Origin of the sequence: Pantoea sp. SS70 (assembly GCF_029866845.1) — a bacterium.
GTDB classification, from domain to species: Bacteria; Pseudomonadota; Gammaproteobacteria; order Enterobacterales; family Enterobacteriaceae; genus Pantoea; species Pantoea leporis.
In genome coordinates, this window is record NZ_CP117199.1 from 2,186,156 (window position 1) to 2,416,841 (window position 230,686).

Annotated in this window: 216 protein-coding genes, 2 tRNA genes, 2 pseudogenes and 1 other annotated feature (2 of these 221 cut by a window edge); of the genes and pseudogenes, 105 read left to right on the top strand and 115 right to left on the bottom strand. The window is 54.8% G+C overall.

From position 1 onward, the window contains the following. The 6 genes in view from PO881_RS10135 to pspA are tightly spaced (at most 60 nt apart) and all read right to left on the bottom strand, a layout consistent with a single transcriptional unit that may run on beyond the window. A protein-coding gene (locus PO881_RS10135) for a YcjF family protein (protein ID WP_101764294.1) crosses the window boundary here: on the bottom strand, positions 1–158 show its 5' end (the start). The gene continues 916 nt to the left of window position 1, outside the view; 158 of the gene's 1,074 nt are visible here — the first part of the coding sequence; it begins with the start codon at positions 156–158; its stop codon lies beyond the left edge, outside the window. Next, entirely contained in the window at positions 155–1,552 is a 1,398-nt protein-coding gene (locus PO881_RS10140; RefSeq protein WP_222182220.1) for a YcjX family protein, read from the bottom strand. The genes PO881_RS10135 and PO881_RS10140 overlap by 4 nt, the downstream gene beginning before the upstream one ends. Then, positions 1,533–1,781, bottom strand: a complete 249-nt coding sequence (gene pspD, locus PO881_RS10145; protein ID WP_007888070.1) for a phage shock protein PspD — start codon at positions 1,779–1,781, stop codon at positions 1,533–1,535. The genes PO881_RS10140 and pspD overlap by 20 nt, the downstream gene beginning before the upstream one ends. Before the next feature lie 47 nt (positions 1,782–1,828). Further along, positions 1,829–2,176: an envelope stress response membrane protein PspC gene (gene pspC, locus PO881_RS10150; RefSeq protein WP_101764292.1), complete on the bottom strand. Its 348-nt coding sequence runs from the start codon at positions 2,174–2,176 to the stop codon at positions 1,829–1,831. Continuing rightward, positions 2,173–2,400, bottom strand: coding sequence for an envelope stress response membrane protein PspB (pspB, locus tag PO881_RS10155; RefSeq protein ID WP_007888081.1), 228 nt, complete (start codon positions 2,398–2,400; stop codon positions 2,173–2,175). Before pspB ends, pspC begins: the two co-directional genes overlap by 4 nt. 60 nt (positions 2,401–2,460) lie before the next feature. Then, entirely contained in the window at positions 2,461–3,126 is a 666-nt protein-coding gene (gene pspA / locus PO881_RS10160; protein ID WP_008106471.1) for a phage shock protein PspA, read from the bottom strand. 164 nt (positions 3,127–3,290) lie between these two features. On the opposite strand from pspA, the gene pspF reads away from it, so the two are divergent. The 8 genes from pspF (at position 3,291) to PO881_RS10200 (ending at position 12,265) form a co-directional block, all read left to right on the top strand. Next, the gene (pspF, locus tag PO881_RS10165; protein WP_280171735.1) at positions 3,291–4,289 is read left to right on the top strand and encodes a phage shock protein operon transcriptional activator; all 999 of its coding nucleotides are present in this window, start codon (positions 3,291–3,293) and stop codon (positions 4,287–4,289) included. Between the two features lie 470 nt (positions 4,290–4,759). Next, positions 4,760–6,382: an ABC transporter substrate-binding protein SapA gene (gene sapA / locus PO881_RS10170; protein WP_110866234.1), complete on the top strand. Its 1,623-nt coding sequence runs from the start codon at positions 4,760–4,762 to the stop codon at positions 6,380–6,382. 2 nt (positions 6,383–6,384) lie between these two features. Continuing rightward, positions 6,385–7,350, top strand: coding sequence for a putrescine export ABC transporter permease SapB (sapB, locus tag PO881_RS10175; RefSeq protein WP_101764290.1), 966 nt, complete (start codon positions 6,385–6,387; stop codon positions 7,348–7,350). Then, positions 7,337–8,227 carry a putrescine export ABC transporter permease SapC gene (gene sapC, locus PO881_RS10180; RefSeq protein WP_101764289.1) on the top strand — a complete coding sequence of 297 codons (891 nt, stop codon included), beginning with the start codon at positions 7,337–7,339 and terminating at the stop codon, positions 8,225–8,227. The genes sapB and sapC overlap by 14 nt, the downstream gene beginning before the upstream one ends. After that, positions 8,227–9,222: a putrescine export ABC transporter ATP-binding protein SapD gene (gene sapD, locus PO881_RS10185; protein WP_101764288.1), complete on the top strand. Its 996-nt coding sequence runs from the start codon at positions 8,227–8,229 to the stop codon at positions 9,220–9,222. Before sapC ends, sapD begins: the two co-directional genes overlap by 1 nt. Before the next feature lie 2 nt (positions 9,223–9,224). Next, positions 9,225–10,028 (top strand): putrescine export ABC transporter ATP-binding protein SapF, encoded by an 804-nt coding sequence (sapF, locus tag PO881_RS10190; protein WP_110866235.1) that lies wholly within the window; start codon positions 9,225–9,227, stop codon positions 10,026–10,028. 128 nt (positions 10,029–10,156) lie between these two features. Continuing rightward, positions 10,157–10,945, top strand: a complete 789-nt coding sequence (gene fabI / locus PO881_RS10195) for an enoyl-ACP reductase FabI (protein ID WP_007892455.1) — start codon at positions 10,157–10,159, stop codon at positions 10,943–10,945. 198 nt (positions 10,946–11,143) lie between these two features. After that, positions 11,144–12,265, top strand: a complete 1,122-nt coding sequence (locus tag PO881_RS10200; protein ID WP_280171736.1) for an oxidoreductase — start codon at positions 11,144–11,146, stop codon at positions 12,263–12,265. Here PO881_RS10200 and PO881_RS10205 read toward each other — a convergent pair. Further along, positions 12,262–13,158 (bottom strand): LysR family transcriptional regulator, encoded by an 897-nt coding sequence (locus PO881_RS10205; protein WP_110866237.1) that lies wholly within the window; start codon positions 13,156–13,158, stop codon positions 12,262–12,264. The genes PO881_RS10200 and PO881_RS10205 overlap by 4 nt on opposite strands. An 80-nt stretch (positions 13,159–13,238) precedes the next feature. Beyond that, positions 13,239–14,828 (bottom strand): PTS transporter subunit EIIC, encoded by a 1,590-nt coding sequence (locus PO881_RS10210; protein WP_222182229.1) that lies wholly within the window; start codon positions 14,826–14,828, stop codon positions 13,239–13,241. A 244-nt stretch (positions 14,829–15,072) separates the two neighbouring features. Between PO881_RS10210 and PO881_RS10215 the strand changes: the two genes are divergently transcribed. From PO881_RS10215 to pdeR, 5 genes are all read left to right on the top strand, one after another. Next, positions 15,073–17,379, top strand: a complete 2,307-nt coding sequence (locus PO881_RS10215) for an FdhF/YdeP family oxidoreductase (protein WP_280171737.1) — start codon at positions 15,073–15,075, stop codon at positions 17,377–17,379. A gap of 124 nt (positions 17,380–17,503) precedes the next feature. Further along, positions 17,504–19,438, top strand: coding sequence for an exoribonuclease II (locus PO881_RS10220; protein ID WP_280171738.1), 1,935 nt, complete (start codon positions 17,504–17,506; stop codon positions 19,436–19,438). Positions 19,439–19,622: 184 nt separating this feature from the next. Next, positions 19,623–21,689: a carbon starvation CstA family protein gene (locus PO881_RS10225; protein WP_280171739.1), complete on the top strand. Its 2,067-nt coding sequence runs from the start codon at positions 19,623–19,625 to the stop codon at positions 21,687–21,689. After that, a complete protein-coding gene (locus PO881_RS10230) occupies positions 21,682–21,978 on the top strand; it encodes a YbdD/YjiX family protein (RefSeq protein ID WP_110866241.1) in 297 nt (98 codons plus the stop codon). Before PO881_RS10225 ends, PO881_RS10230 begins: the two co-directional genes overlap by 8 nt. A gap of 156 nt (positions 21,979–22,134) precedes the next feature. Further along, complete coding sequence (gene pdeR, locus PO881_RS10235) at positions 22,135–24,120, top strand: cyclic di-GMP phosphodiesterase (RefSeq protein WP_101764279.1); 1,986 nt, start codon at positions 22,135–22,137, stop codon at positions 24,118–24,120. A gap of 15 nt (positions 24,121–24,135) precedes the next feature. Here the strand turns inward: pdeR and PO881_RS10240 are convergent, their stop codons facing one another. From PO881_RS10240 to araD, 3 genes are all read right to left on the bottom strand, one after another. Further along, entirely contained in the window at positions 24,136–25,002 is an 867-nt protein-coding gene (locus PO881_RS10240) for a crotonase/enoyl-CoA hydratase family protein (RefSeq protein ID WP_007892438.1), read from the bottom strand. A 145-nt stretch (positions 25,003–25,147) separates the two neighbouring features. Then, positions 25,148–26,131: a 2-keto-3-deoxygluconate transporter gene (gene kdgT / locus PO881_RS10245; RefSeq protein WP_007892437.1), complete on the bottom strand. Its 984-nt coding sequence runs from the start codon at positions 26,129–26,131 to the stop codon at positions 25,148–25,150. A 553-nt stretch (positions 26,132–26,684) separates the two neighbouring features. Then, a complete protein-coding gene (gene araD / locus PO881_RS10250; RefSeq protein WP_192411724.1) occupies positions 26,685–27,383 on the bottom strand; it encodes an L-ribulose-5-phosphate 4-epimerase in 699 nt (232 codons plus the stop codon). A gap of 246 nt (positions 27,384–27,629) precedes the next feature. On the opposite strand from araD, the gene osmB reads away from it, so the two are divergent. Beyond that, positions 27,630–27,848, top strand: a complete 219-nt coding sequence (osmB, locus tag PO881_RS10255) for an osmotically-inducible lipoprotein OsmB (RefSeq protein ID WP_008106509.1) — start codon at positions 27,630–27,632, stop codon at positions 27,846–27,848. 69 nt (positions 27,849–27,917) lie between these two features. Here osmB and yciH read toward each other — a convergent pair whose 3' ends face one another. The 5 genes from yciH to pgpB all read right to left on the bottom strand — a co-directional run bounded on the left by yciH (position 27,918) and on the right by pgpB (position 31,525). After that, positions 27,918–28,241, bottom strand: coding sequence for a stress response translation initiation inhibitor YciH (gene yciH, locus PO881_RS10260; RefSeq protein WP_176969980.1), 324 nt, complete (start codon positions 28,239–28,241; stop codon positions 27,918–27,920). After that, positions 28,241–28,948: an orotidine-5'-phosphate decarboxylase gene (gene pyrF / locus PO881_RS10265; RefSeq protein ID WP_280171740.1), complete on the bottom strand. Its 708-nt coding sequence runs from the start codon at positions 28,946–28,948 to the stop codon at positions 28,241–28,243. Before pyrF ends, yciH begins: the two co-directional genes overlap by 1 nt. Positions 28,949–29,150: 202 nt before the next feature. Beyond that, a complete protein-coding gene (gene lapB, locus PO881_RS10270; RefSeq protein WP_110866246.1) occupies positions 29,151–30,320 on the bottom strand; it encodes a lipopolysaccharide assembly protein LapB in 1,170 nt (389 codons plus the stop codon). A gap of 6 nt (positions 30,321–30,326) precedes the next feature. Continuing rightward, on the bottom strand, positions 30,327–30,632 hold the full coding sequence (locus tag PO881_RS10275; RefSeq protein WP_137385878.1) for a LapA family protein: 306 nt from the start codon (positions 30,630–30,632) through the stop codon (positions 30,327–30,329). A 128-nt stretch (positions 30,633–30,760) separates the two neighbouring features. Then, the gene (gene pgpB / locus PO881_RS10280; protein ID WP_101764272.1) at positions 30,761–31,525 is read right to left on the bottom strand and encodes a phosphatidylglycerophosphatase B; all 765 of its coding nucleotides are present in this window, start codon (positions 31,523–31,525) and stop codon (positions 30,761–30,763) included. A gap of 228 nt (positions 31,526–31,753) precedes the next feature. Between pgpB and ribA the strand changes: the two genes are divergently transcribed. Further along, positions 31,754–32,347, top strand: a complete 594-nt coding sequence (gene ribA, locus PO881_RS10285; protein ID WP_097097212.1) for a GTP cyclohydrolase II — start codon at positions 31,754–31,756, stop codon at positions 32,345–32,347. A gap of 49 nt (positions 32,348–32,396) precedes the next feature. Here ribA and acnA read toward each other — a convergent pair whose 3' ends face one another. The 5 genes from acnA to topA form a co-directional block, all read right to left on the bottom strand. Next, positions 32,397–35,078: an aconitate hydratase AcnA gene (gene acnA / locus PO881_RS10290; RefSeq protein ID WP_110866248.1), complete on the bottom strand. Its 2,682-nt coding sequence runs from the start codon at positions 35,076–35,078 to the stop codon at positions 32,397–32,399. A 443-nt stretch (positions 35,079–35,521) separates the two neighbouring features. Beyond that, complete coding sequence (locus PO881_RS10295) at positions 35,522–35,701, bottom strand: hypothetical protein (RefSeq protein WP_064738813.1); 180 nt, start codon at positions 35,699–35,701, stop codon at positions 35,522–35,524. Between the two features lie 3 nt (positions 35,702–35,704). Then, a complete protein-coding gene (locus PO881_RS10300) occupies positions 35,705–35,863 on the bottom strand; it encodes a YmiA family putative membrane protein (protein ID WP_071531660.1) in 159 nt (52 codons plus the stop codon). 493 nt (positions 35,864–36,356) lie between these two features. Beyond that, on the bottom strand, positions 36,357–37,331 hold the full coding sequence (gene cysB / locus PO881_RS10305) for an HTH-type transcriptional regulator CysB (RefSeq protein WP_064738814.1): 975 nt from the start codon (positions 37,329–37,331) through the stop codon (positions 36,357–36,359). A gap of 193 nt (positions 37,332–37,524) precedes the next feature. Further along, complete coding sequence (gene topA, locus PO881_RS10310) at positions 37,525–40,122, bottom strand: type I DNA topoisomerase (RefSeq protein ID WP_101764270.1); 2,598 nt, start codon at positions 40,120–40,122, stop codon at positions 37,525–37,527. A 370-nt stretch (positions 40,123–40,492) separates the two neighbouring features. Here topA and PO881_RS10315 point away from each other — a divergent pair, with 370 nt between their 5' ends. Then, positions 40,493–40,741, top strand: coding sequence for a DUF2498 family protein (locus PO881_RS10315; RefSeq protein ID WP_176969985.1), 249 nt, complete (start codon positions 40,493–40,495; stop codon positions 40,739–40,741). Between the two features lie 26 nt (positions 40,742–40,767). On the opposite strand, the gene sohB is transcribed toward PO881_RS10315, so the two are convergent. Then, complete coding sequence (gene sohB, locus PO881_RS10320) at positions 40,768–41,814, bottom strand: protease SohB (RefSeq protein WP_110866249.1); 1,047 nt, start codon at positions 41,812–41,814, stop codon at positions 40,768–40,770. Between the two features lie 173 nt (positions 41,815–41,987). On the opposite strand from sohB, the gene PO881_RS10325 reads away from it, so the two are divergent. Together PO881_RS10325 and cobO are read left to right on the top strand one after the other, a co-directional pair. Then, positions 41,988–42,752, top strand: a complete 765-nt coding sequence (locus tag PO881_RS10325) for a YciK family oxidoreductase (protein ID WP_277973656.1) — start codon at positions 41,988–41,990, stop codon at positions 42,750–42,752. Continuing rightward, positions 42,749–43,336 carry a cob(I)yrinic acid a,c-diamide adenosyltransferase gene (cobO, locus tag PO881_RS10330; protein ID WP_277973657.1) on the top strand — a complete coding sequence of 196 codons (588 nt, stop codon included), beginning with the start codon at positions 42,749–42,751 and terminating at the stop codon, positions 43,334–43,336. The genes PO881_RS10325 and cobO overlap by 4 nt, the downstream gene beginning before the upstream one ends. A gap of 37 nt (positions 43,337–43,373) precedes the next feature. Here the strand turns inward: cobO and rluB are convergent, their stop codons facing one another. Then, on the bottom strand, positions 43,374–44,249 hold the full coding sequence (rluB, locus tag PO881_RS10335; protein ID WP_101764266.1) for a 23S rRNA pseudouridine(2605) synthase RluB: 876 nt from the start codon (positions 44,247–44,249) through the stop codon (positions 43,374–43,376). Between the two features lie 818 nt (positions 44,250–45,067). Here rluB and PO881_RS10340 point away from each other — a divergent pair. After that, positions 45,068–45,724: a serine protease gene (locus tag PO881_RS10340; protein WP_280172891.1), complete on the top strand. Its 657-nt coding sequence runs from the start codon at positions 45,068–45,070 to the stop codon at positions 45,722–45,724. Here the strand turns inward: PO881_RS10340 and PO881_RS10345 are convergent, their stop codons facing one another. Then, the gene (locus PO881_RS10345) at positions 45,725–46,345 is read right to left on the bottom strand and encodes an L-threonylcarbamoyladenylate synthase (protein ID WP_110866253.1); all 621 of its coding nucleotides are present in this window, start codon (positions 46,343–46,345) and stop codon (positions 45,725–45,727) included. 12 nt (positions 46,346–46,357) lie between these two features. Further along, on the bottom strand, positions 46,358–47,242 hold the full coding sequence (locus PO881_RS10350; protein ID WP_280171741.1) for a PHP domain-containing protein: 885 nt from the start codon (positions 47,240–47,242) through the stop codon (positions 46,358–46,360). A 154-nt stretch (positions 47,243–47,396) separates the two neighbouring features. After that, positions 47,397–47,505: a sequence feature (Trp leader region), on the top strand. Between the two features lie 23 nt (positions 47,506–47,528). Between PO881_RS10350 and PO881_RS10355 the strand changes: the two genes are divergently transcribed. The 6 genes and pseudogenes from PO881_RS10355 (at position 47,529) to PO881_RS10380 (ending at position 54,661) form a co-directional block, all read left to right on the top strand. After that, entirely contained in the window at positions 47,529–49,091 is a 1,563-nt protein-coding gene (locus tag PO881_RS10355; protein WP_280171742.1) for an anthranilate synthase component 1, read from the top strand. Continuing rightward, positions 49,091–50,684: pseudogene (gene trpD, locus PO881_RS10360) on the top strand (bifunctional anthranilate synthase glutamate amidotransferase component TrpG/anthranilate phosphoribosyltransferase TrpD). The gene PO881_RS10355 and the pseudogene trpD overlap by 1 nt, the downstream one beginning before the upstream one ends. A gap of 1 nt (position 50,685) precedes the next feature. Then, on the top strand, positions 50,686–52,053 hold the full coding sequence (trpCF, locus tag PO881_RS10365) for a bifunctional indole-3-glycerol-phosphate synthase TrpC/phosphoribosylanthranilate isomerase TrpF (protein ID WP_280171743.1): 1,368 nt from the start codon (positions 50,686–50,688) through the stop codon (positions 52,051–52,053). A 46-nt stretch (positions 52,054–52,099) separates the two neighbouring features. Beyond that, positions 52,100–53,293 (top strand): tryptophan synthase subunit beta, encoded by a 1,194-nt coding sequence (gene trpB, locus PO881_RS10370; protein WP_101764259.1) that lies wholly within the window; start codon positions 52,100–52,102, stop codon positions 53,291–53,293. Beyond that, positions 53,293–54,096: a tryptophan synthase subunit alpha gene (trpA, locus tag PO881_RS10375; RefSeq protein WP_101764258.1), complete on the top strand. Its 804-nt coding sequence runs from the start codon at positions 53,293–53,295 to the stop codon at positions 54,094–54,096. Before trpB ends, trpA begins: the two co-directional genes overlap by 1 nt. A gap of 250 nt (positions 54,097–54,346) precedes the next feature. Then, the gene (locus PO881_RS10380; RefSeq protein ID WP_101764257.1) at positions 54,347–54,661 is read left to right on the top strand and encodes a BON domain-containing protein; all 315 of its coding nucleotides are present in this window, start codon (positions 54,347–54,349) and stop codon (positions 54,659–54,661) included. Between the two features lie 46 nt (positions 54,662–54,707). Here the strand turns inward: PO881_RS10380 and ompW are convergent, their stop codons facing one another. Next, the gene (gene ompW, locus PO881_RS10385) at positions 54,708–55,340 is read right to left on the bottom strand and encodes an outer membrane protein OmpW (RefSeq protein WP_064738828.1); all 633 of its coding nucleotides are present in this window, start codon (positions 55,338–55,340) and stop codon (positions 54,708–54,710) included. 246 nt (positions 55,341–55,586) lie between these two features. Between ompW and PO881_RS10390 the strand changes: the two genes are divergently transcribed. Genes PO881_RS10390 through yciA form a run of 4 tightly spaced genes read left to right on the top strand, consistent with a single transcriptional unit; the run spans position 55,587 to position 57,837 of the window. Next, the gene (locus PO881_RS10390; protein ID WP_101764256.1) at positions 55,587–56,003 is read left to right on the top strand and encodes a YkgJ family cysteine cluster protein; all 417 of its coding nucleotides are present in this window, start codon (positions 55,587–55,589) and stop codon (positions 56,001–56,003) included. Positions 56,004–56,030: 27 nt separating this feature from the next. Next, positions 56,031–56,765, top strand: a complete 735-nt coding sequence (locus PO881_RS10395; RefSeq protein ID WP_101764255.1) for a YciC family protein — start codon at positions 56,031–56,033, stop codon at positions 56,763–56,765. 58 nt (positions 56,766–56,823) lie between these two features. Further along, positions 56,824–57,363, top strand: coding sequence for a septation protein A (locus tag PO881_RS10400; protein ID WP_008106564.1), 540 nt, complete (start codon positions 56,824–56,826; stop codon positions 57,361–57,363). Positions 57,364–57,417: 54 nt separating this feature from the next. Then, complete coding sequence (yciA, locus tag PO881_RS10405; RefSeq protein WP_007892397.1) at positions 57,418–57,837, top strand: acyl-CoA thioester hydrolase YciA; 420 nt, start codon at positions 57,418–57,420, stop codon at positions 57,835–57,837. A 54-nt stretch (positions 57,838–57,891) separates the two neighbouring features. Here yciA and tonB read toward each other — a convergent pair whose 3' ends face one another. Beyond that, complete coding sequence (tonB, locus tag PO881_RS10410) at positions 57,892–58,620, bottom strand: TonB system transport protein TonB (RefSeq protein WP_280171744.1); 729 nt, start codon at positions 58,618–58,620, stop codon at positions 57,892–57,894. Positions 58,621–58,825: 205 nt separating this feature from the next. On the opposite strand from tonB, the gene PO881_RS10415 reads away from it, so the two are divergent. Continuing rightward, positions 58,826–59,122 carry a YciI family protein gene (locus PO881_RS10415; protein ID WP_101764253.1) on the top strand — a complete coding sequence of 99 codons (297 nt, stop codon included), beginning with the start codon at positions 58,826–58,828 and terminating at the stop codon, positions 59,120–59,122. A 190-nt stretch (positions 59,123–59,312) separates the two neighbouring features. On the opposite strand, the gene PO881_RS10420 is transcribed toward PO881_RS10415, so the two are convergent. After that, a complete protein-coding gene (locus tag PO881_RS10420; protein WP_137385893.1) occupies positions 59,313–59,486 on the bottom strand; it encodes a YciY family protein in 174 nt (57 codons plus the stop codon). A 162-nt stretch (positions 59,487–59,648) separates the two neighbouring features. Here PO881_RS10420 and cls point away from each other — a divergent pair, with 162 nt between their 5' ends. Further along, positions 59,649–61,109 carry a cardiolipin synthase gene (gene cls / locus PO881_RS10425; protein ID WP_101764252.1) on the top strand — a complete coding sequence of 487 codons (1,461 nt, stop codon included), beginning with the start codon at positions 59,649–59,651 and terminating at the stop codon, positions 61,107–61,109. Positions 61,110–61,146: 37 nt separating this feature from the next. After that, positions 61,147–61,476 (top strand): HI1450 family dsDNA-mimic protein, encoded by a 330-nt coding sequence (locus tag PO881_RS10430; RefSeq protein ID WP_196761379.1) that lies wholly within the window; start codon positions 61,147–61,149, stop codon positions 61,474–61,476. Positions 61,477–61,518: 42 nt separating this feature from the next. Here the strand turns inward: PO881_RS10430 and oppF are convergent, their stop codons facing one another. The 7 genes from oppF to PO881_RS10465 all read right to left on the bottom strand — a co-directional run bounded on the left by oppF (position 61,519) and on the right by PO881_RS10465 (position 70,131). Then, complete coding sequence (gene oppF / locus PO881_RS10435; RefSeq protein ID WP_101764250.1) at positions 61,519–62,523, bottom strand: murein tripeptide/oligopeptide ABC transporter ATP binding protein OppF; 1,005 nt, start codon at positions 62,521–62,523, stop codon at positions 61,519–61,521. After that, on the bottom strand, positions 62,520–63,539 hold the full coding sequence (locus PO881_RS10440) for an ABC transporter ATP-binding protein (protein ID WP_222210340.1): 1,020 nt from the start codon (positions 63,537–63,539) through the stop codon (positions 62,520–62,522). The genes oppF and PO881_RS10440 overlap by 4 nt, the downstream gene beginning before the upstream one ends. Before the next feature lie 11 nt (positions 63,540–63,550). Then, positions 63,551–64,459 carry an oligopeptide ABC transporter permease OppC gene (gene oppC / locus PO881_RS10445; RefSeq protein WP_280171745.1) on the bottom strand — a complete coding sequence of 303 codons (909 nt, stop codon included), beginning with the start codon at positions 64,457–64,459 and terminating at the stop codon, positions 63,551–63,553. A 15-nt stretch (positions 64,460–64,474) separates the two neighbouring features. Then, complete coding sequence (oppB, locus tag PO881_RS10450) at positions 64,475–65,395, bottom strand: oligopeptide ABC transporter permease OppB (RefSeq protein WP_007892378.1); 921 nt, start codon at positions 65,393–65,395, stop codon at positions 64,475–64,477. Between the two features lie 80 nt (positions 65,396–65,475). After that, positions 65,476–67,116, bottom strand: a complete 1,641-nt coding sequence (gene oppA / locus PO881_RS10455; protein WP_110866261.1) for an oligopeptide ABC transporter substrate-binding protein OppA — start codon at positions 67,114–67,116, stop codon at positions 65,476–65,478. A 159-nt stretch (positions 67,117–67,275) separates the two neighbouring features. Then, positions 67,276–68,910 (bottom strand): ABC transporter substrate-binding protein, encoded by a 1,635-nt coding sequence (locus PO881_RS10460; RefSeq protein WP_192411712.1) that lies wholly within the window; start codon positions 68,908–68,910, stop codon positions 67,276–67,278. A 573-nt stretch (positions 68,911–69,483) separates the two neighbouring features. Continuing rightward, positions 69,484–70,131 carry a YchE family NAAT transporter gene (locus PO881_RS10465; RefSeq protein ID WP_008106584.1) on the bottom strand — a complete coding sequence of 216 codons (648 nt, stop codon included), beginning with the start codon at positions 70,129–70,131 and terminating at the stop codon, positions 69,484–69,486. Between the two features lie 446 nt (positions 70,132–70,577). On the opposite strand from PO881_RS10465, the gene adhE reads away from it, so the two are divergent. After that, positions 70,578–73,253 carry a bifunctional acetaldehyde-CoA/alcohol dehydrogenase gene (gene adhE, locus PO881_RS10470; protein WP_101764245.1) on the top strand — a complete coding sequence of 892 codons (2,676 nt, stop codon included), beginning with the start codon at positions 70,578–70,580 and terminating at the stop codon, positions 73,251–73,253. Between the two features lie 55 nt (positions 73,254–73,308). On the opposite strand, the gene tdk is transcribed toward adhE, so the two are convergent. Beyond that, on the bottom strand, positions 73,309–73,929 hold the full coding sequence (gene tdk / locus PO881_RS10475; protein WP_101764244.1) for a thymidine kinase: 621 nt from the start codon (positions 73,927–73,929) through the stop codon (positions 73,309–73,311). A 402-nt stretch (positions 73,930–74,331) separates the two neighbouring features. Between tdk and hns the strand changes: the two genes are divergently transcribed. Then, complete coding sequence (gene hns, locus PO881_RS10480) at positions 74,332–74,739, top strand: histone-like nucleoid-structuring protein H-NS (protein WP_101764243.1); 408 nt, start codon at positions 74,332–74,334, stop codon at positions 74,737–74,739. Positions 74,740–74,834: 95 nt separating this feature from the next. Here the strand turns inward: hns and PO881_RS10485 are convergent, their stop codons facing one another. The 5 genes from PO881_RS10485 to rssA form a co-directional block, all read right to left on the bottom strand. Next, positions 74,835–75,842, bottom strand: a complete 1,008-nt coding sequence (locus tag PO881_RS10485; RefSeq protein ID WP_280171746.1) for an NAD-dependent epimerase — start codon at positions 75,840–75,842, stop codon at positions 74,835–74,837. 10 nt (positions 75,843–75,852) lie between these two features. Further along, positions 75,853–77,196: a UDP-glucose/GDP-mannose dehydrogenase family protein gene (locus tag PO881_RS10490; protein ID WP_192234033.1), complete on the bottom strand. Its 1,344-nt coding sequence runs from the start codon at positions 77,194–77,196 to the stop codon at positions 75,853–75,855. A gap of 23 nt (positions 77,197–77,219) precedes the next feature. Beyond that, on the bottom strand, positions 77,220–78,128 hold the full coding sequence (gene galU, locus PO881_RS10495; RefSeq protein ID WP_101764240.1) for a UTP--glucose-1-phosphate uridylyltransferase GalU: 909 nt from the start codon (positions 78,126–78,128) through the stop codon (positions 77,220–77,222). 193 nt (positions 78,129–78,321) lie between these two features. Next, the gene (rssB, locus tag PO881_RS10500) at positions 78,322–79,338 is read right to left on the bottom strand and encodes a two-component system response regulator RssB (RefSeq protein ID WP_101764239.1); all 1,017 of its coding nucleotides are present in this window, start codon (positions 79,336–79,338) and stop codon (positions 78,322–78,324) included. Positions 79,339–79,440: 102 nt separating this feature from the next. Continuing rightward, a complete protein-coding gene (gene rssA, locus PO881_RS10505; RefSeq protein ID WP_101764238.1) occupies positions 79,441–80,346 on the bottom strand; it encodes a patatin-like phospholipase RssA in 906 nt (301 codons plus the stop codon). Positions 80,347–80,442: 96 nt separating this feature from the next. Between rssA and PO881_RS10510 the strand changes: the two genes are divergently transcribed. From PO881_RS10510 to xthA, 5 genes are all read left to right on the top strand, one after another. After that, the gene (locus PO881_RS10510; RefSeq protein WP_101764237.1) at positions 80,443–80,898 is read left to right on the top strand and encodes a YchJ family metal-binding protein; all 456 of its coding nucleotides are present in this window, start codon (positions 80,443–80,445) and stop codon (positions 80,896–80,898) included. 57 nt (positions 80,899–80,955) lie between these two features. After that, complete coding sequence (purU, locus tag PO881_RS10515; RefSeq protein WP_101764236.1) at positions 80,956–81,804, top strand: formyltetrahydrofolate deformylase; 849 nt, start codon at positions 80,956–80,958, stop codon at positions 81,802–81,804. A 144-nt stretch (positions 81,805–81,948) separates the two neighbouring features. Continuing rightward, positions 81,949–82,033: transfer RNA gene (locus PO881_RS10520), tRNA-Tyr, on the top strand. A 42-nt stretch (positions 82,034–82,075) separates the two neighbouring features. Further along, positions 82,076–82,160 (top strand) — tRNA-Tyr (locus PO881_RS10525). A gap of 125 nt (positions 82,161–82,285) precedes the next feature. Next, the gene (xthA, locus tag PO881_RS10530) at positions 82,286–83,092 is read left to right on the top strand and encodes an exodeoxyribonuclease III (RefSeq protein WP_222210335.1); all 807 of its coding nucleotides are present in this window, start codon (positions 82,286–82,288) and stop codon (positions 83,090–83,092) included. 32 nt (positions 83,093–83,124) lie between these two features. Here xthA and PO881_RS10535 read toward each other — a convergent pair whose 3' ends face one another. The 4 genes from PO881_RS10535 to PO881_RS10550 form a co-directional block, all read right to left on the bottom strand. Next, positions 83,125–83,421: a YnjH family protein gene (locus PO881_RS10535; RefSeq protein WP_137386880.1), complete on the bottom strand. Its 297-nt coding sequence runs from the start codon at positions 83,419–83,421 to the stop codon at positions 83,125–83,127. After that, positions 83,421–85,343: a DNA topoisomerase III gene (locus PO881_RS10540; protein ID WP_280171747.1), complete on the bottom strand. Its 1,923-nt coding sequence runs from the start codon at positions 85,341–85,343 to the stop codon at positions 83,421–83,423. Before PO881_RS10540 ends, PO881_RS10535 begins: the two co-directional genes overlap by 1 nt. A 21-nt stretch (positions 85,344–85,364) precedes the next feature. Next, positions 85,365–86,408, bottom strand: coding sequence for a selenide, water dikinase SelD (selD, locus tag PO881_RS10545; RefSeq protein ID WP_277973668.1), 1,044 nt, complete (start codon positions 86,406–86,408; stop codon positions 85,365–85,367). Positions 86,409–86,561: 153 nt separating this feature from the next. Then, positions 86,562–87,113 carry an NAD(P)H nitroreductase gene (locus PO881_RS10550; RefSeq protein WP_110866269.1) on the bottom strand — a complete coding sequence of 184 codons (552 nt, stop codon included), beginning with the start codon at positions 87,111–87,113 and terminating at the stop codon, positions 86,562–86,564. 169 nt (positions 87,114–87,282) lie between these two features. On the opposite strand from PO881_RS10550, the gene sppA reads away from it, so the two are divergent. The 3 genes from sppA to pncA all read left to right on the top strand — a co-directional run bounded on the left by sppA (position 87,283) and on the right by pncA (position 90,865). Beyond that, positions 87,283–89,142, top strand: a complete 1,860-nt coding sequence (gene sppA, locus PO881_RS10555; RefSeq protein ID WP_277973669.1) for a signal peptide peptidase SppA — start codon at positions 87,283–87,285, stop codon at positions 89,140–89,142. An 85-nt stretch (positions 89,143–89,227) separates the two neighbouring features. Further along, the gene (gene ansA / locus PO881_RS10560; RefSeq protein WP_101764219.1) at positions 89,228–90,241 is read left to right on the top strand and encodes an asparaginase; all 1,014 of its coding nucleotides are present in this window, start codon (positions 89,228–89,230) and stop codon (positions 90,239–90,241) included. Between the two features lie 15 nt (positions 90,242–90,256). Next, the gene (gene pncA / locus PO881_RS10565) at positions 90,257–90,865 is read left to right on the top strand and encodes a bifunctional nicotinamidase/pyrazinamidase (RefSeq protein WP_192411706.1); all 609 of its coding nucleotides are present in this window, start codon (positions 90,257–90,259) and stop codon (positions 90,863–90,865) included. 36 nt (positions 90,866–90,901) lie between these two features. On the opposite strand, the gene PO881_RS10570 is transcribed toward pncA, so the two are convergent. After that, positions 90,902–91,183 (bottom strand): DUF1315 family protein, encoded by a 282-nt coding sequence (locus tag PO881_RS10570; protein ID WP_101764217.1) that lies wholly within the window; start codon positions 91,181–91,183, stop codon positions 90,902–90,904. Between the two features lie 2 nt (positions 91,184–91,185). Next, on the bottom strand, positions 91,186–91,596 hold the full coding sequence (msrB, locus tag PO881_RS10575) for a peptide-methionine (R)-S-oxide reductase MsrB (protein WP_110866272.1): 411 nt from the start codon (positions 91,594–91,596) through the stop codon (positions 91,186–91,188). 338 nt (positions 91,597–91,934) lie between these two features. Between msrB and gapA the strand changes: the two genes are divergently transcribed. Further along, positions 91,935–92,933 carry a glyceraldehyde-3-phosphate dehydrogenase gene (gapA, locus tag PO881_RS10580; RefSeq protein ID WP_007889697.1) on the top strand — a complete coding sequence of 333 codons (999 nt, stop codon included), beginning with the start codon at positions 91,935–91,937 and terminating at the stop codon, positions 92,931–92,933. Between the two features lie 75 nt (positions 92,934–93,008). After that, a complete protein-coding gene (locus tag PO881_RS10585) occupies positions 93,009–93,881 on the top strand; it encodes a D-hexose-6-phosphate mutarotase (RefSeq protein WP_280171748.1) in 873 nt (290 codons plus the stop codon). Between the two features lie 23 nt (positions 93,882–93,904). Here PO881_RS10585 and PO881_RS10590 read toward each other — a convergent pair whose 3' ends face one another. Together PO881_RS10590 and PO881_RS10595 are read right to left on the bottom strand one after the other, a co-directional pair. Beyond that, positions 93,905–94,756 carry an aldo/keto reductase gene (locus PO881_RS10590; RefSeq protein WP_280171749.1) on the bottom strand — a complete coding sequence of 284 codons (852 nt, stop codon included), beginning with the start codon at positions 94,754–94,756 and terminating at the stop codon, positions 93,905–93,907. Positions 94,757–94,836: 80 nt separating this feature from the next. Then, positions 94,837–95,586 carry a MipA/OmpV family protein gene (locus PO881_RS10595; protein WP_101764213.1) on the bottom strand — a complete coding sequence of 250 codons (750 nt, stop codon included), beginning with the start codon at positions 95,584–95,586 and terminating at the stop codon, positions 94,837–94,839. Positions 95,587–95,994: 408 nt separating this feature from the next. On the opposite strand from PO881_RS10595, the gene yeaG reads away from it, so the two are divergent. The 6 genes from yeaG (at position 95,995) to PO881_RS10625 (ending at position 104,718) form a co-directional block, all read left to right on the top strand. Further along, positions 95,995–97,929, top strand: a complete 1,935-nt coding sequence (gene yeaG / locus PO881_RS10600; RefSeq protein WP_008110364.1) for a protein kinase YeaG — start codon at positions 95,995–95,997, stop codon at positions 97,927–97,929. Positions 97,930–98,020: 91 nt separating this feature from the next. Further along, positions 98,021–99,298 carry a YeaH/YhbH family protein gene (locus tag PO881_RS10605; protein WP_137385905.1) on the top strand — a complete coding sequence of 426 codons (1,278 nt, stop codon included), beginning with the start codon at positions 98,021–98,023 and terminating at the stop codon, positions 99,296–99,298. Between the two features lie 230 nt (positions 99,299–99,528). Continuing rightward, positions 99,529–101,256 (top strand): potassium/proton antiporter, encoded by a 1,728-nt coding sequence (locus tag PO881_RS10610; protein WP_101764211.1) that lies wholly within the window; start codon positions 99,529–99,531, stop codon positions 101,254–101,256. Between the two features lie 77 nt (positions 101,257–101,333). Further along, on the top strand, positions 101,334–101,567 hold the full coding sequence (locus PO881_RS10615; protein ID WP_110866277.1) for a DUF1480 family protein: 234 nt from the start codon (positions 101,334–101,336) through the stop codon (positions 101,565–101,567). A gap of 377 nt (positions 101,568–101,944) precedes the next feature. Next, positions 101,945–103,411, top strand: coding sequence for an undecaprenyl-phosphate galactose phosphotransferase WbaP (wbaP, locus tag PO881_RS10620; protein ID WP_008110368.1), 1,467 nt, complete (start codon positions 101,945–101,947; stop codon positions 103,409–103,411). A gap of 113 nt (positions 103,412–103,524) precedes the next feature. Beyond that, positions 103,525–104,718: a multidrug effflux MFS transporter gene (locus PO881_RS10625; RefSeq protein ID WP_101764208.1), complete on the top strand. Its 1,194-nt coding sequence runs from the start codon at positions 103,525–103,527 to the stop codon at positions 104,716–104,718. On the opposite strand, the gene dadX is transcribed toward PO881_RS10625, so the two are convergent. After that, the gene (dadX, locus tag PO881_RS10630; RefSeq protein WP_280171750.1) at positions 104,711–105,781 is read right to left on the bottom strand and encodes a catabolic alanine racemase DadX; all 1,071 of its coding nucleotides are present in this window, start codon (positions 105,779–105,781) and stop codon (positions 104,711–104,713) included. The two genes, PO881_RS10625 and dadX, sit on opposite strands and share 8 nt — an antisense overlap. A gap of 21 nt (positions 105,782–105,802) precedes the next feature. Continuing rightward, positions 105,803–107,104: a D-amino acid dehydrogenase gene (locus tag PO881_RS10635; protein WP_280171751.1), complete on the bottom strand. Its 1,302-nt coding sequence runs from the start codon at positions 107,102–107,104 to the stop codon at positions 105,803–105,805. 493 nt (positions 107,105–107,597) lie between these two features. On the opposite strand from PO881_RS10635, the gene PO881_RS10640 reads away from it, so the two are divergent. Next, positions 107,598–109,133, top strand: coding sequence for a SpoVR family protein (locus PO881_RS10640; protein WP_101764205.1), 1,536 nt, complete (start codon positions 107,598–107,600; stop codon positions 109,131–109,133). A 37-nt stretch (positions 109,134–109,170) separates the two neighbouring features. Here the strand turns inward: PO881_RS10640 and fadR are convergent, their stop codons facing one another. After that, positions 109,171–109,890: a fatty acid metabolism transcriptional regulator FadR gene (gene fadR / locus PO881_RS10645; protein WP_008110376.1), complete on the bottom strand. Its 720-nt coding sequence runs from the start codon at positions 109,888–109,890 to the stop codon at positions 109,171–109,173. Positions 109,891–110,210: 320 nt separating this feature from the next. On the opposite strand from fadR, the gene dsbB reads away from it, so the two are divergent. Continuing rightward, the gene (dsbB, locus tag PO881_RS10650; protein WP_101764203.1) at positions 110,211–110,741 is read left to right on the top strand and encodes a disulfide bond formation protein DsbB; all 531 of its coding nucleotides are present in this window, start codon (positions 110,211–110,213) and stop codon (positions 110,739–110,741) included. Between the two features lie 39 nt (positions 110,742–110,780). Here the strand turns inward: dsbB and PO881_RS10655 are convergent, their stop codons facing one another. From PO881_RS10655 to PO881_RS10665, 3 genes are all read right to left on the bottom strand, one after another. After that, on the bottom strand, positions 110,781–111,227 hold the full coding sequence (locus tag PO881_RS10655) for a YcgN family cysteine cluster protein (protein WP_008110381.1): 447 nt from the start codon (positions 111,225–111,227) through the stop codon (positions 110,781–110,783). Positions 111,228–111,291: 64 nt separating this feature from the next. Next, positions 111,292–111,951 carry a fumarylacetoacetate hydrolase family protein gene (locus PO881_RS10660; protein WP_101764202.1) on the bottom strand — a complete coding sequence of 220 codons (660 nt, stop codon included), beginning with the start codon at positions 111,949–111,951 and terminating at the stop codon, positions 111,292–111,294. 267 nt (positions 111,952–112,218) lie between these two features. Continuing rightward, on the bottom strand, positions 112,219–112,494 hold the full coding sequence (locus PO881_RS10665; protein ID WP_110866280.1) for a YcgL domain-containing protein: 276 nt from the start codon (positions 112,492–112,494) through the stop codon (positions 112,219–112,221). A gap of 153 nt (positions 112,495–112,647) precedes the next feature. Between PO881_RS10665 and minC the strand changes: the two genes are divergently transcribed. Genes minC through minE form a run of 3 tightly spaced genes read left to right on the top strand, consistent with a single transcriptional unit; the run spans position 112,648 to position 114,477 of the window. After that, the gene (minC, locus tag PO881_RS10670) at positions 112,648–113,358 is read left to right on the top strand and encodes a septum site-determining protein MinC (RefSeq protein ID WP_110866281.1); all 711 of its coding nucleotides are present in this window, start codon (positions 112,648–112,650) and stop codon (positions 113,356–113,358) included. Positions 113,359–113,391: 33 nt separating this feature from the next. After that, complete coding sequence (gene minD, locus PO881_RS10675) at positions 113,392–114,204, top strand: septum site-determining protein MinD (protein ID WP_007889662.1); 813 nt, start codon at positions 113,392–113,394, stop codon at positions 114,202–114,204. Positions 114,205–114,207: 3 nt separating this feature from the next. Further along, entirely contained in the window at positions 114,208–114,477 is a 270-nt protein-coding gene (minE, locus tag PO881_RS10680; protein WP_007889661.1) for a cell division topological specificity factor MinE, read from the top strand. A gap of 55 nt (positions 114,478–114,532) precedes the next feature. Here minE and rnd read toward each other — a convergent pair whose 3' ends face one another. The 5 genes from rnd to PO881_RS10705 all read right to left on the bottom strand — a co-directional run bounded on the left by rnd (position 114,533) and on the right by PO881_RS10705 (position 120,953). Then, positions 114,533–115,654 carry a ribonuclease D gene (gene rnd / locus PO881_RS10685; protein ID WP_280171752.1) on the bottom strand — a complete coding sequence of 374 codons (1,122 nt, stop codon included), beginning with the start codon at positions 115,652–115,654 and terminating at the stop codon, positions 114,533–114,535. Between the two features lie 98 nt (positions 115,655–115,752). Beyond that, a complete protein-coding gene (gene fadD, locus PO881_RS10690; RefSeq protein ID WP_146001316.1) occupies positions 115,753–117,429 on the bottom strand; it encodes a long-chain-fatty-acid--CoA ligase FadD in 1,677 nt (558 codons plus the stop codon). A 209-nt stretch (positions 117,430–117,638) separates the two neighbouring features. After that, entirely contained in the window at positions 117,639–118,232 is a 594-nt protein-coding gene (locus PO881_RS10695) for a Slp family lipoprotein (protein ID WP_280171753.1), read from the bottom strand. 60 nt (positions 118,233–118,292) lie between these two features. Beyond that, a complete protein-coding gene (tsaB, locus tag PO881_RS10700; RefSeq protein ID WP_101764196.1) occupies positions 118,293–118,991 on the bottom strand; it encodes a tRNA (adenosine(37)-N6)-threonylcarbamoyltransferase complex dimerization subunit type 1 TsaB in 699 nt (232 codons plus the stop codon). A gap of 51 nt (positions 118,992–119,042) precedes the next feature. Then, positions 119,043–120,953, bottom strand: a complete 1,911-nt coding sequence (locus PO881_RS10705) for an ATP-dependent DNA helicase (RefSeq protein WP_176970030.1) — start codon at positions 120,951–120,953, stop codon at positions 119,043–119,045. Positions 120,954–121,077: 124 nt separating this feature from the next. Between PO881_RS10705 and PO881_RS10710 the strand changes: the two genes are divergently transcribed. Continuing rightward, positions 121,078–121,422: a RidA family protein gene (locus PO881_RS10710; protein ID WP_061718729.1), complete on the top strand. Its 345-nt coding sequence runs from the start codon at positions 121,078–121,080 to the stop codon at positions 121,420–121,422. Between the two features lie 14 nt (positions 121,423–121,436). On the opposite strand, the gene PO881_RS10715 is transcribed toward PO881_RS10710, so the two are convergent. Continuing rightward, complete coding sequence (locus PO881_RS10715; RefSeq protein ID WP_008110398.1) at positions 121,437–121,634, bottom strand: YoaH family protein; 198 nt, start codon at positions 121,632–121,634, stop codon at positions 121,437–121,439. 110 nt (positions 121,635–121,744) lie between these two features. On the opposite strand from PO881_RS10715, the gene pabB reads away from it, so the two are divergent. From pabB to PO881_RS10735, 4 genes are all read left to right on the top strand, one after another. Next, complete coding sequence (gene pabB / locus PO881_RS10720; RefSeq protein ID WP_280171754.1) at positions 121,745–123,103, top strand: aminodeoxychorismate synthase component 1; 1,359 nt, start codon at positions 121,745–121,747, stop codon at positions 123,101–123,103. A gap of 1 nt (position 123,104) precedes the next feature. Continuing rightward, positions 123,105–123,674 carry a CoA pyrophosphatase gene (locus tag PO881_RS10725; RefSeq protein ID WP_137385915.1) on the top strand — a complete coding sequence of 190 codons (570 nt, stop codon included), beginning with the start codon at positions 123,105–123,107 and terminating at the stop codon, positions 123,672–123,674. Between the two features lie 736 nt (positions 123,675–124,410). After that, positions 124,411–125,775 carry an L-serine ammonia-lyase gene (locus PO881_RS10730; RefSeq protein WP_101764191.1) on the top strand — a complete coding sequence of 455 codons (1,365 nt, stop codon included), beginning with the start codon at positions 124,411–124,413 and terminating at the stop codon, positions 125,773–125,775. Positions 125,776–125,994: 219 nt separating this feature from the next. Then, the gene (locus tag PO881_RS10735; protein ID WP_280171755.1) at positions 125,995–127,557 is read left to right on the top strand and encodes an EAL domain-containing protein; all 1,563 of its coding nucleotides are present in this window, start codon (positions 125,995–125,997) and stop codon (positions 127,555–127,557) included. A 54-nt stretch (positions 127,558–127,611) separates the two neighbouring features. Here the strand turns inward: PO881_RS10735 and PO881_RS10740 are convergent, their stop codons facing one another. Beyond that, complete coding sequence (locus tag PO881_RS10740; RefSeq protein WP_101764189.1) at positions 127,612–129,177, bottom strand: TerC family protein; 1,566 nt, start codon at positions 129,175–129,177, stop codon at positions 127,612–127,614. Positions 129,178–129,688: 511 nt separating this feature from the next. Here PO881_RS10740 and manX point away from each other — a divergent pair. The 4 genes from manX to PO881_RS10760 all read left to right on the top strand — a co-directional run bounded on the left by manX (position 129,689) and on the right by PO881_RS10760 (position 132,930). Beyond that, positions 129,689–130,660, top strand: coding sequence for a PTS mannose transporter subunit IIAB (gene manX / locus PO881_RS10745; protein WP_280171756.1), 972 nt, complete (start codon positions 129,689–129,691; stop codon positions 130,658–130,660). 58 nt (positions 130,661–130,718) lie between these two features. Next, positions 130,719–131,519, top strand: coding sequence for a PTS mannose/fructose/sorbose transporter subunit IIC (locus PO881_RS10750; RefSeq protein ID WP_064738889.1), 801 nt, complete (start codon positions 130,719–130,721; stop codon positions 131,517–131,519). A gap of 14 nt (positions 131,520–131,533) precedes the next feature. After that, positions 131,534–132,379, top strand: coding sequence for a PTS mannose transporter subunit IID (locus PO881_RS10755; RefSeq protein WP_008110411.1), 846 nt, complete (start codon positions 131,534–131,536; stop codon positions 132,377–132,379). A gap of 92 nt (positions 132,380–132,471) precedes the next feature. Continuing rightward, positions 132,472–132,930 carry a DUF986 family protein gene (locus PO881_RS10760; RefSeq protein WP_110866290.1) on the top strand — a complete coding sequence of 153 codons (459 nt, stop codon included), beginning with the start codon at positions 132,472–132,474 and terminating at the stop codon, positions 132,928–132,930. Here PO881_RS10760 and rlmA read toward each other — a convergent pair. The 4 genes and pseudogenes from rlmA to PO881_RS10780 all read right to left on the bottom strand — a co-directional run bounded on the left by rlmA (position 132,927) and on the right by PO881_RS10780 (position 135,200). Continuing rightward, positions 132,927–133,733 carry a 23S rRNA (guanine(745)-N(1))-methyltransferase gene (gene rlmA, locus PO881_RS10765; RefSeq protein ID WP_280171757.1) on the bottom strand — a complete coding sequence of 269 codons (807 nt, stop codon included), beginning with the start codon at positions 133,731–133,733 and terminating at the stop codon, positions 132,927–132,929. The two genes, PO881_RS10760 and rlmA, sit on opposite strands and share 4 nt — an antisense overlap. A 141-nt stretch (positions 133,734–133,874) precedes the next feature. After that, positions 133,875–134,084: a transcription antiterminator/RNA stability regulator CspE gene (cspE, locus tag PO881_RS10770; RefSeq protein ID WP_008110414.1), complete on the bottom strand. Its 210-nt coding sequence runs from the start codon at positions 134,082–134,084 to the stop codon at positions 133,875–133,877. Between the two features lie 86 nt (positions 134,085–134,170). Continuing rightward, positions 134,171–134,242: pseudogene (locus PO881_RS10775) on the bottom strand (DUF2627 domain-containing protein); the annotation flags it as partial. A 682-nt stretch (positions 134,243–134,924) separates the two neighbouring features. Further along, entirely contained in the window at positions 134,925–135,200 is a 276-nt protein-coding gene (locus PO881_RS10780; protein ID WP_280171758.1) for a YebO family protein, read from the bottom strand. A 216-nt stretch (positions 135,201–135,416) separates the two neighbouring features. Here PO881_RS10780 and PO881_RS10785 point away from each other — a divergent pair, with 216 nt between their 5' ends. Further along, positions 135,417–135,653 carry a YobH family protein gene (locus tag PO881_RS10785; protein ID WP_008110416.1) on the top strand — a complete coding sequence of 79 codons (237 nt, stop codon included), beginning with the start codon at positions 135,417–135,419 and terminating at the stop codon, positions 135,651–135,653. A 36-nt stretch (positions 135,654–135,689) separates the two neighbouring features. Here PO881_RS10785 and kdgR read toward each other — a convergent pair whose 3' ends face one another. After that, positions 135,690–136,481, bottom strand: coding sequence for a DNA-binding transcriptional regulator KdgR (kdgR, locus tag PO881_RS10790; RefSeq protein WP_176972779.1), 792 nt, complete (start codon positions 136,479–136,481; stop codon positions 135,690–135,692). 192 nt (positions 136,482–136,673) lie between these two features. Here kdgR and PO881_RS10795 point away from each other — a divergent pair, with 192 nt between their 5' ends. Continuing rightward, positions 136,674–138,056: an MFS transporter gene (locus PO881_RS10795; RefSeq protein ID WP_280171759.1), complete on the top strand. Its 1,383-nt coding sequence runs from the start codon at positions 136,674–136,676 to the stop codon at positions 138,054–138,056. 46 nt (positions 138,057–138,102) lie between these two features. Here PO881_RS10795 and htpX read toward each other — a convergent pair whose 3' ends face one another. The 4 genes from htpX to PO881_RS10815 all read right to left on the bottom strand — a co-directional run bounded on the left by htpX (position 138,103) and on the right by PO881_RS10815 (position 142,541). Further along, positions 138,103–138,984 carry a protease HtpX gene (gene htpX, locus PO881_RS10800; protein ID WP_101764183.1) on the bottom strand — a complete coding sequence of 294 codons (882 nt, stop codon included), beginning with the start codon at positions 138,982–138,984 and terminating at the stop codon, positions 138,103–138,105. 220 nt (positions 138,985–139,204) lie between these two features. Further along, the gene (gene prc, locus PO881_RS10805; protein WP_192411696.1) at positions 139,205–141,244 is read right to left on the bottom strand and encodes a carboxy terminal-processing peptidase; all 2,040 of its coding nucleotides are present in this window, start codon (positions 141,242–141,244) and stop codon (positions 139,205–139,207) included. A gap of 19 nt (positions 141,245–141,263) precedes the next feature. After that, positions 141,264–141,944 (bottom strand): RNA chaperone ProQ, encoded by a 681-nt coding sequence (gene proQ, locus PO881_RS10810; RefSeq protein WP_110866294.1) that lies wholly within the window; start codon positions 141,942–141,944, stop codon positions 141,264–141,266. Positions 141,945–142,040: 96 nt separating this feature from the next. Further along, positions 142,041–142,541, bottom strand: coding sequence for a GAF domain-containing protein (locus tag PO881_RS10815; RefSeq protein ID WP_280171760.1), 501 nt, complete (start codon positions 142,539–142,541; stop codon positions 142,041–142,043). Between the two features lie 217 nt (positions 142,542–142,758). On the opposite strand from PO881_RS10815, the gene yebS reads away from it, so the two are divergent. The 3 genes from yebS (at position 142,759) to rsmF (ending at position 148,108) form a co-directional block, all read left to right on the top strand. Next, positions 142,759–144,003 carry a membrane integrity lipid transport subunit YebS gene (gene yebS, locus PO881_RS10820; RefSeq protein ID WP_137385925.1) on the top strand — a complete coding sequence of 415 codons (1,245 nt, stop codon included), beginning with the start codon at positions 142,759–142,761 and terminating at the stop codon, positions 144,001–144,003. Further along, entirely contained in the window at positions 143,972–146,611 is a 2,640-nt protein-coding gene (locus tag PO881_RS10825; protein WP_280171761.1) for a PqiB family protein, read from the top strand. Before yebS ends, PO881_RS10825 begins: the two co-directional genes overlap by 32 nt. A gap of 72 nt (positions 146,612–146,683) precedes the next feature. Continuing rightward, positions 146,684–148,108 (top strand): 16S rRNA (cytosine(1407)-C(5))-methyltransferase RsmF, encoded by a 1,425-nt coding sequence (gene rsmF, locus PO881_RS10830; protein WP_280171762.1) that lies wholly within the window; start codon positions 146,684–146,686, stop codon positions 148,106–148,108. Positions 148,109–148,111: 3 nt separating this feature from the next. On the opposite strand, the gene PO881_RS10835 is transcribed toward rsmF, so the two are convergent. Then, positions 148,112–148,759, bottom strand: coding sequence for a metallophosphoesterase (locus tag PO881_RS10835; protein WP_280171763.1), 648 nt, complete (start codon positions 148,757–148,759; stop codon positions 148,112–148,114). Between the two features lie 255 nt (positions 148,760–149,014). On the opposite strand from PO881_RS10835, the gene PO881_RS10840 reads away from it, so the two are divergent. Further along, on the top strand, positions 149,015–149,746 hold the full coding sequence (locus PO881_RS10840; RefSeq protein WP_101764176.1) for a class I SAM-dependent methyltransferase: 732 nt from the start codon (positions 149,015–149,017) through the stop codon (positions 149,744–149,746). A gap of 78 nt (positions 149,747–149,824) precedes the next feature. On the opposite strand, the gene PO881_RS10845 is transcribed toward PO881_RS10840, so the two are convergent. The 7 genes from PO881_RS10845 to copC all read right to left on the bottom strand — a co-directional run bounded on the left by PO881_RS10845 (position 149,825) and on the right by copC (position 153,354). Further along, on the bottom strand, positions 149,825–149,992 hold the full coding sequence (locus PO881_RS10845) for a hypothetical protein (protein ID WP_210080775.1): 168 nt from the start codon (positions 149,990–149,992) through the stop codon (positions 149,825–149,827). Between the two features lie 117 nt (positions 149,993–150,109). After that, positions 150,110–150,430: a hypothetical protein gene (locus PO881_RS10850; protein WP_280171764.1), complete on the bottom strand. Its 321-nt coding sequence runs from the start codon at positions 150,428–150,430 to the stop codon at positions 150,110–150,112. A 202-nt stretch (positions 150,431–150,632) separates the two neighbouring features. Continuing rightward, on the bottom strand, positions 150,633–150,776 hold the full coding sequence (locus PO881_RS10855) for a cold-shock protein (protein ID WP_101764610.1): 144 nt from the start codon (positions 150,774–150,776) through the stop codon (positions 150,633–150,635). Positions 150,777–150,778: 2 nt separating this feature from the next. Beyond that, positions 150,779–150,991: a cold-shock protein gene (locus PO881_RS10860; RefSeq protein ID WP_007889586.1), complete on the bottom strand. Its 213-nt coding sequence runs from the start codon at positions 150,989–150,991 to the stop codon at positions 150,779–150,781. A 719-nt stretch (positions 150,992–151,710) separates the two neighbouring features. Beyond that, positions 151,711–152,058: a YebY family protein gene (locus PO881_RS10865; RefSeq protein WP_061718597.1), complete on the bottom strand. Its 348-nt coding sequence runs from the start codon at positions 152,056–152,058 to the stop codon at positions 151,711–151,713. A 33-nt stretch (positions 152,059–152,091) separates the two neighbouring features. Continuing rightward, on the bottom strand, positions 152,092–152,973 hold the full coding sequence (gene copD, locus PO881_RS10870; protein ID WP_192411692.1) for a copper homeostasis membrane protein CopD: 882 nt from the start codon (positions 152,971–152,973) through the stop codon (positions 152,092–152,094). Positions 152,974–152,976: 3 nt separating this feature from the next. Continuing rightward, on the bottom strand, positions 152,977–153,354 hold the full coding sequence (gene copC / locus PO881_RS10875) for a copper homeostasis periplasmic binding protein CopC (RefSeq protein ID WP_210080778.1): 378 nt from the start codon (positions 153,352–153,354) through the stop codon (positions 152,977–152,979). A gap of 153 nt (positions 153,355–153,507) precedes the next feature. Here copC and PO881_RS10880 point away from each other — a divergent pair, with 153 nt between their 5' ends. Together PO881_RS10880 and exoX are read left to right on the top strand one after the other, a co-directional pair. Further along, positions 153,508–153,738, top strand: a complete 231-nt coding sequence (locus PO881_RS10880) for a DNA polymerase III subunit theta (RefSeq protein WP_217546444.1) — start codon at positions 153,508–153,510, stop codon at positions 153,736–153,738. Positions 153,739–153,741: 3 nt separating this feature from the next. Next, positions 153,742–154,410 carry an exodeoxyribonuclease X gene (exoX, locus tag PO881_RS10885; protein WP_101764169.1) on the top strand — a complete coding sequence of 223 codons (669 nt, stop codon included), beginning with the start codon at positions 153,742–153,744 and terminating at the stop codon, positions 154,408–154,410. On the opposite strand, the gene PO881_RS10890 is transcribed toward exoX, so the two are convergent. Both PO881_RS10890 and PO881_RS10895 read right to left on the bottom strand, forming a co-directional pair. Next, positions 154,404–156,467 (bottom strand): prolyl oligopeptidase family serine peptidase, encoded by a 2,064-nt coding sequence (locus PO881_RS10890; protein WP_280171765.1) that lies wholly within the window; start codon positions 156,465–156,467, stop codon positions 154,404–154,406. The genes exoX and PO881_RS10890 overlap by 7 nt on opposite strands. A gap of 139 nt (positions 156,468–156,606) precedes the next feature. Then, entirely contained in the window at positions 156,607–157,248 is a 642-nt protein-coding gene (locus PO881_RS10895; protein WP_137385935.1) for a DUF533 domain-containing protein, read from the bottom strand. A gap of 161 nt (positions 157,249–157,409) precedes the next feature. Between PO881_RS10895 and purT the strand changes: the two genes are divergently transcribed. Then, entirely contained in the window at positions 157,410–158,588 is a 1,179-nt protein-coding gene (gene purT / locus PO881_RS10900) for a formate-dependent phosphoribosylglycinamide formyltransferase (RefSeq protein WP_110866306.1), read from the top strand. 43 nt (positions 158,589–158,631) lie between these two features. Here purT and PO881_RS10905 read toward each other — a convergent pair whose 3' ends face one another. Together PO881_RS10905 and zwf are read right to left on the bottom strand one after the other, a co-directional pair. Next, the gene (locus PO881_RS10905; RefSeq protein ID WP_008110463.1) at positions 158,632–159,273 is read right to left on the bottom strand and encodes a bifunctional 4-hydroxy-2-oxoglutarate aldolase/2-dehydro-3-deoxy-phosphogluconate aldolase; all 642 of its coding nucleotides are present in this window, start codon (positions 159,271–159,273) and stop codon (positions 158,632–158,634) included. Between the two features lie 187 nt (positions 159,274–159,460). Next, positions 159,461–160,936: a glucose-6-phosphate dehydrogenase gene (gene zwf, locus PO881_RS10910; RefSeq protein WP_064738913.1), complete on the bottom strand. Its 1,476-nt coding sequence runs from the start codon at positions 160,934–160,936 to the stop codon at positions 159,461–159,463. 372 nt (positions 160,937–161,308) lie between these two features. Between zwf and PO881_RS10915 the strand changes: the two genes are divergently transcribed. The 3 genes from PO881_RS10915 to PO881_RS10925 all read left to right on the top strand — a co-directional run bounded on the left by PO881_RS10915 (position 161,309) and on the right by PO881_RS10925 (position 165,035). Then, positions 161,309–162,163, top strand: coding sequence for a MurR/RpiR family transcriptional regulator (locus tag PO881_RS10915; RefSeq protein WP_101764164.1), 855 nt, complete (start codon positions 161,309–161,311; stop codon positions 162,161–162,163). Positions 162,164–162,270: 107 nt separating this feature from the next. Further along, on the top strand, positions 162,271–163,713 hold the full coding sequence (pyk, locus tag PO881_RS10920; protein WP_101764163.1) for a pyruvate kinase: 1,443 nt from the start codon (positions 162,271–162,273) through the stop codon (positions 163,711–163,713). Positions 163,714–163,799: 86 nt separating this feature from the next. Next, positions 163,800–165,035, top strand: a complete 1,236-nt coding sequence (locus tag PO881_RS10925; RefSeq protein WP_101764162.1) for an MFS transporter — start codon at positions 163,800–163,802, stop codon at positions 165,033–165,035. A gap of 24 nt (positions 165,036–165,059) precedes the next feature. On the opposite strand, the gene lpxM is transcribed toward PO881_RS10925, so the two are convergent. From lpxM to znuA, 3 genes are all read right to left on the bottom strand, one after another. Next, complete coding sequence (lpxM, locus tag PO881_RS10930; RefSeq protein WP_101764161.1) at positions 165,060–166,037, bottom strand: lauroyl-Kdo(2)-lipid IV(A) myristoyltransferase; 978 nt, start codon at positions 166,035–166,037, stop codon at positions 165,060–165,062. A gap of 125 nt (positions 166,038–166,162) precedes the next feature. After that, the gene (gene mepM, locus PO881_RS10935) at positions 166,163–167,491 is read right to left on the bottom strand and encodes a murein DD-endopeptidase MepM (RefSeq protein ID WP_271459670.1); all 1,329 of its coding nucleotides are present in this window, start codon (positions 167,489–167,491) and stop codon (positions 166,163–166,165) included. 13 nt (positions 167,492–167,504) lie between these two features. After that, positions 167,505–168,476: a zinc ABC transporter substrate-binding protein ZnuA gene (gene znuA, locus PO881_RS10940; RefSeq protein ID WP_280171766.1), complete on the bottom strand. Its 972-nt coding sequence runs from the start codon at positions 168,474–168,476 to the stop codon at positions 167,505–167,507. A 77-nt stretch (positions 168,477–168,553) separates the two neighbouring features. On the opposite strand from znuA, the gene znuC reads away from it, so the two are divergent. After that, positions 168,554–169,309 carry a zinc ABC transporter ATP-binding protein ZnuC gene (gene znuC / locus PO881_RS10945; protein ID WP_101764609.1) on the top strand — a complete coding sequence of 252 codons (756 nt, stop codon included), beginning with the start codon at positions 168,554–168,556 and terminating at the stop codon, positions 169,307–169,309. Continuing rightward, positions 169,306–170,091: a zinc ABC transporter permease subunit ZnuB gene (znuB, locus tag PO881_RS10950; RefSeq protein ID WP_101764158.1), complete on the top strand. Its 786-nt coding sequence runs from the start codon at positions 169,306–169,308 to the stop codon at positions 170,089–170,091. The genes znuC and znuB overlap by 4 nt, the downstream gene beginning before the upstream one ends. A gap of 7 nt (positions 170,092–170,098) precedes the next feature. Here znuB and ruvB read toward each other — a convergent pair whose 3' ends face one another. From ruvB to aspS, 6 genes are all read right to left on the bottom strand, one after another. After that, on the bottom strand, positions 170,099–171,103 hold the full coding sequence (gene ruvB / locus PO881_RS10955) for a Holliday junction branch migration DNA helicase RuvB (RefSeq protein WP_007889560.1): 1,005 nt from the start codon (positions 171,101–171,103) through the stop codon (positions 170,099–170,101). Positions 171,104–171,111: 8 nt separating this feature from the next. After that, on the bottom strand, positions 171,112–171,726 hold the full coding sequence (gene ruvA / locus PO881_RS10960) for a Holliday junction branch migration protein RuvA (protein WP_007889559.1): 615 nt from the start codon (positions 171,724–171,726) through the stop codon (positions 171,112–171,114). A gap of 92 nt (positions 171,727–171,818) precedes the next feature. Beyond that, positions 171,819–172,346: a crossover junction endodeoxyribonuclease RuvC gene (ruvC, locus tag PO881_RS10965; RefSeq protein WP_008110486.1), complete on the bottom strand. Its 528-nt coding sequence runs from the start codon at positions 172,344–172,346 to the stop codon at positions 171,819–171,821. A 37-nt stretch (positions 172,347–172,383) separates the two neighbouring features. After that, complete coding sequence (locus tag PO881_RS10970; protein WP_007889557.1) at positions 172,384–173,127, bottom strand: YebC/PmpR family DNA-binding transcriptional regulator; 744 nt, start codon at positions 173,125–173,127, stop codon at positions 172,384–172,386. Positions 173,128–173,368: 241 nt separating this feature from the next. Beyond that, positions 173,369–173,800, bottom strand: a complete 432-nt coding sequence (nudB, locus tag PO881_RS10975; RefSeq protein WP_008110490.1) for a dihydroneopterin triphosphate diphosphatase — start codon at positions 173,798–173,800, stop codon at positions 173,369–173,371. Beyond that, positions 173,800–175,581, bottom strand: a complete 1,782-nt coding sequence (gene aspS, locus PO881_RS10980) for an aspartate--tRNA ligase (protein ID WP_277973688.1) — start codon at positions 175,579–175,581, stop codon at positions 173,800–173,802. The genes nudB and aspS overlap by 1 nt, the downstream gene beginning before the upstream one ends. A 231-nt stretch (positions 175,582–175,812) precedes the next feature. Here aspS and PO881_RS10985 point away from each other — a divergent pair, with 231 nt between their 5' ends. From PO881_RS10985 to cmoB, 3 genes are all read left to right on the top strand, one after another. Next, the gene (locus PO881_RS10985) at positions 175,813–176,634 is read left to right on the top strand and encodes a DUF72 domain-containing protein (protein ID WP_277973689.1); all 822 of its coding nucleotides are present in this window, start codon (positions 175,813–175,815) and stop codon (positions 176,632–176,634) included. A 79-nt stretch (positions 176,635–176,713) separates the two neighbouring features. Further along, a complete protein-coding gene (cmoA, locus tag PO881_RS10990) occupies positions 176,714–177,442 on the top strand; it encodes a carboxy-S-adenosyl-L-methionine synthase CmoA (RefSeq protein ID WP_192234114.1) in 729 nt (242 codons plus the stop codon). Continuing rightward, complete coding sequence (gene cmoB, locus PO881_RS10995; RefSeq protein WP_280171767.1) at positions 177,439–178,407, top strand: tRNA 5-methoxyuridine(34)/uridine 5-oxyacetic acid(34) synthase CmoB; 969 nt, start codon at positions 177,439–177,441, stop codon at positions 178,405–178,407. The genes cmoA and cmoB overlap by 4 nt, the downstream gene beginning before the upstream one ends. A gap of 3 nt (positions 178,408–178,410) precedes the next feature. Here the strand turns inward: cmoB and PO881_RS11000 are convergent, their stop codons facing one another. The 3 genes from PO881_RS11000 to cutC all read right to left on the bottom strand — a co-directional run bounded on the left by PO881_RS11000 (position 178,411) and on the right by cutC (position 180,987). Further along, positions 178,411–179,031 carry a LysE family translocator gene (locus PO881_RS11000; RefSeq protein WP_277973691.1) on the bottom strand — a complete coding sequence of 207 codons (621 nt, stop codon included), beginning with the start codon at positions 179,029–179,031 and terminating at the stop codon, positions 178,411–178,413. A 174-nt stretch (positions 179,032–179,205) separates the two neighbouring features. Next, positions 179,206–180,036 carry a hypothetical protein gene (locus PO881_RS11005; RefSeq protein ID WP_280172892.1) on the bottom strand — a complete coding sequence of 277 codons (831 nt, stop codon included), beginning with the start codon at positions 180,034–180,036 and terminating at the stop codon, positions 179,206–179,208. Between the two features lie 198 nt (positions 180,037–180,234). Continuing rightward, positions 180,235–180,987 carry a copper homeostasis protein CutC gene (gene cutC / locus PO881_RS11010; RefSeq protein WP_101764150.1) on the bottom strand — a complete coding sequence of 251 codons (753 nt, stop codon included), beginning with the start codon at positions 180,985–180,987 and terminating at the stop codon, positions 180,235–180,237. Between the two features lie 85 nt (positions 180,988–181,072). Between cutC and PO881_RS11015 the strand changes: the two genes are divergently transcribed. Beyond that, the gene (locus PO881_RS11015) at positions 181,073–182,212 is read left to right on the top strand and encodes a PatB family C-S lyase (RefSeq protein WP_192411681.1); all 1,140 of its coding nucleotides are present in this window, start codon (positions 181,073–181,075) and stop codon (positions 182,210–182,212) included. On the opposite strand, the gene PO881_RS11020 is transcribed toward PO881_RS11015, so the two are convergent. Beyond that, complete coding sequence (locus PO881_RS11020; RefSeq protein WP_192411966.1) at positions 182,209–182,769, bottom strand: VOC family protein; 561 nt, start codon at positions 182,767–182,769, stop codon at positions 182,209–182,211. The genes PO881_RS11015 and PO881_RS11020 overlap by 4 nt on opposite strands. A gap of 311 nt (positions 182,770–183,080) precedes the next feature. On the opposite strand from PO881_RS11020, the gene PO881_RS11025 reads away from it, so the two are divergent. The 6 genes from PO881_RS11025 to aroQ all read left to right on the top strand — a co-directional run bounded on the left by PO881_RS11025 (position 183,081) and on the right by aroQ (position 189,432). Continuing rightward, on the top strand, positions 183,081–183,203 hold the full coding sequence (locus tag PO881_RS11025) for a hypothetical protein (RefSeq protein ID WP_007889544.1): 123 nt from the start codon (positions 183,081–183,083) through the stop codon (positions 183,201–183,203). Positions 183,204–183,373: 170 nt separating this feature from the next. Beyond that, positions 183,374–185,104: an arginine--tRNA ligase gene (gene argS / locus PO881_RS11030; protein ID WP_101764148.1), complete on the top strand. Its 1,731-nt coding sequence runs from the start codon at positions 183,374–183,376 to the stop codon at positions 185,102–185,104. 403 nt (positions 185,105–185,507) lie between these two features. After that, a complete protein-coding gene (locus tag PO881_RS11035) occupies positions 185,508–186,887 on the top strand; it encodes an aromatic acid/H+ symport family MFS transporter (RefSeq protein WP_110866319.1) in 1,380 nt (459 codons plus the stop codon). A gap of 18 nt (positions 186,888–186,905) precedes the next feature. Continuing rightward, positions 186,906–188,165 (top strand): gallate dioxygenase, encoded by a 1,260-nt coding sequence (locus PO881_RS11040; protein ID WP_192411680.1) that lies wholly within the window; start codon positions 186,906–186,908, stop codon positions 188,163–188,165. After that, entirely contained in the window at positions 188,165–189,004 is an 840-nt protein-coding gene (locus tag PO881_RS11045) for an amidohydrolase family protein (protein ID WP_280171768.1), read from the top strand. Before PO881_RS11040 ends, PO881_RS11045 begins: the two co-directional genes overlap by 1 nt. Beyond that, positions 189,001–189,432 (top strand): type II 3-dehydroquinate dehydratase, encoded by a 432-nt coding sequence (gene aroQ / locus PO881_RS11050; RefSeq protein ID WP_280171769.1) that lies wholly within the window; start codon positions 189,001–189,003, stop codon positions 189,430–189,432. Before PO881_RS11045 ends, aroQ begins: the two co-directional genes overlap by 4 nt. Here the strand turns inward: aroQ and PO881_RS11055 are convergent, their stop codons facing one another. Continuing rightward, positions 189,433–190,659, bottom strand: coding sequence for a LysR family transcriptional regulator (locus tag PO881_RS11055; protein WP_280171770.1), 1,227 nt, complete (start codon positions 190,657–190,659; stop codon positions 189,433–189,435). Between the two features lie 129 nt (positions 190,660–190,788). Here PO881_RS11055 and galB point away from each other — a divergent pair, with 129 nt between their 5' ends. The 8 genes from galB to PO881_RS11095 all read left to right on the top strand — a co-directional run bounded on the left by galB (position 190,789) and on the right by PO881_RS11095 (position 198,252). Further along, positions 190,789–191,529 (top strand): 4-oxalmesaconate hydratase, encoded by a 741-nt coding sequence (gene galB, locus PO881_RS11060; RefSeq protein ID WP_280171771.1) that lies wholly within the window; start codon positions 190,789–190,791, stop codon positions 191,527–191,529. Beyond that, the gene (locus PO881_RS11065) at positions 191,526–192,239 is read left to right on the top strand and encodes a 4-carboxy-4-hydroxy-2-oxoadipate aldolase/oxaloacetate decarboxylase (protein ID WP_280171772.1); all 714 of its coding nucleotides are present in this window, start codon (positions 191,526–191,528) and stop codon (positions 192,237–192,239) included. The genes galB and PO881_RS11065 overlap by 4 nt, the downstream gene beginning before the upstream one ends. 3 nt (positions 192,240–192,242) lie before the next feature. After that, entirely contained in the window at positions 192,243–193,331 is a 1,089-nt protein-coding gene (locus PO881_RS11070; protein WP_280171773.1) for a 4-oxalomesaconate tautomerase, read from the top strand. Between the two features lie 3 nt (positions 193,332–193,334). Beyond that, the gene (locus PO881_RS11075; protein ID WP_280171774.1) at positions 193,335–194,219 is read left to right on the top strand and encodes a DUF1932 domain-containing protein; all 885 of its coding nucleotides are present in this window, start codon (positions 193,335–193,337) and stop codon (positions 194,217–194,219) included. 116 nt (positions 194,220–194,335) lie between these two features. Beyond that, positions 194,336–194,791 (top strand): heme-binding protein, encoded by a 456-nt coding sequence (locus tag PO881_RS11080; RefSeq protein WP_101764138.1) that lies wholly within the window; start codon positions 194,336–194,338, stop codon positions 194,789–194,791. A 15-nt stretch (positions 194,792–194,806) separates the two neighbouring features. Next, complete coding sequence (locus PO881_RS11085) at positions 194,807–195,334, top strand: sugar dehydrogenase complex small subunit (protein ID WP_271459654.1); 528 nt, start codon at positions 194,807–194,809, stop codon at positions 195,332–195,334. After that, positions 195,327–196,928, top strand: coding sequence for a GMC family oxidoreductase (locus PO881_RS11090; protein WP_280171775.1), 1,602 nt, complete (start codon positions 195,327–195,329; stop codon positions 196,926–196,928). Before PO881_RS11085 ends, PO881_RS11090 begins: the two co-directional genes overlap by 8 nt. A 10-nt stretch (positions 196,929–196,938) precedes the next feature. Next, a complete protein-coding gene (locus PO881_RS11095) occupies positions 196,939–198,252 on the top strand; it encodes a cytochrome c (RefSeq protein ID WP_280171776.1) in 1,314 nt (437 codons plus the stop codon). A 45-nt stretch (positions 198,253–198,297) separates the two neighbouring features. Here the strand turns inward: PO881_RS11095 and PO881_RS11100 are convergent, their stop codons facing one another. The 10 genes from PO881_RS11100 to PO881_RS11145 all read right to left on the bottom strand — a co-directional run bounded on the left by PO881_RS11100 (position 198,298) and on the right by PO881_RS11145 (position 213,998). Then, positions 198,298–198,705: a flagellar protein FlhE gene (locus tag PO881_RS11100; protein WP_271459652.1), complete on the bottom strand. Its 408-nt coding sequence runs from the start codon at positions 198,703–198,705 to the stop codon at positions 198,298–198,300. After that, entirely contained in the window at positions 198,705–200,792 is a 2,088-nt protein-coding gene (gene flhA / locus PO881_RS11105; protein WP_101764133.1) for a flagellar biosynthesis protein FlhA, read from the bottom strand. Before flhA ends, PO881_RS11100 begins: the two co-directional genes overlap by 1 nt. Then, entirely contained in the window at positions 200,785–201,936 is a 1,152-nt protein-coding gene (gene flhB, locus PO881_RS11110) for a flagellar biosynthesis protein FlhB (protein WP_101764132.1), read from the bottom strand. Before flhB ends, flhA begins: the two co-directional genes overlap by 8 nt. 87 nt (positions 201,937–202,023) lie before the next feature. Next, positions 202,024–202,887: a uroporphyrinogen-III C-methyltransferase gene (gene cobA / locus PO881_RS11115; RefSeq protein ID WP_137385963.1), complete on the bottom strand. Its 864-nt coding sequence runs from the start codon at positions 202,885–202,887 to the stop codon at positions 202,024–202,026. Between the two features lie 11 nt (positions 202,888–202,898). Beyond that, complete coding sequence (locus PO881_RS11120; RefSeq protein ID WP_277973701.1) at positions 202,899–205,502, bottom strand: nitrate reductase; 2,604 nt, start codon at positions 205,500–205,502, stop codon at positions 202,899–202,901. Further along, on the bottom strand, positions 205,499–209,566 hold the full coding sequence (gene nirB, locus PO881_RS11125; protein ID WP_280171777.1) for a nitrite reductase large subunit NirB: 4,068 nt from the start codon (positions 209,564–209,566) through the stop codon (positions 205,499–205,501). Before nirB ends, PO881_RS11120 begins: the two co-directional genes overlap by 4 nt. Positions 209,567–209,576: 10 nt before the next feature. Continuing rightward, positions 209,577–210,365, bottom strand: a complete 789-nt coding sequence (locus PO881_RS11130; RefSeq protein WP_217547516.1) for an ABC transporter ATP-binding protein — start codon at positions 210,363–210,365, stop codon at positions 209,577–209,579. 10 nt (positions 210,366–210,375) lie between these two features. Beyond that, complete coding sequence (gene ntrB / locus PO881_RS11135; protein ID WP_280172893.1) at positions 210,376–211,248, bottom strand: nitrate ABC transporter permease; 873 nt, start codon at positions 211,246–211,248, stop codon at positions 210,376–210,378. A gap of 11 nt (positions 211,249–211,259) precedes the next feature. Continuing rightward, positions 211,260–212,513, bottom strand: coding sequence for a CmpA/NrtA family ABC transporter substrate-binding protein (locus PO881_RS11140; protein WP_280172894.1), 1,254 nt, complete (start codon positions 212,511–212,513; stop codon positions 211,260–211,262). A 264-nt stretch (positions 212,514–212,777) separates the two neighbouring features. Next, a complete protein-coding gene (locus tag PO881_RS11145; protein WP_101764125.1) occupies positions 212,778–213,998 on the bottom strand; it encodes a nitrate regulatory protein in 1,221 nt (406 codons plus the stop codon). A gap of 487 nt (positions 213,999–214,485) precedes the next feature. Here PO881_RS11145 and PO881_RS11150 point away from each other — a divergent pair, with 487 nt between their 5' ends. From PO881_RS11150 to PO881_RS11185, 8 genes are all read left to right on the top strand, one after another. After that, positions 214,486–214,977: a hypothetical protein gene (locus PO881_RS11150; protein WP_101764607.1), complete on the top strand. Its 492-nt coding sequence runs from the start codon at positions 214,486–214,488 to the stop codon at positions 214,975–214,977. An 84-nt stretch (positions 214,978–215,061) separates the two neighbouring features. Continuing rightward, positions 215,062–216,276, top strand: a complete 1,215-nt coding sequence (gene icmH / locus PO881_RS11155) for a type IVB secretion system protein IcmH/DotU (RefSeq protein WP_101764124.1) — start codon at positions 215,062–215,064, stop codon at positions 216,274–216,276. Continuing rightward, positions 216,276–218,390: a type VI secretion system membrane subunit TssM gene (tssM, locus tag PO881_RS11160; protein ID WP_280172895.1), complete on the top strand. Its 2,115-nt coding sequence runs from the start codon at positions 216,276–216,278 to the stop codon at positions 218,388–218,390. The genes icmH and tssM overlap by 1 nt, the downstream gene beginning before the upstream one ends. 13 nt (positions 218,391–218,403) lie before the next feature. Further along, the gene (gene tagF, locus PO881_RS11165) at positions 218,404–219,102 is read left to right on the top strand and encodes a type VI secretion system-associated protein TagF (protein WP_110866339.1); all 699 of its coding nucleotides are present in this window, start codon (positions 218,404–218,406) and stop codon (positions 219,100–219,102) included. A gap of 33 nt (positions 219,103–219,135) precedes the next feature. Next, positions 219,136–220,248, top strand: coding sequence for a type VI secretion system-associated FHA domain protein TagH (tagH, locus tag PO881_RS11170; protein ID WP_137385967.1), 1,113 nt, complete (start codon positions 219,136–219,138; stop codon positions 220,246–220,248). Continuing rightward, the gene (locus PO881_RS11175) at positions 220,245–221,021 is read left to right on the top strand and encodes a protein phosphatase 2C domain-containing protein (RefSeq protein WP_137385968.1); all 777 of its coding nucleotides are present in this window, start codon (positions 220,245–220,247) and stop codon (positions 221,019–221,021) included. The genes tagH and PO881_RS11175 overlap by 4 nt, the downstream gene beginning before the upstream one ends. A 13-nt stretch (positions 221,022–221,034) precedes the next feature. After that, positions 221,035–221,985 (top strand): hypothetical protein, encoded by a 951-nt coding sequence (locus PO881_RS11180; RefSeq protein ID WP_110866342.1) that lies wholly within the window; start codon positions 221,035–221,037, stop codon positions 221,983–221,985. A 66-nt stretch (positions 221,986–222,051) separates the two neighbouring features. After that, positions 222,052–223,467, top strand: coding sequence for a serine/threonine-protein kinase (locus PO881_RS11185; RefSeq protein ID WP_277973706.1), 1,416 nt, complete (start codon positions 222,052–222,054; stop codon positions 223,465–223,467). Positions 223,468–223,473: 6 nt separating this feature from the next. Here the strand turns inward: PO881_RS11185 and PO881_RS11190 are convergent, their stop codons facing one another. Further along, entirely contained in the window at positions 223,474–224,145 is a 672-nt protein-coding gene (locus tag PO881_RS11190) for a gamma-glutamylcyclotransferase (RefSeq protein ID WP_168197458.1), read from the bottom strand. Between the two features lie 237 nt (positions 224,146–224,382). Beyond that, a complete protein-coding gene (gene chaB, locus PO881_RS11195; RefSeq protein ID WP_101764116.1) occupies positions 224,383–224,613 on the bottom strand; it encodes a putative cation transport regulator ChaB in 231 nt (76 codons plus the stop codon). A 367-nt stretch (positions 224,614–224,980) separates the two neighbouring features. Here chaB and chaA point away from each other — a divergent pair, with 367 nt between their 5' ends. After that, positions 224,981–226,066 (top strand): sodium-potassium/proton antiporter ChaA, encoded by a 1,086-nt coding sequence (gene chaA, locus PO881_RS11200; protein ID WP_101764115.1) that lies wholly within the window; start codon positions 224,981–224,983, stop codon positions 226,064–226,066. A 119-nt stretch (positions 226,067–226,185) separates the two neighbouring features. Here chaA and kdsA read toward each other — a convergent pair whose 3' ends face one another. The 6 genes in view from kdsA to hemA are tightly spaced (at most 41 nt apart) and all read right to left on the bottom strand, a layout consistent with a single transcriptional unit that may run on beyond the window. Then, positions 226,186–227,040, bottom strand: a complete 855-nt coding sequence (kdsA, locus tag PO881_RS11205; protein ID WP_277973707.1) for a 3-deoxy-8-phosphooctulonate synthase — start codon at positions 227,038–227,040, stop codon at positions 226,186–226,188. A gap of 30 nt (positions 227,041–227,070) precedes the next feature. After that, positions 227,071–227,880, bottom strand: a complete 810-nt coding sequence (sirB1, locus tag PO881_RS11210) for an invasion regulator SirB1 (protein WP_101764113.1) — start codon at positions 227,878–227,880, stop codon at positions 227,071–227,073. Further along, a complete protein-coding gene (locus PO881_RS11215) occupies positions 227,877–228,275 on the bottom strand; it encodes a SirB2 family protein (RefSeq protein WP_101764112.1) in 399 nt (132 codons plus the stop codon). The genes sirB1 and PO881_RS11215 overlap by 4 nt, the downstream gene beginning before the upstream one ends. A 2-nt stretch (positions 228,276–228,277) precedes the next feature. Next, on the bottom strand, positions 228,278–229,117 hold the full coding sequence (gene prmC, locus PO881_RS11220; protein WP_222233307.1) for a peptide chain release factor N(5)-glutamine methyltransferase: 840 nt from the start codon (positions 229,115–229,117) through the stop codon (positions 228,278–228,280). Next, positions 229,117–230,199: a peptide chain release factor 1 gene (gene prfA, locus PO881_RS11225; protein ID WP_101764110.1), complete on the bottom strand. Its 1,083-nt coding sequence runs from the start codon at positions 230,197–230,199 to the stop codon at positions 229,117–229,119. Before prfA ends, prmC begins: the two co-directional genes overlap by 1 nt. A gap of 41 nt (positions 230,200–230,240) precedes the next feature. Further along, positions 230,241–230,686, bottom strand: partial view of a glutamyl-tRNA reductase gene (hemA, locus tag PO881_RS11230; protein WP_280171778.1) — the final stretch only. It continues 811 nt past the right edge of the window; only the last 446 of its 1,257 coding nucleotides appear in the window; its start codon lies off the right edge, out of view; the stop codon is at positions 230,241–230,243.

A 230,686-nucleotide genomic window follows, 5' to 3' on the forward strand; every position in this document is an offset into this window, starting at 1 on the left:
CCTTCGCCCTCTTCCAACGGCTCGGCTTCCGCCGTGGCGAGAAAGGCTTTCTCGCTGTCCGCGCTAAAGGTTTGTGCGGCGCGCAGCGGTTTTTCCGCTTCAACCGTCAGCGGACGGGCAAAATCAATGCGTCCTTTCAAAGGTGTTTCGTCGCTCATCGCAATTTATCTCCCAATAAAAACTCCAGCGCGGCATCCATGCGAATGTGCGGCAGCGGGCGATCGACATCCAGCTGCTGCGGCCGGAACTGTTCAAACTGAAATCCCTGCTGCTGCCAGAAATTGTGGCCAGGCAAGCGTGGCGGCACTTCGCCGGGATAGAACGTCAGCGCTTCATTATCGGCTAAACGATGACCGCGCAACGCCGGTAACTTCTCGCCACGATGATCAACTAGTCCACTTTCTGTGGCCTGCACCGAGGCTAAACCGAGGCAATCCATATTGATGCCTTCGAACGCCGCGTTTTGCCACGCGTCCTGCACCAGCTGCTGCAAAAGGGACACCATATTGGCGTGCTGATCCGAAGTCACATGATCGGCTTTGGTGGCAGCAAACAGCAGCTTATCGATCACCGGAGAGAACAGACGGCGGAACAGCGTGCGCTGACCGTAGTGGAAACTCTGCATCAGTTGCGTCAAGGCAAGACGCATATCGTTGAACGCTTGCGGCCCGCTGTTAAGCGGTTGCAGACAATCTACCAGCACGATTTGGCGATCGAAACGCAGGAAATGATTTTTATAGAATCCTTTCACCACGTGCTGGCAGTAATAGTTGAAACGCTGCTGCAGCATGGCGAAGTTGCTGCCTGCTGGCGCTTGCGCCAGCTTGCTAACCTGCATCTCGTCGACCTGCGGCCACGGGAAGAACTGCAGCGCGGGCGCGCCGGCCATATCGCCCGGCAATACAAAGCGGCCCGGCTGGATAAAGTGCAAGCCTTCGCTTTTGCATTGGTGCAGATAATCGGTCCAGGCAGCGGCAATGGCTGCCAGACGATTTTCATCGGCGGGCGCAAAAGGATCGAGATCGGCGCACAAGCTGCGCCATTGCGCTGACCAGCCCGCGCGATCGCCCTGCAGCAAGCCCACCATCTGGCGTGACCAGCTGAGATAATCCTGCGCCAGCATCGGCAGATCCAGCAGCCATTCGCCGGGGTAATCGACAATTTCAAGGTAGAGCGTGGCGGTATCTTTGAAATGGCGCAGCAGCGATTCATCCGGACGATAGCGCAGCGCCAGACGCATTTCGCTCACACCACGCGTCGGCGTCGGCCACATCGGCGGCGTGCCGTACAGTTGCGCCAGACCTTCGTCGTAGGTGAAACGCGGCGTGCCGAGTTCACGCTGCGGCACGCGCTTGACGCCCAGCAGGCGATCTTCGCGCACCACGGAAAACAGCGGCAAACGTGCGCCGCTGTGAACATTGAGAAGCTGGTTAACCAGCGAAGTGATAAACGCGGTTTTGCCGCTACGGCTTAAACCGGTTACAGCCAGGCGCAGATGCCGGTCAACACCGCGGTTCATCAACGCCACAAATTCATTTTGCAGTCTTTTCATCGTTCTCCCTGATGAATCGTGCCGATAAGCGTTTAAACGCTTTGCTCAGCAACGGTTCCAGGGCGGCCGCCAGCAACAGGCGCAGCGGACGGCGCGCCACCGATTTCACCGCCCAGCCAGCGATACCGCCGGGCCCGTAAGTTACTGCACTAATGATGATAAATTTCCCCGCCGACATCAACGCAGGTGTCGCGCGACGGCGCAGAGCAGTAAAACGTTGAGTTTGCATAGAGCCTCTTATCACAATAGAAGAAGTGGGCCTGAAAGCCCGGGAATTTAGATCTGGCGAAAGCGGCTGCGCACGCTAAACGTCTCTGAAGTGACGTAGCGTTCAACTTCACGCACCTTTCGCTCATCGCTTTGCAGCGTTGTTTCCAGCTCGTCGAGCAGTTCACGTGCGCTGGGTGCCCGTTCAGATGTCGCATCAACGGGTTTCTCGTCCAGCACAAAGCCCAGAATAAAATAGGCGACGATGGTGAACATAAACAGCCCAAGGAACAGCGACAGCACCACAATCACACGCAGCAAGCGCACCGGAATGTCGAGGTACTCGGCGATACCCGCGCAAACGCCGCGTACTTTGCCCTGCTGCGGAATGCGCCACAATTTACGGCCATTCATCATGGTTGCCTCCAGTTTGGATGTTCGGCATCCAAAATGGCTTCCAGTGCTTCAACACGTTCACGCATGCGGCGAGCATCCTGGGTAATTTGTTGCAAACGCTGCAGGTCACTCGACGATAGATCGGCGCCGCCGTTGCGTTTGTTGCTGTAATGCAGCCATAACCAAATTGGTGCGACAAACAGCACGAAAATCGTTAAAGGTATGGCTAAAAAAAGTGCGCTCATTGACTCTCCTTAATCACTAACACCATTTTTAACTCGGGCCCGCAATCAGGCCCGTGGCGATCACTCAGGGCGGTTCATTTTAGCTTTCAGCGCGGCCAGCTGCTGGCTGATTTCATCATCGGCTTTCAGCTCGGCGAACTCCTGATCCAAACCTTTTGGTTTACCAAAACGCTGGCTTTCTGCTTCTGCTTCCATGTGATCGATGCGACGTTCAAAGGATTCGAAGCGTGCCATCGCATCATCAATCTTGCCGCTGTCGAGCTGACGACGCACATCACGTGATGACGATGCTGCCTGATGGCGCAGCGTTAACGCCTGCTGACGCGCACGGGTTTCAGTGAGTTTTTTCTCCAGCTCACCGATCTCGCCTTTCATGCGGTCCAGCGTCTCTTCAACCTGAGTCGATTCCTGCTGCAGCGCAGCAATCAAATCGGTCAGCTTCTGCTTCTCAATTAAAGCAGCACGCGCCAGATCTTCTTTACCTTTATTAATCGCCAGCTCCGCTTTTTCCTGCCATTCGGCCTGCTGAATTTCAGCCTGCTCGCTGCGGCGCAGCAGCTGTTTCTTTTCGGCCAGCGCACGGGCTGAGGTTGAACGGACTTCTACCAGCGTATCTTCCATTTCCTGAATCATCAGGCGTACCAGTTTCTGCGGATCTTCGGCGCGCTCCAGCAGAGAGTTGATGTTAGCGTTCACGATGTCGGCGAAACGAGAAAAAATACCCATAATGATGTTCCTCAAATTTTGTGTGTAGGTGCGCGAGGCGCTCTTCACTAATACAATTCGCGTGCCAACTTTTAATTTATTGATTTTACGCTATTTGTTTATTTTACATCCGCCAGAACATCGCTTAAGGTAGTGAAATTGATTAATCAGTGGCGAATTTCATCATGGCGAACAGTTCAGACAACCTGTTAGGCGAATCGAATAACTTTCTGGAGGTACTGGAACAGGTTTCGCGCTTAGCGCCGCTGGAAAAACCGGTGCTGGTGATTGGCGAGCGCGGCACCGGCAAAGAGCTGATTGCCAGCCGCCTGCATTATTTGTCAAACCGCTGGGAAGGTCCGTTTGTTTCGCTGAACTGCGCCGCGCTAAATGAAAACCTGCTCGACTCCGAACTCTTCGGTCATGAAGCTGGCGCGTTTACCGGGGCGCAAAAACGTCATCTGGGACGCTTCGAACGCGCTGATGGCGGCACGCTGTTTCTGGATGAACTCGCCACCGCGCCGATGCTGGTGCAGGAGAAATTGCTGCGCGTGATTGAATACGGACAGCTGGAACGCGTTGGCGGTAATCAATCTTTGCAGGTGAATGTGCGTTTGGTGTGCGCCACCAATGAAGATCTGCCGGCGCTTGCCGCCGCCGGTAAATTCCGCGCCGACCTGCTCGATCGCCTCGCCTTTGATGTGGTGCAGCTGCCGCCGCTGCGTGAACGCCGCAGCGACATACTGGTGATGGCCAACCATTTCGCCATTCAGATGTGCCGCGAACTGGGCTTGCCGCTTTTCCCTGGCTTCAGCGATCGCGCCCAGCTGACGTTGCTGAATCACAGCTGGCCCGGCAACGTGCGTGAACTGAAGAACGTGGTCGAGCGCTCGGTTTATCGCCATCACAGCGCCGACGATGAGCTGGATAACATTATCATTAACCCGTTCGCCCCCCGCACGCCGCACGCCGACGTCATTGCCCAGGCGGACGTATCTGCCTTGCCTTCCCTGCCGCTGGATTTGCGTCAGTGGCAAAATCAACAGGAACGCGAGTTGGTTGAAGCGAGTTTGCAACAAGCCAAATACAACCAGCGCCGCGCCGCCGAGTTATTGCGTGTGACGTACCATCAGTTGCGCGCCATGATGAAAAAGCACGGTATTCAGGCACGCGACGAGGATTAGCCAAATCGCCATAAACGTCGCCTATACGTATTCATTTGATTTTTCTTTTTTAAAGCAAATCGCACGGTGTTTTTTTCTAACTGTTTCGAGTGGATGCAAGGCGGCAAGCGAGGACATCCCTGGGAGCATACATAAGTATGTGACCAGGGTGGACGAGCGCAGCCAACGCGGCAGCCGCTCGAAACAGGACGAAAAAAGGCCCGCGGGTTAACGCGGGCAACTAATACTGGAAGCAATGTGAGCAATGTCGTGCTCTTCTTCGGTAGAGCCACCGTCGAAGCGCAGAATAATAATAATCATTCTTATTATCATCTGTAAACCCCTAATTGAGAATTTTTCTCATCTCCACACAGAGATTGTGATTACCCCATCGCCAGTTTGGCGAAAAACACAGCAGAAGCGTCGCGAATTTGGGGAGTACGTGGCGTTTAAGATACACTCACGCTATTGCCTCAGAATCGTTGAGTTCTATGCCAAAATTATTCCCCTCTCTGCTGCTGGGTCTCAGCATGATGAGCGCGTCAGCGTGGGCCGCGCCAACGGACAACATCCGCAACAGCGGTTTTGTCTATTGCGTTAACGGCACGGTTAATACCTTCAATCCACAAATGGTTAGCAGCGGCTTAGTCGTTGATACGCTGGCGGCGCAGCTGTATGACCGGCTGCTGGACGTGGATCCTTATACTTATCGGCTGATTCCCGACCTCGCCCAGAGCTGGGAAGTGCGTGATAACGGCGCAACCTACCGTTTTCACCTGCGTAAAGATGTCGCCTTCCAGCACACCAACTGGTTTAAACCGACGCGGAAAATGAACGCCGATGATGTGGTGTTCAGCTTTGCACGCATGTTTGATCGCAAGCATCCGTGGCACAACGTCAACGGCGGCAGCTATCCCTATTTTGATAGCCTGCAGTTTGCCGATTCGGTGCAGAGTGTGAAAAAGCTGGATAGCGATACCGTTGAAATCCGCCTGAACAGCCCGGACGCCTCATTCTTGTGGCATATCGCGACGCATTACGCGCCGATTTTGTCGCAGGAGTACGCCAATAAACTCAGCGCTAAAGGCCAGCAGGAACAGCTGGACCGCGAACCGGTCGGCACCGGCCCGTTCCAGTTGAGCGAATACCGTACCGGGCAATATCTCCGCCTGGCGCGTAATCCGCAGTACTGGAAAGGCGTGCCGCGTCTGCAGCAGGTGGTGATCGATTTGGGCGTTGGCGGCACCGGAAGGTTATCCAAACTGCTGACCGGCGAATGCGATGTGCTGGCCTATCCCGCCGCCAGCCAGCTGAGCATTTTGCGTGACGATCCGCGCCTGCGCATGACGCTGCGTCCCGGCATGAACATCGCCTATCTGGCGTTCAACACGCGCAAACCGCCACTGGATCGCCCGGAAGTGCGTCACGCGCTGGCGCTGGCGATCAATAACGAACGCCTGATGGAGTCGATCTATTACGGCACCGCTGAAACTGCCGCCTCCATTTTACCGCGTGCGTCCTGGGCGTATGACAACGATGCGCGCGTCACCGAATACAATCCGGCTAAGGCGCGTGAAGAGTTGAAAGCGCTGGGGCTGGAAGATTTGCATTTACGTTTAGTGGTGCCCTCTTCCTCGCAGTCGTGGAATCCCAGCCCGTTAAAAACCGCTGAATTGTTGCAAGCGGATTTGGCTCAGGTTGGCGTGCGCGTCACTATCGCGCCGGTGGAAGGCCGCTTCCAGGAAGCGCAGTTGATGGAGATGAACCATGACCTCACGCTCACCGGCTGGGCAACCGACAGTAACGATCCCGACAGTTTCTTCCGTCCGCTGTTAAGCTGCGCGGCGATCCGTTCGCAAACCAACTACGCACACTGGTGCTCGCCCGCCTTTGATGAGGCTTTGCAGCATGCACTGTTGTCCCAGCAGCTATCGGCGCGCATTGACAGCTATGACAAGGCGCAGCAGATTTTGGCGCAGGAGTTGCCGGTGTTGCCGCTGGCGTCATCGCTGCGTTTGCAAGCCTATCGGCATGATATCAAAGGCCTGGTGCTGAGCCCGTTTGGTAACGCTTCGTTCGCCGGCGTTTACCGCGATGAGAGCAGCGAGGAGTAAGCATGATTATCTATATTCTGCGTCGCGTGGTGCTGCTGCTCATCACCCTGTTTTTGCTGTCGCTGGTGAGCTTCAGTCTGAGCTACTTCACACCAAACGCCCCGCTCGAAGGCGCATCGCTGTTTGATGCGTGGTGGTTCTGGTTCAAGGGCTTGCTGCAGTTCGATTTTGGCGTCTCCAGCACCAACGGCCAGCCGATTGATCTTCAGCTGCGCGAAGTGTTTCCCGCCACGCTGGAGCTGTGCGTAATGGCATTTATTCTGGCGCTACTGGTGGGGATTCCGCTGGGAATTTGCGCCGGCGTGATGCGCAAAAAATGGCAGGATAAAGCCATTAGCGCGCTGGCGCTGCTTGGCTTCTCGATGCCGGTATTCTGGCTAGCGCTGCTGTTTACGCTGTTCTTCTCGTTAACACTCGGCTGGTTGCCGGTGTCCGGACGTTTCGACCTGCTCTATCCGGTGCAAAACGTTACCGGCTTTGCGCTGATTGATGCCTGGCTGAGCCCGTCGCCGTGGCGTCATGAAATGCTGGTCAGCGCCTTAACGCACATGATTCTGCCGGTGGTCGTTCTCGCCGTTGCGCCTGCTACCGAGATGATCCGCTTATTGCGCAGCAGCACCAGCGATGTGATGGACAAAAACTACGTCAAAGCCGCCGCCACGCGCGGCCTGTCGCGCTTCACGGTGATCCGCCGCCACGTGCTGCACAATGCGCTGCCGCCGGTGATTCCGCGCCTTGGGCTGCAATTTTCCACCATGCTGACGCTGGCGATGATTACCGAAGTGGTGTTCAACTGGCCGGGCCTCGGCCGCTGGCTGATTAACGCCATTCGCCAGCAGGATTACGCGGCGATTTCCGCTGGCGTGATGGTGGTGGGAGGTCTGGTGATTCTGGTCAGCGTGTTATCCGATATTCTGGGTGCGGCGCTTAACCCGCTGAAACATAAGGAATGGTATGCCCTTAGATAATGTCTACGACGAGAAGCGGCTGCCCAGCACGCTGCGTCGCAGCTGGCAGCGCTTGTATCGTGATACCAGCGGCATGGTCGGCTTGTACGGCTTTGGCCTGCTGCTGTTCCTGTGCCTGTTTGGCGGCCTGCTGGCGCCGTATGGCATCGATCAGCAATTCCTCGGTTATCAGTTGCTGCCGCCATCGTGGTCGCGCTACGGCGATGTCTCCTTCTTCCTCGGCACCGACGATTTAGGCCGCGATGTGCTGAGCCGCCTGCTAAGCGGCGTAGCGCCGACCGTGGGATCGGCGATTCTGGTGACGGTGCTGGCGGCAATTTGTGCGCTGGTGCTTGGCGTGTTTGCCGGTATCACGCACGGCATGCGCTCGGCGGTGATGAATCACGTGCTGGATACCTTGCTGTCGATTCCCTCGCTGCTGCTGGCGATTATCGTGGTGGCATTTCTCGGCCCGCGCCTGGAACACGCGATGCTGGCGGTGTTTCTCGCGCTGATCCCACGTCTGGTGCGCGAGATCTATACTGCTGTGCATGATGAGATGGAAAAAGAGTATGTGGTGGCGCTGCGTCTCGATGGCGCGCGCAACCTGAATATCTTGTGGAATGCGGTGCTGCCTAACGTGCTGCCGCTGCTGGTGAGCGAATTTACCCGCTCGCTGTCGATGGCGATTCTGGACATCGCCGCACTCGGTTTCCTCGATCTTGGCGCGCAGCTGCCCTCGCCCGAATGGGGTGCGATGCTGGGTGACGCGCTGGAGCTGATCTACGTGGCGCCGTGGACGGTCATGCTGCCGGGCGTGGCGCTGATGGTCAGCGTATTGATCGTTAACCTGCTGGGCGACGGCATTCGTCGCGCTGTAGAAGCGGGAGTTGAATAATGCCGCTACTGGATATCCGTAACCTGACCATCGAATTTATGACCGCTGACGGCCCGGTCAAAGCGGTTGATCGCATCAACCTGACGCTAAGCGAAGGCGAAATCCGCGGTTTGGTGGGTGAATCGGGTTCAGGCAAAAGTCTGATCGCCAAAGCAATTTGCGGCGTCACCAAAGATAACTGGCGCGTCACCGCCGATCGCATGGTGTTTGATGATATTGATCTGCTGCGCCTGTCACCGCGCGAACGCCGTCGGATCGTCGGCCATAACGTGTCGATGATTTTTCAGGAGCCGCAATCCTGTCTTGATCCGTCAGAAAGTATTGGTCGCCAGCTGATGCAGGCGATTCCGCGTTGGACGCACAAAGGCCGCTGGTATAAACGGCTGTGGTTCTGGCGCAAAGTGCGCGCCATTGAGCTGCTGCATCGCGTCGGCATCAAAGATCATAAAGACATCATGCGCAGTTTCCCGTATGAACTCACCGACGGCGAATGCCAAAAGGTGATGATCGCCATCGCGCTGGCCAATCAGCCGCGTTTGCTGATCGCCGATGAACCAACCAATGCGATGGAGCCGACCACGCAGGCGCAAATTTTCCGCCTGCTGAGCCGCCTCAATCAGAATAATAACACCACTATTTTGCTGATCAGCCACGATCTGCGCACCATGAGCCATTGGGCCGACCGCATTAATGTGATGTATTGCGGCCAGACGGTGGAGATCGCGCAAAGCGAAGAGTTAATGGAGTCACCGCATCATCCTTACACGCAGGCGCTGATCCGGGCGATGCCCGATTTCGGTAGCGCGCTGCCGCACAAAAGCCGCCTCAACACGCTTTCTGGCGCTATTCCTTCACTGGAACATCTGCCAATTGGCTGTCGTCTGGGGCCGCGCTGCCCGTATGCGCAGCGTAAATGCATCGAAACACCGCGCCTGACCGGCAATAAAGCGCATCTGTTTGCTTGTCACTTCCCGCTGAATATGGAGAGCCAGTAAACATGGAAACGCTGCTGGAAGTGCGCAACCTGAGTAAAACCTACCGCTATCGCACCGGTTTGTTCCGTCGTCAGCACGTTGAGGCGGTGAAAGGCGTCAGTTTTACCCTGCGTGAAAAACAGACGCTGGCGGTGATTGGTGAAAACGGTTCGGGAAAATCGACGCTGGCAAAAATGCTCAGCGGCATGGTCGAGCCGAGCGAGGGCGAGATGCTGATTGACGATCATCCACTGGAGTACGGTGATTATGGTTATCGCAGCCAGCGCATTCGCATGATTTTTCAGGATCCCTCAACCTCGCTGAATCCGCGCCAGCGCATCAGCCAGATACTCGATTTCCCGCTGCGCCTGAATACCGAGCTGGATGATGACGCGCGTGAAAAACGCATTATCGCCACGCTGCGTCAGGTCGGTTTGCTGCGCGACCACGCCGGATACTATCCGCACATGCTGGCGCCGGGCCAGAAGCAGCGTCTGGCGCTGGCGCGAGCGCTGATTCTGCAGCCAAAAGTGATCGTCGCCGATGAAGCCCTCGCCTCGCTGGATATGACCATGCGTTCACAGCTGGTAAACCTGATGCTGGAACTGCAGGAGAAGCACGGCATCGCCTATATTTATGTCACGCAGCATCTCGGCATGATGAAGCACATCAGCGATCAGGTGCTGGTGATGCATCAGGGCGAAGTGGTCGAGCGCGGCGGCACCGCCGATGTATTGGCCTCGCCGCTGCACGATCTCACCAAGCGCCTGATCACCAGCCACTTTGGTGAAGCCTTAACCGCCGAAGCCTGGCGCCGCGAGCGTTAAGGCGCCGAAAACGCGGTGCGATTTACCGCATTTATAGAGACGTGCTAGACTTCGCACGAGATTAACGTCGGTCGCCTGTTTTTCAACCACCGCGACCGCCAACAACAATGACCAAAAGGATTACAGCTATGGGTTTTCTTTCCGGTAAGCGCATTCTGATTACTGGCGTTGCCAGTAAACTCTCAATCGCCTACGGTATTGCGCAGGCGATGCACAAACAGGGCGCAGAACTGGCTTTCACCTACCAGAACGACAAATTGAAAAGTCGTGTGGAAGAGTTTGCTAAAGATCTGGGTTCAGACATTGTTCTGCCATGCGATGTGGCTGAAGACGAGAGCATCACTGCGCTGTTCACCGAACTGGCAAAAACCTGGCCGAAATTTGACGGTTTCGTTCACTCCATCGGTTTCGCACCTGGCGATCAGCTGGATGGCGATTACGTGAATGCCGTGACCCGTGAAGGCTTCAAGATCGCTCACGACATTAGCGCGTACAGCTTTGTGGCGATGGCGAAAGAGTGCCGTGCAATGCTGAACCCGAATTCTGCCCTGCTGACCCTGTCTTACCTGGGTGCAGAGCGCGCCATCCCGAACTACAACGTGATGGGTCTGGCGAAAGCGTCACTGGAAGCTAACGTGCGCTACATGGCGAACGCGATGGGTCCAGAAGGCACGCGTGTTAACGCCGTTTCTGCCGGTCCAATCCGTACGCTGGCCGCGTCAGGCATCAAAGATTTCCGTAAAATGCTGGCGCACTGCGAAGCGGTTACCCCGATTCGTCGTACCGTTACCATCGAAGACGTGGGTAACTCAGCTGCATTCCTGTGCTCTGATCTGGCGGGTGGTATCACCGGTGAAGTGGTACACGTTGATGGCGGCTTCAGCATTGCCGCAATGAACGAGCTGGAATTGAAATAAGATTTATCCAAGGTCGCCTTTCATGGCGACCTCCTCTTCAAATAACGCCCTCCTTATACTCGTAAGCTATTAATTATTCCCCAACATTCTTTTGCCGTGGACAGCCGTTCAGCGACGATAAGCTAGCCCTTTGTTGCATGCCTGCTTTTCAGATTCGCACGCTGTGCAGCAAGTCCGTTTTTAGCGCAAGGAATGACCATGGAACAACGCCGTTCTCCCGGCCATGACCACTGGTTTTATGAAAGCCAGACTCGCCCGAATAGCACCGCCACTGCGCCGCTGGTGCCCGAAGCCGCCTATATCGACGATCGTTTCTTACTCGGTTTGCAACAGGAAGCGACCGCGCTACAGCCGCTGCTGTCGCGTTTTCAGCCTGCGTTATTGGCCGCGCGCGATCTCAGCCAGATTCTGTTTCCCGATACGCTTGCCACCAGTTTGACCCACACCTTAACGCTGTACGATCGCCTCAGCACCGCGCTAACGGTGGCGCAGGTCGCCGGCGTGCAGCGCCTGTGCAATCACTACTCAGCCCGGCTCAATCCGTTGCCGGGTCCGGACTCATCACGTGAAAGCAATAATCGCCTGACGCAAATCACCCAATATGCGCGTCAGCTGGCGATGCAGCCGGAACTGATCACCACCAGCAGCATCAGCGCGCTGGACGCGGTGGGCTTAACCGAGCCCGATATCGTCACGCTGAATCAACTGGTGGGATATGTCAGCTATCAGTCACGCGTGGTGGCATCGCTGCAGGCGATGATGGGCTTGCCGGTGCGCTGGATTCCGGGCGTAACACCGCCGCCGGACGCCAGCGCAGCGCTGTTTACCGGCAACGACGGCTGGCAGCACGCGTTGAAACCGGTTGAACTGCGCTATGCCAGCGCCGATCAACTGGCGGCGGTTACTTTCTGTCAGGGTATTGAGGGATTGGATGATGCCATTTGGCTGCTGGTGCACGATGCGCAAGTGCTGTATGGCTTCGCCACGCTAAAACAGCGGCTGAGTGAACATTTTGCCGGGGATGAAGCGCTGGCGCAGGCGGTTAGCGCACGCGTGCTGGGTTGTCGACGTCAGTTTGATTTTGTTACCGATGAATGGCGTGACGCACTGCTGCAGGATGTCGAAAGCGCTGGCGCAGCATCGCCGGTGATTTCACTCAGCGCCCAGCTCACTCGCCTGCCCGACCGCTTCAGCGCTGCACATTTGCAGCCGCTGCTGAACGCGGGCTGGGGCAGCGAACGCATCTTCATGCTGTTGCAAGCGGTGGCTTTCGCCAGCTGGCAGGATCGCCTGCTGATGGCGCTCGGCGAAACCCGTTAATCGGGCAGATGTCGCCGCGCTTCATCAAAGAAATGCTGAGCCAGCGGCGATGCTCTGCCCGGCTCGGCAATCACTAATGCCGCCTGCCGGCCCATTGGCGCCATCTCAATCGGCCGCCGCGCCAGATTCTGCATCAGCTCCGGCAACAGATGTCCGCATGGCGACACCATCACGCCCAAACCAACCTGCGCACTTTGCAGCAGTTGCATGATCGACGCGCTCTCAACAATCACACGTGGAATCAAGCCGGTTTCCCGCAGCTGCCCATCAAGATAGCGTCGAAAATAGCGCGTGGGCTCTGCCAGACACAGCGGCTGGCAGGCAAGCGTGGCGAGCGAGATGTTCTCTTGCTCGAGCAGCGCCGGAAAGTGCGCCGGATTGAACAGCGCCTCGACACCCGGATCTTTCAACAGCGCAGTTTGAAAATGCAGCTCGCGCAGTGACGTCAGTTCAAAAAAGCCGATACCGCCATCCACGGTGTGGCTGTTGAGCGCTTCCAGCAGCTGATCGGCGCTCATCGCGGCCACGCGATAATCCAGCTGTGGATAACGCGCTTCAACCGCTTTCAACAACGCTGGCAGCGCCACGCTGCACTGCGGCATCACGCCAAGCCGCAAGGTGCCGTTGACGCCATGCTTGAGCGACTCCACTTCCAGCTTCAATCCCTGGTACACCGAAACAATTTCCCGCGCCCAGGTCAGTACGCGCTCGCCTTCCGGCGTAAAGCCATCGAAATTATTACTGCGGTTGATCAGCGACAGCCCTAATTCGCGTTCGAGGTTTTTCAGGCGCATCGATAGCGTCGGCTGGCTGACAAAGCTGACCTCTGCCGCGCGGCCAAAGTGGCGTTCGCGTTCAAGATTTGTCAGATAGATTAATTGTTTGATGTCCATGGAAAGCAGAATTGGCTGGAAAACAGCAGTGTATCATGGCGGTTGCCGCTGCGCTGCGTCCACGCGCAGCGGCTATTGTGTTACGCCACACCCAAGGCACTTTTTACGTCGTTGGCGATCTTCTCGACCTGCGGGCCGTAAATCACCTGGATATCATGTTCGCTGACGCGATTGATGCCGTTCGCGCCGGTGGTCAGTAACGTTTGATCGACCACCTCATTCATCTGTTTGACCCTCACGCGCAGCCGGGTGAAGCAGCAATCGACGTCCTCTATATTGGCTTCGCCGCCCAGCCCGCTGATGATCACTTTGGTGCGCTCATCCGCCGCCACCTGTTCGGGTTTGTGCTCCTCATCGGATTCCCGTCCCGGCGTTTCAACCCGCATCCGCGTGATGACAAAACGGAAGCCGTAGTAGTAAATCGGCACATAAATTACGCCGAGCACAATCGTCCACCACCAATGCGTTTTGCTGCCACCGAGAATGCCGAACACCACCAGATCGATGGCGCCGCCCTGCACGTTGCCAATCATCAAATGCAGCATCGACATCAACATAAATGACAGGCCGGTTAATAGCGCATGAAGGATATACAGCACCGGCGACACGAAGATGAAACAGAACTCCAGCGGCTCGGTGATGCCGGTGGTAAAGGAAGTCAGTGCACCGGCCAGCACCAGCGCTTTAACGCGCTGCTTATGCTCAGGGCGCGCAGTGTGGTAGATCGCCAGCGCGGCGGCTGGTAAGCCAAACATCATTACCGGAATTTTGCCCTGCGCGAGGAACTGCGTCGCGCCGCGCACCGTATCGTCCGGGATGGCGCCGGGATGCGTTAGCGAGGTGTTGAAGATGTTCAGCGCGCCGACGATGCTTTGTCCATCAACCGTTGCCATGCCGCCAATCGGTGTGAAGCGCACGGTTTCGTTGAGGATATGGTGCAAACCGGTGGGAATCAGTAAGCGTTCGCTGGTGCCAAGCAGGAAGGCGCCGTATTGCCCGCTTTTACCAATCATCAAACCCACCCACGCGATGCCTTCGCCGATGGTCGGCCAAATCAACGCCAGCAGCACGCCCACCAGCGGCAGCACCACCACGGTCACGATCGGCACAAAGCGGCGTCCACCAAAGAAGCTGATCGCCGTCGGCAGTTGCTGAGTGTAAAAACGGTTATGCAGCAGCACGGTAATCAATCCAGCAATCACGCCGCCCAGCACGCTCATGTTGTAAGTAAAGATGCCGAGCATGTCGATGTATTCGGCCGACGTCATCATCGCCGCAGTTTGATCCATACCCGCTTTCTGCAGCGCTTCTGGCGTGGTGGTAGCGGCCGTCAAACCTTTCGACGCCAGCGTGGAGCTGATTCCGACATTCATGGCGATATAGCCAATTACGGCGGCAAAGGCGGCGGTCGGTTTCTCCGCTTTCGCCAGCCCGATGGCGCTGGCCACCGCAAAAAACAGCGGCAAATTGGCGAACAGCGCGCCCGCCACCTTGCGGATAAACCCGATAATCAGCTGTGGCACCTGCAGATTAGCGAAGGCATCGCCGGTGATGGCCGGATTTTGCATTGCAGCGGCCAGGCCAAGAAAGATCCCTGCGGCAGCAATCACCGAGATGGGCATCATTAAGGCTTTACCGAAGGCGTGAATTTGGCTTGCCAGATTCTTCATGCTGCGTGCCCTTTTCAGAATGGAAAGAGCAATTATTAGTCAGTTATCTCAGCAGCACGTAACTGCCGCCCCTTAACAGCCGGGAAAGTTTGACTTATGTCACGCTTTGCGTGCGTTTCACGATAAACGCCGCCTATCGCACCATTAAACCAATCAATTAGACAACTTTTAAGGAGAGTCGCACACTTCCCGCTAACAGAAGACATATTCTGATAACAACTCATAAACAAATAAGCCTGCAACTATGAAATTTAAACGTAAGATTCAACCCTATCGCGCTGCTGCGGGCGGCTGGGGTTCATTGGAAGCCACCACCCGTTTCGTCCTTGATAGTAAAGCTGCCCTGAAGAACATGCGAAACCTGATGCGCATGAACAAAGCGCGCGGTTTCGACTGCCCAGGTTGCGCATGGGGCGATGACAATAAAAGTACCTTCAGCTTCTGTGAAAACGGAGCAAAAGCGGTGACGTGGGAAGCCACGCGTCGTGTGGTTGCGCCGGAATTTTTTGCCCAGCACAGCGTCAGCACTCTTTATCAACAGAGCGATTACTTCCTTGAGTATCAGGGACGCTTAACCCATCCGATGCGCTACAACAGCGCGACCGACCACTACGAACCGATCAGCTGGGACGATGCGTTAGCCTTGATTGCTCGCCATTTGAAGGCGATGGATCATCCAAATCAAATGGAGCTTTACACCTCCGGCCGCGCCAGCAACGAAGCGTCCTGGCTTTATCAGCTGTTTGGCCGTGTGATGGGCACCAACAACTTCCCCGACTGCTCCAACATGTGCCACGAAGCCAGCGGCACCGGCCTGAAACGCAGCATCGGCGTGGGTAAAGGCACCATTCGTCTGGACGATTTTGATCATGCCGACGCGATTTTCGTGTTGGGTCAGAATCCGGGCACCAACCATCCGCGCATGCTGCACAGCCTGCGTCACGCGGCCGATCACGGCGCGAAAATCGTCACCTTTAACACCCTGCGCGAGCGCGGCCTCGAGCGTTTTGCCGATCCGCAAAAGCCGCTGGAGATTGTCACGTCGATGGCGGGCACCATCAGTTCCGCCTATTACCAACCTAATCTGGGCGGCGATATGGCAGCGGTGCGCGGCATGGTGAAAGCCCTGCTTGAGCTACAGCGTGCACGTTTAGCTGCCGGTGAAGAAGGCATTTTCGATCAGGCGTTTATCGATGCCAACACTCATGGCATTGACGCGTATCTTGCCGCCGTTGATAACACCCGCTGGGACGATATCGTGCGCCAATCCGGTCTCAGCGAAGTGCAGATTCGTGAAGCGGCGGCGATTTATCAAAGTGCTGAACGCGTGATTGTCACCTGGGCGATGGGCATTACTCAGCATAAACACTCGGTGGATACCGTTCGCGAGATCACCAACCTGCAGCTGCTGTTTGGTCAGTTGGGCAAGAAAGGCGCAGGCCTGTGTCCGGTGCGCGGCCACAGTAATGTGCAGGGCAACCGCACCATGGGCATCGATGAAAAACCGGGCAAGTCCTTCCTCGATGCACTCGGCGCGCACTTTGATTTCGAACCCCCGCGCGAGCATGGTCACAACACCGTTGAAGCGCTGAACGCGATGCTTCGTGACGAAGTGAAAGTGCTGATTGCGCTGGGCGGCAACCTCGCGGCGGCCGCACCGGATTCACCGGTCACCGAAGAAGCGTTGCAGCATTGCGGTTTGACCGTGCACATCAGCACCAAACTCAATCGCAGCCATTTGGTGCCAGGCCGCGAAGGGCTGATTCTGCCAACGCTGGGCCGTACCGAACGCGATCGCCAGGCAAGCGGTAATCAGTACATCACCGTGGAAGACTCGTTCAGCATGGTGCACGCCTCAGAAGGCGTCGGCATTCCATTGGCGGAGACGCAGCGCTCTGAAACCGCGATTGTGGCTGGCATCGCCCATGCGACATTAGGCAGCGATAAAATCGACTGGCTGGCGATGGCAGGCAATTACGATCTGATTCGCGATCACATCGCCGCCACGATTCCCGGCTTTGCTGATTTCAATAACAAGTGCGACATTCCGGGCGGTTTCTACCTGGGTAGCGCTGCCGCCGAGCTACGCTTCAATACGCCAAGCAAACGTGCTGAGTTCAGCGCCGCCGCCCTGCCTACGTCGCTGTTCCCGCAGTTGGGCGATGTCGCGGTGCCGTTCACACTGCAAACGCTGCGTTCACACGATCAGTACAACACCACGATTTATGGCCTCGATGACCGTTATCGCGGCGTGTATGGTCAGCGCGAAGTGGTGTTTATCCATCCGGATGATATGGCGTCGCTGGGCTTCACTGAAGGCCAGTTAGTGGATATCGAGACGCTGTGGAATGACGGTTTAACCCGCCGCGTCAGCGGTTTCAAGCTGGTGCCCTATAACATTCCGCGCGGTAACCTCGCGGCGTATTATCCGGAAACCAACCCGCTGGTGCCGCTCTCGAGTTTTGGCGACGGCAGCGGCACACCGACCTCGAAATCGGTGCCGGTGAAGCTGGCATTAAGCACCGCCACACCGTCACAACGTATCGCCTGACCAAAGCGTTATCAGAAGGTAAAAAGCCGCGTAAAGCGGCTTTTTAGCCTGTTTTGGCCTTGCCGCGCGGACCCGATTCGCGTAAAACTGTCAGCCGCTCTTAGGCCACGAAACTATATAAATTATGTTCCAGGATAATCCGCTGCTCGCGCAGCTTAAAGAGAAGCTTCACGCGCAGACTCCGCGCGTCGAAGGTGTTGTTAAAGGTACGGAAAAAGGCTTTGGCTTCCTCGAAGTTGATGCCCAGAAAAGCTACTTCATTCCGCCACCGCAGATGAAGAAAGTGATGCACGGCGACCGTATTTCGGCCGTGATCCACACCGATAAAGACCGCGAGAGTGCCGAGCCGGAAACCCTGGTTGAGCCGTTCCTGACCCGCTTTGTCGGCCGCGTGCAGAAGAAAGACGATCGCCTGTCAATTGTGCCGGATCATCCGCTGCTGAAAGAGGCGATTCAGTGCCGCGCCGAACGTGGCGTGACCCACGATTTCCAGAACGGCGATTGGGCGGTAGCAGAGATGCGTCGTCACCCGCTGAAAGGCGATCGCGGTTTCTATGCTGAACTGACCGAATTCATTGTCACTGCGGACGATCACCTCGCGCCGTGGTGGGTAACGTTGTCGCGCCATAACCTCGAACGTCAGGCTCCGGACGTCGGTTTTGGTGAGATGCTCGACGAAAATCTGCAGCGTGAAGATTTGACCGCACTGAACTTCGTCACCATCGACAGCGCCAGCACCCAGGATATGGATGATGCGCTGTACGTGGAAGAGGCTGCCGACGGCAATCTGATCCTGACCATCGCTATCGCTGATCCAACCGCTTACGTGGCAGAAGGCAGCGAGCTGGATAAGCTGGCGTCGAAACGCGCGTTCACCAACTATCTGCCGGGCTTCAACATACCGATGCTGCCGCGCGAACTCTCTGACGACGTCTGTTCCCTGCGTCCGAACGAGCGTCGTCCCGCGCTGGCATGCCGCGTTACCGTGCTGAAAGATGGCAGCCTGGCTGATGACGTGCATTTCTTTGCTGCGTGGATTGAGTCGAAAGCCAAGCTGGTTTATGACGAAGTTTCCGATTGGCTGGAAAACAGCGGCAGCTGGCAGCCTGAAAACGACGCCATTGCTCAGCAGATTCGCCTACTGCATCAGGTTTGCCTGGCGCGCAGCGAATGGCGTCAAACCCACGCGCTGGTGTTTAAAGATCGTCCGGACTACCGCTTTGTGTTGGGCGAAAAAGGCGAAGTACTGGATATCATCTCCGAGCCACGTCGCATCGCCAATCGCATCGTGGAAGAGTCAATGATTCTGGCTAACGTCTGTGCCGCGAAAGTGCTGCAGGAGAAGCTGGGCTTCGGTATCTATAACCTGCACACCGGTTTCGATCTGGCCAATGCTGAGCAGGCCGCTGGCGTGCTGGCAGCGCATGGCATCACCGTGGATCCGCAGGCGATTACCACGCTGGAAGGCTTCCGCCAGCTGCGTCGTCAACTCGATGCGCAGCCAACCCAGTATCTGGATAGCCGCATTCGTCGCTTCCAGTCGTTTGCAGAAGTCGGCACCGAGCCGGGCCCGCACTTTGGTCTTGGCCTCGAAGCCTACGCGACCTGGACTTCGCCGATTCGTAAGTTCGGCGACATGATCAACCATCGCTTGCTGAAGGCGATTGTGCGCGGTGAAAGCACTGGCCGTCCGCAGGATGAGCTGACCACCATCATGAGCGAACGTCGTCGCCTGAACCGCATGGCCGAGCGCGATGTTGGTGACTGGTTGTATGCCCGCTTCCTTGCACCGTTTGCCGCTACCGATCGCAAGTTCAGCGCCGAGATCATCGACGTGTCTCGCGGCGGCATGCGCGTTCGTCTGCTGGAGAATGGCGCGGTAGCCTTCATTCCTGCGCCGTTCATCCACGCGGTGCGTGATGAGCTGGTGTGCTCGCAGGAAAGCGGCACCGTGCAGATAAAAGGTGAAGTCGCATACCGTGTCACTGACATCATCGACGTGACCATCGCCGAAGTGCGTATGGAAACCCGCAGCGTGGTCGCGCGTCCGGCCGCCTGAGCATGAAAACTCGCGGGATAACAGCCGTTATCCCGCATTTCTCTCCGCCCGCTTCAGCAAATGTTAAATTTGCTTTCCGCTTCACATTTCTAATGCCTTTGTCTGTCGTTAACAATTCATTACATTACTTTTAACTTGTTGTATTCGATCGCCTCTTTTCCCGGTCCCTACAAGGAGTTAACTCATGAACAACGTCAAAACCAGTCTCATCTGGTTAGCGGTGGCGTTAATTGGCGCGGGCGCATTTGCCATGCTGGCCCTCAGCCGTGGCGAACACGTCAACGCGGTCTGGCTGGTGATTGCCTCCGTCGCCTGCTACAGCATTGCCTATCGCTTTTACAGCCTGTTTATCGCTAAGCGTATTTTCGAACTGGACGATCGCCGTCGCACGCCGGCGGAGCGCTTAAGTGACGGCCTCGATTATGTGCCGACCAATAAATGGGTGCTGTTCGGCCACCATTTTGCGGCGATTGCCGGTGCGGGCCCGCTGGTCGGCCCGATTCTCGCGGCGCAGATGGGCTTCCTGCCGGGCACCATCTGGATTCTGGTTGGCGTGATGTTTGCCGGTGCGGTGCAGGATTTCCTGATCCTGTTTATCTCAACGCGTCGTGATGGCCGCTCGCTGGGTGAGATGGCGCGTCAGGAGCTCGGCTCATTCGCTGGCGTGGTCACTATGCTGGGCGCGCTGGGTGTGATGATCATCATTCTCTCCGCGCTGGCGCTGGTGGTGGTGAAGGCGCTGGCCAACAGTCCGTGGGGCTTGTTCACCATTGCCGCTACCATTCCGATTGCCTTGTTTATGGGCGTGTATATGCGCTTCCTGCGTCCGGGAAAAATCGCGGAAGTGTCGATCATTGGTTTTGTGCTGATGATGGCGGCGATTATTTACGGCGGCAATGTAGCAGCCGATCCCTATTGGGGCCCGCTGTTCACGCTGAAAGGCACGGAGCTGACGTGGGTGCTGGTGATCTACGGTTTTGTCGCCTCTTCGCTGCCGGTGTGGCTGCTGCTGGCACCGCGCGATTATCTCTCCACCTTCCTGAAAATTGGCGTGATCATCGGTTTGGCCATTGGCATCGTGTTTGCCATGCCCGAGATGAAGATGCCCGCGGTGACCAAATTTATTGATGGCACCGGGCCGGTCTTCTCCGGCGCGCTGTTCCCGTTCCTGTTTATCACCATCGCCTGTGGCGCCATTTCAGGTTTCCATGCGCTGGTTTCCAGCGGTACCACGCCGAAACTGGTGGAGCGCGAAAGTCATATCCGCTTTATCGGCTACGGCGCGATGCTGATGGAATCCTTTGTGGCAATCATGGCGCTGATCTGTGCCTCGGTGCTCGATCCGGGCGTCTACTTCGCCATGAACTCCCCTGCCGCGCTGATTGGCACCACGGTGGAAAATGCGTCGCAGGTGATTAATGGCTGGGGCTTCATGGTGACGCCCGAGATGCTGAGCGGCATTGCGCGCGACGTCGGCGAAAGCACCATTCTTTCGCGTGCCGGTGGTGCACCAACCTTTGCGGTCGGCATGGCGCATATCATTACCGAAGTGTTTAACAGCCGCGCCATGATGGCGTTCTGGTATCACTTCGCCATCTTGTTTGAAGCGCTATTTATCCTGACCGCTGTGGATGCCGGCACCCGCGCCTGTCGCTTTATGGTGCAGGATCTGGTGGGCACCGTGGTGCCGTCGATGGCGAATAACCGTTCATGGTTGGGCAACATGGCGGGAACCACCGTCGCGGTAGCGGGCTGGGGCTTCTTTGTGTATCAGGGCGTGGTCGATCCGCTCGGCGGCATCAATACGCTGTGGCCGCTGTTTGGTATCGGCAACCAGATGCTGGCGTCAATGGCGCTGATTCTCGGCACCGTGGTGCTGTTCAAAATGAAGAAGCAGCGTTATGCGTGGGTGACGATTGTTCCAACCGCCTGGCTGTTCATTACCTCGATGACCGCGGGCTGGCAGAAGATTTTCCACGAAAAACCTTCGATTGGTTTCCTGGCGCAGGCCAACAAGTTCCGCAAAGGCATTGATGACGGCATCGTCATCGCCCCGGCGAAGAGTGTTGCTGACATGCAAACCATCGTCTTCAGCAATCAAATTAACGCGGCCCTGTGCGCCTTCTTCATGCTGGTGGCGGTGACCATGCTGGTGGCGGCCTTCTTCGTGATTCGTCGGGCGCTCAACAGCACGGTGCCAACCACCCATGAATCTGAGATCTCACTGCGCAAAGAGGTGCGAAATGTCTGAGTCCATTTATCACTGGAGAAAACCCAACGGGCCGTGGCACATTCAGCAGTGCTTACCAATCGCCCCCGCCACGGCTGGGCAAAATCTTACGCGCTGGCAGCGCATCTGGCGGGGATTGCAGCAAAGTTTTCGTTTAATGGTCGGCGTTCATGACTATCAAACTTATCTGAAGCATATGCGCGAACATCATCCAACGATCGCCCCCATGGATGAGCGTGCTTTTCACCGTCACTGCCTCGATGCCCGCTTTCCCAGCCAGGCCGGAAAACTCGGTAAGTGCCCTTGCTAACAGAGATTAGCCCCGCTTGTCGGGGCTTTTTCGTGCCATTCTTTAATAAAAACAAAAATATATTTGGATTGCATCTTGTGCTGACGCAGGAGGTTGAATACTGTTGCTAAAATAATGAGATACCGCCCGCTGAGCATTCCCCCGGAGGAAGTTTCCATGACCGATGAACAAGGGCAAACATTGCTATATACCTTGTTTGGCACCACCAGCCCTCATTGGCGTTTAACTTCAGATAGTGATGCTCTGCATTTTGCCGAAGATGAGAACGCAAACACCAATATGGCGGTGCCGCTGACTCCCGCACAGGCCAGTTTACTACGTGCGATGACGGTCATTACCTCAAGTATTAACCTCACGCTGTCGCTGCATGGCGAACCTGTTCCGATGCATTTTGTCGGCCGTAAAGTCAATCAATCTACCTGGGCAGGCACCTCGTCAGCCTGGGGCGATACGTCGTCTGTCGCGCGCGATTTGACGCTGGGTTTATCCTTCGCCGAGCAAGTGGTTTCTGAGGCGAATTCCGTCATTGTGATCCTCGATCAACGCGGCAATATCCAGCGTTTCAACCGTTTGAGTGAAGAGTACACCGGGCTGAAAGAGCAGGAAGTGATTGGCCGCAACGTATTCCAGCTGTTTATGACCAAGCAGGAAGCGCAGGCATCACGCCGTAATATCGCCGGTTTCTTCCGTGAAGGCAGTTCTTACGAAGTTGAACGCTGGATAAAAACCCGTAAAGGTCAGCGACTGTTTCTGTTTCGTAATAAGTTCGTTCACAGCGGTAGCGGAAAAAATGAAATTTTCCTCATCTGTTCCGGAACCGACATAACCGAAGAGCGCCGCGCTCAGGAACGTCTGCGCGTGCTGGCCAATACCGATACCGTCACCGGCTTGCCCAATCGCAACGCGATCCATCAGCAGATTAGTCTGGCACTGGAGCTGGCGAATGGCAGTCAAACCGGTGTGGTGTACCTCGATTTAGACAATTTTAAGAAGGTGAACGACGCTTACGGCCATATGTTTGGCGATCAGCTGCTGCAAGCCGTGTCGCTGGCCATCCTCAGCTGTCTTGGCAAAGACCAGACGCTGGCGCGCCTTGGCGGCGATGAGTTCGTGGTGCTGGCGGAACACACCAGCCAGGCAGCGCTGGAAGCGATGGCGTCGCGTATTCTTGAGCGGCTGCGTCAGCCATTCCGCATTGGCCTGATTGAGGTTTACAGCGGCTGCTCGCTGGGTATCGCCCTCGCCCCGCTGCATGGTGAAGATCGTGAAAGCCTGATTCGTAACGCCGATACCGCGATGTATCACGCCAAAGAAAACGGCCGCGGCAAATTTTGCGTGTTCGCTAATGAGATGAATCAGCGCGTGTTTGAATATCTGTGGCTCGATACCAACCTGCGCAAAGCGCTCGAGCTGGATCATCTGGTGGTGCACTACCAGCCAAAACTCAATGCCGAAGGCGAAGTGCTGAGCGCCGAAGCGCTGGTGCGCTGGAATTCTCCAGAGCGTGGTCTGGTGCCGCCGGGCGATTTTATCTCCTACGCCGAAGAGTCTGGTTTGATTGTGCCCTTGGGCCGCTGGGTGATGCTCAACGTGCTGCAGCAGATCATTAAGTGGCGCAGCGAAGGCATCTTTCTGCGCGTCGCGGTTAACGTCTCGGCTAAGCAGCTGATCGACCAGAGCATTTACACCGATCTGAAACAGGCATTGAATGAAGCCGGTTTGACCGATTGTCCGATTGATATCGAACTGACGGAAAGCTGTTTGATTGAGAACGAAGCCGGTGCGCTGATGCTGATGAAACAGTTTCAGGAGCTGGGTGCGCAGGTGCATCTCGATGACTTTGGTACCGGTTACTCCTCACTTTCTCAGCTGGCGCGCGTCCCGATTGATGCCATTAAGCTGGATCAGAGCTTTGTACGTAATATCAACAAACAACCCGTGGCGCAGTCGCTGGTGCGTGCGATTGTCGCGGTGGCCAAAGCCCTGAAGCTGCAGGTGATTGCCGAGGGCATTGAAACCAAAGCCGAAGAGAAGTTTGTTATGGCCAACGGTGTTGATGGGCGTCAAGGTTATTATTATGCAAAACCAATGCCCGCAGAACAGCTCGGGCATTGGCTGGCTAAGCATCCTGCCCGCGTTTAACGCTGGTCTGCGAGATTAACCGGCTTTGCGCAAGGATGCGCTATGACGGTTCTGCAGTTGTACCAGTCGTTCCATGTAAGCAATGTCTTTAGGTTCCAGTGTGAAGGCATAATCGACCCAGTCCTCCGTGATATCCATCAGCTCAGCGCGTGATAACTGCAATACGCGTTGACGCGCTTTCAACATTGCCCGCACGCCGTTCAGTTTTGGACGTAACGTATCGATGAAGGTGCGTGTGGTGCGATAACCATCGCCCGGCTGGAACACCTTGTCGACCAGACCACGCGTTTCATACCATTCCGCGCTGTGTGACTCGCCTTCCATAATCAGCTCTTCGGCCAGCTTCATGCCAGACCGACGCGCCACTAACGAGTAGCCGCCCATACCGGGGAACAGGTTGAATGCGATCTCCGGGAAGCCCATGCGCGCGCTGTTCTGCGCCAGAATGAAGTGATGTGCCAGCGCCGCTTCAAAGCCGCCGCCGAGCGCACTGCCCTCAATCATTGCCAGCGTGACCGCACCGGTATCGAAACCCCGCGCTGCGGAGTGAATGCAGTCGACACAGGCACGCGCATAAGCGCGCAGTGCTTCACGACGGTTGTTGCGAATGCATTCCACAAAGAAACGCAAATCTCCTCCGGCGTTAAACATCTGTGGCACTAACGATCCCGTCACCCAGAAATCAATCGGCAGACCGGAACGTTGAGCGGAATAGCTCAGGTTCATGATCTCCTCAATTAATTCGTGATTAAAACTCGGACGGGGTTGCGCACGCAGCATCATCCACATGGTGCGGCGACCCTCTTCATAGTAGGCCGCGAGCTGTGTGGTTTGTCCAACTTCGGTGAACAGTCTGCATGTTGGTTGGTTAATTACTGTCATTGTCTCATCCTCTGTTTATGTTTATGTAGTGCGTTAAACGCCACATCAGCGTAATCCAGAGTGAGGCCAGACCAAATGAGAGATTGATTTATAAAGCAAAATCCAGAGATATCCCCGACCAGCGGCCGGGGAAGCATTAGCGGGCTTACTTGATGGCAGCGCGTTGCCCCACAGCAACATGAGAACGCTTAACGCGTCGTGAATAAACCGCGGTGATGATGGGGACAATGACGGAGGTGACAATGACCGAAGTAGCAACTAATGCCGTTGCGGCGGGTGCGACCGGTTTAAACTGTGGCAGCATCTCGGCAATCAACACTGGCGTGGCTACGGCAGCGCCTGCGGTGCTGGATGCCGCAATCCCCGCTGTCCCATCGCCACCGCCAATCAGTCGATCGGCAATAATCAGCGGAATGCCGGTGACAATGATCACTGCGACACCCAGCATAATGCCCAGCAGGCCAGTTTGCGCGATGACGGTCAAATCAATGGTATTACCCAACGCGAAAGCAAAGAACGGAATCAGCGTGTGTACCGCTTTGCCAAAGAACTCGCGCAGTTCGGGATCGAGATTACCCAACGCGAACCCGACGATAAACGGCAGTACTGCGCCAACGAAGACATGTGGCTCAAACGACGCAATGCCTGCGGTGCCGAGAATCACCATCGTCATTAGCGGACCGGACTCCAGCGACATCAAGACAAACGCACCGGCCTCTTCTTTCGAACCATATTGCTGCATGATGGATGCGTATAAACCGCCGTTGGTCATATCCATCGCCGCCACTAACGCCAGCGTCGAGAGACCGGCAAACATACCCACTTCCACGCCATTTTCCGGCATCACACGTGAAGCAATCGCCGCGACCACCCACGCCACCGCAATCTTGGTGAGCACTAGCGTGCCCGATTTACGCAGTACTGTGCCGGTGGCGCTGAGTTTGATGGATGCACCCATGCAGAAGAACCACACCGCAAGAATCGGGACGGTGCCGGTCATCAACCCATTGGTGAACGAACCAAAGTATTTACCTGCGCCCGGAGAGAACGTATGGCACAGCGCGCCCAAAAACAGCGGAATCAGCATCATGCCGCCAGGAATTTTATCGATTGCACGTTTGATATGCATAAAGGTGTCACCTTAACTGAGCCAGAGGGAGGTGTTTTTATGAATTGCCAGATGGCATGGCGAGCAAGATAACGATTGGCAGAAAGGAAAAAAGTGATCGCAAATGCATTTATGAAACGCTGTTTTATTTTTATTGATTGGTCATTTTGTATTTATGCCGTGAATCGCCATACCAGATGATTGGAAGTTAAAAGAGAGGAGCCGGGAGGCGTTTTTGCTCAAAGGATGGATTATCTTTGCGGGCGCTGACACATCTGCCCTTTTCAACAACTCGCACTGAAGCATATGAGCAGGCCGGGGGCGCTTTTGTGCCGGCAATCCGCAGCGCTGAACGAAGCGAGGAGGCCAGGAGAGCCCGCAGGACGCAGGCGAAAGGCGGAGCCGGGACAAGGATGTCCCGTCTCCGCCGGTCCGTCAGGCAGACGAACGAAGTGAAGGTACCGCGCTAGCGGCGCGAGGACCGCCGGACCAAAAGTGCCCCAGGCCTGCGCGCTCACCATTAGCTTAATTAACTGGCATTACGCCAGCAGGCGTATATGTTTCAGAATTGACTTTAATTCTGCCCATACCAGGCATTTTTACCGTGCTTACGCAGGTAGTGCAGATCAAGCAAAGTTTGCGAAATCGGCGGTAACTCAGTGCGCAGCTGCTCGGTATGCAATGCCATATAGGCCACCTCTTCTAATACCACCGCACTGTGTACCGCAGCATGCGCATCTTTACCCCAGGCAAACGGGCCGTGGGAATTCACCAGCACGGCGGGGATTGCCGTTGGTTCAATTCCGCGCTGTGCAAAAGTTTCAGTGATCACCTGGCCGGTATTCCACTCGTATTCCTGCTCAATCTCTTCGCGCTTCATCTGCCGCGTGCAGGGAATGGTGCCGTAAAAATCATCGGCGTGCGTGGTGCCTAACGCGATGATTTCACGTCCAGCCTGAGCCCAAATGGTGGCATGGCGAGAGTGCGTATGCACGATGCCGCCGATCTCTGGCCAGGCGAGATAAAGCGCGCGGTGGGTGGCCGTATCCGAGGATGGGCGCATTTTCCCTTCTATTACCTCGCCGCTGGCGAGATCGACGACCACCATATCGTCGCGCTGCATCTGCTCGTACTTCACGCCCGACGGCTTGATCACCAGTAAACCCCGATCGCGGTCCACCGCACTGACGTTGCCCCAGGTAAAGGTGACCAGGTTGTAACGGGGTAAATCGAGATTGGCTTCCAGCACCTGCTGCTTTAACGCTTCCAGCATCTTTTTTCTCCTGCGAACTGTGATAGCTGAATTGTGCGGAGCAGGAAGAAAAAGCGTTATGGATGGAACGGCTGTAAAAGCTGCGGAAAGTGGCTAAGGCGTTAAATGTGTGGCGCGGGTTGGTTTTGATGATTAAACAAGAAGTGGCTTGCAAACTCGCATTTTAGGACCGTTTTACCCTGCCGAGTGCGGTGTAACATCTATACTTATATGGTTACCACGGTGTTAACAATCAAGGAGAAGTTAATGACTACAACAATGAAACGTCTTACTGCTGCCGTATTGGCAACAACACTAGTTGTCGCGCTGAGCGGCTGTTCGAATTGGTCTAAACGCGACCGTAATACCGCAATCGGTGCGGGTGCAGGTGCCATTGGTGGTTCAGTGCTGACCAACGGTAGCGGACTTGGTACCGTTGGTGGCGCAGCTGTCGGCGGCATCATCGGCCACCAGATCAGCAAATAAATTATAATTATCAGGCTACGCAGCGCATCTACTTAACAACGGGCCACCTCAAAAGTGGCCCGAACTGCTTCAACCGCCCGCCAGTTTGACTTTCATGCCTTTGGCTTCCAGCAGCGTTTTTATCAAATCGCGTTTATCGCCCTGAATCTCAATCACGCCCTCTTTCACTGCTCCACCGCAACCACACTTTTTCTTCAGTTCAGCAGCCAGTTTTTCGAGAGCGCTATCATCCAGATCGATACCGGTAATCAGACACACGCCCTTACCTTTACGTCCGCTGGTTTGACGTTGAATACGCACGATGCCATCGCCTTTAGGTCGTGGCGCTTTCTCTTCTTCATGGGTGATACGACCGCTATCGGTCGAATACACCAATCGATTGTCCTGAGCCATTAAGCCTCCTGTAAACTTTGCAGGATTTGCTGCAGCGTGGCGGCCGGATCGGCGGATTGGGTGATCGGACGCCCGATGACCATATAATCCACGCCCGCGAGTTTTGCCTGCTGCGGCGTCATGATACGGCGCTGATCGCCCGCATCGCTGCCGGCCGGACGAATGCCTGGCGTAACCAGCGCGAAATCCTGACCTATCACCTGCTTAAAATGCGTGGCTTCCTGCGCCGAACAAACCACGCCGTGCAGGCCGCAATCGCGGGTCAAACGTGCCAGCCGCTCAGCCTGCGCGGCTGGAGATAAGGTAATGCCTAAACCTTTGAGGTCGTCTTCATCCATGCTGGTCAATACGGTGACAGCAATCAGCAGCGGCGCATCGTTGCCGAATGGTACCAGCGCTTCACGAGCCGCGTTCATCATGCGAGCACCACCGCTGGCGTGCACGTTCACCATCCACACGCCAAGATCGGCTGCGGCCGCGACTGCATGTGCGGTGGTGTTTGGGATGTCATGAAACTTGAGATCGAGGAACACTTCAAAACCCCGTTCCTGCAGCGTTTTCACCAGCGATGGACCAAACAGTGTGAACATCTCTTTGCCCACTTTCAGGCGACACTGGCTTGGATCGATGCGGTCTACAAACTGCAGCGCGCTGTTGAGATCATGATAGTCGAGTGCCACCAGAATAGGTGAAGTGGTTACAGGCATAACGTTTCCTCAGTAACTGGCACCCGCAGGCGCAATGGACAAACGGCAAGCATTCTACCTGCGCAGGCCGGTGCCGACAATCACGCTACCGCCAGAACTTGCCTGTTTGACTGCTAGCTGCACGATGTCAAGGCAGTTTCTTAATCAAACTTAAAAGTATGTTGTAACTAAATAGATGTAACCAGACGCGTGATGCGCCCATTTATTGGCCGTCGAGTCCACGGATGGGTTTAACTGAAGACCAGGCGCGACAAGATGGGCAATGCCAATACAGAGCATGGGCAGTGAAGCCACATTTCTGGCAGCGATATCGCGGCTTAGTGCGGATCTGCTCGCCGACCATATCGCGCAGCACCATCAAGCTCTCTTTCGCACGTCCGTCTTCCGCTTCGTGTAAGTGGAAATCCATCAAACGATGAAACACACGCATCGTCGGATGACGCTGAAGCTGACGATTGATATACAGCTGTGCCGCTTCCGGTCCCTGCTGTTGCTCAAGAATATCGGAGAGATAAAGCTCTGCTGCGGCGCCGGTATTCTCATCGACACAACGCTGTAAAAATTGCGCCCAGTTTTCGGGTTGGTTCAGGCGCTGGTAGCAGGTTTCCAGCATGGGTAACGTTTCACTCACCAGCTCTTTGTCCTGCTCCAGCACGCGCTGCAGTCGGCTGGCGGCTTTGGCGTACTCGCCCTGCTCCATCAAAATGCGGCCCATCATGATTGAGACGCGCGCACTTTGATGATCGGCTGACTCGCCCTTCTTCAGCAAGCTCATCGCCCGGTCAAGGTCGTCACTGCTTAATGCCTGCAACGCCAGCTCACAGTAGAAATGGGCAATTTCCCCTTTCTGCTTGTCTTTGCCGAGCTTAACCAGCTTTTCCGCCACGTCGATGGCTTTTTGCCAGTCGCTGGTTGCCTGATGAATCAACAACAATTGCTGCAGCGCGCCAATACGGAAATCGGTCTCTTCCACCAGCTGCCCAAACATATCTTCGGCACGATCGTACAACCCGGCTGCCATGTAATCGCGGCCGAGTTGCTGAATCGCCAGCAAGCGCTGCTCATAGCTGAGCGACGCACTTTCCATTAGGGATTGGTGAATGCGAATGGCGCGATCAACTTCACCACGCGAACGGAACAGATTGCCAAGCGTCAGATGCGCCTCAACCGTGCCGCTGTCCTCTTTCAACATGTCGAGAAAGAGATCAACCGCTTTGTCCTGTTGATTGGAGAGCAGGAAGTTTACGCCGGTCACATAATCGCGCGACAGGCGGTTCGCTTCCTGTTGCTTATCCTGATGAGCACTGCGGCGGCCCATATACCAGCCATATGCCGCAGCAACAGGAAGAAGCAGAAACAGCAATTCAAGCATCGAAAATTAATCCCGACGACTGGCAGTTGGTGATGGGGTCACTGCAGTAGATTGTTCATTCTGTGCCTGCATACGTTTAAGCTTACGCTGTGCATTTGCCAGAGAAACACGTAAGCGTAACCAGAACAGGCCGCAAATCGCCCATCCCAGCAGGAATCCAGCGCCAAACAAGCTGGCGAGCAGTGTTGAAATGCGGAATTCGCCCTGCGCTAGCAGATAGTTAAAGGTGATGATTTGGTCGTTATGAGCTCCGAGCGTGACGGAGATAATGAAAATGACCAATACCACGAGAAAAATAAGCAAATATTTCACAATGCGTCCTGTCGAGAGGTTATCCAATAGAAGTATGCCAAAAAACCGCCGTCGATGCTGCTTATCCCCACATCAGTTAGCGCTTTTTTCTGCAAGCACAATCAATCATATGGGGATGAATAGGCTGATTACAATCCATCATCACGTTGCGCGATCTCACGATGTTCCTCTGGAGGAATGGTGAGCGGGCCGCAAAAACGCTGGGCCAGCAGCGTAGCAACGGTCACCAATAACCAGGATATCAGCGTTGCCATCACTAAATCACGCGGCCAGTGCATACCCAGCACTAAACGGCTGCCCATCACCGCGGTCGCCCAAACGAATAATACGGCAACGGTGGCAAAATGACGGCGCGGCCATAACAGGCCGATGGCTAAAAGCGCCCAGCTGGCGGCAAACATGGTATGCCCGGAAGGAAACGCATAACCGGTTTCAAATGCCCAATGATTCTTCAGCCATTGCGGCAGCTGAGTGTCATTGGCCAGCAAAGTTGAGACCATTTCGCCGCGCTGCTGGCGATGAAGCTGATAAAACTCATCACCGTTAATGCCATGACTTTTTTCCAGCCAGATGACGTAGGGGCGCGGTTCCTGCACATGCTCTTTGATTGAGGATTTGGTGTACTGACCAGCAAGAATCGCACCATTCATGATAAGAATGAGCAGAATCGCGGGTTTGAGCCGAAAGCGTAAACACCACAACACCCAGGCGCTGAGGATGATACTGGTGAGGATGCCCCACGGACTGGTAACGGTTTCCGTCATCCAAAACAGCACGCGAAGTAGATTGCCGCTTTCCCCGGGTTGCCATTGCCAGTTAGATATCCATACGCCCAACGGCATCAACAACAATAAAAACGCCCCTAAGGTGGTGCGCTGAATGATTTTTAACATTCGCTTCCTTTTAGATCCGGATTAACAGGTGCGTTAAGCATAACTTTAGCTGAAAAAAGAATAACATACCTATTGCGGCTTGGATAATTGTGCTTTATCACTACAATCACTCTGACCGATTAACGGCAGCCGTTCGGGTTGTGGCACAATAGCGTAAGTTTCATCGGGCCACATGGCCCGTGCGTTATCATGATGATAGCGCATCCTCTGAAGGTTCTGGAGAGTCACATGCAGCTTAAACGGGTAGCAGAAGCCAAACTGCCCACGCCATGGGGAGATTTCCTGATGGTTGGTTTTGAAGAACTGGCAACCGGCCACGACCATGTCGCGCTGGTTTATGGTGATATTAGCGATCACAATCCGGTGCTGGCGCGCGTCCATTCCGAATGTCTCACCGGCGATGCCCTGTTCAGCTTGCGCTGTGACTGCGGCTTCCAGCTGGAAGCGGCGTTAACGGCGATTGCGGAAGAAGGTCGTGGCATTCTGATGTATCACCGTCAGGAAGGTCGTAACATCGGTTTGCTGAATAAAATTCGTGCTTATGCATTGCAGGATAAAGGCTACGACACGGTCGAAGCCAACCATCAGCTCGGTTTCGCCGCTGATGAGCGTGACTTCACGCTATGTGCAGATATGTTCAAACTGTTGGGCGTCAATGAAGTGCGCTTGCTGACAAACAATCCGCGCAAAGTTGAGATCCTGAGTGAAGCCGGTATCAATATCGTCGAACGCGTGCCGTTGGTTGTCGGGCGTAACCCGAAAAACGCACACTATCTCGATACGAAAGCCGAGAAAATGGGTCATCTGTTGCCGAAGTCTTAAGCAGATTTTAAAGCAGATAAAAAAAGCCGGGAAATCCCGGCTTTTTCTTTTAGTTCAGCATGTTGCGGATCACGTAATGCAAAATGCCGTCGTTCTGATAATAGGTTAGCTCGTTACCCGTATCGATACGGCAGCGCGTCTCTAGCGTCTCTTTGCTGCCATCCGCGCGCGTCAGAATTACGGTTACCGTGCCACCCGGCTTAAGCTGCGACAGGTTTGCCACATCTATAAACTCTTCACCCGTAAGCTGCAGCGTTTTACGCGTCACGCCAGCCGGAAACTCGAGCGGCAGAATCCCCATACCAATCAGGTTAGAGCGGTGAATTCGCTCGAAGGATTCGGAGATAACCACGCGCACGCCCTGTAAGCGCGGCCCTTTTGCTGCCCAGTCACGACTTGAGCCGGAACCGTACTCTTTACCAGCAATCACCGCTAACGGCACACCTTCCTGCTGATACTTCATCGCCGCATCGTAAATCGCAAGCTGCTCGTTAGTCGGGAAGTGTTTGGTATAACCGCCCTCAACTCCCGGCACCATTTCGTTACGAATACGGATATTGGCGAAGGTGCCGCGCATCATCACTTCGTGGTTACCACGACGCGAACCGTAAGAGTTGAAATCGGTGCGCTCAACGCCATGCGACAGCAAATAGCGTCCGGCTGGACTTTCGGCTTTGATGCTTCCCGCAGGAGAAATGTGGTCGGTGGTGACGGAGTCACCCAGCATCGCCAGAATGCGCGCGCCTTTGATATCCTGCACCGGCTTAGGCGTTTTCTCCATGTCGTCAAAGAATGGCGATAAACGAATGTAGGTGGAATCGCCATCCCAATCGTAGGTTGCCGCTTCGCTGACTTTGATCTGCTGCCACTCAGGCGTGCCGTTAAACACCTCGGCATACTCTTTGTGGAACATATCGCTGGTGACTTTTTGCACCGCTTCCGCAATCTCTTCCGGCGAAGGCCAGATATCCTTGAGGAAAACATCGTTGCCCTGGCGATCCTGGCCGAGCGGATCGGATTGCAGATTGAGTTTCATATTACCCGCTAAGGCATAAGCGACCACCAGCGGCGGCGAAGCCAGCCAGTTGGTTTTAATTAACGGATGAATTCGGCCTTCGAAGTTGCGGTTACCCGAAAGCACCGCGGCAACCGTGAGGTCACCCTCTTTAATCGCGCTTTCTATCGCGTCCGGTAACGGGCCGGAATTACCGATACAAGTAGTACAACCGTAACCGACCAGATTGAATCCTAACTCGTCCAGATATGGCGTAAGCTGGGCCACAGCAAGGTAGTCGGAAACCACTTTGGAACCGGGTGCCAGTGAGGCCTTAACCCAGGGCTTGCGCATCAGACCGCGTTCAACGGCTTTCTTCGCCAGTAAACCGGCAGCCATCAGCACGCTAGGGTTTGAGGTATTAGTACAAGAGGTAATCGCCGAGATCACGACCGCACCGTCATCCAGCTGATAGCTTTCTCCAGTTTCGCTATCGCGGTAGCTCACGGTTTTATGCGGTTTTTGCGCCTGATTCACTTCCAGTTCGTTGCTGGCATCAAAGGCAGTAGGAACATCACCGAGTGATACGCGATCCTGCGGACGTTTTGGACCGGCCAGGCTGGACTCGACGTCGCCCATATCCAGCGCTAGAGAGCTGGTGAACACCGGCTCATCACCCGCGTTACGCCACATACCTTGTTGCTTAGCATAAGCCTCAACCAGTTCAACCTGCTCCGCATCGCGGCCGGTGAGCGTCATATAACTCAGGGTGACATCATCGACAGGGAAAAAGCCGCAGGTCGCACCATACTCAGGCGCCATGTTGGCGATGGTGGCGCGATCGGCAAGCGGCAGATCGGCTAAGCCGTCGCCGTAAAATTCTACGAATTTACCCACAACACCATGTTTGCGCAGCATTTGCGTAACGGTTAACACCAGATCCGTTGCGGTGATGCCCGGGCGCAATTTACCAGTGAGTTTGAAACCGACTACGTCAGGAATCAGCATTGAGACCGGCTGGCCAAGCATCGCCGCTTCAGCCTCAATCCCGCCAACGCCCCAACCCAATACGCCGAGCGCATTGATCATGGTGGTATGCGAATCGGTGCCCACCAGCGTATCGGGATAGGCGATCTCTTGCCCATTCAGCGTCTCATGCCAGACAGATTTACCGAGGTATTCCAGATTGACCTGATGACAAATCCCGGTGCCCGGGGGTACTACGCGGAATCGATTAAAGGCTTTTTGCCCCCAACGCAGGAAAACGTAGCGCTCGTGGTTGCGCTCCATTTCCAGGTGCACATTTTCATCAAAGGCTTTGTCATCACCGAAATGGTCCACGGTGACAGAGTGATCGATAACCAAATCTACCGGGGATAAGGGATTGACTTTGGCGACGTCGCCGCCAAGGCGTTTCACCGCTTCGCGCATGGCAGCCAAATCTACCACCGCCGGTACGCCGGTAAAATCTTGCATTAATACACGCGCGGGACGATAGGCAATCTCACGATCGGCGTGAGCATCTTTTTGCCAGGCGACCAGCGCTTCAATATCTTCAAGCGTGACAGAATCACCATCCTGCCAGCGTAAAAGGTTTTCCAGCAGGACTTTCATCGACTTGGGCAAGCGATCGATATTGCCCAGTTGCTGAGCTGCTTTGGGCAAGCTGTAGTAATGATATTTTTTTGCCCGAACATCCAGCGTGTCCTGACTCTGCTCGCGTAACGTTAACGACATAGCGCCTCCATGTAAGTGAATCTTTTTTAAACCTCAGTGACTGCAAGGTTTAACTTAAAGATAGACTACATTGCCGTTAACGTTTTGATAACAACACGAATAGACACATTAAAACACAATGAAAAATGCCCCGACGTTTGTCAGGGCATTTATAAAATTCAGTGTAATTTGAGTTAGGGCTTAAATCATCGCCCAGAAGGCGGCGGCCCAAAAAGCCAGGGAAAAGGTATAAACGCTCACCCAGGATAATGTTGTTGTATTGATGCTCATAATTCACTCCCTCCCGGATTCCGGGCAAAAAAAGTCCACCGTCTTCAGCGTTGTACTGATGACACCGTTTTTTTAATGCTGAGTGTTAAAGGACGGGCTTTTAACTTGCCCACCGGATAATCCGGCAAAAAGAGGGACTAAACGACTAAATATAGTACGGAACGCATGCTGCGTTATTTCGACTTCATATCCATGAAGGATTCAATAAAGTTGCGCTGATTCTCGCTGAGTTCCCACGAAGTCGGAATGGTGACCTGAGGTTCAGTGGATACAACGTCTTTAACTTTGCACGCAGGCGTTTGCGGCTGACGTGCAGAAACCGGATGCTTACGACTGAGTGTATTTGCCCACATGGCTTAACCCCACATACGCCAAATCATTAACGCCACCACTACCCAGAACAGTGCTGAAGCAGCGAAGACAGTCATCCAAGCTTTGCGACGGGTATTACCAGTACGCTCAACTTTGGTGCTTTTAGTCCGGAAGCCCGGCTGTACAGTTATTCTCGTATTCATAGTTTTTGATAATCACTCTCAATAAAACGATTGATGACAACGATTAAGATTTAGGACGAATCCTAAACTTGTTAAGACCGAAAATCCAGTTATTTTTATTGAGCACAACGATTAACGCTATTTATCAAAACGCCAAAAATTGATGAGATAAATTTAATTACCAACACAACTATTAATTAAATCGTTACATTGTAAATTTGGGTTAACAGCAAATTAGATCCAATCTAAATTTGATTTTAATTTACCATGCCAGTTAAAAAGCCCTTCTTCATCAACTCTTAACTAGAGTATGGGAATATTCCTGGCGAGCTGCAAAGCAGCATCGTAAAAATTGTGTACTGATTCGCATTTAATAGATAACAATGAAAAAACATGTGACCCATGTTTCATTTACAAAAAAATAATGATTTTTTTTGAAGTACTCGTGGCGCTAAGCGCTAGGGGATTCCGAAGGTGCCCACTGGACACCTTGGCAAAAGAATGAGTTAGGAATTTACTTGAAGGGTAACTTGATGTCGCGGAACATAGCTTCGATGTCTTCATTGGAGCGCAATGCGACCGCCGCATCCACCACATCACGCGTCAGGTGTGGCGCGAAACGTTGAATAAAATCATACATATAGCTGCGGAGGAAGGTGCTACGTCTAAAGCCAATTTTGGTCGTACTATTCGTAAAGATTTCTGAAGCTTCAATACGCACCAAATCGGGGTCTGCAACCGGATCAACCGCCATACTGGCAATTACGCCAACGCCCAGGCCTAAACGCACGTACGTCTTAATGACGTCAGCATCCGTCGCAGTGAAGACGATGCGTGGCGTTAATCCGGCGCGATTAAACGCGGTGTCCAACTCTGAACGGCCTGTAAAGCCAAATGTGTAAGTCACTAACGGGAAATCCGCCAGCTCTTCAATCGTCACATTTGATTTACCCGCCAACGGATGATCTGGCGTTACCACAATGGCGCGGTTCCAGTGATAGCACGGCAGCATAATCAAATCGTCATACAGATGCAGGGCTTCTGTGGCAATGGCAAAGTCTGCATTGCCCTTTGAAACCGCCTCAGCTATTTGCGTCGGCGATCCCTGATGCATATGCAATGAAACGCGAGGATAGCGCTCAATAAAGCCTTTAATCACGCCTGGCAGCGCATAACGTGCCTGCGTATGGGTAGTTGCTACATACAGCGAGCCTTTATCTGGCCAGGTGTGTTCACCAGCAACAGATTTAATCGCGTCAACTTTGGACAGCACTTCGCGCGCAATCCGGATAATCTCTTCACCTGCAGGCGTTACTTGCGTCAGATGCTTACCACTGCGCGCAAATATCTGCACGCCCAGCTCATCTTCTAACATACGGACTTGCTTACTGATGCCTGGCTGCGAGGTATATAAGCCTTCGGCGGTCGATGAGACATTAAGATTGTGATTAACCACTTCGACGATGTAACGCAACTGCTGCAATTTCATAGTTATATCTTCCTGGTAGCGACAGAGGTGCATTCCCGGCAGGCGTGTTTCCGCTTTAATTGCGGTGAGGGAGGGAAAGCGAGTCAGCGAAACGAAAAGAGTTCTATAACTACTATATCAGTTAAAGGAAGAATGTAGAACGATTAGCTATAAGGATAAGAGAAAGGCCAGCGAATGCTGGCCTTGCGGGGAATTACTTTTTCGCTTCCTGCCATTTGCCGTCAACATAGAACATTGACCAGCCAGTGGCTTTGCCATCCTTTTCGGAAGAGACGTATTGCTGTTTGGTCTTGCGACTGAAACGTACCATCGTCTTATTCCCTTCCGGATCGGCGGCTGGCGCTTCTGACAGATATTTCAGCTTTTCTGGCAGGCGGTCGGCAAAGCGTTGCAGCTCTTCCACCAGCGGTGCGCGCGTTTCACGTGATTTCGGGAAGGTATTCGCAGCAAGGAACACGCCCGCTGCACCATCACGCAACACAAAGTAAGCATCCGACTTTTCACACTGCAATTCTGGCAGCGGCACCGGATCTTCTTTTGGCGGCGCGACGTCACCGTTACGCAGAATCTTACGGGTGTTTTTGCACTCGTCGTTGGTACACGCCATATACTTACCGAAACGACCCATTTTCAGATGCATTTCAGAACCACACTTCTCGCACTCAACAATCGGACCGTCGTAGCCCTTGATGCGGAATTCGCCCTGCTCAATCTCGTAGCCGTCGCACTCTGGATTATTACCGCAGACGTGTAACTTGCGCTGGTTATCGATCAGATAGCTGTCCATCGCGGTGCCACACTTTTGGCAACGACGACGAGCGCGCAGCGCATTGGTTTCAGCATCATCGCCTTCCAGCACGTTGAGCACTTCATTTTCCGGGATCAAGTTGATGGTCTGCTTGCAGCGCTCTTTCGGCGGCAAAGCATAACCCGAGCAACCCAGGAACACGCCGGTACTGGCGGTGCGAATCCCCATCGGGCGGCTACAGGTTGGACAATCAATTGACGTCAACACCATCTGGTTGGGCTGCATGCCGCCCTCTTCCGGATCTTTCTCAGCATCATCTAACTGTTGGCTGAAATCACTGAAGAAGGAGTCGAGTACCGCTTTCCATTCGGCTTCATTATTCGCCACCTGATCGAGGCTATTTTCCATGCGCGCGGTGAAGTCATAGTTCATTAGCTCGCGGAAATTAGACTCCAGACGGTCGGTAACAATTTCACCCATTTTTTCAGCGTAGAAACGGCGGTTCTCAACACGCACGTAACCACGATCCTGAATGGTGGAGATAATCGAGGCATACGTTGATGGACGACCAATGCCACGTTTTTCCAGCTCACGCACCAGCGATGCTTCACTGAAGCGCGCCGGCGGTTTGGTGAAGTGCTGGCTTGGCATCAGCTCTTTAAGATCCAGCATGTCGCCAACATCTACCGGCGGCAGCGTCAGATCTTCATCATTTTTACGCAGCGCAGGCATCACGCGCGTCCAGCCATCGAAACGCAGCGTGCGGCCTTTGGCTTTCAATTTAAATTCAGCCGCGCCCACGGTCAGCGTGGTGGAGTCGTACTGAGCCGGAACCATCTGGCAGGCAACAAACTGGCGCCAAATCAGCTGATAAAGTTTCTGCGCATCAGCTTCCATATCTTTCAGCTGCTCAGCCACGATATTCACATCAGAAGGACGAATGGCTTCGTGCGCTTCCTGTGAGTTCTCTTTGCTGGCATAGGTATTCGGCGCTTCTGGCAGATACTTTTTACCGAAACTGCTCTCAACATAACCGCGCGCCATCGCCACGGCATCCTGGCTCAGGTTGGTGGAGTCGGTACGCATATAGGTGATGTGGCCCGCTTCATACAAACGCTGCGCCATCATCATGGTCTTCTTCACGCCGAAGCCCAAACGCGTACTCGCCGCCTGTTGCAGCGTTGAGGTAATAAAAGGTGCAGAAGGCTTGCTGCTGGTCGGCTTGTCTTCACGATCCAGCACTTCGTAACGCGCTTTCTGCAAAATCGCTACCGCCGCGTGAGTTTGCTCACGATTGACCGGACGGAACGCTTTGTCATTCTGATGCGTCACCTGCATGGCCAGATCGGCGCCTTTCGGCGTGGCGAAATCAGCATCGATTTCCCAATACTCTTCTGGCACGAAGGCTTTGATTTCGTGCTCGCGCTCAACGACCAGACGCACCGCAACCGACTGAACGCGGCCGGCTGACAGGCCGCGGGCAATTTTCTTCCACAGCAGGGGCGACACCATGTAACCCACCACGCGATCCATAAAGCGGCGCGCTTGCTGTGCGTTGACACGTTCAATATTAAGCTCGCCAGGCTTGTCAAACGCCTGACGAATCGCATTCTTGGTAATTTCGTTAAATACTACGCGGCTAAAGCGCTTATCGTCCCCACCGATCACTTCCCGCAGGTGCCAGGCAATGGCTTCCCCTTCGCGGTCAAGGTCGGTTGCGAGATAGATGTGGTCTGCATCGGCAGCCAGGTTTTTCAGCTCAGCGACAACTTTTTCTTTGCCCGGCAGAATTTGATAATCCGCTTCCCAACCATGCCAGGGATCCACACCCATGCGGTTTACGAGTGCGGCTTTCTCATCCTTTTTAACCTTTTTTCCAGGTTTCGCTTTTTCCCCGTCGGCACTTTTACGGGCAGTTGAACCGCTGGTCGGCAAATCACGGATATGACCGACACTGGATTTCACCACGTAGTCATTACCGAGGTATTTATTGATTGTTTTGGCCTTTGCCGGGGACTCAACGATTACGAGTGATTTACCCATATGTACCTTTACCTAAATGAAACGTCCTGATAAACGGGAGAGAATTGGAGGTCCCAAAACCCAATGGGTTCAATATTGCTGCCAGCATTTCGCATTTCAAGGCAGCAGGGATAATCTCAGGTCAGATTGCGTCGACTTCTGCAACTTTATGATTAGGAGCGAGTTTTCCATCTGACAGAACCACACATCCGGGTGTGATCTCCCTGAAAGCTGAATCGCCCACACTCTACCTGATAAAATCCGTTACGCAACTTAATTAGCATTCTGCCTAATTTTGCGCCAGTTTTATGACGCAATGCTGATTTGCTGAACGCGATAGCTCGCAAGTAATATAGAAGGAGAAAAATGGCTGTCAAAAAAGAGGTGAAAAATGTCAGTGCCAACGGAATCTATTTCACGCCAGGCGTTACTGGAAATAGCCAATCAGATAATCACGCAGCACGACGATTATTTTGTCGGATTAGAAGCCAATGATGTGATTCAGCAAGGTGATGTTTTGGTGTTTCGCGGTCCCTATTTTCTCGATGATGAAGGCTTGCCCACCGCCAAAACCACCACGGTATTTAACGTATTTAAACACCTCGCGGTCGAACTCTCCTCTCAATATCATCTGGCATAAAAAAGCCCGGCAATTGCCGGGCTCAGTTACAACAGCGGCTTCTCGCCGCGCTGCCATATTTTCAGAATCAACCGCTCTGCCGCCAGACTGGCGCTGTTAGTAAAGCGATCCATCATTTTACGCTTACGTGCGTAGTGCACGCCCAGCACGGTGAAGCGATCCATATGCTTGATAATCAACGCATCGCTGGTGCCGATTTCATCAATCAAACCCAAATCCAGCGCCTGACGACCATACCAATGCTCGCCGGTCGCCACTTTGTTCAAATCAAGCGACGGACGCATCTGCTGTACAAAATCTTTAAACAGCTGATGCGTTTCATTGAGGTCTTCCTGGAATTTCTCGCGCCCTTCTTCGGTGTTTTCACCAAACAGCGTCAAAGTCCGTTTGTACTGACCGGCGGTATGCAGCTCGACGTCAATATCGTTGCGCTTTAACAGGCGGTTGAAGTTAGGGATCTGCGCGACCACGCCAATCGAACCAATAATAGAAAACGGTGCGGCCACGATGCGATCCGCCACGCAAGCCATCATGTAACCGCCGCTGGCAGCGACTTTATCCACCACAGCCGTTAATTGCAGGCCGGCATCGCGCAGGCGTTGCAGCTGCGAAGCCGCCAAACCATAGCCGTGAACCACGCCGCCGGGACTTTCGAGGCGCAGCAGCACTTCATCGCCCGGTACCGCAACTGCCAGCACCGCGGAGATCTCCTCTCGCAATGAGGTGACTTCACTCGCGTCCATGCTGCCCTTGAACTCCAGCACATACAGCGTGGGCTTCAGCGTCTCGCTCACGCCCGCTTTGGCATTGCGTTTATCGGCTTTCGCCTTTTGCTTCTCTTCTTTCTTATGCTGCTTGAGCCACACTTTTTGCGCCTGTGGCTTCATTTTGGCGAGCTGCAGGTCTTCCTTCATCTCACGATAATCATCATCGAGATGCGTCAAACGCAGCTGACCGCTGCTGTGACGTTTACGCAGCGCGGCATTAAGCACAATCAGAACAATAGCTGCGATCGCCACCACCACGGTGACAGCCTTAGCCAGAAATAATCCGTAACTGGAGAAAAAATCCATTCTGCCGCCTTATTAAACAGTAAATTACAACAGCTGCAAGTTTACCCGCTTTACGCGCTGTCGTCGCCTGAAATGCCCGCAGGCGGCACAGAATGCGAGGCTCAAGCGTTGCACCGCGCGGCAAATTCAGGCATAAAGCCAAAAACCTTCTGACCCTAGCAAAGGACATCGCTGTGCATTATCAACCGAAAAGCGATCTACTGGAAAATCGCATCATTCTCGTCACCGGCGCTTCCGACGGCATTGGCCGTGAAGCAGCCCTGACCTATGCGCGCTATGGCGCGCGCGTCATCTTGTTGGGGCGCAATGCCAACACGCTGCAGAAAACGGAGCAGGCCATCAACCAGTTAAACAAGCAGCCAGCCGCTTCTTTATTACTGGATCTGGCTGAAGCCACGCCAGAAAGCTGCCAGCAATTGGCCGAGCAGGTCGCTGCGCTGGTACCGCGTCTGGATGGCGTGCTGCACAATGCCGGTATTCTGGGCGAGATCGTACCGCTGGAAGAACTCGATCCGCAGATCTGGCGGGACGTGATGCAGATTAACCTCGATGCCACCTTCTATTTAACCCAGGCATTACTGCCGCTGCTGCTGAAATCAGATGCCGGATCGCTGGTGTTTACCACTTCCAGCGTAGGCCGCACCGGCCGTGCAGGATGGGGCGCGTATGCGGTTTCGAAATTTGCCACTGAAGGCATGATGCAGGTGCTGGCCGACGAGTATAAAAACCGTCACTTGCGGGTGAACTGCATCAATCCTGGCGGTACGCGCACCAAAATGCGCGCCAGCGCCTTCCCGGATGAGGATGCCAATTTACTCAAAACCCCCGCGGATTTGATGCCGCTCTACCTCTATTTAATGGGCGATGACAGTCGTCGTAAAACCGGTACCAGCTTCGATGCGCAGCCGGGACGTAAAGCGGGGCCAGCAACCGCATGAGCGATCGCCATCAGCAACGCCAGCAGCGACTGAAAGAGCAGGTTGATGCCCGTATCGCCGCCGCCACCGAGACGCGTGGCATTTTGATGGTGTTCACTGGTAACGGCAAAGGGAAAACCACCGCCGCTTTCGGCACCGCGTTGCGCGCCTGCGGACACGGTAAAAAAGTGGCGGCGGTACAGTTCATTAAAGGCGAATGGCCCAACGGTGAACGCAACTTGCTGGAACAGCACGGCGTCGAATTTCAGGTGATGTCCACCGGTTTTACCTGGGATACGCAGAACCGCGAGACCGATACCGCAGCATGTCAGTTGGTGTGGCAGCAGGCGCGTCGCATGTTGGCCGATAGCAGCGTCGATCTGGTGATCCTGGATGAAATCACGTACATGGTGAGCATGGATTATCTGGATTTAGCTGAGCTGGTCGATATGCTGCAACAGCGCCCTGCACAGCAAAGCGTGATCATTACCGGTCGCGGCTGCCATCGTACGTTACTGGATTTGGCAGATACCGTGACGGAAATGCGTCCGGTGAAACATGCGTTCGATGCGGGAATTCAGGCACAGCAAGGAATAGATTGGTAACACGCTGACGCCGCAGAGCGCGGCGTCAGGCGTGGCATCAGGAACCGCGTTTGGTGTTATTACGACGCGGATTGTTGCTCACCACACCGTGACGTTTTACCGCACGACGGATTTGGTTAGCCTTGGTGCGACGACGATCCTTTTCGACGGCCACTTTCGTTACCGTCTCTTCCGGCATACTGACTAACGTACGCAGATAGTTGACTGCCGGTAACTCCATCTCGATCCAGCCGCCGCGTGGCAAGCCTTTCGGCAACTGGATATCACCGTAACGCACACGCATCAGACGGCTAACCTGCACGCCAACCGCTTCCCACAGACGCCGCACTTCGCGGTTACGTCCTTCGGTCAGCGTCACGTTGTACCATTGGTTAATCCCTTCGCCACCGGCAAACTTAATGGTTTTGAACGATGCCGGGCCATCTTCCAACTGCACGCCTTTGCTCAGCTGACGGATTTTATCGTCATCCACTTCGCCAAACACGCGAACCGCGTATTCACGCTCGACTTCACGGCTTGGGTGCATCAAACGGTTAGCCAGTTCACCATCGGTGGTGAACAGCATCAAACCGCAGGTATTCACATCCAGACGACCGACGGCAATCCAGCGTGAACCACGCAGACGCGGCAGACGATCAAACACGGTTGGACGCCCTTCCGGATCGTTACGCGTGCAGAGTTCACCTTCCGGCTTGTAGTACGCCAGTACGCGGCACACTTCGGTCGCCGACTCAGCGATGGAAACCAGATGGCCATCGATACGAATTTTCAGGGATTTATCACTTTCGATGCGATCGCCAAGCGTCGCCAGTTTGCCGTCAACGCTGACGCGTCCGGCTGAAATCATGGTTTCGATTTCGCGACGCGAACCGTGACCGGCGCGCGCTAATACTTTCTGTAATTTTTCGCTCATGGAGCCTCGTTGTCGCCTTCCCAGGCGTCGTGGTAAGAAGAGGTACGATACAGGGATTACCAATTCCCATATCAGAATCTGTTACCGCTCTGCATTGCTTCTGCAATCTCAGACGGCCCGCGATTTTACACTAACGCAAGTTTTGTTAACACCTTTTCCTTTGCTGCCGATAACAGAGGGCCCGGTAAAAACGGGCACATTAAGATTTTGACAACAAACATTCAGCTGGCTGATAGATCGATCTTATTTGCATCCGCAGCAACCACGCCAAGTGACTGAATTATTATCACTTGCCCCTAACCTTTCCCGCCTGAGCCTATTATCAACTTAAGACAACTGATACATTAGCGCTTTGCAAGACTGCTTAACCGCTATTGCTCGCCACGCTTAAGGATAATCACAAACTTTAAATCTAAGTAAAAACAATAAAACAGCATAAAAAACTATTTAACAGCATTAAATAAGGTCCATTACCGTAATAAATGCAAACTGATAGTTTATTGGCACTACAGGTTGGATTAAGTCTGTATTTTTGTATTATTTGATTAATATTAAATTTGATGAATTGTTCTGCAGAAAAAACTGTGTAAAATTTAAGCCTGAAATCCAGTGCGTCGTCATAATAACATAGCTTTCATTTACTATTTATATTCGTTCAACTTACAAATCATTAACGAACCACTGTGTAATTTCACTGATATTACAAACCGGCGCGCGCGGGATTAGACGCGTTTATTCATTTACGGAATGAATTTAATTTGCATGTCGAAAGTCTTCACCAGGGATTTTACGGACATGCTTTAAAGAAGATCACAGCCATGAAAACCTCTCTGCTTTGGCCTGCGCTCGCTGCGCTGGCTCTGAGCGGTTGTTCCGTGGGCCACACTGAGTACAGTCGTACTGCGATGCAACACGTTGATATGAGCGTGACAGGCATCCCGACCGTGCTAGGTTTGGGCATTCTCGGTACAACCATTCCTTTGACGCCAGAATACAGCCTGACGGCGGCGCACGTGGCAAAAACGGCCGTGCAGCGTGTCAAGGCCTATCATCCTTATTGCGACGTCGCGATTATTTATCATAAAAACAGTCCAGAAACGCTGGCGAAATTCCGCAACGGTGCTGTTGGCGAACCGATTAAAATGTACGGTTACAGCTTTATTTCCGCTATGCCGGTGGAATCGAGCGGCGTTAATTTAGCGCGTACCGCCATTACCAATAAATGGAATAAAAAGCCCTGCATTGCAATGGCATCAAATGCTGGCGTGGTGCAAGGGATGTCGGGTGGCGCGGTATATAATGCCGACCAAACTATTGGCGGGGTGATTGTCGGTTACAGCCATGAAATATCTAACGTTCGCAGCAAGAAAGTCATCTTAAAAGATGTCTCGCTGTATATTCCGTACGGGGATTTCAAAACCTGGCTGGAATCCAATATTGGTCAGACGCAGAAAGCCACGCCTGACCATGCATGATTACTGGAACGGGCGCGTGTCACCGACACCTTCGCGCACCACCACCGGCGCATCGCTGGTGAGATCGATCACCGTGGTCGGCTGCTGTCCCAGCGTGCCGCCATCGATGATCAGATCCACCAGCTTGCCAATGCTGTACTGAATCTCTTCCGGATCGGACTCGGTGAAATCATTGCCGGGCAGCATCAGCGAAGTCGACATCATCGGCTCGTTAAGGCGCTCCAATAGCGCCAGCGCCACCGGGTTGGACGGCACGCGTAGCCCGATGGTTTTACGTTTGTCATTCATCAGACGACGCGGCACTTCTTTCGTCGCCTTCAAAATGAAGGTGTAGTTGCCCGGCGTGTTGTTTTTCAGGAGGCGAAACGCGGAGTTATCCACCTGCGCGTAAGTCGACAGCTCCGACAGATCGCGGCACATCAGCGTAAAGTTGTGATTGCCATCCAACTGGCGAATGCGACAAATGCGTTCCATGGCATTTTTCTCTTCCAGACGACACCCCAGCGCATAGCCAGAGTCGGTTGGATAAACAATCACGCTGCCTTTATTGAGATAATCAACGGCCTGATTTACCAGGCGCGGCTGCGGATTGTCGGGATGAATGTGAAAATATTGACTCATAAAAACCTCATATCACCTGTCTGTAACAGCACTGCTGGGCGCCAATGCGGGGAAGCGTTCCCAAACCGGCTCCACGCCGCCCGGTAGCCATAACTTGCGTCCCAGTTCTATCCACGGACAAGGTTGGTGGAAATCTGATCCCTGCGACCCGGCTAACTGATGGTCACGCGCATAGGTTGCCAGCTGCGTGCGCTCGTTGGGCGCTTGCTGGCACTGCGCGACTTCCATGGCATCGCCGCCCACGTCGGCAAAATGCGCAATCAGCCGCTTTAACCATTTAGCCGACAAACCATAACGACCGGGATGCGCCAAAACGGCATAGCCGCCAGAATGATGAATAGCATCAATGGCTTGTTTAATTGTACACCATTGCGGCGGCACGTAGCCGGTTTTCCCGCGCGCCAGATAATTCTTGAATACCTGCGCCATATTGTCGGCTTTGCCAATCTCCACCAGATAACGCGCAAAGTGGCCACGCGTGATCAAGCCGCCCTGCGCCAGTCGCTGCGCACCGGCTAGCGCATCAGGAATGCGAGCGCGCTCGAGGCGTTCGGCAATCTGCTGCGCACGATCAAGGCGTGTCTGATACTGAAGCGCAAGGAATTCAGTCAGCGCGGGATGCTGGCAATCGACATTCAGCCCCACAATGTGGATTTCGTGATTTTCCCATAAGGTTGATGCTTCTAAACCGGCTAGCACGCGGATCGGTAGATCCTGTTGCATCACTGCCGCCTGCGCTTCTGCCACGCCCGCCACCGTGTCGTGATCGGTAATCGCCAGCACACCGACTTTCATCTCAACCGCGCGCTGCACCAGCGCGGTCGGCGTCAATAAGCCGTCAGAAGCCAGCGTATGGCTGTGTAAATCGTAAAGGGGAAAACGAGCGATGTCCGACAAAATAACTCCAGCAACTGCATAAACCGGCAGGCATGATAACGATTTTGCCCCTGGCTGAAAAAGGGTATTGACATTTTTCGCCCGAACCAGTTAACTAGTACACAAGTTCACACGTAACGGGTATTTAATCATGACTATTTTTGGTACGCATCTAAATGGTTGGTGGCGCGAAGATCCCTTTATCGGGCGACGTCGTCGTGCACAATTTGCGTAACCGCAGTGCAGATTGATACCTAAGCCCGCCACCGAGCGGGCTTTTTTTTGAGCGAAATTCAGAGAATCCATTATGGCTATTGCGAAACCTACATTGAAGTTGATAACCGGTACCGCGCCCTACCGCGAAGATCCGGCCGCAGTGTTTCATCAGTTATGCGGCGCACGTCCAGCAACTCTGCTGCTTGAATCCGCTGATATCGACAGCAAACAAAACCTGAAAAGCCTGTTAATCGTGGATAGCGCGCTGCGCGTCAGCGCATTGGGCAACATCGTCACCATCAAAGCGCTGTCGGAAAATGGTCGCGCTATCTTGCCGCTGCTGGACGAGGCGCTGCCCTCTGAGGTGCGTATCGAGGTGCGCCCTGATGGCCGCGAGCTGCATTTCACCCAGCCGCAAGGCATGCAGGACGAAGATTCCCGCCTGAAGGCCCTTTCCGTATTTGATGCGCTGCGCCTGATCCCGCAGCTGGTGAACAGCCCGGAAGAGGAGCGTGAAGCGATGCTACTTGGCGGCTTGTTCGCTTATGACTTAGTGGCCGGTTTCGAAGATCTGCCGCAACTGCGCAACGAACAGCGTTGCCCGGATTACTGCTTCTATCTGGCCGAAACCTTACTGGTGATCGACCATCAGCAGCGCACTGCTCGCCTGCAGGCCAGCTTATTCAGCCCATCGACCAGCGAGTTCCAGCGTCTGCAAGGCCGCATCGAACAACTGCGCGGCCAGATGACGCAAGCAGCGCCCGCATTGCCGGTCCAGCGCGTCGAGCACATGACGCTGAGCACCAGCCAGAGCGACGAAGAGTATTGCAGCGTCGTTCGTGAGATGCAGGAAGCGATTCGCATTGGCGAAATCTTCCAGGTTGTCCCTTCACGTCGCTTCTCGCTGCCGTGCCCTTCTCCACTGGCCGCTTACGACACGTTGAAAAACAGCAATCCAAGTCCTTACATGTTCTTTATGCAGGATCAGGATTTCGCGCTGTTTGGTGCCTCGCCAGAAAGCTCACTGAAATATGACGCGACGTCGCGTCAGATTGAGATCTACCCGATTGCCGGTACGCGTCCACGCGGCCGCCATGCCGATGGCTCGCTGGATCGCGATCTCGACAGCCGCATCGAACTTGAAATGCGCACCGACCATAAAGAGATGGCTGAGCACCTGATGCTGGTGGATTTAGCACGTAACGATTTGGCGCGTATCTGTGTGCCGGGCAGCCGTTACGTGGCAGACCTGACTAAAGTTGACCGCTACTCGTTTGTGATGCATCTGGTGTCACGCGTGGTCGGCACGTTGCGCGCAGATCTCGACGTGCTGCACGCCTACCGCGCCTGCATGAACATGGGCACGCTGAGCGGCGCACCGAAAGTGCGTGCGATGCAACTGATTGCCGGGAAAGAAGGCACACGTCGCGGCAGCTACGGCGGCGCAGTCGGCTATTTCACCGCTAACGGCGATCTTGATACCTGCATCGTTATCCGTTCCGCGTGGGTTGAAGACGGCGTAGCCACCGTGCAAGCCGGTGCCGGCGTGGTGCTGGATTCCCAGCCTCAGGCAGAAGCGGACGAGAGCCGCAATAAAGCGCGCGCGGTATTGCGTGCCATCGCAACAGCCCATCACTGCAAGGAGATTTTCTGATGGCCGATATCCTGCTGCTCGATAACATCGACTCCTTTACTTACAACCTCGTTGATCAGCTGCGTACCTTTGGCCATAACGTGGTGATTTACCGCAACAACGTGCCCGCTGAGGTGCTGATTGAACGCCTGCAGCAGATGGAAAACCCAATTCTGATGCTGTCGCCGGGTCCGGGCGCGCCGAAAGATGCCGGATGCATGCCAGATTTGCTGCAAGCGCTGCGCGGTCGTCTGCCGATTATCGGCATCTGTCTCGGTCATCAGGCGATTGTTGAAGCCTACGGCGGCCATGTCGGCCAGGCCGGCGAGATCCTGCACGGCAAAGCCTCTTCTATTACCCACGATGGCGAAGGCATGTTCGCTGGCCTGAGCAATCCGCTGCCGGTGGCGCGCTATCACTCGCTGGTCGGTAGCAATACGCCAGCCGAATTGACCGTTAACGCCAGCTACAACGGCATGGTGATGGCCGTGCGCCACGATGCCGACCGGGTGTGTGGCTTCCAGTTCCACCCCGAATCCATTCTCACCACTCAGGGCGCGCGCTTATTAGAACAGACGTTGGCCTGGGCGCTGGCGCAGTAATAGGGAGATTATGATGCAAACTATTCTGGAAAAACTTTATCAGTCTGAGACGCTGAGCCAGGGCGAAAGCCACCAGCTATTTAGCGCTATTATTACCGGTCAGCTGGAGCCGACGCAGTTAGCCGCCGCGCTGATTGCCATGAAAGTCCGTGGCGAGCGTCCGGAAGAGATCGCCGGTGCCGCTTCCGCGCTGCTGGCCGATGCAAAACCGTTCCCGCGCCCGGATTACACCTTTGCCGATATCGTCGGTACCGGTGGTGACGGCAGCAACAGCATCAATATCTCGACCGCCAGCGCCTTTGTTGCGGCAACCTGCGGCCTGAAAGTGGCAAAGCACGGTAATCGCAGCGTCTCCAGCAAGTCGGGTTCTTCCGATCTGCTGGCGGCATTTGGCATCAATCTGGATATCCCTGCGGAACAAGCACGTGAGGCGCTGGACGATCTCAACGTCTGCTTCCTGTTTGCTCCGCAGTATCACAGCGGTTTTCGTCACGCGATGCCGGTACGTCAGCAGTTGAAAACCCGTACCATCTTTAACGTGTTGGGTCCGCTGATTAACCCTGCGCGTCCACCGCTGGCGGTGATTGGCGTGTACAGCCCGGAGCTGGTACTGCCAATCGCCCAAACGCTAAAAGTGCTCGGCTATCAACGTGCGGCTGTGGTTCACGGCGGTGGCATGGATGAAGTAGCGCTGCACAGCCCAACGCAGGTCGCCGAGCTGCGTGATGGCGAAATCACTGGCTATCAACTGACGCCAGAAGACTTCGGTTTTGGCTTCCATGATAAAGACGCGTTGGCAGGCGGCACGCCGGAAGAAAACCGTGACATTCTGACCCGTTTACTTCAGGGTAAAGGCCAGCCCGCCCATGAGCAGGCGGTGGCGGTCAACGTCGCAATGTTACTGAAAGTGTTCGGAAATGAAGATTTGCGCGACAACGCACAGCGCGCCATCGCTGCCATTCGCAGCGGACAGGCCTACGAGCGCGTTGTCGCTCTGGCAGCGAGAGGATGAGATGAGTATTAAGGGCACTGTTTTAGAGAAAATCGTACAAGATAAAGCCGTCTGGGTTGAAGCGCGCAAAGCACAGCAGCCGCTGGCCACCTTCCAGAACGATTTGCAGCCTGCGGAACGTCATTTTTACGATGCACTGCGTGGATCGCGCACGGTATTCATCCTGGAATGCAAAAAAGCATCGCCCTCCAAAGGGCTGATTCGCGAGGATTTCGATCCCGCCACCATCGCTGGGGTATACCGTCATTACGCTTCTGCGGTGTCGGTGTTAACCGATGAGAAATACTTCCAGGGCGATTTTGCGTTCCTGCCGATTGTTAGCGCCGCCATCACGCAACCGGTGTTGTGCAAAGACTTCATCATCGATCCGTATCAAATCTATCTGGCACGTCATTATCAGGCCGACGCCATTCTGCTGATGTTGTCGGTGCTGGATGATGAGCAATATCGTCAGCTCGCCGCCGTGGCGCACAGCCTGAAAATGGGCGTGCTGACCGAAGTCAGTAATGAAGAAGAGATGGAACGCGCGATTGCGCTGGAAGCCAAAGTCGTCGGCATTAATAACCGCGACCTGCGCGACCTGTCCATCGACCTGAATCGCACGCGTCAGTTAGCCCCGCGCCTCGGACATGGCGTCACCGTCATCAGCGAATCTGGCATTCACAATTATGCGCAGGTACGTGAGCTGAGCCACTTCGCTAACGGCTTCCTGATTGGCTCCGCGCTGATGGAAGAAGCCGATCTCACCGCTGGCGTGCGTCGCGTATTGCTCGGTGATAATAAAGTCTGCGGCCTGACCCGCGCCGAAGATGCACGCGCAGCGCAGGAAGCTGGCGCAATCTATGGTGGCTTAATCTTCGCTGAAGGCTCGCCGCGTAAAATCAGCCGCGACCAAGCGCAGGTTGTGCAGGCTGCTGCCCCGCTGAAGTATGTTGGCGTGTTCCGCAACAATGCGGCAAGTGACATTGTCACGCTAGCGGAAAGTTTAAAACTTTATGCGGTGCAGCTGCACGGCGATGAAGATCAGGCGTTCGTCGCAGAATTGCGTCAGGCGCTGCCAGCAGACACCAAAATCTGGAAAGCGCTGAGCATTAAAGAGCAGTTACCTGCGCGCGACTGGCCGCACGTCGATCGTTACGTGTTTGATAATGGCCAGGGCGGCACCGGCCAGCGTTTCGATTGGTCACTGCTGCAAGGCCAGGATCTCAGCAATGTGCTGCTGGCCGGTGGCCTAAGCGCGGACAACTGCGTAGAGGCCGCGCAGCTGGGCTGTGCCGGCCTCGATTTCAACTCCGGCGTAGAATCTGCGCCAGGCATTAAAGATGCCAGCAAAGTCGCGGCGGTATTCCGCACGCTGCGCGCCTATTAATTTCGCTTGCCCGCCATGGCGCGGGCCGAATAAGGAAGATGAAAAAATGACCACGTTATTGAATCCCTATTTTGGCGAGTTTGGCGGCCAGTACGTACCACAAATCCTGATGCCAGCCTTGCGCCAGTTGGAAAATGCGTTTGTTGAAGCGCAGCGCGATCCCGAGTTTCAGGCCGAGTTTACTGACCTGCTGAAAAACTACGCTGGACGCCCAACGGCTTTAACGCTGTGCAGCAACCTGACTAAAGGCAGCAAAACCCGCCTTTATCTAAAGCGTGAAGATTTGCTGCACGGTGGTGCGCATAAAACCAACCAGGTGCTGGGTCAGGCGCTGTTGGCTAAGCGCATGGGCAAAAACGAGATCATCGCGGAAACCGGCGCCGGTCAGCACGGTGTCGCGTCAGCGTTAGCCTGTGCCCTGCTGGGTATGAAGTGCCGCATCTACATGGGCGCCAAGGACGTTGAGCGTCAGTCGCCAAACGTATTCCGTATGCGTCTGATGGGCGCGGAAGTGATTCCGGTGCATAGCGGCTCAGCCACGCTGAAAGATGCCTGTAACGAGGCGCTGCGCGACTGGTCTGGCAGCTATGAAACCGCGCACTACATGCTCGGCACCGCCGCTGGCCCGCATCCGTTCCCGACTATCGTGCGTGAATTCCAGCGCATGATTGGTGAAGAGACCAAAGCCCAGATTCTGGAGCGCGAAGGTCGCCTGCCGGATGCGGTGTTAGCCTGCGTGGGCGGTGGTTCGAACGCTATCGGCATGTTCGCTGATTTTATCGAAGAAGAAAGCGTTGGCCTGATCGGCGTAGAGCCGGCGGGGCACGGTATCGAAACCGGAGAACACGGTGCGCCGCTCAAGCACGGTCGCGTGGGGATCTATTTCGGTATGAAAGCGCCGATGATGCAGACCGAAGAGGGGCAGATTGAAGAATCCTACTCAATCTCTGCGGGTCTGGACTTCCCGTCAGTGGGTCCTCAGCATGCGCATCTGAACAGTATCGGCCGCGCGGAATATGTTTCGATCACCGATGACGAAGCGCTCAGCGCCTTTAAAGAGCTGTGCCGTGCTGAAGGGATTATTCCTGCGCTCGAATCCTCACACGCGCTGGCACATGCACTGAAAATGATCCGCGAAAATCCGGAAAAAGAGCAGCTGCTGGTGGTTAACCTTTCTGGCCGCGGCGATAAAGACATTTTCACCGTTCACGATATTTTGAAAGCCAAGGGAGAGATCTGATGGAGCGTTATAATCAGCTGTTTCAACGTCTGTCGGCGCAGCAAGAAGGCGCGTTTGTCCCCTTCGTTACTCTCGGCGATCCGTCACCTGAACTGTCGCTAAAAATTATCGATACCCTGGTTGAAGGCGGTGCGGATGCGCTAGAGCTCGGTATTCCGTTCTCGGATCCGCTGGCCGACGGCCCAACCATTCAGGGCGCGACGCTGCGTGCCTTTGCTTCCGGCACCACCGTGGCGCAGTGCTTTGAAATTCTGGCGACCGTGCGTCAGAAATATCCCGAGCTGCCGATTGGCTTGCTGATGTACGCCAATCTGGTGTTCAGCAAAGGTATCGACAACTTTTATGCGCAGTGTGAAGCGGTGGGCGTCGATTCCGTGCTGGTTGCGGATGTGCCGCTGGAAGAGTCTGCGCCCTTCCGTCAGGCTGCGCTGCGCCACAATGTGGCGCCGATCTTTATCTGTCCACCAAATGCTGATGATGAACTGCTGCGTGAGATCGCTGCGCACGGTCGCGGTTATACCTATTTGCTGTCACGCGCAGGCGTCACCGGTTCGGAAAATCGTGCCAGCCTGCCGCTGCATCACCTGATCGAAAAGCTGCGTGAGTTTAACGCTGCGCCGCCGCTGCAGGGCTTTGGTATCTCTGAACCCGGCCAGGTGAAAGAAGCCATCGCCGCCGGTGCGGCGGGTGCCATTTCCGGGTCGGCAATTGTGAAAATTATTGAGCGTAACCAGAACGATCCGGCAACGCTGCTCAGCGAGCTGAAAGCCTTTGTGAGTAGTCTGAAAGCAGCCACCCGCTAAAATCCTTCAGGGCCTTATTCGCTGGTGCGGATAAGGCCTTTCTATTGCCAAAAATATCCCCAAACTCAAATTCCCGGCTACTCTCAGATTTTCATGCCCAGCGAAAACTGCGGTTGGATCAATAAGTGGTAAAAACGCCCTATTTCTGACTTTTTCACGCGCGCCGATTTGATGATTTCGCATCTCCAGACCACAATTAACTGCGCCGCCCCATTGCGGCGAAACATCATCTAAGACAGGGAGATAACCAATGAAATTTTTCAAAGTCGTTGCAGGATTTATGATGGCTGCGGTAATGGCGCTGGCGCTTAGCGCGTGTGCACCCACAGCAACCAAAGAAGGCACTGGCGGTTACATCGACGATACCGTGGTAACCACCAAAGTTAAGGCTCAGCTGTTGAATGACGAGTCGCTGAAATCGACCGAAATTAACGTTGAAACCTTCAAGGGTAAAGTTCAGCTGAGCGGTTTTGTCAGCTCACCGCAGATGGCAAATCGCGCGGTGGCCGTAACGCGTAGCGTGGCGGGCGTGAAATCTGTGGTTAACAATATGCAGATCAAATAACACAACGGGCGACCTTCTGGTCGCCCGCTTCATTTCTGGTTGCCGATTAGAATCGATATCCCGCACCAAAGAAGAACACCCACGGATCGATACGCGTGTTGATGTTTTGCTGCTCACCGCCAGCTTTAAATTTCACTTCGGTATCAATATCCATGTACCACAGCGATGCATTCAGCATCCAGTCGCGGTTGATTTGATAATCCAGACCGACCTGGCCTGCCATGCCCCACGAGTCTTTCACGCTCAGGTCGCTTAAACCGGCATCCTCACCCGTTTGGTTGAATTTGGCATCGTAGAAGGTGGTGTAGTTGATACCGACGCCAACGTACGGGCGGACTTTACTTTTGCTATCAAAGAAATAGTACTGCGCCATTAAGGTTGGCGGCAGCTGACGCACGGTGGCCAGATTACCGGTGGCGCCCAGTCCAACCTTATGACGGAACGGGGTTGCAGCCAGCAGCTCAACGCCGATGTTATCCGTTGCCATATAGGTGAAGGTCAAGCCCAGCTGCGTATCGTTGCTAACGTTAAAGCCGCCCATACCCAGCACATTGTCAGAGCCTTCGGTCGGACGAACGGTGGCGCTACCTGCACGCATAAAGAAATCACCGGCTTCATGAGCCAGAGCCAGTTGCGGAATTGCCAGCGCCATCAGCAGTGCGCATTTTGCCAGTTTCATAATCACTCCTTTGCCAAATAAAGATGGGTCACAATGTTGAATGCGGCACAACATTTACCCCTTTTTTGGTAAAAGATCATCTGCATCAATCTAAATTAATCACTTAAAAAACAATGAATTGATTCAGATCAATTTTGGCTTTACAGCGCGTAATAAAAGTCCGCTTGCGAAAATTTTTCGCCGTGACTATTTTACCTTTCCCCTGTGTGATTTTGGTTCGATACCTTAAAGGTGGCGGGCGATCAGATGAGCGATTCACTAAATCCATGCGTGACCTGTGGCGCATGCTGCGCGCACTTCCGTGTCTCATTTTACTGGGCCGAAGCCGATGATGGCGCCGGTGCTGTTCCCGTTGAATTAACCGAACCGTTAACCCCGTTTATGCGCAATATGCGCGGCACCAACCAACGCCAGCCGCGCTGTATTGCGCTACAGGGCGACGTCGGCGGCTGCGTATCCTGCGGCATTTATCAGCAGCGCCCTTCGCCCTGTCGGGAGTTTTCGATGTCCGGCGAGAACGGTGAACAGAACGAAGCCTGCGATCGCGCCCGTGCTCGCTACGGTCTTCCTGCGCTTTTTCACCCTTCTTTACCTGTTATGACAGAAAGTTATCCCAATGCGGGTGCCAGCACGCCAGTAGAACATGTACAATCGCCGGGTTAATTAATCCGGTTCTTTCAAGGAGTTTACATGTCTATCACGGCAAGCTCGTTATACCGTGACACAGGAAATTTTTTGCGCCATCAGTTGGTTACTATTTTACTGCTGGCGCTGCTGACCTCGTTCATTACTGTGATCGTCGGCCACGCGTTAACGCCAGGTGAAGACCAGCTCTCGTTGTTGAGCCAGTCCGATGACAGCGCATCGTCGCTGTTTGAGCTGGTACAAAATATGTCTCCGGATCAGCAGCGTATTTTGCTGCGCGCTTCCGCTGCAGGCACGTTCGCTGCGTTGATTGGCAACACGCTGCTGCTGGGTGGCATGCTGCTTCTAATCCCAATGGTATCGGGCGGACAACGCGTCAGCGCGCTGCGCGCTATTGGCGCATCTGCGCCCATCCTGCCAAAGCTGCTGCTGCAGACCTTCCTGATCACCCTGCTGGTTCAATTGGGCTTTATGGTGCTGATGGTACCGGGCGTGATTCTGGCGATCCTGTTTTCACTGGCACCGGTGATTCTCGCCAATGAGAAGCTCGGCGTGATTGGCGCGATGCGTGCCAGCATGCGTCTCGCCTGGAAGAATATTAAGGTTATCGCACCGGCTATTGTGCTGTGGCTGCTGGCCAAAATTGTGCTGATGTTCTTCTTCTCATCGCTGACCGTGCTGCCCGCCAATATCGCCTCCGTGGTGTTGAACGCGCTGGGTAACCTGGTCTCCGCAGTACTGATTATCTATCTGTACCGGCTGTATATGCTGTTACGTTAATCGTTATGGCGCTCACCCGGGCGCCATAACTGTACGCTCCTGCCTATTTGGAAACGCTATGAAGCAGTTACTCGATTTTCTTCCCCTGGTGGTTTTCTTCATCTTCTACAAGCTGTACGACATCTTTGTCGCCTCCGGCGCACTGATCGTTGCCACCGGTCTGGCGCTGGTCGTCAGTTGGGTGCTCTACCGCAAGCTGGAAAAGATGACCATTTTTACCTTTGTGCTGGTCGCGGTATTCGGCACGCTGACGCTGGTATTCCATAACGATGAATTCATCAAATGGAAAGTCACGGTGATCTATTCGCTGTTTGCCGTCGCGCTGCTCTACAGCCAGTGGTTTATGAAGCAACCGCTGATCCAAACCATGCTGGGTAAAGAGTTACAACTGCCGTCAGGCGTGTGGCGCAATCTCAACATTGCCTGGGCAATCTTCTTCCTCGCCTGCGGCTTAGCGAATATTTATGTTGCGTTTTGGTTATCGCAGGAATTTTGGGTTAACTTTAAGGTGTTCGGTCTGACCGGCCTGACCCTACTCTTTACCCTGTTAAGCGGCGTGTATATCTGGCGACAGATGCCGCAACAAGAACAAAAATAATGCCACTCCGCCCGACAGCGTCGGGCTTCTCTTCACCTGCAGAAGAACTGAGCAATGGACGAAAAACATAAGTCGCCGCAAGGCGAGATGGTGTTGCGTACCCTGGCCATGCCAGCGGATACCAATGCTAACGGAGATATCTTTGGTGGCTGGTTGATGTCGCAGATGGATATGGGCGGCGCAATTAAGGCGAAAGAGATTGCCGAAGGACGTGTCGTCACCGTGCGCGTGGACGGAATGACGTTCCTTAAACCGGTGGCGGTTGGCGATGTGGTGAGCTGCTACGCACGCTGCATCCGCACCGGCAACAGTTCCATGACCATAAACGTCGAAGTGTGGATCAAGAAAGTGTCGTCCGAACCGATTGGACAGACCTACTGCGCAACCGAAGCGGTGTTTGTTTACGTCGCCGTCGACAATACCGGGCAATCTCGCCCGTTGCCGCCCGGCAGAAGCAATTTAAGCGATCTGTAACATTAAAAAAGCGGTCATCTGACCGCTTTCTTATTGCCTCTCAGCCACGAGTGCTTATTCGATATTGGCGCCACCATTGATGCGGAATACGATGTTCATGGTGAGATTCTTGCCCGGACGACCTGGCTGATAACGCCACTTCTTCATCGCCTGCTTCACTTCGCGCTCGAACATGTTGCGCGGTTCTGCCGACAAAATCTGGACGTTATCCACACGACCGTCGCTATCAACGTCAAACTGCACCCGCACACGTCCCTCAACACGCAGCGCGAACGCACGTGCCGGATAGGCAGGCTTGCTGACGCTCATCGCTTTCGGACCATCTGAAATGCTCGGCGTTGCGGTCGGATTGGCTTTCGGCGCGGTTGTTGGACGCGTCTGCGTGGTTGGCGCTTCCTGCTTAAACGGATTTTCCTGCGGCTTCACTTGCTGACGCGGTTTCGGCTCAACCTTCTTTTCAACCTTTGGCTTCGGTTTAGGTTTTGGCTTCGGCTTAGGTTCCGGTTTAGGAATCGGTACCGGCTCAACCTTCGGCGGCTCTGGCGCCACTTCAGGCTCCGGCTCAGGTTCAGGTGGCGGCGACGTGACCTGAGCAGGCGCAGGTTCGGGTTGCACTTCCGGAGCCACCAGCGAAACGCTGATAGGCTGGGACGCTTTTGGAACTTCAATCACCTGATGAAAAGATGCATAGAGAATGCCAGCGATCAACGAACCGTGAAGTACCACGGATAAAATTACAGCAATGGGGGTACGTGAAGGTAAAGGCGTAGTCAACGTGGTCATATCATTCATGTTCATTGAGTGAAGCGCAGATTTTAAATGCAAATAGCAATCAGTTTCAATAAGCGATGTGCAAGCGCCCCGCAGAAAGGTCTTTTTTAACCCTGATTGCGCTGAATGACAGCGTATTTATCTTTCGTTTGCACTCTGATTAACGATCACTTAACGTGTCACGCAATTTCGGCAAGTCTAACGGGAGTATCCCATCGTGCTTTACGTCATTTATGCGGAAGATACCGCTGATTCACTGGAAAAACGCAACTCGGTACGTCCCGCGCATCTTGCTCGTTTGAAGCTGTTGCAAGATGAAGGTCGACTGATTGCTGCGGGTCCGCTGCCAGCAGTTGACAGCAACGATCCAGGCCCGGCCGGTTTCAGCGGTTCCGTGATCATCGCCGAATTCTCTTCGCTGGAAGTCGCGGAATCATGGGCCAAGGATGATCCCTACATTGCCGCAGGCGTGTATGAGAAAGTCGCGGTCAAACCGTTCAAACGCGTTTTCTAATCTATGTGGTTGTCAGTTTTACTGCTGGTGATAGCATTCGCTCTCATCGGCAGAGCACTTTGGCTATGGCGTCAGCAAGGCTGGCGCAACGCTCGTCAGCACATTGTGATGTTAATTGTGCTGGCAGCGGCAGTAGAGATGGTCAATGTCATCCGGGTGCTACGCGGCGCATGATGGCCGCGTAAACCCATCAGTCCATTTGCGAGATAAACAGGATGGAGCGGCGATGTTGCTGCGCCACCTGATGACGAATGGTATGGATGCGCTTATAACGACGCGACTGCCCTTCCAGCCAGCGAGAACGACGACGGTGTACCTGACGTAACATTCTCCAGCGCGCCACTTCATTTTTGCTGCGTCTCATAACATCCTCTCAGACAGGCTAAACTCGGCAGGCATTATAAAGATCTGCCAGGAAATGCCAAATCGAAAGCTTCATCGAAACGTCATTCACGATTAAAGGTTTCACTCCCTGTGATCAGCACGTAAACTTTGCACAACAAAGCGCGAACAGGACGTCCACTTAATGACCACATTTTATACCCTAATCAGTTGGTTGCTGCTGTTTGGTTACTGGCTGCTGATTGCGGGTGTCACGCTACGTATTCTGATGAAACGCCGCGCAGTCACCTCAGCAATGGCCTGGCTGCTGATCATCTACATTCTACCGCTGGTGGGTATAATCGCTTATCTCTCTTTTGGTGAGCTGCATTTAGGTAAAAGGCGTGCCGAACGCGCGCGCACCATGTGGCCCTCCACCGCCAAATGGCTTAACGATCTCAAACAGTGCCGTCATATCTTCGCCACTGAACACAGCGACGTGGCGCGGTCCCTGTTTGATTTGTGCCGCCATCGTCAGGGCATCGCCGGCGTGAAAGGTAATCAGCTGCAGTTGCTGACCAACTCCGATGACGTGATGCACGCACTGATCCGTGATATCCAGCTGGCACGGCATAATATCGAGATGGTGTTCTATATCTGGCATCCCGGCGGGCTGGCCGATGAAGTGGCGGAATCGCTGATGGCCGCATCGCGTCGCGGTGTACATTGCCGTTTGATGCTGGATTCAGCGGGCAGCGTCACCTTCTTCCGCAGTCCGTGGGTCAACATGATGCGCAATGCCGGCATCGACGTGGTTGAAGCATTGCAGGTAAGCCTGCTGCGCGTGTTCCTGCGCCGCATGGACCTACGTCAGCATCGCAAAGTGGTGCTGATCGATAACTACATCGCTTATACCGGCAGCATGAACCTGGTCGATCCGCGCTTCTTTAAGCAGGAAGCCGGCGTGGGACAATGGATTGACCTGATGGCGCGCATGGAAGGCCCGGTGGCAACCACCATGGGCATTGTGTATGCCTGCGACTGGGAGATTGAAACCGGTAAACGCATTCTGCCACCCGCGCCGGATGGCAACGTGATGCCCTTCGAACAGGAGAGCGGACATACTATTCAGGTAATCGCTTCTGGGCCCGGCTTTCCGGAAGATATGATCCACCAGGCGTTACTCACAGCGGTCTACTCCGCGCGTCAGCAGCTGATTATGACCACGCCCTACTTTGTGCCGAGCGATGACCTGCTGCACGCCATCTGTACCGCAGCGTTACGCGGTGTGGAAGTGAGCATCATTGTGCCGCGCCATAATGATTCGCTGCTGGTAGGCTGGGCGAGTCGTGCCTTCTTCACCGAACTGCTGGAAGCCGGCGTGAAGATTTACCAGTTTGAAGATGGCCTGTTGCATACCAAAAGTGTGCTGGTTGACGGGCAGCTGAGTTTGGTCGGCACGGTAAATCTGGATATGCGCAGCCTGTGGCTCAACTTTGAGATCACTCTGGTGGTTGATGATGACGGCTTTGGCAGCGATCTCGCTACCGTGCAGGATGATTACATCGCCCGCTCACGCTTACTGGATGGTGCTCGCTGGGCTAAACGTGCCTGGTGGCAACGCATCGTTGAACGACTGTTTTACTTCTTTAGTCCTTTACTGTAAAACGAGCGAAAATATTACCGCCTCAGGGCAAGCAGGAATGACCATGGATTTAAATAATCGCCTTACTGAAGATGAAACGCTGGAGCAGGCTTACGATATTTTTCTTGAGCTGGCTGGTGACAATCTCGATCCCGCTGACATTATTCTGTTCAATCTGCAGTTTGAAGAGCGGGGTGGCGCGGAACTGTTCGATCCTGCGGAAGACTGGCAGGAACATGTTGATTTCGATCTCAACCCAGACTTCTTCGCAGAAGTGGTGATTGGCTTAGGTGAAGCCGACGGCGAGCCGATCACTGATGTGTTCGCACGCGTCCTGCTTTGCCGCGAGAAAGATCACAAACTCTGCCACATCCTTTGGCGCGAGTAAGCGACAGACAAAAAACGCCGGGCAATCGCCCGGCGTTTTCATTTACAGCGGATCGACTTTTAAACAAGAGACCGCATGACGGAAGCTGCCTTCCAGCAGCGGCCGGGTTTTCGCGCACTCTGGTCCGGCAATCGGGCAACGGGTGCGGAACACGCATCCCGATGGCGGATTGATCGGCGATGGCAGCTCTCCTTCCAGCAGCTGGATTTGCTTGTTCTTCTCCAGGTCCGGATCGGGAATCGGCACCGCTGACATCAGCGCGCGGGTGTACGGATGCTGCGGATTGTTATACACCGCATCGTAAGTACCCAGCTCAACCGCATGCCCGAGATACATCACCAGCACGCGATCCGAGATGTGTTTTACCACCGCCAAATCGTGTGCGATAAAGATCAGTGACAGCCCCATTTCTCGCTGCAATTGCTGCAACAGGTTAACGACCTGCGCCTGAATCGACACGTCCAGCGCCGATACCGGCTCATCGCAGATGATCAGCTTCGGCTCGAGAATCAGCGCCCGCGCGATGCCAATACGCTGACACTGGCCGCCCGAGAACTCGTGCGGATAGCGGTTGATGAGGTTAGGTAACAACCCAACCTTCATCATCATGGTTTTCACCTTATCCTTCACTTGCTGGCCCGGCATCTTCGGGTAATAGGTGCGCAGCGGTTCCGCAATGATATCGCCAATGGTCATACGCGGATTGAGCGATGCCAGCGGATCCTGGAAAATCATCTGGATATCGCTGCGCGCCTGACGCCATTGCTCCTGGCTTTGCCCGAGCAGATCGCGTCCTAACCAGGCAACGCGCCCTTCTGTGGCTTTTACCAGGCCAATGATGGCGCGGGCCAGCGTTGATTTACCGCAGCCTGATTCGCCTACTACGCCCAACGTTTCACCTTCGTACAAACGCAGGCTGACGCCGTCGACTGCTTTTAGGGTATGCGGTGGCTGCCAGAACCACTGTTTGCCATCCTTAATCTCAAAGTGCACCTTAAGGTCGGCGATCTCCAGCAGGACTTTTTTCTCTTCGACTACGGTGCTCATACTAACTCCTCCACCGGCTTGAAGCAGGCACGTAAGCGACCTTCAGCGAAAGGCTCCAGCGGCGGTGCCTTGGCACAAATGTCCATGGCGTAGGCGCAGCGAGGCTGGAACGGACAGCCTTGCGGCAGGCGCAGCAGGTTTGGCGGGTTGCCTGGAATGGTGGTCAGCGACTCGCCCTCCTCAGCATCCAGACGCGGCACCGCACTCAGCAAGCCAATCGAGTATGGATGGGCAGGATGATAGAACACATCACGTGCACGGCCATATTCCATGGTACGACCGGCGTACATCACCAGCACTTTGTCACAGATACCCGCTACCACGCCGAGATCGTGGGTAATCATCACAATCGCAGTATTGAATTCGCGCTTCAGCTCATTCAGCAGCGTCATGATCTGCGCCTGTACGGTCACGTCGAGCGCCGTAGTCGGCTCATCGGCAATCAGCAGCTTCGGCCGACACAGCAGCGCCATCGCAATCATCACACGCTGACGCATACCGCCCGAGAACTCATGCGGAAACATCTTCATACGCTTACGCGCTTCCGGCATTTTCACCGCATCCAGCATGCGCACCGACTCTTCGAACGCCTGAGCGCTGTTCATGCCTTTATGCAGCTTCAGCACTTCCATTAACTGCTCGCCGACGCGCATGTAAGGGTTAAGCGACGTCATTGGATCCTGGAAGATCATCGCAATCTGCTCTGCGCGCAGTTTGTTGAGCTTGCTTTCCGGCAGATTGAGGATCTCTGCGCCGTTAAATTTCGCTGAACCGCCAATGCGCCCATTTTTTGCCAGCAGCCCCATCAAGGCAAACGCGGTTTGCGATTTCCCCGAGCCGGATTCGCCAACAATGCCCAGAGTTTCACCCGCATGTAGTGAAAAGTTGAGGTCGTTCACAGCGGTGACATCGCCATCGTGGGTGCTAAAGGTGACGCGCAGGTCTTTTACATCAAGCAGCAGGTTATTGTTTCCCGCACGTGCAGCCATGGCTGGCTGAAATTCATGAATGGTCATCGGGAAACTCCTTAACGATCTTTCGGGTCGAGGGCATCACGCAAGCCATCGCCGATAAAGTTAAAACAGAACAGCGTGACCACGAGGAAACCTGCCGGGAACATCAGTAACCACGGCGACACTTCCATCGAGTTGGCGCCATCGCTCAGCAATGCGCCCCAACTGCTCAGCGGTTCCTGAGTGCCGAGGCCAAGGAAGCTGAGGAAAGATTCGAACAGGATCATGCTCGGCACCAGCAGCGAGGCATACACCACCACTACGCCTAATACGTTCGGCACAATGTGACGCAGCACGATTTTGAAGGTGCTCACACCGCCGACCTGCGCCGCTTCGATGAACTCTTTGCGCTTCAGGCCCAGCGTCTGCCCACGTACGATACGCGCCATATCCAGCCACGACACCAGGCCGATCGCCACAAAGATCAGCAGAATGTTGCGACCAAAGAAGGTTACCAGCAGGATAACGAAGAACATGAACGGGAAGGAGTTGAGGATCTCCAGAATACGCATCATCACCGAGTCGATTTTACCGCCCAGATAACCCGCTAGTGAGCCATACAGCGTGCCCACCAGCACCGCGATCAGCGCGGAGGCGATACCCACCATCAGCGAGATACGGCCACCAATCGCAACGCGCACAAGCAAATCGCGACCCGATGAATCGGTGCCAAACCAGTGGCCGGAGACGGTATCCGGCGCGGCAGACATCATCGCCCAGTCGGTATCGTCATATTTGAACTGCGACAACATCGGGGCGAACACCACGAACAAAGTGATCACCAGCAGCACCAGCAGGCTGACGAAGGCTGCGCGGTTGTGAATAAAGCGGCGACGCGCATCCTGCCAGAGGCTGCGCCCTTCGACTTCCAGTTTTTCACTGAAGGCATCCAGAGCTTCGCTGTTTTTCTTACTTAACATCATGGGCGAGCTCCACAATCAGTAACGGATTTTCGGATCGATCACGGCGTACAGCACATCAACGATCGCGTTAAATAGAATGGTCAGCACGCCAACCAGAATGGTCAGACTCATCACCAGCGAGTAGTCACGATTCAATGCCCCGTTAACGAACAGCTGGCCAATGCCCGGCAAACCATAGATGGATTCAATCACCATGGAACCGGTGATGATGCCGACAAACGCCGGTCCCATATAGGAAAGCACCGGCAACATGGCAGGCTTTAGCGCGTGACGCAGCACGATACGACGCAATGGCAATCCTTTAGCGCGCGCGGTACGGATGAAGTTTGAATGCATCACTTCAATCATCGAACCACGGGTAATACGCGCGATGCTGGCGATGTAGGCCAGCGACAGCGCCACCATCGGCAGCAACATGTAATTCCATTGGCCGCCGTTCCAGCCGCCGCCTGGTAGCCAGCGTAAGGTAATCGCAAACACCAGCACCAGTAACGGTGCCACGACAAAGCTGGGGATCACCACGCCGGTCATCGCGACCCCCATCACGGCATAATCCCACAAACTGTTCTGCTTCAGGGCGGCGATCACGCCAGCCGTTACGCCCAGCACCACGGCGAGGAAGAAGGCAGCCAGACCAAGTTTGGCTGACACCGGGAAGGCGTGGCCGACCAGATAATTGACCGAGTAATCTTTGTATTTAAACGAAGGGCCAAAGTCGCCATGTGCCAACTGCACCAGGTAGCTCAGGTACTGTTTGCCAATTGGATCGTTGAGATGGTACTTAGCTTCGATATTCGCCATCACTTCCGGCGAGAGGACACGTTCGCCGGTAAATGGACTGCCGGGTGCCAGTCGCATCATAAAGAAAGAGATGGTGATGAGGATAAACAGCGTCGGGATGGCTTCAAGGAGCCGACGCAGGATGAATTTTAACATTGCCGTACCTACCAGGCTGTTGCTTCACAAAGTAAAAAGGCGGTGCCGCAGCACCGCCACTGTCGATAGCCTGAGTGCTATTAATGTTTAATGATATACAGGTTTTTATCGACGGTTTTATCCAGCGGATCGTTGCCGGTGTAACCGCCCACGTAAGGTTTCACCAAACGCGCATTGACGTAGTAGTAAACCGGTACAATGGTGCTGTCTTTATCCAGAATCTGCTCAGCTTTCTGATAATCCGCTACGCGCGCTTTATCGTCTGTGGCTTTAACCGCATCGTGAATAACTTTATCGAAGTCAGCGCTTTTGTAGTGCGAGGTGTTACTGCTGCTGTCAGACAGCATGATGTTCAGGAATGAAGTCGGTTCGTTGTAATCCGCACACCATGCCGCACGAGAAACATCAAAGTTGCCCTGATGACGCGTGTCGAGGAAAGTTTTCCACTCCTGGTTTTCCAGCTTGATGTTGACGCCGATGTTTTTCTTCCAGATAGATGAGGCGGCGATCGCCAGTTTTTTGTGCAGATCGGAGGTGTTGTACAGCAGGTTGAAGGTCAGCGGTTTATCCGCGGTGTAACCCGCTTCAGCCAGCAGTTTTTTCGCTTCTTCGTTACGCTTGTTCTGATCCCACTTGAACCAATCCGGCGGCAGCAGTTCCATGCCATCGGTGGCTGGCGGGGTGAAGCTGTAAGCCGGTTGCTGACCTTGTGCCAGAACCTTGTTCACCATGATGTCGCGATCCAGACCGAGTTTCAGTGCGGTACGCACGCGTGGATCGGTGAATGGCGCTTTCTGGTTATTGATTTCGTAGTAATAGGTGCACAGGTATGGCTTGACCATCAACTCTTTGCCGTTGTCCCGCTGCAGTTTTTTGAACAGCTCGATAGGCATGTTGTTGTAAGTGATATCGCTGCCGTTCTCAGAGAAGTAACGGTTAACGTCGCTGACTTCGGAGTTAATTGGCAGGAAGGTGACTTTGTTCAGCACGGTGTGCTCGTTATCCCAATACTGCGGGTTACGCACCAGCGTTACGCGTTCGTTGATCACGTGCGATTCAAGTTTAAAGGCGCCGTTACCGACCCAGTTTTGCGGCTGGGTCCACTGATCGCCAAATTTGTCGATCGCCGGCTTATACACCGGAGACATCACGGAGTTGATCAGCAGCTTATAGAAGTAGGGTACGGGCTCGCTCAGGGTCACTTCCAGTGTGTGATCGTCGATGGCTTTTACACCCAGCTCGGAAGTTGGCTTTTTACCGGCGATGATGTCGTCAACATTGACGATGTGGCCGTATTGCGGATAGCTGGCGTAAGGCGATGCGGTTTTCGGATCGACCAGGCGCTGCCAGCTATATACGAAATCTTGTGCGGTGACCGGCTCACCGTTGGACCATTTTGCGTTCTTGCGCAGGTGGAAAGTCCAGACTTTGAAATCTTTGTTTTCCCAGCTTTCCGCCACGCCCGGTACCGGTTTGCCATCACTGTCGCTGGTGATTAAACCTTCATACAGGTCACGCGCGATGTTGTCTTCGGGTACACCTTCAATCTTGTGGGGATCCAGCGACTGTACTTCATCGCCGTTACCGCGAACCAGTTCCTGTTTTGCTGCCAATTCAACGCCTGCTGGCACTGTTGCTGCCAGCGCGGCATTCCCTGCCAGCGCGCCGATTGCGGCTAATACGCCTGCGGCAATCAGGCTTTTTTTTGTGATGTTGTTCATTATTACGCTCCAGTTTTATTATCTTTACCGGGTCGATTTAACGCCCGGCGTACCCCGTTTCCAGGTGATTTTTGCGTGTCTGAACGAAGACCCTAATCACCCTTCAGGGTTTACCACGGTAAAGTGCCGCCCGACTGTAGCGCCGGATCGGCCCATTACTCAATGTTTCTTTATGTAATAGTATTTCAACGCCAGCATGTCCTGCGGATCTTTGCCGGTAAAACCACCCACCCAGGGTTTTACCAACCGCACGCTAACGCGGTAATAGACCGGTACGATTGGCGAGTCTTTATCGAGTTGCGCTTCCGCCTGCTGATAAAGCGAGGCGCGCTTTGCTTCGTCTGCGCTGGTTAATGTTTGCTTCATCAACTGGTCAAACGCCGGGCTGTGGTAAAACGCGGTGTTATTGGACGAACCGCTCAACAGCATATTCAGGAAGGTAGAAGGTTCATTGTAATCCGCGCACCATGTGGCGCGCACCACGTCATACTGCGCCTGATGGCGCGTCTCCAGCAGCGTTTTCCACTCCTGGTTCTGCAATGTCACCACCGCCCCCAAATTTTTTTGCCACATCGAGGCCGCAGCAATCGCCTGTCGCTTGTTTTGTTCGGAGGTGTTGTACAGCAGCGTAAAACGCAGCGGGTTTTGCTGATTAAAGCCGGCATCGGCTAATAACTGTTTGGCGCTGGCATTACGCTCGGACTGCGTTTGTTGCGCCCAGGCCGGTGGGGAAAGCGTGATACCGTGGGTAAACGGCGGCGTCAATCCGTAGGCAGGAATCTGGCCCTGGCCCATGATCTTCTGCGCAATGATGTCGCGATCGAGGGTTAACTTTAGCGCGGCGCGTACGCGCGCGTCATCGAATGGCGCTTTTTTGTTATTAATTTCGTAATAGAAGGTGCACAGCAGTGGGCTAATTTTGACCTCATCGCCGAGATCCTGCTGTAACTTTTTGAACATTTCCGGCGGCACCACGCTGTTGGTCATATCGGTGCCACCGCTGCGATAGCGGTTGATATCGCTGTTCTCTGAGGAGAGCGGTAAAAATACGCCCTCTTCTATCACCGTGTGGGTATTATCCCAATACTGTGGATTGCGTTTCACCACGATTTTTTCATTTACCAACCACTCCGCGAGTGTAAAAGCGCCATTGCCAACATAGTGTTGCGGCTGTGTCCACTGCTCGCCCCACTGCTCTATCGCCGGACGATAGACCGGTTTCATCGCGCTGTGAGCCAGCATGGCAACAAAGTAGGGAACGGGTTCAGAAAGGGTGACTTGCAGATGACGATCGTCGAGGGCTTTAATGCCGAGTTCAGACGGTGCGGCTTTGCCAGACAGAATGGCGTCAACGTTCGCCACATGCGCAGCCTGTAAGTAGCTGGCGTAAGGCGAAGCAGTTTTAGGATCGGCCAGGCGCTGCCAGCTGTAGACGAAATCCTGAGCAGTAACAGCCTGGCCGTTACTCCAGCGCGCATCGTCACGCAGCGTGAAAATCCAGATGCGCCCTTCTTCGCTTTGCCATTGCTTAGCGACACCGGGGACGAGTTGACCGTTATTATCGGTTTCAACCAAGCCTTCCAGTAAATTACGCATGACATTGGATTCCGGCACGCCTTCTGCTTTCTGCGGATCAAGCGTTGCCACCTCACTGCCATTATTAATCACGATACGCTGTAATTCAGATAATTGCGTGCCCGCGGGAATTTGGGCTGCCTGGCTTGCTGCCAGTGCGCCTGTAAGGCAGAGGGCAAGCACTGAACGTACTGCCGTTTTCGCTACCATGCATTTCATCAACAAATATCAACCTTAATCATAAGCCTGATAGCCTGTAAGCAAGAAGCGTACACATTTGTCACTATCATATAAAAAATTTGTGATGTGCCGAAAATTATCAGAACAGATGCCCGCACGCCAAAGCTAAACTGCAAAAATGTTAGCAGATTCTCTTTTATCACGTTCGGGTGAGTAGGAAAAGTGTTAATTCTTTTATTGAATTATCGATTAACCAAATGATTTTAAAGTTATTTGTAGGATAACTGCATGTAATTTACTCGTTATTGTTCTTTCAATATGATTTTTACGAATTCGACTATAAAATTAGCCATTATCCGCATAAAGAGTCATCGATTAACTTATCAACTTTTCTCAAATGCTAATTTCAAAGATATGTGCAGAACAATTATCTGTGACGATTATCACAGTTTAGTGTGAGGTTTTACTCGGATGGGATGAGGATAGTAGTAAAAGTGATGCTGGACGTTTGCAGTTAAGGCTAATGAATAAATTAACCAAAATGGTGCAATAAAATGAAGATATGCACCATTTTGGATCGTGAAATCTCTTAAAAGAAAAAAATAACTTCGTTTAATTCAGCAAACCAGGAAAAATAGATTTCATACCTGTAACAATAAACTCAATGCCCAACGCCATTAACAACAAGCCCATAATACGGGTAATCACGTTAATCCCGGTTTGTCCAAGCACCCGCACCATCAACGGTGCTGCGCGGAACAGCAGCCAACAGCAAAAGGCGAAAATGGCAATCGCGATACTAAAACCAATTAAGTTCTGCCAGCTGTGATAACGCGTACTCCAGACAATGGTTGAACTAATTGCACCGGGACCAGCCATTAACGGTAACGCTAGCGGTACCACGCCAATGCTTTCGCGAATAGCGCTCTCTGACTTCTCCTGCTTGTTCTGCTTATCCTCACCCAGTTTTCCGCTGATCATCGACATCGCGATAGTGACCACCAGAATACCGCCAGCAATACGGAATGAATCTATCGAAATGCCAAACAGATGCAGGATGCCATCGCCAAGAAACAGTGACGTCCAGAGGATGATGGCCACAGCCAGGTTGGCGGTAAGATTGGTTTTATTTCGTTCAACCACCGCCTGATAGCTGGTCATGCTGATAAAGACCGGGATGATACCTACCGGATTTACCAGGGCAAACAAACCGACAAAAAACTTAATGTAGCCGGAAAGATCGAGTAGCACGGGATTCAAAGTGGGCTCCGGTAAAGTCTGAGTAGAAAAGCGCGCTTAATGTAGTGCATAAGCCGGGCGAAAAACCAGAGGTGGCGGCAGAAATTTATGCTATCCGTCTGGCTTTGAGCCAGTTTATTTAGCTGCTGTTAACCGTTGGTTATTGCGATGCAGCCGATGCGTGCAGAATATATGGCACATCGCGCTAACTTTACTTGCGAAAGTTAGTGCTGAAAGGTGTCAGCTTAGATCCGGATTGATCTGCATCAAAATTTACCTACCTCATCAGGGGTAATCTTACCCCGTCGAAACAACTTCCTGACGCTTAAGTATCTTGACCAGGAAACCCTTTTAGTAAGCAACGGCAAAACAGACGCCAACCTGCCCAATATATAAGCATAGCGTGACTATACTTCTGGATTCAGGCTTGTTTACTAAAAGAGTTTAACTTCCTTCAGGAGAGCACTATGGCCGTTACTAATGTTGCCGAACTTAATGCACTGGTTGAACGTGTAAAAAAGGCACAGCGTGAGTACGCTAATTTTAGTCAGGAACAAGTTGATGCAATCTTCCGCGCTGCCGCCCTCGCCGCTGCAGACGCACGCATTCCACTGGCCAAGCTGGCCGTTGCCGAATCAGGTATGGGTATTGTTGAAGATAAAGTCATCAAGAACCACTTTGCTTCTGAATACATCTATAACGCCTATAAAGATGAAAAAACCTGCGGTATTCTCGCCACTGATGACACCTTCGGCACGATTACTATTGCTGAACCGATTGGCCTGATCTGCGGCATCGTTCCTACCACAAACCCAACTTCTACGGCGATTTTCAAAGCACTGATCAGCCTGAAAACCCGTAACGGCATTATCTTCTCTCCGCATCCACGTGCGAAAGATGCCACTAACAAAGCCGCCGACATTGTGCTGCAGGCAGCGATTGCGGCGGGCGCACCAAAAGATATCATCGGCTGGATCGACACCCCATCTGTCGAACTTTCTAATCAGTTAATGCATCACCCTGATATCAACCTGATCCTTGCAACCGGCGGTCCGGGCATGGTGAAAGCCGCTTACAGTTCCGGTAAGCCCGCAATTGGTGTTGGTGCCGGTAACACGCCAGTGGTAATTGATGAAACAGCGGATATCAAACGCGCAGTCGCATCCATCCTGATGTCGAAGACCTTCGATAACGGTGTGATTTGTGCGTCTGAGCAATCCGTAATTGTGGTTGATTCGGCTTATGATGCGGTACGTGAGCGTTTTGCCAGCCACGGCGGCTATCTGCTGCAAGGTAAAGAGCTTAAAGCGATTCAGGATATCATTCTGAAGAATGGCGCGTTGAATGCGGCGATTGTCGGCCAGCCGGCGACGAAGATTGCCGAATTGGCGGGAATTAGCGTGCCGGCAACCACCAAGATTCTGATTGGTGAAGTGAAACTGGTTGATGAATCAGAGCCTTTCGCGCATGAAAAACTCTCTCCAACCTTAGCGATGTACCGGGCGAAGGATTACCACGACGCGGTCGATAAAGCTGAAAAACTGGTAACCATGGGCGGTATTGGCCACACCTCATGTCTGTATACCGATCAGGATAATCAGATCGAGCGTGTGCATTACTTCGGCGACAAAATGAAGACCGCGCGTATTCTGATTAACACGCCGGCGTCACAAGGTGGGATCGGTGACCTGTACAACTTCAAATTGGCTCCATCACTGACGTTGGGCTGTGGTTCATGGGGCGGTAACTCCATTTCTGAGAACGTGGGACCAAAACATCTCATCAACAAGAAAACCGTGGCCAAGCGAGCTGAGAATATGTTGTGGCATAAACTTCCGAAGTCTATTTACTTCCGTCGCGGCTCACTGCCGATTGCTCTGGAAGAAGTGGCAACTGATGGTGCCAAACGCGCCTTTATCGTTACCGACCGCTTCCTGTTCAATAATGGCTATGCCGATCAGGTGACTCGCGTACTGAAATCTCACGGTATTGAAACCGAAGTCTTCTTCGAAGTAGAAGCTGACCCAACGCTGAGCATCGTCCGTAAAGGTGCAGAGCAGATGAACAGCTTTAAACCTGATGTGATTATCGCACTCGGCGGTGGTTCACCGATGGATGCAGCAAAAATCATGTGGGTGATGTACGAACATCCTGAGACGCATTTCGAAGAGCTGGCACTGCGCTTTATGGACATCCGTAAACGCATCTATAAGTTCCCGAAAATGGGTGTTAAAGCGCGTATGGTGGCCATCACTACCACTTCCGGTACGGGTTCTGAAGTAACGCCGTTTGCCGTGGTAACGGACGATGCGACCGGCCAGAAATATCCATTAGCGGATTATGCGCTGACGCCAGATATGGCTATAGTTGATGCCAACCTGGTGATGGATATGCCGCGTTCACTTTGCGCCTTCGGTGGCCTCGATGCGGTAACGCACTCACTTGAAGCATACGTCTCCGTATTAGCGAATGAGTATTCTGATGGTCAGGCCTTGCAAGCACTGAAACTGTTGAAAGAGAATCTGCCAGCCAGTTATCGCGATGGCGCAAAAAATCCGGTAGCACGTGAACGCGTTCACAATGCGGCAACTATCGCGGGGATTGCGTTCGCAAACGCCTTCCTGGGTGTGTGTCACTCAATGGCGCATAAACTGGGCTCTGAGTTCCACATTCCACACGGTCTGGCAAACGCCCTGCTGATTTCAAACGTCATTCGCTATAACGCCAATGACAACCCGACTAAGCAAACGGCTTTCAGCCAGTACGACCGCCCACAAGCACGTCGTCGTTATGCTGAGATTGCTGACCATCTGGGACTCTCCGCCGCTGGCGACCGCACCGCGCAGAAAATTGAAAAACTGCTCGCCTGGCTTGAAGAGATGAAAACGCAGTTGGGCATCCCAACCTCAATCCGCGAAGCGGGCGTGCAGGAAGCTGATTTCCTCGCGAAAGTGGACAAACTGGCTGAGGATGCATTCGATGACCAATGTACCGGTGCGAACCCACGCTATCCGCTGATTGCTGAGTTAAAACAAATCATGCTGGATACCTTCTACGGTCGTGAATTCTCTGAGTCATTGAGTGAGAATGCTCAAGAAGTTAAAGCCGAAGTGAAAATTGACAAGAAAACCAAAAAAGCCTAAACCGCTTTAAACAAAAAACCCGCTACGGCGGGTTTTTTTATGGCTTGCTGATGAGTTAAACCTGCGGCGATTGTGAGCCATATATCGCCTGAAGTGAACCCTCATCGATTGCCTGCTTATAGTGTTTACGGCAGACCGATATATAACGCTCATTGCCACCAATCACCACCTGCTCGCCTTCGCTGAAAGGTTTACCCTTTGCATCAAGACGAAGCACCATGCTGGCTTTTCTGCCACAGTGGCAGATGGTTTTAAGCTCAACCAGCTTATCCGCCCATGCCAGTAAATATTGGCTGCCAACAAACAGCTCTCCACGGAAATCTGTGCGCAGGCCATAGCAAAGCACCGGAATATCCAGATTGTCGACAACATCAGATAATGCTTTGACCTGTTCGCGCGTAAGGAACTGGCTTTCATCGACCAACACGCAATGCACGGGTTGCTTCGCATGTTCTGCAGCTATTTCCTCATCGAGCTTTGTCTCATCGTTATATAAAAATGCAGGAGACGAAAGCCCGATACGTGAACTGACTTTGCCTGCACCAAAGCGGTTGTCGATCTCGGCGGTATAAACCAACGATCGCATACCACGTTCATGATAATTATAAGAAGACTGTAGCAAAGCCGTTGATTTACCCGCATTCATCGCAGAGTAATAAAAATAAAGTTGAGCCATTAGAAAATCTCATCGCAGCCTATATCTGTTGCGGCGCAGTTTACCATAAACCTGTATAGCTGTAGCGATGCATTATTTTTATCATCTGCTCAAAATAACATCACCATTAAGATGGATATCACAGTCACTATAGAAAGAAAGCACGTTTTGACAAAATAGCGATTACGCCGATATTTTATTCATTTAAATTAAAGCCGAAGCGTCAGGATTAGCGTTCAGCCTGGTCAGCAAGTTAGAAAAGATTACCAAATAAGTAAATATATTCTGAAGAGCGTTATCAATCTGCCCTTCTTTTTTATTTTTACGTTTTGCTTTTAAATCTGGCTATTGCAGTTATTTTTTTGCACCATTATTATGAGTCGGCAGAACAACTCCCATTTATTATATTTTGAGATTAGGACAATGAGCGAAGCACTTAAAATTCTTAATAATATCCGTACATTGCGCGCACAAGCTCGGGAATGCTCTCTGGAAACATTGGAAGAGATGCTAGAAAAACTCGAAGTTGTGGTCAATGAGCGTCGTGAAGATGATACTCATGCACAAGCGGAAAATGCAGAACGCACACGCAAACTCGAACAATACCGCGAGATGCTAATTGCCGATGGTATTGACCCAAATGATCTGTTACAGGCATTATCTGAAACGAAAGTTCCGGGCAAAGCTAAGCGCGCTGCGCGTCCAGCTAAATATTCTTACGTTGATGAAAACGGTGAAAACCGTACCTGGACTGGCCAGGGCCGCACTCCTGCTGTGATTAAAAAAGCAATTGAAGAACAAGGTAAACAACTGGACGATTTCCTACTGTAATCATTCCAGCGCTCAGCATTGTAATTAGTTCATCGCTAATTCACTTTGACCAGGTAAGAAAAAGGAAGCCAATGGCTTCCTTTTTTCATGCTTAATTATTGTTGATAGAAGCGGCGATACCAATCAACAAAATGCTGCACACCTTGCTCTACGCTAGTTTGAGGACGGAAATTGATCGCGTCGTACAAAGGTTGCGTGTCAGCGCTGGTGCCCAGTACGTCGCCAGGTTGCATGGGCAGCATATTTTTCTTCGCTTCAATGCCCAATGCTTTTTCCAGCGACTCAATATACGTCATTAAGCTGGTCGGCTGGCTATTACCAATGTTGTAAACGCGGTAAGGAGCCGAGCTGCTGGCGGGAGAACCTGCTTCCACCGTCCACTTTTCATCCGGTTGAGGAATCACATCCTGCAAGCGCACGATTGCTTCAGCAATATCATCGATATACGTAAAGTCACGCGTCATTTGTCCGTTGTTATAGACGTCAATTTGCTCACCCGCTAACATCGCGCGTGTAAATTTGAACAATGCCATATCCGGACGGCCCCATGGGCCATACACGGTGAAGAAACGTAATCCCGTAGTGGGCAATTGATAAAGGTGTGAATAGGTATGCGACATCAATTCGTTGGCTTTTTTTGTGGCCGCATAAAGTGAAACCGGATGGTCAACGGAATCGTCCGTTGAAAAAGGCATTTTGCGATTCAGGCCATAAACTGAACTGGATGAGGCATACAAAAGGTGGCCGATTTTATGATGACGGCAACCTTCAAGAATATTGAGGTGGCCGATTAGATTTGCTTCGGCATAAGCATGGGGATTTTCGATTGAATAACGCACGCCGGCTTGAGCGCCCAAATGAATAACGCGTTCAAACGCATGCTCAGCGAATAAAGAGGAAATGGCCTGGCGATCCGCCAGGTCCATTTTTACGAAAATAAAATCAGGATGTTGGGTGTTCTGGTCTAAACGAGCCTGTTTAAGGCTGACATCATAATAGTCATTCAGGTTATCGATACCGACAACCTGGTGACCAGCGGCCAGCAAACGCTGACTGACGTAAAATCCAATAAAACCTGCCGCGCCGGTGACCAGAAACTTCATACATCCCTCATTATTCTATGATTTTAATTGACGCTCCGCGGCCGATTGCATAGTACGTGAAACCGCGCTTGCTGATACGCTCAGGATCATACAGGTTACGACCATCAAAAATCACGGGTTCTTTTAACGCACTTTTGATGACGTCAAAGTCTGGCGCACGGAAGTTTTGCCACTCAGTACAGATCACTAAGCCATCCGCACCCTGCAGCGCGGCTTCCTTGGTACCCATCAACTTCAGATCGTTACGATGGCCGTAAATGCGTTGCGCTTCGTCCATCGCTTCTGGGTCGAACGCCTGAACCGTTGCCCCTGCTTCCCACAGCGTCTCCATCAGCACGCGGCTGGAGGCTTCACGCATATCGTCAGTGTTCGGTTTGAACGCCAGTCCCCACAGAGCAAAGGTTTTGCCGCGCAGATCGTCGCCAAAATGGCGTTTAATAAAGGTTGGCAGCTTGTTCTTCTGCGAATCGTTGACGTCTTCAACCGCCTGCAGTAGACGCGGAGTGTAACCAATTGACTCAGCAGTGCGAATCAGCGCTTGCACGTCTTTCGGGAAACAAGAACCGCCATAGCCGCAGCCTGGATAGATGAAGTGATAACCAATACGTGAATCTGAACCAATACCCTGGCGAACTTTCTCAACGTCGGCTCCCAGACGTTCTGCCAGGTTAGAGATCTCGTTCATGAAGCTGATTTTGGTTGCCAGCATGCAGTTAGCCGCATATTTGGTCAGCTCTGCACTGCGGATATCCATCAAAATCATACGATCATGATTACGGTTGAACGGCTCGTACAGCTCGCGTAACAGCTCAACCACTTCATCATTATCGGTACCGACAACGATACGTTCAGGACGCATGCAGTCATTGACTGCCGCACCTTCTTTGAGGAATTCCGGGTTTGATACCACGTCAAAGGCGATGTTTGCATCACGCTTTTGCAGGGTTTCCGTCATTACCGCTCGCACACGATCTGCGGTACCCACTGGTACAGTAGATTTGTCGATAACAACTTTGTGATCGTTCATGTGCTGCGCAATCGTGCGCGCAACGGCAGTCACATACTTCAGATCGGCAGAACCGTCTTCATCCGGTGGCGTACCCACGGCGATAAATTGCATCACGCCATGATTAACGCCTTCTTCCGCATTCGTACTGAACTTCAGGCGACCCGACTCGTAATTAGACATAACAAGCGGCGTCAGGCCTGGTTCAAAGATCGGAATATTGCCTTTCTTTAAGTTCTCGACTTTCTTTTCGTCGACATCAATGCAGAGAACGTCATGTCCGACTTCGGCCAACACCGCAGCCTGAACCAGACCGACATAGCCGATACCAAATACAGTGACTTTCATTGAATTATCCTGTGTTTATTGAGTTACTTTTTGTTGCCTACCGCGCCTTCAAGCCACTGGGTGAAATCTTTACCCAGCACTGGATGGCGAACGCCGTACTCAACAAACGCTTGCATGTAACCCAGTTTGTTACCGCAGTCATGGCTGACACCGTTCAGGTGATAAGCTTCAACGGTCTCTTTTTCCATCAGCATCGCAATGGAGTCAGTCAGCTGAACTTCGCCACCTGCACCTGGAGGCGTTTTCGCCAGCAGCGGCCAGATTTCAGCAGACAACACGTAACGTCCTACAACGGCCAGGTTTGATGGGGCTTCTGAAGCTTTAGGCTTCTCAACCACGCCAACCATTGGCGCGCTCTGACCTGCAGAGAGTTCGGCACCCTGGCAATCAACCACACCGTAAGCGGTTACATCAGCAACCGGCTCGACCATGATCTGGCTGCGGCCGCTCTCTTCGTAACGAGCCAGCATCTCTGCCAGGTTGTCTTTGGTTGGATCAGATTCGTATTCGTCGATGATTACGTCTGGCAGGATTACGGCGAACGGCTCATCACCAATCAGTGGATGTGCGCACATTACTGCGTGGCCCAGACCTTTCGCGATACCCTGACGAACCTGCATGATGGTGACGTGTGGAGGGCAGATTGACTGGATTTCGTCCAGCAGCTGACGCTTAACACGTTTTTCCAGCATAGATTCCAGCTCAAAACTGGTATCAAAGTGGTTTTCGATGGCGTTTTTAGAAGAGTGCGTAACCAGCACAATCTCGTTAATGCCTGCTGCAATGCACTCATTCACGACATACTGGATCAACGGCTTATCGACCAACGGTAACATCTCTTTTGGAATAGCTTTGGTCGCAGGCAGCATACGCGTGCCGAGGCCTGCAACTGGGATTACCGCTTTTTTAACTTTAGTCTTATAGGCAGACATCAAAATACCTCTCTTAATAGGCCGTTCAAGTTAATACTTGATATGTCGGTTTAAAAACGAAATGAGTATATCAGTTACTATCAGGTGGAATTATCCTGGAAGAAGTTAATCCACGGAATTTAGGACTATTACCCAAGTGTAAAGCTTGCTCCTGGTCCTGTCTTTAACCCACGGAAAAATTAAATCTAACCGGTTATTCTTCGGCTGAAAGCATCAAACGTAACCTGCCTCCGGCGCCCCAAATATGACACTGCCAGGCGTCGGCACGTTGGCTGATTTGATTAAGATGAGTGCTGCCCATAGTACCAAGCGGCACACCATTACTGAGTTGGATTTGATGAGTATTGACATGCAACGTCGCGTTGAGCCCTGCTGAAACCAGGATTAGGTTTTTTAACTGGCGATGATAATAGCCCACCAGCAATGGGAACTGCCCGCTGAGATTCGCCTGCCTTAACAGCATGTTGACCTGACGCAGCAGCCCATTCAACTCAGGCAGTCGCTGCTTCTGGCCGGAGAGCTGCTCCTGCAGCAAACCATTAAACAGTGCGCGCAGTAACAGCGCGGCTAACACGCCATTATCGCCAGCGCGCGTTACATCAAGGCAATAGAATGCCAAATCGTTATCTGATAGCGCCGCAATATCCAATACTAAGCCCGGCTGTTCCGCCATGGTGAGCTGACGGTAATTGATACGGCAATTGGCAATGGTTTGCTGCACCGGCGGCTGGAGCTGTTTAAGTAATTTAGATGCCGCCAGCGGATCGCTGACCAGCGCATCCCAATCCTGAAAGAGCTGTTCATCCTCCTCGACTTTGGAGGTAAACATGGATGGATAGAGACACTCAAAGACCGCTTCACGGAAACGTTCCATATTTTTGAGCGGTTTTAGCAATACGTCCTGCACGCCCAAACGCAACACATGCGCGATGTCCGCCATATTTTGTGTGGCGGAGATAATCAGAATGGGCACATTATTGCCGCGCGTGCGAAGACGCTCAACGAACGGGATACCGCCCATACGCGGCATTTCAAGATCGCAAATAACCAGATCCACTGACTGCGCCGACAACAAGGTTAAGCCATCAACACCATCACCTGCCTCAAGCGTTGTTGCACCTAAGCTGGTTAATAAATTGTCTATCAATGAACGGAAAACGACCTCATCTTCGACAATGAGTATCTTTTTGCCGATTAGCGGTTTTTCCATTCTCTCCCCCTGCGTACCAGATAATTCAATAGTGGTTCATAAAATGCCGTTGCGCCTTTCAGAATTGGCTGAAGTCGCAACACCTGTGAATGAACAACCTGACTATCTGCCACGGACCAGCGGTAATAGTTCATCCATTTTTTTCTCAACGGCGGCCTTGCCAGCCGCAATGGCTTCTTCTGCACGATGGAAGTCCAGTGTGGAAATTTGTGGACAAAACGGCTGAATCAGCACATCCGGCGGATCGCCCGCCATGCGGTTACGTTTCAGGCGATTTTCCAGAACCTGGATTGATGTCGACATAATCTCCATCGCACCCGGCGTTTGATTAGCACGGCGATGCGTCAGGCCAATCAGGCGTTGACGCAGTTTCTTTCCCCAGCTCAGCGCTTCTACTGCCGCCGCTTCTTCACCGCTCTGCGGCGTAACTGACAATAAATCCTGTTGCATCAGATGTGCGTCATGCTGTAAATCCACGGCGATAACGATGTCAGCACCCAATGCGCGGGTTAATGAGATCGGCACGGGATTCACCACCGCGCCATCCACCAACCAGTATCCATTGTAAGCAATGGGTGGCAATAAGCCTGGCATACTACAGGACGCACGCACAGCTTGATGCAAATCGCCTTCGGTCAACCACACTTCTCGTCCGGTACTGAGATTGGTCGCGACGACGCCAAATGGCTTATCGCACTCATCGATGAGGTCGTTGGGAATCAGCTGGCGGATGTGGCTAAACACCCGGTCGCCGCGCAATAAACCACCACGCTGCCACGACAGGTCCATTAATCGAATGACATCCCAATAACGGAATGCACTCACCCACTTCTCCATCACGCCCAGCCGTCCATTCACGTAAGCCGAACCGACCAACGCGCCAACAGAACATCCGGCCACCACATCGATTTCAATCCCTGCGCGTTCCAGCGCATTGATCACGCCGATGTGGGACCAACCTTTGGCAGCACCTGAACCCAGTGCCAGCCCAATCCTGACCTTTCTCATCTCACCTCATGATTGGCATGGTACGTAGCATCACGCCTGACAGTCGGCTACCATAGCGCACGCTTAAATTTACTTTAATCACTTCCAGGAGATGACGTGTCTGAAAAGTGCCCTTGCTGCAGCGGAAAGGAGTATAGCGTATGTTGCCAACCCTTTCTGAATGGCCAAGCGAACCCGTCCAGCGCGGAACAATTAATGCGCTCACGCTACACCGCCTACGTCGTGAAAGATGCCGCGTGGCTGGCGAAAACCTGGCACTCCAGTAAACGCGTGGCCGACCTTGAGACGTTATTATCCGAAAGTTTTGCCGGTACTGAATGGCTGGGCTTGAATGTAACTCGTTGTAATCATGGAAGCCATGAGAATGAAGCCTTCGTGACGTTTTTTGCGCGTTACCTCGAAAAAGGCCGCACTTCAGCCATCTATGAATGTTCGCGCTTTCTTCGCGAGGATCAACGCTGGTACTATGTCGACGGAACAACGCCTGAGTTGGGACGTAACGATCGCTGTCCTTGTGGCGCCGATAAAAAATACAAAAAATGTTGTGGGTAATCTGGACAGATACACAACGGCTTTACCATTCATCGCTTTGACAGGACTCTGATCGAGATGCAAGCGCAAACCATCCAACGAAAAGTTTTACGAACCATTTGCCCTGATGCGAAAGGTTTGATCGCCAAGATCACCAACATTTGCTACAAGCACGAACTCAACATTGTGCAGAACAATGAGTTTGTCGATCACCGCACCGGACGCTTTTTCATGCGCACCGAGCTGGAAGGCATTTTCAACGACAACACCTTGCTGGCCGATCTCGATAGCGCGCTGCCCGTCGGTTCAGTGCGTGAACTGCAAAGTGCCGGTCGTCGCCGTGTCGTGATTCTGGTGACCAAAGAGGCGCATTGCCTGGGCGATCTGCTAATGAAAAGCGCGTTTGGCGGTCTGGATATGGAGATTGCTGCAGTCATCGGTAACCACGAAACGCTGCGTTCACTGGTTGAACGTTTCGATATTCCGTTTGTGATGGTGAGCCACGAAGGCCACACGCGTGAAGAGCACGACAACCGCATGGCGGATGAAATTGACCGTTATCAGCCTGATTATGTGGTGCTGGCAAAATATATGCGCGTGTTGACGCCCGCCTTTGTGCAACGTTATCCAAACCAGATCATCAATATTCACCACTCCTTCTTGCCGGCGTTCATTGGCGCGCGTCCGTATCATCAGGCTTATGAGCGCGGCGTGAAAATCATCGGCGCCACCGCGCACTACGTGAACGATAACCTCGATGAAGGTCCAATTATCATGCAGGACGTGATCAACGTCGATCATAGCTACACCGCAGAAGAGATGATGCGTGCAGGACGAGACGTTGAGAAGAATGTGTTGAGCCGCGCACTGTATAAAGTGTTAGGCCAGCGCGTGTTCGTTTACGGCAACCGCACGATCATTCTTTAACCACTTCGGCGCTGAACTGCACAACTCTTCAGCGCCACGCATAAAAAGTGGGCAAACAGTTTTTATTTTCAGTGACGGCGCTTTACAGACCGAGCGCATTTGTTATGATGCGCCCCGCTTTAAGACGCAATGATTCAGGCCAGTGGTGGGATTCCCGAGCGGCCAAAGGGAGCAGACTGTAAATCTGCCGTCACAGACTTCGAAGGTTCGAATCCTTCTCCCACCACCATCTGAATCGTCTCTGCCTGAAGCCACAATATGTCATATCCCCGGTGGGATTCCCGAGCGGCCAAAGGGAGCAGACTGTAAATCTGCCGTCACAGACTTCGAAGGTTCGAATCCTTCTCCCACCACCATCAATACCATTCTCCTGTTTTTCCCACTTGTTTTAATCGTTGTAACCTCCTGATTCACACCATGACTTTTGCCCAAAAACTCGTTACCATCGCGCCATACTTTTGCGGATAAAAATGGCAGCGAAATGAAATTTGTCTCTTTCAACATCAACGGCTTGCGTGCGCGTCCTCATCAATTAGCCGCGCTGGTTGAACAGCATCAACCCGATGTCATCGGCTTGCAGGAAACCAAAGTGCATGACGATATGTTCCCGCTCGAAGACGTCAGCAAACTGGGTTATCACGTGTTTTATCATGGACAGAAAGGTCATTACGGCGTCGCGCTGCTGACCAAAGCTGAGCCTGTTAACGTCTACCGTGGTTTCCCTGGCGATGAGGAAGATGCGCAGCGTCGTTTGATCATGGCGGAAATCCCGAGTCCGATTGGTGATATCACGGTGATCAACGGTTATTTTCCGCAGGGTGAAAGCCGCGACCATCCCACCAAGTTCCCGGCGAAAGAGAAGTTTTATCGCGATCTGCAAAGCTATCTTGAGCAACAGCTAGTCGTGGATAAACCGGTATTGATCATGGGCGACATGAACATCAGCAGCACCGATTTTGACATCGGCATTGGTGAAGACAATCGTAAACGCTGGCTGCGTACCGGAAAATGCTCGTTCCTGCCTGAGGAGCGCGAGTGGATGGATCGCTTGCTGAAGTGGGGTTTAGTTGATACCTGGCGCGCTAAGTTCCCGGAAACCAACGATCGTTTCTCATGGTTTGACTACCGTTCGAAAGGCTTTGACGACAACCGTGGTCTGCGCATTGATCTGCTGCTGGCGAGCCAGCCGCTTGCCTCGCGCTGCATTGAGAGTGGCATCGATTACGATATCCGCAGCATGGAGAAACCGTCGGATCACGCCCCGGTTTGGTCGACATTTAAGCTGTGATGAAGCAGCGTGGCGTCTAGCGCCACGCGCTTTTATTTGATGATCTTCCAGATAAGCGGATTGGTTCCTAATACCTTCTCATCCCTGCCGCACTGCAATAACACGCCTTCTGCTTTGACCACCGCACCTTCAGAATAACTGCGGTTCTCATAGGTACAGCACTGCATGCAATTGCTCTGACGATTGTTTTGCCCTTGTGTCCAAGCTTCTGGCGGCAGATCCACCACCACATCGGTATTGCCCATACGATTGTTTTCCGGCTGGCGGTTGGCCAGCGCCGAGGTGCTGCATAACAACAATCCGCCCAGCAACATCATTGCATAACGCATCACTCTGTCTCCTTGGTTTTGCGACGAGCCGTTTTCGGTTTGGCTTTCTTTTTGGCCCCAGGCGCTGTCAATCCGCGAAAGGCCTGTAACGACGGTCGCTGGCGTGCTTCACCAATCAGCCCAATCAAGGTGCTGACCAGCGGCTGCATAAACTCATCATAGCGACAAGACTTCTCGCTAATCCGGGTAAGCGTCGATTCCCATTGCGCCGTCATATCGGGCCGGGCGGCCATTTCTGGCAGTGCATGGATCAACGCCCTGCCCGCATCCGTCGAATGAATATAGCGGCCTTTTTTCACCAGGAAAGTGCGGCGGAACAGCAATTCGATAATGCCCGCACGCGTCGCTTCCGTACCTAAACCATCGGTTGCACGCAGCACTTTCTTTAATTCTTTATCCTGCACAAAGCGGGCGATGCCGGTCATCGCAGACAACAGCGTCGCATCGGTAAACGGACGCGGCGGTTGAGTCTGCTTCGCCAGCACTTCGCCGCGCTCGCACAGCAGCTCATCACCTTTAGCGACGACCGGCAGCGGCGTGCCATCGTTCTCCTCGTCACGCTCTTTACTGCCGAGCAGCGCACGCCAGCCGGCTTCAGCCAGAAAACGCGCTTTGGCGATAAATTTTCCGCCGCCGATATCAAGATCAATAACGCATTTGCGGAACACCGCATCCGGGCAAAACTGCATTAAATACTGGCGGGCGATCAGGCCGTAAATATTGGCCTCATTTTCGGTCAGATTAACCTTACTGGCACGCGCAGTGGGAATGATGGCATGGTGCGCATCGACCTTTTTGTCGTCCCAGCAGCGGTTCTTCTGATCGGGATTGAAATCCGCTGGCGGTGTCAGATTGGGCTGATGCGCCTGAATGGCGTTCAGCACCGCATGGCGGCCGGCAAAGTGCTCATCGGGTAGATAGCGGCTATCGGAACGCGGGTAGGTGATCAGCTTATGGGTTTCATAAAGCCGCTGACAGCAATCCAGTACGTTCTGCGCGCTGAGGCCAAAGCGCTTACCGGCTTCGATCTGCAGGCCAGAAAGCGAAAATGGTAGCGGTGCGGTATCGGATTCACGTTTGTCGTTATATCCGGTGACCAGCGCCGGCTTACCATTAATGCGCTCAAGCACGTGATCCGCCAGCGGACGATGCAGCAAACGCCCCTCTTCATCCTGCCACGGCTCGCAAGCATCGCTTGGCACCCATGTCGCGACAAAACGCTCGTCTTTTGGCGTGACGATGTGCGCTTTAACTTCGAAATAGTCCTTAGGGATAAAGTTTTCGATCTCTTCATCGCGGCGCACCACTAAACCCAGCACCGGCGTCTGCACGCGGCCAACCGACAGCACGCCGTCGTAACCGGCGTTACGGCCCAGCAAGGTAAAGGCGCGCGTCATGTTGATGCCGTACAGCCAGTCGGCGCGCGCACGCGCTAACGCAGACACACACAGCGGAATGAATTCGCGGTTCTCACGTAAGCGCCCAACCGCAAGTTCAACCGCCGAAGGATTAAGATCGTTAATCAGGCAGCGCTGCACCGCTTTACGTTTCTCTGGTGCGAGCTGCAGATAATCCAGCACTTCATCCACCAGCAGTTGACCTTCACGATCGGGGTCACCCGCATGCACCACCATGCTGGCTTGTTGCAGCAGGCCTTCAATCACTTTCAACTGCTTCGCTACGGATGGACGTGGCTGCAGGCGCCATTTTTCCGGAATAATCGGTAAATCAGCCAGATTCCAGCGCGCATAGCGGCTGTCATAACTGTCGGGCTGCGCCTGCTCCAGCAGGTGCCCAACACACCAGGTCACAACCTGGTCATTCCCGCAGGCAATATAGCCGTCTCCGCGTCGATGCGGTTTTGGCAACACGTCGGCAATCGCACGCGCTAAGCTGGGTTTTTCGGCAATAAACAAACGCATGGATGGCGTCGTTCCTTAACGTCAGGTAACTACGGTAATCAGTGGACGATCGGCTCTCGCGGCAAACAGTTCGCCAATCGACGTTGCTTGCACGCCTGCTGCAGAGGCGCAGCGCTGGAATGCCTCAATGGCGCCGGGTTGAACCGCCACCAGCAGACCACCGGAGGTTTGTGGATCGCACAGCAACGCGCGGGTGGCATCATCTAAGGGTGAAACCTGCTCGCCATAGCTGGCGAAGTTGCGGCTGGTGCCACCGGGCACCGCTCCCGCAGCGATATAGTCATCGACGCCCGCCAGGCGCGGTACCTGCGCTGCAATCACTTCGGCACGCAATCCTGAACCCTGGCAGATTTCACTTAAATGGCCGAGCAAGCCAAAACCGGTGACATCGGTCATCGCGCTGATGCCCGCCAGTTTGGCGAACTCCGCTCCGGCTTTATTCAGCTGGCACATCACATCGGCAGCCAGCGAACGGTGTTCAGGCCGCAGCAGGCCTTTTTTCTCGGCGGTAGTGAGAATGCCAATGCCTAATGGTTTGGTGAGGAAAAGCTGACAACCGGCCTGCGCCGCGCTGTTCTTTTTCACCCGTGCCACATCGACGATACCGGTCACGGCCAGGCCGAAGATCGGCTCTGGCGCATCAATCGAATGACCGCCCGCCAGGGCGATTCCCGCCGCCTGACAAGCGGCACGCCCGCCCTCGACCACCTGCTGCGCCACTTCCGGACTCAGTAGATTCACCGGCCAGCCTAATATAGCGATCGCCATGATGGGTTTCCCGCCCATGGCGTAAATATCGCTGATGGCGTTAGTGGCGGCGATACGACCAAAGGTAAAAGGATCGTCGACGATCGGCATAAAGAAGTCGGTGGTGCTTACCACCGCAGTACCGTTGCCGAGATCGTAGACTGCAGCATCATCACGCGTTTCATTGCCAACCAGCAGTTGCGGATCGTGAAACGGGCTGAGCTCACTGCGCAGAATGGTTTCCAACACCTGCGGCGAAATCTTGCACCCACAACCCGCACCGTGGCTGTATTGCGTTAAACGAACAGGTTCACTCATGGCGACTTCCTTATGCGATGAACAGGAGGCGCTATGTTAGCCTGGCTGTCAGTTGGGAGTAAGTGTTGCACGACCTAACCTCGATCTTTCGCACAGGCTCTGTGCAATCTTTGCAACGGCGCCTAACCTGCCGCAAAAGTCCAGCATTGTCTGTCAGAAATAACTGACAAACTGCGCGGTGTCCGGCGCAACCACGGTGGTGTTGGCTTTCAACTGCGGCGTGCCGAGATAGAGGAAACCGACAATCGCATCTTGCTCGCGGCAGCCAAAGGCTTCGCGCACGGACGGATGATCGGTCCACGGACCGCTGCGCCAGATGCCATTAAAACCTTGCGCCACGGCGGCCATCTGCATCGCCATCACTGCACAGCTGGCAGACGCCAGTTGCTCCCACTGCGGCACTTTGGCGTTCTCTTCACAATGCGCCACCACGGTGATGATCATCGGCGCGCGATAAGGCGCGGAGGCTGCTTTGTCAATCGCCTTCTGCTCAAGATTGCTGTCACGCGCGGCCTGTTCCAGCAAGTTAGCAAAGCGCTCGCGCCCCTCATTTTCGACAATAATGAAACGCCATGGCTGCAGCGTACCGTGATCGGGGGCGCGCATCGCGGCGTGCAGAATATTTTGCAACGCTTCACCTGCCGGAGCCGGTTCTGCCAGACGAGACGCCGAGCGGCGATTAACTAATAAATCCAATGCATCCATTATTCTTCTCCCGTGAATAAAAAGCGTGGGCTAATCCTGGCACAGCACGATCTTTTGTAACAGTCTGGCGCGATTTCCTGCTGACTTTTCGCACGCCGCTCTTTAGGATGAACCCGACATCGGGGCAGACCGCGTGCTGGCTGCCCTGCTACGTGAATATGGAGAGTTTATGCGCACTTTGTGGCGAATTATTTCCGGTCTGTTCCGCTGGACCTGGCGGGTACTGAATTTTATTCGGGAATTTATTCTTAATTTATTTCTTATTGTTTTGATCCTGGCGGGCGTCGGGATTTGGCTGCAGGTTTCCAGTTCCAACAACAGTGAGCCTGTACAGCAAGGCGCATTGAAAATCGATCTGAGTGGAGTGCTGGTCGATAAACCTTCCGTCAGCAATCGTCTGAGTCGTATCAGCCGTCAACTGTTAGGCGCAAATAGCGATCGCCTGCAGGAGAATTCCCTGTTCGATGTCGTCGATGCGATCCGCCAGGCAAAAACCGATAAAAACATCACTGGCATCGTGCTGGAGCTGCGTGACTTTGCCGGTGGCGATCAACCTTCGCTGCAATATGTGGGTAAAGCACTGCGCGAATTCCGTGACGCCGGCAAACCTATTTATGCAGTCGGCGACAGTTACAGCCAGGCGCAATACTACATCGCCAGTTACGCCAACAAGGTGTATCTCTCACCTCAGGGCACGGTTGATCTACACGGTTTCGCCACCAACGGCCTGTACTACAAGACTTTGCTGGAAAAGCTGAAAGTTAATTCGCATGTATTCCGTGTAGGCACTTATAAGTCTGCGGTTGAGCCGTTCCTGCGTGACGATATGTCACCGGAAGCGCGCGACGCTGATGGGCGCTGGATTGGCCAGCTGTGGCAGAATTACCTGAATACTGTGGCAGCCAATCGTCAAATTACACCAGAACAGCTGTTCCCAGGTGCAGCCGGCATCATTAGCGGCTTGCAAGCGGTGCAAGGTGATACCGCGAAATATGCGCTGAATAATAAATTGGTGGATGTACTGGATACGCGTGCAGCCGCCGATCAGGAACTGGTGAAAACCTTCGGCTGGGATAAGGCGAATAACGATTACCGTAGCGTGAGTATCTACGATTACACCGTTAAACAGCCGCCGCAGAGCCAGGATGGCAATATCGCCGTGATCCTCGCCAGCGGTGCGATTATGGACGGTGAAGAGAGTGCCGGAAACGTCGGCGGTGATACCACGGCGTCGCAAATCCGCGATGCGCGCCTGGATGCTAAAATCAAAGCCATTGTGTTGCGTGTCAACAGCCCTGGCGGCAGCGTCACGGCATCGGAAGCGATTCGTGAAGAGCTGGCGGCAGCCCACGATGCGGGTAAACCGGTGGTGGTCTCAATGGGTGGCATGGCGGCTTCCGGCGGTTACTGGATTTCAACGCCTGCCGATTACATCGTGGCGGCACCCAGCACGCTGACCGGTTCCATCGGTATCTTTGGCGTGATTAACACCGTTGAAAACAGCCTGAGTTCGGTGGGTGTGCATACTGACGGCGTTGCCACATCGCCGCTAGCGGACGTCGCTACCACCAAAGCGCTGCCAACCGAAGTGCAGCAGCTGATGCAGCTGACCATTGAGAACGGCTATCGTAACTTCGTGGGCCTGGTAGCGGCCTCGCGTCACAAAACGCCTGAGGAGATCAATGCGATTGCGCAGGGTCACGTCTGGACCGGTAGTGATGCCAAAGCCAATGGTTTGGTCGATGCGTTGGGTGACTTTGACGATGCCGTGGCGAAAGCCGCTGAGCTGGCGAAAGTCGCTAAGCCGGAGTTGAGCTGGTATCAGGACGATCCGGGCATGATCGATCTGCTGCTGAATCAGATGAACGCGTCGGTTCAGGCGGTGTTGCCGGCTGCGCTGAAAGTCTGGCTGCCTGCGCCAATGCTGGACGTAATGAGCGCAATGAAACAGCAACCTGGCTTACTGAATAACCTCAACGATCCGCAAAATCGCTACGCTTTCTGCCTGAACTGCGGCAACGTACGCTAATCTTTACAGCCCGGCCGCTGGTCGGGCTGCTTTTCGTTCGCAATCCCCTTATACTGCGCGTTTTACGGCAAGTCTGAGTTCCTTCATGCAAAAGAAAAATATCTACGTAGCCTACACCGGCGGCACCATCGGGATGCAGCGCTCTGCGCAGGGCTACATTCCGGTATCGGGTCATCTGCAACAGCAGCTGGCAAACATGCCCGAATTCCATCGGCCTGAAATGCCGGATTTCACCATCCATGAATATCAGCCGCTGATGGACTCCTCGGACATGACGCCGCAGGATTGGCAATCGATTGCGAACGATATTAAGCAAAACTACGATCGTTACGATGGCTTTGTAATTTTGCATGGTACCGACACCATGGCCTTCACCGCTTCGGCGCTCTCCTTTATGCTGGAGAACCTCGCTAAGCCGGTGATTGTCACCGGCTCGCAAATTCCCCTGGCAGAATTGCGTTCTGATGGGCAGCAAAACCTGCTGAACTCGCTGTATGTGGCGGCCAATTATCCGATCAGTGAAGTTGCCCTGTTTTTCAATAACACGCTGTTCCGCGGCAACCGTACCACTAAGGCACATGCTGACGGCTTTAATGCCTTCGCATCGCCAAACCTGGCGCCCTTGCTGGAAGCGGGTATTCATATCCGCCGGTTAAACACCCCGCCCGCACCGCAAGGTCACGGCGAGCTGATTGTGCATCCGATAACACCACAGCCGATTGGCGTGGTAACGATTTATCCGGGTATCTCTGCCGACGTGGTGGGTAATTTCCTGCGTCAACCGGTGAAAGCCTTGATCCTGCGCTCTTACGGCGTTGGCAACGCGCCGCAAAATGCTGAGTTTCTTTCGGAACTGCAACAGGCCAGCGATCGCGGCATTGTGGTGGTGAATCTGACGCAGTGTATGTCCGGCAAAGTGAATATGGGCGGCTATGCCACCGGCAATGCGCTTGAGCATGCGGGTGTGATCAGCGGTTTTGATCTCACCGTTGAGGCCACATTAACCAAACTGCATTTTTTATTGAGTCAGAACCTTACCAGCGCGGAAATTCGTGCCAAAATGCAGCAGAATTTACGCGGCGAACTGACCGAAGATTGATACGGAGCGAAACCAATGAAGCGGGCATTGATAATCATCGATATTCAGAACGATTTTTGCCCCGGCGGCCCAATGGCGGTGCGTGAGGGTGACCAAACGGTTGCCGTCGCCAATCGATTTGCGCGTGAGTTTCACGATCGGGGTGAATGTGTGGTGGCATTGCAAGACTGGCATCCAGCCAATCACGGCAGCTTCGCCTCGATCTCCGGCGAGCCGGTCTACACGCTCGGCGAATTAAACGGTTTAGCGCAGATCTGGTGGCCCGATCACGGTATTGAGAATTCTGTCGGGGCGGATTTTCATCCCGATCTCGATCGCTCTCTAATTGATGCCGTATTCCATAAAGGGGGCGATGTTGAGGTGGATAGCTACAGCGCCTTCTTTGATAACGGCCATCGACGCAAGACAGAACTCGACAGCTGGCTGCGCGAGCGCGGCATTAGCAATTTAGTGATGTTGGGTATTGCGACCGATTACTGCGTCAAATACAGCGTGCTGGATGCGCTGGAGTTAGGTTACAACGTGGAGGTGGTTAAAGAGGGCTGCCGCGGTGTGAACCTGAATCCGGATGACAGTGAAATTGCTTTCGCTCAGATGGAAGCACAAGGTGCGGTATTAATCTGAAAATAAGGGGCTGGTGAGAACCAGCCCTTTTGATTTTTAGTGCAGGTTAATGCGCGTGACGTCGGGCTCAATGCCGAACTCTTCTTTCAGCTGTTTCTTCGATTTCATCACCATATCCCCACCTTTGCTGATGGTCATATGTTGCGGATCGTCATTGTGGCGAGCCTGCCACAACATCACCAGCTGCAGACAATTCTCTTTCTGCTCTGGCGTCAGCGCGACGCCATCTGGCCATTTGCCGATTTCAACCGCCGTGGAGAGCCGCTCGTACACTTCCGGCGTCATCGCCTCCAGCATCGCTTCCAGTTCCTGTTTCATGCTTAACCCTCTTGCTGATTGCCCTGCTCATCAGTGAAGTTTAGCGAGGCGGAGTTCACGCAGTAGCGCTCGCCGCTCGGCTGTGGGCCATCCGGGAACACATGTCCCAAATGTGCATCACAGTTGCCACAGCGAATCTCAACCCGGTGCATGCCGTGAGAATCATCTTCCAGATAGCGGATGGCGTCGTCACTGAAAGGCTGATAGAAACTTGGCCAGCCACAGCCTGAATCGTATTTGGTTTCGGATAGAAACAGCGGCGAATTACAAACTAAGCAGTGGTAAATCCCTTCCTGCTTGTTGTGCAGCAAGGCGCCCGAGAAAGGGGGCTCCGTTCCACGATGCTGAGTGACATAGCGCTGCATTTCGGAAAGCTGCGCAATTTTTGCGTCGGGTGCGGTGTCTTTAGCCATTTTGAGTTCCGGAGTGTCATTCTGAAAAAATCGACTAGTATTCTAACAAACGTACAACATCCATCGGGTCTTTTTTCGTGCTAACGCCTCCGACATCTGTTCCACAGCACGATTTTGTGATGGCGATCACCCTTTGTAAAAGTCATCCCTTTTCAGCCCGCATTCGGCGTAACATAGGCGCGCAATAAGGGTGCTGCGTAAGCGATTGCGCAACGAATTATTCCTGGTGTTGGAATTGACCTGTCGCAACAATTGACACGATTCCGCTTGACGCCTGGTAAGGTTTTTGTAATTTTACAGCCAACCTTTTATTCACTAACAAATAGCTGGTGGAATATATGACTATCAAAGTAGGTATTAACGGTTTTGGCCGTATCGGTCGCATCGTTTTCCGTGCTGCGCAGCAGCGTTCTGACATCGAAATCGTCGCGATCAACGATCTGCTCGACGCCGATTACATGGCATACATGCTGAAGTATGACTCTACTCACGGTCGTTTTGACGGCACTGTAGAAGTGAAAGACGGTGCACTGATTGTTAACGGTAAGAAAATCCGTGTTACCGCTGAGAAAGACCCGGCTAACCTGAAGTGGGACGAAGTGGGTGTTGACGTTGTTGCTGAAGCGACCGGTATCTTCCTGACCGACGAAACCGCACGTAAACACATCACCGCTGGCGCGAAGAAAGTGGTTCTGACTGGTCCATCTAAAGACAGCACCCCGATGTTCGTACGTGGCGCTAACTTTGACAAATATGCTGGCCAGGACATCGTTTCTAACGCGTCTTGCACCACCAACTGCCTGGCTCCACTGGCTAAAGTTATCAACGACAACTTCGGTATCGTTGAAGGTCTGATGACCACCGTTCACGCAACCACCGCGACGCAGAAAACCGTTGATGGCCCGTCTCACAAAGACTGGCGCGGCGGCCGTGGCGCAGCGCAGAACATCATCCCATCTTCTACCGGTGCAGCTAAAGCAGTTGGCGTTGTTCTGCCAGAGCTGAACGGCAAACTGACCGGTATGGCGTTCCGCGTTCCTACTCCAAACGTGTCTGTTGTTGACCTGACTGTTCGCCTGGAAAAACCAGCGACCTACAAAGAAATTTGTGCAGTGATCAAAGCTGAGTCAGAAGGCAAAATGAAAGGCGTTCTGGGCTACATTGAAGACGACGTGGTTTCTACCGACTTCAACGGCGAAACCCTGACTTCAGTATTCGATGCTAAAGCAGGTATCGCTCTGAACGACAACTTCGTGAAACTGGTTTCCTGGTACGATAACGAAACTGGTTACTCACATAAAGTTCTCGATCTGATTGCACTGGTTGCTTCTAAGTAAGCTAACCGGCTAAACGGACAAGGGGTGACTTCGGTCGCCCCTTTTTTTCGACTGGATAAAAGAGAAGGTCTGACCATGCAAGATACGCTTTATACCCTTCCGGTAGTGAATCAAATCACCCCTTATCTGTCACAGCGCCAGCAGGATGATTTGCCGATTGTGGTAATCAGCCATCCTAAAGTGCGTGCGGCGATTGCCCTGCAAGGTGCGCTTCTGCTTTCGTGGCAGCCTAGCGGCCAAAAACCGGTGATTTGGCTCAGTGAAAAAACCCCGTTTACCACAGGTAAAGCAATCCGCGGCGGCGTGCCGATTTGCTGGCCGTGGTTTGGTCCGGCAGGTGAACCGGCGCACGGTTTTGCACGCAATATGCCGTGGACGCTGACCGCCCATGACGAAAACGAAGATGCGGTAATGCTGACTTTTACGCTGGAAAGCAACGCACAAACCAAAAAGCTCTGGCCGCACGATTTCACCCTGCTTGCTCGCTTCCGGATTGCTGAGCATTGTGAAATTGAGTTGGAAGCTTACGGCGACTATGAAGCCACCGCAGCGCTGCACAGCTACTTCCAGATTGCGGATATCACACAGGTCGAAGTAAGCGGATTGGGTAACAGCTTTATCGATAAGGTTAACGATAATGCGATTGGCGCATCCGACGGCAAGCAGACCTATCCCAACCGCGTGGATCGTATTCACACCGCAGCGGATGACTGCAGCGTGATTCACGATAAAGCGGGCAAACGCCAGATTGAAGTCTATCACCACTATCAGAGTGACGTTGTCACGTGGAATCCAGGTCCGGAGTTATCATGCAGCATGGGGGACATGCCAAATGAAGGCTATAAAACCATGGTGTGCGTGGAAACGGCGCGCATTAGCAAGCCGTTAAAAAGCGCGGGCGAATCCCCTGCGCGTTTAGGCACCACGATTCGTATCGTTAATAAGTAATAAAATGCGGCGCCGTTGCGCCGCTAAACCACATCTAACGCAGTTTTAGATTGAGGCGCAGGAAACGCCCGATCAATGATGCTCAGCTCTTCATTAGTCAGATTGATGCTAAGCGCGGCCGCGTTTTGCTGCACATGTGAAACGCTGCTGGCTTTAGGAATGGCCAAAACGCCTTGCTGACGGATCACCCAAGCCAATAGCACTTGCGCCACGCTGATGCCCTTCTGTTGTGCAATCTGTTGAAGATGCGCATCGTCAAACAGCGCCTGTCGCAGTCGTCCAGCCTGCGCTAACGGGCAATAGGCCATGATCGGCATCTCGCGCTGCTGACACTGTGGCAACAAATCGTACTCGATCCCGCGGGACGCTAAGTGGTACAGCACCTGATTGGTTAAACAGGATTTGCCGCCGGGCTCTTGCCACAGTTCCAGCATATCGTCATGGTCAAAGTTCGAGACGCCCCAATGGCGGATTTTGCCCTGCTGCTGCAAGGATTCCATCGCGCGAATGGTTTCTTCTAAGGGCACATTGCCACGCCAATGCAGCAGGTAGAGATCGAGGTAATCGGTTTGCAGACGGCGCAGACTGCGCTCGCAGGCCTCGATAGCATCGACTTCACCGGCATTCCATGGATACACCTTCGATACCAGCCAGGCTTGATCGCGACGGCCGCGTAACGCTTCGCCGACCACCTCTTCGGCAGCGCCTTCCGCATACATTTCCGCCGTGTCGATAACCTTAAGTCCAAGATCTAAACCCGCCTGCAGTGCGCCCACTTCCTGGCTGCGCAGCGCTGCATTCTCACCCATATACCAGGTTCCCTGGCCAATAGCGGGTAAAGCTGATTCACCGTGAAATTGGATAGTCTTCATCACTCCTCCTGTTGCGCTGATATGGGGCTCTGCATTGGTGCAATGTAAGAAAAACGCCTCATCACGAGGCGTTTATTTGATCATCAGAAGCTGTAACTGATGCCGGTCCAGAGTGTGAACTGGCCACTCTTATCGACCATCGGGCTGTCTTTAATTTCGCTGTCGAAGCGCGTGTAACGACCAGACAAGCTGGCGTTCCAGCTTTCGCTGATTTGGTAGCTGGCATTCATCTCGACATACGGCGACCAGCTGTCGTCTGGATGATACTCAGCGATGCCGGTTCGCGCACTTTCATGGGATGAAACACCGTAGTAATAACGGTTCTGATTGGCGCTGTTCCACATGGCACCAATGCCCGGCGTCAGGCTGAATGCGCCGAAATCGAAGCGATATAGATAGGTGAGATCCCAGATTAACCCATTGCTGTTATTGAGCACATCACCCAGCAAAGCGGTGCGCACGATACCCCAATCGGCAACGTGGCGATAGTTGGCGCCGGCCATCAGCGTCATACGGCGCTTATCCAGCGCTTTCATGTCACCCAAATCGTTGTCTTTCGGATCGTACTGCTGCGGCGATCCCAGCACCGTCAGCGACAGCTGATTCTGCGGGTCTTTCCACAGGTAATAGCCGCCTTGCAGGCTACGGAACCAGAAGTTTTCACCTTCATAATTAATCACCGGAATCGGCAGATAGCGGTCTTGTCCGCCCCGATAAGGTGACTGCGCATAAATCACCGAAGCGCCAAGAGATAAGGGTTCTGCATGAGTGCCGAACGCCGCAAAATAACAAGGAATAGCCAGAGTAAGCGCTTTAAGTTTGAATTGGTTCACAATTTATTCAGTCCATTAATATAACAATCACACGCAGAGTCTAACCAAATTTTTGCTATCGGTTAACGTTTAATGATGCTCTCTAACCAGCATAGCGAAATATTCTCAGTGGCTTCATCGCTCACACGGCTTAGGTTGATTGCCTCAGTGCTTATGAGACTTTGTTATTGATATATCGCTGAATAAGGAGAAAAGTGGCTGCAGGTTTTCTGAATGCCTTCTACAGTTAAATGTAAGACGAGACTTTTTTGTACGAGCAGAGTAACCATAAGAATTGTGTATCCCGATAAAAAAACGTCAGGTTGGCATAAGGGTTGCTGTACTCAATAAAGAATATCTTCCGGGAGCTGCTACAAACTTTTATTACGCTCCTTTACCTGTGCTAAAAACGAAAGGACGGGCATCGCTATGAATATATTCGATCACTATCGTCAGCGTTATGAAGCTGCCAAGGACGAAGAGTTCTCATTGCAGGAATTCCTCGCCATCTGTAAACAGGATCGCAGTGCATACGCCAACGCTGCCGAGCGACTATTAATGGCCATCGGTGAGCCGGTGATGGTTGACACTGCGCAAGAGCCTCGCCTTTCCCGAATCTTTTCCAACCGAGTCATGGGACGCTACCCGGCCTTCGAAGAGTTTTACGGTATGGAGGAAGCGATTGAGCAAATCGTCTCCTACCTGAAACACGCCGCGCAGGGTTTGGAAGAGAAGAAACAGATCCTTTACTTACTGGGCCCGGTGGGTGGCGGTAAATCCTCATTGGCCGAGCGCCTGAAAGCGCTGATGCAGCGTGTGCCGATCTATGTGCTGAGCGCCGACGGCGAGCGCAGCCCGGTAAACGATCATCCGCTCTGCCTGTTTAACCCGCAGGAAGACGCCAATATTCTGGAAAAAGAGTATGGCGTGCCACGGCGTTATCTGGGCACCATCATGTCGCCCTGGGCGGCGAAACGCCTGCATGAGTTTGGCGGCGATATCACCCGCTTCAAAGTGGTGAAAGTGTGGCCGTCGATTCTGGAGCAGGTAGCGATTGCCAAAACAGAACCAGGCGATGAGAACAACCAGGATATCTCTGCGTTGGTTGGTAAAGTGGATATCCGCAAACTGGAAAATCACGCGCAAAACGATCCTGACGCATACGGCTATTCAGGTGCCCTTTGCCGCGCAAACCAAGGCGTGATGGAATTCGTTGAGATGTTTAAAGCACCGATTAAAGTGTTGCATCCGCTGCTGACCGCCACGCAGGAAGGTAACTACAACGGTACCGAAGGGATCTCTGCCCTGCCGTTCAACGGCATCATTCTGGCGCACTCTAACGAATCAGAATGGGTCACCTTCCGTAATAACAAAAACAATGAGGCCTTCCTCGACCGTGTTTACATCGTCAAAGTGCCTTATTGCCTACGCGTTTCTGAAGAGATCAAGATTTACAACAAACTGTTGGATCACAGTGAGTTGACCACGGCGCCATGCGCGCCGGGCACGCTGGAAACCCTGGCCCGCTTCTCGATTCTGTCGCGTTTGAAAGAGCCGGAAAACTCCAGCATCTACTCGAAAATGCGCGTTTATGATGGCGAAAGCTTGAAAGATACCGATCCAAAAGCCAAATCCTGGCAGGAGTATCACGATTACGCGGGCGTTGATGAGGGCATGAACGGCCTTTCTACTCGCTTCGCGTTTAAAATCCTGTCGCGCGTGTTCAACTTCGACCATGCCGAAGTAGCGGCCAACCCGGTGCATCTGTTCTACGTGCTGGAGCAGCAAATTGAGCGCGAGCAGTTCCCTCAGGATCAAGCCGAGAAGTATCTGGAGCACCTGAAAGGCTATTTGATTCCAAAATACGCCGAGTTTATCGGTAAAGAGATTCAGACCGCGTATCTGGAGTCCTACTCTGAATACGGTCAAAACATCTTTGATCGCTACGTCACCTACGCTGATTTCTGGATTCAGGATCAAGAGTACCGAGATCCCGACACCGGACAGCTGTTTGACCGCGAATCGCTGAACGCCGAGCTGGAAAAGATCGAGAAACCTGCCGGGATCAGTAACCCGAAAGATTTCCGTAACGAGATTGTCAACTTTGTGCTGCGTGCCCGTGCGCAGAATAGCGGACGCAATCCGAACTGGACCAGCTACGAAAAACTGCGCACGGTCATCGAGAAGAAAATGTTCTCGAACACCGAAGAGTTGCTGCCGGTGATTTCGTTCAATACCAAAACCTCAACGGACGAGCAGAAAAAACACGATGATTTTGTCGATCGCATGATGGAAAAAGGCTATACCCGCAAGCAAGTACGCCTGCTGTGCGAATGGTATCTGCGCGTGCGTAAATCTTCATAATCGTTATCTGTAAGCGTCGCGGCGCTTCGGTGCTGCAACAGGAGGCCGGGTTTTCCCGGCCTAAGCTTGCAATGCAGTTTGGGGGATTTTTATGGCCTATTTTATCGATCGGCGTCTCAACGGTAAGAACAAAAGCGCCGTCAATCGGCAGCGCTTTCTGCGCCGTTATAAGTCGCAAATCAAGCAATCGATCTCCGAGGCCATCAACAAGCGTTCGGTGACCGATGTCGAGAGCGGCGAATCGGTCTCGATTCCAATTGACGATATCAATGAACCGAGCTTCCATCAGGGCCGCGGCGGCAGTCGCCATCGCGTGCATCCTGGGAATGACCATTTCGTGCAAAACGATCGCATTGAACGTCCGCAAGGTGGCGGCGGCAGCGGCGGTAGCGGCCAGGGCAACGCCAGTCAGGATGGTGAAGGCCAGGACGAATTCAGCTTCCAGATATCTAAAGATGAATATCTCGATCTTCTGTTCGAAGATTTGGCGTTGCCGAACCTGCGCAAGAATCAGCATCGGCAGTTAAACGAGTACAAAACCCATCGCGCGGGCTACACCTCAAACGGTACGCCGGCTAATATCAGCGTGGTGCGCTCGCTGCAGAACTCGCTGGCTCGTCGTACGGCGATGACGGCGGGTAAACGCCGCATGTTAAACGAACTGGAAGCTACGCTATCCGAAGTGGAAACCAGCGAACCGGCGCAGTTACTGGAAGAGGAGCGTTTACGTAAAGAGATCGCTGAGTTGCGCGCGCGCATCGACCGCGTGCCGTTTATCGATACCTTTGACCTGCGCTACAAAAACTTCGAGAAGCGACCAGAACCTTCCAGCCAGGCCGTGATGTTCTGCCTGATGGACGTGTCAGGTTCGATGGATCAAGCCACCAAAGATATGGCGAAGCGTTTCTACATTCTGCTGTATCTGTTCCTGAGCCGTACCTACAAGAACGTCGACGTGGTGTACATTCGCCATCACACTCAAGCCAAAGAGGTCGACGAACAGGAGTTCTTCTACTCGCAGGAAACAGGCGGCACCATTGTTTCCAGTGCACTGAAGTTGATGGATGAGGTGGTTAAAGAGCGTTATGACCCGTCACAGTGGAACATCTATGCGGCGCAAGCGTCGGATGGTGATAACTGGGCCGATGATTCACCGCTCTGCCACGAAATCTTAGCCAAACATATTCTGCCGGTTGTGCGTTATTACAGCTATATCGAGATCACGCGTCGCGCGCACCAGACCTTATGGCGCGAGTATGAACATCTGCAGGCAATGTTTGATAACTTCGCAATCCAACATATTCGCGAGCCAGAAGACATCTATCCGGTATTTAGAGAACTTTTCCACAAACAGGCTGCAGAAGCCTAAGTTTATTAGCCGGTCACTGACCGGCTTTTTCTTTGCAGCAGCCCCGCTCACTTCGCGCCATTTCCTGTTGTTTTTTCATACAAATTTAGCTGTATATGGGATGCGGCCCCACAGAATGAAAAAATGTGCAATTAAGCGCTGACAAGCTATTGATAAGGCATTATCTTTCCACCTTGTCTGTGTGAATCGCCCGCAGTTTGTCTTTTTTGCCCCACCGCAGGAGAACGCCGTTGAATACCAGCATGATTTACAGTTTGTTCATTATTGGGTCCGTGCTGGTAGCAGCAAGTATTTTGCTCAGTTCCTTTTCATCACGCCTTGGCATTCCGATTCTGGTGATCTTCCTCGCTCTCGGCATGTTGGCCGGGATTGATGGTATCGGTGGCATCGCGTTTGATAACTATCCCGTCGCCTATCTGGTCTCCAACCTCGCTCTAGCCATCATCTTGCTTGATGGCGGGATGCGCACCAAAGCGTCTTCGCTAAAGGTGGCGCTCGGCCCGGCATTATCGCTGGCGACGGTTGGCGTGATGATCACCGCAGGGTTAACCGGCGTTGCCGCTGCCTGGCTGTTTAAGCTCGATCTGATGCAGGGCTTTCTGATTGGCGCGATTATCGGTTCTACCGATGCCGCCGCCGTATTTTCGCTGCTGGGTGATAAAGGCCTCAACGAACGTGTCAGCTCTACGCTGGAAATTGAATCCGGCAGCAACGATCCGATGGCGGTGTTTCTCACCATCACGCTGATCGACATGATTCAGCAAGGCCAGTCCGGCCTGAGCTGGATGTTTGTGGTGCATCTGGTGCAGCAGTTTGGTCTTGGCATCGTATTAGGCCTGGGCGGCGGCTGGGCGCTGCAGCAGTTGATTAACCGTATCAATCTGGCGCAGGGTTTATATCCGCTGCTGGCGGTGAGTGGCGGCATCATCGTGTTTGCGCTCACCACCGTGATGGAAGGCAGCGGCATTCTGGCGGTTTATCTTTGCGGCTTCCTGCTGGGCAACAGCCCGATTCGCAACCGCCACGGTATTTTGCAAACTTTTGATGGTATGGCATGGCTGAGCCAAATCGGCATGTTCATTGTGCTGGGCTTGCTGGTGACACCCTCCGATTTGTGGCACATCGCGGTGCCGGCGATGATTCTGTCGCTGTGGTTGATTCTGGTAGCGCGCCCGCTGTCGATTCTGGTTGGTCTGTTACCGTTCAAAGGCTTCACCGGACGCGAACGTATCTTCATCAGTTGGGTGGGCTTACGTGGCGCAGTGCCGATCATCCTCGCCGTATTTCCGATGATGGCCGGACTGGAGAACGCCAAGCTCTACTTCAACATCGCTTTCTTTGTAGTGTTGGTGTCGTTGATGCTGCAAGGTACCTCGCTGGGCTATGCCGCCAAACGCGCCAAAGTGGTGGTGCCACCAACCGCCTCGCCGATTAGCCGGGTTGGGCTGGATATCCATCCGGAGAATCCGTGGGAACAATTTATTTATCAGCTGAGCGCCGACAAATGGTGCGTCGGCGCAGCGCTGCGTGATTTGCAGATGCCGCGCGAAACCCGCATCGCCGCCCTGTTCCGCGATAACGCGTTAATGCATCCCAACGGCAATACGCGCCTGAAAGAAGGCGATGTGCTGTGTGTGATTGGCCGTGAACGCGATCTCCCCGCCTTGGGTAAAATGTTCAGCCAATCGCCGCCGGTATCGCTGGATCAACGCTTCTTCGGCGACTTTATTCTGGATGCCGAAGCGCGCCTGCGCGACGTGGCGCAAATTTACGGCCTGGAGTTAGATGAACAGACCAACGATCAGCAGTCGCTTGGACAGCTGGTAATGAGTTTGCTCGGCAGCACGCCGGTGGTTGGCGATCAGGTGGAATGGAAGCAGTTAACCTGGACGGTGGCAGAAAAAGAAGATAACCAGATTGTGAAGGTCGGCGTGCGCGTCAGTGAAGACAAAGATTAATCCGAGGTTTTATCGCTCGTAAACTGCGTGTGAACGACTATGCTCACTATTCAACCCAGCAAATACGGGAGAATGTAATGGGACGCGTGGTGAAGATTGGTCAATATGAAATCGTTGATGCAGAGTTCAATAGTGACAATGGCGACACTGTCAGTATTCCCTGCCATACCAATCCCGGCCTGAGTGACCAACTCGACGGCTGGGATGTGGATACCAGTGTACCGGCATGGATTGATGAAGAGGCTGTCGATCTGCAAATCGGACACTATGATAAGCAGCAGGACCTGTGGGTATTAAAAAAACCCGCCTGATTGGCTAGCGCCGCCATTGATGTGAATGGCGGTCATTCCGAAAAGCTGTCTTAAAATGAAGCGTAATATTCGCGATTAATTAACTTTTAACCATACATTTCAATTAAATAGCCAATTATTTCTTTAGTCATTTATTTCCTTTTCAGACTATTTCCATATTAACACTGTCAAATAACTCCTGCATACTCTTAAACGTTGCTGCAGCTTTTCGTGACGTGCATCACGTCTCAAACGGTCCTTTCCTTGCAGCGCTTATGGCAGCACTGACTTATATCTCGCTGAAAGAATACTTCTTTCCATTTTTCAGCGGACCACTCCTGAGCGCGTACTTGATTCTGGTCAGGCCATCTTTTACTTAAGAAAAGAGAGCAGGTTTTATGGCAAGTACTTTGATAATGAATGATGCAACCCGCTCGTGGAGCGGACTGCGCAAAAACCTCATCGCAAAAGTCGCACTTAGTTTCTCGGATTTAATTGCATTAAATCTGGCATTATTTTTATCTGCCGCCACCGTTCAAGGTATTTGGGGCGAACTGGATACCTTTATTCCGCCCCAGCAGATTGAATACCGGTTTATTGCCCAATTTAGCCTTTCTATTCTTTGCACCGCCTGGTTCTGGGTGCGTATGCGTCACTACACTTATCGCAAGCCGTTTTGGTTTGAACTGAAAGAAGTGATTAAAACCCTGTTCGTCTTCTCTCTGCTTGATCTGGCGTTGATTGCCTTTTCAAAATGGGACTTCTCGCGCATGGTTTGGGTATTTAGCTGGACTTACGCTCTGCTGCTGCTGCCGCTGATGCGTGCCGTGGTAAAACGCGCCATCAACCGCGCAGGTCAGTGGCAGAAGGAAACCATCATCATTGGTTCCGGTAAAAATGCCATGGAAGCTTATGCGGCGCTGCAGAGCGAGGAGATCCTCGGTTATAACGTGCAGGCGTTTATCTCGCTGGATGATGACCAACAGCATGAGAAGGTTAATGGCGTTCCGGTGATCACCTGGAAAGACATCAACTGGCAAACCATGGACCGTGACAACACCCAATTTATCGTCGCCACCGAATTTGAGCAGCAAGTGGTGCGCGATAAATGGCTGAAGTTCCTGTCCAAAATGAAGTGCCGTTCAATCTCCGTGATCCCAACGTTGCGCGGCGTGCCGCTGTATGGCACCGATATGTCATTCATCTTCAGCCATGAAGTGATGATTTTGCGCGTCAGCAACAACCTGGCGAAACGCTCTTCGCGCTTCCTGAAACGCACCTTCGATATCGTGGTGGCATCCATGCTGCTGCTGTTCCTCGGACCGGTATTTGGACTGCTGTGTGCGATGGTGAAACGTGACGGCGGCAATGCGATTTATGGTCATGAACGCGTTGGGCAAGATGGCGTGAAGTTTAAGTGCCTGAAGTTCCGCTCAATGGTGACCAACTCGCAGGAAGTGCTGCAAAATTTGCTGGCGACCAGCGAGGAAGCGCGTGCCGAATGGGACCGTGATTTCAAACTGAAAAACGATCCGCGTGTGACCAAAATTGGTAACTTCCTGCGCAAAACCAGCCTTGATGAGCTGCCACAGTTGTGGAATGTGATTCGTGGCGAAATGAGTCTGGTCGGTCCGCGTCCGGTGATTGAAGCAGAGCTGGAGCGTTATGCCGGTGATGTGGATTACTACCTGATGGCGAAACCGGGCATGACCGGCTTGTGGCAGGTCAGCGGACGTAACGACATCGACTACGATACGCGCGTCTACTTCGATTCCTGGTACGTGAAAAACTGGGCGTTATGGACTGACATTGCGATTCTGTTCAAAACCGCTGGCGTAGTGGTTCGTCGCGACGGCGCTTACTAATACCCTCGAGGCGATGTCTGTGCACTTCGGCAGGCATCGCTTTTATTATCCCTTTCTTTTTCCCCTAAGAGTCATTACCCTTCCGGATTGTTTAACAGGTCGTCCGGTTCGTAATGCAAAAATTCACCTTAATACTTCTTAGCCTGGTGCTGCTGGCGCCGCTTGGCATTGATCTTTACCTCCCGACATTGCCGCAAATCGCCGAAGGTCTTAACAGCCCGGTGAGCCTCATCCAAATCACGATTCCTCTGTTTTTATTGGTGATGGGCATTGGCCAATTGATTACCGGTCCGCTGGTGGATAATTTTGGTCGTAAGCCGCTCGCGTTAATTGGTCTTGCGCTTTACATCATTGGCAGCGCGATTGCCGCTACGAGCACGCTGTGGCCGGTGTTCTTCCTCGCCCGCATCATTCAGGGTTGCGCGGTGTGCTGCACGGCGGTGGTGGCCTTCAGCGGCGTGCGTGACCGTCTCAGTGGCGAGGATGCCGCACGCGCTTACGGCTTTCTCAATGGTGCGCTGAATATCGTTCCCGCGCTGGCGCCACTGCTGGGTGGGATCCTCGCCGAAGCCTACGGCTGGCGGATGCCGTTCTGGTTCCTGTGCGGCTATGCGGTGGTGATCGGCTTGATCGTCCTGCTGTGGCTGCCCGAAACGCGCCCGGCGGACACCTTACGTGTTAAAGGTTTACCGCTGGCGCAGTATGCTGCCATCGCCCGTGAACCGCGCTTTCTCGCCTTTGCCTTTGCCAATGCCGGCGCGCTGGGCATGGTGCTGACCTATGTGTCGCTGGCGCCACACGTGCTAATGACCGAAGGCGGCCTGACGCCGTTGCAATTCTCTTTCGCCTTTGGCGCCAACGGGTTTTGGATCATGCTGGTTAGCGCGTTCGTAAACAAAACCATTCGCAAAGCGGGACGTCCTTTCTGCCTGGCGATGGGTTTCGCCACCATGTTGATCGGCGCAATTCTTCTGATGATGGGCACCACGCTGTTACCGGCGGCGTGGCAAAACCATTGGGCGCTGTACATGATTCCCGTGGCGGTTTCCGTTGCCGGCCTGGCGTTCACGGTCGGTCCCGCCACCAGCTACGCGCTAGAGCCGTATCAGCAGCAAGCGGGCGTGGCCTCAGCACTGCAGGGATTTATTCAGATGGCGTGTGGTGCGGGCGGCAGCATGGCAATCGTAGCATTGCCCGTTGCGGAGAAGTCGTCACTGGCATTGATGATGCTGCTGGGTGCAGCGCTGGCACTGACCGCCTGGCGCTGCAGTAAGAAAATGCACGGTCGCGTGACCGCGCTTAAATAACCTCAACTGGAACGCGTGGCGCGAGCGCGCACATCAGCTCGTAGCCCACCGTTCCGGCGGCTTTTGCCACCTCATCGATCTTCACCTGATTGCCCCACAGCTCCACCTTTGAACCGATGCCGGCCTGCGGGCAAGGTTCTAAATCGATCATCATCATGTCCATGGAGATGGCGCCCAGCGTTTGCGTGCGTATGCCATCCACGCTGACTGGCGTGCCGGTGGGCGCATGACGTGGATAGCCATCGGCGTAACCACAGGCGACGATGCCGATACGCTGGGCGCCGCTGGCGTGATAGCGATAACCGTAACCCACGCCATCACCGGCATTCAGCTGTTGCACGCCAATGATTTCACTGGTGAGCGTCATCACCGGCTGCAATCCGGTGCTGGCGATATCCTGCCAGTCGCCGCTCGGTGACGCGCCATAGAGAATAATGCCGGGACGCACCCAGTCAAAATGGGTTTCTGGATGCCACAGCGTAGCCGCAGAGTTAGACAGAGAACGTGGACAATCGAGCCCTTCCGCCGCCAGTTCGACGCGCTTCATCGGCTCAACGACTCCTTGCGGATTCTCTGCATCAGCGAAGTGCGCCATCAACGTCATTGCACCGACGTTCGGCAGAGCGCGCAGTTTTTGCCACGCCGCATGAGCCTGCTCAGGACGGAAACCAAGCCGGTTCATGCCGCTGTTGATTTTGAGGTACACATCCACCGGTGCCGACAGCTGCGCTTTTGCCAGCGCCTGAATCTGCCAATTGCTGTGCACGCTGGTGGTGAGGCGGTAACGATCGATGAGCGCTAAATCCTCGGCATGAAAGAAACCTTCCAGCAGCAGGATCGGTTTTTTCCAACCCTGCTCACGCAGCAGGATCGCCTCTTCCATATTCAGCAGCGCGAAACCATCGGTTTCTGCCAGGCTTTGCCACACGCGAGCCACACCGTGACCATACGCATTGGCTTTTACCACCGACCAGACGCGTGATTGCGGGGCCGCCCGGCGAACAACGGCCAGATTATGACGCAGTGCCTGTTGATTGATGGTGGCACCGGTTGGACGTGACATGCTTTTACTCTCCCTGAGGTCTCAGCGCGCCGCGCTGGCGTTACGCAGTGGCGAAGAATGTGGCTCAAAACCTGGCAGGTAGCGCAGCACTGACAAATCATCTGCGGCAATCGCCGGTTTCTGACCGGAAATTAAATCAGCCAGAAGCTGACCGGAACCACAAGCCATCGTCCATCCCAGCGTACCGTGACCGGTATTGAGATAGAGATTGGAGAGCGGCGTGCGCCCGACAATCGGCGTACCGTCTGGCGTCATTGGACGCAGTCCGGTCCAGAACGTGGCCTGTTCGACAAATCCGCCTTCAGGATAGAGATCGCGGACCACCATCTCCAGCGTTTCGCGTCGTGCCGGCAACAGTTTGGTGTTAAAACCAACAATTTCTGCCATGCCGCCCACGCGAATGCGATCGTCAAAGCGCGTCACCGCCACTTTGTAAGTTTCATCGAGGATGGTGGAAACCGGTGCGGCATCGGCATTATTGATTGGAATTGTCAGCGAATAGCCTTTCAACGGGTAAACCGGGATGGCGAGAATGTCTTTCAGCAGCGCGGTTGAATAGGAACCGAATGCCACCACGTAAGCATCGGCTTTGATCACTTCATCGCCACACTTCACGCCATAAATGCGATTGCCCTCACGCAACAACTGATCAACCGAGGTGTTGTAGCGGAAGGTTACGCCCGCCGCCGCTGCCATCGCAGCCAGACGTTGGGTGAACAGTTGGCAGTCGCCGGTTTCGTCGTTAGGGAGACGCAAACCGCCGGTGAGTTTATGCGCCGTGGCCGCCAGCGCAGGTTCGACATTTTTGAGCTGATGCGCTTCCAGCAACTCATAGGGCACGCCTGCATCACGCAGCACGGCGATATCTTTGCTGGCACTTTCGAACTGTTGCTGCGTGCGGAACAGCTGCAGCGTGCCGCCCTGCCGACCTTCATAGGCAATGCCGGTGCTGGCGCGCAACGTTTTCAGGCAGTCGCGGCTGTACTCCGCGATGCGCACCATGCGGCTCTTATTCTCTTGATAGTGCTGCATGTCGCAGTTTCGCAGCATATTCCACATCCATTCCAGCTGGAATTTGCTGCCATCAAGACGTACTGCCAGCGGCGCGTGACGCTGGAACATCCATTTGACTGCTTTCAGCGGAACGCCCGGCGCCGCCCAGGGCGCAGCATAGCCCGGTGAAATCTGTCCCGCATTACCGGCGCTGGTCTCCAGCGCGGCGGCAGGTTGACGATCGATAACCGTGACCTCATGTCCGGCCTGCGCCAGATACCATGCGCTCGCTACCCCAACGACACCACTACCAAGAATCACTACGCGCATAAGCCCCTCGTCGCAGCAAAAGAATAATTAACTATTAACCCAGCCCAACACAGCATAACCCGACCGCTATTGAAATCTTACATTCGACCGACTTATTTCACATGTTTTTTACCTGACTGCACACTGAAATCATGCAACAGCGGCAAAATCAGGATTTTTTATGCCTTAAATCCCTTAATTAGCAATTTATTATGCGGAGGGCAGCGGTTTTGACTTTTTTCAGGAGAAAGCGCCGCAGTCATACAATCCACTTATAAACAGAGCATTATTCTGCAAAATGAAACCTAACCAACACTTGTCATCAGTATCGGCTTAACTAACGCTTTTTGAATGATTTTCTGCCAAAAGAATTCGATTGAGATTCAGTTTCGGATAGGCGACAGTGGACTATCATTGAAGTGTTCGCTCAGTTTTTTGGGCCATCTTTACTCAGGATGAGGCCTTAAACGATCGTGACAGGTAACTCCTGCCGCTTGCAAAACAGAGGTGCGCTATGACGACAATCTTTGACGAGCCAACCCGCAACAGTAAACGACTCAGTGATGGTCCCGACTGGACCTTCGAACTGCTGGATGATTATCTGGCGGAAATTGACCGCGTAGCCAAAAGTTACGGACTGGAAACCTATCCGCACCAAATTGAAGTGATCACCTCCGAGCAGATGATGGATGCCTACTCCAGCGTGGGTATGCCGATCAACTATGCGCACTGGTCGTTCGGCAAGAAATTCATCGAAACGGAACAGCGCTACAAGCATGGTCAGCAAGGCCTGGCGTATGAGATCGTCATCAACTCCAATCCGTGTATCGCCTATTTGATGGAAGAGAACACCATGACCATGCAGGCGCTGGTAATGGCGCACGCCTGTTACGGTCACAACTCTTTCTTTAAAAATAACTATCTGTTCCGCAGCTGGACCGATGCCAGTTCGATTGTGGATTACCTGCTGTTTGCGCGAAATTACATTACCGACTGCGAAGAGCGCTATGGCGTGGAGGAAGTTGAGCGGCTGCTCGATTCCTGCCATGCGTTGATGAACTACGGTGTGGATCGCTATAAGCGTCCGCAGAAAATTTCGCTGCAGGAAGAGAAGGCGCGCCAGCAGAGCCGCGAAGAGTATTTGCAGAGTCAGGTGAATACGCTGTGGCGCACCCTGCCGCGTAAAGAGAAAGAGTCGGTGCACGTTGAGGCATCGCGCTACCCTTCTGAACCGCAGGAAAACCTGCTCTATTTCATGGAAAAAAATGCGCCGCTGCTGGAATCCTGGCAACGTGAAGTGCTGCGCATTGTGCGCAAAGTTAGCCAGTATTTTTATCCGCAGAAACAGACGCAGGTGATGAACGAAGGCTGGGCCACTTTCTGGCACTACACCATCCTTAATCATCTGTATGACGAAGGCAAAGTGTCGGAACGCTTTATGATGGAGTTCCTGCACAGCCATACCAACGTGGTGTATCAGCCACCGTATAACAGCCAGTGGTATAACGGCATCAACCCATATGCGCTGGGCTTCGCGATGTTCCAGGACATCAAACGCATCTGTCAGACACCGACCGAAGAAGATCGCTACTGGTTCCCGGACATTGCCGGTTCCGATTGGCTGAAAACCCTTCATTTCGCCATGCGTGAATTCAAGGACGAAAGCTTTATCAGCCAGTTCTTGTCACCAAAAGTGATGCGTGATTTCCGCTTGTTCACGGTGATGGATGATGACCGCAACAATTTCCTCGAAATTGCGGCGATCCATGATGAAGCGGGTTACCGCGCCATTCGTCAGCAGCTGTCGGCGCAGTACAATCTGAGCAATCTGGAACCTAACATTCAGGTCTATAACGTGGATTTGCGTGGCGATCGCTCACTGACGCTGCGTTATGTGCCGCAACAGCGTGCGCCGCTCGATAAAAGCCGCAAAGAAGTGTTGAAGCATGTGCACCGTTTGTGGGGCTTTGATGTGATTCTGGAACAGCAGAATGAAGACGGCAGCGTCGAGTTGCTGGATCGTTCGCCCACGCGCGGCCCAACGTTGTAAGGCAAAAAAACCGGACTGTCGAAGTCCGGTTTTTCTTTTATCGCTTGCTGGCTAAATCGTCCGGCATGCTTTTCTGCATCTTGTGCCAAATCTCACCGCTGCGGCGTCCGTATTCACGCACGCTATCGACAATCTGCTCCTGCGAAGGATTAGCCACGCACAGGTCAGCCAGCTGGCGATAGAAGTTACGCGCCAGTTCACGCGCTTCCAGACTGGAGAAGTAGTGACGACCCACGCGGGTATACAACCCTTTCAGGCCATTCAAAATCAGACCATAAATCGGGTTACCTGATGCAAACGCCAGGCCGCGGAACACGCGATAATCCAGCTCGGTATAGGCTTCGGCTTTGTCTTCCTCGATCAGCGCATTTTCCAGCACTTCGCGCGCTTTCTCTGGATGATGACGCAGCGCACGGCTGATAAAAATCGAAGAGATGTTAGTCCGCACCGACAGCAGATTATCAATCAACTGGGGGACGCTATCGTGATCGAGTCGGGCCAGGGTTTCGAGGATGTTTAAACCGGAGGTTTCCCAAAAATCGTTAACGCGCGTCGGTTTACCATGTTGAATGGTCAACCAGCCATCGCGCGCCAGACGCTGCAAGACTTCACGCAACGTGGTGCGGGTCACGCCAATCAGTTCAGAAAGCTCACGTTCGGCAGGTAGAATGGATCCCGGCGGAAAACGACTGTTCCAGATACTTTCAATGATATACTCTTCCGCAAATCCCGCGGGGCTCTGCGCCTTAATCACCATAGCATTTATTTCTCGTTGCTTTCTTTATCGTAATGCGACTCATCATACCAGAGCGGCTATAGCGGAAATAGCCTGCCAACCGATTAAAAGCGCGCGCTGGCGCAAAATTCAGCCGTGAATTCAGATGAAACAACGCTGGCAAGCACACGTTTGCGCTGCGTCCGTGGCTTGCACTTATCGGATGAAGCGCATGGCCGGATCTTTTTTGGCCTCAACGCGACTTAAGTCATTTTTGTACATGATTTTTTCCCTTTACCTGGCTGGCACGGTTGCGCTTTTGGTTTACACTGCGAAACATTAACGGTTACAGGAAAAGCAATATGTTGCGATATTTGAATCAATGCTCGCGTGGACGCGGTGCCTGGCTTCTGCTGGCCCTAACGGCGCTAGCGTTTGAATTGACGGCGTTGTATTTTCAGCATGTCATGGGGCTGCAACCCTGCGTAATGTGTATTTATGAGCGTTGCGCGCTGTTTGGCGTGATGGGCGCGGGCATCGTGGGTGCGATTGCACCGAAAACCCCGCTGCGCTGGGCGGCGATCCTCATCTGGATTTATAGCGCGATTGAAGGCACTCGTCTCTCTTACGATCACACCATGATTCAGCTGCATCCCAATCCGTTTGTCACCTGCGACTTTGCCGCACGTTTCCCAGCCTGGTTGCCACTGGATAAATGGTTGCCCTCGGTGTTTGTGGCCAGCGGTGACTGCGCCGAGCGCGGCTGGACTTTCCTGACCTGGAGCATGCCGCAGTGGATGATCGTGATATTCGGCGCTTATCTGCTGGTGGCGCTGCTGGTGTTGATTGCACAACCGTTCAAACCGAAACGCCGCGATCTGTTCGGACGTTAAACACAAAAAAACAGGCAGCCCTGGCTGCCTGTTTTATGTTTAACCGTTGCGATCCGGTCGATCGATTATATGCTCTTCCCAATCCCGCACTTCACTCTCACGCACCGCAATAAAACGCACTGAAATGCGCTGCGCATGCATCGCCTTTTTAGAACCGGCGATCAGCGGATGCCAGGCCGGCAAGGTTTTCCCTTCCCCTAACACGCGATAGGCGCAGGTACGCGGCAGCCATTCAAAACTGGTGAGGTTTTCACGCGTCAACTTGATGCAATTCTCTTCTAACTCAAAACGATGCTCGTAATTACGGCATTGGCAGGTTTTGATATTCAGCTGATTGCAGGCCACATTAGTGAAGTAGATTTCGTCGGTATCCGCATCCTGCAACTTATTCAAGCAACATTGGCCGCAGCCGTCGCACAGGGATTCCCACTCTGCGTCGTTCATTTGGTCAAGGCGTTTAGTCTGCCAGAAAGGTTGTTCAGTCATGATGGCGGTCCGGGTTAGCAAAGAGACCGCACCTTATAAAGGTTCAGGTGCGGTGATGCAAGTTTTACAGAACGCGCGTCGAAATACCGTGACCCGCCAGCGATACTTCCAGCTTGTCGCCAGAACGCATCGGGCCAACGCCTTCAGGCGTACCGGTCAGCACCACATCGCCCGCGCGCAGTGTGAAATACTGGCTCATATAGGCAATCAGCGGCAGAATTTTGTGGATCATATCGGCGGTCGTCCCGTGCTGACGCACTTCGCCGTTAACCATCAGCTTCAGTTCGGTGTTCTGGGGATCGCCGCTGAACTCGGCAACCGGAATAAAACCTGACAGCGGACACGAGTTATCGAAACCTTTGGATTTTTCCCACGGTTGGCCCGCTTTCTTCAACCCGGCCTGCACGTCACGTAAGGTCAAATCCAGCGCGACGCCATAACCGGCAATCGCCTTCGCCACATGCTCTTCGCTCGCCTGCTTCAGCGTCGAGCCAATCAGCACCGCCAGCTCCACCTCATGATGCACTTCACCAAAATTTGCCGGGATTGACAGCGGCTGGCGCAGATCACACACCGCGGTTTCCGGTTTGATAAACACTACCGGTTCGGTTGGCGTGGCACTTCCCATTTCCTTTATGTGCTTTGCATAGTTGCTGCCGACGCAAACCACTTTGCTGACCGGATAATCCAACAGAGCGCCCTGCCAGTTACGATGCTGATACATGCTATTCCCCTGCTTTGGTTGTGTTTGCCGCCAGTGCATCTGGCGATGAAGTCTGGTTCAGTGCCGGAACGCGGCACGCTGAGGTGGAATATATTAGCGGGTTTATGGCGGCAGGCGTGGCGGAAATTGTCAAAAGTCATTAATCGTATACAACAAAATCAGCTAAACGCCGGGATAATTGCCCGCAATAAAAGGTTAAAGCAGGCAGTTAATTAACGCAAATAGCACTGATTATTTCTACAGGATATATTTACAGAGGAATCTGAATTAATCTTTTTTACCCTGATCGAGATGAATGTTGAGCAGACTTTCAACCGGCGGTGGAATTTGCAAATAAAAACCGTGGTCGCTTAAACCTTGCTTAACTTTATTGATATCCGCGTTAGCTAGCTTGTCACGCTTATCCAGTGACAGCACCATGGCCAGCTGGGGTTTGCCGAAGCCACGCAGCAGTTCTTCCGGCACCCGTGAGAAATCGTCTTTTTTTTCAACATACAGATAAGTCTGTTCACGTTGCGGGCTTCTGTAGATCACACAAAACATATTTTTTACTCGAATTAACCGATGGCGTCACTTGCCTGAATATAGCAGTAACTATAACATGCTTGCAGAACTTCGAATATTGACCGTTTGATGTTATTGCCGATTTTATCGGCGAGCATTTAAGGGTCGTAAAACAGGACTGAGTCAGCACAGATGTCGCAAACGCCAATCGAATTCAAGGGAAGCAGTTTTACCCTGTCAGTCGTTCATCTGCATCATTCGCAACCCGAGGTGATTCGTCAGGCGCTACAGGACAAAATCGATCAGGCACCGGCCTTTTTGCTGAATGCGCCGGTGGTGCTAAATGTATCAGCGTTAACCGGCGACATTAACTGGAAACAAATGCAACAAGCGGTGATGGCGACCGGTCTGCGTATCGTGGGTGTCAGCGGATGCAAAGATGAAGCCCTGAAAAAAATGATTGCCCGCGCGGGCTTGCCGGTGCTCTCTGAAGGTAAAGAGAGCCGCAAACAAGTCGCGGCGCCGGTCGCTGAAGCCGCGCCAGTTGTTCCGGCGGTGGTGGCGGATGCCGCCAGTAAAACCCGCATCATTAATACGCCGGTGCGTTCGGGCCAGCAAATTTATGCGCGCAATGCCGATCTCATCGTCACCAGCAGCGTCAGCGCCGGTGCCGAACTGGTCGCCGACGGTAACATCCATATTTACGGCATGATGCGCGGTCGCGCGTTAGCCGGCGTCGGCGGACAACGCGACAGCCAGATTTTTTGCACCAACCTCGCCGCAGAGTTGGTCTCTATTGCCGGGGAATATTGGATGATCGATCAAATCCCGGCGGAATTCTTTGGTAAAGCGGCGCGCCTCAGCCTGATAGAGGGCGCGCTTACCATTCAGACACTTAATTAAGCCCCTTTTCTTTCGTTAAGGAAATCAACATTTATGGCACGCATTATTGTAGTTACATCGGGTAAAGGGGGCGTTGGCAAGACCACGTCAAGCGCGGCCATCGCTACCGGGTTAGCGCAGAAAGGCAAAAAAACCGTCGTCATCGATTTCGATATCGGTCTGCGTAACCTGGATTTGATCATGGGCTGTGAACGCCGCGTGGTATATGACTTTGTAAACGTCATTCAGGGCGATGCAACGCTGAATCAAGCGCTGATTCGCGACAAGCGCACAGAGCAACTCTACATTCTGCCAGCTTCACAGACGCGCGATAAAGATGCACTGACGCGTGAAGGCGTTGAAAAAGTGCTGAACGATCTGGCGGCGATGGAGTTCGACTTTATCGTCTGTGACTCACCAGCAGGTATCGAAACCGGCGCGCTGATGGCATTGTACTTCGCCGATGAAGCCATCATCACCACCAACCCGGAAGTCTCTTCAGTACGTGACTCCGACCGTATTCTCGGCATCATCTCTTCGAAATCCCGTCGTGCAGAGAACAGCCAGGATCCGGTGAAAGAGCATCTGCTGCTGACCCGTTATAATCCTGGCCGCGTAACCCGTGGCGATATGCTGAGCATGGAAGATGTGCTGGAAATTCTGCGCATTCCCCTGGTTGGCGTCATCCCGGAAGATCAATCTGTCCTGCGCGCCTCTAACCAGGGTGAGCCGGTGATCCTCGACGCAAACGCTGACGCCGGTAAAGCCTATGCTGATACCGTAGATCGCCTGCTTGGCGAAGAACGCCCCTTCCGCTTTATCGAAGAAGAGAAGAAGGGTTTCCTTAAACGCCTGTTCGGGGGATAACCAATGGCATTACTTGATTTCTTTTTATCCCGTAAGAAGAACACAGCCAATATAGCCAAGGAAAGGCTGCAGATTATCGTAGCCGAACGCAGAAGGGGCGACAGTGAGCCCCACTATCTGCCGCAGCTGAAGCGCGATATTTTGGAAGTGATCTGTAAATACGTAAAAATTGACCCGGATATGGTGACCGTTCAGCTGGATCAGAAAGGGGATGATATCTCGATCCTCGAGCTCAACGTGACACTGCCGGAGCCGGAAGACGTTCCTAAATGATTAAAGCGGTTTCCTGATTTTCCCCTGCGGTGTTGCGCAGGGGAAAATGCTCGCATTAAAGTGCCTGCAGAATCTCGCTGATACCCGCTTTCAGTAAGTCGCCCCGCCAGCCTGTCTGTAACTCAGGTGTGCGCGACGCGTTTTTCAATCCCCAATGCACACTCAGCACCTGATTAATCTGCCGACGTGATGCCAGCAGTTCCTGGCTGAAACCACTCTCTTCACTCACCTGTTGCACCAGCGCTTTAATGGCTTTAAACGCCTGCTTGTAGTGTGGGTGGTCGATCAGATTGGGCAGCGGCTGCGGCAAGGTCGCTTCATCCTGCGCCTGCGCTTCAGCCACCAGCGCCACCATAGCTTTACCGTGGAAGCGGATTTCATGGCCGTTCAGCCCTAAATGATTCAGCTCGCCAAGGCTGCCCGGCATAAAGCGCGCCACTTTCCACAGATTCTCTTCGCGCACCACGAAGTTCACCGCCATATCTTTCTGACGCGCGAGGTTTAAACGCCACGCGGCCAGACGTTGCAACGCCGCCAGCTGACGCGGACGCAGTTGCCACGCATTGGTAATGTCGCGCCAGGCTTCTTCCGGTTGCAGCACATCCAGGCGGCGCTGGCACAGCATATTGCATTCGCTTAGCGCCGCCGCCATGTTGCCAGCTTCTTCAGTTTGCGCCACCAGCTGATGGGCAATCGGCAGCAGATAGGCGACATCGGCAGCGGCATATTCACATTGACGTTCGGTCAACGGACGCGCCAGCCAATCGGTACGCGATTCGCTTTTATCCAGCTCGATTTGGTTGAAATGCATCACCATCGAGGCAAAGCCCCACGACAACGCCTGGCCGGTAAATGCCGCCAGAATTTGCGTATCAATCATGGGATCGGGCAGGCATTTAAAGCGATGCAGGAACACTTCCAGATCTTCGCCGCCGGCGTGCAGGAATTTGGTGACCTGCTTGTCCTGCAACAGCGCCACAAACGGCGTCCAGTCACTGATATTAAGCGGATCGATCAGGATCAGCTGGTCGCCATCAAACAGCTGAATCAGGCCGAGCTGCGGATAGTAGGTGCGGGTGCGCACGAATTCAGTATCCAGCGCCACGGCGGCGTGCTGGCGTGCTTTCTCGCACACGGCGGCCAGTTGGTCATTTTGGTCGATCAGGGTGTAATTCACGTTGTCTTTCTCGCTGCGGCAAACTACGCGCAGCGCTCCATGTTAAAAGCAATAAAAACGCCGGACTGTGCCGGCGTTAACCTGAGGAGAATGGCGCGTTACTGCCCTTCTCGCTTCGCCTCATCACGCAATTCGCGACGTAATATTTTGCCGACGTTGGTCTTCGGCAACTCGTCACGAAACTCGATAATCTTCGGCACTTTGTAGCCGGTGAGCTGGCGACGGCAATGATCCAGCACTTCTTCTTTCGTCAGTGACGGATCTTTCTTCACGATGCACACTTTTACCGCTTCGCCCGACAGATCGCTGGGAACGCCAATCGCCGCGGCTTCACGCACTTTCTCGTGCTGCATCAGCACATCTTCGATCTCGTTAGGATACACGTTAAAGCCTGACACCAGAATCATGTCTTTCTTACGATCGACGATGCGAATAAAGCCTTCGCTATCAACGGTAACAATATCACCGGTATGCAGCCAGCCATTTTTCAGCACTTCATCGGTAGCGTCGGCGCGCTGCCAGTAGCCGGTCATCACCTGCGGTCCGCGAATACACAACTCGCCCGGTTCACCTGGCGCCACATCCTTGTCTTCATCATCGACGATGCGCACATCGGTGGACGGCACCGGCAAACCGATGCTGCCGGTATGACAGGTAATGTCATACGGATTCACTGACACCAGCGGCGAACACTCGGTCAGACCGTAACCTTCCAGCAGATAGTGTCCGGTGAGTTTTTCCCAACGCTCGGCGACCGCTTTTTGCACCGCCATGCCGCCGCCGGCTGACAGGCGCAGCGTGGAGAAATCGAGCTTATTGAAATTGGCATCATTCAGCAGCGCATTGAACAAGGTGTTCACGCCAGTAATGGCGGTAAATGGGAACTTGCTGAGCTCTTTAACAAAGCCGGGAATATCGCGCGGATTAGTTATCAGCAGGTTGGTGCCGCCAAGGTCAAGGAACAACAGCCCGTTCACCGTCAGCGCGAAGATGTGATAGAGCGGCAGCGCGGTCACCACTTGCTCTTTGCCCGGACGCAGCAGCTTGCCGTAAGTAGCTTTAGTCTGTTCCAGATTGGCCTGCATATTGCGGTGCGTCAGCATCGCGCCTTTGGCCACGCCGGTGGTACCGCCGGTATATTGCAGGAAAGCGAGATCGTCATTGGTCACGGTTGGGCGTTGATAGGTCATCTGTTCGCCCTGCGACAAGGCGCTGCGGAACGGGACCGCGCCCGGCAGATGGTATTTTGGCACCAGCTTTTTCACGTATTTAACGACGAAGTTCACCAGCGTGGCTTTCACCGGCGCCAGCTGATCGCCCATACGCGTTAACATCACATGTTTGATCGGCGTTTCGGCCACCACTTTTTCCAGCGTGTGGGCAAAGTTCGAGACGATCACTATGGCGCTGGCGCCGCTATCAACGAGCTGATGCTTGAGTTCACGCGGCGTATAGAGCGGATTGACGTTGACCACCACCATGCCAGCGCGCAGTACGCCAAACAGCGCGACGGGATATTGCAGCAGATTGGGCATCATTAGCGCCACGCGATCGCCCTGCTTTAAGCCCAAACCTTGCTGCAGCCAGGCGGCAAAGGCGCGGCTTTGCTTTTCCAGCTGCCGATAGGTCATCGGCTGGCCCATATTGATGAAAGCCACCTGATCGGCGTATTGCTCTGTTGCGTGCTCGAAAAGATCGACCAGAGAAGCGTAACGATCCGCATTAATTTCCGCAGGGACATCTGCCGGATAGCGTTTGAGCCAAACCTTATTCAAAGAATCACCCCGATAATCCTGTTGCGTAGCCATCTCCGCCTCGACAATCAATGTTGTTAACAATATTTTAACTGATTGTACCAGTTTGCCTGTTTCGGCATTTTCAGGTTGCGAAGCGCATCACTAAATTTCGCGCATCGGTTGCGCGCCCAATAAAAAGGCCCGTTCGCACGCACCGCGACCGGGCCGTAAATAACACCATTAATAGCTTATTCGGTGAGGATAGTTTGTACCTGCGCCGGTTGGCCAAGGTTCATACCCCAATACGGATTGGGTCCCCAATATCCCGGACGATGGCGCGTTGGGCCATACCAGATGTAGGGATCAATCGGCTGCGGCGGCGTCATCACCTGTTGCGTCAGATGCCAGCGCTGATAGCCGCGCACATCGATCACCACAAAGTTGTAGCTGGCCTTACCGATATCGCCTTTCTCGGTGCCTTTGATGTTGCCCAGCACCGTGATGTATTGGTTATTCAAATCGACCGGATCGACAAAGCCGCGGATGTCAGCAAAGATGCGGCCAACCGAAGCTGAGCCTAAACGCGGACGCGCGCTCTCATCCAGCGGCTGGGTCGCAATTTCCACGCGCGTTAAGCCGTTAAGATTGGTGACCTTCACCACTTTCCCGCCGAAGCGTGATTCCTGACCGACAAACAGTTGCGGCGCGTTCATCACGCGCAGTAAATCTTGCTGTGGAAGCTCAGAACTTCCTTTAATTGAATCTGGCACCGAAACACAGCCGCTGAGCAGCATTGCGCAGGCTAACAGAGCGCCAGACATCCCTTTACGACTTATTGGCATAGCACTTCTCCTGTTATTTCTCTGATTAGACTGAGCACGCGAAGATAAGTTGCGCGCGGCCTAGCGTCCCGGCAACTTTTTCCATGCCACTTCATTGCGCAGATAAACCGGCTCGGCATTCTCCACCGCAACTGCTTCATCACGCTGCCAGGCGCTGAGCGCCAGCGGCAGCATATCTTCTGCTGCGGGTAACAATACCTCTGAGGCGATAAGCTGCGCGCCTGGCGAGGTGAGCAGATGCGGATAGGCTTGCCAGCCGGTGCCAACAGCCGTCCATTCGCCACCTAATGCGGCAATACGTTGCTGCGCCACGTCGGGTTTGATCACCGCTTCGGTTTCCGCGCCCTGCCATTCACCGTTTTCGTCGCGCTGATATTCAGCCCAATAGAGTTCGCCCATGCGCGCGTCGATTGCGGCCAGCACGCGCGTCGCGCCGGTCAAACGCCACGCGCCCTGCGCCATGGTCGCTAACGAGGAGACGCCAATCATCGGCAGATTCGCGCCAAGCGCCAGCCCTTGAGCAATGCCAATGCCGATACGCACACCGGTAAAACTGCCCGGTCCACGGCCAAACGCCAGCACGTCAAGCGCGGTCAGCTCCAGCTGCTGCGCCTGCAACAGCTCCTGAACCAGCGGCAGAATACGTTGGGTGTGATCGCGCGGGGCGATTTCAAAGCGGGCATCAATCTGCTGCAGATTTTGCAGCGCGGCAGAACAGGCTTCTGTCGCCGTGTCCAGGGCTAAAATTCGGGCGGACATAACAACCTCAGAGAGTCAAAATGGCGCGCATCTTATCACAGCCTGGCACAATTAGTGATCCACTGGCTGACGGACAAATTCGATGGCACGCGCAATATCGCGGGTGCGCGGCGTGGGTGGCAAACTGTTCAGGAACAGGCCGCCGTAGGGGCGAGAAACCAGGCGCTGATCGCAAATCACCAGTACGCCGCGATCTTCGGTATCACGAATTAAACGCCCCACGCCCTGTTTCAGGGTGATTACCGCATCAGGCAGTTGCACATCATTGAAGGGATCGCCGCCGCGCAGGCGACAATCTTCCATGCGGGCTTTGAGCAGCGGATCTTCCGGCGAGGTAAATGGCAGCTTGTCGATGATTACCAGCGACAGCGCATCGCCGCGTACGTCAACACCTTCCCAGAAGCTGCTGGTGGCGACCAACAGTGCGTTACCGGCTTCCAGGAACTGCTTTAGCAGCTGTCCTTTACTGGTTTCACCTTGCAGCAATACCGGCAACGTCATGGAAGCACGAAACTCAATGGCTAACTCGCGCATCATCTTGTGCGAGGTGCAGAGGAAGAAGCAGCGGCCTTTGTTGGCATCAATCAGCGGCTTCATCATGCGCGCCAGCTGGCGCGCGCCGCCGGGATGATTGGGTTCCGGCATGTTGCGCGGCACGCACAGCAGTGCTTGCTGGGTGTAATCGAACGGGCTGTCGAGGATCATCGTAGTAGCGTTATCCACGCCAAGGCGGCTGGAGAAATGGCTCATCTGCTCATTCACCGCCAGCGTGGCTGACGTGAAAATCCACGCAGCTTTGCGGTTATCCATCACTTCACGGAAGCGTTCCGCCACCGACAGCGGCGTCAGCGCCAGCGTGAAATGGCGGCTGTTGCACTCATACCAATAGCTGAAGCCGGGCTCATCAATGGCGCGCAGCCGTTTCAGGCGGGTGCGATACAGCGCCGCGCGCTCAAAAGCGGCGTCCAGCAGCGCGGAACGGCCGAGCGACAGTTTGATCACGTCGTAACAGAGTTCGAGCGCATCATCTAGCAAGGTAAACATGCGCATGATGTTGTTGTCGCTCAGCAGATCGCGCAGGTTGCCGCGAAAACCCGGTTCGCCGAGCGTCAAACGAAAATCCTGCGCGCACTGCGCCAGACGATCGGCAGATTTCTGCAGCTGCTGCACATCCCGCACTTCGGTGCGATAGGCGATGATGATGTCTTTGGCGAGGTCCTGCAGTTGACGGCTCGACAGCTGCTGACCGAAATACTGGCTGGCGATATCGGGGAGCTGATGCGCTTCATCGAAGATCATCACATCGGCCTCCGGGATCAGTTCGCCAAAGCCGCCCTCTTTCACCACCAGATCGGCAAGAAACAGATGATGGTTCACCACCACCACATCGGCGTCCATGGCTTTTTTGCGCGCTTTGACCACGAAGCAATCTTTATACAGCGGGCAATCGCTGCCGAGGCAGTTATCGTTGGTGCTGGTGACAAACGGCCAGATCGGGCTGTCTTCGGCCACGCCGTTGCAGTTGCTGACGTCGCCATCGGTGGTTTCTGACGACCAGCCGCGCACGCTGATCAAATCGCCCAGCGCCTGAACGCTGAGATCGCCGCCGGTTTGATTCTGCTGCTCAAGACGTTCGAGGCATAAATAGTTGGAGCGTCCTTTAAGCAGCGCAGTTTTGCCGCTGAACTTAAGGGCACGCGCGATGGTAGGCAGATCGCGATTATAGAGCTGATCCTGCAACGCTTTGGATCCGGTGGAAACAATGACTTTTTTCTTTGCCCGCAATGCCGGCGCCAGATAGGCATAGGTTTTACCGGTTCCGGTGCCCGCTTCTACTACCAGCTCGCCGCCTGTTTTCACCGCCTCGGTTACCGCTTTGGCCATTTGGCGCTGTGCTTCACGCGGTTTAAAGCCCGGAATTGCCTGCGCCAGTGCGCCATCAGCTGCAAAATCGTCTGCCACACTTCCTCACATCAAAAATTAAAACCACTGTAATTATGTCAGGATTCCCGGCGGGCAACCACAACAGATGACATGCGCCCCTGGGATATGGCAGGCTAGCGCAGCAAAATTAAAGGAGAACAGCATGACCATTACGCGTATTGATCCAGAGCACCGTATGTCCGAAGCCGTGGTGCATAACCAAACCGTCTATTACACCAGCGTACCGGAAAACCTGGATGAAGATGCGGAAGCGCAAACCGCCAATGCGTTGGCGGTGATTGACGCCATTCTGACGCGCGTGGGATCGGATAAGAGCAAGATCCTCGACGCCACCATTTTTCTGGTGGAGAAAAGCGATTTTCCGGCGATGAATCGCGCCTGGGATGCGTGGGTTTCGCCAGGCAATGCGCCGGTGCGTTGCACCGTGCAGGCCGGTTTGATGAACCCGAAGTATAAAGTCGAAATTAAAATCATCGCCGCGCTGTAAAATCCGTTCGGGCGTTATTCGTTGTCGTCTTCTTCATCCTCGTCGTCTTCGAACATCGCCCGAATGGCTTCACCTTTATAGGTTTGACGAATCTCCTGCGCCACCTGCGCAATCGCCTGTCCGCTCGACATACCGCCCGCCATCAATTCCTGGATGCGTTCAACCGCTTGCTGCTGTTGCTCATGGGATAACGCTGGAAGACCTGTAAACATAATTCACTCCTGGTGCATGGGGGACGCATTATTACCACGTGGAACAAACGGGTGCCAGCAACAAAAAAATATGTCAGGCTAGCGACCTGCTTGCTGAAGTGATTTGTCCCATGATGGTAAAAAGCCTCGTTCTGAAGTATACGCCCGAAACGCTGTTAGACCTTTTTGCTCCGCTAGCCCACCAACGCTGGGCGATGTTGCTGACCTCCGGCCAGGCCGATCATGCGGATAATCGCTTTGATATCCTCACCGCCGATCCGCGCGCGACGCTGACTACACGCGGTGCCAGCACTGAAATTATCTGCGGTGATGACGTCATTCACTCCGCCGCCGACCCGCTGTTGCTGGTGCAACAACAATGTGCCGCGCTGGGTGTCACGCCGGCTTTTGATGCCGGGTTACCGTTTCAGGGCGGCGCCCTCGGCCTGTTCGGTTACGATTTAGGACGACGCTTTGAAGACCTGCCGCAGCGCGCGCAGCAGGATCTCACCACGCCGGATATGGCGGTGGGCATTTATGACTGGGCGCTGATCGCCGATCACCATCTGCAAAAACTGACGCTGGTTTCGCTCACCGATGCCGGGCAGCGCTGGCACTGGCTGCAAGCACAAACCGCGCCGCCCGCCGAGCCTTTCGCCTTGACCAGCGAGTGGCAATCCAACCTCAGTTATGACCAGTATGCGCAGCGGTTCCACGCGGTGCAGGCCTATATTCAAGCCGGTGATTGTTATCAGGTGAATCTGGCACAGCGTTTTCAGGCGGGCTATCGCGGTGATGAGTGGCAGGCCTTTTTGCGTCTGACGCAGGCGAATCGCGCGCCGTTCAGCGCCTTCCTGCGTTTGCCGGATAGCGTGCTGCTGAGTTTATCGCCAGAGCGCTTCCTCGCTTTACAGCAGCAGGAGATTGAAACACGTCCGATTAAAGGCACTTTGCCGCGTCTTGCTGATGCCGAGGCCGACCGTTTGCAGGCAGAGAAGCTCGCCAACTCGCAGAAAGATCGCGCTGAGAACCTGATGATTGTCGATCTGCTGCGCAATGATATTGGCCGCGTGGCCGTGCCCGGCAGCGTCAGCGTACCGGAACTGTTCGTGGTTGAACCTTTCCCGGCGGTGCATCATCTGGTCAGCACCGTGCGTGCACGTTTGCCTGAGGCGCTGAGCGCAACCGATCTGCTGCGTGCTTGCTTCCCCGGCGGTTCTATCACCGGCGCACCGAAGATCCGCGCGATGGAGATCATCGAAGAGTTAGAGCCGCATCGCCGCAATGCGTGGTGTGGCAGCATCGGCTACATCAGCCTGTGTGGCCGTATGGATACCAGCATCACCATTCGCACGCTGATTGCGGAAAACCACCAGCTTTACTGCGCCGCCGGTGGCGGATTGGTGGCGGACAGCGACCTTGATGCCGAATATCAGGAAACCTTCCATAAGGTGAACCGTATTTTGCCCAGCCTGCGTGATGGGACCTGAAATGAATTTAACCCTTGAGCAGTTCCTCAGCCGCTTTGTCCTGCAACCGCCGCTGCATGCGCCGAAAAGTGCCATCAGCGGACGCCGTGCGGCGGTACTGGTGCCGGTGATCGACGGCGCAGAACCTGGCTTGCTGCTCACGCGTCGCTCATCACACCTGCGTAAACACGCCGGGCAAGTCGCCTTTCCCGGCGGCATGCAGGATGCCACTGATACCTCGCTGATCCACACCGCACTGCGTGAAGCGCAGGAAGAAGTGGGAATCCAGCCGGAACAGGTGCAGATCATCGGCGTTCTGCCGCCGGTGACCAGCAGCACCGGTTTCGCTGTGACGCCGGTAGTGGGCATTATTCCGGCTGATTTTGCTTTGCAGCTCAATCCGGACGAAGTGGAAAGCGCCTTTGCCATGCCGCTGGCGGAAGCATTGCGTTTGAGCCGCTACAGCGATCTCACCTTGCGCCGTGGTCATCGCCAACATCAGGTTTGGTTATCCTGGTATGAGGATTATTTTATCTGGGGCATGACCGCCGGGATTATTCGTGCGCTCGGTCAACAAATCGCCCTGCCGTAAATCACCTAATGCTTGCCAGTTAAACTGTCTTTTTGCTTCAGATCTGGTGCGGGCTCTGACACATCTGCTGCGTCACGGGCCGTCCTCGCGCCGCTAGCGCGTTGCCTTCGGCTTCCACGTCGTGCCGACGGACCGTTCGCGGATCGGCCATCCTGGCCGGCCCCGAACTGCCTCACGCATCCATGCGTGAGGCTCCTGGCCCAACGTAAAAGCCTCAGCGCTGCGAATGGCCCTTTTGCCACAGCAGACGCGCCAGCGCCTTTAGCAAATGAGCCCCTTTCATCAACATACACTGAAGCTTCAGAGCAGGCCGGGGCCGCTTTTGGGCAGGCATTCCGCAGCGCTGAACGAAGCGAGGAAGCCAGGAGAGCCCGCAGGACGCGGGCGAAAGGCGGAGCCGGGACAAGGAAGTCTCGTCTCCGCCGGTCCGTCAGGCAGACGAGCGAAGTGAAGGTACCGCGTTAGCGGCGCGAGGACCGCCGGACCAAAAGTGGCCCCGGCCAGCTCACTCTTCGTTTGCTGACCAAACAAACAATGTGCCGTAAAACCCCGTTTCGTTAGCCTTTCGCCGGGAAAACAGATCCGCTTCACAACTGTACAAACGGATAACTATTTCTGTGGTTTATAATTAGTTTATTTCATGCGAAAAGCTGCTCGTTATACGGCATGGGCGATTACTATTAGCCGCATAAACGGCTTATGCCGTGCAGAATAAGATTTGTGAGGAGTGTCACCGGTGATTAGTGTTTTTGACATGTTTAAAGTGGGCATCGGCCCATCCAGTTCACATACCGTCGGCCCGATGAAAGCGGGCAAGCAGTTTGTTGATCTGCTGGCCGAACAAGGCAAACTGCAGGACGTGACGCGCGTGGCGGTTGACGTCTATGGTTCGCTGTCGCTCACGGGCAAAGGTCACCACACTGATATCGCGATTATCATGGGCCTGGCGGGCTTCGAACCGGCCACCGTCGATATCGATGGCATTCCCGCGTTCATCAAAGATGTGGAGCAGCGCGAACGCTTGCTGTTAGCCAACGGCGCGCGCGAAGTGGATTTCCCGCGTGAAGGCGGCATGGTGTTCCGCAGCGAAAACCTGTCGCTGCATGAAAACGGCATGACGGTATTTGCCTTCGCGGGCGATCTGCTGATTCTGAGTAAAACCTACTACTCCATCGGCGGCGGTTTCATCGTCGATGAAGAGCATTTCGGCCAACCGGTGTTGAACGAAGTTTCCGTGCCGTGGCCTTTCCACTCTGCTAAAGAGCTGCTCAGCCACTGTCGGGAGAGTGGGCTGTCGCTGTCCGGTTTGGTAATGAAAAACGAACTGGCGCTGCATACTCGCGACGAGATTTACGCCTATTTTGGCAACGTGTGGCAAACCATGCAGGCCTGTATCGATCGAGGTCTGAATACCGAAGGCGTGCTGCCGGGTCCGTTGCGCGTACCTCGTCGTGCGGCTTCACTGCGCCGTTTACTGGTGTCATCCTCAAAGCACTCGAAAGATCCGATGGATGTGATCGACTGGGTGAATATGTTTGCGCTGGCAGTGAATGAAGAGAACGCGGCCGGCGGTCGTGTGGTGACGGCGCCTACTAACGGTGCCTGCGGCATCGTGCCAGCGGTGCTGGCCTATTACGATCACTTTATCGAACCCGTTACGCCCGATATCTTCATCCGGTACTTCCTCTCTTCTGGTGCGATTGGCGTGCTGTATAAAATGAACGCCTCTATTTCGGGTGCCGAAGTGGGTTGTCAGGGCGAGGTAGGCGTGGCGTGTTCCATGGCAGCCGCCGGTCTGGCGGAACTGCTGGGCGGCAGCCCGGAACAGGTGTGCGTGGCGGCGGAAATCGGCATGGAACACAATCTGGGATTAACCTGCGATCCGGTCGCCGGCCAGGTTCAGGTGCCGTGCATTGAGCGTAACGCCATCGCTTCCGTAAAGGCCATTAACTCCGCGCGCATGGCGCTGCGCCGTACCAGTGAACCACGTGTGTCGCTGGATAAAGTGATTGAGACCATGTACGAAACCGGTAAGGACATGAACGCTAAATACCGTGAAACCTCTCGCGGCGGATTAGCGATTAAGGTCCAGTGCGATTAACGCTTCGCTGGTGATTTAAACAACAGTTGGCTATTTTTATTCATCTGTAGCTACCTCCAACTGAGTAAAACAGATACATTGATTTTGAGCGCGGCCCTTTGTGGCCGCGCTTTTTTTAGTGCCGTATTTTTTATTCAGCCGCGCTAAACCTGGCCGCCTCAATGCCGATAACCTACACGTTAATTTGGCTTCAATCTTTGTTTTGCAAGGTGGTTACTGATGCTCATTCCCCAGCAATTTGTGGGTCAATTTCGCCGTAAGCGACTGCTTATTGCGTTAGTGATCGCCTCGCTGGTTCTGGTCCTGACGCTAACTTTTCGTTATATCGAAGAGAAATCGCGCATTGAGCAGCAGTCGCTGAATTTCGCCACCCGCGCGATTGAACGCTTTGATCGTATGTTCTCGCCGCTGGATGTTTCCGCCAACAACACGCTCGGTCTGGTTGGCGTACCTTGTGCGCAAGTGCGTTATCCGCTGATTGAGAAAATTGCCGCGCTGCAAACCGTGCGCACCGTGCTGCTGGTTAAGGACGACGCGCTCTACTGCTCCAGCATTTTCGGCCCGCAAAACCTCTCCTTCAGCCAAACCTATCCTGAATTAGCTATCAATAATCAGCGCATGATGTTGGCCACGGACAGTGATCTGTTGAAAGGATCGCCGGTGCTGCTGCTGTGGACGCCAAAATCGCTGGATAATCGCGAAGGTCTGCTGCAGGTCATTAATATTGAATTGATGACCAATTATCTGCTGGAGCCGCAGTTGCCGTGGGTTGAGCGCGCCATTTTCAACGTGGGTGGTCAGAGCCTTGAATACGGTAATCCGCTGATTGAACAAACTGAACCGTCTGAAGATGAAGTGGCGTACGATCAGGCATCACTGCGCTATCCGTTTAGCATCACCTTGTACGGCCCTTCTCCCGCCCGGCTGGCGCTTAACACGCTGCCTTCACAGCTGCCGCTGGCGCTAATGCTCAGCCTGCTAATGGGGTACATCGTCTGGCTGGCGACCGCCAATCGCATGAGCCTCAGTTGGCAGATCAGTTATGGCATCACCGCTAACGAATTTATGGTTTATTGCCAGCCGCTGATTAACGCCAAAAGCGGCGAGTGTGACGGCATGGAGCTGCTGCTGCGCTGGCATAACCAGCGTCAGGGCTGGATTGCGCCGGACGTGTTTATTCCGCTGGCCGAGCGGCAAAACCTGATCGCGCCGTTGACCCGCTTCGTGCTGGCGAAAGTGGTGGATGAGCTTCCCAATCTGCCGCAATGTCCGTCGTTCCACATTGCGATTAACGTTGCAGCCAGCCATTTTCGCGATCGCGCCATTGTGGAAGATCTGCAAAATATCTGGTGGCCGGCCAATCCCATGCCAAAACTGGTGGTTGAGCTGACGGAGCGTGACGCTTTGCCCATCATCGATCAATCGGTGGTGTCGCAACTGCATGAAATTGGTGTACGTCTGGCGATTGATGATTTCGGTACCGGCCACAGTTCGCTGGCTTATCTGAAAGACCTCAAACCGGATGTGCTTAAAATCGACAAGATTTTCACCGCCGCCATTGGCACCGATGCGATTAACGCGACCGTTACCGATATGGTGATCTCGCTGGCGCAGCGCCTGAATATTTCACTGGTGGCGGAAGGTGTGGAAACTGCCGAGCAGGCACACTATCTGCGTGAGCGCGGCGTCGACCATCTGCAAGGCTATTTCTACGCGCGACCTATGCCGATTGAGGATTTCCCGCAATGGCTGGAGCAGCATCAGGCGCAGCTAAGCGCATAAAAAAACGGCCACTCCTTTTGGCGTGGCCGTTATTGTTTCCTTCAGTCCGATGACTTACCCGGCGTGTTCTTCGTGGTCGAATGGCTTATCTTTGGTGACGCGCACCAGATCGATACGGTAATCGGTCGCCTCAATCACCTGGAAGTGCAGCGGCGGCAAATCAATCACTTCGCCGGGCAGCGGCAACTGGCCTTTCTGTGCAATCAACAAACCGGCTAGCGAGGCGTGATCTTCATCGGCTTTCACCAACTCGTGATGATCCAGCAGCTGTTGCAGCGAGTGTAAATCGGTCCCGCCCTTCACTAACCAACCGTCGCCATCGGCAATGATGTCTGGCGTTTCGTCTTCATCCGGGAACTCACCGGCAATCGCTTCCAGCACGTCCAGCGGCGTGATTAAGCCCTGCACCACACCAAATTCGTTGGTGACAATTACAAAGCTACCTTTAGCACGGCGCAGCACGCCCAGCAGATTGATTGGGTCCAGGGTTTCCGGAACCACTATCGCCGGCGTGTTAGCCGCAAAGGTCGCCACATCCATGCCGTGTTCCAGCGCCACCAGCAGCTCTTTGGCACGCACCACGCCGATGATTTCATCCAGCTCACCGCGACATACCGGGAACAAACTGTGTGGCGTATCCAGCAGCTGAATACGAATTTCATCCAGCGGACGCGAAACATCCACCCACGAAATGTTACCGCGCGGCGTCATGATGCTACGGATTGAACGCTGCGATAACGTCAATACGCCGTTGATCATGTAGCGCTCTTCGTCCTTAAACGCTTCCTGCGGCATCGCTTCGGTCAATGAGGTTTCTTCAGTTGTCGTCGCTTGCTTACGCTGGCGTCCGCCCATCAAACGCAGAATCGCTTCGGCGGTGCGTTCACGCATCGGGCGATGTTCCTGATGCTTGATAAAGTTACGGCGCGCAATCTGGTTAAACAGCTCGATGATGATCGAGAAGCCGATCGCGGCGTACAGGTAACCTTTGGGAATGTGGAAACCAAAGCCTTCGGCCACCAGCGACAAACCAATCATCAGCAGGAAGCTCAGACACAGCACCACCACCGTTGGGTGTTCATTCACAAAACGCGTCAGCGGTTTCGAGGCCAGCAGCATGACGCCCATGGCGATCACCACGGCGGTCATCATCACCGGCAGATGGTTTACCATACCAACCGCAGTAATCACCGCGTCGAGTGAGAACACCGCATCCAGCACCACAATCTGAATCACCACCGCCCAGAAACTGGCGTAGCTCTTATTGCCCTGATGTTCGAGCCCGCGGTTCTCGAGCCGCTCATGCAGTTCCATGGTTCCCTTGAATAACAGGAATAAACCACCGAACAACAGAATTAAATCTCGTCCGGAAAAGCTGAAATCGCCTACGCTGAATAAGGGCCGCGTCAGCGTCACGATCCAGGAGATCAGCGACAGCAAGCCAAGACGCATCACCAGGGCGAGCGACAATCCGATTAGACGGGCTTTATCGCGCTGCTTCGGCGGCAATTTGTCCGCGAGGATGGCGATAAAAACCAGGTTATCAATGCCGAGAACAATTTCCAGCACAATCAGCGTGAGCAAACCCGCCCAAATTGAGGGGTCGAAGAGAAATTCCATCAATGACTCCTTACCGGACGTGAAGGCGCACGAAATTGAGTCTGCACCAGAGGGCGAGACGAGAGATCGTTACAGGCGGTGATAACGCTGAAGAGCGTGGAAGCGGGCGCGGAAAAGCGCTGAGAACATGTTGAGCGACGTCGGTGACGGTCCATAAAGGTGAGCTGAAGCCCGGTACTCCTGAATAAAAAACAGAACGCTAATGTATCAGTTACATCAACGACGTCAAAAAAATTTATTACATTTACAAATATCTACGTTAACGCAGGAATATCGAACAAAAGTGCACATTAGCACCGTTACGCGCGAAATAGCTGACAAACATCACATAATTTATTTTTTCGATCACTAAAATAAATCGCGACCTTATCGCTGTGCAGCGGATTGTTGCGTTTTATTTATTGATGCTTTTTCTCTATCACATCATCAACGATCCACCTGAAACACTAACGGTAATATTCAATGATTCCCGGCAATGCCAGAGAATCTCTCACGCGAACGGAGGTAGCAAGTGACCATTGCTATTGTAATTGGTACACATGGCTGGGCGGCAGAACAGTTGCTTAAAACAGCAGAGATGCTGTTGGGTGAGCAGGAAAATGTCGGATGGATTGATTTCGTTCCCGGCGAAAATGCAGAAACGCTAATCGAAAAGTATCAGGCACGGCTGGCCGATCTCGATACGTCAAAGGGCGTGTTGTTCCTGGTCGATACCTGGGGTGGCAGTCCATTTAATGCGGCCAGCCGCATTGTAGTGGATAAGGATGACTATGATGTCATCGCTGGCGTCAACATTCCGATGCTGGTTGAAACCTTGATGGGACGTGATGACAACCCATCGCTGGAAGAACTGATTCACATCGCGGTAGAGGCCGGTCGTGAAGGCGTTAAAGCCCTCAAAACTGAAACGCCAGCGCAAGCCGCAGCTGCGCCTGCTACGGTTGCAGCGAAAGCGCCTGCTCAGCCGCAAAAACCAATGGCTGCAGGCGATCACATGAAAATCGGCCTGGCGCGTATTGATGATCGTTTGATTCACGGGCAAGTGGCCACGCGCTGGACCAAAGAGACCAACGTTACCCGCATCATCGTGGTATCTGATGAAGTGGCGAACGACCATGTGCGCAAAACGCTGCTGACGCAGGTGGCCCCGCCAGGCGTTACCGCGCACGTGGTGGATATCGATAAGATGGTTCGCGTGTGGAACAACCCGAAATATGGCAATGACAAGGTGATGCTGCTGTTCACCAATCCCACCGATGTGGTGAGGATTGTCGAGCAAGGCGTGGACATTAAGTCGGTCAACATTGGCGGCATGGCGTTCCGTCAGGGCAAAACGCAGGTGAACAACGCGGTATCGGTGGATGAAAAAGATATCACGGCGTTCCGCAAACTTAATGAGCGCGGTATTGAACTGGAAGTACGTAAAGTGTCCAGCGATCAGCGACTGAAAATGATGGACCTGATCGCCAAGGTCAATCCGTAGTTCGCCCTTTGCCTGCATACGTGGGCGAATTTTAGAGACCTTGCAGAGGAGAAATGCAATGGAGATAACCACGCTACAAATCATTTTGATATTTATTGTGGCCTGTATTGCCGGGATGGGATCGATTCTTGATGAGTTCCAGTTCCACCGTCCGCTGGTGGCTTGTACCTTAATTGGTGCGGTCCTCGGTGATATGAAAACCGGTATCATCATCGGCGGTACGCTGGAGATGATTGCACTGGGCTGGATGAACATCGGTGCGGCCGTTGCACCGGATGCGGCGCTGGCTTCGATTATCTCAACCATTCTGGTTATTGCCGGTGGTCAAAGCGTGGGCGCCGGTATCGCACTGGCGATTCCGCTGGCTGCGGCCGGTCAGGTTCTGACCATCATCGTGCGTACCATCACCGTAGCCTTCCAGCACGCCGCCGATAAGGCAGCCGAGAAAGGTAACCTGACGGCCATCAGCTGGATCCACGTATCCGCGCTGGTGCTGCAGGCGATGCGTATTGCCATCCCAGCACTGATCGTGGCGATTTCTGTCGGTACTCACGTGGTTCAGGAACTGCTGAACTCAATTCCAGACGTGGTCACCAACGGCCTGAACATCGCCGGCGGCATGATCGTGGTGGTGGGTTACGCGATGGTCATCAACATGATGCGCGCGGGCTACCTGATGCCGTTCTTCTACCTTGGCTTCGTTACTGCAGCCTTCACCAACTTCAACCTGGTTGCGCTTGGCGTGATTGGCGTGGTGATGGCGGTGCTGTATATCCAGCTGGCACCGAAATATAACCGCGTTGCAGGTGCTGCAACCAGCGGTCCTGCAAACAATGACCTCGATAACGAACTCGACTAGGAACAGGTGAAATCATGGTTGATACAACTAACACTCCAAAGAAACTCACCCCCGGCGATGTCCGCGGTGTGTTCCTGCGCTCTAACCTGTTTCAGGGTTCGTGGAACTTTGAACGTATGCAGGCGCTGGGTTTTTGCTACTCAATGGTGCCGGTGATTCGTCGCCTCTATCCAGAAAACAACGACGAACGTAAACAGGCGATTAAACGTCACCTCGAGTTCTTCAACACCCATCCTTACGTAGCGGCGCCGGTGCTGGGCGTCACCATGGCGATGGAAGAGCAGCGTGCCAACGGCGCGCCGATTGATGATGCAGCGATTAACGGCATCAAAGTGGGTCTGATGGGTCCGCTGGCTGGTGTGGGCGACCCGATTTTCTGGGGTACCGTGCGTCCGGTGTTTGCTGCGCTGGGTGCCGGTATCGCGATGAGCGGTAGCCTGCTGGGTCCATTGCTGTTCTTCATCCTGTTTAACGCCGTGCGTCTGTTGACGCGTTATTACGGTGTGGCGTATGGCTACCGTAAAGGCGTGGATATTGTCAGCGATATGGGCGGCGGTTTCCTGCAGAAACTGACGGAGGGCGCGTCGATTCTCGGCCTCTTTGTCATGGGGGCCTTGGTTAACAAGTGGACGCATGTGAATGTGCCGCTGGTGGTGTCACGCATCACCGACCAGACCGGTAAAACCACGGTTACTACGGTGCAATCTATCCTCGATCAGCTGATGCCAGGCCTGATTCCACTGCTGCTAACCTTTGGCTGTATGTGGCTGCTGCGTCGTAAGGTGAATGCGTTGTGGATTATCGTCGGCTTCTTCGCCCTCGGTATCTTCGGTTACTGGATCGGCCTGCTCGGTCTGTAATCACCCCGCCGGGAGCCCTGCTCCCGGCTATTATTGAGCGGCATTATCTGAGCGCCCACGTTGAGATAATTTCGCTTGAGGAAGAACACCTAATGTCACTGACTGACGCCCTGATCGCCCTGCTGATTGCAGGCTTCATTCTGTTCGCCATCTATGATGAAGCGATCCTGCCGCGCCGCAATGGCCCTACAAAACTGCGCGTCGCACTGCGCCGTCGCCATAAAATCGATAGCGCCATTTTCGTGGTGCTGCTGCTGATTCTGCTGTGGAACAACATAGATAAACATGGCACACAACTCACCACCAATTTGCTGATGGTGCTGTGCTTTATGGCGATTTGGCTATTCTGGGTGCGCAGCCCGAAGCTGTTGATGAAGGAAAATGGACTGTTTTTTGGCAGCGTGTGGATCGACTACGGTCGCATTCAGAGTATGAATCTGTCAGAGGATGGCATTCTGGTGATGCAGCTGGAGCAGCGCCGCCTGCTGATTGCTGTCAAACAGCTTGATGACCTGGAACGGATCTACAATACGCTGGTGGAAGCGCGTTAATCGCGCTGCCATAACGTCAGCATAAAGTCGGCATCACAGTTAAACTCGCTGGATGCCGCCAGGTTCTGCCACACTTCTTCGCGCGCACGCCAGGCAAATGGCGTCATCTGCAATAAGCTCACCGCCTCACTTCCGCTCAACGTCATGCTGTAATGCAGGTTTTGTTGATCGACCTGCCTGAAGCCGGCATACACTTTCTCTTCCGCCGCGTGCAGCTGCACTTCGCGATAAATCAGTGCCTTGAACTGCTGCAAGTGATGCGGTCCCGGCGTCACCGTTAGTAGGTAACCCCCCGCTTTGATCGCGCGGCTCAGCTCATCTTCATTGCAGGGCGCATAGATGCGCACCACGCCATCCAGAGAAGCATCAGCAAAAGGTAAACGCTGGCTGGACGCCACGCAGAATTTCACCGCACGATAGCGTTTAGCTGCCATGCGAATCGCTGCTTTCGCCACATCCAGACCAAAGAGTTGCGCCTGCGGTAACGCATCGGCCATCGCCGCAGTGTAATAACCTTCCCCGCATCCGAGATCTAACAGCTGTGTATCTTGCTCACCCAGATGCTGCGCGAGGATCCCGGCGACAGCCGCGCGCAACGGCTGATAGTGTCCGGCATCGAGGAAGGCGCGTCGTGCCTGCAGCATCTCGGCGCTATCGCCCGGTTCACGCGAACCTTTGTGCTGCACCGGCAGTAAATTGACGTACCCTTCTTTCGCCTGATCAAACTGATGACCTGCATCACAGCGGAAGCTATTCGCCTGCTGCAATAAAGGCTGATGACAAAGTGGGCAAATCAAAGACATAGACAACTCCGGGTTAGCAATTCGCGGCGCAGTTTACCCTGATCATCTGGCTACAGAAAGGATAAAAGAAAAAGCCCCGTTCAGTGAACGGGGCTTTAGGATTCGTTTCAGTGGTGCATGGCACCGAGCCTGAGGGCGAAATCAGATTGGGGTAACGTTGACCGCAGCAGGACCTTTCTGGCCATCCTGGATTTCGAACTCAACGCTTTGGCCTTCGGCCAGAGTTTTAAAACCATTGCCCTGGATTGCAGAGAAGTGTACGAATACATCTTTGCTACCATCAGCAGGAGTAATAAAACCAAAACCTTTAGACTCGTTGAACCACTTAACCTGACCTTTAATCTTTGCCATTTCGCAAATTTCCTTTCAATGATTATATTGCCCGCAGGCAGACTTACAGATAAACCAGAGACATTACTGAATGAGGCACTAATTTAAGGTTCGGCAAGGAAGCGGTATTCAACGTCAACGTCTTTACTCGTAACTTCTTTACTGAAGATGCCATACATAAACAGAACTGTACCTCGTTTGACCTACGATTTGTTATCACATATCCGTAAATTAATGGCAAGCCATTTTTAAACGGTGATCGACGTGACGCACATAATTAGTTAATTGGCGCGGCACTTCATCAATCAACATATTGACACCCAGCGCGGAAGGTGCGCAAAAAAGGGTTATCAGTCAGTATAGTTAGCGTCAAATTGCCGCTTAGTCAAGCGCAGCGGTAATGTCTATATTGGTACAATTTTAGGGGTTAACTGTACGACAAAAATATTGCACTAATATGGCATCAATAAGATATTCCACTGAAAACTTCGCTCGCCACACAACAACTGCGCGCCGTTCAAATCTTGTACAAATAGTTATCCCAAGTATAAGTTATTAATTGCTTTGCACCAAAATCAGGAGAAACCAATAATATACGCCCCATATAAACGCATTAACAGTAGGTGGCATTTATCTCAATTTTAACTATCTACCCAACAATTAAATGTTAAAAAGAACATTGAAGAGCTTGATTTAACAAAAACTCCTTAGGATAAATCTTAGTTGATATTCTTTCTGGCAGGGATGGTTGCTATTCATACCTGGCTTAGAAGGGAATTTACTAAAAGTCATTATCCCGCCACGCACCATTTCAGTGCGCAGCGGTGCCATAATGGCGATTATTTCACCCCTTTTAACGGCTTAACGTTCCGGGATCATCCGAATAAAATCGCGTTTTTCATCCGCGTCTTCATCCGCTGGTGGTTTTGCTGTGGATGACTGTGCGTCAACCAGACGGCGCAGGAGCGCATTCTGTTTCTTTTGCTCTTCGATGACGGCTTCCAGCAAACGGATCTGCTCACTGGCGCGCACGCTAGCCCGGTTGACAAAGAACCAGACAATAAAGGCCACAAGAATGATGATGGCCAGAACGCCATAGTTAAACAGCGGGCTGGTGTTTGCGGCTAATTCGTTCATAACTGCCTCTATAGTCAAAAATCAAACATCTACTCCGCCGCTGATTCTACTCGCTGCCGACGCAAAAGATAATGGGTAGCGACGGAAAGCAGATTATCCCGCCTGCCCTCTCTTTCAGTTATCTCTGATCGATTCGATGGCTAAAGCGCGGCATGCTGCTACAGTAGATTCGCAGCAACGTTGGACGCGCTGCGTTGTGTACCACAAGGAGATAAGATGAAACTACTTATTCGGACGATTATGCTGGTGGCATTAATTTGGTTAGCGATGCTGCTGACCGGCTATGGCGTACTCACCGGCAGCAATAAGAATGCGGCGGGACTTGGGCTGCAATGCAGCTATCTGACCGCACGCGGAATGATCACGGCACAGTATCTGCATACAGACAGCGGTATCGTCGGCGTAACGGATTGTCCACTGCTGAAGAAAAGTGGCGAAGTGGTCGACAATTAAGCGTTGAAACGGGCTGGCAACAGCCCGTTTTTCATTTCAGAAAGGATAGTCGTGGTAGCCCATTTGTTCAGACAGATTGCGCGCCGCACGATGCAGCATCGCCACATACTCATTTTTGGCTTCTTCAGAAAAACGAATGGTGGGGAACGAGATGCTTAGCCCCGCAATCACCACGCCAAAACGGTCAAATACCGGCACCGCGATGCAACGTAAGCCCTCTTCCTGCTCTTCATTATCTTCGCCAAATCCCTGTACTTTTACCTGATCCAACACCGCTAGCAACGCTTCTGCAGTGACAATGGTTTTCGCGGTACTGCGGCGGAATTCCACTTCGCTCAGAATCTCCTGCACTTCAGCGCGATCGCGCCATGCCAGCAGCACTTTACCAATCGCGGTGGTGTGCAGTGGATTGCGGCGGCCGATGCGCGAATACATACGCAGGTTATAAAGAGAATCGATTTTATGGATGTAGACGATGCTGTCTTCTTCCAGTGCGCCGAGGTGAATGGTTTCTTTAGTCAGACGCGACAGCTCACGCATCTCAATATCGGCGCTACGAATCAGATCGACGTTCTGTAACGCTTTGGCACCGAGTTCGAATAGCTTGAGCGTCAGCGAGTATTTCTCACTTTCTCCTTCCTGCGCCACATAGCCAAGCGATTTCATGGTCTGTAAAAAGCGATAAACGGTACTTTTTGACATCATCACGCGTTGGGACAGTTCGGTGATGCCGTGATCGCGCTCTTCGCCCAGCGCCTGCAGAATGCCAAACACTTTCATCACTGATGAAACCGAGTCTGGCTGTTTATCATTATCACTGCTCGCCATGGCGCGTATCCTTTTTGACAGTGTTTCAAAAAAAACGGAACAGAAGCGCCAGTATATGCGTTTCAGCCTGATGGCGGCAACGACTGACGCTAAGTGACACATCCACACGTAATTTTATGTCAATGAATGCGGTGCTTTTCGGCAGCGAATTGATTAGCATGATGATATTCACTCTCTTTACTTACTTTACTTATGCCTTCTACTGTTGCCCAGGATGGATTACCCCTTCCACAGCGCTATGGCGCGATCATCACCATTGCGCTCGGTATTATGATGGCGGTGCTGGATGGAGCTATCGCCAACGTGGCCTTGCCAACCATTGCGCGTGAATTAAATGCCAGCCCAGCCGAATCGATCTGGATTGTTAACGCCTACCAAATCGCCATCGTTATTTCGCTGCTGTCGCTGTCGTTTCTCGGCGATATGCTCGGCTACCGCCGCGTCTATCAGGTTGGACTCGCGCTGTTTATCGCTACCTCACTGTTTTGCGCCCTCTCCTCAACGTTGAATACGCTGACCTTGGCGCGTGTGCTGCAAGGCTTCGGTGGTGCTGCATTGATGAGCGTGAACACGGCGCTGATCCGCATCATCTATCCGCAGCGCTTCCTCGGGCGCGGTATGGCGATCAATTCGCTGATTGTTGCGGTCTCCAGCGCGGCCGGTCCAACCGTAGCGGCGGCGATCCTGTCTGTTGCCAGCTGGAAATGGCTGTTTCTGATCAACATTCCACTCGGCATCGTTGCGCTGTGGCTGGCGTTGCGTTTCCTGCCAGATAACACCCAGAAAGCCAAACAACAGAAATTCGACGTGCCAAGCGCGGTGATGAATGCGCTGTTCTTTGGCCTGCTCATATCTGCACTGAGCGGTTTCTCGCAGGGACAAAACGGCTGGCTGATTGTGGCCGAATTGGTGGCATTGGTGTTGGTGGGCATTGTTTTCGTTCGTCGCCAGTTAGCGATGCCGGTGCCATTGCTGCCGGTGGACTTGCTGCGCATTCCGATCTTTTCGCTGTCGATAGGCACCTCAATTTGCTCGTTCTGCGCGCAGATGCTGGCGATGGTGGCGTTGCCGTTCTTCCTGCAAAACGTGCTGGGCCGGGATGAAGTGGCAACCGGCTTGCTGCTCACGCCGTGGCCGCTGGCAACCATGGTGATGGCACCCATTGCAGGTCGCCTGATCGAGAAGTTCCATGCCGGATTATTAGGCGGATTGGGATTAGCGATGTTCGCTGCCGGTCTGTTCCTGCTGGCGCTTTTACCGACGCAGCCAACTGACGTGGATATCATCTGGCGCATGATGCTGTGCGGTGCCGGTTTCGGCCTGTTCCAGTCGCCTAACAATCACACCATCATCACCGCAGCACCGCGTAACCGCAGCGGTGGTGCCAGCGGAATGCTGGGTACCGCGCGTCTGGTGGGACAAAGCAGCGGCGCGGCGCTAGTGGCGCTAATGTTTAATCTGTTCAACGACAGCGGCACACACGCCTCACTGCTGTTAGCGGGTAGCTTTGCCAGCGTCGCTGCCTTGGTGAGCCTGGCGCGCATGACGCAGTCGCGGCAGGCTGCTGAGTCATAGAAACAGCAAGGGCGCCATCTGGCGCCCTTTTTTCTTCTATTACCGACTACTTCAGGTATTCGCCGCTACGCAGCGCTTCGATACGTTTATCGAGCGGCGGATGCGACATGAACAGCTCGCTCAACGATTTGTTTTTACCGTTGATGCAGAATGCCATCATGCTGCTTGGCTCCTGCGGCTCGTAACTGGTTTTCAGACGCTGCAGTGCGGCAATCATCTTCTCGCGTCCAACCAGTTTGGCAGAACCCGCATCGGCGTGGAATTCACGGTGACGTGAGAACCACATGGTGATGATGCTGGCGAGGAAGCCGAACAGCAGTTCTAACACCATCGAGACCGCGAAATACACCATCGGATTTCCGTTGCTGCTCTCTTCACCGTCGCGGTTACCCGACAGGAAGCCGGAAGCGATCTGCGCCAAAATTCGCGAGATGAAGATCACAAAGGTGTTCACCACACCCTGAATCAGCGTCATGGTGATCATGTCACCATTGGCGATATGGGCGATTTCGTGCGCCAGCACCGCTTCAGCTTCATCACGGCTCATGTTTTGCAACAGGCCGGTGGAAACAGCGACCAGCGACGCGTCTCGGCGTGCGCCTGTCGCAAAGGCGTTAATGTCGGGCGCGTGATAAATCGCCACCTGCGGCATCGCAATGCCAGCCTGTTGTGCCTGGCGGCCGACGGTATCCATCAGCCAGCGTTCCGTCTCATTACGCGGTTGTTCAATGACTTCACCGCCAACGGAACGTAGCGCCATCCATTTAGACATCAGCAGTGAAACAAACGCACCGCCGAAGCCAAACAGACCTGCCATAATCATCAGACCCATAACACTGCTTGACTGGATTCCTGTCAGACTCAAAATCAGTCCGAATACCAACATCACCGCCAGGTTGGTGAGCAGGAAAAGAGCAATACGCATCATAAACGTTAATCTTCCTCTGTTGTGCACGCGCATATGCGCGGATATCTATCCTATGGTCATCGCCGCGCATTTCAAGCAACCTTAATCTTTAAGTGCCTAAAAAGACATAACTTTACATTAGGCAGTGAAGTGCGCAAATCGCTGCATCAGCGGCGCTTAACAACGATTTTAGCGTAAAAAAAAGCACCGCCGAAGCGGTGCTATTTCACAAGCCAGACGGTTACTTCGCGCTTGCGGCAGCAGGCTGAGATTTCTCCAGCTGCGCCATATCGTTAGCGATTTTCACCGTTTCATCCAGATACGGATCCGGCTCTTTATAGTCTTTCGGCAGATCTTCGATGCTCTTCAGCGGCGCTTTACCTTCCGCCTGATAGCGCGCGTTGATGCGCTCCAGACGCAGTGCATCATCTTCACGGTTCTCTTTCTCACGCTGGGCAAGATTGAGCGACACGATATTACGCTTGTCTTTCATCGCATCGAAACGCGCAATATCTTTCATGATGTACTGGAACTCGCGATCTTTAGCGATGCGATCACCGTGCTCTTTGGTCAGCTGCGGTACCAGCGGCGCGATATCGCCGGTTTTGGTGTAGCTTGCCGCATTCACACTGTCCCAAGGCAGCGCGTTGTCCTCGAACTTCTCGCCGGTTTCTGCCGCTTCAACGCCGGTTGGCATCAGCAGATCTGGCGTTACGCCTTTACGCTGGGTGCTGCCACCGTTAATGCGGTAGAACTTCTGAATGGTGTACTGTACAGAACCCAGCGCTGGCCACTCTGGACGCAGCATCTGATCGTAGATACGGTTCAGCGAACGATACTGTTGCACGGTGCCTTTACCGAAGGTCGGCTCACCGACAATCAGCGCACGGCCGTAATCCTGCATCGCCGCAGCGAAGATCTCAGAAGCCGAAGCACTGAAGCGATCGACCAGCACCACCAACGGACCTTTGTAATAGACGATGCCGTCGTTATCGCTGTCTTCACGCACGCGGCCATTGTTATCACGCACCTGCACCACCGGACCGCTTGGAATAAACAGGCCCGAGAGTGAAACGGCTTCGGTCAAGGCACCACCGCCGTTGGTACGCAGATCGATCACCACGCTGTCGACGTTTTGCTTCTGCAGCTTCTGCAGCTGCACCTTCACATCGTCAGTCAGACCAACGTAGAAGCCAGGAATGTCGAGCACGCCAACTTTCTGTTTGCCGACGTTATGCACGGAGCCTTTTACCGCGCGATCTTCCAGACGGATTTTTTCACGCGTCAGCGTCACGGTGCGGGTTTTGGTGCCCTTGCCAGCAGGCAGGATTTCCAGGCGTACTTTGCTGCCTTTCGGTCCTTTGATTTTTGAAACCACATCATCCAGACGCCAGCCAATCACATCTTCCATGGGTTTGCCCGGCTGAGCGACACCGACAATGCGGTCGCCCACGCTGATCGCTTTACTCTTCGCCGCCGGACCGCCTGCGACCATCGAGTTGATCACCGTGTAATCGTCATCCATCTGCAGCACTGCGCCGATACCTTCCAGCGACAGGCTCATTTCAGTGTTGAATTGCTCGGTGTTGCGCGGCGAAAGATAGTTAGTGTGCGGGTCGATTTCATGCGCGAACGCGGTCATCGCCAGCTGGAACACATCTTCACTGTTGCTTTGCGCCAGACGACGGATGGCAAAGTTGTAACGCTTGGTCAGCGTTTCGCGGATCTCTTTCTCATCTTTACCGGCCAGTTTCAGGCTCAGTTCGTCATATTTAACTTTGGCATCCCACAGCGCGTTGAGCTCATCGACGCTCTTTGGCCATGGCGATTTTGCCCGGTCAATGTCAATGGTGTCATTGCCGGTGAAATTCATTGGGCGATTCAGCACGCTCAGCGCATATTGATAGCGCTCAAAGCGGCGTTTCTGCGCCAGATTGTAGAGATCGTAAAACACATCCAGCTTACCGCTGCGGAACTCATCACCCACGGTAGTTTTCTTATCGGCGAACTGCGCGATATCCGATGCCAGCAATACGTTATGGCTGTAGTCGAGCAGATTCAGGTAGCGATCAAAAATTTTCGCGGAGAAGTCCTGATTCAAATCGAACTGACGATAGTGAGAGCGGGTGAAACGCGAGGTAACGCGTTCGCTGACGGTGGGATGCTGTGGCTCTTCGTGTAGCTGGGGAATCTGGTCGGCGCGGGTAATATTATCTGCACCAAAGGTGGGGCCTGCTAAAAGCAGGCCCGCGATCATACCGATCTTTAAAATGTTGTTCATGCCAGGGTCAGCCTCCGTTTCAGAACTGCAAATGTTCTGCGCGCACAATCATAGCCATGCCGGAAGCGAGCTGAACCCGAACGCCATCTTTAGTAATTTCAAGAATGGTAGCGTCCATTGCACCTTTGCCTGCAGTCACTTTGATGTTCTGGCCGGGCTGCAACGTTGAGGTATCAGTGACAGGTTTGGCCCGCGGTGGCTGCGGTGCGGCTGCACGCTCAGTCGCGGCCGCACGCGGCGCCTGAGGACGTGGCTTACGCGCGGCATCACCTTCGGCAGCTTTACGCGGAGCAGGCTTGCGCGGACGACGTTCAGCGGTCTCTTCACCGGCTTCACGCTTCTTCGCTTTCTGCTGATCGCGCTGCGCCTGAACGCGGGCTTTCGCTTCTTCCAGTTGCTTGCGCGCATGTTCTACGTGTTGCTCATCCAGCACGCCACAGGCGTTGCCATCGAGATCGACACGAATGGCACCCGCTTTGATGCCATAAAGATAACGCCAGCTAGAGGTATAAAGACGTAAGGCAGAACGCAGTTGCGTCTTGCTCAGGCTCAGTTCGCCTTGAACACGCTCGACCAGATCTTGAAAAATGCCGATTTTGAGCGGACGCGCCTCGCCTTCGGCGCTAAAGCATTGCGGAAAACGTTCCGCCAAAAAGGCGATGACTTCTTTACTGCTATTCAACTTAGGTTGATTTTCCATGAAATTTCCTGATTACAACGGATTTGCCGACCAGAGCAGGCATGAACAGGCGACATTATAATGACAACATCGCCAAATGCTATGTGATCCAGTCGATTAGCTGTGCGTCAGCTGAATAAATTTTACGATGTCGCTGCCCGCCAGCACTTCACAAAGCCCGTCGGTAAGGGCCATCAGCCCCTCTTCGTCCTCGCTATCGAAGCGAGAATAAACCGTACTATCAATGTCTAAAACACCCACGAGGGTGCCATTTACTTTCAGAGGAATCACGATTTCGGCATTACTGGCGGCGTCACACGCGATATGGCCAGGGAACGCGTGCACGTCTTCCACCAATTGCACTTTGTCCTCGGCTACCGCGGTTCCACACACGCCTTTGCCAACCGGAATACGTACGCAGGCGATTTTGCCCTGGAACGGGCCCAGCACCAGCGTGTTCGGTTCCGTCAGTAAATAGAATCCAGCCCAGTTCACGCCTTCCAGGCGTTCGAAAAGCAGTGCACTGCAATTGCCGAGCGCGGCCAGGAACGAGGTTTCACCCGCCAACAGGGCGCGGACATCGCGATTCAAATCCTCGTAAAAAGCTTTTTTGTTCATTGTTCAACCATAACTCGTCACTGGGGTGACCTTGTTGTCACTCAGTTGTTAAAATAAGCACTAATAATCCAGGCGCAGAAGGTGAATCATTCTGTTAGTTACTATACCCTTAGCAGTCGGTGGATAAGCGTATTCTGGTACCACCGAATATTGCAGGCAACTTTGCGCTACTCAGCATGCCGGTAACCGTAACGAACGATGGGCACTTGCGTCACCTATGAAAATTCACGCTATCAGCCAGACGTTGCCCCACGCACGTTATCAGCGTTGTCCGCAATGCGATACCCTTTTTTCCTTACCGGATGTGAAATCGCATCAGACAGCCTATTGCCCGCGCTGCCATGCACAAATTCAGAGCGGTCGTGACTGGTCGATGACGCGACTCACCGCCATGGCGGTGGTCATGATCGTGCTGATGCCATTCGCCTTTAGCTTGCCGTTGGTTGATATTCGCCTACTGGGCATGCGTATTAACGCCAGCCTGCTGGAGGGCGTAATCCAAATGACACAGCAAGGCAACATCCTCACCGCTTCAATGGTGGCGTTTTGCACCATTGGCGCGCCGGTTACGCTGGTCATCGGCATTCTCTATTTGTGGGTGGGCAACGCGCTCGGAATGAACCTGCGCCCGGTCCTGCTGATGATGGACAAGCTCAAAGAGTGGGTGATGCTGGATATCTATCTGGTCGGCGTGGCGGTGGCATCGATCAAAGTGCAGGATTACGCCTCACTGGAAGTGGGCTACGGTTTAGTGGCCTATATTGCGCTGACGGTGCTGAGCCTGCTGACGCTGATCCACCTGAACGTCGAGCAACTGTGGGAACACTATTATCCGCAAGCGATGCCCACCTCCCCGCCTGAAGAGTGGCAAGTGTGCCTGAATTGCCATCAAACCGGTGTAGCCGATGAGCGTGGGCGCTGCACGCGTTGCCACACGCCGCTTGACTACCGCCGACGCCACAGTTTGCAGAAATCCTGGGCAGCGCTCATCGCCTCGATTGTGCTGCTGATCCCCGCCAATTTGCTGCCGATTTCGGTGGTCTACGTTAATGGCGCACGCCGTGAAGACACCATCTTCTCCGGCATTCTGGGACTGGCATCGGGCAATATACCGGTAGCCGCGGTGGTGTTTATCGCCAGCATTCTGGTGCCCTTTACCAAAGTGTTAGTGATGTTGACTCTGTTACTCAGCATTCACTTTAAATGCGAACAGGGCTTAAAAACCCGCATTCGCCTGCTGCGCGCCGTCACCTGGGTGGGCCGCTGGTCGATGCTGGATCTGTTCGTCATTGCTGTAACCATGTCGCTGGTCAATCGTGATCAGCTGCTGGCTTTCACCATGGGACCGGCCGCCTTCTATTTTGGTGCCGCCGTTGTCCTGACCATTATGGCTGTAGAGTGGCTTGATAGCCGCCTGATCTGGGATGCACATGCAACAGGAAACGCCGACTACACCGACTAGCGCCAATCTGCGCAACAAGCGCAAGATTTCGCCATTCTGGTTATTGCCCATCATCGCCCTGCTGATTGCTGGCTGGCTGCTATGGACCAACTATCAGGAACGCGGTACGACGATCACCATTAACTTCCAGACTGCCGACGGGATTGTGCCAGGCCGTACGCCGATTCGTTATCAGGGCGTGGAAGTGGGCACGGTGCAAGGCATTGTGCTGAGTGATGACTATCGCAGCATCCAGATTAAAGCCAGCATCAAAAGCGACATGCGCGATGCACTGCGTGAAGACACTCAGTTCTGGCTGGTGACGCCGAAAGCGTCATTGGCGGGCGTCTCCGGGCTTGATGCGCTGGTCGGCGGTAACTACATCGGCATGATGCCGGGTAAAGGTAAAGAGAGCGATCACTTCACCGCACTCGATACCCAACCTAAGTATCGCGTTAATACCGGCGAACTGCTTATCCACCTGCGCGCGCCCGACCTCGGCTCGCTCAACACCGGTTCGCTGGTTTATTACCGCAAAATTCCGGTGGGTCGCGTTTACGATTACAGCCTCAACAACAGCACCGACGGCGTCACCATTGATGTGCTGATTGAGCGCCGCTTTATCAATCTGGTGAAAAAGCAGAGCCGCTTCTGGAATGTTTCCGGCGTTGATGCAGATGTCAGCCTGAGCGGTGCCAAAGTGAAGCTGGAAAGCCTGGCCGCGTTAGTGAATGGCGCAATTGCCTTCGATTCACCTAATGACGGCGAGCAAGCTCAGGTGGATGCCAACTACCAGCTCTATCCGGATTTGGCGCGCAGTCAGCGCGGCGTGCAAGTGAAACTGAACCTGCCGAGCGGCGATAACCTGAAAGCCGATAGCACACCGCTGATGTATCAGGGACTGGAAGTCGGCACCTTAACCAAACTCAACCTGCTGGATGGCGGCAAAGTCACCGGCGAGCTGACGGTTGATCCTTCAGTAACCGGTTTGATGCGCAGCGGGACGCGCATTGAAATGCGCACGCCGAAGATCAGCCTGACCGACACCAATCTCAGCAGCCTGTTAACCGGTAATACTTTTGAACTGGTGCCAGGCGAAGGCGAACCGCAGGATCACTTTACCGTGTTGCCAGCCAGCGAAACATTGCTGCAGAAACCTGACGTGCTGACGGTAAAACTCAGCGCGCCGGAAACCTACGGTATCGATGCCGGCCAGCCGGTGATGTTGTATGGCATGAAAATCGGTCAGGTGATTTCACGCACGCTGGATGAAAATGGCATCAGCTTTGTGGCGGCCATCAATCCGGAGCACCGTAATCTGGTGCACGCTGACAGCAAGTTTGTGGTGAGTAGCCGCCTTGATGTGAAGTTTGGACTCGACGGGATGAAAGTGCTGGGTGCCAGCGCGCGCGAGTGGGTAGATGGCGGCATTCGCCTGATTCCTGGCGCGAAAGGTAATCCTTCCAGTCGTTATCCTTTATATGCGGATGCGGAACGTGCCGCAGAAGGCATCGTGGGTGAACAGCCGCCAACCACGCTGAAACTTACCGCCAAAAGCTTGCCGGATGTACAGGCCGGTTCAGTGCTGCTGTACCGCAAATTCCAGGTCGGTGAAGTGGTGGATGTAGTGCCGCGCGCGGATGCGTTTGAAATCTCGATTCATATTCAGCCGCAGTATCGCAAGCTGCTGACCAGCGAGAGCGTGTTCTGGGCCGAAGGTGGCGCGAAAGTGCAGCTCAACGGCAGCGGTTTGACGGTGCAAGCGTCCCCGCTCAACCGCGCGCTCAAAGGCGCGATCAGTTTCGATAATCTCACCGGCGCGCAGGCAGCGAAAGGCGTGAAACGCGTGCTCTACTCGTCTGAAACCGCGGCGCGTGCAGTTGGCAGCCAGATTACGCTGCACACCTTCGATGCCAGCAAACTGGCGGCGGGCATGCCGATTCGCTATCTCGGCATCAACATTGGTCAGGTTGAATCACTGGCGCTGAGTTCTGATAACAATCAGGTTGTCGCCAAAGCGGTGCTTTATCCGGAATACGTGCAGGACTTCGCGCGCATCGGCAGCCGCTTCTCGGTGGTGTCGCCGGAGATTTCTGCGGCGGGGGTTAACCATATCGAAACGCTGCTGCAGCCTTATCTCAACGTCGATCCGGGCAAAGGTTCGCCGGCGCGCACCTTTGAACTACAGGAAAGCACCATCACCGATTCACGCTACCTGAACGGCTTGACAATATATGTCGATGCCGCTGACGCGGGATCGCTGTCGGTGGGCACGCCAGTGCTGTTCCGGGGCGTTGAAGTGGGCACCGTCACCGGAACGTCGCTGGGCAATATGGCGGATCGCGTGCAGATCGCGCTGCGTATCAGCAAAAAGTACCAGCATCTGGTGCGCAACAATTCGGTGTTCTGGCTGGCTTCCGGCTATAACTTCGATTTCGGTCTGATCGGCGGCGTGTTGAAAACCGGCACCTTCCAGCAGTTCATTCGCGGCGGCGTACAGTTTGCCACGCCGCCGACGGTGCCATTAGCACCGCAGGCCGGCGCCAACAAACACTTCCTGCTACAGGATGAAGCGCCGAAAGCGTGGCGCGACTGGGGCACGGCGATTCCGGACCCTCATCAACCTTAAGCAAATCGGGCAGCCTGGCTGCCCGATTCTTTTTCGCGTGTTACACTTCGCGCTCATTTCGTTTCCCGGTAGATGCCCGTGTCCGATCGCTTTCCCGAAGATTTCCTCGCGCTGATGCGCGCCAGCCTTGCTGACGACGCCGAACTGCAGCGCTTTCTCGCCATTAGCCAGCAACCGCTGCGTCGCAGCTTACGCGTCAACACCTTAAAAATTAGCGTGGATGATTTCCTCGCCCGCACCGCCGACTATGGCTGGCGCTTATCGCCCATTCCGTGGTGCGCCGAAGGGTTTTGGATCGAGCGTGACGACGAATCGCTGCCGCTGGGTAGCGTGGCGGAGCATCTGAGCGGACTGTTTTACATTCAGGAAGCCAGCTCGATGCTGCCGGTTACCGCGCTGTTTGACGCCGCACCTGATGCGCGTCAGGTGATGGATGTGGCTGCTGCGCCCGGTTCTAAAACCACCCAGATGGCCGCGCTGATGCGCAATGAAGGCGCCATTCTGGCGAATGAATATTCGGCCAGCCGCGTCAAAGTACTGCACGCTAACATCAGCCGCTGTGGCGTCAGCAATGTTGCGCTGACCCATTTTGATGGCCGTGTGTTTGGCGCCGCACTGCCGGAGCGTTTCGATGCCATTCTGCTCGATGCGCCCTGCTCTGGCGAAGGCGTGGTGCGCAAAGATGCTGATGCGTTGCGTAACTGGACGCTGGCCAGCACCGAAGCGATTGCGGAAACCCAACGTGATCTGCTCGACAGCGCTTTCCATGCCTTACAGCCAGGCGGCACGCTGATTTACTCTACCTGCACACTGAATCAAATCGAGAATCAGCAGGTGATTAATTGGTTGCAGCAGCGTTATCCCGACGCGGTTGAAATCGTGCCGCTGAACGGTTTATTCGACGGAGCCGATCAGGCGTTAACCGCCGAAGGTTTCCTGCACGTATTCCCGCAGATTTTCGATAGTGAAGGTTTCTTCGTTGCGCGTCTGCGTAAAACCGCCAGCATTCCCGCGCTGCCAACGCCAACCTACAAAGTCGGCAAACTGCCCTTCTCTCCGGCCAGCCGCAAGCTGAGCGCCGAAGTGCAACAGGCCGCGGCCAAAGTCGGCTTGCAGTGGGATGACAACCACACGCTGTGGCAGCGCGATAAAGAGCTGTGGCTGTTCCCGGCGGCGCTGGAGGATTGGCTGGGTAAAGTGCGCTTCTCGCGCATCGGCTTCAAGTTGGCCGAAACCTTCCCGAAAGGCTATCGCTGGCAGCATGAAGCGGTCGTGGCGTTGACGCAGCCAGGCAGCGCGCTGGATTTCGAACTCACCGATGCAGAAGCGGAAACCTGGTATCGCGGTCAGGATATTCATCCGGACACGTTGCCCAGCCGGGATGAGGTGATCGTCACCTATCAGCAGCAGCCGCTGGGATTGGCGAAGAAAGTGGGTAATCGGATTAAAAACAGCTATCCGCGTGAACTGGTGCGCGACGGACGTCTGTTCCGCTAAGCGTTACTGCAACTTCACCAGGGTAAGACGATTGCCGAAGACCGCGCCGGTATCGATGTAATGCTGATTCGCCACATTAAGCGGTTGTTCTAACGGCGTGTGGCCGAAGTAGAAATCACTGGCGCCATCGATGCGGGCTGAACTGCCGCGTTGATGGCGTCCCAGTCGATCGCGACTCCACACCACTTGCTGCCAGTCAACATCTTGCCCTAAAGCATAATGACTGGCGGGATAATCGGCGTGGGCAATCACCACCACGCGATCGCCGAAATCCAGATGCAGGATCAACGGTAACTCAGCACAGCGCTTCAACGCATGGCGCGCAGCGATCAACGCTGCGCCTTTGAGTTGCCAGAACCACTCGCCGCCGTTCATCATCCACAAGGTTTGGTCGCGCCCATCCAGCGCAGCGAGCGCCATCTGCTCATGATTGCCGCGCACGCAGCGAAACCAGGGCTCCTGCATCAGCGCTAAACAGCCGGGGCTGTCCGGGCCACGATCGATTAAATCGCCCACCGACAGCAGTAGATCCTGCTGCTTATCGAAATCCTGCTTGAGCAGTTGCGCATCGAGTTGGGCGCGGCAACCGTGAAGATCGCCAACCACCCAAATATTTCGCCACATTTGCGCGTTCACCTTTTGGTAAAGCATGTAATCTTCCCCGGTTGACTGGAAGTTTAGTGAGCCCGGCTTAAAGTATAGTCCGGCAAGGTTAGCCAGCGGAGGGAACAGCATGAGCGGACGGAAGCAATTCATTGGTGTATTAATCGTTATTTTCATCGGTAGCTTGCTGCTGCTGGAATCACTCGCTCGTCTGGTACATCTGTTATTTGTGGGATAATTACGCGACTTTACATTCCGCGCTAAACGCCTAAACTCCTTTGCGCATCATATAAAGGAGCCTGTATGAGCCAGAATATTTACGACAACCCCACTTTTTTTGCCGGTTACGCCACCTTGCCACGTTCCGTTAAGGGATTAGACGGCGCGCCAGAATGGCCTGCACTGCGTGCGCTACTACCCGACCTGCATGATAAACGCATTCTCGATCTCGGCTGCGGTTACGGCTGGTTTTGCCGCTACGCGCAGCAGCAAGGCGCGCGCGAGGTGCTAGGTCTGGACGTTTCCGAGAAGATGTTAGCGCAAGCCGCGACCATGACGCAGGGAACCGGGATTCGCTATCAGCGCGCCGATTTAGAATCGCTGCAACTGAACGAATCCTATGATCTCGCCTACAGCTCGCTGGCGCTGCACTACCTCAGCAATATTGACGCACTCTTCGCAACCGTGTTTGAGGCGCTAACGCCGGGCGGCGCGCTGGTGTTTTCCTGTGAGCATCCGATTTACACTGCACCTACTCAACAGCAGTGGATTGTGGATGAACAGCAGCAGCGCAGCTGGCCAGTTAATCATTACCAGCAGGAAGGGGAACGCATCAGCAACTGGTTTGCCGATGGCGTGAAGAAGCAACATCGCAAGCTGGCAACCTGGATCAATGCGTTAATTGGCGCAGGATTTGAGATCGTGCATCTTGATGAATGGGGCCCGAGCGAAGAGATGGTTGCACTCAATCCCGCGCTGGCGGAAGAACGCGATCGCCCGATGATGTTCTTGCTGGCCGCGCGTAAACCGCTGTGACGTTGAATTGAGGCTGCGCACTGCAGCCTTATACAAATCTCTGCAGCGCTATTTACGGCATTGAGCGCGCATTGCGTACTAGCGTGTGATTAAAAAGATCGCTATCAAGAAGAAGGCTAATAAACCGGCGAATGTCAGCGTTCCAATGCGCGGAGTTTTGGCGCGGCCAACCACCACACCAATAAAGATACAAAGCAGCGTGAGTGTGCCAATCATTACCCAAAGTAGATATTGTGTATTTGCCATGAAGGATCCTTATCCGGCCATTAATCAGATGCGCCAACGTTATACCATTTTTCGCACAGGCTGACTGCTGCTATATGACCGCATCTTTTTTGCAGGTTATTTGCCACCCGTTAACGATCAAGTCACGTTATGCGCACAACGCACTATTTTGAGATTTTCCAGCTGTTGCAAACGCGCCGCAGCTTTATTGTTAGCGCTGGCCTTTGCAACGCCGTTACCGATACCAAAATCCCCGACGAATCCCAATACCGTTAGCGCATCAAACTCGCCGGTTTCATCAATCTGCTGCTTAACGCTTTGGCTTTTAGCGATCTCCTGATTCAGTGCTGCACAGTCATAGGTTTGCGCTTCGGCATCGCTCACTTTGGCGGACTGCGGATACTGTTTCAATGCGCAACCACTCAGCAGCAAGGCGATCAGGATAACGGGCTTGTGCATCTCGCAATATTCTCTCTATGACGGTAATTTATTTCGGAATAAGAGAAAAAGTAGCATGTGGGTAAGATTTTCAACGTGGGAATAAGTGAAGATATGCGGGAATATTTAAAATAAAAAAGCACTGCCTGAGCAGTGCTAATGATTCTGATATCAGGCAATTGCCTGATAAGCCCTGATAATTATCAGGGCAGAACATCCGCTATCAAGCAGTTTTCAACACAATCATTGATGATTTGCAGAAAATACATTTAGCGCCATGTGGGTTCATTTTCGTAATATCGAACGCGGAGGTACGATATTGTGAACTCTGGCAATGCGGACATCTTAAACGATTATAAATGCGAATAATTACAGACCTAATACATTTGTTGCAGACGGACCTTTTGGACCATCTTCAACTGAAAACTCAACACGCTGACCTTCATCAAGTGAGCGATAATCAGTGCCCTGAATGGCTGAGAAGTGGACGAAAACGTCCTTGCTGCCATTTTCAGGAGAAATAAAGCCGAAGCCTTTTTCTGAGTTGAACCATTTTACCGTTCCAAGAATTTTATTAGACATAATTTTTACCTTTTAAATGAGCCTATTGGCGTAAGGGCCGAGTTGCAGATACGAATCAGAACTTAGGATAAGACTCAAAGAGAAAGGGCTTGAAGCGGCACTAACCGGGATGAGAAATACAATGGGAACTAACCTTCTAACTGTCTGCTATTCAGACCGACGACGCATTAACGCATTTATCTTACCAGGTAGCAAGGTAAAACTTTTTTATTTCATATAAAAAAGAAAAGCAGAAAATAAAAAAACCCACCGAAGTGGGTTTAATCATCAATCAGGCTGCTTGTCGCCCGACTCCGGTGCCAGACTCTCATCGTCTTTTTCATGCTCATCCGGCTTCACCTTAGTATCTTCTTCAAGCTCATCCGCTTCAATCGGTCTATCAGACATAAATCCTCCTGAGTTGCTAAGAGAATTAAGTGTAGATGCCAGCATAAAGGTAAGCCTAACGCGTGCAGACAATTCATTATTATGCAGATAAAAAAAGACCGAATACGATTCCTATATTCGGTCCAGGGAAATGGCTCTTTGGGAGCCGTGCGCTAAAAGTTGGCATTTTTGCAGGCGAGGACGCCTTGCCATTTAAAGGTAGACCAGGATTGCTGGTTTTCCAGCCAATCATGCGGTTTGGTTGCGAAAGGTGACAACTCTGTGATCGTGGTGACAGAACGAGGAAGCAAGCGTAGCGGCAGAATTGTGCGCTACGCCTGAGAATATAGGGATTACTTACCGCACAGTTGCTGCGCGCGGTCGATGATCGGTTGCAGACTCATTTTCTGGCCTGGATGGGCTTTATCAACGGCGACAATGGTGTCGATCGATTGCAGTGTGCCCTGCCCGGCCGTTTTGCGCGCAAAGGCTTTATCGTTGAGCGGATACTGCAACAAAGTGCCCGGGTTAATCGCGAACAGCGCGCCGTCTTTCTCGCAGGTCAACATCACCTCTTCGCGGGTGAAGGGCCATTTGTCTTTTCCAATCTCAAAACGGCTGACGGTAATAATCTGTGCCGCCATCGCCTGGCTGCACAGCGCCATCAATACGCAAGCTGGAATCAGTTTCTTCAGCAAAATATCGACCTCATTTCATCTTCTTGAATGTCACATTCAGGCCGGTGACAGCGTAGCAAACACGCTCACCAACCCAATTACAATAATGGCCAGCAGCAGCTCAAGCTGCGTCAGGCGAATAAACAGATGCGCTGCGTTACTGGCCGCCAGGCGAAAGCGCGGCACCAGCAGATAGCGATTGGTCAGCGCAATAGCGATCATCAGCATGACCAGCAGCACTTTCACCACCAGCAGTTCGCTCCACAGCGTGGCTTGCCAATGCAACGGCGAACCGGCAATCAGCACGCTATTGATGATGCCCGTCAGCAGCGCGAGCGCCACCGCCAGGTGACCGTAACGCGAGAAGCGCATCATGCAGCGAATCGCATCGGTGCGAAAAGCGATCTGCCGCGCTTCACGCATCAGTAATAACAACGGCAGTAATCCGCCCGCCCAAAATGCAGCCGCAATTAAATGCAGCGCGTGATTGCCTTGTTGCAGCAATCCGGGCCAGCCATCGCGCATCGCGGCATGCCCAACACCGGCTAACGCCACCAACTGTAACAGGCCGCTGCATAGCAGCAGATTTTGCCGCAGTGTGCCACGCAGCAGCAGCGCTAACGTGCTCAGCAGTGCAAAAGCGATTTCCCAACACCAAACCTGGCCGAAGCGCGTGCTGAGCACCGCCTGCCAGGTTGCGCTGTCACTGACATTGCGCCAGTCGCCGCTCATCAAGCCGGTTTGCGTTGCCAGCATCAACAGGGCGCTAAACAAACTCAGCAGCGCGCTGGTACGGAGAAGTAAAGCTAAACGCTGTGATAGCAGCGGACGATAGCGGCGCGGCGCCAGTAGCGCGGTATAAAAGGCGCTACCGGCGAGCAGCAGCACCGACAAAAAATGCAGCGCTCGCAGGCCAATCCACAGCGTACTCAAACTCATCAATCACTTCACGCTGAAGGTGTAGCTGCCTTTAGTTTTATGTCCGTCAACGGACAGCACATGCCAGTTTACCTGATAGTTGCCCGACGGCAGCGGCTGGCTGATCGGTACAATCAGCTGATCGTGTTGTTTATCGTTGAGTCTGGCTTTCCCGACCGTAATGGGTTGATGTTGTGCATCGAGCACATCCACGCCACTGAATGCCGCTTCAACATCCTCGGTAAAGGTCAACGTTAAATTCTGCGGGGAGGTTTCCACCACCGCTTTGTCGGCTGGTACCGGGGTTTTCAGGTGAGCGTGTGCCATAGCAACCTGGCTGAAGGCCAGCGTTGATGACGCCAGAAGTAGCGCGACGACAGCGTTGAACGCAGTTTTCTTCATGACTTCTTCCCTATTAAATGCGGCAAACCACCGCAAACGTGGCAGCAGGATACGCCGCCGATCCGCAGGTGTCGAGACTTGCGGTGCGATCCAATCCGCTTGATCCCAGGGTCCGAAACCATTACTTTTGCCCCTGTTTATCAGGAGAAAAGCATGAGCCAAAACCTTGCCCTGCTCTCGCAGGAAGAGAAAGACAAAGTCAATGTCGATCTGGCCGCCGCGGGCGTTGCATTCAAAGAGCGCTACAATATGCCGGTGATTGCCGAAATGGTGGAACGCGAGCAGCCCGAAGCGCTGCGTGACTGGTTTCGTCAGCGCTTAATGAACTATCGCCAGGCTTCGCTTAGCCTGGCGCGCCTGCCCTACGAACCGAAGCAGAAGTAATTTATGTTACGTGTAATTGATACCGAAACCTGCGGCCTGCAGGGTGGCGTGGTGGAAGTGGCGTCGGTGGATGTCATTGATGGTCAGATCGTCAATCCGATGAGCGACTTAATCTGCCCGGATCGCCCAATCAGTCGTCAGGCGATGGCGGTACATCGCATTACTGAAGCGATGGTGATGGGAAAACCCACTATCGAAGAAGCGATTGGCCGCTATCACGGCAGTCCGCATTACGTGGCACACAACGCCAGTTTTGATCGCCGCATGTTGCCCACTATGCCGGGCGAATGGATCTGCACCATGACGCTGGCGCGTCAGCTGTGGCCAGGCATCAAATATGGCAATCAGGCGCTGCGCCACAGCCTGAAGCTGGATGTCACGCCACCGGCCGAACTGCATGCGCACCGCGCATTGTATGACTGCTACGTCACCGCTGCGCTACTGATCCGCATTATGGAAACCTCCGGCTGGAACGCCGAGCAGATGGCGAATTTGTGCCAGCCCGCGCCCGTGAGCGGCGATGTGTTCCCGTTCGGCAAATATCGCGGTCAGAGTATTGGCAGTATCGCGCGTAAAGATCCCGGCTATCTGCGTTGGGTGCTGGAAAATGTGCGTGATTTGCGCCCACCGTTACGGCAGGCGCTGCGCAAGTATGTGAAGAGCGATCAGTAATCGACGCGGTCTGGCAAGCTGCCCTGCGCCAGGCCAATCAGGAAAGTGAACTCCTGCGCCACCCCTTCATACGCTTTGAAGCGGCCCGATTTACCGCCGTGGCCAGAATCCATCTCGGTGCAGAGCAACAGCAGTGAATCGTTGGTTTTCAGCTCACGCAGTTTCACCACCCACTTAGCCGGTTCCCAATACTGCACCTGCGAATCGTGCAAACCGGTGGTAACCAGCAAATGCGGATAGGCTTTGGCCTCGATGTTGTCATACGGACTGTATTGGCGAATGGTGTGATAGAACTCCGCCTGTTCGGGATTGCCCCACTCATCGTATTCGCCGGTGGTCAGCGGAATTGTCGGATCGAGCATCGTCGTTACCACATCGACAAATGGCACCTGCGCCACCACGCCGTGGAACAGCTCCGGCGCCATGTTCACCACGCCGCCCATCAGTAATCCTCCGGCGCTGCCGCCCATCGCGTAGAGCTGCTGGCGATGACCATAACCCTTCGCCACCAGCGCTTCGGTGACATCAATAAAGTCCGTGAAGCTGTTGATTTTATTCTTCAGGCGGCCACCGTCATACCATTGCTGGCCGAGCTCGCCGCCGCCGCGCACGTGAATGATGGCGTAGACGAAGCCGCGCTCCAGCAAGCTGATGCGGCTGGTGCCAAAGCTGGCATCCATGCTGCTGCCGTAAGCGCCATAACCGTACACCAGCAACGGATTGCTGCCGCGCTTGAAATGCTCGCGGTGATAGACCAGCGAAACAGGAACCTCTGTGCCATCACGCACCGTGATCCACAGATGCTCACTTTTGTAATCCTCCGATTTGAAGCCCGGCACCGGCGTGCGCTTCAGCACGCGACGATCGCCGGTTTCCATGTTCAGTTCAAACAAGGTGGTAGGCGTGGTCATGGAAGAGTAGCCGTAGCGCAAGGTGTCGCTTTCTGGCGAAGGATTGTAGGCAAGCCAGGTGACATAGGCGGGATCGTCGAAGGCGATACCAAAGCTTTCGCCGCTCTCCCAGTTTATCTGCCGCAAGGTGTTTACGCCGTGCTGACGCTCTTCGACTACCAGCCAATGACGAAACAGCTGAAAATCTTCCAGCACCACGTTGTCACGCGCCGGGATCAGCGATTGCCAGCGTGCTTCCGCCAGCCACGCGCTGCGATAGAGCCCGAAATTTTTGCCATCGCGATTTGAGCGGATATAGAACTGATGATTGTAGTGATCGATGCTGTATTCGTGGTCGCGGCGACGTGGACAAAAGGCTTGCGGCTGCGCATCCGGATATTCGGCGTCGATCAGCAGAATCTCGCTGGTGTTGGTGCTGTACAACGCAATCAGAATGAAGTGCTCGGAGGTGGTTTTATGCACGCTGAGGTGGAAAGAGTCATCCTTCTCTTCATACACCAGCTGATCGTCAGATTGCGGATGGCCCAGCTCATGGCGCCACACCTGATACGCCAGCAGCGTTTTCGGATGCTTACGCACGTAATAGAGCGTGCGGGAATCGTTGGCCCAGGCAACGCTGGATGACGCATTGGTCAGCACTTCCGGATACCAGCTGCCGCTCTGCAAATTACGGAAGCGAATGCCGTATTGGCGGCGCGACAGGAAGTCTTCCGCTAAGGCCATCACCTGATTGTCCGGTGTGATCGCCAGCGCGCCCATGGTGTAAAAATCACTGTGCGCAGCCCGCTGGTTTCCATCGAGCAACAGCTGCCAGGGCTCATCAGCTGGCGCGTCAACGGGCTGCCGGAAATAAGCCGGATACTCGTTGCCCACTTCATAGCGGCTTTGATAGCGATAACCGTTTTTCACATAGGGCACCGAGTGATCCTGCGGTGGAATACGGTCAACGATCTCTTTCAGCACCCGTTCCTGCAGCGGATTCTGCGACGCCATCATCGCACGGCCGTAATCATTTTCGGCGTGCAGATGGGCCAGCACATCTGGATTCTCGCGGTCGTCATCACGTAACCAGTGATAATTATCGATGCGCGTTTCACCGTGCAGCTTCATGACATGGGGAATTTTTTTCGCGTGTGGCTGATTCATTAGGCTCTTCTCCCTGAAGGACAACATTCAGCAAGCGTGGCACTAATCACGCACGATGCCAAGCTACACGCAGCATCACTTTACGCAGGGTAAGCAAAAGATGAAAAGCGAAGGCTGCGGATGCAACCTTCGCACGGAATTAAGCAGCTTTTTCCGCGTCGATATCGCGCTGGATACCGTCCCGCACATCCTGGGGGATTTTCAGCGCATCGCCGAGCGCGGAGAGATAGCTACGCTCCATAAAGTGGTCGACATCAATGGCTGCACAGCTGAGGAAATAGAGTTCCAGCGCCTCTTCTTCATTTTTTACGTCAGCGGCCAGCCAGTTGGGATCGAGCGGGCGATTCATCGCCTGCTGAATCAGCGCTTCGGCTTGTGCGCCGTAGCCGGCCTGCTGGATATTTTGCTCAATGGCGGCACGCTCTTGATCGTCAATGTGACCATCACTTTTCGCCGCGAACACCAGCGCCGTGACCAGACGCTCTGCGCGTTGATCCATCGGCGTTTGCAGCTGGCCGAAGCCCGCATCGTCCTGATGGGTTTCACGTATGCGCTGTTTGTATTTGTTCCATAACAGCGCGCCCGCCGCCGCGCCACCGCCCAACAGCAAGGCTTTGCCGCCATATTTGGTCAGCAGCTTACGCGTGGATTTGCTGCCTACCAGCAATCCCGCCAGCCCGCCCAATGCGCCGGGGGCCAGCATGTCACTTAAACCGCCCGATTTTCCGTCTCCACCCTTTTTCGCTAGCACCGATTGAATTTGCTGCAGCCAATTGCTCATTGTTTAACTCCTGTTTACTTTTCCGTTCTCCATGCTGCCGCAGGCTGTGTCAGTTAACGTCAGAGCGGGAAAAGTATGGCAAACCTGATCGCGGCGAAAGCGTGAGTACGCAAACGTTTTCGTTTATACTGCGCGCGCATTTTGACTGCTAAGGTGAAATTATGACGACTCTCGGAACCGCGCTGCGCCCTGCCGCTACGCGTGTCATGCTGTTAGGTTCAGGCGAATTAGGCAAAGAAGTGGCACTTGAGTGCCAGCGTCTTGGTGTGGAAGTGATCGCGGTGGATCGTTACGCCGATGCTCCGGCGATGCACGTTGCGCATCGCAGCTATGTGATCAACATGCTGGACGGCGACGCGCTGGCCGCGCTGATTGCCGAGGAAAAGCCGCACTTCGTGGTACCAGAAATTGAAGCCATTGCCACCGAAAAACTGCTGGAGCTGGAAGCGCAAGGTCAGAAAGTGGTGCCGACCGCACGCGCCGCACGTCTGACCATGAACCGCGAAGGCATTCGCCGTCTGGCGGCGGAAGAGTTGTCCTTACCGACCTCGACTTACCAGTTTGCTGACAGCAAAGAGAATTTTGTGGCCGCGGCTGAGGCGATTGGATTCCCGTGCATCGTTAAGCCGGTGATGAGCTCATCAGGTAAAGGCCAGAGCTTTATTCGCGAAGCCAGCCAGCTGGAAAAAGCCTGGGATTATGCGCAGCAAGGCGGACGTGCCGGTGCGGGCCGCGTGATCGTTGAAGGCGTGGTGAAGTTTGATTTCGAAATCACCCTGCTGACCATCAGCGCAGTAGATGGCATTCACTTCTGCGCGCCGATTGGTCATCGTCAGGAAGATGGCGATTATCGTGAATCATGGCAGCCGCAGCAGATGAGTGAACTGGCGCTGCAACGCGCGCAGGATATCGCCGCTAACGTGGTAAAAGCGCTCGGTGGATACGGCCTGTTTGGCGTGGAGCTGTTCGTGTGCGGTGATGAAGTGGTGTTCAGCGAAGTGTCACCGCGTCCGCATGATACCGGCATGGTCACGCTGATTTCGCAGGATCTGTCCGAGTTCGCGCTGCATGTGCGCGCTTTCCTCGGCCTGCCGATTGGCGGCATTCGTCAATACGGTCCCGCTGCGTCGGCAGTGATTTTGCCTGAGCTGAACAGCCAGAACGTCGTGTTCGGCAATATCGAAGCCGCGCTGGGTGCCGGATTGCAGCTGCGCCTGTTTGGTAAGCCGGAAATCGCCGGTCAGCGCCGTTTAGGCGTGGCTTTGGCAACCGGTGAAAACACCGATGACGCTATCGCGCGCGCCGTGGCGAGTGCGGCCGCGGTACAAGTCGAAGGTTAAGTAAGATGAAGTGGTCGCCATCAATGACGACCACTTCATGAACTTATGCGCGAGCCCCTTCAACCGCTTCACGCGCCAGACGCGTAATACGATCCCAGTCACCGCTTTCCAACGCATCATTCGGTACCAGCCACGAACCGCCAATGCACAGCACGCTTTTCAGCGCCAGATAGTCTCGATAGTTGGCTGGCGAGATGCCGCCAGTTGGACAGAAACGCACCTGCGGGAACGGACCGCCAATCGCGGATAATGCTTTCACGCCACCATTGGCTTCCGCCGGGAAGAATTTGAACTCCCGCAGGCCGTAATCCATGCCAGTCATCAGTTCTGAAACCGTGCTGATACCTGGAATCAATGGCACCGGACCTTCAACCGCGGCTTTCAGCAGCGATTCCGTCAATCCTGGGCTGATGACAAACTGCGCACCGGCGTCAGTGACTTCTTTCAGTTGCTGGGTGTTGATCACCGTGCCCGCACCGACAATCGCTTCCGGTACTTCTTTAATCATGGCACGCAGCGCGTCCATCGCCACCGGGGTACGCAGCGTCACTTCCAGCACGCGCACACCGCCAGCCACCAGCGCTTTCGCCATCGGCACCGCGTGTTCCAGCTTGTTCACCACGATAACCGGCACGACCGGGCCAGTTTTCAGGATCTGTTCAGCACTTGTTTTCCAGTTCTTCATCACGTTTCCTTAGTTGCATCAGCCCGGCGTTTAGCCACGCTGTCAATAATTGGGCTCTACCATACAAGATCGTCTGGAGCGGCGTCCATCGGATATCAGAATTTTTTGAAACTCTGGTTCACTTTTCAGAAAAATGAATTGTGGACGTAAAAAAGCCCGCACATTTGGCGGGCTCAGCATGAGGTTTCTATTCGAACTCGTTCCAGGAACGGCCATCGCGAGTTATCATCGCGACAGAGGCAACCGGTCCCCATGTTCCCGCCTGATACGGCTTCGGCGCTTCGGCATCGGCGCTCCAGGCATCAATGATCGAATCCACCCAGCCCCACGCTGCTTCAACTTCATCACGACGCACAAACAGCGCCTGAATACCGCGCATGGTTTCCAGCAGCAGACGCTCGTAAGCATCGGCCAGATGCGACTGGTTGAAGGTTTCGGAGTAGCTTAGATCCAGCTTGGTGGTCTGCAGTTTATGCTTGTGGTCGAGTCCCGGCACTTTGTTCAGGATTTCGATATCCACGCCTTCATCCGGCTGCAGACGAATGGTCAGCTTATTCTGCGGCAGTTCAGCGTACGAATCTTTAAACAGGTTCATCTCAGGATTCTTGAAATACACCACCACTTCAGAGCATTTGGTTGGCAAGCGCTTGCCTGTACGCAGATAGAACGGCACGCCAGCCCAACGCCAGTTATCGATATCCACGCGAATAGCAACAAAGCTTTCCGTGGCGCTCTGCTTGTTAGCGCCCTCTTCTTCCAGATAACCTGGCACTTTCTTGCCCTGCACAAAGCCGGCGGTGTACTGACCGCGTACGGTTTTCTCGCGCACGTTGGTTTGATCGATACGACGCAGTGAGCGCAGCACTTTCACTTTTTCATCACGAATCGCATCCGCGCTCAGATCGGACGGCGGCGACATGGCAATCATGGTGAGGATCTGCAACAGGTGGTTCTGAATCATGTCACGCATCTGGCCGGCTTTGTCGAAGTAACCCCAACGGCCTTCGATGCCCACCTCTTCTGCCACGGTGATCTGCACGTGATCGATAGTGCGGTTATCCCAGTTGTTGACGAAGATGGAGTTGGCAAAACGCAGCGCCAGCAGGTTGAGCACCGTCTCTTTACCGAGATAGTGGTCAATACGGAAAACCTGGCCTTCTTCGAAGTATTTGCCGACGCTGTCATTGATCTCTTGTGAGGTTTCCAATGAGGTGCCGAGCGGCTTTTCCATTACTACGCGTGCCGGTTTGGCGTTCAGCTTGGCGGCGCCCAGACCGTCGCAAATCGCGCCAAAGGTGCTTGGCGGCATGGCGAAGTAGTTAATGGTGACGCGGTTTTTCTGGTCAAGCATTTTGCCCAGTTTGGTGAAATGCGAGGTGTCATTTACGTCGAGGTTACAGAAGTCGAGACGGCTGCTAAGGGTGTCCCACAGCGCTTCATCGATCTTCTCTTTCATGAAGGTTTCCAGCGCTTCACGTACCACTTTGGTATACGCGGCTTTATCCCAATCCGCGCGACCCACGCCAATAATGCGAGTGGTTTCATGAATCTGACCGGCTTTTTCCAGCTGATACAGTGATGGCAACAGTTTACGGCGCGCGAGATCGCCTTTGGCACCGAAAATCACCAGATCGCATGCCTGGGCTGTTTGTGTAACCGCCATTTTCCTCTCCTCGTTGCAGGATATACCCGGCTTGAGCGTTCTCAACACGCCAGGTCCTTATTGTAATTTTCTTACAGCACAATGTACGTTTTTAGCGGGTTTAGGACAACCCGAACGCAGTGTTTTGCTGGCGTTAACTGTGAACGTAATAAAGGTGTTAAGTGTGTTGTAGCGTGCCATTTGAGCACATTTTCTGTTTCGATATTTGTCGTGGCAAAACACGTCAGCGATCAAAGTATCGCAAAAAATTCGCGTTTACATTTGTCCTCCGCTGCGTGCGAGGGGCTATTACACGGTATATTCTTGTGAATTGGCAGCGATTTCATTGATTGATGAACGCGAAAAAGTGATTGACGCTCATTAGGTTAAACCATGCTGGAACAGATTCAGGCGCAACTCGATGCGTTAAGCAAATCAGAACGTAAAGTCGCAGAGCAGATTCTTGCCGCGCCGCAACAGGCGATGCACTCCAGCATCGCCACGCTGGCTCGCGCCGCTGACGTCAGCGAACCGACGGTGAATCGCTTCTGCCATCGTATGGGCACGCGCGGCTTTCCTGACTTCAAATTGCAACTCGCGCAGAGCCTGGTCAAAAGCCCGAACTGGGTGAGCCGCGATGTGGAAGAAAATGACAGTGTGGAAAGCTATAGCCACAAAATTTTTGATTCCGCGTTAGCCGGCCTCAGCCGCGTCCGCCAGCAACTCGACTCTCAGGTGATTCGTCAGGCGGTTCAGGCGCTGTCAAAGGCGCATAAAATTGCCTTTTTTGGCCTTGGTGCCTCCGCCGTGGTGGCACATGACGCCACCAATAAATTTTTGCGATTTAATCTGCCGGTCATCTGGTCAGAGGATATTGTGATCCAGCGCATGAGTTGCATAAATAGTGGTCCAAACGATGTGTTTGTTCTCATCTCACATACTGGTCGCACCAAAAATATGGTAGAACTGGCTCGCCTGGCGCGTGTAAACGCTTCCACTGTGCTGGCTATCACTTCTCCGGGTTCCCCGCTGGCGGCGGAAGCCACGCTGGCTTTGACGCTCGACGTACCCGAAGATACCGATATCTACCTGCCAATGGTTTCCCGCCTCGCACAATTAACCGTGATTGATGTTCTGGCGACAGGGTTTACCCTTGAGCGCGGCGCTGCTTTCCGTGAAAATTTAAAACGGGTGAAAGAAGCGCTGAAAGATTCACGCCTGGAGAAACAGGCGCAGGAAAATAATTAACATCACATTCACAATGTGAGTCGAATCACAGCCCATCGATCATATAGAATAGATGAACACTACGTGTCACTTGAGAGCGACACGATACTTTGCTAACGGAGTCCTTCATGTCCAGACGTCTCAGAAGAACCAAGATCGTTACAACCCTCGGTCCAGCCACCGATCGCGACAACAACCTCGAAAAAATCATCGCGGCGGGTGCTAACGTTGTACGACTCAACTTCTCCCACGGCACACCGGAAGATCATCAGCAGCGCGCCAATAAAGTCCGTGAAATCGCGGCGAAACTGGGTCGTCACGTAGCGATCCTTGGCGACCTGCAAGGCCCAAAAATTCGCGTATCGACCTTCAAAGAAGGCAAAGTGTTCCTCAACGTCGGCGATCGTTTCCTGCTGGATGCTGATTTAACCAAAGGCGAAGGCGATAAAGAAAAAGTCGGTATCGACTATAAAGGCCTGCCAGAAGATGTAGTGCCCGGCGATATCCTGCTGCTGGACGACGGTCGCGTGCAGCTGAAAGTGCTGGAAGTTCAGGGCGTAAAAGTGTTCACCGAAGTCACCGTCGGCGGCCCGCTCTCTAACAATAAAGGCATCAACAAACTCGGCGGCGGTCTCTCTGCCGATGCGCTGACCGAAAAAGACAAAGTTGATATCGTTACCGCCGCGAAAATCGGCGTGGATTATCTGGCGGTCTCCTTCCCGCGTAACGGCGAAGATATGAATTATGCCCGCCGTCTGGCGCGCGACGCTGGCTGCGACGCCAAACTGGTGGCGAAAGTGGAACGTGCTGAAGCCGTTGCCTCACAGGAAGCGATGGATGACATCATCCTCGCCTCTGACGTGGTGATGGTTGCGCGTGGCGATTTGGGTGTGGAGATTGGCGATCCTGAGCTGGTGGGTATTCAGAAAGCATTGATCCGTCGCGCTCGCCAGCTGAACCGCACCATCATCACCGCCACGCAGATGATGGAGTCGATGATTACTAATCCAATGCCAACGCGTGCCGAAGTCATGGACGTGGCGAACGCCGTGCTGGATGGTACCGATGCGGTGATGCTGTCGGCGGAAACCGCTGCTGGCCAGTATCCGGCTGAAACCGTCTCAGCGATGGCGAAAGTGTGCCTCGGCGCAGAGAAAATCCCGAGCGTTAACGTTTCTAAGCACCGCCTGGAAGTACAGTTCGATAACGTCGAAGAAGCGATTGCCATGTCGGCGATGTATGCTGCCAACCATCTGCAAGGGGTTTCAGCGATCATCACCATGACCGAATCGGGCCGTACCGCGCTGATGACCTCACGTATCACGTCCGGCTTGCCGATCTTCGCCATGTCACGTCACGAACGTACGCTGAATCTGACGGCGCTGTACCGTGGTGTTACGCCAGTGTTCTTCGACAGCAACAACGATGGTGTTGCTGCCGCGCACGATGCAGTGAATTTGCTGCGCGAAAAAGGTTTCCTGGTTTCAGGCGACCTGGTGATTGTCACCCAGGGCGACGTGATGTCGACCACTGGTACCACCAATACCAGCCGTGTACTGCGCGTAGACTAATACGCACCACCCACAGCGGCTGTAACAACATGGACAAACGCGACTGCCTGGCAGTCGCGTTTTTATTTTTTTGACAAGGAGGCCAGATGGCCCGCTATCAACCTATCACTCAACTCACCGGGCGCGTGCTGCTGTTCCCGCTCGCGCTGGTACTCTTCGAGTTCGCCACCTATATCGCGCATGACATGATTCAGCCCGGCATGCTGCTGGTGACGTCTGAATTCAGCGTCGGCCCGGAATGGGTTTCGACCTCGCTGACCGCGTATCTGATGGGCGGCGTGGTGCTGCAATGGCTGCTCGGTCCGCTCTCTGACAAATATGGCCGCCGGCCGGTGCTGCTGTTTGGCATCCTGTTCTTTGCCGCCGCCTGTATTCTGACAACGTGGGTGAGCAGCATTGAGGAGTTTGTCGCGCTGCGCTTTGTGCAGGGTATTAGCCTGTGCTTTATTGGCGCCGTCAGCTACGCAGCGGTGCAGGAAGCCTTTGACGAAGCGCTGGCAGTACGCATGATGGCGCTGATGGCCAACGTCGCGCTGCTGGCACCGCTCGCTGGTCCGCTGGCCGGAGCCGCGTGGCTCACCGTTGGCGAGTGGCGCAGCATGTTCTGGCTGTTTGCCATCTGCAGCGTGATTGCGTTTGCCCTGCTGTGGCGCGTCATGCCGGAAACCGCTGGCGATCGCAGTCACTCTATCGCCCTGCCAACGCTGGCGCGCGGCTATGCGCGTTTGGCGCGCGATCGTCAGGTGATGTACGGCTCCTTTGCCATTGGTTTGGTGTTTATTCCGATCCTGACGTGGGTAGCGCTCTCGCCAGTGATTCTGATGCACGATGAAGGATTGTCACGCATGCAGTATGCGCTGCTGCAGCTGCCGGTGTTTCTGGCGATGATTGCCGGCAACATCACGCTCGGCAAACTGGCTGGACGCGTGCCGATTGAGCAGCCGGTGAAGTTTGCCGCCTGGCCGATTCTGATTGGTTTGAGTATTTCGCTGCTGGCTAATTTGCTCGATAGTCACACCTATCTGCTGCTGACCGCCGGGTTAAGCTTGTACGCTTTCGGCGCAGGCATGGTGAATGCCGGTCTGTACCGTTTGACGCTTTACTCCAGCAACGAAGGCAAAGGCAGCGTGGCGGCGATGCTCGGGATGATCAGTATTCTGACCTTAGCGGTAGGCATTGAGCTGGCGAAAAGTGGCTACTTCAGCGGCGGCACACCGTGGTTTAGCGGGATTAACTTCGCAGCTGGCGTGCTGTGGTTTGGTCTGGTGACCCTGTTCCTGCGCGAACGTAAACGTCGCAGTCACGTGGCGGCAATAGAATGATAAAGGGGCCAGACGGCCCCATGTTTATTTCCTACGAGGATAAAGATCTTTGCGCGCATAAGGTTCGATATCCCCTTCCTTACGCGTTTTCAGCAGCTTCAGAATCCAGGTGTACTGTTCCGGATGCGGGCGCACGAACACTTCAACTTCTTCATTCATGCGACGCGCAAGCGTATTGTCATCGGCATCCAGCAAGTCATCCATTGGCGGACGCACATAGATTTCCAGACGATGGGTTTCACTGTTATACACCGGGAACAGCGGCACAACGCGTGCGCGGCATACTTTCATCAGGCGGCCCACTGCGGGCAGTGTGGCTTTGTAAGTAGCAAAGAAATCCACAAATTCGCTGTGTTCCGGGCCGTGATCCTGGTCCGGCAGATAATAGCCGTAATAACCCTGACGCACCGACGCGATAAACGGCTTAATGCCGTCATTTCGCGCATGCATACGGCCACCAAAACGGCGTCGCACGGTATTCCACAGATAATCCATTAACGGATCGCTTTGATTGTGGAACATCGCCGCCATCATCTGGCCTTCAGACGCCAGCAGCATCGCTGGAATATCCACGCCCCAGCCATGCGGCACCAGGAAAATGACGTTTTCTTTGTTGGCCTGCAGTTGCTCAATGATTTCCCGGCCGTGCCAGTCAACACGCTTGCGCACATGCTCGGGATTACGCATGCCCAATTCGGCCATCATCGCCATCGCCTGCGGTGCGGTGGCAAACATACGATCAGCAATCTCTTCGCGCTGCGCTTCACTCAATTCCGGCAGGCAATAATAGAGATTGATCAGCGCACGGCGGCGCGCACTTTTCGCCAGCTTACCGGCGAACTTGCCCAATCCGCCCAGAATCGGATCGCGCACTTTAGCGGGAAGCAATGCCATGCCGGCCAGCGCGCCCACCGCCAACCAACTTCCCCAGTATTTCGGCTTTAAAAAAGAACGTTGAAAAACGGGAATAAACTCGCTGTTATTTTTCTTTCGGGTTTCCATGCACTCGCCTCTGACAATGACCGGTCAATAATAGTGACGGTGGTTAATTTTGCAATCTTCATGCGCCAGATAGCAAAAAACCGACGAAGAATCCGTCGGTTTTTAAGTGTTCGCGCAATAATGCGCTATTTCAGCGTCAACTGCGGCAACCAGGTTTTGACTTGCGCCATGTAAGTGCTGCGATCTTTACCCGTCAGACCCTCCATGCGCGGCAGTTTTGCCGTCAATGGATTCACCGCCTGATTGTTGATCCATACTTCATAATGCAAATGCGGACCGGTCGAACGTCCGGTGTTACCCGACAACGCAATACGATCGCCGCGTTTCACTTTTTGCCCCGGTTTCACCAACGCTTTACTCAGGTGCATATAACGCGTCATGTACTGACGACCGTGACGAATTGCTACGTAATTCCCTGCAGCACCGCCGTTTTTCGCCATCACCACTTCACCATCGCCCACGGCTAACACAGGCGTACCAATAGGCAGCGCGAAATCGACACCTTTATGCGGTGCAATGCGGCCGGTTACCGGATTAAGGCGACGCGGATTGAAGTTGGAAGAGACACGATACTGCTTAACCGTAGGGAAACGCATAAAGCCACGCGCTAAACCAGACGCGTTGCGATCGTAGAACTTGCCGTCTTCCGCACGGAACGCGTAATAGTCTTTACCGCCGGTGCGTAAACGCACGCCAAGCAATTGGCTTTGGGCACTTTTGCCATCGAGCATTTCACGTGACATCAGCACGCTAAAGTCATCACCGGCGCGTAGTTTGCGGAAATCCATCTGCCACTGCATCGCTTTGATGACGTTGCTGGTTTCTGCGCTGGTTAAACCCGCACGCTGGGCACTGGCAGCAAAACTGCCGCGCACTTCACCTTTCAGTACGTTATTTTGCCACTCACCCTTTTGCAGCTCCTGCTGCATCTTAAAGCTGCCGTTGTCGGCGCGCTGATAAGTACGGGTTTCACGACGATCAATTTCCCAGCTGAAGGTTTGCAGTTGTCCATCAGTATCCAGCGTCCAGCTCAGTTGCTGACCAACGCGCATGTTGCGCAGATCTTTATCGCTACTGACTAATGCGTTGATATCGCCCATCTCAATACCGTACTGATTTAACGCGCTGCTCAGCGTATCACCTGAAGAGACGGTGTACTCATGTACGTTGGGATTGTCCGGAACGTCATTATCAATGTCGTCAGCAGGAATATCGTCGGACGGTTCTTCCGTTGTTTGGTCAATCGGCTCGCTGGCTTCGGGCAACAGCGTGCGCAGTTCGTCTTTATCCAACGTAATGGTTTTCACGATGGGGGCAACATCACGCGGATGGTAAACGTAAGGCCGCCATACTGCGACGGCCAATGTGACAACGGTTAATGAACCCAGCATAACGCGGTGGGGGCGCGGCAAATTGTTAAATGCGAGGGCGACAGAGCGGGCTATCTGCTGCACTTTTACCTATTCCTCATGCTCCATTCAGGCAGCTCGCATACTGGCTCGACAGCTGTGAAAGAAATTTCACGTAGCTGTCTTTGGATAAGCTGATGTCCATACCCAACGGATCTAACGTGCCTTTACGTACGGAAGTTCCACGGGACACGGCATCGATGACGGCCGGTCTGAATTGTGGTTCAGCGAAAACGCAAACAGCTTTCTGCTCAACCAACTGTGTTCGTATTTGATGTAAACGCTGGGCGCCCGGCTGGATTTCAGGATTGACGGTAAAATGACCTAAAGGTGACAAACCGTAATGTTTTTCAAAGTAGCTGTAAGCATCGTGAAAAACGAAATAACCCTTGTTCCGCACAGGCGCGAGTTGCGCGCCGATGTGTTTGTCTGCATCGGCTAATTCTGCCTTAAATTCCTGCAGATTAGCGTCAAGTTTGGCTTTGCTTTGCGGCATAAGTTCCAATAATTTTCCATGGATTGCAACCGCAGATTGTAAGGCCATGTCAGGGGACATCCACAGGTGCATATTAAACTGTCCGTGGTGGTGATGCGCATGAGACCCGTCCTGGTCTTCGGAATTTTCTGAGTCATGATCGTGATCGTGACCATGCTCATGTTCCTCATCTTCATCATCGCCGCTAATCAATAGCGGTTTTATGCCCGGCAATGCGGCAATTTCAAGGTTTTTACTGGCGGGTAATTCGGCCGCTGACTTAGTAAGAAAGGCTTCCATGTCTGGGCCTGTCCACACAACTAAGTCTGCGTTTTTAATACGTTTTACATCAGAGGGACGCAAGGCATAATCATGCTCTGAGGCGCCATCAGGCAGCAATACTTCAACCGGCGTAATACCCTCTGCGATAGCCGCTGCGATAAATCCGATAGGTTTGATTGAAGCGACAACTGCGGAGTGCGCGGGTAATGCGCTTGCCGCGCCAATTGCCGCAGCAGTAAGGGTGAAAATCAGGCGCTTTTTATTGTGTAACATAATACGTCATTCCATCGTGACCCGTTGATGGAATGTGATATTATAACATTCGAAATTCAATGCAACCCGTAAATAACATGTCGCCACTTGTTACCCTTGAAAACATTTCTGTGAAGTTCTCCCAGCGTCCGGTGCTTGCAGGTATTAGCCTCGCACTTGAGCCGGGGAAAATTCTCACCCTGCTCGGCCCGAACGGCGCCGGTAAATCCACGCTGGTTCGCGCAGTGTTGGGGCTACTGAAACCCACCAGCGGCAGCGTCAAGCGCGCCGCTGATTTGCGTATCGGCTACGTGCCGCAAAAACTGCACATCGACCCAACGTTGCCGATCACCGTGGAACGCTTTATGCGCCTGTCGCGCGGCACCAAACGCGATGCCATTTTGCCGGCGCTCAAGCGCGTGCAGGCCGGGCACCTGCTGCATGCAACGCTGCAAAAACTCTCTGGCGGTGAGACACAACGTGTTTTGCTGGCGCGTGCATTACTCAATGAACCGCAGCTTTTGGTACTGGATGAGCCGACACAAGGCGTTGATGTCAACGGCCAGGTCGCGCTGTACGATTTGATCGATCAGCTGCGCCGCGAACTGAACTGCGGTGTGCTGATGGTTTCTCACGACCTGCATCTGGTGATGGCGAAAACCGACGAAGTGCTGTGTCTCAACCATCACATCTGCTGTTCCGGCACGCCGGAAGCGGTGTCACAACATCCCGAGTTTATTGCGATGTTCGGCCCACGCGGCGCACAGCAGCTGGCGATTTATCGTCATCATCATAATCACCGTCACGATTTACAGGGACGCATTGTTCTGCGCAAAGGAAATGGCCCGTCATGATTGAACTGTTATTACCTGGCTGGCTGGGCGGCGTGTTGCTGGCGCTGGCGGCCGGTCCACTTGGCTCGTTTGTGGTTTGGCGCCGCATGTCTTACTTCGGCGATACGCTCGCGCATGCGTCCTTACTGGGCGTGGCGTTTGGTTTGCTGCTCAACGTGAATCCTTACTATGCGGTGATTTTGGTGACCGTGTGTCTGGCGTTGGGATTGGTGTGGCTGGAGCGACGCCCGCATCTGGCTATTGATACGCTGCTCGGCATTATGGCGCACAGTGCGCTGTCGCTGGGTTTAGTGGTCGTCAGTCTGATGCAAGGCGTGCGTGTCGATCTGATGGCTTACCTGTTTGGCGATCTGCTGGCGGTGACGCCCGATGATTTGTGGATGATGGGCGGCGGCGTGGCGATTGTACTGGCGGTGATGGCGTGGCAGTGGAATTCGCTGTTGTCGATGACCATTAGTCCGGAGCTGGCGCAGGTGGATGGCGTTAACATTCAGCGCACGCGTTTGATGTTGATGCTGGTCACCGCATTAACCATCGGCGTAGCGATGAAGTTTGTCGGTGCTTTGATTATTACGTCGTTGCTGATTATCCCGGCGGCGACGGCACGTCGCTTTTCGCGCTCGCCAGAACAGATGGCCGGTTTTGCGGTGATTGCCGGTATTATCGCAGTGACCGGCGGACTGACCTTCTCCGCTAGCTACGATACGCCAGCCGGTCCTTCAGTGGTGTTATGCGCGGCAGTATTGTTCATCATTAGCATGGCAAAAAAACCGGCGGCATAACGCCGGTTTACTCTTCGCGACTAATACCAAAGTGTTTGTAAGCATGCTGCGTGGCCATCCGGCCACGCGGCGTGCGTTGAATGAATCCTTGCTGGATCAGGAAGGGTTCAATCACATCCTCAATAGTTTCCCGCTCTTCGCCAATCGCCGCTGCCAGGTTATCTAAGCCAACCGGACCACCCGAGAACTTATCGATAATCGCCAGCAGCAGTTTGCGATCCATATAATCAAAACCCTGACTGTCGACGTTAAGCATATCCAGCGCGCTGGCTGATACTTCGCCGCTCAGATTGCCGTTGGCGCGCACTTCCGCAAAGTCACGCACGCGGCGCAGCAGGCGGTTAGCAATACGCGGCGTTCCGCGTGCACGACGCGCTATCTCCAGCGCGCCCTCTTCGCTCAGCGCCAGGCCAAGACAGGCCGCGCTACGACCCACGATATGCTGCAGATCGGGCACGTTATAGAACTCAAGGCGCTGCACGATGCCGAAACGGTCGCGCAGCGGCGAAGTTAAAGAACCGGCACGCGTCGTGGCACCAATCAGGGTAAACGGCGGCAGATCGAGCTTAATTGAACGCGCTGCCGGACCTTCACCAATCATGATATCCAGCTGATAATCTTCCATCGCTGGATACAGCACTTCTTCCACCACCGGCGACAGTCGATGGATCTCATCAATAAACAGCACATCATGCGGTTCGAGGTTAGTGAGCATCGCCGCCAGATCGCCGGCTTTTTCTAGCACCGGGCCGGACGTGGTGCGCAGATTGACGCCCATTTCGTTAGCGACAATGTTAGCCAGCGTGGTTTTACCCAATCCCGGCGGGCCGAAAATCAGCAGATGATCGAGTGCATCGCCACGCAGTTTCGCAGCCTGGATGAAAATCTCCATTTGCTCGCGCACCTGCGGCTGGCCAACATATTCCGTGAGCAGCTTGGGACGAATGGCACGGTCGAGCGTTTCTTCTTCATTAAAGGAACTGCCCGAGACCAGACGATCGGCTTCAATCATGCTTTACCTCAAATAGCTGCGCGCAGGGCTTCACGAATCAGGGTTTCGCAATCCGCATCCGGTTTACCGACTTTGCTGATCATACGGCTGGCTTCCTGCGGTTTATAGCCCAGAGCCACCAGCGCTGAAACCGCTTCGGCTTCAGCATCGTTATTGTCTTGTGCAGCGGATGGCGTGGTCAACGTAAAGGTTGAATCACCACCAAACAGATCGCCGTGCATGCCGATAAAGCGGTCTTTCATCTCCACGATCAAACGCTCGGCGGTTTTTTTACCCACGCCCGGCAGTTTGATCAGCGAGGCAATCTCTTGTCGCTCAACGGCGGTCACGAACTGCTGGGCTGACATGCCAGACAGAATTGCCAGCGCCAGTTTTGGCCCAACGCCATTCACCTTCACCAGCTCGCGGAACAGCGTGCGTTCCTGCTTGTTATTGAAACCGAACAGCAGTTGCGCATCTTCGCGTACCACAAACTGCGTAAAGATAATCGCTTCCTGATTGATCTCCGGCAGCTCGTAAAAGCAGGTCATTGGCATGTGCACTTCATAACCGACACCGTGCGCCTCAATCAACACCAGCGGCGGCTGTTTTTCCAGAATGTTGCCTCGTAAACGACCAATCACCTGAGCAATTCCTTAATCTGATAAGTAAGCCTGTTTATATACCATAAAAAAGGCTGGATGAATATCCAGCCTCATACCGCGTTTCGTTTCCGCTAACCGGATCGCATACGCCCGCGCGTCATCACCAGTTTCGTATCGCTGATACGCGCCGCGTTTTGGCTCATATGGCAATGCGTAATGGCGATGGCCAGCGCATCGGCGGCATCCGCCTGCGGATTGGCCGGCAGTTTTAGCAAGGTTCGTACCATATGCTGCACCTGACTTTTCTCAGCGCCGCCGGTGCCGGTAACGGTTTGCTTCACCTGGCGCGCCGCGTATTCAAACACCGGCAAATCATGATTTACCGCCGCGACAATCGCCGCACCGCGCGCCTGGCCCAGTTTCAGCGCTGAGTCCGCATTCTTGGCCATAAATACCTGCTCGATGGCGAAATAGTCGGGTGAGAACTGGGTGATAATTTCGCTGACGCCCGCGTAGATCAGTTTGAGGCGCGTCGGCAGATCGGTGACGCTGGTGCGGATACAGCCGCTGCCCAAATAGGTAAGCTGGCGGCCGGTTTGGCGAATAACACCGTAACCGGTGACGCGCGAGCCGGGATCGATCCCGAGAATTATCGCCACGGCGCGTCTCCGGTGAGTGGGGTTTTAAGCAACGCCATTACAGCGTTTCTGCGATCTCATCAGAGATTTCACCGTTATGGTAAACTTCCTGCACGTCGTCACAGTCTTCCAGCATGTCGATCAGGCGCAGCAGTTTCGGCGCGGTTTCGGCATCCATTTCGGCTTTAGTGGAAGGGATCATCGAGACTTCAGCCGAGTCGGCTTTCAGACCGCCCGCTTCCAGCGCATCACGCACCGCACCCATCTCTTCCCACGCGGTAAAGACATCAATCGCGCCGTCGTCATAGGCCACAACGTCTTCTGCACCTGCTTCCAGCGCCGCTTCCATCACCGCATCTTCGTCCTGACCTGGCGCGAAGGAGATTACGCCCTTCTTGCTGAACAGGTAAGAAACCGAACCGTCGGTACCGAGGTTGCCGCCGGTTTTGGTGAAGGCATGACGCACTTCGCCCACGGTACGGTTGCGGTTGTCGCTCAGGCACTCAATCATCACTGCTGAGCCGCCCGGGCCGTAACCTTCATAAATGATGGTTTCCATGTTGGAATCATCTTCACCGCCCACGCCGCGTGCGATGGCACGGTTCATGGTGTCGCGCGTCATGTTGTTAGACAGCGCTTTGTCCATCGCTGCGCGCAGACGTGGGTTGGAACCCGCATCGCCACCGCCCAGTTTCGCGGCGGTGACCAGCTCACGAATGATTTTGGTGAAGATTTTACCGCGCTTAGCGTCCTGAGCAGCTTTACGATGCTTGGTGTTCGCCCATTTACTGTGTCCAGCCATCTTACTTTATCTCCGATCTTTTACTGGGTGCAGGCTATCTTACTTGCGATCTTGTCCCCCGGCAGTGCTCGCAATCCTCACGTACATAAGTACGCTCCGGTTGCTGTGCGCTGGCGGTGAACAACCTCGCGGCGCCGATTACGCCTGACTGTTCGATATTGTTCGGTGCGTTCATTGAAAACTCACCAGATTCATAAAACTTAATGCATTCGCCACCGGAAAAACGCGCGGCGGCGAGCATTCAGATAAATTCTTCAATCGCCTGGCGGTTACTCCAGGACTTGGTGAGGGCAGCAGCAGCGGCGGGTTCGAGCCAGCGCGCGGCGAGATGCTCGGTGAGCAGCAGGTCGCGTTCTGCGGGTATAGCCAACCTGAACCAGTGTTCGCGATTGTGCGTGGTGCCCGGTGCGTAACGATGGCGATAGTGCGGGAAGATCTCAAACTCAATTTGCTTGTGGCAATCGTCCAGCACTAACTTTTCGTGCGCAATATCGATGGCGAGTTCTTCTAACACTTCGCGCTGAGCTGCCTGGCGCGGGGTTTCGCCCGCTTCCAGGCTGCCAGTGACCGATTGCCAGAAGCTGTCATCATCACGTCGCTGCAGCATTAACACCCGGCCGGTATCGCGGGCAAAAATCACCACCAGCACCGAAACCGGATGTTTAAAGCCCATTATTTGTTCTCTGTTTTTTCTTTCTTCGGTGCCACCATAATGCCGAGGTCCAGCAACGCAGCGGGATTCGCTTCGCTTGGGGCTTCGGTCATCATGCACGCGGCGGCGGTCGTTTTCGGGAACGCGATCACATCACGGATGTTATCGGTGCCGGTCAACAGCATGGTCAGACGATCCAGGCCGAACGCCAGGCCGGCGTGCGGCGGCGTACCGTATTTCAGTGCGTCGAGCAGGAAGCCAAACTTCTCACGCTGCTCTTCTTCGGTGATGCCGAGGATGCTGAATACCGTCTGCTGCATTTTACCATTATGAATACGTACGGAACCGCCACCCACTTCGTAGCCGTTAATCACCATATCGTAGGCATTCGCTACCGCTTGTACCGGATCGGTTGCCAGCTGTTCTGCGCTCAGGTCTTTCGGCGACGTGAACGGATGGTGCATCGCTGCCAGGCCGCCCTCTTCATCTTCCTCAAACATTGGGAAGTCGATCACCCACAGCGGCGCCCAGGCTTTGTCATCAGTAATCTGCAGATCGCGGCCCACTTTCAGACGCAGCGCGCCCAGCGCATCCGCCACCACTTTGGCGCGGTCCGCACCGAAGAAGATCAGGTCGCCATCTTGGGCGCCAGTACGGTTGAGAATGTCTTCAACGATTTCTGCGCTGAGGAACTTGGCAACCGGGCTTTGTACACCTTCGAAGCCTTTCGCGCGTTCGTTGATCTTCATCCACGCCAAACCTTTGGCGCCATAGATTTTGACAAATTCGCCATACTCATCAATTTGCTTACGCGTCAGCGCTGCACCGCCCGGTACGCGCAGGGCAGCCACGCGGCCTTTGGCATCATTGGCTGGGCCAGCAAACACCTGGAATTCTACGTTTTTCAGCAGATCGGCAACGTCGACCAGCTCCATTGGGTTACGCAGGTCTGGCTTATCTGAGCCGTAACGGTTCATCGCTTCCGCAAAAGTCATCTGCGGGAAGTCACCGAGATCCACGCCTTTGATATCGATCCACAGTTCACGAATCAGACGTTCCATCTTTTCACGCACCTGCTCTGCGGTCATGAAAGAGGTCTCCACGTCGATCTGGGTGAATTCTGGCTGACGATCGGCACGCAGATCTTCGTCACGGAAACACTTAACGATCTGATAGTAGCGGTCAAAACCCGACATCATCAGCAGCTGTTTGAACAGCTGTGGCGACTGCGGCAGCGCGTAGAACTTGCCTTTATGCACGCGGCTTGGCACCAGATAGTCACGCGCGCCTTCAGGCGTGGCTTTGGTCAGCATCGGCGTTTCGATATCGAGGAAACCCTGGTCGTCCATAAAGCGACGCACGAAGCTGGTAATTTTAGCGCGGGTTTTCAAACGCTGCGCCATTTCCGGACGACGCAGGTCCAGGTAACGATAGGTCAGGCGCGCTTCTTCGCTGTTGACCTGGTTAGAGTCCAGCGGCAGCGGTTCAGCGCGGTTGATGATATTCAGCTCGTGGGCAAACACTTCCACTTCGCCGGTCGCCATATCGCTGTTTTTGTTCTTTTCGTCACGTGCACGCACGGTGCCGGTGATCTGGATACAGAATTCGTTACGCAGCTCAGATGCCAGCTGGAAAGCGTCCTGACGATCGGCATCAAAGAACACCTGCGCGATACCTTCACGGTCACGCATATCGATAAAAATCAGGCTACCCAGATCGCGACGGCGATTTACCCAGCCGCAGAGAGTGACTTGCTGACCCACGTGAGACAGATTGAGCTGTCCGCAATATTCTGTACGCATAACGTATCCTTTTAACTTCGCCGCTGCTGCCAAACAGCATCAGGCCGCGTAACCTTCTGAGATGCTGTCGCAAAAAAGGCGACTATTATAATGGAAAAACCCAGGCAGGATAAGTGGAGCCCGATCAAAGCGGACAAAACATTATGCTTTATCGCGCTGTTTTTCCTGCCGACATCAAAACAGGTTACATTAAGCCGCCCTTTCCCGCCCTAAAGGATTCAGGAGTTCGCGTTGACACTTCGTATTGGATTACCGCAATGGCAGCACGCGCAATGGAAACAGTTCGGTATTGAGACCTTAGCCGATTACGCGCAGCTGTTTGGTTGTGTGGAGGGCAATACCACGTTGTATGCGCTGCCAAAGCCGGAAGTGGTGCTGCGCTGGCGCGACATGACGCACGACGATTTCCGTTTCTGCTTCAAGTTTCCCGAAAGCATCAGCCATAAAGCGGCGCTGCGCGACTGTGATGAGTTGCTGAATGAGTTTTTCCGTCTGCTCGATCCGCTCAGCACGCGCATCGGTCAATACTGGCTGCAGCTGCCGGCAGCGTTTTCACCGGCTCAGCTCGGCGATTTGTGGTCTTTTCTCGATAGTTTGCCGCGCAATTTCCGTTATGGCGTCGAGGTGCGGCATCAGGCATTTTTCGCCAAAGGTGATGCTGAACGCGCGCTGAATCGCGGTTTGCTGGAGCGTCAAATTAATCGGGTGATGCTGGATAGTCGTCCGGTGCATGCCTCCACCTCACAGTCGGCCGCAGCGGTGCACGCTCGATCGCAAAAGCCGCGCGTGCCGCTGCATGTGGTGCGTACCGGTGCGCAACCGATGGTGCGTTTCATTGGCAGTGATAGCGTGGCGGAGAGCGTGCCGCTGTTTCAGCCGTGGCACAGCAAGCTGCAAGCGTGGCAGCGGGATAGCGATCCGCTGCTGTTTATCCATACGCCGGATATGGGCGAGGTGTTTCCGCTGCTTCAGGCGTTGTGGCCACAGTTACAGCAGCTGGAACCAACCTTACGCGATCTGCCCGACTGGCCGCAGCAATCGAGCCTGTTCTAGACGCAACGCAAAGGGTGCAGCCTGCCCGCGTTTCTGCCAAAATAGCGCCCTTTCCGTTTTCTCTCCGGACCTTTTCATTATGTCTGATCGCGATACGCTATTTTCCGCGCCCATCGATAAGCTGGGCGACTGGACCTTTGACGAGCGCGTAGCTGAAGTTTTTCCCGATATGATTCAGCGCTCGGTGCCGGGTTATTCCAACATCATTTCGATGATTGGCATGCTGGCGGAACGCTTCGTTCAGCCGAATAGCCAGGTTTACGATCTCGGCTGTTCACTGGGTGCCGCCACGCTGTCGGTGCGCCGCAATATTCATGTGCCCGGTTGCCAGATTATTGCCGTGGATAATTCACCGGCGATGGTGGAGCGCTGCCGTCGCCATATCGACGCCTTCCGCGCGGATACGCCGGTGCAGGTGATCGAAGCAGATATTCAGGACATCCACATTGAGAACGCCTCATTGGTGGTGCTGAACTTTACCCTGCAATTCCTTGAGCCACCGGCACGCCTCGAGCTGCTGAAGAAGATTGTTGACGGATTAAATCCGGGCGGCGCGCTGGTGTTGTCGGAGAAGTTCAGTTTTGAAGATGCCGATGTCGGCGAGTTGCTGTTTAACATGCATCACGATTTCAAACGCGCTAACGGTTACAGCGAGCTGGAGATCAGCCAGAAACGCAGCATGCTGGAGAACGTGATGCTGACCGATAGCGTTGAAGCGCACAAAGCGCGCCTGAAAACCGCCGGGTTCCAACATGCGGAGTTGTGGTTCCAGTGCTTTAACTTTGGTTCGTTGGTGGCGTTGAAATGATTGAGTTTGGCCGTTTTTATCAGCAGATTGCCACCGGCCCGCTCGCCAGCTGGCTGGAAGTGTTACCGGCGCAAGTCGCCGCATGGCAGCGTGAAAATTTGCACGGTAAGTTCCGCGACTGGGAGAAGTCAGTTGATTATTTGCCGCTGCTGACGCCGCAAAAGCTGGATTTAGTGCACAGCGTGAGCGCGGATGTTGAGGATCTGACCGATCGTCAGCGTCTGGGCATTGAGAATCTGCTGCGCAATTTGATGCCGTGGCGAAAAGGTCCTTATTCGCTTTACGGTACCGAGATCGATACCGAATGGCGTTCCGACTGGAAATGGGATCGCGTGTTGCCGCACATTTCGCCGTTGCAGCATCGTACGGTGCTGGATGTCGGCTGCGGTAGCGGCTATCACATGTGGCGCATGATTGGCGCGGGCGCGAAGCTGGTGGTCGGCATCGATCCAATGCAGCTGTTTTTGTGTCAGTTCGAAGCGGTGCGTAAGCTGTTGGGTGACGATCGTCGTGCGCATTTGCTGCCGCTGGGCATTGAGCAACTGCCGGCGTTACAAGCGTTTGATACCGTGTTTTCCATGGGCGTGCTTTATCACCGCCGTTCGCCGCTCGACCACTTGATGCAGCTGAAAAATCAGTTAGTCAGTGACGGCGAGCTGGTGCTGGAGACGCTGGTGATTGAAGGCGATGAGAACGCGGTGTTGGTGCCGGGTGAGCGTTATGCGCAGATGCGTAACGTCTACTTTATCCCTTCTGCCGCAGCGCTGAAGAGCTGGCTGGAGAAGTGCGGATTTGTCGATGTGCGCATCGCGGATTACGCGGTGACGTCCGTGGAAGAGCAGCGTCGCACCAGTTGGATGACCAGCGAGTCGCTGGCCGAGTTTCTTGATCCTAACGACAGCACCAAAACCGTGGAAGGTTATCCCGCCCCGCTGCGCGCCGTGCTAGTCGCGCGCAAGCCGTAATGTTTAACGCCGCGATAGCGCCAGCTTCGCGGCGAAGCCAATAAACACGCAGCCCGTCAGGCGATCCATTACTTTCAGCACCGCTGGGCGACGCAGATGCGCCGCAAAGTATTGGCTGCTGCCAATTAGCACCGCATTCCACACCAAACCAATCACCATGTGCGTGAGCGCCATCAGCGTACACCACAGCGGCACCGACGCGCCCGCCGGAATAAACTGCGGCAGAAAGGTCACGTAGAATACGCCGACTTTAGGATTTAACAGGTTACCAAAGAGTCCGCGCGTGAAGCAGGCAACATAGCTTTGCTCTTTACTCTGCGCGTGCTGCCCTCCTTCCGCTTGGGTGCGTGGGTTGATGAGTAATTTGACACCGAGATAGAGCAGATAGGCCGCACCGATCCATTTCAGCAGGTTATACGCCATTTCCGAGGCCAGCAGCAGCGCGCCCAAGCCTAAACCCACCGCAACGCCCCACACCAGACAACCCAGCGTAACGCCAAATGCCGTAGCCCAGGCACGTTTCCAGCCTTGCGCGGCGGCGGAACGCAACACTAATGCAGTATCAAAACCGGGCGTGAGTGTGAGGATGGTGATGGCGAAGAGGAAAGATAAAATTAGTGTCATGCGATGTTCTCAATTGCTCCGGTGCGTTTCAGGCTGAAAACAAGGGCCGCTGCGTAAAGGCGTCGTGGACACATCCCTGTGGACTCTGCCGCCGCATCCATGCGGCGGAAGCTTTACTTCGCGGCCCTTGTTTCCAGCCTTTATGTGGGTTTTGTGGGTTTTGTTCGTTTTGCTTTAATCTTGTGCGGCGGTTTCGTTGGGTGCGTTCCAGTATTGGTATTTATAAGCGGAGCTGAGATGGCGTTCAATGGTGCCTTTGGCGAACACTTCGGTTTCATGCAGATAACTGAGCGTGCAGTTGCCCACTTCATCCCACAGCTGACACTCATCCACCGAGCGCAGCGTGCTGACTGGCGTGGTCGCGGTGCTGTTCAAACGCAGTTCCCGCCACTGGTTATCATAGCTATAAGTATCTTTGCTGCGCGCGCTGGTGGATAAGGTTACCAATCCTTGTGGATTCCAGCGCCAGCTGCTTTCGCCGTTGGTCATATTATCGCTGCCGCGCGCCACGCTTTTTTCCACTCTGAACTGTTTGTCATAGCGATAAGTGGTATCGGTAAAGCCATCTTTGCCCATGCTGGTGAATTTATCGGATGAGCTGATGATGTTGCCATGCTGGCCGATTTGCCAGCTGATGGTGCCCTGGCGGTTGTCGACCACTTCCTCTTGCCCAGCTTTGATCACTTTAACCATGTAGGCATATTCCGCCACCCAGCCGCGTTGAACGCGGGCGATATGCTGTTCCATCGTCAATAGAACATTGCCTTCATTTTTGTCGTAGGAGATATCGGCCACCATCAAATCGCCGCACTGATCAAACTGGCCGAGTACGCGCTTTTGCGAGTTCACATCTTTGCCAAATTCGCCTGCCACCACCTGACGCACCGCGCCTTTGGCATCGCCGCCCAGCATGATCCAGTTGTTGCTGCTGGTGATGTTTTTGCTCATCGGCGGACACGCGGTGCTGACCGCCAGCGCGACGCCGCAGTACGGGAGTAGCAGCATTAAAAAGGTATAAGGGATGGATTTCATGAAGGTTATCCGTATGAAGCCATAGAGTAATCAAAGCATCATTTACGCGATCACGCTATCTCCGCGGGAATTGCAGATAAAAAGAACCCCAGTTAGAAGAACTGGGGTTGGTACTTGCAAACATCACGTCATTTGAGCTGGCGTGCTGCGCGGCAAAATCAGGGGGGGAAGTCAGGCTACCCGGACGGCGCTCAACTGCGTCATGCTTTTCATGGCTTCAACCACATCACCATCAACGCAATAGCGACTGAATTCATCGGTTTCCGCTTCGGAGCACATGGAAACACCGGCTTTACGGTAGCGCATCGGCGAAGCGACTAAACGGCTGGCGGAGCTGTGGACTTCCTGCAATCCACTGTCGATGAACTTCTGGATGTTGCTCAAACGTACGCCCGCACCGGCCATAATAATTGGACCTGTGCTGTGTTCATTTAGTTCCCTTAATAATGCAATTCCTGCTTCGGCACTCTGCTGCTGACCAGACGTCAGGATCCGCGCGATGCCTAAATCAGCCAGCACCTCAAGTGAGCGTTTCGGGCTGTGGCATAAATCAAAGGCGCGATGGAAGGTGACGTCCATGCCATCACACAGCTTCATAATCTGCTGCATACGAGCAATATCGACATGCGCATCTTCATCCAGCATGCCAATCACTAAGCCGGGAAAACCGAGTTCACGCATTAGCGCAACGTCCGATTTCATCGACTCAAACTCAAAGTGGGTGTAGCAAAAATCGCCGCCGCGCGGACGGACGATAGGATGTACCGGGATCGAAATTTCACGTCGTGCCGCTTCCAGCACGCCGGCTGAAGGCGTCAACCCACCTTCGCGCGGTGCACTGCACAGCTCCACGCGATCGGCACCGGACAGCTGCGCAGTCATTGCGCAGTCGATGCCGTAGCAACAAATTTCCAGTTTCGTCATACCATGCTCCTTCTCATGACTTCTGGCTCGGGATGAATGCTTCCGTTAGTCTACTTAATTGGACAGTTTACGTGGAACTCGCACTATGGCATTCGATTTTAATCAATGGATAGACCGTCGTCACAGCGATAGTTTGAAATGGCACAAATATGGTGATCGCGATGTGCTGCCGCTCTGGGTCGCAGACAGCGATTTTCGTTCGCCGCCGAGTGTGATTGAGGCCATTAAACAGCGCGCTGAGCACGGTGTTTTTGGCTATGGCGCAACGCCAACCGGATTGATTGATATCACCCTTTCGCGTTTAGCGCAGCGCTACAACTGGCAGATTGAGCCGGACTGGATTGTGTTATTGCCCGGCGTGGTGTGCGGTTTGAATCTTTCGGTCCGCGCATTCACGGAGTTTGGCGAATCCACCGTTTCCCCGACGCCGATCTATCCGCCGTTTCGCGGTGCAGCAAAGCTGGCCAACCGCGCACAGGTAAATTTACCGCTGCGTTTACAAGACGATCGCTGGGTGATGAATCTGGATAATAGCGCGATGCAGGGCAATGAACGCCTGCTGATGCTGTGTAATCCGCAGAATCCGGGCGGCACGGTTTATCGTCGTGACGAGCTGGAAGCGCAGCTGGCGTTTGCGCAGCAGCATGATTTGATCGTCTGCTCCGATGAAATCCACTGCGATTTATTGCTGTCACCCGGCGCACAGCACATTCCCTTTGCTACGTTAAGTGAAGATGCCGCACAGCGCAGCATCACGCTGCTGTCGCCATCGAAAACCTTCAATATTGCCGGATTGGGCGCGTCGCTGGCGATCATTCCCAATCCGGAGTTGCGTGCGCGGTTCAAACGCGTGCGTGAAGGCATCGTGCCTGGCGTGGATATTCTGGCGTTGGTAGCAGCCGAAGCGGCGTGGCGCGATGGCGATGCATGGCTGGCAGCGCAGCTGGATTATCTGCGCGCCAATCGCGACTGGCTGGTGGCGCAGGTGAATGCACTGCCAGAATTGCAGATGGCCGCGCCGGAAGCGACCTATTTGGGGTGGATCGACGCCAGCAGACTGGATGTTGCCAATCCGATGGCGTATTTCGAGCAGCACGGCCTCGGTTTTTCACCGGGCCACGATTTTGGCGATGATAATTTCGTGCGCTTCAACTTTGGCTGTACGCGCGCCACGCTGGAACAGGCGGTCACGCGTTTGCAAAAAGCGGTCGCGGCGCGGCGTTAAGCCTGCTCACTGGCGACAATCTCTTCCAGTCGCCATGGATGAAACTTAATGGTGGTTTGCCCGTCCGTCACCGCCAGCGTCGGATTGGGCAACCGCTCGTTCTCGCCTTTGGGCGCGCTGGTTTTAAACGAGATGCCCGGCTGTGTCAGCGCATGATCAGAAAGCAGCGCCATCGCCCGCATGCCCAGCGTTTCCGGTTCTCCACGCAGTACAATCTCTACATGTTCCCACCCTTCGTGGCGATACAGCTTTTCGCCTGGCCACGGCAGTTCAATCACATCAATTTGCCAGCCCGCCAGGTTCAGTGGCTGATGCAGTTTGAACAGGCAAATCGGGCGACCATTGATCATTGCCTCGGAAAACTGTGTGCCGATCTGCAATAAGCCAGATTTCCAGCGTTCTGCCGTTGCAAACTGGTGGCAGCGCACCGCGACGTGATCGGCTTCATGTTCAGCCAGGTTAATGCCTAAACGTTCAGAAAAATTCATCAGCGACTGCTCAAAACGCGCCATGTCTTGTTTTAAATCATCCAATTCCACAGGAAAGTGGGTCTGCATCATGCCTTACCTCTAATTCAGTTCAGGTTTACTAATCAATATGAAATTTGCTAACCGTTGATTCCGCTTGACAAAATTGTCGGATTCATCCGATTTAGGCGCCAAAAAGGCTAAAAACCGCATAAATAGACCATTCATTTCAGATTTATCACCTAATCAGGTCCAGCAGTTACTTTATGAAAGTAGGCTAAATATATGTTTTTAATGATGATAGTTAATACAATGAGATAAATCTTATTTAAATTGCAAACAATTGCAGCTTGAAACCCTTTCTTATAAATTTGGGTTTCACAACTACAAGGAACGGCCTTATGTCTATGCTCATTGTTGTCGCAGTCCTGATTGCATTAATGGGATTTGCAATTTCCCGCCATTGGAAGGTGCGTGAAGACAAAAGCGTTAAAAATCCTCGTCGTCACCCGCGGCGCCGTTAATCGGCGCTGGGGGCCCGATGTTGCCTGTCATCAGATACCGAATAGCTGACTCACTTTAACATTTCACGTATACTTCCCCTCTTATTTTTCCGTCCCGCCGCGCAGTTGCGGGATGACGACATCGGCTCGCCGCCTACAGGCGGGCCTTTTCAGCATATGAAGGTAACGCGGTGAATATTCAGGCTCTTCTTTCCGACAAAGTCAGTCAGGCAATGATTGCGGCGGGTGCGCCTGCCGATTGCGAACCTCAGGTTCGCCAGTCTGCGAAGGTACAGTTCGGTGATTACCAGGCAAACGGCATGATGGCCGTAGCGAAAAAGCTCGGTCAGGCACCGCGACAACTGGCTGAGCAGGTGATCCAGCATCTGGATCTTAACGGCATCGCCAGCAAAGTCGAAATCGCCGGTCCCGGCTTTATCAATATCTTCCTCGATCGTGCATGGCTGGCGGCGCAAACCGCGCAGGCGCTGCAGCTGCCGCGTCTTGGCGTGAGTGCGGTTGCGCCACAAACTGTCGTGGTGGATTACTCCGCGCCTAACGTAGCGAAGCAGATGCACGTCGGTCACGTCCGTTCCACCATCATTGGTGATGCCGCAGTGCGTACGCTGGAGTTCCTTGGCCATAACGTGATCCGCGCCAACCACGTCGGCGACTGGGGCACGCAGTTCGGTATGCTGATTGCCTATCTGGAAAAGCAGCAGAACGAACATCACGAAGAGATCGCACTGGCTGACCTGGAAGCTTTCTACCGCGAAGCCAAAGTGACCTACGATGCCGACGAAGCCTTCGCCGAGCGCGCGCGTAATTACGTGGTGAAGCTGCAGGGTGGCGACGAATATTGCCGCAGCATGTGGAAGAAGCTGGTTGATATCACCATGAGCCAGAACCAGCAGGTGTATGACCGCCTTAACGTGACGCTGACGCGCAAAGATGTGATGGGTGAAAGCCTGTACAACGACATGCTGCCGGGCATCGTCGCCGATCTGCGCGAAAAAGGCCTGGCGGTGACCAGCGAAGGCGCCACGGTGGTTTTCCTTGATGAGTTCAAAAACAAGGAAGGCGAACCGATGGGCGTGATCATTCAGAAGAAAGATGGCGGCTATCTCTACACCACCACCGACATCGCCTGCGCCAAATACCGTTTCGAAACCCTGCATGCCGATCGCGTGCTCTATTACATCGATTCCCGTCAGCACCAGCATCTGCAGCAGGCGTGGACCATCGTGCGTAAAGCCGGTTACGTGCCGGAATCGGTACCGCTTGAGCATCACGCCTTCGGCATGATGCTGGGTAAAGATGGTCGTCCATTTAAAACCCGCAGCGGCGGCACTATTCGTCTCGCCGATTTGCTGGATGAAGCGGTTGAACGCGCGCATGCGTTGGTCAGCGAAAAGAATCCAGAGATGTCCGCGCAGGAGCTGAAAGATCTGTCGGAAGTGGTCGGCATCGGCGCAGTGAAATACGCTGACCTGTCAAAAAGCCGCACCACCGATTACATCTTCGACTGGGACAACATGCTGGCCTTCGAAGGCAACACGGCGCCTTACATGCAATATGCCTACACGCGCGTGCTGTCGGTGTTCCGTAAAGCCGGCATTGATGCCGATAGCCTGAGCGGTGACATCGTGCTGACTGAAGAGCGTGAAGCGCAGTTGGCTACGCGTCTGCTGCAGTTCGAAGAAGTGATAACGCAGGTCGCGCGCGACGGTACGCCACATGTGATGTGTGCTTATCTGTACGATCTGGCCGGCCAGTTCTCTGGCTTCTACGAACACTGCCCTATTCTCTCCGCCGAGGACGAGAACATTCGTCAGAGCCGCCTGCAGCTGGCCGCGTTAACCGCGAAAACGCTGAAGCAAGGTCTGGATACGCTGGGCATTAAAACCGTCGAACGCATGTAATACCTCTGGCGGAGAGCGCCACAAACGGCTCTCCGCTTGCTTTCCCCCTTTTTTCCCCTCTGACAAAATTCTGCTCTTCAGCCCGCTCTGAATAGCGCTTCTGCCGTGCCCAATACCCGCCATTCCTCAGCCTCGATACGCTTTCTCATTTTTCCGACACAGCTCACCAAATAAACAAAACTCATACCTTCATAACCATTTTATGGCAGACAAACTCGCACGCCATCCCTAATTTGGTTATGGAAGCAAGAACATAAAAACATGCAACAAGCTGTTTTAACAGCTAAAAACTATAAAACTCACCCCCCTGCAATCGGGTTAAAGTGATGCCCCCGGCCAATGTCAGGGCAGAAAAAAATCTCAACCCGATAACGTTATTAATAAAAAAATCAGAGCGTATCCTATGAGCAATCACGACATTATCGATGTAAAAGGCTGGATCGACGCCCGCCCGATCACCGGATACCAGTGGCTGACCCTCAGCCTGTGCTTCATCATCATCATGTTTGATGGCTACGACGCGGCAGCGATGGGTTTCATTGCGCCCGCGCTGATTGAAGACTGGGGCATCAGCCATGCGGAAATGGGGCCGATTCTCGGTGCCGCGATGTTTGGCGTGGCGATTGGCGCGCTGATTGCCGGTCCATGGTCCGACAAATTTGGCCGCAAACGCGTGCTGCTGCTGTCGATTGCCGTCTTCGCCTGCTTCAGCCTGATGAGCGCCTTCGCGCGCACGCCGCTGGAAATGGGTGTGTTACGTTTTCTCACCGGTCTCGGTCTCGGTGCGGTGATGCCCAACTGCGTCACGCTGGTGTCGGAATATATGCCGGAACGCCGTCGCAGCCTGATGATCACCGTGATGTACAGCGGATTTAATATCGGTTCCGGGTTGGGCGGATTCATTGCCGCCGGCATGCTGCCACACTTTGGCTGGCAAGCGGTGTTGGGTTTAGGGGGCTTGCTGCCGCTGCTGATGTTGCCGCTGCTGCTGTGGCTGCTGCCGGAATCGGCGATGTATATGGTGGTGCGCAAAGTCAGTCGCGACAAGATTGCCGCCGTGCTCAAACGTCTGGGCGGCGAATTCTCCGCTGGCACCGCCTTTGTACTCAATGCGCCAATCATCCCGAAAAAAGCGCAGGTGCTGCAGCTGTTCAGCCGCGGCTATGCAGGCGGCACGGTGGTGTTATGGCTCACCTACTTCATGGGGCTGTTTGTCATCTACCTGCTTAACGGCTGGCTGCCAACCATCCTGCGTTCTGGCGGCGTAACGCTGGAGCGTGCGGCGATTGTGGCGGGCTTATTCCAGCTGGGCGGCACCTTTGGCGGCCTGATGGTGGGTGGGCTGATGGACCGTTTCAAAGCGAAATATGTTATCGCCCTGTTCTATCTGCTGGGCAGCTTCTGCCTGGTGTCGCAGGGCATCTGGAGCTTTGGCCCGAATGTGCTGGCGCTGCTGGTGTTCTTCGCTGGCGTCTGCATCAACGGTGCGCAAACCGGATTGCAGGCCTTCTCCCCGGCCTTTTATCCCACCGAAATGCGCGCCACCGGCGTGTGCTGGATGCACGGCATTGGTCGCAGCGGCGCCATTATCAGCTCGTCGCTGGGCGGCGTGCTGCTCGGCGTGTTTCCTGGGCAAACAGCCATTTTTATCGTTTTGTCGCTCCCGGCAGTTTTGGCGGCACTTTCCATCACCCGACATCACCCTGCACAGGTGGCCCGTCAGGTTAAAGGCATCGACCTTAACGACCTGCCGTCCCTGTCGCGTACCCTCAATAATCGATGAAGTAGAGGTCAAAAAATTATGGCTAAAATCATAGGCGGTTTAGCGGTTTCCCATACTCCCACCATTGGCTTTGCGGTCGATCACAACAAGCAGCAGGAAGGCGCGTGGGCCCCGATTTTCGATGGCTTTGCGCCGATGCAGCGCTGGCTGGAGGAGAAAAAACCGGATGTGCTGCTGTATGTGTTTAACGATCACGTCACCTCCTTCTTTTTTGATCACTACTCGGCGTTTGTGCTGGGCATTGATGACGAATATGCCGTTGCGGATGAAGGCGGCGGCCCGCGCGATCTGCCGCCGGTAAAAGGCCATGCGGCGCTGTCACAACATATTGGTGCCAGCCTGATGGCGGATGAGTTCGATATGTCATTCTTCCAGGACAAAGCGCTGGATCACGGCCTGTTTTCGCCGCTGTCGGCGCTGGCACCGTGGCAAGGCGGCTGGCCGATGCAGGTGGTTCCGCTGGCGGTCGGCGTGTTGCAGTTCCCGATCCCGACGGCGCGTCGCTGCTATAAACTCGGTCAGGCACTGAAGCGCGCGGTAGAGAGTTTCCCGGAAGATCTGAACGTTGCGGTGGTCGCGACCGGCGGCGTTTCACATCAGGTACACGGCGAGCGCTGCGGCTTCAACAATCCCGAATGGGATGCGCAGTTTATCGATCTGTTGATCAACGATCCTGAGCGCCTGACCGAAATAACGCTGGCTGAATACGCCACGCTCGGCGGCCTGGAAGGTGCGGAAGTGATTATGTGGCTGATCATGCGCGGTGCGCTGTCGGCCAACGTCGAGAAACTGCATCAGGATTACTATCTGCCTTCGATGACCGGGATCGCCACGCTGATCCTTGAAAATCAGTCACGCGAAGCGCCGGTCGATGTGCACCAGCGTCAGCGCGATAAGATCAACCTGCAGCTCAGCGGCGTGGAAAAACTGCCCGGCACCTATCCGTTCACCCAGGCGCGCAGCCTGAAAGCGCTGCGCATCAACCGCTTCCTGCACCGCATGATTCAGCCAGAATGGCGTAAGCGATTCCGCGAAGCTCCGCAGGCGCTGTATCAGGAAGCCGGACTGAGCGCTGAAGAGCAAACGCTGATTACCCAGCTCGACTGGCGCGGCATGATCCATTACGGCGTCAGCTTCTTCCTGCTGGAAAAACTGGGTGCGGTGGTGGGTGTCTCTAACCTGCATATCTACTCAGCGATGCGGGGTGAAACGCTGGAACAGTTCCAGCAGACGCGCAATCAGCAGGTGCTCTATTCGGTGGCGGGGAAAGCAGACTGATGTTTACGCAACCGGTCATCGACTGCCATCACCACGTTTTTGATCCAGTACACTTTCCCTGGGCGCCCGAGAGCGCCTATAACCCGGACGGACACGAGCTGGCGACGCCGGATTACTATCGTGCCGTGATGCAAGCGTACAACATCCGCCACTCGCTGATTGTCGGCCCGACGTCGGGATATAACACCGATAACCGCTGCCTGCTGGATACCATCAAGCGCGGTGAGGGCCGTTTCAAGGGCATTGCCGTCACGCCGCGTGACGTGGAGAGCGACACGCTCGCCAGCCTGAAAGATCAAGGCATCGTCGGCATTGCGCTTAACGTGGCGATGCTGGGCACCGAGCCGTTTCTCCAGCTTGATGCCCTGATGGGCAGGCTGGCGGAGTTGGATCTCTTTGCCCAGATTCAGGTGCAAAACGATCAGCTACTGGCACTAATGCCGCTGCTGTCACGCACCCGCACGCGTTTGCTGATCGATCACTCCGGTCGGCCAGACGTCAGCGCGGGCGTAGCACAACCGGCCTTTCAGGCGCTGCTGTCGATGGCCGGCCAGCAGCGCACCAGCGTCAAGCTCTCCGGGCTGGCGAAATTCTCCCGGCAGCCCTATCCCTTCAGCGATGGACATCCCTATTTGCTGGCATTGCTGGACGCTTTCGGCGCGGAAAACTGCATGTGGGGTTCGGACTGGCCCTTCCTGCGCGCCAGTGAGCGCATGGATATGGGCACGCAGCTACTGCTGATCGAACAGCTGATCCCCGATGAAAAGAGCCGCCGTCAGGTGCTTTGGCACACGCCACAGCGGCTGTTTGGTTTTACTGAATTACAGGAGTCACGATGAAAACCATCTATGTACTGAACGGCCCGAACCTCAATCTGCTGGGCACCCGCGAGCCAGAAACCTACGGTTCCGACACGCTGCAAAGCGTGGAAGCGCTGTGCCGCGCAACGGCGGAAGAGCTGGGCGTGGCGATTGAGTTTCGCCAGACCAACTACGAAGGGGAAATGATTGAGTGGATTCAGCAGGCGCGTCTCGAAGCGCAGGCGCTGGTGATCAACCCGGCGGCGTGGACGCACACCTCGGTGGCGATCCGCGATGCGGTCACCGGCGTGGGGTTGCCGCTGTGGGAAGTGCACATCACCAACGTGCACAAGCGTGAGCCGTTCCGTCATCACTCCTATCTCTCCGACGTCGCACAAGGCGTGATCTGCGGCTACGGCATTCGCGGTTACCGCTATGCGTTGATGGAAGCGGCGCGCGTCGGCTGATTACTCATCCTGCCCGCACACTTCTCGCAGGCAGCGGATCAGCGCATCCGCTGCCGGTGAGTGCAGACAGCCCGCCCGCACCGTCAGCCCGATAGCGCGATCGGTATCCGGCAAAGGCACCGGCAACGCCACCAGCGCGCCGGACGCCAGTTCCACTTCCAGCTGGTGCGCGGAGACCGCCGCCAGCATATCCGACTGCATCAGCAAGCCGCGCACCAACGCCAGATCGCCGGTTTCCACCACCGGATCGGGTGCCGGAATGCCCATCGCCTGAAAACTGTTATTCAATAGATAACGCGCTGGCGTGGCCGAACGCGGCAGCACCCAACGCGCCGCGCGCAGATCATCGGTAGAGAGCTCACGTCCTACCAGCGGATGATCGTGACGCGCCAGCAGCACCATGCGTTCGGAGAACAGCGTCTCGCGCGTGACGTCCAGCGCATCTTCATCGCGGCGCAGCGCGCCAAAAATAAAATCGATATCGCCCGAGCGCATCTCCGAGGCCAGCACGCCAAAGGCGCTTTCACTGGTGACCACGCGCACGCCCGGATAGCGCGCCGTCAGCATCACGATCGCCTGCGGCAGGATACGCGTGCGTCCCAGCGGCAATGCGCCCACGCGCACCGTTCCCTCAAGTATTCCGCTGCGGGCAGCAATATCGGCCGGAATGTGCCGCAATTCATTCAGCGCACGCCGCACGTTGGCTTCGATTTCACGTCCGGCCAGCGAAGGCATCATGCCGTGCGGCGTGCGCTCCAGCAGCGCGATGCCCGCGCCGTTTTCCAGCACGCGCAGCGCGGCGCTCACCGCCGGCTGGCTCAGTCCGAGACGTGCCGCTACCGTCTGCATATGCCGCGTCTGGCACAGCGTGATAAAAATTTGCAGCCGACGCACGTTAAACAGCCACAGCGGTTCCGCATCGCTACGCTGCGCACCGCGTCCCTGCAATTTAGCCAGCCGCTGCGGTACCTGATGCAGTTCCTCAATCGCCCGCAGCGCACGCGGCAGCACACATTTACCGAAGTCAGTCAGCATCATGCCGCCGGCGTGACGTTCAAATAGCGTGACGCCTAAGGTGAGTTCCAGTTCGCGAATAGCGCGGGTAATGGCCGACTGGGTGCGAAATAATTCATCCGCTGCCCGTGAGACACTGCCTTGTGCTACCACCTGACTAAATGCCCTGATTTGCATCAGATTTGTCAGCTCCTGCGTGCCCTTTTCCGCCATCTTTCCCTGCCTGTTTTCACCACCGTTCGATGTCGCAATATAAATAAAACGCATACCCGCTGCAATGAAATGAATTATCGCCGCCAGGTGGGCAGTGACAGCATGGAAAAAACAGCGGAGGAGTATGCCATGACTAACAACACCCCAAAAAAAACCGCGCTGGTGGTCAGCGCTCACTCAGCAGATTTCGTCTGGCGCGCCGGCGGTGCCATCGCGCTGCACCATGCGCAGGGCTATGACGTTCACGTTGTCTGCCTCTCATTTGGTGAGCGCGGCGAATCGGCCAAGCTGTGGCGCAAGGGGGAGATGAGCGAGGCGAAAGTCAAAGCCGCCCGCCGCAGCGAGGCGCAGGCCGCCGCCGAGATCCTCGGTGCCAGCATCGAATTTTTTGATCTCGGTGATTATCCGCTGCGTGCCGATAAAGAAACCCTGTTCCGCCTCGCGGACGTTTATCGCCGGGTGCAGCCGCACTTTGTTCTGACCCATTCCTTGCAGGATCCCTACAACTACGATCACCCGCTGGCCACGCATCTGGCGCAGGAGGCGCGCATTATCGCCCAGGCCGAAGGCTACCGTCCGGGCGAAAAAATCGTCGGTGCGCCGCCGGTGTACTGCTTCGAACCGCACCAGCCTGAACAGTGCAACTGGAAGCCGGATGTGCTGCTGGATATCACCTCGGTGTGGGACAAAAAATATCAGGCGATTCAGTGCATGGCCGGGCAGGAACATCTGTGGGAATACTACACGCGCGTAGCGCAGCAGCGCGGTGTGCAGGCCAAGCGTAACGTCGGCATTACCACCAGCCGCGAGATCATTTATGGCGAAGGTTATCAGAGCATCTTCCCGCGCGTAACGGAGAATCTGGCATGAGCATCACCGCGAAAAAAGGCGTCGCGGTGCGCCACATCCCGCGCGCGGTAGCTGCGGATATCGACGCACTGGCGCGCTTTGGCGTCGCCACCGTGCATGAAGCGCAGGGGCGTAAAGGTTTGCTCGATCCCGCCCTTCGCCCGATTCAGCAGGATTGTGCCATCGCGGGCAGCGCGGTCACCGTGCTGGTCGCACCCGGCGATAACTGGATGTTTCACGTCGCGGTGGAGCTCTGCCAGCCGGGCGATGTGCTGGTGGTCGCGCCAACCTCGCCGTGCAGCGACGGCTTCTTCGGCGATCTGCTGGCGACCTCGCTGCAGGCGCGCGGCGTGCGCGGGCTGGTGGCGGATGTCGGTGTGCGCGATAGCCGCACGTTACGCGAAATGGGCTTTGCCGTCTGGTCGCGTGCAGTGTATGCACAGGGCACGGTGAAAGAGACGCTCGGTTCGGTAAATGTGCCGTTGGTGTGTGCCGGGCAGCTGATCTGGCCAGGTGACGTTATCGTCGCCGATGATGACGGCGTGGTGGTGGTGGCACGCGATGAAGCTGCCAGCGTGGCAGCCAACGCGCGTCAGCGTGAAGAGCTGGAAGAGAGCAAACGCCTGCGTTTAGCGGCCGGTGAGCTGGGCCTCGATATCTATCAGATGCGTCCGCGCCTGGCGGAAAAAGGACTGCGCTATCTCGACACGCTCGATCAACTGGAGGAGTAAACCATGCGCCAGCGTCGCATTCCCTGCTTATTGATGCGCGGCGGCACCTCCAAAGCCGCCTGCTTTCTGGCACAGGATCTGCCAGCCGAACCGGCGGCCCGCGATCGGGTGCTGCTGGCGGTGATGGGTTCGCCCGATATCCGTCAAATTGACGGCCTCGGCGGGGCCGATCCGCTCACCAGCAAAGTGGCGATCGTCAGCGCTTCACACCGTGACGATGCCGATGTCGATTACCTGTTTGCCCAGGTCAACGTCGATCAAGCCCGCGTCGATTACGGGCAAAACTGCGGCAATATCCTCGCCGCCGTCGGCCCTTTCGCCGTCGAACGCGGGCTGGTCAAGGCAGGCAGCGAACGCACCCGTGTGCGCATTTTCATGCAGAACACCGGGCAGATTGCCGAGGCGGTGTTCGCCACGCCCGACGGTGAAGTCGACTATGACGGCGACTTACGCATTGATGGCGTACCGGGCAGCGCAGGCGAAATCGCCCTCACCTTCAAAGATATTGCCGGATCGAGCTGTGGCGCGCTGTTGCCAACCGGTCAGCCGCGCGATCGTTTTGATGGCATCGACGTCACCTGCATCGACAACGGCATGCCGGTGATCCTGGTGCGTGCAGCGGATGTCAATCGCAGCGGCTATGAAAGCCGCGACGCGTTAGATAACGACAGCGAGCTCAAGCAGCGGCTGGAGTCGATCCGCCTGCAGGCCGGGCCGCGGATGAATTTAGGGGATGTCAGCCAGCGAACAGTGCCCAAAGTCACGTTGCTGGCCGAAGCGCGTCACGGTGGCGCCATCAGCTCACGCACCTTTATTCCGCACCGCTGCCACGCCTCGATTGGCGTGCTTGGCGCGGTGAGTGTCGCCAGCGCCTGCCTGATCCCCGGCAGCGTCGCCGACGGACTGGCACGCACCAGCCAGCAACCTCAACAGCGCCTGAGCGTGGAACATCCCAGCGGTGAATTTAGCGTGCTGCTACAGCGCGAAGGCGATAACCCGCTGGCGGGCTGCGGTCTGTTGCGCACCGCGCGTGCCATTTTCGTCGGTGAAGTCATGATTCCGGCGGCGGTCTGGCCCTTCAGCAAGGAGTAATTGATGAACATCACCTTTATCGGTTTTGGCGAAGCGGGCGGCATTCTCGCCCATGATTTACAGGCGCAGGGCAATGCGGTGACGGTATGGGATCGCAAAGCCCTGGCGGCGGAAACCCTGTCCGCGCTGCAGCAAAAAGCGCAGCAGAGCGGCGTGCGGCTGGCCGCTTCGCTGGCGGATGCATTACAGGACGCCGCGCTGGTGTTCTCCACCGTTACCGCGTCGCAGGCCCTCAACGTGGCGCAGCAGGCGGCAGCGCTGTTACAGGCCGGGCAGCACTTTCTCGATCTCAACTCGGTGGCACCGCACACCAAACGCGCCGCGGCTGAAGTGATTCACGCTGCGGGTGCCAGCTATATCGACGTGGCGGTGATGGCGCCGGTGCCGCCCAAGCGGCTGGTGACGCCGCTGCTGATTGGCGGCGCTCAGTCTGCACAGGTGCAGCCGCTGCTGCAACAGCTGGGCCTCAACAGCCGCCTGCTGGGTAGCGAAGTGGGTGAAGCTTCAGCGATTAAGATGTGCCGCAGCGTGATGATCAAAGGCCTCGAGGCGCTGACCACCGAATGTTTGAGCGCGGCGCGCCAGTATGGCGTAGAGCAAGCGGTGCTCGACTCGCTGCACGCCAGTTTCCCGTCGCTGGGCTGGGACGATCAGCTGCCGCACTACCTGATTAGCCGCGTGGCGGAGCACGGCCAGCGACGCGCCGAAGAGATGCAGGAAGTGGTGAAAACGCTGCAGGACGTCAAGGTACCGGCCGCCATGAGCGCAGCGATTGTTGCCACGCAGCAAGGGCTGATTGATGCGTTAAACGCCCGCTCCCTGCGCTATCAACAACTCACGCCGTTCGTCTGGCAACAGACGCTGGATAAGATCTATCCACCTCAATGAGTTATACGCATAGAGGTATGCGTTTTGTTTATCGGCAATTGTTTACATTTTTGCTACAGCGTAGCGTAAGCGAGACGAGAAGCAGGTTTTAAAACAATAACTATCGGAAGCAAAACATGAAGATTAGAGCATCTGTCGCCCTTTCCCTGCTGCTGGCAGCGGGTATTGGCCAGGCCAGCGCCGCCGCGCTGGACGCCAGCCACACCAACCAGGTAATGACCAGTGTCAAAAACAGCATCAGCGCGCAGCACAGCACCGGCTGTGTAGCGGTGGTTGATGCCAGCGGTACGCTGCTGGCCTTCCAGCGCCTTGACGGCGCATCGCCGGGCTGCGTCGATGCCGCCATTGGTAAAGCGCGCACCTCGGCGCTGTATCACGCCCCTTCCCTGAAATTTATGCAGCGTCTGCAGAGCGGCGAAACCACGGTTCTCGCCATCCCGCACGCGGTGGCGCTCGGCGGCGGTTTCCCGCTCACGCTGCAGAATGAAGTGGTCGGCGCGGTTGGCGTCAGCACGCCCAAACAGGATCTGGATAATCAGGCTTCAGAGGCTGCCGCTCAGGCGCTGAAATAACTTTCGGGAATTTCCATGATGACTCTTTCACGCCGCCGGTTGCTGACCGGCACGGCGGGCCTGTTGGTGGCTGGCGTCCTGACGCAGGCGCTCCCCGGCAGCCTGGCTTTCGCCTCGCCACCGCTGGCCGCCGCAGTGGCTCCGTCCGCCAGTTTTACTGCGATTTCCGTCCGATTAACCGGACTGGACCAGCCGGATGCCTTGCTGGCGCAGCGCCTCTACAGCTGGCTGCACGCGCATTTCCCGCAGCTGGACAGCCTGCTTGATACGCTCAGCGCGCTACTGCAGCAGCAACCTGCCGCCAACGGCAGCAGCCTGCTGACGCTGCTGAGTACCCAACCCAAAGCCCTCGACGATCTTTATCAGGCGCTGGTTTCCGGCTGGTATCTCGGCGTTGTCGGCCCGCTGCCGCGCCCGCAATGTATCGCTTTTGAGAATATCGTCAGCTATCAGCTGGTGCGTGATTCCCTGTTACCACCGAGCTACGCGCCGGGGCAACCTAACTTCTGGACGCAGCCGCCTGCAAGGAGAGCACATGTCTGATTCATTAAGCGCCGATGTGGTGGTGATTGGCGCCGGCATTGCCGGTTCACTGGCGGCGCTGAAGATGGCCAAAGCAGGCGCTTCGGTATTGATGCTGGAGTCCGGCCCGGAGATTAAGCGCGATCAGGCGGTGGAGTATTTCCGCAACTCGCCGTTTAAGGGCGACTTCACCGAACCGTATCCGCCGCAGCCGTGGGCACCGCAGCCTAAATTCATTCCCAGCGATAACAATTACCTGATTCAAAAAGGCCCGGATCCCTATCGCGCCCAATATCTGCGCGGCACCGGCGGCACCACATGGCACTGGGCTGGACAAGCGTTCCGCCTGTTGCCGAACGATATGCGCATTCAGTCGCTGTACGGCATTGGCCGCGACTGGCCGATCAGCTATGACGAGCTGGAACCCTATTACTGCGACGCCGAATACCAGATGGGCGTGTCCGGTGACAGCGATCTGGCTTCGCCGCGTTCGCGCCCTTATCCGTTGCCGGGCATTCCGCTGCCGTATGGCTTCGATCGTCTGAAGCAGCGACTCGGTCCGCTGGGTTATGAGGTGGGCATTGGTCCGCAGGCGCGTAACAGTATCGCCTATGACGGTCGCCCGGCCTGCTGCGGCAACAACAACTGCATGCCGGTTTGCCCGATCGATGCGCAGTACCACGGCGGCATCGCCGCGCGTAAGGCGCTGGATGCCGGTGTCAAAATCGTCACCAATGCGGTGGTGTTCCGCATTGAGGCTGACGACAAAGGCACCATTCAGGCGGTGCAATATCTCGATCAGAACAAAGCGCGCCATCGCGTCACTGGCAAACAGTTTGTCCTGACCGCCAACGGCATCGAAAGCCCGAAAATCCTGCTGCTCTCCACCAGCGATCGCTACCCGAACGGCATCGCCAACAGTTCCGGCATGGTGGGCCGCAACCTGATGGACCATCCCGGATCGTCGGTAGAGTTCTACGCCGATGAGCCGGTGTGGTTTGGCCGTGGGCCGATGCGTCCCGGCAGCATCAACAATCTGCGCGACGGCGATTTCCGTGGTGAGCGCTCGGCGCTGCGTATCGACCTCGCCAACACCTCGCCGGTGCGTTATCTCACCGAACGTCTGGTGCGTCAGGGCTATTACGGCAAGGCGCTCAACGACAAGCTGGCCTTCCAGGCCGAGCGTTTTGTTCAGCTCAAGTGTCTGCTGGAGATGCTGCCGGAGCCGCAGAACCGCGTCACGCTGAGCAAAACCGAGAAGGATGCCTGGGGCATTCCCCGCCTCGAGGTTTACTACCGCTTCCCGGACTACGTGCATCGCGGCTATGACCAGTCGATGATCGACTTCCAGCGCATGGTGAAAGAGATGGGCGGCACCGAGGCGGTCTACAGCAAACGCGGCGTCTACGACAATAACCAGCACATCACCGGTACCATGATCATGGGCAGCAATCCACAGGATTCGGTGGTGGATGGTCACTGCCGCACCCACGATCACCCGAACCTGTTTATCGCCGGTACCGGTATTATGCCGTCGGCCTCGACGGTCAACTCAACGCTGACCGGAACCGCGCTGGCGCTGCGTATGGCCGATAGCGTTCTGGCAAGCTTGTAAGGAGCACCCGATGAAACCTGTATTGATTCAGGCCGCTATCGCGGTGGTTCTGATGCAGTGCGCCGTGGCGCAGGCGGCAGACAATGCCGCTCAAATTAAGCGCGGCGAATATCTGGCGCGCGCCGGTGACTGTACCGCCTGTCATACCGCCACCAACGGCCCGCTGTTTGGCGGCGGCTTTGCGGTCAGTACACCTTTCGGCCAGATCTGGGGCAGCAATATCTCCTCCGATAAGCAGTACGGTATCGGCAGCTGGAGTGACGATCAGTTCGTTGCTGCGGTGCGCGACGGCATTGGCAAAAGTGGCGAGCAGCTCTATCCGGCGATGCCGTATGACTCCTTTACCAAAATGAAGCGCGACGATGTGTTGGCAATCAAAGCCTATCTCATGTCGATGCCGCCGGTGCATCAGGCTTCACCGCAAACCGACCTGCCGTTCCCATTCAACCAACGCTGGGGCATGCGCTTCTGGAAGTGGTTTAACTTCGATAAAGGCGAATTGCAGAACGATACGCAGCAGAGCGCGCAGTGGAATAACGGCCGCTATCTGGTTGAAGCGCTGGCGCACTGCGGCACCTGCCATACGCCGCGTAATCTGACCATGGGCATGGACAACGATAAAGCATTGGCCGGCGGCGATCTCGGCGGCTGGATGGCGTACAACATCACACCCGATAAGCAGGCAGGCATCGGTGACTGGAGCCAGCAGCAGCTGGTGACCTACCTGAAAACCGGGTTTGTCGCCAACAAAGCCAGCGCCTCCGGGCCGATGGCCGAAGCGATTGAGCACAGCCTGCAATATCTGCCCGAGAGTGATCTGCAGGACATCGCCACCTATCTGCGCAGCGTTAAGCCGCAGCCGGACGCGCAGCAAACCCGCGCGCGCGACAGCTGGGGACAACCTTCCACCGCGCTGATTGCACTGCGCGGCGCCGATGAGGCGACCCGCTATGCTCAGCCCGGCGCGGTGGTATTTGCCGGTAACTGTGCCAGCTGTCACGGCGCGGAAGGTGCGGGATCGGGTAGCGGTTTCCATGCCTATCCGTCGCTGTTCCACCACACCAGCACCGGCGCGGCAGATGCGCTGAACGTGGTATCGGTGGTCCTCAACGGTGTGCATCGCCATATGCGCGAGGGAGAAGTCTTTATGCCGCCTTTTGCGCCTGAGCTGAGTGACCAGCAGGTGGCTGACGTCAGTAACTTTGTTACCCAGCAGTTTGGTAATCCGGCGGCGGCCAAAGTGGATGCGAAGCAGGTAAAAGGGTTAAGAGAGGATGCAAAACTGGCTTCACCGCCAATTTACGGTCAGGGAGATAAGCCTTAATCCATGCACTCGGCGGCGCAGGGCGCGTCGCCGAGGTAACACGCGTTACTGATAATTCACCGTCACTTCACTGCTCACCACGCGTAAGCCGGGCGGCAATGCGCCCTTCCCCTGAAAGCCAAATGCAAGATGCAGCGTCTCTTCCGCCGCCACGTTGGCTAAGCCGCGCGTACTGCCGCTGGCGCCTTCAATCTCGACACAACGATCGCCCGCACATAAGCGCACCACCAAACCCGAGGGCGCAGGACGGCTGAGCTGATAACGCCAGTACACCAGCGAAATATTGCCCGGCGCGCTGGAAGGCGCACGCAGCGCAGGCGTCATCAGCCAGTTACCGCGCACGCCAAGGCTTGGGCCGCTGGCGTTGGCTGTCCAGGCACCGCTGGACGCATCAACAGCCAGCGGCAGCGCCATCAACGGCATCATCATTACTGCCCAGCACCAGCGACGCATTACTTGCCTCCAATGGTGGCGGTCATGCGGATTTGACGGTTATCGGTCAGCTCCATATTCGACAGCACAATCAGCTGCGGCAGATTGCGCCGCAGGAAGCGTGCCAGCAACGCACGCAGCGGATGATTGACCAGCAGCACCGGCGGCGCGCCTGCCATCTCTTGCTGCTGCAGTGCGCCTTGCGCCTGCACCAGTAAGCGATCTGCCAGACCTGGCTCGAGTCCACCGCCACCTTGCAGCGCCTGCAACAGCAGGCGTTCCAGCGTGGCATCCAGGCCGATCACCTGCACTTCGCCGTTGCCCGGGAACCACTGTTGGGTAATCGCCCGTCCCAGCGCCACACGCACAACGCTGGTGAGCTCTTGCGGATCGTTCTGCACCGGCGCATGTTCCGCCAATGTTTCAATAATGGTGCGCATATCGCGAATCGAGACGCGCTCGGTCAGCAGGTTTTGCAGCACTTTGTGCAGCGTCGTCAGCGTGATGACGCCCGGCACCAGATCTTCGGTCAGCTTCGGCATCTCTTGCGTGACGCGATCCAACAGCTGCTGCGCTTCCTGACGGCCAAACAGCTCGCTGGCGTATTGGCCAATCAGGTGATTGAGGTGCGTCGCCACCACGGTGCTGGCTTCCACCACGGTAAAGCCCTGAATCTGCGCCTGCTCTTTCAGGGCGCTGTCGATCCAGATCGCCGCCAGTCCAAAGGCCGGATCGACGGTTGGCTCGCCCGGCAGCGAACCAGCGGCGGTGCCGGGGTTGATCGCCATCCAGCGGCCCGGGTAAGCATCGCCACTGCCAATTTCTACGCCTTTCATCAGGATGCGGTAACGCGCGGGTGGCAGCTCCATGTTGTCACGGATATGCACCACCGGCGGCAGAAAGCCCACCTCTTGTGCCACCTTCTTACGAATACTGCGGATACGCCCTAAAAGTTCGCCGTTTTGCAGGTGATCGACCATCGGAATCAGGCGATAACCCACTTCCATACCGAGCGAATCTTCCAGCTGCACATCGGTCCACGACGCTTCCACCGTGGCCGGCGTTTCCTGGGTTTTCACCAGACTGGAAGCTTCTGCCGGTTTCTTCGGCTGCATTTCGCGACCGCGTAACCACCAGGCAAGTCCTAATAGCGCAGCGGTAAACAGCAGGAACACCAGGTTTGGCATGCCCGGCACCAGGCCGAGCAAACCAATCACGCCGCCGCTCAGCATCAGCACGCGCGGGTTCTTGAATAGCTGCGTTACCATCTGCTCGCCGACGTCCTGATCGGTGCCCACGCGCGTTACGATGACACCTGCGGCGGTGGAGATCACCAGCGCCGGAATCTGTGCTACCAGGCCGTCACCGATGGTCAACAGCGTGTAGGTTTCACCGGCATGACCGAGATCCATGCCGTGCTGCACCACGCCGACCAACAGGCCGCCGATGATGTTGATCACCATGATCAGGATGCCGGCGATGGCGTCACCACGAACGAACTTACTCGCACCGTCCATTGAGCCGTAGAAATCGGCTTCCTGCGTCACTTCGGTACGGCGTTGCTTGGCTTCCTGTTCGCCAATCAAGCCGGCGTTGAGGTCAGCATCAATCGCCATCTGCTTACCGGGCATCCCATCCAGCACAAAACGCGCGCCGACTTCGGCAATACGTCCCGCACCCTTGGTGATCACCATGAAGTTGATGATAACGAGGATGATGAACACCACGATACCGATGGCGAAGTTACCGCCAACGAGGAAGTGACCGAAGGCTTCCACCACGCGTCCGGCCGCATCGGCGCCGGTGTGGCCCTCCAGCAGAATGATACGGGTTGACGCAACGTTCAGCGCCAGACGCAGCAGCGTCGAGAACAGCAGAATGGTCGGGAAGGCGGCGAACTCTAGCGTGCGCTGGGTGAACATCGCCACCAGCAGCACCATGATCGACAGCGCAATGTTAAAGGTGAACAGCAGGTCAAGAATGAATGCGGGTAACGGCAGCACCATCATCGACAAGATCAACATGATCAGTACCGGGCCCGCCAGCACCTGCCATTGCGTGTCTTTAAAGTTGCCCGGTAAACGCAGCTTCTCGGCTAAATTAGCCATCGTTAGTGTTCTCTCCTGCAAAGTCCATGTCTGCCGGAACCGGCAGGTTTTTTGGTTTGTTTGGAATCAGGCCGCCTTCGCGCTTCCAGCGTCGCAGCTGCCAAACCCAGGCCAGCACTTCCGCTACCGCGCCATACAGCGCGCCGGGGATGAACTGACCAATTTCGGTGTGTCGATACAACGCACGCGCCAGCGGCGGTGCTTCAAGAATCGGGATGCGGTGCTCTTTGGCGAGCTCACGAATCTTCAGGGCGATATCGCCGGCGCCTTTGGCCACCACTTTGGGCGCGCTCATCTTGCCTTCCTGATACTTCAGCGCCACCGAGTAGTGCGTCGGGTTAGTGACGATAACGTCGGCTTTCGGTACATCGGCCATCATGCGACGGCGTGCCGCCGCGCGCATCGCCTGGCGAATACGCCCTTTAACGTGCGGGTCGCCTTCGTTTTGTTTGTGTTCGTCGCGAATTTCCTGGCGCGTCATCTTCAGCTTTTTGAAGTAGCTGTAGAGCTGCCAGAACACATCAAAACCCACCATCGGGAACAGGCCCAGCATGATCAGCCCACAGCAGGCGGCGATCATCGACAAACCATGATGTAGCGCGTTGATCGGCGATTCGCTCATCAAACGCAGCATCTCTTCCCAATGGCTCCAGATGTACCAGCCAGCCACCAGCCCAACCAGCACCGCTTTCATGATCGATTTCACCAGCTCTGCAGCGGTTTGGCCGGAGAACATGCGGCCAATACCGGTAAGCGGGTTGAGCTTTTTGAGATCGAACTTAATGGATTTGCCGCTGAAGTTAAGGCCGCCCAGCGCCATCGGCCCGGCAATCGCCACCACTACTAAGCCGCCCATCAGCGGCAGCAGCGCGATCACCGCCTGCTTAATCAGGCTGCCGATATGACCAATGATCACTTTGTCATCGTTTACCATGCCGTGATCAAAACGAAATCCGGTGGCGACCATGCTGGCCAGACGCTCCGCCATGCTGTTGCCGCCGACCCACAGGATCAGCAATCCAATCAACAGCATCATCACTGAAGTCAGCTCGCGCGAACGCGGAATCTGCCCCTCCTCACGCGCTTTTTCAAGTCGGTGGGGCGTGGGCGATTCTGTTTTGTCCTCGTTACTCTCTTCAGCCACGACTTACCTCAGCTGGCAGGAATTCTGAGCATAGAATGCCAAAACCCTGACAGGCTAAAGCGCGGATTAAAGGGGGGAAATGTGAGCTTATTTAGCCATAAGTGAAATTGCGGGCTGATTGGTCGCCATAAATGGCGCCGCTACATTGCTCGAATGTGCATTAATCCTGACCGGTTGGCGATAAAAGTGCACCACGTCACCCACCAACAATAACGCCGGCGATTGGGCTTGTTGCACCTCAACAGTGTGTGCCAGCTCAGCCAGCGTAGTGATCATCACCCGCTGATCGGCACGCGTGCCATTCTCAATGATTGCCACCGGCGTCTGCGCGTTGCGGCCCTGCGCCTGCAGCTGTGCGCTGATGCTGGCGCTCCACTTCAGCCCCATATAAAACACCAGCGTCTGGTTATTGGCGGCGAGGCTGGCATCATCCAGCTGCGGTTCACCGCTTTTGCCGTGACCGGTAATTAACCGCAGCGACTGTGCGCAATCACGGTGCGTTAGCGGAATGCCGCTGGCTGCCGCGCATCCGGCGGCGGCGGTAATACCCGGCACGATCTGGCAGGCTATTCCCGCCTGTTGCAGATAGAGCATCTCTTCACCGCCGCGCCCGAAAATAAAGGGATCGCCGCCTTTGAGCCGCACCACTTGCCGCCCGCTGCGGGCTAAATCCACCAGCAGCTGATTAGTTTGCGCCTGCTTTAACCCGTGGCTGCCGGGCTTCTTGCCGACATCAATCGCCAGCGTCTCCGGCGGCACTTCCGCCATGATCGCCTCGCTCACCAACCGGTCATACACCACAACGTCGGCGCTGTTGATCAGCCTCCATGCTTTTAAGGTGAGCAGTTCTACGTCTCCCGGCCCAGCCCCAACCAGCCAGACGCCACCTTGCGCGTGTTCGCCGTCACGCGGATTAAACAGCTTGTCGAGGGATTCACTGGCTTGCGTCATGATGTTTTCCGTTACTGCGCCACGCGCAGAGATGAGAGCAGTTGTTTAAGCTCCGGGATACAGGAGCCACAGTTGGTGCCGCATTTCAACACCGCGCCGAGCGCTGCCGGGGAATCACAGCCCTCAGCGATGGCCCGGCGAATCGCCACTTCACCGACGCCAAAGCAGCTGCAAAGGGTACGTCCGTGGCTGCCGCCCTGCGCCGGTCGCCCGCCCAACAGCGCATGTCGCTGCTGCGGCAAATCGGGCGGCTGGCTGAAGGCCCGCGCGATAAATGGGTGATCGATGTCTGGTAGCCAGGGCGCGGCATAAAAGGCGCATGCCAACTTGCCCTCGCGCCAGCCAAGCCAGTGCAATTGCTGTCCCGCCTGCGCCTGCTGCCATTGCAATGCGGACATGCCCGGCAGTTGCATCAGCCATTCGCCAGCATGAGCGCTGCCCGCCAGCACATAGCGCTGCACGCCGGGCTGTGGGGCTCGCGACCAGTAGAGTAGTGCAGGCGGCGTGATGATGTCCGGCAGCCACAGCCAGCCTTGCCACGCTGGACGCAGTAGTTGCAAGCGCACCGCCGTTTGTTTTAACGCTGGCTGAGCGGAATCGGGACAACAGCTGGCCGCAACTAATCCATCGACGTTGGCCTGCCCGCTGAACTGTCTTGTCCAGTGCATCGGCACAAAGATTTGCCCACGCTGCAGGCCGCTGTCGAGGGTGACGCGTCCGCTGCACCAGCCCAGCGCCGACTGCACGCGCGTCACATCGCCGTGGCTCAAGCCGTACGCCGCCGCATCCAGCGGATTTAGCGCGACAAAGGGTTCATCGTAATGCTGCATCAGTCGCGGCACGTTGCCGGTGCGCGTCATGGTGTGCCACTGATCTCGGATGCGGCCGGTATTCATCAGCAGCGGATAATCAGTGGTCATGAGGGTTTTAACCGGTATCGCGGGCGGCAGCAGACGCGCTTTTCCATCGGCATGGTAAAAGCGGCGATCGGCAAACAGCCGCGCGGTGCCGTTGGGTGACGCGGCAGTGATCGGCCACTGCACCGGGGCTAACTGGTCATATTGCTCACGCGTGATGGTTGCCAGCGCGCTGATATCAAAGGCGCGCGTGCCGCGATTCTCAAAACCAGACAGCGCGGCATGCTCGGCGAAAATCTCGCCTGGATGCTGCCAGGCAAAGGCCGCGCCAAAACCGAGTCGCTGCGCCACCTGCGCCAGCAGCCACCAATCCGCTTTGGCCTCACCGGCTGGCGCAATAAAACTGCGCTGGCGTGAGATACGCCGCTCCGAATTGGTCACGGTGCCGTTTTTCTCGCCCCATGCCTGCGCCGGCAGTAGCACATCAGCAAATTGTGCCGTGTCGCTGTGGGCGCTGACTTCCGACACCACCACCAGCTCGCATTTCGCCAGCGCGTGTGCCACGCGGTTACCTTCCGGCATCGAAACGGCAGGATTGGTACCCATGATCCACACTGCCTTGACGTCGCCGCGTTCGATGGCATTGAACAGATAAACTGCCGTCAGTCCCGGCTGCTGCGCAACACGATCGCTCCGCCAAAAGCGCGCAACACGATCAACCTCTGCTGCGCTAAAGCCCATGTGCGCCGCCAGCTGATTGGCTAAGCCGCCCACTTCACGGCCGCCCATGGCGTTGGGCTGTCCGGTCAGCGAAAACGGTCCGCAGCCCGCACGGCCGATTTTGCCGCTGAGCAGATGCGCATTGAGGATGGCGTTGTTGTTATCGCTGCCGGTTTGTGACTGATTGATGCCCATGCACCACAGCGTCAGCACGCGCGGCTGCGCTGCGAACAGCTGCCAAAATGCCACAATGTCATGCTCACTCATCTGGCAGGCAGCGGCGACCGTCGCCACATCCCACGCCTCACAGGCGGCTAAGGTCGCTTCCACATTGGCCAGATGCGGCAACATACTGGCATCGATACCCTCATGGTGCGCCAGCCAGTTCAGCAGCCCGGCAAACAGCGCGCTATCAGATCCCGGTTGCAGCGCCAGATGAACATCAGCAAGGTCACAGCTGGCAGTACGACGCGGATCGATCACCACCAGCTGCATCTCAGGGCGTTCGGCTTTGGCCTGCACCAGCCGCTGCCACGCCACTGGATGCGCCCATGCCGCGTTGGAGCCGACTAACACCACAACATCGGCTTGTTCAAGATCGTCATAGCAGCACGGCACCGCATCGGCACCGAAAGCGCGTTTGTAACCCACCACCGCCGAAGCCATACACAGCCGTGAATTGGTATCGATGTTGGCAGAGCCAATAAAGCCCTTCATCAGCTTATTGGCGGTGTAATAATCCTCCGTTAGCAGTTGACCGGAGCCGTAAAAGGCCACCGCCTGCGGGCCATGTTGATCGATGATGCGCCGGAAACCCGCCGCCACATGGTCCAGTGCGGCATCGATACTGACGCGCTGACCATCAATCTGCGGCCAGAGCAAACGACCGTCATGCATCAGGGTCTCGCCCAGCGCTGAACCTTTGACGCACAGCCGACCGAAATTAGCCGGATGCTGGCGGTCGCCGCTCACCGGCGCATCGAGGGCTTTCACCTCCACGCCACAGCCCACGCCGCAGTACGGACAGGTGGTTTTCATGAGGCCGCCGCCAGCGCAATAATCGGCTGATGCCCGAGCCACACTTTGCCGCCCTCCACGCGCACCGGCCAGCAGCGCAGCTGATGCTCGGCGTTATCGAGACTTTGTCCGTCGCGCAGCCGCACGCGCTGCTTGTAGAGCGGTGATATCACCACCGGCTCGCCCGCTACGTCGCCGAGAATGCCACGCGACAGCACGCTGGCTTGCGTGCCGGGCTCAATATCTTCCAGCGCATAAATCGCCTCGCCCAAGCGGAACAAGGCCACACGCTGACCGCCTAACCGCGCACCCATGCCCGCAGACGGCGGGATAGCGTCGACAAGGCAAATGGCACTCCAGGGTTCTGCCGGCAACGTGGTAACGGGAATGCTGTCCGCCGTCGCGGGCTGACGCTGACCGCGCACCTGCACATAGTTGAGCGTCTCGTCAGGCTGCTCGCTGTTGACGGTGGCGGTAAACAAGGCGCGACGCGAAGGATCCTGCAGCGTGCTGTGCCATTCGCACTGATAGCGCTCCACCACGCGCTGCATCTCCTGCTCCAGTTGCACGGCTATACCGAGTGAATCTTCGATCACCACCTGACGCAGGTAGTCGAGTCCGCCTTCCATGTTATCCATCCACACGCTGGTGCGCTGCAGACGATCGGCGGTGCGCACATAGAACATCAAGATGCGGTCAACGTAGCGCAGCAGCGTTTCATCATCGAGATCGCTGGCGAACAAATCGGCATGACGCGGTTTCATCCCGCCGTTGCCGCAGACATACAGGTTCCAGCCTTTTTCCGTGGCGATTACGCCAATGTCCTTGCTCTGCGCTTCAGCGCATTCACGCGTGCAGCCGGAAACCGCCATTTTAATTTTGTGCGGGGCGCGCAGCCCTTTGTAGCGATTCTCTAATGCGATGGCGAAGGCGGTAGAATCCTGCACGCCGTAACGGCACCAGGTTGACCCCACGCAGGATTTTACCGTGCGCAGCGATTTGCCATAAGCGTGACCGGTTTCAAAACCCGCCGCGATTAAGTGTTCCCAGATATCCGGTAACTGATCGAGCCGCGCACCGAACAGATCGATGCGCTGACCGCCGGTGATTTTGGTGTAGAGATCGTAACGAGCGGCTACTTCACCAATCGCAATTAGCCCTTGCGGCGTAATTTCACCGGCTGGCACACGCGGTACCACCGAATAGGTGCCATCTTTCTGGATGTTGGCGAAGTAGCGATCGTTGGTATCCTGCAGCGGCAGATGTTCGGGCTTCAGTAAGTAGTCATTCCAGCATGATGCCAGCAATGATCCCACCAGCGGCTTGCACACTTCACAGCCCTGTCCGCGTCCGTTGAGCTGCAATAGCTGCTCAAAGGTGGTGATGTTGCCGACGCGGATCAGGTGATACAGCTCTTGACGCGAGTAGGCAAAGTGTTCACAGATATCCTTCTTCACTTCCACGCCCTGACTGGCGAGCTGGAACTCCATCACCTGTTTGACTAATGCGCTACACCCACCGCAGCCGGTTGCCGCTTTGGTGCAGCTTTTGATCGCCGCCATGTCACCGCAGCCGCCCTGCACTGCCCCGCAAATGTCCGCCTTGCTGACGTTATGGCACGAGCAGATTTGCGCGCTGTCTGGCAACGCCGCGACACCCAGCGCTTTAGCCGGCGCACCCGCTAACTGGGGCAAAATCAGGCTTTCCGGCTCTTCTGGTAACGGTAACTGATTCAGCATCATCTGCAGCAGGCTGGCGTAATCTGCGCTGTCGCCCACCAGCACGCCGCCAAGCAGCGTTTTGCGATCTTTGCACACCACTAGTTTTTTGTAGATGCCCTTTGGATTATCGATCCACTGATAACTTTGGCTGTCAGCGGTGCGCCCGTGCGCATCGCCAAATGACGCCACTTCCACGCCGAGCAGTTTCAGTTTCGTGCTCATGTCGGCACCGCTGAACGCCAGTTCTTCCTGCGCCAGCTGCGCCGCCAGTACGCGCGCCATTTGATATCCCGGCGCAACCAAACCGAAAATTTGCCCTTGCCACAGCGCGCATTCACCAATCGCATAGACATCTGCGGCGCTGGTGGCGCAAGCGTCGTTGATCAGAATGCCGCCGCGTTCACCCAGTTGCAGACCGGCGGCGCGCGCCAGTGCATCACGCGGACGAATACCCGCTGAAAATACCAGCAGGTCCGTTGCCAGCAGGCTGCCATCGGCAAAACGCAGCTGCAGGCTGCCATCCGGCAGACTCTCAATCGCTTCAGTTTGCTTGCTGGTATGAACTTGAACGCCCAGCGCGCTGATTTTGCCGCGCAGCATCTGCGCGCCGCCGTCATCCAATTGCACCGCCATCAGACGCGGCGCGAACTCCACCACATGGGTTTCCAGACCGAGCTGTTTCAATGCGTTGGCGGCTTCCAGTCCGAGCAGCCCGCCTCCAATCACCACCCCGCGCGTCGCATTACGGGCACAGTCAGCAATCGCATCCAGATCGGCCAGTGTGCGGTATACAAAACAACGCGCGTGATCGTGGCCGGGAACCGGCGGTACAAACGGCACCGAGCCGGTCGCCAGCACCAGTTTATCCCAGGTCAATTCCGCGCCGCTGGCATCACGCAGGCTGCGTTTTGCACTGTCAATCGCCACCACTTCACAACCGCTGCGCAGTTCGACGCCGTGTTGCTGAAAGAAGTTATCGCTGACCAGTGACAAATCGTCCGCGCTTTTACCGTTGAAGTATTCGGTAAGATGCACGCGATCGTAGGCCATCTGCGGCTCATCGCCGTATACCACGATGTGATAGTGCTGATGCAGTTCACGACTCACCAGCTGTTCGAGAAAATGGTGGCTGACCATGCCATGTCCAACCACGGCGAGAAGAGGTTTGCTCATCATCTGGCTTCCTGCAGCGCTTGGCTGCGTTGTGTTGTCGTCAAGACCGAACAGTGCGTTAATGCCCACCTGCGCGGCCTGTTGAAGTTGTGGTAGCAGCGTGCCTGCCGCCTGGCTGTCGCCAAACAGCAGCACGCCGCGCAGTGCGCCATTGCGCAAAAACAGTCGGCGATAGTGCTGGTGCAGCGGGTCAAAGCTGCTGATGGCGTCGCCTTCGCTGATATCGCCCGCACTGAACATCTCAATGCCGCTGACTTTCAGCCGCGTACCGTTTTCCTGATAGTGAAAGTCGGCCACGGGTTCACCCGCCAGTTGTGCTGCCAGCACAGCGGCCTGCGTCAGACAAGGCGCAATCAAGCCAAAGGTTTCGCCGCTGATTTCGCAGCACTCACCCAGCGCATACACATGCGGAAGCGCGGTTTGCAGTTGACGGTTAACCAGAATGCCGCGCTGGCAAGGCACGCCCGCCGCCTGCGCCAGCGCGATCTCCGGCAGCACGCCGATGGCGATCACCACCTGTTCCGCTGCGATAACCGCCCCATCGCCGAGCGTGACGCTTTCGGCGTCAATGGCCTGCAAAGTGACGCCGAGCCGACAGCGAATACCGCGCTGTGCCAGATGCTGCTGCAACAGCGCACCCGCTTTGGCATCCAGCTGGCGATCAAGCAGCCACGGACGATGATGCAGCAGCGTGACGTCACGTCCACGCTGACGCAGCGCCGCTGCGGCTTCCACGCCAATCAATCCGCCGCCCAGCACCACCACCGGACCTTGCTGCGCGAGCATGGCCTCCACGTCTCGCACCGTGCGGAAACCCTGCACCTGTGGGCGATGGATGCCGGGCAGATCCGGCATGCGCGGCCTCGAACCGCAGGCGAACACCAGCTTGTCCCAGTGCAGGGTGCGCTGGTCGGTTAGTACTGTGCGCGTAGGGATATCCACCTGCAGCGCCTCTTCCCCCATCAGCAACTGCACCTGATGCGCCGCATACCATTCGGGTTCGTGGAGCACCGTGTCAGCAAAGGCTTTTTCGCCCGCCAGCACCGGCGACAGCAGCACCCGGTTGTAATTGCCGTGCGGCTCACGGCCAATCACCGTGATGGCGTAGCGACCCGGTGCACGTTGCAGCAAGATTTCCACCATGCGCATCGCCGCCATGCCGTTCCCGATCACTACCAGTCGCTGCAACATGGTTGTCCCCTTACGCCACAGCCGTTTGCTTTTCATACAGGAAATGCAGAATCCGCTGACGCAGCTGGTGATAGCGCGGCTCGTCGGCCAGCGCTACCCGTGAACGTGGACGCGGCAGGTCGATGTTGAGAATGTCACCGACCTGCGCGGCGGGGCCGTTGGTCATCATCAGCACGCGATCTGACAGCAACACCGCCTCATCGACATCGTGCGTAATCAGCACAATGGTGGTATTGAGCTCCTGCTGGATGCGCATCACGCTGTCTTGCAGATGGGCGCGCGTTAGCGCATCAAGCGCACCGAACGGTTCATCCAGCAGCAGCACTCGCGGCTGCATGGCCAGCGCACGCGCAATCCCGACACGCTGCTTCATGCCGCCGGAGATCTCCGACGGACGCTTATGCAGCGCGTGACTCATCTGCACGCGATTGAGGTTGTGTTCGATCCACTCGCTCATCTCGCTTTTGCTCATTTTTCCTTTGAACACTTGCTGCACCGCCAGCTCCACGTTTTGGTAGGCGGTCAGCCACGGCAGCAACGAATGGTTCTGGAACACCACCGCACGCTCCGGACCGGGACCGCTGATTTCGCGGTTGTCACACAGCAACACGCCGCTACTCGGCTGCGTCAGCCCGGCTATCAAATTGAGAAGCGTGGACTTTCCGCAGCCGGAGTGACCAATCAGGCTGAGGGTTTCACCTTCGTGGATATCAAAACTGACGTTATCGAGGGCGAGGAACTCGCCGCCTGCGGTATTGAAGCGCTGGCTGACCTGCTGTACGCGAATAATTGGATTCATCATCGGCTCCTTATTTTTCCCAGCTAAAGCGGCGTGCCAGTAACATCAGCGCCTGTTCGAGCAGTAAACCGACCACGCCAATCACCACGATGGCAATCAGGATGTTTTCCACATTGAGGTTGTTCCACTCGTTCCAAATCCAGAAACCGATACCGAGCCCACCGGTTAGCATTTCCGCAGCGACAATCACCAGCCATGCGATGCCCATCGATAAACGCATACCGGTTAACACTGCAGGCAGCACCGCCGGGAACAGAATGCGGCGCATCACTGTCCACTCATTGAGCCGCAGCACGCGCGCCACATTGAGATAATCCTGCGGAATTCGCTGTACGCCTTCGGCGGTGTTGATCACCATCGGCCAGATGGAGCAGATGAAAATGGTCCAGCTTGATGCCGGTTCAGCGCGCTGGAACAGCAGCAGGCCAATCGGCAACCAGGCAAGTGGACTGACCGGACGCAGCAACGCGATGATCGGGTTGAGCATGTGCGCGATAAAGGTAAAACGGCCAATCAGGAATCCGGCGGGAACGCCCACCAGCGCCGCCAGACCAAAGCCGATTGCCACCCGCTGCAGCGAGGCGACCACGTTCCAGCCGATGCCCTGATCGTTGGGCCCGTTGTTGTAAAACGGATCGGCAAACAGCGTGACGGCGGCTTGCCAGGTGGCATATGGCGTGGGGAAGCCTTTACTGGACATTGAAGCCAGTTGCCAGACAAACAGCAGCAGAATCAGGCCGCAACTGGCGGGGATTAGCCGCTGCAGCAGGGGACGGACCCAGCGTTGACCCCGACGCGGTGCGGGCGTTACCTTGAGTGCAATCACCTGCGCCGGTGGCGCGGCGATCGGCGCGGTATTGAGCGAGCGTGCTTCAGATTTCATCATGACCTCACTTAACGGCGTTTAAGGGCAAAACTGTCGGCATAAGCGGCGGGATTGCTGCCGTCCCATACTTTGCCGTCGAACAGTGTGCTGCTGCGCATCTCGCCGGCTGGGACGCTAATGCCGCCCACCGCGCTGGCGGCCTGTTTGTAGATATCAATACGGTTGATCTGACGCGCCACTGCTGCATAATCAGGCGCGGTTTGCACCATGCCCCAGCGCTTCATCTGCGTCAGGAACCACATGCCGTCGGAAATCCACGGGAAGCTCACTTCACCGTCGCGGAAGAAGCGCATACCGTGCGCGTCCTGCCAGCGCTGACCGAGGCCATTTTCGTACTGACCGAGCATGCGCCCTTCCAGCGTTTCCACTTTGGTGTTGATCCACGCGCGTCCGGCCAGCACCTGCGCGGTCTCTTTGCGGTTAGCGTCGGAGGCATCGATCCAGCGCGCGGCTTCCAGCACTGCGGCGGTCAGCGCACGGGCGGTATTGGGGTTCTCTTGCACCCAGGCGGCGCGCGTGGCGAGAATTTTTTCCGGATGATCCGGCCAAATTTGCTGTGTGGTGGTGGCGGTAAAACCGATGTTGTCGCTGATAGCACGCTGGTTCCACGGCTCGCCAACGCAGAAGCCACTCATGTTGCCCATCTTCATGTTCATCACCATTTGCGGTGGCGGGACCACCACGGTGCGCACATCCTCAAACGGGTCGATACCGGCGTTGGCCAGCCAGTAATAGAGCCACATGGCGTGTGTACTGGTTGGGAAGGTATGCGCGAAGGTAAAGCTGCCTTTGGCTTGGCTGGCGATTAATTTTTGCAGGCTGGCCGCATCAGTAACTTTCTGATCTTTAAGCTGATTCGCCAGGGTGATGGCCTGCCCGTTGTTGTTGAGCGTCATCAGGTTAGCCATCTCATGCTGAGGCCCGGCAATGCCCAACTGCAGACCATAAATCATGCCGTACAACGCGTGCGCGGCATCCAATTCGCCAGCGGTGAGCTTGTCGCGCACCGCCGCCCAGCTGGCTTCTTTACTCGGTTGCAGCGTCAGACCGAATTTTTTATCGAAGCCTTTTACTGACGCCATCACCACCGGCGCGCAGTCGGTGAGCGGAATAAAGCCGACGCGAATGTTGCTCTTTTCGGGCGCATCGGAACCGGCAGCCCATACCGCATTGCGTAATCCCGGCAGTAGATAGCTGCCACCGACCGCCGCGCTACCCAGGAGAAATTGACGTCGTGACAATGTGAACCGCGTTTTGCTCATCATGCGCATCCTGAAAAAAAGAATAAAAAAAGGCGTCCTCCCGCATGTCGCAAAAACATGGGGCCGGACGCCTTTATCCAAAGCACTCGCTTCACCGCCGTTGGCGAAACAAATGCGCAATGTCTGTAAGGTATTGCAAAGCCTGTGCCAAAAATATCAGGCCGTTTTATCAAGGCTGGCGCTATAAATGCGCTGATGATGCGTCGTTTTTGCACTGCGCTGACGCACTCTACGCACAGGGTTTGTGCAGCTACCTCCTTCGAGTTATGCCTTGAGCGTGGCGGCAACCGCCAGCACCGCCAGGGCTATTTCCAGCACCCGTTTGTTCTGGTTCATGGCGCTCTTACGCAGCGCCTGCCACGCATCCTGCTCGCTGAAACCGTGCTGCTGCATCAACCAGCTTTTCGCCTGATCGATAATTTTGCGTTCATCCAGTGACGCGCGCATCGAGGCGAGTTCATCGGCCTGCGTCTGCAGACGCTGCGACTGCTCACGGATCAACGCCAGCACCGAACGCCCGAGCTGGGGCGCGAGGCCATTGCTGTCCAGCGTGGTTTCAACGCCTGACAGCCAGCTGGCACCCGCGATATAAAGCGAGAAACTGGCCTCTTCTCCGATGGCTATCGGCGGAGATTCACTGTGCTGGGCAGCCGCAATCGCACACTGACAGCGATTCATCAGCGTGGCGCACAGCGTATCTTCAATCTGTTTCATCTGATCGAGACGCGAACTGAGCAGACTAAACCACTGCAACACGCCATTTTCACCGCACTGTGCGCCGGTGCAGGCGATGCGTCTTAGCCGCTCAATTTGGCTGCCGGCATCGGCTATCGCCTGCCAGCGTTGTAGATTTTCCGCATCAGAAAATTGGCTGAAAGTCGCAAAGCTTTGCTCCTGCGCAGCGATCAACACCTGAATGCGCTGCCGTTGCGTCTCGGTAAATTCACCGGCAGCGAATCCCGCCGAACCGGTGGCGCGCTCCTGTCCGGCCAGCTCTTTGCCTTGCATAAAGCTAAATAGCGCGATTAACGCACGCGAGATGTCCGGCTCACTGGCGGTATCCGCCGCTTCAAATACCAGATTGAGTAAGGTGCAGATGATGTGATTAAACGCATCCATCGCCTGCGCCTGCGTCACGGTGCGGCTGTGTACTTGCTGACGCAGCGCCGGCAGACTGTCCAGCGCCTGAAGCGCAGTCGCGATCAGCATGCAAAATCGGCTATAGCCGGGCTGCGCCTCTGCTTCCGGCAGCACCGCCATTGCACGCTGTTCGCGCAGTTCTACCTCCGCAGCGCGCTGTGCTAGCTCTTCACCAAACAGTCGACCAGCCGAGCACAGCCAGATATTGCTGGCTCCACGTTCACGCTGCAGCACATGGATCAATTCACTGATGGCGGTAATCTGTTCGCCGGTCCGCAGCAACCGTTGCAGGCTCGCAATCTCGCTGGCGCGGCTAGCACGTAGATAGTTCAAAGCCCGATTCATTGCTTTCTCCAGCGGTTTAGCGGTGTAAACAGAGGGTCAAGCAAAAGCCATGCCGTGCTGCGTTTAAACGTGGCAGAATAGGGCCCGGAAATTCCGAAATTGAGAAAATTGTTTCGCAAAGGAATCTTTTTTATCCCACATAAATAGATTAATCTTATTTACCATTTTCATTTGGTACTAACCGCGACCAAATGCCGTTGCGCAGCCTTGCACCGCTAACAGCAGCGAATAAATTAACTCAGCTTATCTATCACCGTGACTATGTGTTTTATATCATCGGCCTGCGCTGCTTTTTCGCCCGCTAGCACGGGATTTCTCATGGTGCAATGGTTTGAATTCTCAAAAGTCTTAGGTAGACTTAGTTCAGCACTATCTTTCTGTAATCTGTCTGTTTTTTTGATGGCTTTCTCGCTGCTTAATCTGCCTGCCTTAACGGCCCGTGCCGCAGATTACTCTGCAGCTAATCTGATGGAATTTGAGGATCATGGTGAATAAGAGTCTCGTGCTTGTGTTGCTGGCGGTATTAAGTCTGGCTGCTTGCAAAGCGCCACCGCCACCCGTTACAGATGACACGCTGGTAACCAGTGAAGTGAATGGCGTCCAACTGGTCCATCGTCATGCGGTGGCAGCACCTGGCGAATTCACGCCGGTCAATGAGAGTTATCGCGCGCTGTATGCTGCCTCGGTAATGACCACGCCTGATTATGGTGGCAAAGTAGTGCGCTATCTTGATAACGCCAAACCGTTTGAAGTGCTCGGCCGTGTTGAACACAGCTGGCTGGCAGTGGCTGATGAGCCTAACGGCCAGTTAATTGGCTATATTCCGCCGAAAGCGGGCGTGGAGAGCAGCCGTTACGACGCGACCATTCGAAGCGATCGTCCGCGCCCCCGCCGCAACAGCAAACAGGTTTGTGTGGCCGTTGGCGGCGCCAGCAAGGCTTGTCGCACTAACGATACCGCGACCTGGATTTTAGACTGATAATGCAATCCGGCGCACAATGCCCGCAGAAGCGCTTGCTCTGCGGGCTGTGATTTTCGCCCTTGCCTGGATAACCAAGATTTAATGACTCAGGATTCCCTTGCTCGCGATGGCATTGTCGCGGGCAATGATAACCTCTTGCTTAATGCCGCAGCACCCATCCTGAATGCCGTGGTACGTATACGGCAGGCCGCGACACATGACGATCCTGCCGGATTGCGCCAGTTACTGATCGAAGAGATCCGCCAATTCGAACAACGCTGTAAACAAGCGGGCTTGCCTTTTGAGATGATTATCGGCGCGCGCTACTGCCTGTGCAGCGTACTGGATGAAGCCGCAGCGCAAACGCCGTGGGGCACGCGCGGCGTGTGGTCCGGCAACGGCATGCTGGTCACCTTTCACAATGAAAGCTGGGGCGGTGAGAAAGTGTTCCAGCTGTTGTCGCGCGTATCGCAAAGCCCGCAGCAGCATCTGTGGCTGCTGGAACTGATCCACTATTGCCTGCTGCTTGGTTATGAAGGCCGTTATCGCGGCAGTGACAGCGGCCGCGCGCAGTGTGAAGCCATCCGTAAACGCCTGGCACAACTCATTACGGAACATCGCCCGGCAAGCGCCAATCCGGCGGTGCCGCTGGTGGAAGTGCATCCGCTGGTCAGCACCCTGACGCGTCCGATGGTGCCGCTTTGGGCCTGCGTTACCCTGGCCACGCTGGTGGCGAGCCTGATTTACAGCGGACTGAACTGGCGACTCGGCAACGCCGCCGAACCGCTGCTGCGCACCATCTATCAAACCCCGCTGCCACAAATCACGCCAGGACGTCGCCCTACTTCCCCTCAAGCGCTGCTTGATCTGCATCAACGTCTGAATGATGTGATTGCCGCCGGACAGCTGGAAGTGAGCGACGGCGCGTTCGGCAGCAAAGTGATCATCCCCGCTGACAAACTGTTCTCCAGCGACGGCACGGTGGTGAATCAGGTGGGACGGGCGCTGCTGGCGCATGTCGCCAGCGCAATGAAAACCGTTAAAGGCACGGTTTTGGTGTCGGTGTATACCGATAACAGCCCGGTCGATGGCCGTTTCGCCTCCAGCTACGAATTCTCCTCTGCGCGCGCACGCGCCATCATGCAGCTGCTTAATCCGCAGCTCGCGGAAGGTCACAGCGTGAAAGCGGAAGGTCGCGGCGACAGCAATCCGCTGCTGCCGAACGACAGTAATGAAAACCGCGCCCGCAATCGTCGGGTGGAAATCACCCTGTTTGTGACACCGGAAACCCTCGGCAATCATCAGGGAGGCCAATGATGCGCGCATCACTGCAACATCTGTTAACCCATCGCCTGCTGTGGAGCCTGATAGGCGTCACGGCATTGAGCTGCGTGCTGTGGATGCTCGGACCGCTGTGGAGCTGGGGCGATACGCGCCCGCTCGAGCCGGTATTGCCGCGCCAGTTCGCGGTGGGTCTGCTCTATCTGCTCTGGCTGCTGTTCCAGTTTATTCCTGCACTGTGGCGCGGCTGGTTTAATAGCAAGTTGCTCAACCGTCTGCAGCAGATGAGCCAGGAAGAGTTATCCGATCGCCAGGCCACCGAAACCCTGCTGGCGCAGCGCTTCAGTGAAGCAGCGCTGCGTTTAAAGCGCACCCAGTTTGGTCGTCGTCATCAGCAGAGCTGGCTGGCACGTTTTCAAAGTCACTACCTTTATCAGCTGCCGTGGTACGTGATGATTGGCGCTCCGGGCGCCGGTAAAACTACCGCGCTACTCAACGCTGGCCTGCAATTCCCGCTCACTGACAGCCTCGGCAAAGCGGCAATTCGCGGCGTGGGCGGCACGCGCCACTGCGATTGGTGGTTCACTGACAGCGCAGTGCTGATCGATACCGCCGGACGTTACGCGTTGCAGGAGAGCCAACGCGCGCGCGATGGCGCGGAGTGGCACAGTTTTATCAATCTGCTAAAGCGCTATCGCACCCGTCAGCCGATCAACGGCGTGATCATGACCATCAGCGTCTCCGATCTGCTGACCGATTCAGCCGAAGCGCGCCATGCACAGGCCAGCGCGCTACGTGAACGCATGGCGGAGCTGCATCAGCACACCGGCATTCACTTCCCGGTGTATGTGATGGTGACCAAAACCGACCTGCTGAAAGGGTTTATGAGTTTTTACGGCACGCTCAGCAAGCCGCAGCGCGATGCGATTTGGGGCTTCACTTTCCCGTGGGAACCGGGCAAACCGCACAAAGACGACTGGCACCGCAGCTTCAGCCAGCAATATCAGCACTTAGAGCAGCGTTTACAGCAGCAGTTGGCCGACGTCATGGCCGGCGAGCGCGATCTCACCCAGCGCGCCGACAGCTTCCTGTTCCCGCAAGAGTTCAGTTCGCTGCGTCCGCTGCTGAATGAGTATCTCGATGTGGTGTTTTCCAGCCATCAGGAGCCGATCGCCTGGTCGGCGCGCGGCCTGTTCTTCACCAGCGGCACGCAGGAAGGTTTACCGTTTGACCGCATCATGGGCGAGCTGAACCGCAAGCTGCAGCTGCCGCATACCGGCGAAAGCAGCCTCGCGGCGTGGAATAGCGTCGATCGCAGCAGTCCGATCCCCGGCAACAAAGGACAGAGTTTCTTTATCCGCGATTTACTGAGCGATTTAGTGTTCCGCGAAAGCGGCCTGGCGGGCAGCAATCGCCATTGGGAATACCGCAACCGCCTGTTCCACTGGATCGGTTATGGCGTGCTGACCGGCGCGCTGCTGCTGCTCTCCTGTTTGTGGCTCACCAGCTATATTCAGAATCAGCGTTATCTGGACCAGGTTGCCGAACGCCTCGCGCCGATCACCACCCAGAGTCAGCAGGTGATCCATCAGCCCGCCGATAATATTTTTGATCTGCTACCCTTCTTAAATAACCTGGTGAAACTGCCGCTCTCCGAGCGTTTTTCCCTCGACAATCCACCGCTTACCATGCGCGTTGGGCTGTATCGCGGCAACCAGGTCAGCGATGCGGCGTGGGCGCTTTATCAAAATGCGCTTAAGTCTTTACTGCTGCCGCGCGTGGCGCAGCAGATCACCAATTTGCTGCGTGACGATCCTGGCACCGATAACGAGTACAGTCGCAATGCGTTGCGGGCCTATCAGATGCTCTATCAGCCGCGCAATTATGACGGCGAGTTCCTGCGTGGCTGGCTGATGCAAAACCTGCAGCGCACGCTGCCGGATGATGTCAGCGCGCGCGATTTGCAGCAGCTCGACTGGCATCTGAGCCAGCTGCTGGATCAGCAAATTCAGTCTTCGCCGTATGCACGTGACAATGCGTTGATGATGCGCAAGCTTGCGGAGAATCTGAAAAATGCCGGTGACAGCAGCAACACGCTGGCGATTGCGCCGCACGTTGTTTCGCAGCGATTGACCAGACACAGTGAGTAATGGTGAGGTAATCATGCCGACACACACTGCGCCGGGCTGGTACGGCAAGTTACCGGCCACCGGCGATTTTTTGCGCCAGCGTCTGAGCGAAAATACCGTGACGCCGTGGAGCCACTGGTTTCAGCAAGGATTACTGCACTGGCATCAGCAAGCCGATGCCAGCACCGCACAGTTTTTACGTGCGCCGGTGTGGAATTTTGTGTTACCGCTTTCGCCGCTGCGTCAGCAGGTGCAGATGGGCTGCCTGCTGCCGTCTTGCGATCGCGTGGGCCGCAGCTGGCCGCTATTGGCGCTGCGCAGCTTCCCGCTGAGCCACTGGCACAGCGCGCAGCTGGCGATGTCCGGTGACTGGTTCCAGGAACTGGGCGCGTTGCTGCTGCACGCGGTGCGCGATCGGCTCAATCCCGATGCGCTGGAGCAGCAGATGCAGCGCCTGTCACCGCTGCTGGTGCCGGATACGCAGCGCAGCGACATCATGGATGTGATTGGTTTTGATGATTTACCCTGCACGCTGAGCTGGCGTGAAGTGGCTGACAGATTCGATCCGCAGCAGCACATGAGCTACTGGTGGAGTAATCGCAGTGACGGTTTTAGCCATGCCACCCATAAACACAGTGGCCCGCTGACTGCGCAACTTTTTTCATTATTGTTTAACCCGGCGTCTGGTGCACAGCCGGGCCGCAACGGCCTCTATCCACCGATGTTTGAATAGGCCGTGGCGTTTGCCTTGTTAACGGGATGACTCATGCAATTTACCATTGTGCAGTGCAATACGGATGTGCCCGCCAAGACGGTAGCCTTTAAACCGCCCGGCGGCACCATCGGCCGCAGTCAGGATAACGATCTGGTGCTGCCTGACGAATCGCGCGCCATATCGCGTCTGCAGGCGCTGGTGCATCTTTCGCCGGAGGGCGAGTGCCGCCTGACCAATCAGGGCAGCGTCACGTCGGTGGTATTGAACGGCGTCGCGTTGCAACGCGGCTCGCAAGTGGCGTTGCAGGATGGCGACACGCTGCAAATCGGTGAGTATGGGCTCGAAGTACGCGATCCTAACAACCTGAAAGCCCGCCAGGACGATCCGCTGGCGTTCTTTGCCGACAGCAGCGACGACCCGCTCGGTATGATGCAGGAGTCCGAGGTGATTCCCGAGCCGGTTGCGCGTCAGGAGCGCCGCAACGATCCGCGTCTGGCGATTGATCCGCAAAGCGATGCGCCGACGCTGCCCGCCACGTTGCCGGGCGTCTCTCAGGACAAACTGATTGCCGCGCTGCTGGAAGGGATGGGGCTCAACAACGGCCATCAAACCACCATCACCGAAGAGCAGATGCGCGTAACCGGTCGCATGCTGAGCCTGTTTTCGCAAGGTACCGTCGCCCTGCTCTCCTCGCGCTCGATCCTCAAGCGCGGCGTGAAAGCCGACATGACGATGATCCTCAATGAGGCGAATAACCCGTTCAAGATTCTGCCGTCCGGTAAAACCGTATTGATGCAGATGTATCAAAGCCAGATGCCGGGCTTTATGCCGCCGGAACCGGCGGTGCGCGATGCGCTGGTGGATTTGCAGGCGCATCAGCTCGGCATGATTGCCGGTATCCGCGCCATTATTGCCGCCATGCTGCAATCGTTTAACCCGCAGCGCTTAGAAGAAGAAGCACGCAAAGATGGCGTGCTGCCCAAAATGGCGTTCAGCACCGGACGCAAAGCGGCGCTGTGGGATTACTTCTCACGCCACTATCAACGTACCGCTGGCGAAATTGAGGATGACTTCCATACGCTGTTCGGCGAAGCCTTCCTGCATGCCTATGATATGGAAGTGAATCAATACAAAGATTCTCAAACGCGGACCGAAGACGCATGAAGATGATGTTTGCCAGCCGCTGCCAGCAAGGCATGCGCGACGAAAATCAGGATCGTACCGGCGCCGAGCTGGACGATCACAAAGCCTGTTTTCTGGTGTGTGACGGCGTCGCCGGTTTGCCTGGCGGTGATATCGCCGCGCAACTGGTGCGCGATACGCTGCTAACGCAGCTGCAGCACAGTGCGACGTTCACCCCTGAAAGCACGCGCGCCGCCATCGAACACTGCCAGCAGGTGCTGATTGAGGCACAGGGAAACAATCCGAATTTTTCACGTATGAGCACCACGCTCGCCGCGCTGTTTATCGACCGCGAAAAACAGCGCGCATGGTGGGCGCACGCTGGCGACAGCCGGGTTTATCACTTCCGTCATGGGGTGCTAAATCAGGTGACGCGTGACCACAGTCTGGCCCAGCAGTTACGCGAGGCGGGCTATGAAAATACCGGCATTAACAGTAATTTACTCTATAATGCGCTCGGTGTTGAGCCTGCCCGTCCGGCCACTTTTAGCGAGGTGATTACGCTGGCCGATGGCGATGCGTTTCTGGTTTGCAGCGATGGATTCTGGCTCAATCTCACCACCCACGAAATGGAACTGGCCCTGCGCATGGTGAATGCCTGCGAAGAGTGGCTGACTTTGATGGAACAAGCCGTTAACCGCAGTGTTAAAAGCGACAATCTCAGCGCTCTGGCCGTCTGGATTGGCGAACCGCAGGAAGCGACGCTGCTTTATTCCCAGGCTGATGCGGCACGTTTTCTGCCGTCACGTTATTGATCCAAGGATGCTTATGAAAGTGTGGTTGACGGGCTTCGCAACCCTGTTGCTGGCCGTAAATGCGCAGGCAGAAGATTATCGCGTGGTGTATTCCCCGAGCCTGTCATTAGAAGTCTACATTGATGACGTGGCGAGCAAAGCGCCCAACGACTGGTGCAAAGAGACGCTGCCGCTGCGCATCGTTTCGGGCAAAAGCACCGACTCCAGCATCCTGACCAGCTTCCTGCCGCGCGTCGGTACGCTGCTGGCGAATCAGTGCGGCCTGCTGGATGAACTGCCATGGCAGATGACCAATAAAGAGGGCAGCGTGCTGGCTAACGGCAGCGCAGCCAAATTACAGAACTGGCGCCCGATCGTGCTGAACGATGCCACCGCCAGCGCCACCACCAGCAACGCCGCGCCGCTCGATTTGTCACGCCCGGCGGATAGCACGCCGCTGCAGCACTTTGCCTTGCCGGGCGGCTGCCATTTCCGTACCTGGTGGGATGACAAAGGCGAATCGCTGTTTATCCCGGATAACCCGAATCAGCACTGCTCCACCGAAGGCTGGCTGGAAGGCCCGAGCGAAATGACGCTGATGAGCGCTGGCAAAACACATAATCTGGCGCTGAACTTCTATCAGGGCTACCCGATTGCAGATTTGAAAATGAGCGGTCCGCCGCTGGAAGTGGTCTCGGTGAATAACCAGCGCATGATTGTTACGCGTCCGGATGCCGATGATAGCTGGTTAGTGCTGCCGTTTGATGCACAACAGCATGTGTGGCGTTTTAGCGGCACACTTCTGGTCAAGATGGACAAAACCGCCGATCAGGGCAGCGATGTGCTGAAAAAGCGGGTTGAGACGTTACGCGGCGTTTGGTCGCCGCAATTTATGCCACAGCAAAAAGTGACTGTGTTACTGATTGACACCCTGCATGCGGATCTCGCCGATCCGGCGATTGGTGCCTGGCGTAACATTAATTAATTAGCGGTCGTTGCCTGCCGTCATCGTGATGACGGGGCGCTACAGGACGTGTTCAGAGAGTTCACTATGTCGGCAAACGAAAACCATACACCTAACGCCCTCCCTGCGGGCTACCGGTTTAATGAATTTGAAATCAAGGAAGTGATTGGCGGCGGCGGCTTCGGCATTGTTTATCGTGCCTGGGACCATCAGCTGGAACGCACCATCGCGATCAAAGAGTACATGCCCGTCTCGTTGGCGGTGCGTGCGGCGGATATGTCGCTGGAACTGCGCGGAGAGCGTTTCCATAAGCTGTTTACCGCCGGTCGTAATAGCTTTATTCAGGAGGCGCGCCTGCTGGCACGCTTCAATCATCCCGGCTTGCTACACGTGTTGCGCTTCTGGGAAGAGAACGGCACCGCCTACATGGGCACGCTTTATTACAGCGGCATGACGCTGAAAGAGTGGCAGATCACCAGTCCGGACAGCATTGACGAGAACTGGATCCGTCGTCTGCTACCGCCGCTGTTTGGCGCCATTGATACTATCCACGCCGCCGGTTATCTGCATCGCGATATCTCGCTGGATAACATCCAGATTCAGGAAAACCAGCTGCCGGTGCTGCTTGATTTTGGCTCGGCGCGCAAAGAGATCGGCAACCTCTCGGATGAAACCGAGATCATGCTGAAGCCCGGCTTTGCGCCGATTGAGCAGTACAGCGAAGAAGGCGAAATAGAGCAAGGTCCGTGGACCGATATCTATGCGCTAGGCGCAGTGCTGCACAACCTGATCACCGGCCATGCACCGCCGGTGAGCGTGGTGCGCTGCATTGAGGATAACTATCAGCCGCTGGTGGAGCGCAAGCCGGAAGGCTATTCGCTGCCGCTGCTGCACGCCATTGACTGCGCGTTAGCCATGAAGCCAGCAGATCGTCCGCAAAGCATTGATGCCTTTGCCAGCTTGATCGATCTGCCGGTCAGCGATGTCGAAGCGCTCTCCACCACTATTCCGCTCGTGGCTGAGCCGGTTGTGCCGGTGGAGCCGAGTGTTGCAACGCCGGAACCGCAAGTGTTGGCCGTCAATCATGCTGCTGCCTCCGTTGAACCTTTGACGCCGCGCAACGTGCGTCGTTTGTCGCCAGGTTTAGTGGTGGCCGCTGCGATTGCGGTGCTGGCGGTTGTGGTGGTGGTTTGGAAAGCGAATCATCACAGCGAAGCACCACCGGTCGCCGCCAGCACTGCGCCCGCTGCGCCTGCCGCAGCAGGCAACAGTGTAGCGAGCAGCGCACCGACGGTGGCGACGGTTTATCTGCGTTTGCAGGCGGGTGAGAATGTGATGCTGAATGGCGAAGCCCGCGATGTGAAGCCCTCCTCCAGCGGATTCGCTTCACTGAATCTGGCGGCGGGGAACTATCGCATTGAGGTGCGTAACGGCAACCAGGTGCATAGCCAATCGCTGACCATCGATAAGCCGGGAACCTGGCTGATTAATCCGGCGCAGTAATCTGTATCAGCGCGCTGCCGAATGACTCTGCAGCGCTCTGACATCTGCTGCCAGGCGCGTCAATGCCGCTTCCTGCATGCCACGTTTGCCTAGCTCCTGCTCCAGCGCGTAGAGGTATTGTGCGTTGGTGCCGAGCGGACCGCTGGCCTGGGCAATCAACGGCGCAATGGTGCTGCGGCAGGAATCGGTTTCATACAGCGGATGACGCGGATCCATGATAAACACCAGCGCGGTGACGTTGCGTCCATCCTCCAGCTCCAGTTCACACCAGGTTGGCAGATAGCAGCCGGTGATCATTTCACGCTTCCACAGCAGCTCCAGCTCATCATGCAAACGCGATTCCGGTAAACGGAACGCCAGTCCGCTGGTGGAACCGCCCTCTTTCAGCGCCAGCATACGGCCAGGCGCGGTTACGGTGCCGCGACCGGCAATCAGACGCAGGCAAAACGCACGGTGCCAGCCCTCTAAACGACCCGGCGCCACTTCGGCCGCTTCAAAAATGGGATTCCACATCAGCGAGCCGTAGCCAAAAATCCACACCGGGCTTTGGTCAGGACGACAGGCCAGCGTCGCGGACAGCGATGCCGCACGCTTTTCACAGCTCCAGAACAACGCTTCATCAATATCGCCAAACGATGTTTTACAATCTGCTTTTAACAAAAATTCCCGCGTTAACACTGTGGTCTCCTCTACTACGCTGACATCTTGCCGGTGTGGTTCCTCAAAACTGATGTCTACAGGCGACGCTCATTGCATCGTCTTAAGAGAAGACATTAATTCATTTTTAACAAAACATTCAAGATTGACCCCGATCACAAAAGGGAAATTCTGTGTAAATAGCATCGGCTGCCTGGTGAGGAACTTGAATGGCGAAGGGAAAAGTGCGAGGCGGGCCGCACCGGCCCGCAAAACAAACTAGTTTTTAGGGTGCCACTTGTCATCGTCACCTTTTGAGTACTCGTGCTTGACTGCTGCCCAGGCGACTTTGTGTGCCACCTCTTCGCGCGACTCATCGCCACGCCGGTCGTCGGGATCTTTGTATTGGTCCCAGGCGCTGTTAAAGGCCTTTTGATAGATGGTTTGCGCGTGAGCCGGCAGGACATGACGCACGCTGTCTGGCAGCTCTTTGTTTGATGAATAAGGCATATTTCCTCCGGTTTCATACCCAAGGTTTAAGTCTGGATCATCTGGGTCAAAACGCAAACTGGTACTTTCACGGGCAGATGGCGTAAAACAGGTTTAAACCTCTATAAACTTCACCCTATACGACGATTAACCAGACCAATCTCATCTTTAATTAGGTGAGTGACTCGTGCAACATAATGAATAAAGGCGTTAATCCAGCGATAACACACTCTTTTGCCGTGTTATGCATAATAAACGCTTTTGGTAAAATCGCGTAAAGTCACAGCAGCACAGCTGATGAAAAGTTACACTGCGTTACGTCAGAAAACTCATTATATTTATCAGGCAATGATTGCCTGCTTTGTACTTTTTCCGGAGAGGATGGTAAATGCCTGGACATGAGAAAACCCGCCATACCGAGTACTCACTGATTTTCCCCGTTGCTGCGCTGGCGGTGCTGAGCTTCTTCGGCAACCAGACAGCGCTTCTGCCGGTTATCGGCATCAACCTGTTGGCATTAGTTGCCATTCTGTTTAGCGCCTTCAGCGTGGTGCGTCACGCCGACGTGCTGGCACACCGTTTAGGCGAACCTTATGGCTCGCTGATTCTCAGTCTTTCCGTCGTCATACTTGAAGTGAGTCTGATCTCCGCGCTGATGGCCACCGGTGATGCCGCGCCCGCGCTAATGCGCGACACGCTCTACTCGATCATCATGATTGTGACCGCCGGTTTAGTCGGCTTTGCCCTGCTGCTGGGCGGACGCAAGTTTGCCACGCAGTACGTTAATCTGGCGGGCGTAAAACAGTACATGATCGCCATTTTCCCGCTGGCGATTCTGGTGCTGGTGTTCCCCAATGCGTTACCTGGCGGTAACTTCACGACTACGCAGGCGCTGATCATCGCGGCGATTTCTGCGGCCATGTACGGCGTGTTCCTGCTGATTCAAACCAAAACCCACCAAAGCCTGTTCGTTTATGAGCATGAAGATGATGGCGACGATCCGCACCACGGTAAGCCTTCTGCGCACAGCTCGTTGTGGCACACCGCATGGCTGATCGTGCATCTGATTGCGGTGATTAGCGTGACCAAGATGAACGCCAATCCGCTGGAAAGTCTGCTGACAGAACTGAACGCCCCGGCGCAGTTCACCGGCTTCCTGGTGGCGCTGTTGATCCTGTCACCGGAAGGTTTAGGTGCAATCAAAGCGGTACTGATGAATCAGGTGCAGCGTGCTATGAATCTGTTCTTCGGTTCGGTGCTGGCGACCATTTCGTTGACGGTGCCTGCAGTGACCATCATCGCTACCCTGACCGACCAGCAATTGGTGTTCGGCCTTGAGCCACCGCAGATGGTGATCATGAGCGCCGTGCTGATCCTGTGCCACATCTCGTTCTCAACGGGCCGCACCAACGTGTTGAACGGTGCCGCGCATCTGGCGCTGTTTGCCGGGTATTTGTTGACGATTATGCTGTGAGACTAGCGGTCGGCATAAATGCCAACCTTACGGAAATCGTGCATGTTGTAGGATCGCCATTAATGGCGACCAGCCAATAAAAAAGGCGCCATCGGCGCCTTTTTCATATTTAAAAACAATCAGTTGCTGGTATCCAGCTCTGGGAAGCTCTTCACCAGATCGTCGATGGCTTTCATCTGCACCAGGAAGGGTTCCAGCTTATCCAGCGGCAGCGCGGATGGACCGTCGCATTTGGCGCTGTTTGGCTCTGGGTGCGCTTCGATGAACAGGCCAGCAATGCCAACCGCCATGCCGGCACGCGCCAGCTCGGCGACCTGCGCACGACGACCGCCAGACGCAGCGCCGAACGGATCGCGCGTTTGCAGCGCGTGGGTAACGTCGAAGATCACGGGGCTATTGTGGGTGACGTTCTTCATCACGTTGAAGCCGAGCATATCGACAACCAGGTTGTCATAGCCGAAGTTGCTGCCGCGATCGCACAGGATAACCTGATCGTTGCCGCCTTCGACGAATTTGTCGTAGATGTTACCCATCTGGCCTGGGCTAACAAACTGGGGCTTCTTGACGTTGATTACCGCGCCGGTTTTCGCCATCGCTTCCACCAAATCGGTCTGACGCGCGAGGAAAGCCGGCAGCTGAATCACATCAACCACGTCAGCCACCGGCTGCGCCTGCGATGCTTCATGCACATCGGTGATGATTTTCACGCCGAAAGCCTGCTTCAGCTCCTGGAAAATCTTCATGCCCTCTTCCAGGCCAGGACCACGATAAGATTTGATTGAAGAGCGGTTCGCTTTATCAAAAGAGGCTTTGAATACGTAAGGGATCCCGAGTTTGTCGGTGACCTCAACGTAGTGTTCGCAGATGCGCATGGCGAGATCGCGCGATTCCAGCACGTTCATGCCGCCGAAGAGAACGAATGGCAGATCGTTTGCGACCTTGATATCGCCGATATTCACTACTTTCTGTGTCATGCCCTTTCCTTTCCTTTTATCGGGTAACGCTTAGTGCAGCGTTACCTGTTTCTGTTCAATTGCGTGAATCTGCACTTTAATCATCTCGCTGACCGGATCTTCAGGACACTGTTCAACGAAATAGGTCAAATCATTCAGCGCGATGTGTTCACACTCTAATTGCGCGTAAATCAAACCACGGTCGCGAATCTCGTAAGGATCGTCAGGATCGATCTGCAGCAGCACTTTGCTGACGTTCAGCGCCAGCTCCATCTGCTTCTCTTCCATCAGCGCGGATTTCAAGGTGTCGAGCATCTTGCGCATCACGTTGATGGTCTTGGCTTCGTCGAGATCGTCGTTATACAGCTTGGCGGTTGGGCTGATGTTGCCTTTCAGCCACACTTCCAGCGTATGCGTATCCAGCGTTTCGCCGTTGAACGGGTTGATCAGCCACATTTCGCCATCTAACCAGTCGGCACGCAGAATCAGCTGTGTCGGGAAAATCACCGGCATCAGCGGCAATTCCAGCTCATCGGCGATGTGCAGCAGGATCACGCCCAGCGACACCGCCGTGCCCTGACGGCTCTTCAAGACTTTGTCGATCCACAGCGCGTCGGAGAGATTGTAGACGCCGCTGGCGCCGCCAAATCCCCACTGACGATAGAACAGCTCCAGCAGCTTACCCAACTGCAAATCGGCGTCCTGTTCGCTGCTGACAAACTCACGGGCTTCATCTACCAGCGCCGCCAACTGTTGTTGCACAGAAGGCGCGGAAAAATCATTGCGTATGGCGCATGTGGCGCCAATCACCGCTTCACTCAGCGGTGTTTTACTGTAATCGAGTTGCTCTGGCGAGGTCATACAATCCCCAATAACGGCATTTTGGTCATCGCCAGCTTAATCACAAACAGCAACGCTACGATTGCAATCAGGAAGGCGATCCAACGTGTCCCCATTTTACGTGGGCGACGGCTCAATGCCACGGAACCTAAGGCGATGTAGATAATAACCGCTAACAGCTTCTCCGTCAGCCAGCTTCCTTGCGGTGTGAACGGATAAAAATGCGTAATCATCACCAGCAGCGCACCGCTTAACAGCAAAAAGGTGTCGTTAACGTGCGGCGCAATGCGCACCCAGCGGCGTTGCAGCATCGCTGAGCCGGTGGTTTGCCAGTAGAAGCGCAGCAAAAACAGACAAATCGTCAGCGCAACGGTCAGCAAGTGAAAATGTTTAATCAGGGGATACCAGCTCGCCATCGTTATTCCTTATTAAAAAATTGTCCTAGTGTGACGCGCGGATTACCGCCGTAATCGTCAACGGTGCTCACCGCCTGATAACCGTGCTGCGTCATGATGGCGCGCACGGCTGCACCTTGCTGCCAGCCATGTTCCAGCAGCAGCCAGCCGCCAGCGTGCAGCCAGTGCGGTGCGGTGTGAATGATAAAACGTAAATCGGCCAAACCCTGATCGTCCGCCACCAACGCGCTGCGCGGTTCAAAGCGCACGTCGCCCTGCTGCAGATGTTCATCGGCGGCATCAATATAGGGCGGATTGCTGACAATCAGATCAAAACGTTGGGCGGGAAGATCGTTAAACCAGTTGCTGAGGATGAAGCGGGCGTTATCAATGTGCAGACGCTGCGCATTGTCCTGCGCCAGTTCCACCGCCGCCGCGATGCGATCGCAGCCGATAACCTGGCAGCCTGGCCGTTCGCTGGCCAGCGCCAGCGCAATCGCGCCGGTGCCAGTGCCTAAATCCAACAGAGACGTCGCGGCGGCCGGCAGATGTGCCAGCGCTTGCTCCACCAGCACTTCGGTGTCCGGACGCGGGATCAGCGTGGCATCACTGACGCGCAACGGCAGCGACCAGAATTCACGCTCGCCGACCAGATGCGCAATCGGCTCGCCGTTGACGCGGCGCGCCAGCAGCGCATTCAGTTGTTCCAACTGCTGCGCGTCCAGTTCCGCATCGTCAAAGGCAATCAGCCAACTGCGCGCTTTGCCCGTCACAAAACCCAGCAATATTTCCGCATCGCGCTTCGGGCTGTCGCCGCCACAGAGCGCTACCACAGCCTGCTGTAGCCAGCGACGGATGATCATTAGTCCTGTCCAGCCAGCGCGGCCAGCTGATCGGCTTGATACTCCTGCACAATCGGCTCAATCAGCGCATCCAGCTTGCCTTCCATCACCTCATCGAGACGGTAAACCGTGAGGTTGATGCGGTGATCGGTGACGCGGCCCTGCGGGAAGTTGTAGGTGCGGTTACGATCCGAACGGTCGCCGCTGCCGAGCAGGTTACGACGCGTCGAAGCTTCAGCGGCATTACGCTTTGCCGTTTCCGCCGCGTGAATACGCGCGCCCAACACCGCCAAGGCTTTGGCTTTGTTTTTGTGCTGTGAACGTTCGTCCTGACACTCCACCACAATGCCAGTTGGCAAGTGGGTGATACGAATCGCGGAATCGGTGGTGTTAACGTGCTGACCACCGGCACCGGAAGAACGGAAGGTGTCGATTTTCAAATCGCCGGCGTTGATTTCCGGCATTTCCGCTTCGGGCAGTTCCGGCATGACCGCAACGGTACAAGCCGAGGTGTGAATACGGCCCTGCGATTCGGTTTCTGGCACGCGCTGTACGCGATGGCCGCCCGATTCAAACTTAAAGCGGCCATAGGCGCCATCGCCGATGATGCGGGCGATCACTTCTTTATAGCCGCCGTGCTCACCTTCGTTGGCGCTGATGATCTCAACCTGCCAGCGACGCGCTTCGGCGTAACGGCTGTACATACGGAACAGATCGCCGGCAAAAATCGCCGCTTCATCACCGCCGGTTCCGGCGCGCACTTCGACAAAGCACGAACGTTCATCGTCGGGATCTTTCGGCAGCAGCAGCACTTGCAGCTGTTGTTCCAGCGCTTCACGCTTCTCACGTGACAGCTTTAATTCTTCCTGCGCCATCTCGCGCATTTCCGGGTCTTCCAGCATCATTTCGGCAGTTTCAACGTCTTCCTGCACCTGCTGCCATTCGCGGAAACAACGGGTGACGTCGCTAAGCTGGGCATATTCGCGTGATAACGCACGGAAACGATCCTGATCGGCAATCACGCCGGCATCGCCCAGCAACGCTTCCACTTCCTCGTGGCGTTCCTGGAGCGCTTCCAGCTTGGCAACAATAGAGCTCTTCATGTAATAGCGGGTATCCCAGTGATAGGTCGTGACTGACCAGATTACTCTAAACCGAGGCTGTCACGTAAGATCTGCAGGCGTTCGCTGTCGCCATCGCGCGCGGCCTGCTGCAGTGATTTGGTTGGTGCATGAATTAAACGGTTGGTCAGCTTGTGTGCCAGTTCCTGCAGCACTTTTTCGGCGTCAGCGCCCTGCTGCAGCGCGGCCAGCGCGCGTTCCTGTAACTCGGCGCGCACCTGATCGGCCTGCGAACGGTATTCACGGATGGTTTCAACCGCGCTTTGCGCGCGCAGCCAGGCCATAAATTCGCCGCTCTCCTGCACCACAATGCTTTCAGCCTGCACGGCGGCGGCTTTGCGCTGCGCCATGTTCTGCTCGATGATCGCTTGCAGATCATCAACGCTGTAGAGATAGGCGTTCGCCAGCTTGCCCACTTCCGGCTCGACATCGCGCGGTACGGCGATATCCACCAGCAGCATCGGCTGAT

What these genes read in the sequence shown, in the direction of transcription:
- PO881_RS10140 (WP_222182220.1), bottom strand. Translation starts at nt 1,552, where the DNA reads ATGAAAAGACTGCAAAATGAATTTGTGGCGTTGATGAACCGCGGTGTT.
- pspD (WP_007888070.1), bottom strand. Translation starts at nt 1,781, where the DNA reads ATGCAAACTCAACGTTTTACTGCTCTGCGCCGTCGCGCGACACCTGCG.
- pspC (WP_101764292.1), bottom strand. Translation starts at nt 2,176, where the DNA reads ATGATGAATGGCCGTAAATTGTGGCGCATTCCGCAGCAGGGCAAAGTA.
- pspB (WP_007888081.1), bottom strand. Translation starts at nt 2,400, where the DNA reads ATGAGCGCACTTTTTTTAGCCATACCTTTAACGATTTTCGTGCTGTTT.
- pspA (WP_008106471.1), bottom strand. Translation starts at nt 3,126, where the DNA reads ATGGGTATTTTTTCTCGTTTCGCCGACATCGTGAACGCTAACATCAAC.
- pspF (WP_280171735.1), top strand. Translation starts at nt 3,291, where the DNA reads ATGGCGAACAGTTCAGACAACCTGTTAGGCGAATCGAATAACTTTCTG.
- sapA (WP_110866234.1), top strand. Translation starts at nt 4,760, where the DNA reads ATGCCAAAATTATTCCCCTCTCTGCTGCTGGGTCTCAGCATGATGAGC.
- sapB (WP_101764290.1), top strand. Translation starts at nt 6,385, where the DNA reads ATGATTATCTATATTCTGCGTCGCGTGGTGCTGCTGCTCATCACCCTG.
- sapC (WP_101764289.1), top strand. Translation starts at nt 7,337, where the DNA reads ATGCCCTTAGATAATGTCTACGACGAGAAGCGGCTGCCCAGCACGCTG.
- sapD (WP_101764288.1), top strand. Translation starts at nt 8,227, where the DNA reads ATGCCGCTACTGGATATCCGTAACCTGACCATCGAATTTATGACCGCT.
- sapF (WP_110866235.1), top strand. Translation starts at nt 9,225, where the DNA reads ATGGAAACGCTGCTGGAAGTGCGCAACCTGAGTAAAACCTACCGCTAT.
- fabI (WP_007892455.1), top strand. Translation starts at nt 10,157, where the DNA reads ATGGGTTTTCTTTCCGGTAAGCGCATTCTGATTACTGGCGTTGCCAGT.
- PO881_RS10200 (WP_280171736.1), top strand. Translation starts at nt 11,144, where the DNA reads ATGGAACAACGCCGTTCTCCCGGCCATGACCACTGGTTTTATGAAAGC.
- PO881_RS10205 (WP_110866237.1), bottom strand. Translation starts at nt 13,158, where the DNA reads ATGGACATCAAACAATTAATCTATCTGACAAATCTTGAACGCGAACGC.
- PO881_RS10210 (WP_222182229.1), bottom strand. Translation starts at nt 14,828, where the DNA reads ATGAAGAATCTGGCAAGCCAAATTCACGCCTTCGGTAAAGCCTTAATG.
- PO881_RS10215 (WP_280171737.1), top strand. Translation starts at nt 15,073, where the DNA reads ATGAAATTTAAACGTAAGATTCAACCCTATCGCGCTGCTGCGGGCGGC.
- PO881_RS10220 (WP_280171738.1), top strand. Translation starts at nt 17,504, where the DNA reads ATGTTCCAGGATAATCCGCTGCTCGCGCAGCTTAAAGAGAAGCTTCAC.
- PO881_RS10225 (WP_280171739.1), top strand. Translation starts at nt 19,623, where the DNA reads ATGAACAACGTCAAAACCAGTCTCATCTGGTTAGCGGTGGCGTTAATT.
- PO881_RS10230 (WP_110866241.1), top strand. Translation starts at nt 21,682, where the DNA reads ATGTCTGAGTCCATTTATCACTGGAGAAAACCCAACGGGCCGTGGCAC.
- pdeR (WP_101764279.1), top strand. Translation starts at nt 22,135, where the DNA reads ATGACCGATGAACAAGGGCAAACATTGCTATATACCTTGTTTGGCACC.
- PO881_RS10240 (WP_007892438.1), bottom strand. Translation starts at nt 25,002, where the DNA reads ATGACAGTAATTAACCAACCAACATGCAGACTGTTCACCGAAGTTGGA.
- kdgT (WP_007892437.1), bottom strand. Translation starts at nt 26,131, where the DNA reads ATGCATATCAAACGTGCAATCGATAAAATTCCTGGCGGCATGATGCTG.
- araD (WP_192411724.1), bottom strand. Translation starts at nt 27,383, where the DNA reads ATGCTGGAAGCGTTAAAGCAGCAGGTGCTGGAAGCCAATCTCGATTTA.
- osmB (WP_008106509.1), top strand. Translation starts at nt 27,630, where the DNA reads ATGACTACAACAATGAAACGTCTTACTGCTGCCGTATTGGCAACAACA.
- yciH (WP_176969980.1), bottom strand. Translation starts at nt 28,241, where the DNA reads ATGGCTCAGGACAATCGATTGGTGTATTCGACCGATAGCGGTCGTATC.
- pyrF (WP_280171740.1), bottom strand. Translation starts at nt 28,948, where the DNA reads ATGCCTGTAACCACTTCACCTATTCTGGTGGCACTCGACTATCATGAT.
- lapB (WP_110866246.1), bottom strand. Translation starts at nt 30,320, where the DNA reads ATGCTTGAATTGCTGTTTCTGCTTCTTCCTGTTGCTGCGGCATATGGC.
- pgpB (WP_101764272.1), bottom strand. Translation starts at nt 31,525, where the DNA reads ATGTTAAAAATCATTCAGCGCACCACCTTAGGGGCGTTTTTATTGTTG.
- ribA (WP_097097212.1), top strand. Translation starts at nt 31,754, where the DNA reads ATGCAGCTTAAACGGGTAGCAGAAGCCAAACTGCCCACGCCATGGGGA.
- acnA (WP_110866248.1), bottom strand. Translation starts at nt 35,078, where the DNA reads ATGTCGTTAACGTTACGCGAGCAGAGTCAGGACACGCTGGATGTTCGG.
- PO881_RS10295 (WP_064738813.1), bottom strand. Translation starts at nt 35,701, where the DNA reads ATGTGGGCAAATACACTCAGTCGTAAGCATCCGGTTTCTGCACGTCAG.
- PO881_RS10300 (WP_071531660.1), bottom strand. Translation starts at nt 35,863, where the DNA reads ATGAATACGAGAATAACTGTACAGCCGGGCTTCCGGACTAAAAGCACC.
- cysB (WP_064738814.1), bottom strand. Translation starts at nt 37,331, where the DNA reads ATGAAATTGCAGCAGTTGCGTTACATCGTCGAAGTGGTTAATCACAAT.
- topA (WP_101764270.1), bottom strand. Translation starts at nt 40,122, where the DNA reads ATGGGTAAATCACTCGTAATCGTTGAGTCCCCGGCAAAGGCCAAAACA.
- PO881_RS10315 (WP_176969985.1), top strand. Translation starts at nt 40,493, where the DNA reads ATGTCAGTGCCAACGGAATCTATTTCACGCCAGGCGTTACTGGAAATA.
- sohB (WP_110866249.1), bottom strand. Translation starts at nt 41,814, where the DNA reads ATGGATTTTTTCTCCAGTTACGGATTATTTCTGGCTAAGGCTGTCACC.
- cobO (WP_277973657.1), top strand. Translation starts at nt 42,749, where the DNA reads ATGAGCGATCGCCATCAGCAACGCCAGCAGCGACTGAAAGAGCAGGTT.
- rluB (WP_101764266.1), bottom strand. Translation starts at nt 44,249, where the DNA reads ATGAGCGAAAAATTACAGAAAGTATTAGCGCGCGCCGGTCACGGTTCG.
- PO881_RS10340 (WP_280172891.1), top strand. Translation starts at nt 45,068, where the DNA reads ATGAAAACCTCTCTGCTTTGGCCTGCGCTCGCTGCGCTGGCTCTGAGC.
- PO881_RS10345 (WP_110866253.1), bottom strand. Translation starts at nt 46,345, where the DNA reads ATGAGTCAATATTTTCACATTCATCCCGACAATCCGCAGCCGCGCCTG.
- PO881_RS10355 (WP_280171742.1), top strand. Translation starts at nt 47,529, where the DNA reads ATGGCTATTGCGAAACCTACATTGAAGTTGATAACCGGTACCGCGCCC.
- trpCF (WP_280171743.1), top strand. Translation starts at nt 50,686, where the DNA reads ATGAGTATTAAGGGCACTGTTTTAGAGAAAATCGTACAAGATAAAGCC.
- trpB (WP_101764259.1), top strand. Translation starts at nt 52,100, where the DNA reads ATGACCACGTTATTGAATCCCTATTTTGGCGAGTTTGGCGGCCAGTAC.
- trpA (WP_101764258.1), top strand. Translation starts at nt 53,293, where the DNA reads ATGGAGCGTTATAATCAGCTGTTTCAACGTCTGTCGGCGCAGCAAGAA.
- PO881_RS10380 (WP_101764257.1), top strand. Translation starts at nt 54,347, where the DNA reads ATGAAATTTTTCAAAGTCGTTGCAGGATTTATGATGGCTGCGGTAATG.
- ompW (WP_064738828.1), bottom strand. Translation starts at nt 55,340, where the DNA reads ATGAAACTGGCAAAATGCGCACTGCTGATGGCGCTGGCAATTCCGCAA.
- PO881_RS10390 (WP_101764256.1), top strand. Translation starts at nt 55,587, where the DNA reads ATGAGCGATTCACTAAATCCATGCGTGACCTGTGGCGCATGCTGCGCG.
- PO881_RS10395 (WP_101764255.1), top strand. Translation starts at nt 56,031, where the DNA reads ATGTCTATCACGGCAAGCTCGTTATACCGTGACACAGGAAATTTTTTG.
- PO881_RS10400 (WP_008106564.1), top strand. Translation starts at nt 56,824, where the DNA reads ATGAAGCAGTTACTCGATTTTCTTCCCCTGGTGGTTTTCTTCATCTTC.
- yciA (WP_007892397.1), top strand. Translation starts at nt 57,418, where the DNA reads ATGGACGAAAAACATAAGTCGCCGCAAGGCGAGATGGTGTTGCGTACC.
- tonB (WP_280171744.1), bottom strand. Translation starts at nt 58,620, where the DNA reads ATGACCACGTTGACTACGCCTTTACCTTCACGTACCCCCATTGCTGTA.
- PO881_RS10420 (WP_137385893.1), bottom strand. Translation starts at nt 59,486, where the DNA reads ATGAGACGCAGCAAAAATGAAGTGGCGCGCTGGAGAATGTTACGTCAG.
- cls (WP_101764252.1), top strand. Translation starts at nt 59,649, where the DNA reads ATGACCACATTTTATACCCTAATCAGTTGGTTGCTGCTGTTTGGTTAC.
- PO881_RS10430 (WP_196761379.1), top strand. Translation starts at nt 61,147, where the DNA reads ATGACCATGGATTTAAATAATCGCCTTACTGAAGATGAAACGCTGGAG.
- oppF (WP_101764250.1), bottom strand. Translation starts at nt 62,523, where the DNA reads ATGAGCACCGTAGTCGAAGAGAAAAAAGTCCTGCTGGAGATCGCCGAC.
- PO881_RS10440 (WP_222210340.1), bottom strand. Translation starts at nt 63,539, where the DNA reads ATGACCATTCATGAATTTCAGCCAGCCATGGCTGCACGTGCGGGAAAC.
- oppC (WP_280171745.1), bottom strand. Translation starts at nt 64,459, where the DNA reads ATGATGTTAAGTAAGAAAAACAGCGAAGCTCTGGATGCCTTCAGTGAA.
- oppB (WP_007892378.1), bottom strand. Translation starts at nt 65,395, where the DNA reads ATGTTAAAATTCATCCTGCGTCGGCTCCTTGAAGCCATCCCGACGCTG.
- oppA (WP_110866261.1), bottom strand. Translation starts at nt 67,116, where the DNA reads ATGAACAACATCACAAAAAAAAGCCTGATTGCCGCAGGCGTATTAGCC.
- PO881_RS10460 (WP_192411712.1), bottom strand. Translation starts at nt 68,910, where the DNA reads ATGAAATGCATGGTAGCGAAAACGGCAGTACGTTCAGTGCTTGCCCTC.
- adhE (WP_101764245.1), top strand. Translation starts at nt 70,578, where the DNA reads ATGGCCGTTACTAATGTTGCCGAACTTAATGCACTGGTTGAACGTGTA.
- tdk (WP_101764244.1), bottom strand. Translation starts at nt 73,929, where the DNA reads ATGGCTCAACTTTATTTTTATTACTCTGCGATGAATGCGGGTAAATCA.
- hns (WP_101764243.1), top strand. Translation starts at nt 74,332, where the DNA reads ATGAGCGAAGCACTTAAAATTCTTAATAATATCCGTACATTGCGCGCA.
- PO881_RS10485 (WP_280171746.1), bottom strand. Translation starts at nt 75,842, where the DNA reads ATGAAGTTTCTGGTCACCGGCGCGGCAGGTTTTATTGGATTTTACGTC.
- PO881_RS10490 (WP_192234033.1), bottom strand. Translation starts at nt 77,196, where the DNA reads ATGAAAGTCACTGTATTTGGTATCGGCTATGTCGGTCTGGTTCAGGCT.
- galU (WP_101764240.1), bottom strand. Translation starts at nt 78,128, where the DNA reads ATGTCTGCCTATAAGACTAAAGTTAAAAAAGCGGTAATCCCAGTTGCA.
- rssB (WP_101764239.1), bottom strand. Translation starts at nt 79,338, where the DNA reads ATGGAAAAACCGCTAATCGGCAAAAAGATACTCATTGTCGAAGATGAG.
- rssA (WP_101764238.1), bottom strand. Translation starts at nt 80,346, where the DNA reads ATGAGAAAGGTCAGGATTGGGCTGGCACTGGGTTCAGGTGCTGCCAAA.
- purU (WP_101764236.1), top strand. Translation starts at nt 80,956, where the DNA reads ATGCAAGCGCAAACCATCCAACGAAAAGTTTTACGAACCATTTGCCCT.
- xthA (WP_222210335.1), top strand. Translation starts at nt 82,286, where the DNA reads ATGAAATTTGTCTCTTTCAACATCAACGGCTTGCGTGCGCGTCCTCAT.
- PO881_RS10535 (WP_137386880.1), bottom strand. Translation starts at nt 83,421, where the DNA reads ATGCGTTATGCAATGATGTTGCTGGGCGGATTGTTGTTATGCAGCACC.
- PO881_RS10540 (WP_280171747.1), bottom strand. Translation starts at nt 85,343, where the DNA reads ATGCGTTTGTTTATTGCCGAAAAACCCAGCTTAGCGCGTGCGATTGCC.
- selD (WP_277973668.1), bottom strand. Translation starts at nt 86,408, where the DNA reads ATGAGTGAACCTGTTCGTTTAACGCAATACAGCCACGGTGCGGGTTGT.
- PO881_RS10550 (WP_110866269.1), bottom strand. Translation starts at nt 87,113, where the DNA reads ATGGATGCATTGGATTTATTAGTTAATCGCCGCTCGGCGTCTCGTCTG.
- sppA (WP_277973669.1), top strand. Translation starts at nt 87,283, where the DNA reads ATGCGCACTTTGTGGCGAATTATTTCCGGTCTGTTCCGCTGGACCTGG.
- ansA (WP_101764219.1), top strand. Translation starts at nt 89,228, where the DNA reads ATGCAAAAGAAAAATATCTACGTAGCCTACACCGGCGGCACCATCGGG.
- pncA (WP_192411706.1), top strand. Translation starts at nt 90,257, where the DNA reads ATGAAGCGGGCATTGATAATCATCGATATTCAGAACGATTTTTGCCCC.
- PO881_RS10570 (WP_101764217.1), bottom strand. Translation starts at nt 91,183, where the DNA reads ATGAAACAGGAACTGGAAGCGATGCTGGAGGCGATGACGCCGGAAGTG.
- msrB (WP_110866272.1), bottom strand. Translation starts at nt 91,596, where the DNA reads ATGGCTAAAGACACCGCACCCGACGCAAAAATTGCGCAGCTTTCCGAA.
- gapA (WP_007889697.1), top strand. Translation starts at nt 91,935, where the DNA reads ATGACTATCAAAGTAGGTATTAACGGTTTTGGCCGTATCGGTCGCATC.
- PO881_RS10585 (WP_280171748.1), top strand. Translation starts at nt 93,009, where the DNA reads ATGCAAGATACGCTTTATACCCTTCCGGTAGTGAATCAAATCACCCCT.
- yeaG (WP_008110364.1), top strand. Translation starts at nt 95,995, where the DNA reads ATGAATATATTCGATCACTATCGTCAGCGTTATGAAGCTGCCAAGGAC.
- PO881_RS10605 (WP_137385905.1), top strand. Translation starts at nt 98,021, where the DNA reads ATGGCCTATTTTATCGATCGGCGTCTCAACGGTAAGAACAAAAGCGCC.
- PO881_RS10615 (WP_110866277.1), top strand. Translation starts at nt 101,334, where the DNA reads ATGGGACGCGTGGTGAAGATTGGTCAATATGAAATCGTTGATGCAGAG.
- wbaP (WP_008110368.1), top strand. Translation starts at nt 101,945, where the DNA reads ATGGCAAGTACTTTGATAATGAATGATGCAACCCGCTCGTGGAGCGGA.
- PO881_RS10625 (WP_101764208.1), top strand. Translation starts at nt 103,525, where the DNA reads ATGCAAAAATTCACCTTAATACTTCTTAGCCTGGTGCTGCTGGCGCCG.
- dadX (WP_280171750.1), bottom strand. Translation starts at nt 105,781, where the DNA reads ATGTCACGTCCAACCGGTGCCACCATCAATCAACAGGCACTGCGTCAT.
- PO881_RS10635 (WP_280171751.1), bottom strand. Translation starts at nt 107,104, where the DNA reads ATGCGCGTAGTGATTCTTGGTAGTGGTGTCGTTGGGGTAGCGAGCGCA.
- PO881_RS10640 (WP_101764205.1), top strand. Translation starts at nt 107,598, where the DNA reads ATGACGACAATCTTTGACGAGCCAACCCGCAACAGTAAACGACTCAGT.
- fadR (WP_008110376.1), bottom strand. Translation starts at nt 109,890, where the DNA reads ATGGTGATTAAGGCGCAGAGCCCCGCGGGATTTGCGGAAGAGTATATC.
- dsbB (WP_101764203.1), top strand. Translation starts at nt 110,211, where the DNA reads ATGTTGCGATATTTGAATCAATGCTCGCGTGGACGCGGTGCCTGGCTT.
- PO881_RS10655 (WP_008110381.1), bottom strand. Translation starts at nt 111,227, where the DNA reads ATGACTGAACAACCTTTCTGGCAGACTAAACGCCTTGACCAAATGAAC.
- PO881_RS10660 (WP_101764202.1), bottom strand. Translation starts at nt 111,951, where the DNA reads ATGTATCAGCATCGTAACTGGCAGGGCGCTCTGTTGGATTATCCGGTC.
- PO881_RS10665 (WP_110866280.1), bottom strand. Translation starts at nt 112,494, where the DNA reads ATGTTTTGTGTGATCTACAGAAGCCCGCAACGTGAACAGACTTATCTG.
- minC (WP_110866281.1), top strand. Translation starts at nt 112,648, where the DNA reads ATGTCGCAAACGCCAATCGAATTCAAGGGAAGCAGTTTTACCCTGTCA.
- minD (WP_007889662.1), top strand. Translation starts at nt 113,392, where the DNA reads ATGGCACGCATTATTGTAGTTACATCGGGTAAAGGGGGCGTTGGCAAG.
- minE (WP_007889661.1), top strand. Translation starts at nt 114,208, where the DNA reads ATGGCATTACTTGATTTCTTTTTATCCCGTAAGAAGAACACAGCCAAT.
- PO881_RS10695 (WP_280171753.1), bottom strand. Translation starts at nt 118,232, where the DNA reads ATGCCAATAAGTCGTAAAGGGATGTCTGGCGCTCTGTTAGCCTGCGCA.
- tsaB (WP_101764196.1), bottom strand. Translation starts at nt 118,991, where the DNA reads ATGTCCGCCCGAATTTTAGCCCTGGACACGGCGACAGAAGCCTGTTCT.
- PO881_RS10710 (WP_061718729.1), top strand. Translation starts at nt 121,078, where the DNA reads ATGACCATTACGCGTATTGATCCAGAGCACCGTATGTCCGAAGCCGTG.
- PO881_RS10715 (WP_008110398.1), bottom strand. Translation starts at nt 121,634, where the DNA reads ATGTTTACAGGTCTTCCAGCGTTATCCCATGAGCAACAGCAGCAAGCG.
- pabB (WP_280171754.1), top strand. Translation starts at nt 121,745, where the DNA reads ATGATGGTAAAAAGCCTCGTTCTGAAGTATACGCCCGAAACGCTGTTA.
- PO881_RS10725 (WP_137385915.1), top strand. Translation starts at nt 123,105, where the DNA reads ATGAATTTAACCCTTGAGCAGTTCCTCAGCCGCTTTGTCCTGCAACCG.
- PO881_RS10735 (WP_280171755.1), top strand. Translation starts at nt 125,995, where the DNA reads ATGCTCATTCCCCAGCAATTTGTGGGTCAATTTCGCCGTAAGCGACTG.
- PO881_RS10740 (WP_101764189.1), bottom strand. Translation starts at nt 129,177, where the DNA reads ATGGAATTTCTCTTCGACCCCTCAATTTGGGCGGGTTTGCTCACGCTG.
- PO881_RS10750 (WP_064738889.1), top strand. Translation starts at nt 130,719, where the DNA reads ATGGAGATAACCACGCTACAAATCATTTTGATATTTATTGTGGCCTGT.
- PO881_RS10755 (WP_008110411.1), top strand. Translation starts at nt 131,534, where the DNA reads ATGGTTGATACAACTAACACTCCAAAGAAACTCACCCCCGGCGATGTC.
- PO881_RS10760 (WP_110866290.1), top strand. Translation starts at nt 132,472, where the DNA reads ATGTCACTGACTGACGCCCTGATCGCCCTGCTGATTGCAGGCTTCATT.
- rlmA (WP_280171757.1), bottom strand. Translation starts at nt 133,733, where the DNA reads ATGTCTTTGATTTGCCCACTTTGTCATCAGCCTTTATTGCAGCAGGCG.
- cspE (WP_008110414.1), bottom strand. Translation starts at nt 134,084, where the DNA reads ATGGCAAAGATTAAAGGTCAGGTTAAGTGGTTCAACGAGTCTAAAGGT.
- PO881_RS10780 (WP_280171758.1), bottom strand. Translation starts at nt 135,200, where the DNA reads ATGAACGAATTAGCCGCAAACACCAGCCCGCTGTTTAACTATGGCGTT.
- PO881_RS10785 (WP_008110416.1), top strand. Translation starts at nt 135,417, where the DNA reads ATGAAACTACTTATTCGGACGATTATGCTGGTGGCATTAATTTGGTTA.
- kdgR (WP_176972779.1), bottom strand. Translation starts at nt 136,481, where the DNA reads ATGGCGAGCAGTGATAATGATAAACAGCCAGACTCGGTTTCATCAGTG.
- PO881_RS10795 (WP_280171759.1), top strand. Translation starts at nt 136,674, where the DNA reads ATGCCTTCTACTGTTGCCCAGGATGGATTACCCCTTCCACAGCGCTAT.
- htpX (WP_101764183.1), bottom strand. Translation starts at nt 138,984, where the DNA reads ATGATGCGTATTGCTCTTTTCCTGCTCACCAACCTGGCGGTGATGTTG.
- prc (WP_192411696.1), bottom strand. Translation starts at nt 141,244, where the DNA reads ATGAACAACATTTTAAAGATCGGTATGATCGCGGGCCTGCTTTTAGCA.
- proQ (WP_110866294.1), bottom strand. Translation starts at nt 141,944, where the DNA reads ATGGAAAATCAACCTAAGTTGAATAGCAGTAAAGAAGTCATCGCCTTT.
- PO881_RS10815 (WP_280171760.1), bottom strand. Translation starts at nt 142,541, where the DNA reads ATGAACAAAAAAGCTTTTTACGAGGATTTGAATCGCGATGTCCGCGCC.
- yebS (WP_137385925.1), top strand. Translation starts at nt 142,759, where the DNA reads ATGAAAATTCACGCTATCAGCCAGACGTTGCCCCACGCACGTTATCAG.
- PO881_RS10825 (WP_280171761.1), top strand. Translation starts at nt 143,972, where the DNA reads ATGCAACAGGAAACGCCGACTACACCGACTAGCGCCAATCTGCGCAAC.
- rsmF (WP_280171762.1), top strand. Translation starts at nt 146,684, where the DNA reads ATGCCCGTGTCCGATCGCTTTCCCGAAGATTTCCTCGCGCTGATGCGC.
- PO881_RS10835 (WP_280171763.1), bottom strand. Translation starts at nt 148,759, where the DNA reads ATGCTTTACCAAAAGGTGAACGCGCAAATGTGGCGAAATATTTGGGTG.
- PO881_RS10840 (WP_101764176.1), top strand. Translation starts at nt 149,015, where the DNA reads ATGAGCCAGAATATTTACGACAACCCCACTTTTTTTGCCGGTTACGCC.
- PO881_RS10845 (WP_210080775.1), bottom strand. Translation starts at nt 149,992, where the DNA reads ATGGCAAATACACAATATCTACTTTGGGTAATGATTGGCACACTCACG.
- PO881_RS10850 (WP_280171764.1), bottom strand. Translation starts at nt 150,430, where the DNA reads ATGCACAAGCCCGTTATCCTGATCGCCTTGCTGCTGAGTGGTTGCGCA.
- PO881_RS10860 (WP_007889586.1), bottom strand. Translation starts at nt 150,991, where the DNA reads ATGTCTAATAAAATTCTTGGAACGGTAAAATGGTTCAACTCAGAAAAA.
- copD (WP_192411692.1), bottom strand. Translation starts at nt 152,973, where the DNA reads ATGAGTTTGAGTACGCTGTGGATTGGCCTGCGAGCGCTGCATTTTTTG.
- copC (WP_210080778.1), bottom strand. Translation starts at nt 153,354, where the DNA reads ATGAAGAAAACTGCGTTCAACGCTGTCGTCGCGCTACTTCTGGCGTCA.
- PO881_RS10880 (WP_217546444.1), top strand. Translation starts at nt 153,508, where the DNA reads ATGAGCCAAAACCTTGCCCTGCTCTCGCAGGAAGAGAAAGACAAAGTC.
- exoX (WP_101764169.1), top strand. Translation starts at nt 153,742, where the DNA reads ATGTTACGTGTAATTGATACCGAAACCTGCGGCCTGCAGGGTGGCGTG.
- PO881_RS10890 (WP_280171765.1), bottom strand. Translation starts at nt 156,467, where the DNA reads ATGAATCAGCCACACGCGAAAAAAATTCCCCATGTCATGAAGCTGCAC.
- PO881_RS10895 (WP_137385935.1), bottom strand. Translation starts at nt 157,248, where the DNA reads ATGAGCAATTGGCTGCAGCAAATTCAATCGGTGCTAGCGAAAAAGGGT.
- purT (WP_110866306.1), top strand. Translation starts at nt 157,410, where the DNA reads ATGACGACTCTCGGAACCGCGCTGCGCCCTGCCGCTACGCGTGTCATG.
- PO881_RS10905 (WP_008110463.1), bottom strand. Translation starts at nt 159,273, where the DNA reads ATGAAGAACTGGAAAACAAGTGCTGAACAGATCCTGAAAACTGGCCCG.
- zwf (WP_064738913.1), bottom strand. Translation starts at nt 160,936, where the DNA reads ATGGCGGTTACACAAACAGCCCAGGCATGCGATCTGGTGATTTTCGGT.
- PO881_RS10915 (WP_101764164.1), top strand. Translation starts at nt 161,309, where the DNA reads ATGCTGGAACAGATTCAGGCGCAACTCGATGCGTTAAGCAAATCAGAA.
- pyk (WP_101764163.1), top strand. Translation starts at nt 162,271, where the DNA reads ATGTCCAGACGTCTCAGAAGAACCAAGATCGTTACAACCCTCGGTCCA.
- PO881_RS10925 (WP_101764162.1), top strand. Translation starts at nt 163,800, where the DNA reads ATGGCCCGCTATCAACCTATCACTCAACTCACCGGGCGCGTGCTGCTG.
- lpxM (WP_101764161.1), bottom strand. Translation starts at nt 166,037, where the DNA reads ATGGAAACCCGAAAGAAAAATAACAGCGAGTTTATTCCCGTTTTTCAA.
- znuA (WP_280171766.1), bottom strand. Translation starts at nt 168,476, where the DNA reads ATGTTACACAATAAAAAGCGCCTGATTTTCACCCTTACTGCTGCGGCA.
- znuC (WP_101764609.1), top strand. Translation starts at nt 168,554, where the DNA reads ATGTCGCCACTTGTTACCCTTGAAAACATTTCTGTGAAGTTCTCCCAG.
- znuB (WP_101764158.1), top strand. Translation starts at nt 169,306, where the DNA reads ATGATTGAACTGTTATTACCTGGCTGGCTGGGCGGCGTGTTGCTGGCG.
- ruvB (WP_007889560.1), bottom strand. Translation starts at nt 171,103, where the DNA reads ATGATTGAAGCCGATCGTCTGGTCTCGGGCAGTTCCTTTAATGAAGAA.
- PO881_RS10970 (WP_007889557.1), bottom strand. Translation starts at nt 173,127, where the DNA reads ATGGCTGGACACAGTAAATGGGCGAACACCAAGCATCGTAAAGCTGCT.
- nudB (WP_008110490.1), bottom strand. Translation starts at nt 173,800, where the DNA reads ATGGGCTTTAAACATCCGGTTTCGGTGCTGGTGGTGATTTTTGCCCGC.
- aspS (WP_277973688.1), bottom strand. Translation starts at nt 175,581, where the DNA reads ATGCGTACAGAATATTGCGGACAGCTCAATCTGTCTCACGTGGGTCAG.
- cmoA (WP_192234114.1), top strand. Translation starts at nt 176,714, where the DNA reads ATGTCTGATCGCGATACGCTATTTTCCGCGCCCATCGATAAGCTGGGC.
- cmoB (WP_280171767.1), top strand. Translation starts at nt 177,439, where the DNA reads ATGATTGAGTTTGGCCGTTTTTATCAGCAGATTGCCACCGGCCCGCTC.
- PO881_RS11000 (WP_277973691.1), bottom strand. Translation starts at nt 179,031, where the DNA reads ATGACACTAATTTTATCTTTCCTCTTCGCCATCACCATCCTCACACTC.
- PO881_RS11005 (WP_280172892.1), bottom strand. Translation starts at nt 180,036, where the DNA reads ATGCTGCTACTCCCGTACTGCGGCGTCGCGCTGGCGGTCAGCACCGCG.
- cutC (WP_101764150.1), bottom strand. Translation starts at nt 180,987, where the DNA reads ATGACGAAACTGGAAATTTGTTGCTACGGCATCGACTGCGCAATGACT.
- PO881_RS11015 (WP_192411681.1), top strand. Translation starts at nt 181,073, where the DNA reads ATGGCATTCGATTTTAATCAATGGATAGACCGTCGTCACAGCGATAGT.
- PO881_RS11020 (WP_192411966.1), bottom strand. Translation starts at nt 182,769, where the DNA reads ATGCAGACCCACTTTCCTGTGGAATTGGATGATTTAAAACAAGACATG.
- PO881_RS11025 (WP_007889544.1), top strand. Translation starts at nt 183,081, where the DNA reads ATGTCTATGCTCATTGTTGTCGCAGTCCTGATTGCATTAATGGGATTT.
- PO881_RS11035 (WP_110866319.1), top strand. Translation starts at nt 185,508, where the DNA reads ATGAGCAATCACGACATTATCGATGTAAAAGGCTGGATCGACGCCCGC.
- PO881_RS11040 (WP_192411680.1), top strand. Translation starts at nt 186,906, where the DNA reads ATGGCTAAAATCATAGGCGGTTTAGCGGTTTCCCATACTCCCACCATT.
- PO881_RS11045 (WP_280171768.1), top strand. Translation starts at nt 188,165, where the DNA reads ATGTTTACGCAACCGGTCATCGACTGCCATCACCACGTTTTTGATCCA.
- aroQ (WP_280171769.1), top strand. Translation starts at nt 189,001, where the DNA reads ATGAAAACCATCTATGTACTGAACGGCCCGAACCTCAATCTGCTGGGC.
- PO881_RS11055 (WP_280171770.1), bottom strand. Translation starts at nt 190,659, where the DNA reads ATGGCGGAAAAGGGCACGCAGGAGCTGACAAATCTGATGCAAATCAGG.
- galB (WP_280171771.1), top strand. Translation starts at nt 190,789, where the DNA reads ATGACTAACAACACCCCAAAAAAAACCGCGCTGGTGGTCAGCGCTCAC.
- PO881_RS11065 (WP_280171772.1), top strand. Translation starts at nt 191,526, where the DNA reads ATGAGCATCACCGCGAAAAAAGGCGTCGCGGTGCGCCACATCCCGCGC.
- PO881_RS11070 (WP_280171773.1), top strand. Translation starts at nt 192,243, where the DNA reads ATGCGCCAGCGTCGCATTCCCTGCTTATTGATGCGCGGCGGCACCTCC.
- PO881_RS11075 (WP_280171774.1), top strand. Translation starts at nt 193,335, where the DNA reads ATGAACATCACCTTTATCGGTTTTGGCGAAGCGGGCGGCATTCTCGCC.
- PO881_RS11080 (WP_101764138.1), top strand. Translation starts at nt 194,336, where the DNA reads ATGAAGATTAGAGCATCTGTCGCCCTTTCCCTGCTGCTGGCAGCGGGT.
- PO881_RS11085 (WP_271459654.1), top strand. Translation starts at nt 194,807, where the DNA reads ATGATGACTCTTTCACGCCGCCGGTTGCTGACCGGCACGGCGGGCCTG.
- PO881_RS11090 (WP_280171775.1), top strand. Translation starts at nt 195,327, where the DNA reads ATGTCTGATTCATTAAGCGCCGATGTGGTGGTGATTGGCGCCGGCATT.
- PO881_RS11095 (WP_280171776.1), top strand. Translation starts at nt 196,939, where the DNA reads ATGAAACCTGTATTGATTCAGGCCGCTATCGCGGTGGTTCTGATGCAG.
- PO881_RS11100 (WP_271459652.1), bottom strand. Translation starts at nt 198,705, where the DNA reads ATGCGTCGCTGGTGCTGGGCAGTAATGATGATGCCGTTGATGGCGCTG.
- flhA (WP_101764133.1), bottom strand. Translation starts at nt 200,792, where the DNA reads ATGGCTAATTTAGCCGAGAAGCTGCGTTTACCGGGCAACTTTAAAGAC.
- cobA (WP_137385963.1), bottom strand. Translation starts at nt 202,887, where the DNA reads ATGACGCAAGCCAGTGAATCCCTCGACAAGCTGTTTAATCCGCGTGAC.
- PO881_RS11120 (WP_277973701.1), bottom strand. Translation starts at nt 205,502, where the DNA reads ATGAAAACCACCTGTCCGTACTGCGGCGTGGGCTGTGGCGTGGAGGTG.
- nirB (WP_280171777.1), bottom strand. Translation starts at nt 209,566, where the DNA reads ATGTTGCAGCGACTGGTAGTGATCGGGAACGGCATGGCGGCGATGCGC.
- PO881_RS11130 (WP_217547516.1), bottom strand. Translation starts at nt 210,365, where the DNA reads ATGAATCCAATTATTCGCGTACAGCAGGTCAGCCAGCGCTTCAATACC.
- ntrB (WP_280172893.1), bottom strand. Translation starts at nt 211,248, where the DNA reads ATGAAATCTGAAGCACGCTCGCTCAATACCGCGCCGATCGCCGCGCCA.
- PO881_RS11140 (WP_280172894.1), bottom strand. Translation starts at nt 212,513, where the DNA reads ATGAGCAAAACGCGGTTCACATTGTCACGACGTCAATTTCTCCTGGGT.
- PO881_RS11145 (WP_101764125.1), bottom strand. Translation starts at nt 213,998, where the DNA reads ATGAATCGGGCTTTGAACTATCTACGTGCTAGCCGCGCCAGCGAGATT.
- icmH (WP_101764124.1), top strand. Translation starts at nt 215,062, where the DNA reads ATGACTCAGGATTCCCTTGCTCGCGATGGCATTGTCGCGGGCAATGAT.
- tssM (WP_280172895.1), top strand. Translation starts at nt 216,276, where the DNA reads ATGCGCGCATCACTGCAACATCTGTTAACCCATCGCCTGCTGTGGAGC.
- tagF (WP_110866339.1), top strand. Translation starts at nt 218,404, where the DNA reads ATGCCGACACACACTGCGCCGGGCTGGTACGGCAAGTTACCGGCCACC.
- tagH (WP_137385967.1), top strand. Translation starts at nt 219,136, where the DNA reads ATGCAATTTACCATTGTGCAGTGCAATACGGATGTGCCCGCCAAGACG.
- PO881_RS11175 (WP_137385968.1), top strand. Translation starts at nt 220,245, where the DNA reads ATGAAGATGATGTTTGCCAGCCGCTGCCAGCAAGGCATGCGCGACGAA.
- PO881_RS11180 (WP_110866342.1), top strand. Translation starts at nt 221,035, where the DNA reads ATGAAAGTGTGGTTGACGGGCTTCGCAACCCTGTTGCTGGCCGTAAAT.
- PO881_RS11185 (WP_277973706.1), top strand. Translation starts at nt 222,052, where the DNA reads ATGTCGGCAAACGAAAACCATACACCTAACGCCCTCCCTGCGGGCTAC.
- chaB (WP_101764116.1), bottom strand. Translation starts at nt 224,613, where the DNA reads ATGCCTTATTCATCAAACAAAGAGCTGCCAGACAGCGTGCGTCATGTC.
- chaA (WP_101764115.1), top strand. Translation starts at nt 224,981, where the DNA reads ATGCCTGGACATGAGAAAACCCGCCATACCGAGTACTCACTGATTTTC.
- kdsA (WP_277973707.1), bottom strand. Translation starts at nt 227,040, where the DNA reads ATGACACAGAAAGTAGTGAATATCGGCGATATCAAGGTCGCAAACGAT.
- sirB1 (WP_101764113.1), bottom strand. Translation starts at nt 227,880, where the DNA reads ATGACCTCGCCAGAGCAACTCGATTACAGTAAAACACCGCTGAGTGAA.
- PO881_RS11215 (WP_101764112.1), bottom strand. Translation starts at nt 228,275, where the DNA reads ATGGCGAGCTGGTATCCCCTGATTAAACATTTTCACTTGCTGACCGTT.
- prmC (WP_222233307.1), bottom strand. Translation starts at nt 229,117, where the DNA reads ATGATCATCCGTCGCTGGCTACAGCAGGCTGTGGTAGCGCTCTGTGGC.
- prfA (WP_101764110.1), bottom strand. Translation starts at nt 230,199, where the DNA reads ATGAAGAGCTCTATTGTTGCCAAGCTGGAAGCGCTCCAGGAACGCCAC.